Source organism: Alkalibacterium pelagium, assembly GCF_900109325.1.
Taxonomy (GTDB): Bacteria; Bacillota; Bacilli; order Lactobacillales; family Carnobacteriaceae_A; genus Alkalibacterium; species Alkalibacterium pelagium.
Genome location: NZ_FNZU01000001.1, coordinates 115,344 through 345,667, shown reverse-complemented (window position 1 = coordinate 345,667; position 230,324 = coordinate 115,344). Strand labels below are relative to the sequence as shown.

General features: G+C 42.4%; 220 protein-coding genes, 1 tRNA gene, 1 rRNA gene and 2 riboswitches (1 of these 224 only partly in view). Of the genes, 46 read left to right on the top strand and 176 right to left on the bottom strand.

The features are described 5' to 3' along the window. The 5 genes from BMX79_RS01660 to BMX79_RS01640 form a co-directional block, all read right to left on the bottom strand. Positions 1-214, bottom strand: a 16S ribosomal RNA gene (locus BMX79_RS01660); the annotation flags it as partial. A gap of 387 nt (positions 215-601) precedes the next feature. Continuing rightward, on the bottom strand, positions 602-1,147 hold the full coding sequence (locus tag BMX79_RS01655; RefSeq protein WP_091478562.1) for a GNAT family N-acetyltransferase: 546 nt from the start codon (positions 1,145-1,147) through the stop codon (positions 602-604). Between the two features lie 94 nt (positions 1,148-1,241). Then, on the bottom strand, positions 1,242-2,591 hold the full coding sequence (locus tag BMX79_RS01650; protein WP_091478560.1) for a glucose-6-phosphate isomerase: 1,350 nt from the start codon (positions 2,589-2,591) through the stop codon (positions 1,242-1,244). A 30-nt stretch (positions 2,592-2,621) separates the two neighbouring features. Then, positions 2,622-3,011, bottom strand: a complete 390-nt coding sequence (locus tag BMX79_RS01645) for a hypothetical protein (RefSeq protein ID WP_091478558.1) — start codon at positions 3,009-3,011, stop codon at positions 2,622-2,624. Positions 3,012-3,046: 35 nt separating this feature from the next. Continuing rightward, complete coding sequence (locus BMX79_RS01640; protein WP_091268938.1) at positions 3,047-3,439, bottom strand: CvfD/Ygs/GSP13 family RNA-binding post-transcriptional regulator; 393 nt, start codon at positions 3,437-3,439, stop codon at positions 3,047-3,049. 156 nt (positions 3,440-3,595) lie between these two features. On the opposite strand from BMX79_RS01640, the gene BMX79_RS01635 reads away from it, so the two are divergent. After that, positions 3,596-4,762, top strand: coding sequence for a MalY/PatB family protein (locus BMX79_RS01635; RefSeq protein WP_170230921.1), 1,167 nt, complete (start codon positions 3,596-3,598; stop codon positions 4,760-4,762). Positions 4,763-4,830: 68 nt separating this feature from the next. Here the strand turns inward: BMX79_RS01635 and BMX79_RS01630 are convergent, their stop codons facing one another. Together BMX79_RS01630 and BMX79_RS01625 are read right to left on the bottom strand one after the other, a co-directional pair. After that, positions 4,831-5,685, bottom strand: coding sequence for an ROK family protein (locus BMX79_RS01630; protein WP_091478555.1), 855 nt, complete (start codon positions 5,683-5,685; stop codon positions 4,831-4,833). A 45-nt stretch (positions 5,686-5,730) separates the two neighbouring features. After that, complete coding sequence (locus BMX79_RS01625) at positions 5,731-6,321, bottom strand: peptidylprolyl isomerase (protein ID WP_091478553.1); 591 nt, start codon at positions 6,319-6,321, stop codon at positions 5,731-5,733. A 151-nt stretch (positions 6,322-6,472) separates the two neighbouring features. On the opposite strand from BMX79_RS01625, the gene BMX79_RS01620 reads away from it, so the two are divergent. The 3 genes from BMX79_RS01620 to BMX79_RS01610 are packed head-to-tail and all read left to right on the top strand — an operon-like array spanning position 6,473 to position 8,521. Then, a complete protein-coding gene (locus BMX79_RS01620) occupies positions 6,473-6,955 on the top strand; it encodes a divergent PAP2 family protein (protein ID WP_091478552.1) in 483 nt (160 codons plus the stop codon). A gap of 28 nt (positions 6,956-6,983) precedes the next feature. Beyond that, positions 6,984-7,985 carry an NAD(P)/FAD-dependent oxidoreductase gene (locus BMX79_RS01615; protein WP_091478550.1) on the top strand — a complete coding sequence of 334 codons (1,002 nt, stop codon included), beginning with the start codon at positions 6,984-6,986 and terminating at the stop codon, positions 7,983-7,985. Between the two features lie 26 nt (positions 7,986-8,011). After that, a complete protein-coding gene (locus BMX79_RS01610; RefSeq protein ID WP_091478548.1) occupies positions 8,012-8,521 on the top strand; it encodes a phosphatidylglycerophosphatase A family protein in 510 nt (169 codons plus the stop codon). 67 nt (positions 8,522-8,588) lie between these two features. On the opposite strand, the gene BMX79_RS01605 is transcribed toward BMX79_RS01610, so the two are convergent. Genes BMX79_RS01605 through cls form a run of 6 tightly spaced genes read right to left on the bottom strand, consistent with a single transcriptional unit; the run spans position 8,589 to position 14,611 of the window. Continuing rightward, positions 8,589-9,215, bottom strand: coding sequence for a TIGR01906 family membrane protein (locus BMX79_RS01605; RefSeq protein WP_091478547.1), 627 nt, complete (start codon positions 9,213-9,215; stop codon positions 8,589-8,591). A gap of 1 nt (position 9,216) precedes the next feature. Beyond that, entirely contained in the window at positions 9,217-9,987 is a 771-nt protein-coding gene (gene nucF / locus BMX79_RS01600; protein WP_091478545.1) for a 5' nucleotidase NucF, read from the bottom strand. 20 nt (positions 9,988-10,007) lie between these two features. Next, entirely contained in the window at positions 10,008-10,721 is a 714-nt protein-coding gene (locus BMX79_RS01595) for a YutD family protein (RefSeq protein ID WP_170230922.1), read from the bottom strand. After that, positions 10,718-12,118: a bifunctional metallophosphatase/5'-nucleotidase gene (locus BMX79_RS01590; RefSeq protein WP_091478542.1), complete on the bottom strand. Its 1,401-nt coding sequence runs from the start codon at positions 12,116-12,118 to the stop codon at positions 10,718-10,720. The genes BMX79_RS01595 and BMX79_RS01590 overlap by 4 nt, the downstream gene beginning before the upstream one ends. A gap of 60 nt (positions 12,119-12,178) precedes the next feature. Continuing rightward, the gene (locus BMX79_RS01585; RefSeq protein ID WP_091478540.1) at positions 12,179-13,048 is read right to left on the bottom strand and encodes an MBL fold metallo-hydrolase; all 870 of its coding nucleotides are present in this window, start codon (positions 13,046-13,048) and stop codon (positions 12,179-12,181) included. Between the two features lie 15 nt (positions 13,049-13,063). Continuing rightward, on the bottom strand, positions 13,064-14,611 hold the full coding sequence (cls, locus tag BMX79_RS01580; RefSeq protein ID WP_091478538.1) for a cardiolipin synthase: 1,548 nt from the start codon (positions 14,609-14,611) through the stop codon (positions 13,064-13,066). Between the two features lie 145 nt (positions 14,612-14,756). On the opposite strand from cls, the gene BMX79_RS01575 reads away from it, so the two are divergent. Both BMX79_RS01575 and BMX79_RS01570 read left to right on the top strand, forming a co-directional pair. Further along, positions 14,757-15,335 (top strand): hypothetical protein, encoded by a 579-nt coding sequence (locus BMX79_RS01575; RefSeq protein ID WP_091478537.1) that lies wholly within the window; start codon positions 14,757-14,759, stop codon positions 15,333-15,335. 209 nt (positions 15,336-15,544) lie between these two features. Next, on the top strand, positions 15,545-16,138 hold the full coding sequence (locus BMX79_RS01570) for a ribonuclease H1 domain-containing protein (RefSeq protein WP_091478535.1): 594 nt from the start codon (positions 15,545-15,547) through the stop codon (positions 16,136-16,138). Between the two features lie 130 nt (positions 16,139-16,268). Here BMX79_RS01570 and BMX79_RS01565 read toward each other — a convergent pair whose 3' ends face one another. From BMX79_RS01565 to hisJ, 3 genes are read right to left on the bottom strand one after another with little or no spacing between them, the layout of a single operon-like run. Then, the gene (locus BMX79_RS01565) at positions 16,269-17,075 is read right to left on the bottom strand and encodes an aldo/keto reductase (protein WP_091478534.1); all 807 of its coding nucleotides are present in this window, start codon (positions 17,073-17,075) and stop codon (positions 16,269-16,271) included. A 46-nt stretch (positions 17,076-17,121) separates the two neighbouring features. Next, the gene (locus BMX79_RS01560; RefSeq protein WP_091478532.1) at positions 17,122-17,343 is read right to left on the bottom strand and encodes a YdbC family protein; all 222 of its coding nucleotides are present in this window, start codon (positions 17,341-17,343) and stop codon (positions 17,122-17,124) included. Further along, positions 17,340-18,122 carry a histidinol-phosphatase HisJ gene (hisJ, locus tag BMX79_RS01555; protein ID WP_091478530.1) on the bottom strand — a complete coding sequence of 261 codons (783 nt, stop codon included), beginning with the start codon at positions 18,120-18,122 and terminating at the stop codon, positions 17,340-17,342. Before hisJ ends, BMX79_RS01560 begins: the two co-directional genes overlap by 4 nt. Positions 18,123-18,256: 134 nt before the next feature. Between hisJ and BMX79_RS01550 the strand changes: the two genes are divergently transcribed. The 10 genes from BMX79_RS01550 to BMX79_RS01505 all read left to right on the top strand — a co-directional run bounded on the left by BMX79_RS01550 (position 18,257) and on the right by BMX79_RS01505 (position 26,849). Beyond that, positions 18,257-19,102, top strand: a complete 846-nt coding sequence (locus BMX79_RS01550) for an ATP phosphoribosyltransferase regulatory subunit (protein ID WP_177165383.1) — start codon at positions 18,257-18,259, stop codon at positions 19,100-19,102. A 23-nt stretch (positions 19,103-19,125) separates the two neighbouring features. Continuing rightward, positions 19,126-19,734, top strand: coding sequence for an ATP phosphoribosyltransferase (gene hisG / locus BMX79_RS01545; protein ID WP_091478527.1), 609 nt, complete (start codon positions 19,126-19,128; stop codon positions 19,732-19,734). Further along, a complete protein-coding gene (hisD, locus tag BMX79_RS01540; RefSeq protein ID WP_091478525.1) occupies positions 19,735-20,985 on the top strand; it encodes a histidinol dehydrogenase in 1,251 nt (416 codons plus the stop codon). After that, complete coding sequence (locus tag BMX79_RS01535; RefSeq protein ID WP_091478523.1) at positions 20,982-21,980, top strand: pyridoxal phosphate-dependent aminotransferase; 999 nt, start codon at positions 20,982-20,984, stop codon at positions 21,978-21,980. The genes hisD and BMX79_RS01535 overlap by 4 nt, the downstream gene beginning before the upstream one ends. Continuing rightward, positions 21,977-22,558, top strand: coding sequence for an imidazoleglycerol-phosphate dehydratase HisB (hisB, locus tag BMX79_RS01530; RefSeq protein WP_091478522.1), 582 nt, complete (start codon positions 21,977-21,979; stop codon positions 22,556-22,558). Before BMX79_RS01535 ends, hisB begins: the two co-directional genes overlap by 4 nt. Continuing rightward, entirely contained in the window at positions 22,555-23,133 is a 579-nt protein-coding gene (gene hisH / locus BMX79_RS01525) for an imidazole glycerol phosphate synthase subunit HisH (RefSeq protein WP_091478520.1), read from the top strand. The genes hisB and hisH overlap by 4 nt, the downstream gene beginning before the upstream one ends. Continuing rightward, a complete protein-coding gene (gene hisA, locus BMX79_RS01520) occupies positions 23,130-23,834 on the top strand; it encodes a 1-(5-phosphoribosyl)-5-((5-phosphoribosylamino)methylideneamino)imidazole-4-carboxamide isomerase (protein ID WP_091478518.1) in 705 nt (234 codons plus the stop codon). Before hisH ends, hisA begins: the two co-directional genes overlap by 4 nt. Further along, positions 23,835-24,599, top strand: coding sequence for an imidazole glycerol phosphate synthase subunit HisF (gene hisF / locus BMX79_RS01515; RefSeq protein ID WP_091478517.1), 765 nt, complete (start codon positions 23,835-23,837; stop codon positions 24,597-24,599). Further along, positions 24,592-25,233, top strand: coding sequence for a bifunctional phosphoribosyl-AMP cyclohydrolase/phosphoribosyl-ATP diphosphatase HisIE (gene hisIE, locus BMX79_RS01510; protein WP_091478515.1), 642 nt, complete (start codon positions 24,592-24,594; stop codon positions 25,231-25,233). The genes hisF and hisIE overlap by 8 nt, the downstream gene beginning before the upstream one ends. A 716-nt stretch (positions 25,234-25,949) precedes the next feature. After that, positions 25,950-26,849, top strand: coding sequence for a cation diffusion facilitator family transporter (locus tag BMX79_RS01505; protein ID WP_091478514.1), 900 nt, complete (start codon positions 25,950-25,952; stop codon positions 26,847-26,849). A gap of 93 nt (positions 26,850-26,942) precedes the next feature. Here BMX79_RS01505 and BMX79_RS01500 read toward each other — a convergent pair whose 3' ends face one another. The 5 genes from BMX79_RS01500 to uvsE all read right to left on the bottom strand — a co-directional run bounded on the left by BMX79_RS01500 (position 26,943) and on the right by uvsE (position 32,687). Beyond that, complete coding sequence (locus BMX79_RS01500; protein WP_091478512.1) at positions 26,943-28,502, bottom strand: bifunctional metallophosphatase/5'-nucleotidase; 1,560 nt, start codon at positions 28,500-28,502, stop codon at positions 26,943-26,945. A gap of 27 nt (positions 28,503-28,529) precedes the next feature. Further along, complete coding sequence (locus BMX79_RS01495) at positions 28,530-29,432, bottom strand: glycerophosphodiester phosphodiesterase family protein (protein ID WP_091478511.1); 903 nt, start codon at positions 29,430-29,432, stop codon at positions 28,530-28,532. 16 nt (positions 29,433-29,448) lie between these two features. Further along, positions 29,449-30,453 carry a YeiH family protein gene (locus BMX79_RS01490; protein ID WP_091478509.1) on the bottom strand — a complete coding sequence of 335 codons (1,005 nt, stop codon included), beginning with the start codon at positions 30,451-30,453 and terminating at the stop codon, positions 29,449-29,451. A gap of 217 nt (positions 30,454-30,670) precedes the next feature. Beyond that, positions 30,671-31,408 carry a TspO-related membrane protein gene (locus BMX79_RS01485; protein WP_091478507.1) on the bottom strand — a complete coding sequence of 246 codons (738 nt, stop codon included), beginning with the start codon at positions 31,406-31,408 and terminating at the stop codon, positions 30,671-30,673. A gap of 19 nt (positions 31,409-31,427) precedes the next feature. After that, the gene (uvsE, locus tag BMX79_RS01480) at positions 31,428-32,687 is read right to left on the bottom strand and encodes a UV DNA damage repair endonuclease UvsE (RefSeq protein ID WP_091478506.1); all 1,260 of its coding nucleotides are present in this window, start codon (positions 32,685-32,687) and stop codon (positions 31,428-31,430) included. A gap of 193 nt (positions 32,688-32,880) precedes the next feature. On the opposite strand from uvsE, the gene BMX79_RS12405 reads away from it, so the two are divergent. Both BMX79_RS12405 and BMX79_RS01475 read left to right on the top strand, forming a co-directional pair. Beyond that, a complete protein-coding gene (locus BMX79_RS12405) occupies positions 32,881-33,030 on the top strand; it encodes a lmo0937 family membrane protein (RefSeq protein WP_218025324.1) in 150 nt (49 codons plus the stop codon). 135 nt (positions 33,031-33,165) lie between these two features. Continuing rightward, complete coding sequence (locus BMX79_RS01475; RefSeq protein ID WP_091478504.1) at positions 33,166-34,170, top strand: EAL domain-containing protein; 1,005 nt, start codon at positions 33,166-33,168, stop codon at positions 34,168-34,170. A gap of 73 nt (positions 34,171-34,243) precedes the next feature. Here the strand turns inward: BMX79_RS01475 and BMX79_RS01470 are convergent, their stop codons facing one another. The 6 genes from BMX79_RS01470 to BMX79_RS01445 form a co-directional block, all read right to left on the bottom strand. Beyond that, positions 34,244-35,560, bottom strand: coding sequence for a CapA family protein (locus BMX79_RS01470; protein ID WP_091478502.1), 1,317 nt, complete (start codon positions 35,558-35,560; stop codon positions 34,244-34,246). Then, positions 35,544-36,398, bottom strand: a complete 855-nt coding sequence (locus BMX79_RS01465) for a M15 family metallopeptidase (RefSeq protein ID WP_218025325.1) — start codon at positions 36,396-36,398, stop codon at positions 35,544-35,546. Before BMX79_RS01465 ends, BMX79_RS01470 begins: the two co-directional genes overlap by 17 nt. A 172-nt stretch (positions 36,399-36,570) precedes the next feature. Continuing rightward, positions 36,571-37,311: an alpha/beta family hydrolase gene (locus BMX79_RS01460; protein ID WP_170230924.1), complete on the bottom strand. Its 741-nt coding sequence runs from the start codon at positions 37,309-37,311 to the stop codon at positions 36,571-36,573. Positions 37,312-37,352: 41 nt separating this feature from the next. Further along, positions 37,353-38,576 carry an NADH:flavin oxidoreductase/NADH oxidase family protein gene (locus tag BMX79_RS01455; RefSeq protein WP_091478594.1) on the bottom strand — a complete coding sequence of 408 codons (1,224 nt, stop codon included), beginning with the start codon at positions 38,574-38,576 and terminating at the stop codon, positions 37,353-37,355. Between the two features lie 38 nt (positions 38,577-38,614). Beyond that, complete coding sequence (locus tag BMX79_RS01450; RefSeq protein ID WP_091478501.1) at positions 38,615-39,709, bottom strand: hypothetical protein; 1,095 nt, start codon at positions 39,707-39,709, stop codon at positions 38,615-38,617. A 342-nt stretch (positions 39,710-40,051) separates the two neighbouring features. After that, positions 40,052-40,246: a YwbE family protein gene (locus BMX79_RS01445; RefSeq protein ID WP_091478499.1), complete on the bottom strand. Its 195-nt coding sequence runs from the start codon at positions 40,244-40,246 to the stop codon at positions 40,052-40,054. 288 nt (positions 40,247-40,534) lie between these two features. Between BMX79_RS01445 and heR the strand changes: the two genes are divergently transcribed. Beyond that, the gene (gene heR, locus BMX79_RS01440; RefSeq protein ID WP_091478592.1) at positions 40,535-41,317 is read left to right on the top strand and encodes a heliorhodopsin HeR; all 783 of its coding nucleotides are present in this window, start codon (positions 40,535-40,537) and stop codon (positions 41,315-41,317) included. Between the two features lie 78 nt (positions 41,318-41,395). On the opposite strand, the gene thpR is transcribed toward heR, so the two are convergent. The 15 genes from thpR to BMX79_RS01370 form a co-directional block, all read right to left on the bottom strand. Beyond that, positions 41,396-41,956: an RNA 2',3'-cyclic phosphodiesterase gene (gene thpR, locus BMX79_RS01435; RefSeq protein WP_091478498.1), complete on the bottom strand. Its 561-nt coding sequence runs from the start codon at positions 41,954-41,956 to the stop codon at positions 41,396-41,398. A 153-nt stretch (positions 41,957-42,109) separates the two neighbouring features. Then, complete coding sequence (locus BMX79_RS01430) at positions 42,110-43,465, bottom strand: YjiH family protein (protein WP_091478496.1); 1,356 nt, start codon at positions 43,463-43,465, stop codon at positions 42,110-42,112. Positions 43,466-43,719: 254 nt separating this feature from the next. Further along, positions 43,720-44,103 (bottom strand): iron chaperone, encoded by a 384-nt coding sequence (locus BMX79_RS01425; protein ID WP_091478494.1) that lies wholly within the window; start codon positions 44,101-44,103, stop codon positions 43,720-43,722. Between the two features lie 87 nt (positions 44,104-44,190). Next, positions 44,191-45,078, bottom strand: a complete 888-nt coding sequence (locus BMX79_RS01420) for a VOC family protein (RefSeq protein ID WP_091478493.1) — start codon at positions 45,076-45,078, stop codon at positions 44,191-44,193. Between the two features lie 248 nt (positions 45,079-45,326). Continuing rightward, on the bottom strand, positions 45,327-45,527 hold the full coding sequence (locus tag BMX79_RS01415) for a cold-shock protein (protein ID WP_091266550.1): 201 nt from the start codon (positions 45,525-45,527) through the stop codon (positions 45,327-45,329). 201 nt (positions 45,528-45,728) lie between these two features. Next, positions 45,729-46,580, bottom strand: coding sequence for an aldo/keto reductase (locus tag BMX79_RS01410; RefSeq protein WP_091478491.1), 852 nt, complete (start codon positions 46,578-46,580; stop codon positions 45,729-45,731). Between the two features lie 122 nt (positions 46,581-46,702). Continuing rightward, positions 46,703-46,873, bottom strand: coding sequence for a hypothetical protein (locus BMX79_RS12485; protein ID WP_170230925.1), 171 nt, complete (start codon positions 46,871-46,873; stop codon positions 46,703-46,705). Positions 46,874-47,072: 199 nt separating this feature from the next. Further along, on the bottom strand, positions 47,073-47,519 hold the full coding sequence (locus BMX79_RS01405; protein ID WP_091478490.1) for an SRPBCC domain-containing protein: 447 nt from the start codon (positions 47,517-47,519) through the stop codon (positions 47,073-47,075). Positions 47,520-47,961: 442 nt separating this feature from the next. Next, entirely contained in the window at positions 47,962-48,972 is a 1,011-nt protein-coding gene (locus BMX79_RS01400; RefSeq protein ID WP_091478488.1) for a tRNA dihydrouridine synthase, read from the bottom strand. Positions 48,973-49,308: 336 nt separating this feature from the next. Further along, on the bottom strand, positions 49,309-49,518 hold the full coding sequence (locus BMX79_RS01395) for a hypothetical protein (RefSeq protein WP_091478591.1): 210 nt from the start codon (positions 49,516-49,518) through the stop codon (positions 49,309-49,311). A gap of 161 nt (positions 49,519-49,679) precedes the next feature. Continuing rightward, positions 49,680-50,990 (bottom strand): SH3 domain-containing protein, encoded by a 1,311-nt coding sequence (locus tag BMX79_RS01390; RefSeq protein WP_091478487.1) that lies wholly within the window; start codon positions 50,988-50,990, stop codon positions 49,680-49,682. Between the two features lie 33 nt (positions 50,991-51,023). Beyond that, positions 51,024-51,995, bottom strand: coding sequence for a Gfo/Idh/MocA family protein (locus tag BMX79_RS01385; protein ID WP_091478485.1), 972 nt, complete (start codon positions 51,993-51,995; stop codon positions 51,024-51,026). Between the two features lie 126 nt (positions 51,996-52,121). Next, positions 52,122-52,997, bottom strand: a complete 876-nt coding sequence (locus BMX79_RS01380; RefSeq protein ID WP_218025326.1) for a DUF6671 family protein — start codon at positions 52,995-52,997, stop codon at positions 52,122-52,124. A 255-nt stretch (positions 52,998-53,252) separates the two neighbouring features. Beyond that, positions 53,253-54,011 (bottom strand): ThiF family adenylyltransferase, encoded by a 759-nt coding sequence (locus BMX79_RS01375; RefSeq protein WP_091478483.1) that lies wholly within the window; start codon positions 54,009-54,011, stop codon positions 53,253-53,255. Continuing rightward, entirely contained in the window at positions 54,008-54,619 is a 612-nt protein-coding gene (locus tag BMX79_RS01370) for an N-acyl amino acid synthase FeeM domain-containing protein (protein ID WP_091478481.1), read from the bottom strand. Before BMX79_RS01370 ends, BMX79_RS01375 begins: the two co-directional genes overlap by 4 nt. Positions 54,620-54,792: 173 nt before the next feature. Between BMX79_RS01370 and BMX79_RS01365 the strand changes: the two genes are divergently transcribed. Beyond that, the gene (locus BMX79_RS01365) at positions 54,793-56,007 is read left to right on the top strand and encodes an HD-GYP domain-containing protein (RefSeq protein WP_091478479.1); all 1,215 of its coding nucleotides are present in this window, start codon (positions 54,793-54,795) and stop codon (positions 56,005-56,007) included. Between the two features lie 76 nt (positions 56,008-56,083). Here BMX79_RS01365 and BMX79_RS01360 read toward each other — a convergent pair whose 3' ends face one another. Beyond that, a complete protein-coding gene (locus BMX79_RS01360) occupies positions 56,084-56,623 on the bottom strand; it encodes a flavodoxin family protein (RefSeq protein ID WP_091478478.1) in 540 nt (179 codons plus the stop codon). Positions 56,624-56,794: 171 nt separating this feature from the next. Between BMX79_RS01360 and BMX79_RS01355 the strand changes: the two genes are divergently transcribed. Next, on the top strand, positions 56,795-57,427 hold the full coding sequence (locus BMX79_RS01355) for a DUF998 domain-containing protein (protein WP_174760373.1): 633 nt from the start codon (positions 56,795-56,797) through the stop codon (positions 57,425-57,427). Positions 57,428-57,457: 30 nt separating this feature from the next. On the opposite strand, the gene BMX79_RS01350 is transcribed toward BMX79_RS01355, so the two are convergent. From BMX79_RS01350 to BMX79_RS01305, 10 genes are all read right to left on the bottom strand, one after another. Further along, positions 57,458-58,132 (bottom strand): TIGR00266 family protein, encoded by a 675-nt coding sequence (locus tag BMX79_RS01350; RefSeq protein ID WP_091478476.1) that lies wholly within the window; start codon positions 58,130-58,132, stop codon positions 57,458-57,460. Positions 58,133-58,617: 485 nt separating this feature from the next. Continuing rightward, positions 58,618-59,451 carry an exodeoxyribonuclease III gene (locus tag BMX79_RS01345; protein WP_091478475.1) on the bottom strand — a complete coding sequence of 278 codons (834 nt, stop codon included), beginning with the start codon at positions 59,449-59,451 and terminating at the stop codon, positions 58,618-58,620. A 114-nt stretch (positions 59,452-59,565) separates the two neighbouring features. After that, positions 59,566-60,690: an MFS transporter gene (locus BMX79_RS01340; protein ID WP_091478473.1), complete on the bottom strand. Its 1,125-nt coding sequence runs from the start codon at positions 60,688-60,690 to the stop codon at positions 59,566-59,568. An 81-nt stretch (positions 60,691-60,771) separates the two neighbouring features. Continuing rightward, positions 60,772-61,305, bottom strand: coding sequence for a TetR/AcrR family transcriptional regulator (locus BMX79_RS01335; protein WP_170230926.1), 534 nt, complete (start codon positions 61,303-61,305; stop codon positions 60,772-60,774). A 159-nt stretch (positions 61,306-61,464) separates the two neighbouring features. Beyond that, entirely contained in the window at positions 61,465-63,711 is a 2,247-nt protein-coding gene (locus BMX79_RS01330; RefSeq protein ID WP_091478470.1) for an ABC transporter permease, read from the bottom strand. Between the two features lie 51 nt (positions 63,712-63,762). Beyond that, complete coding sequence (locus tag BMX79_RS01325) at positions 63,763-64,071, bottom strand: ABC transporter permease (protein WP_091478468.1); 309 nt, start codon at positions 64,069-64,071, stop codon at positions 63,763-63,765. Next, positions 64,068-64,751, bottom strand: a complete 684-nt coding sequence (locus BMX79_RS01320; RefSeq protein WP_091478467.1) for an ABC transporter ATP-binding protein — start codon at positions 64,749-64,751, stop codon at positions 64,068-64,070. Before BMX79_RS01320 ends, BMX79_RS01325 begins: the two co-directional genes overlap by 4 nt. A gap of 75 nt (positions 64,752-64,826) precedes the next feature. After that, the gene (locus BMX79_RS01315; RefSeq protein WP_091478465.1) at positions 64,827-65,831 is read right to left on the bottom strand and encodes a sensor histidine kinase; all 1,005 of its coding nucleotides are present in this window, start codon (positions 65,829-65,831) and stop codon (positions 64,827-64,829) included. A 2-nt stretch (positions 65,832-65,833) separates the two neighbouring features. Beyond that, on the bottom strand, positions 65,834-66,511 hold the full coding sequence (locus BMX79_RS01310) for a response regulator transcription factor (RefSeq protein WP_091478464.1): 678 nt from the start codon (positions 66,509-66,511) through the stop codon (positions 65,834-65,836). A 201-nt stretch (positions 66,512-66,712) separates the two neighbouring features. Beyond that, positions 66,713-67,591, bottom strand: a complete 879-nt coding sequence (locus BMX79_RS01305; RefSeq protein ID WP_091478462.1) for an AraC family transcriptional regulator — start codon at positions 67,589-67,591, stop codon at positions 66,713-66,715. Between the two features lie 282 nt (positions 67,592-67,873). On the opposite strand from BMX79_RS01305, the gene BMX79_RS01300 reads away from it, so the two are divergent. Next, entirely contained in the window at positions 67,874-69,040 is a 1,167-nt protein-coding gene (locus BMX79_RS01300; RefSeq protein WP_091478460.1) for a glycoside hydrolase family 27 protein, read from the top strand. Positions 69,041-69,198: 158 nt separating this feature from the next. Here BMX79_RS01300 and BMX79_RS01290 read toward each other — a convergent pair whose 3' ends face one another. Both BMX79_RS01290 and BMX79_RS01285 read right to left on the bottom strand, forming a co-directional pair. Continuing rightward, positions 69,199-70,056, bottom strand: coding sequence for an AraC family transcriptional regulator (locus BMX79_RS01290; RefSeq protein WP_091478458.1), 858 nt, complete (start codon positions 70,054-70,056; stop codon positions 69,199-69,201). Positions 70,057-70,097: 41 nt separating this feature from the next. Beyond that, complete coding sequence (locus BMX79_RS01285) at positions 70,098-70,517, bottom strand: DUF1801 domain-containing protein (RefSeq protein WP_091478456.1); 420 nt, start codon at positions 70,515-70,517, stop codon at positions 70,098-70,100. Between the two features lie 263 nt (positions 70,518-70,780). Between BMX79_RS01285 and BMX79_RS01280 the strand changes: the two genes are divergently transcribed. After that, a complete protein-coding gene (locus tag BMX79_RS01280) occupies positions 70,781-72,802 on the top strand; it encodes a right-handed parallel beta-helix repeat-containing protein (protein WP_091478455.1) in 2,022 nt (673 codons plus the stop codon). Between the two features lie 134 nt (positions 72,803-72,936). Further along, complete coding sequence (locus tag BMX79_RS01275; RefSeq protein WP_091478453.1) at positions 72,937-73,377, top strand: phosphatase PAP2 family protein; 441 nt, start codon at positions 72,937-72,939, stop codon at positions 73,375-73,377. A gap of 115 nt (positions 73,378-73,492) precedes the next feature. Here the strand turns inward: BMX79_RS01275 and BMX79_RS01270 are convergent, their stop codons facing one another. The 45 genes from BMX79_RS01270 to BMX79_RS01060 all read right to left on the bottom strand — a co-directional run bounded on the left by BMX79_RS01270 (position 73,493) and on the right by BMX79_RS01060 (position 119,839). Continuing rightward, a complete protein-coding gene (locus BMX79_RS01270; RefSeq protein WP_091478452.1) occupies positions 73,493-73,870 on the bottom strand; it encodes a hypothetical protein in 378 nt (125 codons plus the stop codon). 330 nt (positions 73,871-74,200) lie between these two features. Continuing rightward, on the bottom strand, positions 74,201-75,721 hold the full coding sequence (locus tag BMX79_RS01265; protein WP_091478451.1) for a carboxylesterase/lipase family protein: 1,521 nt from the start codon (positions 75,719-75,721) through the stop codon (positions 74,201-74,203). 27 nt (positions 75,722-75,748) lie between these two features. Further along, positions 75,749-76,162, bottom strand: coding sequence for a VOC family protein (locus BMX79_RS01260; protein WP_091478449.1), 414 nt, complete (start codon positions 76,160-76,162; stop codon positions 75,749-75,751). Between the two features lie 98 nt (positions 76,163-76,260). Then, positions 76,261-76,632: a hypothetical protein gene (locus tag BMX79_RS01255; protein ID WP_091478448.1), complete on the bottom strand. Its 372-nt coding sequence runs from the start codon at positions 76,630-76,632 to the stop codon at positions 76,261-76,263. 66 nt (positions 76,633-76,698) lie between these two features. Then, a complete protein-coding gene (locus tag BMX79_RS01250) occupies positions 76,699-77,133 on the bottom strand; it encodes a GNAT family N-acetyltransferase (RefSeq protein WP_091478446.1) in 435 nt (144 codons plus the stop codon). A 47-nt stretch (positions 77,134-77,180) separates the two neighbouring features. After that, positions 77,181-78,332: a PQQ-dependent sugar dehydrogenase gene (locus BMX79_RS01245; RefSeq protein ID WP_091478444.1), complete on the bottom strand. Its 1,152-nt coding sequence runs from the start codon at positions 78,330-78,332 to the stop codon at positions 77,181-77,183. Between the two features lie 277 nt (positions 78,333-78,609). Then, positions 78,610-79,458 (bottom strand): DegV family protein, encoded by an 849-nt coding sequence (locus BMX79_RS01240; RefSeq protein WP_091478443.1) that lies wholly within the window; start codon positions 79,456-79,458, stop codon positions 78,610-78,612. Between the two features lie 379 nt (positions 79,459-79,837). Then, complete coding sequence (locus BMX79_RS01235; protein WP_091478441.1) at positions 79,838-80,704, bottom strand: DUF4085 family protein; 867 nt, start codon at positions 80,702-80,704, stop codon at positions 79,838-79,840. A 33-nt stretch (positions 80,705-80,737) separates the two neighbouring features. After that, the gene (locus tag BMX79_RS12565; RefSeq protein WP_218025327.1) at positions 80,738-80,902 is read right to left on the bottom strand and encodes a hypothetical protein; all 165 of its coding nucleotides are present in this window, start codon (positions 80,900-80,902) and stop codon (positions 80,738-80,740) included. Then, complete coding sequence (locus tag BMX79_RS01230; protein WP_218025328.1) at positions 80,878-81,276, bottom strand: GNAT family N-acetyltransferase; 399 nt, start codon at positions 81,274-81,276, stop codon at positions 80,878-80,880. The genes BMX79_RS12565 and BMX79_RS01230 overlap by 25 nt, the downstream gene beginning before the upstream one ends. A 435-nt stretch (positions 81,277-81,711) precedes the next feature. Next, the gene (locus BMX79_RS01225; protein ID WP_256212634.1) at positions 81,712-82,467 is read right to left on the bottom strand and encodes a potassium channel family protein; all 756 of its coding nucleotides are present in this window, start codon (positions 82,465-82,467) and stop codon (positions 81,712-81,714) included. A 113-nt stretch (positions 82,468-82,580) separates the two neighbouring features. Further along, the gene (locus tag BMX79_RS01220; RefSeq protein ID WP_091478438.1) at positions 82,581-83,243 is read right to left on the bottom strand and encodes a P-II family nitrogen regulator; all 663 of its coding nucleotides are present in this window, start codon (positions 83,241-83,243) and stop codon (positions 82,581-82,583) included. Next, positions 83,236-83,907 (bottom strand): DUF1538 domain-containing protein, encoded by a 672-nt coding sequence (locus BMX79_RS01215; protein WP_256212630.1) that lies wholly within the window; start codon positions 83,905-83,907, stop codon positions 83,236-83,238. Before BMX79_RS01215 ends, BMX79_RS01220 begins: the two co-directional genes overlap by 8 nt. A 484-nt stretch (positions 83,908-84,391) precedes the next feature. Beyond that, positions 84,392-84,994 carry a CadD family cadmium resistance transporter gene (locus BMX79_RS01210; RefSeq protein WP_091478435.1) on the bottom strand — a complete coding sequence of 201 codons (603 nt, stop codon included), beginning with the start codon at positions 84,992-84,994 and terminating at the stop codon, positions 84,392-84,394. 126 nt (positions 84,995-85,120) lie between these two features. Beyond that, entirely contained in the window at positions 85,121-85,294 is a 174-nt protein-coding gene (locus BMX79_RS12640) for a hypothetical protein (RefSeq protein ID WP_256212629.1), read from the bottom strand. A 33-nt stretch (positions 85,295-85,327) separates the two neighbouring features. Then, positions 85,328-85,702: a recombinase family protein gene (locus tag BMX79_RS12635; RefSeq protein ID WP_246117602.1), complete on the bottom strand. Its 375-nt coding sequence runs from the start codon at positions 85,700-85,702 to the stop codon at positions 85,328-85,330. 425 nt (positions 85,703-86,127) lie between these two features. Beyond that, the gene (locus BMX79_RS01200; RefSeq protein ID WP_091478433.1) at positions 86,128-86,655 is read right to left on the bottom strand and encodes a hypothetical protein; all 528 of its coding nucleotides are present in this window, start codon (positions 86,653-86,655) and stop codon (positions 86,128-86,130) included. A 281-nt stretch (positions 86,656-86,936) separates the two neighbouring features. Continuing rightward, positions 86,937-88,661 (bottom strand): DUF2326 domain-containing protein, encoded by a 1,725-nt coding sequence (locus BMX79_RS01195; RefSeq protein ID WP_091478432.1) that lies wholly within the window; start codon positions 88,659-88,661, stop codon positions 86,937-86,939. Then, entirely contained in the window at positions 88,652-88,879 is a 228-nt protein-coding gene (locus tag BMX79_RS01190; RefSeq protein ID WP_091478430.1) for an ABC-three component system middle component 6, read from the bottom strand. Before BMX79_RS01190 ends, BMX79_RS01195 begins: the two co-directional genes overlap by 10 nt. Further along, positions 88,866-89,837, bottom strand: a complete 972-nt coding sequence (locus tag BMX79_RS01185) for an ABC-three component system protein (RefSeq protein WP_091478428.1) — start codon at positions 89,835-89,837, stop codon at positions 88,866-88,868. Before BMX79_RS01185 ends, BMX79_RS01190 begins: the two co-directional genes overlap by 14 nt. Before the next feature lie 34 nt (positions 89,838-89,871). Continuing rightward, positions 89,872-90,084, bottom strand: a complete 213-nt coding sequence (locus BMX79_RS01180; RefSeq protein WP_091478427.1) for a helix-turn-helix domain-containing protein — start codon at positions 90,082-90,084, stop codon at positions 89,872-89,874. 107 nt (positions 90,085-90,191) lie between these two features. After that, a complete protein-coding gene (locus BMX79_RS01175) occupies positions 90,192-90,989 on the bottom strand; it encodes a recombinase family protein (protein ID WP_256212633.1) in 798 nt (265 codons plus the stop codon). Between the two features lie 461 nt (positions 90,990-91,450). After that, positions 91,451-91,792 carry a hypothetical protein gene (locus tag BMX79_RS01170; protein ID WP_091478425.1) on the bottom strand — a complete coding sequence of 114 codons (342 nt, stop codon included), beginning with the start codon at positions 91,790-91,792 and terminating at the stop codon, positions 91,451-91,453. Positions 91,793-91,907: 115 nt separating this feature from the next. Beyond that, positions 91,908-93,248: a site-specific integrase gene (locus tag BMX79_RS01165; RefSeq protein WP_177165382.1), complete on the bottom strand. Its 1,341-nt coding sequence runs from the start codon at positions 93,246-93,248 to the stop codon at positions 91,908-91,910. Between the two features lie 207 nt (positions 93,249-93,455). Continuing rightward, positions 93,456-94,118: a hypothetical protein gene (locus BMX79_RS01160; protein ID WP_091478422.1), complete on the bottom strand. Its 663-nt coding sequence runs from the start codon at positions 94,116-94,118 to the stop codon at positions 93,456-93,458. A gap of 103 nt (positions 94,119-94,221) precedes the next feature. Beyond that, positions 94,222-94,533 carry a hypothetical protein gene (locus BMX79_RS01155; protein WP_091478420.1) on the bottom strand — a complete coding sequence of 104 codons (312 nt, stop codon included), beginning with the start codon at positions 94,531-94,533 and terminating at the stop codon, positions 94,222-94,224. 328 nt (positions 94,534-94,861) lie between these two features. After that, positions 94,862-96,334: a restriction endonuclease subunit S gene (locus BMX79_RS01150; RefSeq protein WP_091478418.1), complete on the bottom strand. Its 1,473-nt coding sequence runs from the start codon at positions 96,332-96,334 to the stop codon at positions 94,862-94,864. After that, the gene (locus BMX79_RS01145) at positions 96,335-97,804 is read right to left on the bottom strand and encodes a class I SAM-dependent DNA methyltransferase (protein WP_091478417.1); all 1,470 of its coding nucleotides are present in this window, start codon (positions 97,802-97,804) and stop codon (positions 96,335-96,337) included. A 24-nt stretch (positions 97,805-97,828) separates the two neighbouring features. Next, positions 97,829-100,204: an EcoAI/FtnUII family type I restriction enzme subunit R gene (gene hsdR, locus BMX79_RS01140; RefSeq protein ID WP_091478415.1), complete on the bottom strand. Its 2,376-nt coding sequence runs from the start codon at positions 100,202-100,204 to the stop codon at positions 97,829-97,831. Between the two features lie 34 nt (positions 100,205-100,238). After that, the gene (locus BMX79_RS01135) at positions 100,239-100,442 is read right to left on the bottom strand and encodes a helix-turn-helix domain-containing protein (RefSeq protein ID WP_091478413.1); all 204 of its coding nucleotides are present in this window, start codon (positions 100,440-100,442) and stop codon (positions 100,239-100,241) included. Positions 100,443-101,010: 568 nt separating this feature from the next. Further along, on the bottom strand, positions 101,011-102,405 hold the full coding sequence (gene rlmD / locus BMX79_RS01130) for a 23S rRNA (uracil(1939)-C(5))-methyltransferase RlmD (protein ID WP_091478411.1): 1,395 nt from the start codon (positions 102,403-102,405) through the stop codon (positions 101,011-101,013). A gap of 89 nt (positions 102,406-102,494) precedes the next feature. After that, positions 102,495-103,502 (bottom strand): diacylglycerol kinase, encoded by a 1,008-nt coding sequence (locus BMX79_RS01125; RefSeq protein ID WP_091478409.1) that lies wholly within the window; start codon positions 103,500-103,502, stop codon positions 102,495-102,497. 23 nt (positions 103,503-103,525) lie between these two features. After that, a complete protein-coding gene (gene gatB / locus BMX79_RS01120) occupies positions 103,526-104,959 on the bottom strand; it encodes an Asp-tRNA(Asn)/Glu-tRNA(Gln) amidotransferase subunit GatB (protein ID WP_091478408.1) in 1,434 nt (477 codons plus the stop codon). Between the two features lie 3 nt (positions 104,960-104,962). After that, positions 104,963-106,429: an Asp-tRNA(Asn)/Glu-tRNA(Gln) amidotransferase subunit GatA gene (gatA, locus tag BMX79_RS01115; RefSeq protein ID WP_091478406.1), complete on the bottom strand. Its 1,467-nt coding sequence runs from the start codon at positions 106,427-106,429 to the stop codon at positions 104,963-104,965. Continuing rightward, positions 106,429-106,734, bottom strand: a complete 306-nt coding sequence (gene gatC, locus BMX79_RS01110) for an Asp-tRNA(Asn)/Glu-tRNA(Gln) amidotransferase subunit GatC (RefSeq protein ID WP_091478404.1) — start codon at positions 106,732-106,734, stop codon at positions 106,429-106,431. Before gatC ends, gatA begins: the two co-directional genes overlap by 1 nt. 33 nt (positions 106,735-106,767) lie before the next feature. After that, the gene (locus tag BMX79_RS01105) at positions 106,768-107,982 is read right to left on the bottom strand and encodes a CamS family sex pheromone protein (protein WP_091478402.1); all 1,215 of its coding nucleotides are present in this window, start codon (positions 107,980-107,982) and stop codon (positions 106,768-106,770) included. 22 nt (positions 107,983-108,004) lie between these two features. Then, positions 108,005-110,023 (bottom strand): NAD-dependent DNA ligase LigA, encoded by a 2,019-nt coding sequence (gene ligA, locus BMX79_RS01100; protein ID WP_091478399.1) that lies wholly within the window; start codon positions 110,021-110,023, stop codon positions 108,005-108,007. 35 nt (positions 110,024-110,058) lie between these two features. Next, positions 110,059-112,311, bottom strand: coding sequence for a DNA helicase PcrA (gene pcrA / locus BMX79_RS01095; protein ID WP_176586647.1), 2,253 nt, complete (start codon positions 112,309-112,311; stop codon positions 110,059-110,061). A 181-nt stretch (positions 112,312-112,492) separates the two neighbouring features. After that, complete coding sequence (locus tag BMX79_RS01090) at positions 112,493-113,140, bottom strand: GntR family transcriptional regulator (RefSeq protein WP_091478394.1); 648 nt, start codon at positions 113,138-113,140, stop codon at positions 112,493-112,495. A gap of 12 nt (positions 113,141-113,152) precedes the next feature. Then, positions 113,153-114,271 carry an ATP-grasp domain-containing protein gene (locus tag BMX79_RS01085; RefSeq protein ID WP_091478393.1) on the bottom strand — a complete coding sequence of 373 codons (1,119 nt, stop codon included), beginning with the start codon at positions 114,269-114,271 and terminating at the stop codon, positions 113,153-113,155. An 18-nt stretch (positions 114,272-114,289) separates the two neighbouring features. Next, on the bottom strand, positions 114,290-114,865 hold the full coding sequence (locus tag BMX79_RS01080) for a DUF2179 domain-containing protein (protein ID WP_091478391.1): 576 nt from the start codon (positions 114,863-114,865) through the stop codon (positions 114,290-114,292). Positions 114,866-114,960: 95 nt separating this feature from the next. Beyond that, complete coding sequence (locus BMX79_RS01075) at positions 114,961-116,316, bottom strand: hemolysin family protein (RefSeq protein WP_091478388.1); 1,356 nt, start codon at positions 116,314-116,316, stop codon at positions 114,961-114,963. A 105-nt stretch (positions 116,317-116,421) separates the two neighbouring features. Next, positions 116,422-118,497, bottom strand: a complete 2,076-nt coding sequence (pbp4, locus tag BMX79_RS01070; protein WP_091478386.1) for a penicillin-binding protein PBP4(5) — start codon at positions 118,495-118,497, stop codon at positions 116,422-116,424. A gap of 27 nt (positions 118,498-118,524) precedes the next feature. Beyond that, the gene (locus BMX79_RS01065; RefSeq protein WP_091478384.1) at positions 118,525-119,214 is read right to left on the bottom strand and encodes a beta/alpha barrel domain-containing protein; all 690 of its coding nucleotides are present in this window, start codon (positions 119,212-119,214) and stop codon (positions 118,525-118,527) included. A gap of 25 nt (positions 119,215-119,239) precedes the next feature. Then, positions 119,240-119,839, bottom strand: a complete 600-nt coding sequence (locus tag BMX79_RS01060; protein WP_170230927.1) for a glycoside hydrolase family 73 protein — start codon at positions 119,837-119,839, stop codon at positions 119,240-119,242. Positions 119,840-120,086: 247 nt separating this feature from the next. Here BMX79_RS01060 and BMX79_RS01055 point away from each other — a divergent pair, with 247 nt between their 5' ends. Further along, positions 120,087-121,055 carry a Gfo/Idh/MocA family protein gene (locus BMX79_RS01055; RefSeq protein ID WP_091478379.1) on the top strand — a complete coding sequence of 323 codons (969 nt, stop codon included), beginning with the start codon at positions 120,087-120,089 and terminating at the stop codon, positions 121,053-121,055. Positions 121,056-121,630: 575 nt separating this feature from the next. Here BMX79_RS01055 and BMX79_RS01050 read toward each other — a convergent pair. From BMX79_RS01050 to BMX79_RS00970, 17 genes are all read right to left on the bottom strand, one after another. Next, positions 121,631-121,960 (bottom strand): thioredoxin family protein, encoded by a 330-nt coding sequence (locus tag BMX79_RS01050; protein WP_091478377.1) that lies wholly within the window; start codon positions 121,958-121,960, stop codon positions 121,631-121,633. A 36-nt stretch (positions 121,961-121,996) separates the two neighbouring features. Then, positions 121,997-124,981, bottom strand: coding sequence for an FtsX-like permease family protein (locus BMX79_RS01045; RefSeq protein WP_091478373.1), 2,985 nt, complete (start codon positions 124,979-124,981; stop codon positions 121,997-121,999). Positions 124,982-125,011: 30 nt separating this feature from the next. Next, positions 125,012-125,716 (bottom strand): ABC transporter ATP-binding protein, encoded by a 705-nt coding sequence (locus BMX79_RS01040; RefSeq protein ID WP_091478372.1) that lies wholly within the window; start codon positions 125,714-125,716, stop codon positions 125,012-125,014. A gap of 240 nt (positions 125,717-125,956) precedes the next feature. Beyond that, positions 125,957-127,135, bottom strand: coding sequence for a class I SAM-dependent rRNA methyltransferase (locus BMX79_RS01035; RefSeq protein ID WP_091478370.1), 1,179 nt, complete (start codon positions 127,133-127,135; stop codon positions 125,957-125,959). A gap of 152 nt (positions 127,136-127,287) precedes the next feature. Beyond that, complete coding sequence (locus BMX79_RS01030; protein ID WP_091478369.1) at positions 127,288-129,429, bottom strand: LTA synthase family protein; 2,142 nt, start codon at positions 129,427-129,429, stop codon at positions 127,288-127,290. 214 nt (positions 129,430-129,643) lie between these two features. Next, a complete protein-coding gene (locus BMX79_RS01025) occupies positions 129,644-131,098 on the bottom strand; it encodes an ATP-binding protein (protein WP_246117603.1) in 1,455 nt (484 codons plus the stop codon). Then, positions 131,076-131,783 carry a response regulator transcription factor gene (locus BMX79_RS01020; RefSeq protein WP_091478365.1) on the bottom strand — a complete coding sequence of 236 codons (708 nt, stop codon included), beginning with the start codon at positions 131,781-131,783 and terminating at the stop codon, positions 131,076-131,078. Before BMX79_RS01020 ends, BMX79_RS01025 begins: the two co-directional genes overlap by 23 nt. Before the next feature lie 200 nt (positions 131,784-131,983). Beyond that, positions 131,984-132,331 (bottom strand): single-stranded DNA-binding protein, encoded by a 348-nt coding sequence (locus tag BMX79_RS01015; protein ID WP_307724190.1) that lies wholly within the window; start codon positions 132,329-132,331, stop codon positions 131,984-131,986. A 126-nt stretch (positions 132,332-132,457) separates the two neighbouring features. After that, on the bottom strand, positions 132,458-132,646 hold the full coding sequence (locus BMX79_RS01010; protein ID WP_091478364.1) for a DNA-directed RNA polymerase subunit beta: 189 nt from the start codon (positions 132,644-132,646) through the stop codon (positions 132,458-132,460). 48 nt (positions 132,647-132,694) lie between these two features. Further along, a complete protein-coding gene (gene mreB / locus BMX79_RS01005) occupies positions 132,695-133,687 on the bottom strand; it encodes a rod shape-determining protein MreB (RefSeq protein ID WP_091478362.1) in 993 nt (330 codons plus the stop codon). 381 nt (positions 133,688-134,068) lie between these two features. Next, positions 134,069-135,373, bottom strand: a complete 1,305-nt coding sequence (gene murA, locus BMX79_RS01000) for a UDP-N-acetylglucosamine 1-carboxyvinyltransferase (RefSeq protein WP_091478361.1) — start codon at positions 135,371-135,373, stop codon at positions 134,069-134,071. A 208-nt stretch (positions 135,374-135,581) separates the two neighbouring features. Further along, positions 135,582-135,812: a DUF1146 family protein gene (locus tag BMX79_RS00995; RefSeq protein ID WP_091478359.1), complete on the bottom strand. Its 231-nt coding sequence runs from the start codon at positions 135,810-135,812 to the stop codon at positions 135,582-135,584. 157 nt (positions 135,813-135,969) lie between these two features. Continuing rightward, the gene (upp, locus tag BMX79_RS00990) at positions 135,970-136,599 is read right to left on the bottom strand and encodes a uracil phosphoribosyltransferase (protein WP_091478358.1); all 630 of its coding nucleotides are present in this window, start codon (positions 136,597-136,599) and stop codon (positions 135,970-135,972) included. An 84-nt stretch (positions 136,600-136,683) separates the two neighbouring features. Continuing rightward, positions 136,684-137,703 (bottom strand): L-threonylcarbamoyladenylate synthase, encoded by a 1,020-nt coding sequence (locus tag BMX79_RS00985; RefSeq protein ID WP_091478584.1) that lies wholly within the window; start codon positions 137,701-137,703, stop codon positions 136,684-136,686. A 5-nt stretch (positions 137,704-137,708) separates the two neighbouring features. Continuing rightward, complete coding sequence (gene prmC, locus BMX79_RS00980) at positions 137,709-138,581, bottom strand: peptide chain release factor N(5)-glutamine methyltransferase (RefSeq protein ID WP_091478356.1); 873 nt, start codon at positions 138,579-138,581, stop codon at positions 137,709-137,711. Further along, positions 138,571-139,647, bottom strand: coding sequence for a peptide chain release factor 1 (gene prfA / locus BMX79_RS00975; protein WP_091478582.1), 1,077 nt, complete (start codon positions 139,645-139,647; stop codon positions 138,571-138,573). The genes prmC and prfA overlap by 11 nt, the downstream gene beginning before the upstream one ends. Before the next feature lie 41 nt (positions 139,648-139,688). Beyond that, positions 139,689-140,279 (bottom strand): thymidine kinase, encoded by a 591-nt coding sequence (locus BMX79_RS00970; protein WP_091478354.1) that lies wholly within the window; start codon positions 140,277-140,279, stop codon positions 139,689-139,691. A gap of 196 nt (positions 140,280-140,475) precedes the next feature. Here BMX79_RS00970 and manA point away from each other — a divergent pair, with 196 nt between their 5' ends. Continuing rightward, a complete protein-coding gene (manA, locus tag BMX79_RS00965; protein WP_091478352.1) occupies positions 140,476-141,432 on the top strand; it encodes a mannose-6-phosphate isomerase, class I in 957 nt (318 codons plus the stop codon). 81 nt (positions 141,433-141,513) lie between these two features. Here manA and BMX79_RS00960 read toward each other — a convergent pair whose 3' ends face one another. The 5 genes from BMX79_RS00960 to BMX79_RS00940 form a co-directional block, all read right to left on the bottom strand. Continuing rightward, positions 141,514-142,776, bottom strand: a complete 1,263-nt coding sequence (locus tag BMX79_RS00960; protein WP_091478580.1) for an ammonium transporter — start codon at positions 142,774-142,776, stop codon at positions 141,514-141,516. A 260-nt stretch (positions 142,777-143,036) separates the two neighbouring features. Then, entirely contained in the window at positions 143,037-144,911 is a 1,875-nt protein-coding gene (locus BMX79_RS00955) for an ABC transporter ATP-binding protein (protein WP_091478351.1), read from the bottom strand. Next, positions 144,911-146,632: an ABC transporter ATP-binding protein gene (locus BMX79_RS00950; RefSeq protein WP_091478349.1), complete on the bottom strand. Its 1,722-nt coding sequence runs from the start codon at positions 146,630-146,632 to the stop codon at positions 144,911-144,913. The genes BMX79_RS00955 and BMX79_RS00950 overlap by 1 nt, the downstream gene beginning before the upstream one ends. A 2-nt stretch (positions 146,633-146,634) precedes the next feature. Then, a complete protein-coding gene (locus BMX79_RS00945; protein WP_091478347.1) occupies positions 146,635-147,270 on the bottom strand; it encodes a TetR/AcrR family transcriptional regulator in 636 nt (211 codons plus the stop codon). Between the two features lie 124 nt (positions 147,271-147,394). After that, positions 147,395-148,603 carry an AI-2E family transporter gene (locus BMX79_RS00940; RefSeq protein WP_091478345.1) on the bottom strand — a complete coding sequence of 403 codons (1,209 nt, stop codon included), beginning with the start codon at positions 148,601-148,603 and terminating at the stop codon, positions 147,395-147,397. A 167-nt stretch (positions 148,604-148,770) separates the two neighbouring features. Here BMX79_RS00940 and BMX79_RS00935 point away from each other — a divergent pair, with 167 nt between their 5' ends. Then, a complete protein-coding gene (locus BMX79_RS00935; RefSeq protein WP_091478344.1) occupies positions 148,771-149,805 on the top strand; it encodes a lactonase family protein in 1,035 nt (344 codons plus the stop codon). Between the two features lie 230 nt (positions 149,806-150,035). Then, positions 150,036-150,659: a flavin reductase family protein gene (locus tag BMX79_RS00930; protein WP_091478342.1), complete on the top strand. Its 624-nt coding sequence runs from the start codon at positions 150,036-150,038 to the stop codon at positions 150,657-150,659. 153 nt (positions 150,660-150,812) lie between these two features. Here BMX79_RS00930 and BMX79_RS00925 read toward each other — a convergent pair whose 3' ends face one another. Further along, the gene (locus BMX79_RS00925; protein WP_091478340.1) at positions 150,813-151,319 is read right to left on the bottom strand and encodes a PTS sugar transporter subunit IIA; all 507 of its coding nucleotides are present in this window, start codon (positions 151,317-151,319) and stop codon (positions 150,813-150,815) included. Between the two features lie 194 nt (positions 151,320-151,513). On the opposite strand from BMX79_RS00925, the gene BMX79_RS00920 reads away from it, so the two are divergent. Both BMX79_RS00920 and tenA read left to right on the top strand, forming a co-directional pair. Continuing rightward, positions 151,514-152,341 carry an undecaprenyl-diphosphate phosphatase gene (locus BMX79_RS00920; RefSeq protein ID WP_091478338.1) on the top strand — a complete coding sequence of 276 codons (828 nt, stop codon included), beginning with the start codon at positions 151,514-151,516 and terminating at the stop codon, positions 152,339-152,341. A gap of 77 nt (positions 152,342-152,418) precedes the next feature. Continuing rightward, a riboswitch (TPP riboswitch) is annotated at positions 152,419-152,520 on the top strand. Positions 152,521-152,814: 294 nt separating this feature from the next. Beyond that, positions 152,815-153,483 (top strand): thiaminase II, encoded by a 669-nt coding sequence (gene tenA, locus BMX79_RS00915; protein WP_091478337.1) that lies wholly within the window; start codon positions 152,815-152,817, stop codon positions 153,481-153,483. Positions 153,484-154,061: 578 nt separating this feature from the next. On the opposite strand, the gene BMX79_RS00910 is transcribed toward tenA, so the two are convergent. From BMX79_RS00910 to glgB, 5 genes are all read right to left on the bottom strand, one after another. After that, positions 154,062-156,500: a glycogen/starch/alpha-glucan phosphorylase gene (locus tag BMX79_RS00910; RefSeq protein WP_091478335.1), complete on the bottom strand. Its 2,439-nt coding sequence runs from the start codon at positions 156,498-156,500 to the stop codon at positions 154,062-154,064. A gap of 235 nt (positions 156,501-156,735) precedes the next feature. Next, the gene (gene glgA / locus BMX79_RS00905) at positions 156,736-158,175 is read right to left on the bottom strand and encodes a glycogen synthase GlgA (RefSeq protein WP_091478579.1); all 1,440 of its coding nucleotides are present in this window, start codon (positions 158,173-158,175) and stop codon (positions 156,736-156,738) included. Positions 158,176-158,183: 8 nt separating this feature from the next. Next, the gene (gene glgD / locus BMX79_RS00900; RefSeq protein WP_091478334.1) at positions 158,184-159,353 is read right to left on the bottom strand and encodes a glucose-1-phosphate adenylyltransferase subunit GlgD; all 1,170 of its coding nucleotides are present in this window, start codon (positions 159,351-159,353) and stop codon (positions 158,184-158,186) included. Continuing rightward, positions 159,343-160,488: a glucose-1-phosphate adenylyltransferase gene (locus BMX79_RS00895; protein ID WP_091478332.1), complete on the bottom strand. Its 1,146-nt coding sequence runs from the start codon at positions 160,486-160,488 to the stop codon at positions 159,343-159,345. Before BMX79_RS00895 ends, glgD begins: the two co-directional genes overlap by 11 nt. A gap of 62 nt (positions 160,489-160,550) precedes the next feature. Then, positions 160,551-162,473 (bottom strand): 1,4-alpha-glucan branching protein GlgB, encoded by a 1,923-nt coding sequence (gene glgB, locus BMX79_RS00890; RefSeq protein WP_371862044.1) that lies wholly within the window; start codon positions 162,471-162,473, stop codon positions 160,551-160,553. 250 nt (positions 162,474-162,723) lie between these two features. Between glgB and BMX79_RS00885 the strand changes: the two genes are divergently transcribed. Genes BMX79_RS00885 through BMX79_RS00875 form a run of 3 tightly spaced genes read left to right on the top strand, consistent with a single transcriptional unit; the run spans position 162,724 to position 164,744 of the window. Then, a complete protein-coding gene (locus BMX79_RS00885) occupies positions 162,724-163,332 on the top strand; it encodes an NfeD family protein (protein WP_091478331.1) in 609 nt (202 codons plus the stop codon). A 15-nt stretch (positions 163,333-163,347) separates the two neighbouring features. After that, the gene (gene floA / locus BMX79_RS00880; protein ID WP_091268336.1) at positions 163,348-164,337 is read left to right on the top strand and encodes a flotillin-like protein FloA; all 990 of its coding nucleotides are present in this window, start codon (positions 163,348-163,350) and stop codon (positions 164,335-164,337) included. A gap of 5 nt (positions 164,338-164,342) precedes the next feature. Then, entirely contained in the window at positions 164,343-164,744 is a 402-nt protein-coding gene (locus BMX79_RS00875; RefSeq protein ID WP_091478329.1) for a hypothetical protein, read from the top strand. 41 nt (positions 164,745-164,785) lie between these two features. On the opposite strand, the gene BMX79_RS00870 is transcribed toward BMX79_RS00875, so the two are convergent. The 4 genes from BMX79_RS00870 to BMX79_RS00855 form a co-directional block, all read right to left on the bottom strand. Then, on the bottom strand, positions 164,786-165,763 hold the full coding sequence (locus BMX79_RS00870) for an aromatic acid exporter family protein (RefSeq protein ID WP_091478327.1): 978 nt from the start codon (positions 165,761-165,763) through the stop codon (positions 164,786-164,788). A gap of 24 nt (positions 165,764-165,787) precedes the next feature. Further along, positions 165,788-167,383 carry an ABC1 kinase family protein gene (locus tag BMX79_RS00865; protein ID WP_091478326.1) on the bottom strand — a complete coding sequence of 532 codons (1,596 nt, stop codon included), beginning with the start codon at positions 167,381-167,383 and terminating at the stop codon, positions 165,788-165,790. 63 nt (positions 167,384-167,446) lie between these two features. After that, complete coding sequence (locus tag BMX79_RS00860; RefSeq protein WP_091478325.1) at positions 167,447-167,749, bottom strand: phasin family protein; 303 nt, start codon at positions 167,747-167,749, stop codon at positions 167,447-167,449. A gap of 96 nt (positions 167,750-167,845) precedes the next feature. After that, positions 167,846-168,757 carry an aldo/keto reductase gene (locus tag BMX79_RS00855; RefSeq protein ID WP_091478323.1) on the bottom strand — a complete coding sequence of 304 codons (912 nt, stop codon included), beginning with the start codon at positions 168,755-168,757 and terminating at the stop codon, positions 167,846-167,848. Positions 168,758-169,048: 291 nt separating this feature from the next. Here BMX79_RS00855 and spx point away from each other — a divergent pair, with 291 nt between their 5' ends. Further along, positions 169,049-169,459, top strand: a complete 411-nt coding sequence (spx, locus tag BMX79_RS00850) for a transcriptional regulator Spx (protein ID WP_091478322.1) — start codon at positions 169,049-169,051, stop codon at positions 169,457-169,459. Between the two features lie 32 nt (positions 169,460-169,491). On the opposite strand, the gene BMX79_RS00845 is transcribed toward spx, so the two are convergent. From BMX79_RS00845 to gloA2, 10 genes are all read right to left on the bottom strand, one after another. Continuing rightward, entirely contained in the window at positions 169,492-169,989 is a 498-nt protein-coding gene (locus BMX79_RS00845) for a YrhK family protein (RefSeq protein WP_091478321.1), read from the bottom strand. Positions 169,990-170,111: 122 nt separating this feature from the next. Next, a complete protein-coding gene (locus tag BMX79_RS00840) occupies positions 170,112-170,960 on the bottom strand; it encodes a carbohydrate ABC transporter permease (protein ID WP_091478320.1) in 849 nt (282 codons plus the stop codon). 3 nt (positions 170,961-170,963) lie between these two features. Continuing rightward, complete coding sequence (locus BMX79_RS00835; RefSeq protein ID WP_091478318.1) at positions 170,964-171,926, bottom strand: carbohydrate ABC transporter permease; 963 nt, start codon at positions 171,924-171,926, stop codon at positions 170,964-170,966. A gap of 93 nt (positions 171,927-172,019) precedes the next feature. After that, entirely contained in the window at positions 172,020-173,396 is a 1,377-nt protein-coding gene (locus BMX79_RS00830; protein WP_246117606.1) for an ABC transporter substrate-binding protein, read from the bottom strand. 517 nt (positions 173,397-173,913) lie between these two features. Next, a complete protein-coding gene (locus tag BMX79_RS00825; RefSeq protein ID WP_143059403.1) occupies positions 173,914-176,196 on the bottom strand; it encodes an endo-1,4-beta-xylanase in 2,283 nt (760 codons plus the stop codon). 379 nt (positions 176,197-176,575) lie between these two features. Then, positions 176,576-177,211 carry an SGNH/GDSL hydrolase family protein gene (locus BMX79_RS00820; RefSeq protein WP_091478315.1) on the bottom strand — a complete coding sequence of 212 codons (636 nt, stop codon included), beginning with the start codon at positions 177,209-177,211 and terminating at the stop codon, positions 176,576-176,578. Between the two features lie 26 nt (positions 177,212-177,237). Beyond that, the gene (locus tag BMX79_RS00815; protein ID WP_091478313.1) at positions 177,238-178,113 is read right to left on the bottom strand and encodes an ROK family protein; all 876 of its coding nucleotides are present in this window, start codon (positions 178,111-178,113) and stop codon (positions 177,238-177,240) included. 39 nt (positions 178,114-178,152) lie between these two features. Continuing rightward, a complete protein-coding gene (locus tag BMX79_RS00810; protein WP_091478311.1) occupies positions 178,153-179,769 on the bottom strand; it encodes a gamma-glutamyltransferase family protein in 1,617 nt (538 codons plus the stop codon). Between the two features lie 62 nt (positions 179,770-179,831). Beyond that, entirely contained in the window at positions 179,832-180,218 is a 387-nt protein-coding gene (gene gloA, locus BMX79_RS00805; RefSeq protein ID WP_091478310.1) for a lactoylglutathione lyase, read from the bottom strand. 274 nt (positions 180,219-180,492) lie between these two features. After that, positions 180,493-180,876: an SMU1112c/YaeR family gloxylase I-like metalloprotein gene (gloA2, locus tag BMX79_RS00800; protein WP_091478308.1), complete on the bottom strand. Its 384-nt coding sequence runs from the start codon at positions 180,874-180,876 to the stop codon at positions 180,493-180,495. Between the two features lie 129 nt (positions 180,877-181,005). Between gloA2 and BMX79_RS00795 the strand changes: the two genes are divergently transcribed. After that, positions 181,006-181,923 carry an AEC family transporter gene (locus BMX79_RS00795; protein WP_091478307.1) on the top strand — a complete coding sequence of 306 codons (918 nt, stop codon included), beginning with the start codon at positions 181,006-181,008 and terminating at the stop codon, positions 181,921-181,923. A gap of 317 nt (positions 181,924-182,240) precedes the next feature. Here the strand turns inward: BMX79_RS00795 and BMX79_RS00790 are convergent, their stop codons facing one another. The 3 genes from BMX79_RS00790 to BMX79_RS00780 are packed head-to-tail and all read right to left on the bottom strand — an operon-like array spanning position 182,241 to position 186,207. Further along, a complete protein-coding gene (locus BMX79_RS00790; protein WP_091478305.1) occupies positions 182,241-184,067 on the bottom strand; it encodes an ABC transporter ATP-binding protein in 1,827 nt (608 codons plus the stop codon). After that, the gene (locus tag BMX79_RS00785) at positions 184,033-185,748 is read right to left on the bottom strand and encodes an ABC transporter ATP-binding protein (protein ID WP_091478304.1); all 1,716 of its coding nucleotides are present in this window, start codon (positions 185,746-185,748) and stop codon (positions 184,033-184,035) included. Before BMX79_RS00785 ends, BMX79_RS00790 begins: the two co-directional genes overlap by 35 nt. 30 nt (positions 185,749-185,778) lie before the next feature. Then, positions 185,779-186,207 (bottom strand): MarR family winged helix-turn-helix transcriptional regulator, encoded by a 429-nt coding sequence (locus BMX79_RS00780; protein WP_091478302.1) that lies wholly within the window; start codon positions 186,205-186,207, stop codon positions 185,779-185,781. 171 nt (positions 186,208-186,378) lie between these two features. On the opposite strand from BMX79_RS00780, the gene BMX79_RS00775 reads away from it, so the two are divergent. Both BMX79_RS00775 and BMX79_RS00770 read left to right on the top strand, forming a co-directional pair. Continuing rightward, positions 186,379-186,750 (top strand): iron chaperone, encoded by a 372-nt coding sequence (locus BMX79_RS00775; RefSeq protein WP_091478300.1) that lies wholly within the window; start codon positions 186,379-186,381, stop codon positions 186,748-186,750. Beyond that, complete coding sequence (locus BMX79_RS00770; protein ID WP_091478299.1) at positions 186,710-187,012, top strand: hypothetical protein; 303 nt, start codon at positions 186,710-186,712, stop codon at positions 187,010-187,012. The genes BMX79_RS00775 and BMX79_RS00770 overlap by 41 nt, the downstream gene beginning before the upstream one ends. Before the next feature lie 185 nt (positions 187,013-187,197). On the opposite strand, the gene BMX79_RS00760 is transcribed toward BMX79_RS00770, so the two are convergent. Then, positions 187,198-187,281, bottom strand: a tRNA-Leu gene (locus BMX79_RS00760). 132 nt (positions 187,282-187,413) lie between these two features. On the opposite strand from BMX79_RS00760, the gene BMX79_RS00755 reads away from it, so the two are divergent. After that, positions 187,414-188,025 carry an HAD family hydrolase gene (locus tag BMX79_RS00755; protein WP_091478296.1) on the top strand — a complete coding sequence of 204 codons (612 nt, stop codon included), beginning with the start codon at positions 187,414-187,416 and terminating at the stop codon, positions 188,023-188,025. Between the two features lie 350 nt (positions 188,026-188,375). On the opposite strand, the gene BMX79_RS00750 is transcribed toward BMX79_RS00755, so the two are convergent. From BMX79_RS00750 to BMX79_RS00735, 4 genes are all read right to left on the bottom strand, one after another. Next, a complete protein-coding gene (locus tag BMX79_RS00750) occupies positions 188,376-188,849 on the bottom strand; it encodes a SprT family protein (protein ID WP_091478294.1) in 474 nt (157 codons plus the stop codon). An 82-nt stretch (positions 188,850-188,931) separates the two neighbouring features. Beyond that, complete coding sequence (locus BMX79_RS00745; RefSeq protein ID WP_174760374.1) at positions 188,932-191,106, bottom strand: Tex family protein; 2,175 nt, start codon at positions 191,104-191,106, stop codon at positions 188,932-188,934. Positions 191,107-191,203: 97 nt separating this feature from the next. Beyond that, positions 191,204-192,025, bottom strand: coding sequence for a metallophosphoesterase (locus BMX79_RS00740; protein WP_091478291.1), 822 nt, complete (start codon positions 192,023-192,025; stop codon positions 191,204-191,206). 8 nt (positions 192,026-192,033) lie between these two features. Next, positions 192,034-192,777 (bottom strand): metallophosphoesterase, encoded by a 744-nt coding sequence (locus tag BMX79_RS00735; protein WP_091478290.1) that lies wholly within the window; start codon positions 192,775-192,777, stop codon positions 192,034-192,036. 230 nt (positions 192,778-193,007) lie between these two features. Between BMX79_RS00735 and BMX79_RS00730 the strand changes: the two genes are divergently transcribed. Genes BMX79_RS00730 through BMX79_RS00720 form a run of 3 tightly spaced genes read left to right on the top strand, consistent with a single transcriptional unit; the run spans position 193,008 to position 195,815 of the window. After that, positions 193,008-193,871 carry an efflux RND transporter periplasmic adaptor subunit gene (locus BMX79_RS00730; RefSeq protein WP_091478288.1) on the top strand — a complete coding sequence of 288 codons (864 nt, stop codon included), beginning with the start codon at positions 193,008-193,010 and terminating at the stop codon, positions 193,869-193,871. Between the two features lie 15 nt (positions 193,872-193,886). Then, positions 193,887-194,594, top strand: coding sequence for an ABC transporter ATP-binding protein (locus BMX79_RS00725; protein WP_091478287.1), 708 nt, complete (start codon positions 193,887-193,889; stop codon positions 194,592-194,594). Next, positions 194,595-195,815, top strand: coding sequence for an ABC transporter permease (locus tag BMX79_RS00720; RefSeq protein WP_091478285.1), 1,221 nt, complete (start codon positions 194,595-194,597; stop codon positions 195,813-195,815). It abuts the gene before it with no gap. Between the two features lie 334 nt (positions 195,816-196,149). Here the strand turns inward: BMX79_RS00720 and BMX79_RS00715 are convergent, their stop codons facing one another. The 4 genes from BMX79_RS00715 to BMX79_RS00700 all read right to left on the bottom strand — a co-directional run bounded on the left by BMX79_RS00715 (position 196,150) and on the right by BMX79_RS00700 (position 201,682). Continuing rightward, on the bottom strand, positions 196,150-197,346 hold the full coding sequence (locus BMX79_RS00715) for a DUF8173 domain-containing protein (RefSeq protein ID WP_143059402.1): 1,197 nt from the start codon (positions 197,344-197,346) through the stop codon (positions 196,150-196,152). Between the two features lie 267 nt (positions 197,347-197,613). Beyond that, a complete protein-coding gene (locus tag BMX79_RS00710; protein ID WP_091478573.1) occupies positions 197,614-199,074 on the bottom strand; it encodes an NCS2 family permease in 1,461 nt (486 codons plus the stop codon). Between the two features lie 145 nt (positions 199,075-199,219). Beyond that, positions 199,220-199,317: riboswitch (purine riboswitch) on the bottom strand. Between the two features lie 137 nt (positions 199,318-199,454). Next, entirely contained in the window at positions 199,455-200,816 is a 1,362-nt protein-coding gene (gene gorA, locus BMX79_RS00705; protein WP_091478282.1) for a glutathione-disulfide reductase, read from the bottom strand. After that, a complete protein-coding gene (locus BMX79_RS00700; protein ID WP_170230928.1) occupies positions 200,813-201,682 on the bottom strand; it encodes a glycosyltransferase family 8 protein in 870 nt (289 codons plus the stop codon). The genes gorA and BMX79_RS00700 overlap by 4 nt, the downstream gene beginning before the upstream one ends. Before the next feature lie 164 nt (positions 201,683-201,846). Here BMX79_RS00700 and BMX79_RS00695 point away from each other — a divergent pair, with 164 nt between their 5' ends. Further along, complete coding sequence (locus BMX79_RS00695; RefSeq protein ID WP_091478279.1) at positions 201,847-202,425, top strand: chromate transporter; 579 nt, start codon at positions 201,847-201,849, stop codon at positions 202,423-202,425. Beyond that, positions 202,422-202,985, top strand: coding sequence for a chromate transporter (locus tag BMX79_RS00690; RefSeq protein ID WP_091478277.1), 564 nt, complete (start codon positions 202,422-202,424; stop codon positions 202,983-202,985). Before BMX79_RS00695 ends, BMX79_RS00690 begins: the two co-directional genes overlap by 4 nt. Before the next feature lie 220 nt (positions 202,986-203,205). Here BMX79_RS00690 and BMX79_RS00685 read toward each other — a convergent pair whose 3' ends face one another. Together BMX79_RS00685 and rsxC (BMX79_RS00680) are read right to left on the bottom strand one after the other, a co-directional pair. Beyond that, a complete protein-coding gene (locus tag BMX79_RS00685; RefSeq protein ID WP_091478275.1) occupies positions 203,206-204,237 on the bottom strand; it encodes an RnfABCDGE type electron transport complex subunit D in 1,032 nt (343 codons plus the stop codon). A 1-nt stretch (position 204,238) separates the two neighbouring features. After that, positions 204,239-205,567 (bottom strand): electron transport complex subunit RsxC, encoded by a 1,329-nt coding sequence (gene rsxC / locus BMX79_RS00680; RefSeq protein WP_091478274.1) that lies wholly within the window; start codon positions 205,565-205,567, stop codon positions 204,239-204,241. Positions 205,568-205,792: 225 nt separating this feature from the next. Here rsxC (BMX79_RS00680) and BMX79_RS00675 point away from each other — a divergent pair, with 225 nt between their 5' ends. Further along, positions 205,793-206,506, top strand: a complete 714-nt coding sequence (locus BMX79_RS00675; protein WP_170230929.1) for an MgtC/SapB family protein — start codon at positions 205,793-205,795, stop codon at positions 206,504-206,506. 63 nt (positions 206,507-206,569) lie between these two features. On the opposite strand, the gene BMX79_RS00670 is transcribed toward BMX79_RS00675, so the two are convergent. The 14 genes from BMX79_RS00670 to BMX79_RS00605 form a co-directional block, all read right to left on the bottom strand. Beyond that, positions 206,570-206,998, bottom strand: coding sequence for an immunoglobulin-like domain-containing protein (locus BMX79_RS00670; protein WP_091478271.1), 429 nt, complete (start codon positions 206,996-206,998; stop codon positions 206,570-206,572). Positions 206,999-207,092: 94 nt separating this feature from the next. Next, a complete protein-coding gene (locus BMX79_RS00665; protein ID WP_246117608.1) occupies positions 207,093-208,193 on the bottom strand; it encodes an RnfABCDGE type electron transport complex subunit D in 1,101 nt (366 codons plus the stop codon). 2 nt (positions 208,194-208,195) lie between these two features. After that, complete coding sequence (rsxC, locus tag BMX79_RS00660) at positions 208,196-209,509, bottom strand: electron transport complex subunit RsxC (protein ID WP_091478269.1); 1,314 nt, start codon at positions 209,507-209,509, stop codon at positions 208,196-208,198. A 586-nt stretch (positions 209,510-210,095) separates the two neighbouring features. Next, complete coding sequence (gene whiA / locus BMX79_RS00655; RefSeq protein WP_091478267.1) at positions 210,096-211,034, bottom strand: DNA-binding protein WhiA; 939 nt, start codon at positions 211,032-211,034, stop codon at positions 210,096-210,098. Positions 211,035-211,077: 43 nt separating this feature from the next. Then, positions 211,078-212,103 carry a gluconeogenesis factor YvcK family protein gene (locus BMX79_RS00650; RefSeq protein WP_091478265.1) on the bottom strand — a complete coding sequence of 342 codons (1,026 nt, stop codon included), beginning with the start codon at positions 212,101-212,103 and terminating at the stop codon, positions 211,078-211,080. Further along, on the bottom strand, positions 212,100-212,987 hold the full coding sequence (gene rapZ / locus BMX79_RS00645; RefSeq protein WP_091478264.1) for an RNase adapter RapZ: 888 nt from the start codon (positions 212,985-212,987) through the stop codon (positions 212,100-212,102). Before rapZ ends, BMX79_RS00650 begins: the two co-directional genes overlap by 4 nt. A 162-nt stretch (positions 212,988-213,149) precedes the next feature. Continuing rightward, entirely contained in the window at positions 213,150-213,347 is a 198-nt protein-coding gene (locus tag BMX79_RS00640) for a YgaP family membrane protein (protein ID WP_091478262.1), read from the bottom strand. A 29-nt stretch (positions 213,348-213,376) separates the two neighbouring features. Then, entirely contained in the window at positions 213,377-215,104 is a 1,728-nt protein-coding gene (locus BMX79_RS00635; RefSeq protein WP_091478260.1) for a phospho-sugar mutase, read from the bottom strand. 157 nt (positions 215,105-215,261) lie between these two features. Further along, the gene (trxB, locus tag BMX79_RS00630) at positions 215,262-216,215 is read right to left on the bottom strand and encodes a thioredoxin-disulfide reductase (protein ID WP_091478259.1); all 954 of its coding nucleotides are present in this window, start codon (positions 216,213-216,215) and stop codon (positions 215,262-215,264) included. 195 nt (positions 216,216-216,410) lie between these two features. Next, on the bottom strand, positions 216,411-217,346 hold the full coding sequence (gene galU, locus BMX79_RS00625; protein WP_091478257.1) for a UTP--glucose-1-phosphate uridylyltransferase GalU: 936 nt from the start codon (positions 217,344-217,346) through the stop codon (positions 216,411-216,413). Between the two features lie 48 nt (positions 217,347-217,394). Further along, complete coding sequence (locus BMX79_RS00620) at positions 217,395-218,396, bottom strand: NAD(P)H-dependent glycerol-3-phosphate dehydrogenase (protein ID WP_091478255.1); 1,002 nt, start codon at positions 218,394-218,396, stop codon at positions 217,395-217,397. A gap of 23 nt (positions 218,397-218,419) precedes the next feature. Next, a complete protein-coding gene (lgt, locus tag BMX79_RS00615) occupies positions 218,420-219,298 on the bottom strand; it encodes a prolipoprotein diacylglyceryl transferase (protein WP_091478254.1) in 879 nt (292 codons plus the stop codon). Between the two features lie 13 nt (positions 219,299-219,311). After that, a complete protein-coding gene (gene hprK / locus BMX79_RS00610) occupies positions 219,312-220,265 on the bottom strand; it encodes an HPr(Ser) kinase/phosphatase (RefSeq protein WP_091478252.1) in 954 nt (317 codons plus the stop codon). Between the two features lie 172 nt (positions 220,266-220,437). After that, a complete protein-coding gene (locus tag BMX79_RS00605) occupies positions 220,438-221,184 on the bottom strand; it encodes a MerR family transcriptional regulator (protein WP_091478251.1) in 747 nt (248 codons plus the stop codon). Between the two features lie 263 nt (positions 221,185-221,447). Between BMX79_RS00605 and BMX79_RS00600 the strand changes: the two genes are divergently transcribed. After that, a complete protein-coding gene (locus BMX79_RS00600) occupies positions 221,448-222,395 on the top strand; it encodes an ATP-binding cassette domain-containing protein (RefSeq protein WP_091478249.1) in 948 nt (315 codons plus the stop codon). Between the two features lie 16 nt (positions 222,396-222,411). Beyond that, positions 222,412-223,239, top strand: a complete 828-nt coding sequence (locus tag BMX79_RS00595; protein ID WP_091478247.1) for an ABC transporter permease — start codon at positions 222,412-222,414, stop codon at positions 223,237-223,239. Between the two features lie 78 nt (positions 223,240-223,317). Here the strand turns inward: BMX79_RS00595 and BMX79_RS00590 are convergent, their stop codons facing one another. From BMX79_RS00590 to BMX79_RS00565, 6 genes are all read right to left on the bottom strand, one after another. Continuing rightward, positions 223,318-223,647: a phage holin family protein gene (locus tag BMX79_RS00590; protein WP_091478246.1), complete on the bottom strand. Its 330-nt coding sequence runs from the start codon at positions 223,645-223,647 to the stop codon at positions 223,318-223,320. A gap of 3 nt (positions 223,648-223,650) precedes the next feature. After that, positions 223,651-223,953 carry a PspC domain-containing protein gene (locus BMX79_RS00585; protein ID WP_091478244.1) on the bottom strand — a complete coding sequence of 101 codons (303 nt, stop codon included), beginning with the start codon at positions 223,951-223,953 and terminating at the stop codon, positions 223,651-223,653. A gap of 23 nt (positions 223,954-223,976) precedes the next feature. After that, positions 223,977-225,683 (bottom strand): daptomycin-sensing surface protein LiaX, encoded by a 1,707-nt coding sequence (gene liaX / locus BMX79_RS00580; protein ID WP_170230930.1) that lies wholly within the window; start codon positions 225,681-225,683, stop codon positions 223,977-223,979. Positions 225,684-225,864: 181 nt separating this feature from the next. Next, on the bottom strand, positions 225,865-228,696 hold the full coding sequence (gene uvrA, locus BMX79_RS00575; RefSeq protein WP_091478242.1) for an excinuclease ABC subunit UvrA: 2,832 nt from the start codon (positions 228,694-228,696) through the stop codon (positions 225,865-225,867). Positions 228,697-228,856: 160 nt separating this feature from the next. Continuing rightward, positions 228,857-229,522 carry an HD domain-containing protein gene (locus BMX79_RS00570; RefSeq protein ID WP_091478241.1) on the bottom strand — a complete coding sequence of 222 codons (666 nt, stop codon included), beginning with the start codon at positions 229,520-229,522 and terminating at the stop codon, positions 228,857-228,859. 69 nt (positions 229,523-229,591) lie between these two features. Beyond that, positions 229,592-230,324 carry the 3' portion of a cation diffusion facilitator family transporter gene (locus tag BMX79_RS00565; protein WP_170230931.1) on the bottom strand. Its footprint extends 392 nt past the window's final position, so the window shows 733 of its 1,125 coding nt (coding positions 393-1,125); its start codon lies off the right edge, out of view; it ends in the stop codon at positions 229,592-229,594.

The window sequence follows — 230,324 nt, the reverse complement described above, 5'->3', positions numbered from 1 at the left end:
ATCTTTAATGATCTAAGCATGCGCTATGATCACCTATGCGGTATTAGCACCCGTTTCCGGATGTTATCCCCCTCTTATGGGCAGGTTCCCCACGTGTTACTCACCCGTTCGCCACTCATCCACACTCTGCAAGCAGAGTGCTTCAGCGTTCGACTTGCATGTATTAGGCATACCGCCAGCGTTCGTCCTGAGCCAGGATCAAACTCTCATTTTAAGTTTGACTTGCTCATAGTATTAATTGTGAGTTAACCATGTTAACTCGTTTGTTGCCTTCGACTCCAAAAGAATCGAAGACCCCTGCACATTTGGTTGTTTCTACTTTGTTCAGTTTTCAAAGATCTATCTCGTTCAGTTTGTGTTGTTCGTCTTTCGCAACAACTTTTATATCATACCATGTCGCTGTCTAAGCGTCAACCTTTTCCTGAAATATTTTTGTTTATTTCTTCAAAGTTGAAAGCGTTACCTTTGCTCGTATGACAGCTATTTTAGTATAGCTTATCGTCAATTACTTGTCAACGATTATTTCACTTTTTTTGTGTTGCTGTTACACATAAGTGTTTTGCAGCAACGAGATTAATAATAACAGGTATTTGGATCATCGTCAATACTTTTCAGTATCTTTTTTCACTTTCCATTCATAAAGGTTATAATCCTGCAGGCCTTCTCCGTTATCATAGTCATGGACTGTTTTTACATATTCAAATTCGTTCGCCTGATAAAATGAGTTTAAGTTTGGATTGCCTGCAATGCAGTCCAGCCTTATTCCTTGTTTCCCATTCTCTTTCGCAATCAACTGAGCTGCCTCCAGTAGAAACTTTCCTCTATTTTTTCCATGCTGGTCACTATCCAGTGCTATTCTGTGAAGGTAAAGATACTTCCTGCTTTTCTCTTCTCCCCATAAGTCTATATCCCACGGTGTCTGCTTATCCCAGAGAGCAAACGTGCCTAATATACTTTTGTCCTTATAGGCTAGATAGACCTCTTTTCTCTCTACCGCTGCCTGAATATTATGTACATCCTCTCCTTTAAGCAGACCGGCCCATTGTTCAGATCCTTTATGGTTCAGCCACACTGCTGTACTGTGCAGGATCTTTTTAATCTTTGGTATATCAGAAACTTCTGCTTCTGTTACTTTTATTCGATTCATTCCTTCTCCCCCTATAGCTAACAATCATACCTTATTTTCATATATAGGAAAAGAAAAAAGAAGAGCATAAATACTCTTCTTTAAAGATTCGATTTTATAGACGATTGTTTAATTCTTCCGCAAGATCCTCGAAACCAGGTTTTCCAAGTAAGGCAAACATGTTTTTCTTGTATGCCTCTACACCCGGCTGGTCAAATGGATTGACACTGTTCAGGTAACCTGATAAAGCTACTGCAATCTCAAAGAAGTAGAACAGGTAACCAAGCGTATGAGCAGACGTATCTGGAATAGTAACAACGAAGTTAGGCACTTCTCCATCAGTATGAGCAAGCAAAGTGCCTTCAAATGCTTTGGTGTTTACAAAATCTATTTCTTTTCCTTCCAGGTAACCTAAACCATCAAGGTCTTCTTTTTCGGTAGGAATTGACATTGACTTGACAGGTTTATCGATTTTAATCACTGTTTCGAACAGATTTCTTCTGCCTTCCTGAATGTACTGGCCTAACGAATGAAGATCTGTAGAGAAGTTGGCGCTGGATGGGTAGATTCCACGCTGGTCTTTTCCTTCTGATTCACCAAAGAGCTGTTTCCACCATTCAGAAAAATACTGAAGTTTTGGTTCGTAGTTAATCAGCAGTTCAGTGACTTTTCCTTTTCTGTATAGGATATTACGGAACGCAGCATACTGATACGCCAGATTATTTGTTAAATCATCTTCTGAAAAATCATTACGAGCCTGCGCTGCCCCTTCCATTAGTGCAGTGATGTCTCCCCCACCCACTGCAATTGGAAGCAGCCCAACTGCTGTCAGGACCGAAAAGCGCCCGCCGACATCATCAGGAATGACAAACGTCTCATATCCTTCTGCATCAGCTAGAGATTTCAGTGCTCCTTTTTCTTTGTCGGTAGTCGCATAAATTCTTCCTTTTGCATCTTCTTCCCCGTACTTGTCGATCAGCAGGCTCTTGAAGACTCTGAATGCTAGCGCAGGTTCAGTAGTTGTTCCTGATTTAGAGATCACGTTGACAGAGAAATCTTTATCTCCAATAACTTCTATTAAATCACTGATGTAAGTAGAGCTGATATTATTACCTGCAAAGAATATTTGAGGAGCATCTCGGTCTTCACTGTTTAACTCGTTGTAGAAAGAATGGGTAAGGAAATCCAAAGCGGCTTTGGCTCCAAGGTAAGACCCCCCGATTCCAATAACGACTAAAACGTCAGAATCTGATTTGATTTTCTGTGCAGCTTTCTCTATACGAGCAAACTCTTCTTTGTCGTAGTCTACAGGCAGATCGACCCAACCTAAAAAGTCATTTCCTGGACCAGTTTTCTCCTGGATCAGCTTGTGTGCTGCATCGACTTGCGGCTGCATGTTTTTCAGTTCTTCTTCATTAATGAATTGTCCAACCACTTTTGAGTAGTCAAAATTGATTTTAGTCATATTATCATCCTCCAAAATTGATTAATTTGCTTATATAAGTAGAAATTGCGGAACACCAGAAATTTTCCATTGTTCCAATGTGGTGATCACGTTTTCTGAATGTACCCATGACAGATCCGTATTTTCGGTTAATAAGTCATCCGGGCGGTCGAGGTCGTCGTTTTCATAAATGAAAACGAACAGTGGGATCCGGTTGTCGTCTACGATGGCATTAGTCAGTTCATTTAGTTCTAGCTTTTCAATGTCCAGTTTGCATACTTGCTTAAGCCTGTCGATTACACTGGCAAGGCCTGTTTGTTTGGGCTTTACAGTTGTTGCTAAAAAAGCAAAGCCTTCATCCTGTTTCCTTACAAGGAACACATACCGTCCATTTTCATCTTTTACAAGAATCGTACATGCAACATAATGATTTTCTTTCATCAAGTTTATTAACACCTTTCTAAGCAAATAATCAGTCAGCCGTTTCTTCTGCTGTTCTTTTGTGCATCGATTTCATTCAGTGCCTGTTCTACCCACTTCGGCAGCTTGTCTTCGATCGACTTAAATCCGATTCCAGTTTTCTTCCCATAACGGGCGATGTTACGTTTGTTTGAAAAAGGATGGAATTTGGGTTTATGCAGACTTCTTAGTGACAGGCTGATTTTCCCGGAATATTCGTCAATGTCCATAATGATGACATCCACCATGTCTCCTTTATTGATGACATCGGAGATGCTTTTGATATATCCGTGTTTTAATTCAGATATATGTATGAGGCCCTGTGTTTCATCATCTATCGCTACAAACACTCCATATGGCTGGATCCCGATGACTTTTCCTCTAACTTTTTGTCCTATTTTGTACACCATGAATTCCCCTCTCCGTCATCATGGTTTTCATGAAATCATCCTATAGTAGTATAGCATGAAATGAAAAATATTGGAAACCATGCTTCGTTTAAACTCACCTTGCATTTCGACTATGTTTGGCTAATACTATGGGTAAAGACCATTAGAGGTGATGTTATGGATTTTGACAAAGTGATTGACCGCCATAAGACTGGTAGTGTCAAGTGGGATTTGACAGAGGAACTATTCAACAGTCCTGATGCTTTACCAATGTGGGTGGCTGATATGGACTTTGATAATCCTGAACCAGTAAAGAAAGCATTGAAGTCGATGATCGATAATGACATTTTAGGCTATACTTTCCCGAAAGACAGTTTGTACGATTCGATAATCAACTGGCAGAACTCTCATCACGACATGCATATAGAAAAAGAAATGATTCTTTTTTCACCTGGGGTCCTGTCTTCTATCGCTGTGTCAGTTCAGAGCTTTACCGAAGCCGGTGATACTGTTCTGGTTCATGACCCTGTCTACCCTCCGTTCTGTTCAATAGTAGAAAATAACAACCGGAACATACTCACTTCAGCTCTTGTAATAAAAGATGGACAGTACGTCATGAATTTCGAAGAGATTGAATCTATTTTGAAAAGACCGGATGTGACTCTATTCATTTTAAGTAACCCTCATAATCCTGGCGGGAGAGTTTGGAATGAGCACGAATTGACTGAACTAGTTAACCTATGTATACATCATAAAGTCATTTTGATCAGTGATGAGATACACAGTGACCTGGTATACAGCGGCCACACCTGCATTTCACCAGTTACTCTTAATGACCAATTTAAAAAATGGGTAGTCACGCTTCATTCTCCAACAAAAACATTTAATATTGCAGGTGTTAAATTGTCTTATGCTCTTATTTACGATCAAGATTTAAAAAATCGCTTTGTCTCTGTTCAACATCAGACGGAACTTGATGCAGTGAACAGTTTTGGGATGATAGCCACGGAAGCAGCGTTTAATCACGGAGAGTCCTGGCGCAGCGAACTCATGGCGTATCTGACACTTAACCGAACGTATATTATTAATTATTTCGATAAGTACCTTCCTCACGTAAGCTATATGGTCCCGCAGTCTACTTATCTGTTCTGGTTTGATGCTTCTATCCTTAACATAGAACCTGAACATTTAAAGAATCACTTTGCAGAAAAAGGTAGGATCGCTTTAAATGACGGCATCAGTTATGGACAGAACGGCAAATGCTTCATGCGACTGAATTTTGCAGTACCTGAATCCGTACTCAAAGATGGACTGAACAGAATCAGGAAAGTATTCGAACAATAAAAAAAGTCCCTTCAGGAATATGAGCCACTAATTAAAGTGGCGACCGAAAAACCTGACGGGACTTTTCGTTATAATGCGCGTTGAGCGAGTATGAGACAGCCAGTAATGCCAGCATCATCTTTCAGTTGTGGTGAGACGATGTATTCTTCCATATCGGGAGTTTGTACATAGTCATTCATCAGACGTGTGAATTCGTCTCTGATGAGCGGGAAAAGCTGAGTCTGTTTCATGACTCCTCCGCCTAGAATAATTTTCTCAGGGCTAAGTGTCAATGTATAGCTCATCAGCGCCTGGGCAAGATAATAAGCTTCAATCTCCCAGACTTCCTCGGTATCTGCCAGTTCCTGAGCTTTCTTCCCATAGCGTTTTTCAATTGCCGGTCCAGCTGCAAGCCCTTCAAGGCAGTCTCCGTGATAAGGACAGTGGCCTTTAAAATGATCTTCAGGATGTTTCCGTACAAGGATGTGTCCCATTTCCGGATGTCCAAATCCTTCAACAGGTTCTCCTTTGATCACCGCTCCGCCACCTACCCCGGTACCTACTGTAAGGTAGAGACAGGAGTGTTTCCCCTTAGCCGCACCATAGGTCAGTTCCCCTAAAGCCGCAGCGTTTACGTCTGTGGTCCAGCCCATAGGGACAGAATATCTTTCTTTCATTACTCCGATAAAATCAGTGTGTTCCCAGGCGGTTTTCGGGGTAGATGTAATGTACCCGTAAGTTTCTGATTCTAAGTTGACGTCTATTGGTCCAAATGATCCGATACCGATGGCGCTGACGTCATACTGATCAAAAAATTTGAACACTTTCTCAAACGTTTCTTCTGGAGTCGTGGTCGGGATCGACTGTCTTTCTATAATGTTGAACTCATCATCGCTGACAGCCAATACAAATTTCGTTCCTCCGGCTTCTATCGCACCTAACATGTCATGCCTCCTAAACTGATAATAATACTGATTGAATGGTCCTTATTAGTTTTGGATCGTGACCGTTTCAATAATGATATCTTTATTAGGTTTATCCATTGCGTTTCTTTCTACATTCTGGATTGCTTCAGCTACTTCGTATCCTTCAACGACATGACCAAAGACAGTGTGTTTCTGATCCAGCCAAGGGGTACCACCTTTTTCTTTATACGCTTCAATAATTTCTTCAGGGAATCCTGCACCTTCCAGTTGAGAAACCATTTGAGCTGGAATATCGTTCATAGTCACGATGAAGAACTGACTTGAGTTAGTATTTGGTCCAGCATTGGCCATGGAAAGTGCGCCGTTCAGGTTGAACAGTGATGGACTGAATTCATCTTCGAAGTTCCCCCCGAAAAAGCTTTCGCCTCCCATTCCGCTTCCAGTAGGGTCTCCACCTTGTATCATAAAGTTTGGAATGACACGGTGAAAAATTACGCCGTCATAATATCCTTTTTCTGATAGTCCGACAAAGTTTTCTACTGTTTTAGGCGCCTCTTCAGGAAAGAGCTGGATAGTGATGTCACCCATGCTGGTTTTGACTACAGCTTTTGGTCCAGTTACCTGATCCAGGTTTAATTGTGGAAATTGATTCATTCGTATTCCTCCTAATGATTATCTCTATTCAGTGTACCTCAGTTCTGTTGGAATGCCAATAACTTTCTAATTGTAACACTTTTTAATCATCATCAGCATTTATTCATGTTATTATTAAGAAGGTTTTTATTTTAATCAAAGGAAGATTTTCATGACACTATTTAACAATTATCCATTGGTAGCTGCTTTTTCAGCTATTATTATTTCTCAGATCATCAAAGTCCCTGTTGCTCTCTTACTGAACAGGCCGTCATCAGTAGCACTCGCCACATCGACTGGTGGAATGCCCAGTTCTCATTCGGCAGGAGTAACTGCCCTCGTAACGAGTATGATATCAGAATACGGCATTCAGTCACCTTATGTAGCAATTGCGGCCACATTCGGAGTCATCGTTATGTTCGATTCTATGGGTGTCAGACGTCAGAGTGGGGAACATGGTATTCTGATCAATGAACTGCTGGCAGATTTCGAGAATTTCAGAAAGATGTTCACTCATCAGACTCAGGAAGAAATCGAAGCAATGAAGGAAGAAGAAAAGCAGTCCAGAGAATATCTTGGACATAAACCGATCGAAGTCTTTTTCGGAATTCTTTCAGGCATTGTGATCGCGTTGATCATCGGCCTGCTATATTGATTTACAGTTTTATTATGGAGGGTTTGTTTTGGATCTGTCAGAAGAACTATACGATATCACTATAATAGGCGGTGGGCCTATAGGCATGTTCGCAGCTTTTTATGCGGGTATGAGAAATGCAAAAACTAAACTGATCGAATCATTACCTGTTCTGGGCGGACAAGTGTCTCTCCTCTATCCGGAGAAAACTATTTATGATGTTGGAGGATACGCAGGGGTTACTGGAAAAGAACTGGTTCACCAGCTGACTGCCCAGATGCAGCACTTCGATCAGACGATCTGTCTCGAGGAAAAGGTACTGGCCATTGACAAACTGGACGATCAGCTTTTTAAATTAACGACCACTAAAGGCAGTCACTATTCTAAGACAGTAATCATTACAACTGGTCAGGGTTCGTTCAGTCCGAGAACATTATCGCTTCCAAATGCAGAAGTTTTCGAGGAAGCTAACCTGCATTATATTGTCAAAGATCTGGAGCAGTATAAACACAAGACTGTCGTCATCTGCGGCGGCGGGGATACAGCAGTAGACTGGGCACTGACTCTTGAGCCCATTGCAAAAAAAGTCATTCTTGTTCACCGACGAGAGCGGTTCAGGGCCCATGAAGGCTCTGTGGAGATGGTAAAGTCTTCAAACATTGAGGTTCTTACCCCCTATGTTCCCCACAATCTCGTCGAAGAAAACGGCCATCTTAAAGCCGTAGAATTTAAAGAAACACGTGGAGATAATACGCTCTCTATCGATCTGGATTATTTCATTGTCAATTATGGGTTCGTTTCTTCACTGGGACCAGTAAAGGACTGGAATATTGCTCTTGAACAGACCGATATCGTCGTCAATTCGAAAATGGAAACATCGATCGAAGGAATATATGCTGCAGGTGACAGCATGACCTTTAATGGCAAAATAAAGCTGATTGCGACGGGTTTTGGAGAGGCCCCTACTGCAGTCAATCATGCGATTCACTCGATTTATCCAAATGAACATGCTCAACCGATCCAAAGTACGAAATTATCTTTTGAAGATTAATTATACACTAATAAGGAGGAGTCAACATGGTTCAATCAGGTTCAGAACTGCATAAAGTAGCTTTAAAGAGATTAAAAGACAGAGGGGTGACGCTGGAAGAAATTGCCGAACTGGTTTATGATCTTCAGAAACCTTATCTCTCAGAAATCACCATGGAGTTATGTCTGGATAATGTTCAGGCTGTCATTAGAAAACGCGAGGTCCAGAACGCCATTCTAACTGGAATAGAGCTTGACGTTTTATGCGAAGAAAACAAATTGTCCAGCCCGCTTCAGGAAATCATTAAAGAAGATGAGGGACTATACGGGATTGATGAGATTCTCGCTTTATCCATTGTCAACGTGTACGGATCGATCGGCTTCACCAACTACGGGTTTTTAGACAAGACCAAGCCAAAAGTCATCAGTCGACTCGATGATCACAAGAACACACAGGAGACACATACCTTCCTGGACGATATAGTCGGTGCAATCGCCGCGGCTGCAGCAAGTCGGGTCGCACACGATAATCCTGAAATCTCAGATGTTATGAAATAACAGATAAAGACCGGTCACTTACAGACGCCTGCCTGATTGGGCAGGCTCATGTAAGTGGCCGGTCTTATTAATTGAATCCACGTTTTTTGCTGTACCAGTACATCCCGATGAATGCTCCTTCTATGAGAATGAAAAATAGAATGAAGCAGTACATAAAGAATTCCTGTGGAAGTGCCAGGATAATGGGATCCGTAGCGGGATTGAACAGCCAGTCATCGTTGTTGAAGAAAATCTCGTGAAATATAACGAACATTCTGTCGAAGTTTACGGCCAGGAAAAAAAGCAGTGCAGGCGGGACTAAACTTGCAATAAAGAATGGTCTCTGAAGTGTCCATATCTTTCTCTTTCTTTTGAGATATCTCATGTAAAAGAAACTGGCTACACCGGAAACAATCAGTATCCCGTAATTAATGTAAAACAGAATCTTGACTTCCCAGAAATGAAACAGTCCACTCTCTGAACTCGGAAAATCTGGAAACTCCAGTTCAGTGATCCAAGGAAAATGGAGATACCTTAGGAGCACGTAGTAATTGTCCATTATTGCTTCGTATGTCATATTCAACCGTTCCGGCAGATCATGAACCGTGACAGTCAGCTGGTAAAGTGGAATAAACAAGATGACAACCGCAATACTTGCAGTGATGATCAGGAGGATCAGACTCGTTACACCTCCTGCTTTTCTTAGAGCATTCATTCTAAACACTCCAGTCATCCAAGGTGTCTATCACAAAAGTCGGCTGATCAGCAAACTGGTCAAGATCATCTTTTGATGTAAAGCCAGTGAGTACAAGAAGTGTATCGATTCCGTTGTTGATCCCAGCAAGGATGTCCGTCTCATAATTGTCTCCGACCATCAGAACCTCTTCACGGTTCAGACCTATTTTCTTAAGAGCTGACTCCATGATGTAACTCTCCGGCTTTCCAATAAAGGTCGGTTCAACTCGTGTCGATTTTTCTATAAGGGCGACTAGAGAGCCCGCTCCAGGTACGAGGCCCAACTCATTAGGTAAGTTCGTGTCTTTGTTAGTCGCAATGAATGAAGCCCCGTTCTGAATGGCAAGACTGGCGATCATACATTTTTCATAGGTCAGGCCTGTATCCAAACCAACAACTACATGATCAATATCCTCTTCGACAATCTCACACCCCACCTGTTCCAGGGCTTCAATAAGACCTCTCTCTCCGACAACAAACACTCTGTTGCCTTCCAGATTTTTCACATAATCAGCTGTGGCCAAAGAGCTGGTGTAGACTTCATCAGCCTCTGCGGGGACATTGAACTGGGCTTTCAATTTAACAGCCACTTCTTCCGGACTGCTGGTGGAATTGTTAGTCAGGAATACATAAGGAGTCTGGCTTTTTTTTAGTTGACGGATAAAACGAGGGGCTTGTTCGATCGGTTCTTTACCTTTGTACATAGTTCCGTCCAGATCGATAAGGTATCCTTTATACTTATGGTCAGTCATTGGGAGGCTCCTTTACTTAATTACTTTTTCTTTCTGATCTGAAAGCGAGTGCTTCCTTTTTCATTTTTCACTTCTTTTACTTTTTCAGTCTTTTTCGTGTTAGGCTTGCTTTCAGATCTGCTTTTTTTAGTGAAAGATTTCTTATCTGTTTTCTTCTTAGCAGATTCATTTGATTTCTTCTGCGGTTCATGTGATGGCTTTTTAGGTGAGTCTTTTGCAGGCTTGGACCTAGTAGGCTGGTTCTGTTTCTGTCCGGAAGATTTCCTTCTAGACTTTTCTGACCTTCTTTTTTGAGGTTTTTTCTGAGATTGTTTGAACTGAGGGTCAGGATTAGGATACGACCGCTGTTTTTTCTTTGTTTCAAGACTTTCAAGGACAAAATAAGCACAGCCGAAACTGCAGTATTCACTTAAATAGTCTTCAAGATGACCGATTTTCATATCGATCGGTGCTTTTTTGTTACTGTCGTGATAAAAGCCTCTTAATCTTAGTTTGCCATATGACATGTCTCCAACGATAAAGTCATACTTTTCCAGTAAATCGCTATACCGGTCTTCAAGCAGTTCCAGATCAAGCGCTTCTCTATAATTCTCTTTTATTGAATATTTGTCGCCTGCAATCTCAAGTGTCTCGGCATCAAGTTTTTTTACTACTTTTTCATCATTTCTGACCAGTTCCTCAATCTTGTCCTCAGTGCCTGGTCGTCCTATATTCTTTTCTTTATTGTCTGTCACGATGATTCTTTCCTTTCATTTAATGAATTCGAATTCTGGTGTGCAATATAATTCCCGACGATTGTTCTCAAGAAGTCGGGACTGATCATTCTAACAGAGGTCTGAGCCTGCAGCTCCGGAAAGAAAGGAACATATAGAAAATAGTCGACCGTGATCAATTTATACTCTCTGTTCTGATCAAGTTCTTTTCCATTGATATAGATGCCCTCTTTTATCCTTTTGATCCCCTGAAAATAAAGACTCCCGAATATCTTTCCTCTAAATCCATATCCTTTCACAGGCAGCATTTTCAGCTTTTCTTTCTGCTGCTCCATTTGATTAAGCAGTCGCTTTAGACTTCTTCCATCCATGCTTACCTCGACTACTCTCATCGGGTGAGGAAGAGCTTCATGCAGCTGTCTCCGGTTGATCAACCCTTTGGGAAGCGACTCTAAGAAAAGCCCTGTATTGACCACACCTATAGTGGTATCACTTAAACTTGTCATAGCTGCAAGCGTCAATGATATCAGGTTCGGTTCTGCAACCTGCTCTTTGTTAAGTGGCTGCTTCAATTCCCCAAGAACTTCATGCTCCAGCATCCTGTTTCCTATTCTGTAGAGTTCATTCATATCCACATGTTCATCAGGAACTGGATCAACCTGTGAACGGACATCGATTACTTCGGCAGCCATCAGTATCTGATTGCCTTTATCGTATTCTAGCGTAATTTTCCCTACATGCGTACCAAATTTTCCAGCACCGGCTATCAGTGTGCCTTCGATCATTTCACCTTCCGGCAGCAGATGGTGGGTATGTCCCCCCATGATTACAAGCACTTCGGGGTAGCGTTCAGCTATCTCCCTGTCAGTGGGCAGGCCAAGGTGGCTTAACAGAATAAATCCGTCTACCTTGTTTCTGTATGTCCTGACCAGTTCATCAAGTACGTCGAAAGGGTCCTCTACATTCCATCCCAATGAGTCATAACTCATCGGCAGCGGAATAGTCAGACCAACTAATGCAAATGTATGCTGGCCTTTAGTTTTGAGCAGGAGTACTTCTCTTGCCCAGTCCGGTCGGCTCTCTGTTTCTTTATCTTTTAAATTGGATACGACCACTTCATATCTAGCTTCGGAAAACAAGTCATTAAGCTGATCTTTAGTGTTTCCGATTCCCTCATTGTTTCCTATAGTCACAGCATCGTAAGATCCATCATGAAGCAGCTCCGCAATTGCTTTCCCGTTAGTTGCTTCGGTCAGAGGATGGACTCGATCTGTAGCATCTCCGTCATCAAAAACATATACTGTTTCCTTTTTACTCATCAGCCTTTGTTTCTCCTGAGTCAGATAGCGTGCTATTCTGGGCCAGTAAGAAAGCTGAGAATGAATATCGTTTGTATGATAGATCGTAATCTTTTCCATTGTTTCTCCTCCAGCTTTATACTATCACATTCGACCCCAAACTCCTATTTTTGAGTGATTTCAGGGGTGAAATGATACAGCTGGTTCTTTGGTCCTTTTCAGTGACCAGCTAATTTCCCTGGTCTCCTTATCGAATGTCAGTGCTCTGTAATACGCATCATGATAATAAAGAAACGTCCATCCTTCTTCCAGTCCTCTGTTGATCCAAGTCTCTTTTGCTTCGATGGAATCGAGCGGATGGTCATCAAAGGCAGTGACCCATAACGGGTTGAGATGTGCATGTGTAGGGAAGACATCCGATAAATGTACTGCAACCTTATTTCCATCCGTAATTTTAACCAGACATTGCCCTGGACTATGACCTCCTATATAGATCAGTTCAATTCCTTTTCCTACTTCAATCGAATCATCGAAACAAGTTATCTGAGAAGCGATCGCACGCCAATTATTTTCCCAGTATGTTCCGCTCGTACGTTTTGAAGGATGCTGTATCGCATCCCACTCCCTGCTCTCAACAAAAATCTGCGCATTCGGAAACACCGGTACTTTCCGACCGTCGACATCTTTCACTAAGCCGGTAACATGGTCAAAGTGCATATGGGTCATGAGCACTCTGTCAATGTCCCCTGGTTCAAATCCTAGTAAGGCCAGGTCTTCTTCGATGGTCGATTCTTCATAGGCTCCGTAGATCATCTTCTGTTTGTCCGAGAGTCGCCCCCTACCAATCCCTGCATCAATGAGTGAAAGCATGCCATTTTTTTCAACGAGCATCGGTTCAGTCACGAGTTCGATCTGATTTTTTTTATTGCACGGGTAGCGACGGCTCCACAACGGTTTCGGTACCGGTCCAAACATGGCCCCTCCATCCATCATGGTCACTCCTCCGTTTAACCAGGTTATCTTAGTCGATCCAATTGTCAGCGAGTCCATAGGCTCATCCTTTCTTTACATCAGCGGGGCAAATAGTCTCAGTACACTTTTTGTCAGACGTCTGACGGGAGACTGATTTACCGTTTGATCAGTCATCAGTTCACTGGACCTGATCGTTTCGTCAAAATCTTTTCTAATGTCATGCATGATTGTTCCCCCAAATAACATTACAGCATTCTCAAAATGGAGGTATAAGCTTCGGTAATCAAAATTGATGGTGCCGACAAGTGCTGCTTCATCATCCACTAGAACAGTCTTTGCATGCATGAACCCTGGTGTATACTCATATATACTGATGCCTGCCTCTATCAGTTCAGAGTAGTAAGATCGTGTGGTCATGTGTACGAGATACTTATCCCATTTCTTAGGCGTAATGATTTTTACATCGATTCCACTTTCGGCTGCCAGTATGAGTGCAGTTTCAAGATTTTCATCTAGTATCAGATAAGGGGTGTAAATATACACCGATTCTTTTGCAGCATGTATCATTTTAATCAATACATGTTCGCCAAAGTTTTTCTTGTCAGTCGGACTGTCAGAGAAGGGCTGGACATACTGGGTTGACTTGGCCTCACTTGTACTGGTCTCCCAGCTAACAGGTTGGAGGCTTTTTAAATCTTCAGTATCTATATGACTGTCCATAGACTGCCATAACTGAAGGAAAATGAGTGTCAGACCCCAGGCTCCTTTCCCTGTCAGCTTTATCCCATTGTCTTTCCAGTGACCGAACCTCTCGATTTCATTAATATATTCATCAGCTATATTTATTCCGCCAGTAAATGCAACTTTTCCGTCGATTGAAAGGATCTTTCTGTGATCCCGGTTATTTTGTGAAGAGGTAAGGATAGGATGGAATGGGTTATATATTCGACAATTGATTCCCTTTTCTTCCAACTGCTCTTTTATATTGGATGGCAAGGTAACGAAACTGCCAATGTCATCATACATGACACGGACATTTACTCCCTGCTCTGCCTTTTCCACCAGCAAGTCAAGCAGCTTTTCCCACATCTTTCCTTCCGCCACAATAAAAAATTCAAAAAATATGTAAGACTCTGCTTTAATGATTGCTTCCTGCATAGCCTCAAAATATGATTCTCCAATAGGATAGTAGTCTGTCTCAGTGTGATCATAGACTGGAAAGCCACCAGCATATGTCAGATAATGCATCAGTCTGGCATGATGAGGATAATCAGTTTTCGCTTCGTTTAAAACTGGCTCCTCTTGTCCAGCAAATGAGAAATGAACCTGGTAAATCTGTTCGAGTTTTGCCTGAAGTTTTTTTGTTTGAGTCTGTCTATTAAATATTAAATAAAATAAAGTGCCGTAAACAGGAAAAATAAGGACCTGAAGAATCCATGTGATTTTATAAGCTTCTTTTCCTTTCTTCCAGACAACATGAAGAGCCACACCTATCGACAGCATGGTAAACACTGTCTCCCAGAAAATGGAATAGGCCAGCGACTGGTTAACTACGAACCCAAAAATCGCAAATTGAATAATAATTAACAGCGCCAGTATGACCCGTCTTTTAAATAATTGCATCAACCATTTTTTGCTCAAGTTTTTCACTCCTTCGTCCTCTGTTAAGCCTACCTTTTTTATTCAGCTTTGTCACAATCTCAATAAGGGTTTTTAGTTTATACGCTTCCATATGTATGTTAAGTTTATCATGAGAGCAACTAATATTATTGAAAGGGGTCGTCGCATGCTTAAAAAGAAAAAGACAGGTCTGGTAATAGGCTTGTTTACCTTGTTATCTCTGTTGATGTTTGTCGGATTGTTTCGATCTGTTATTCCAGTTTTTCCTGATCATGCCTTATCGATGATCGTGGGTATTCTGGCTTATCTGTCGCTAAGCTTCATTATCCTTACCTCTGAATGGAAACAGAAAATAGCCACAGCTTTTGCCGGAGTCACCGGTGCAGTGATGATCGGGTTCCATCTAATAGCAGAAATGAGTCTGATAGCTGCCATTCGTTTTCCGGCTATGACTAATCCATTCGGATATGCCGCCCTTGCTGCATTCATAACAGCTCTGGTAATGAAAGTCTTAAGTAGAATCGATCAGTGGAGCAGGATCAGACAGTACGTTCACGGTGTTCTGACTATTGGAGTCGGATTTGTTTACTGGCATGTAGCATCAATTGGTATTGTCGCCACCACCTGGCTCTTCATTGTTCCTTTTACAGCTATTCTCGTATGGACACTGTATCACTTCGTGAGCGTCATCATATTGAACAAGAAAAGATTTGCCCTTTTATCTCCAGAAGACACACAAGTCTAATGCGATACTTATTTCATATCAATGTCTAGATTCCAGACACCTTTTCTACATCCTTAACGTGATGAGTGAAGGTGTCTTTTCTTTTACACGGGTATACTGAAAAGGGCTCACTCATTATTTATAATAAGAGAACAGGCCGGAGCCTCATATTGACATTTACTCCATTCTCTTCTAGAGTAAGATAAGATTGAATGAATTAAGGAGTACATATGCCAAAAAAATATTATGCAGTAAAAAAAGGAAGACAGACAGGTGTTTTTACAACCTGGAGCGATGCTCAAAAAGTGATTTCAGGCTACTCTAATGCAGAATTCAAGTCGTTCACGACTAAAACTGAGGCCGAAGATTATCTGAAGGGATCAGATTCTGCTTCTATTGAAGAAACGCCGGAGTCGGTGATTGCCTACGTAGATGGATCGTTCGATAAGCGGGCAAAAAAATACAGTTACGGTGTAGTCATGATCAAAGACGGAAAGGTAGTTGATGAGCTGTCTAATGCTGCAGATGATCCGAAGTATGCTGAAAGCTTTCAGATTGCTGGCGAATGTTTCGGAGCCTTGAATGCAATCAAATGGGCAGTCAGTCATGGCTACCAATCGGTTATCATTCACTACGACTATCTAGGCATTGAGATGTGGGCAACAGAACGCTGGAAAGCCAATAAAACAGTTTCAAAAGACTATGTCACCTACTTCAAGAAATATGCTCAGGAAATCAATGTACATTTTGTAAAAGTTAAAGCCCACACTGGTGTCCTTTACAATGAACGGGCCGACCAGCTGGCCAAACTTGCATTGAAATAAAGATCAGGACTGGAGAACAATCGCTTTTTATTAATTAGGTTGAAGAACGGGTCAATTAGTAAAACCGTCAGACTAAGGAATTGAACTTCCTTTGTCTGACGGTATTTTATCTATTTTGATTCTAAGTTTCTTACAGCAAGTCTATTTGACTCATGTCTTCATCAGATAGTGTAAAATCCAGACTTTCCAGATTAGCTTTCTGATTCTCAGGGTTGTGTGATTTCGGAATGACAATCACACCACGCTGAGTCTGATAACGTAGAAGAACTTGTCCCCAAGTTTTATTATAAGCTGTGCCTATGTTCCCCAGTACCTCTCTGTGTGCTTCAGTCGTTTTCATCGGTCCCCAAGCCTGCGGTCGAATATCTTCCTTAAACATATACTTGATCCATTCATTGTTCCATTCAGTAGGATTGGACTTGATCTGATTCACTGCCGGCTTGACGGTTGCAAATGAATCCAGACGATTCAGATCATCAATTGAAAAATTTGAGACCCCGATTGTTTTGATTTTGTCTTTTCCGACGTACTCTTCCAGTACTTCCCAGGTCAGGCGCAGTTTTTCTTCATCTTCAATAGGCTTGTGGATTAAGTATAAGTCGATGTAGTCTGTCTGCAAGTTTTCAAGACTTTGATCGAGTGTCCGTCTGACTGCATCTTTATTTTTAATATACTGATCGTCTGCAGGAATTTTAGTAGTGATGAAAAATTCCTCACGAGGAATACCGCTGTCTTTAATGGTTTTGCCCACCCCTGCTTCGTTGCGGTAGGAGATGGCAGTATCGATCAGACGATACCCTAAATTGATTGCGGACTCAAGTGCAGAGAAGTCGCCGTTCAATTCACCATTATAATCATTGTTCTCTTTGCCGTAAGTATTTGTCCCTGTTCCCAAGTATGGGATGGATAGACCGTTATTCAGCCGAACTTTTTCCAATGCTATCTCTCCTTCAATTCCATATTTACCTTAATAGTACCTGTCTTTACAGGTCGATTTCAAGTAATTGTTTCTTCAATGCCTTCATTTCTGTATTGTCGAGTGTAATTCCCTTCCCCATCTTCAGATGATCCGGACTCCAGTCTCTAATATCGAACTTAGCAGGTCTGTCGTTCCAGCTGACCAGATTCAGTTCTTTTCTCCATCCTTTGGAATTCTCTGACAGGACAGCTAAGTGCTCAAGTACTTCAAAACTTAATTGACTCATTTTTTTAGACTCCTTTCAAAATAACGTCCTACTTCATCAGGATGATGTGCATCCGAGCCGAATCGAAGAGGAATAGCCAAATCAATTGCTTTTTTGACTAATGGTTCTGGTGGGTAAGTCTGCTCGTGATAAGGCTTATCAAGTCCGGCAAAGTTGTAGTCCATCTGGTACCCTTTCTCTTTAATATATTCGAGCACACTGACCCAATCGATCGTATCGATCTGGTCGTATGCTTTCTCAAACTTGTTGATCAGCGTAATATGGCCGATCGTTTTAGGGGTCAGTTCACCATAAGGATTGGAAAGGGCTTTATACAAAGTATCTTCGTACTTACTGACTAATGTATCATACCCCACTTCACTGATTTTTTCTAAGAATGCATCCTTGTCGTAATCGATACAGAAATACTCACCGCTGCTGAGTCGGATCATATGAACACTGAGTATGGAATGAGGAACGAGGTCCGAGTGCTTTTTCAGAAACTCCAGTGTCTCTTCTTCCTTCCCTTCAATATAATCGATTTCAAAACCTATGTTGATGGTCACCTGATCCCTATACTTCTCCTTCAGTTCTTTTCCCTCATTAATATAAGCTTCCACATCTTCTCTGGACATAGCACTGTCATTCTCAGGAGTCGGGTCATCAATGACCAGAGGCGCATGCTCTGTAAAGGTCAGTTCCTTCAATCCTTTGCCGATGGCTGCCTTTACGTATTCTTCCATGCTAGCATCCGAACCGTGCGGGCAGTACTGAGTGTGCATATGATTATCTGATAGCATAAGTCCTCCTTATTATAAGTGACAACAAAACAGCTTTCACATTCACTAATTTTATGTTAGTATTTTTTCATTACATGAATTTGATACTCCTATTGTATCAAATCATTAAAAAAAGAGAAATGAGGAAACGACTAATGCTATTCGAACAGAATAACCAGCACATATTAGATAAAAAACATCAAGAATGGGAGTTTCTACATCATTTCCACCATCTCGGTTATGACCTGCTCGACCTATCGATCCTCGAAGAATTTCGCTGGGACAGCTTGTCACCAGACGATTTGAAATCAATGACTAACCGGTATACCTGGCAGGCCAACGATTCCCTTCTATCAATCAGAAGCGACTGGACGGATGCCATAGTCAGATACCGAAAAAAATATAAATTAAAAACTGATAAAATAGCATACTCCGGACCGGTTTATTCCTATAATAAAGAACGCATGCAGTTCGGTATGGAAACTTTTTCTGAAGATATCGATACACAGCAGAAGTCAATGAAAGATCTGCTTGATTACCTTCAGACACATCTAAAACAGACCGTTTCAGTAGCGGTGATCAGTCATTATTCTCTATTGAAGAAACTGCTGAATAAAGATGAACTTCAAGATCCGGAAGTCAGACATCTGTTAAGAGAACGTAATCTGGATGGACTGACTAAGTATTTAGGTGACACTCATCCTGTCGTTCAATTGATGAGCCAGCCAGTTCCCGATCAGCTCCATTTCGCCAGAGACCAGTTTCCTGACCTGAAAGGCCCAGTCAATGAAATCATCAACTGGCGCAATGCCCTGGAAGAGAAGAATATCCCGACCGTATACAGTGACTTATTCTCACTTCCGGCTCAATCGTACTATAAGGGTATTTTTCTGCAATTCTATACGGACCAGACTGTAGAACCTATCGTTACAGGCGGACAGTACTCGAGTCCGACAAAAGCATTCGGAATGGCGATCAACTTGACCGATTTAACATACTAAACCGTTTTTTGGAGGAGCAAGAGATGATTACTATAGCATTATCAAAAGGACGACAGTTAAAAGACTTTATTGCATTTTTAAAAAGCATCGACATGACCCAATGGAGCAATGCGCTCGAATCGGTGTCAAGAGAATTAGTCGTGCAAACCGACTCAGTAAGATTTCTTCTGGTCAAAGGAGAAGACGTTCCAGTTTATGTTGAAGAAGGTGTCGCTGATCTTGGTATAACAGGAAGTGATGTCCTGTACGAACAGAATAGACACATCAATAATCTCATGGATCTGCCCTTCGGCTACTGCCACTTTGCTCTGGCAGCCAAAGAACCTAAAGATGCCTATCCAGTTGTAGCTACAAAATATGTACAGTTTACTCAAAACTACTTTGATTCAATCATGCAGCCAGTAAAAATCATCTATCTTAAAGGATCAGTTGAGCTGGCCGCAACGATCGATATGGCTGATGCCATCATGGATATCGTCCAGACAGGTACGACTCTAAGAGACAATGGTCTGGAAGAACAGATCCGCCTTGATGACATCAATGCCCGTCTTATTTCAAACAAGCATGCATTCTTTTCTAAGAATTCTGAAATTCAGTCAATCATCAATCAATTCAATAAAGTAGGTGCTTAGATGTATACAGCTCAGTCATTTAAAGAAAAATTTGAAACACTCAATAGTGTGGACTGGACAAAAACGCAATCGGTCATGGAAATAATCCAGTCTGTACAGAACGATCAGGATCGGGCCCTTAAATCATACAGCAGCCAGTTCGATAACGTGGACATCGATGAACTTGAAATTCCTCGGTCTGAACTGGAAAAAGCCGTATCTTCCATAGACGATGATTTAAGACAAGCAATGGAAGAAGCACATGACAATATCAGACGTTATCAGTCTTCTATTAAGTTATCAGACAGTGAAGGAAACGAACTCTTTCAGAAAGTTCATCCTTTAAAACGAGTAGGAGTGTATGTACCTGGCGGAACTGCCCCTTTACTTTCTACTGTCTTAATGACCACTGTTCTCGCTAAAGTTGCCGGTGTAAATGAAATCATCGTGACTACTCCGCCTCAGGCTGGTGGTGTACATCCAGCTATTCTTGCTGCATGTCATATTTCAGGTGTCGACCGTGTCTTCCAGGTAGGCGGTGCACAGGCAATTGCAGCCCTTGCATACGGAACTGAAACGATTCCTAAAGTAGACAAGATCGTTGGACCCGGCAATCAGTATGTTGCTTTGGCCAAGAAGCTTGTCTACGGCGATGTGGGCATCGACTCTATCGCCGGACCAAGTGAAATAGTCATCGCTGTCGATGAAAGCACCAATGCTAGATGGGCAGCTTTCGATATCCTCGCGCAAGCTGAGCACGATGTTGAAGCCAGAACGTTCCTGGTAAGTGAAAACGAAGCTAAACTCCAGGAAATTTATGGACAGGTTCAGAAGGAACTTAAGAAACAACCTCGCGTATCGATCATCAGAGAAAGCCTGGCAAATCATCACTATAATATTCTGACAGAATCCAAAGATGAAACAGTCGACATTATCAACTTGATTGCAGGCGAGCATGTCTCGATTCAAACTAAAGATGCAGCTGATTATATCGACCGCATTACCACAGCTGGCGCTTTGTTTATCGGTGACTATTCACCTGAAGCGATTGGAGATTACATCGCGGGACCAAGTCATGTCCTTCCTACTGGAGGGACAGCACGTTTCAGCAATGGCCTGACTGTCAATGACTTTTTAAGAACAAACTCGATTATCTCATTGGAAAAAGAGACGTTTATGAACATGGCCCCCGGCGGCATGCGTATGGCCGAAGAAGAAAAACTGAATGCACACTATGATTCATTAGCCAGCAGATTGGAGGATCTTAAATGATTCGAATAGATAAAAACGAAAGTCCTTACCGGGCACTCAGCGAAGAAGAAATCGGAAAGATTGCTGTCGATACTCACTTCAACCAATATGCAGAAGATGAGTATGTGGAACTTCAGAAGAGTTATGCGGCATACAACGGGTTTGATCCTGATCTGATTTCATTTGCAAACGGGTCTGATGAATGGATACAGAAAGCAATGATCGTTCTAGGTGATGGGCCTGTTCTCGTACTGGATCCAGACTTTGTGATGTATGAAGAATACGCTAAGCAGTTCGGACGTAAACTGACAAAAATCAGCTGCCTTGACGACTGGACCTTCGATTACGAAGAAGTCTACCAGAAAATCAAGGAGTTAACCCCTTCTGTCTTTATCTTTTCACAGCCAAATAACCCTTTCGGTACGCTTCACCCTTCAGAGTTCGTTGAACAAGCTTCAACTCTTATGAAGGAAGCTGGCGGCTACTTCATAATTGATGAAGCTTACGGAGAATTTATTGAAGATGAGGTAACCTATCCTGAGGGCGATCATGTCATCCGTCTAAGAACCTTGAGTAAGGTTTACGGCCTGGCAGGTCTACGTGTAGGTGTCGCTGCTTCTACAGAAAAGACGATGGGCATTCTCAATTCCATCGCCCACCCTTATCCGTTAAACACGTTTTCTCTTAACGTAGCCAACTACCTTCTCAACCAGACTGACCGTCTGGATAAATTTATTGAATTGAACCGTACTCTTTCAAAAAATCTGAAACAGATTTTCCAGGACGAAGTCGGTGATGTGATCGATATCCTGGACAGTTCGACTAACTTCATCTTTACCTACGGAGAAAAAGCTGTCGATCTGGGAGAATACATTGTCGAACGTGGATTTTTACCAAGAATGTATCCAGAATCCGAAAATCCTGCATTAAGACAGATTGTCAGATATTCCATCGCCACTGAAGAGCAGCTAAGTGATCTGCAGACAATTTTAAAAGAATGGAGACAAGCGCAATGACCATAACTAAAGAACGCAAGACAAAAGAAACGTCTATTAAGTTGTCTATCAGCAAAGGACTTGAAGCGTCGCATATCGATACTGGCGTCGGCTTTCTGAACCATATGCTGGACCTCTTTGCGTTTCATGGTCATTATGTCATCGACCTTAAAGTGGATGGCGACACAGATGTTGATGATCACCACACCACAGAAGATGTCGGTATCCTGCTTGGACAGGCAATTGCTGAACTGATGGAAGACAAGTCATCTATTCAGCGCTATGGTACAGCTTATGTTCCTATGGATGAGACACTGACTCGAACAGTCATTGATGTCAGCGGCCGCCCTTATCTGCACTTTGAAGCAGATTTTTCCAGCCAGACCGTTGGTACCTTCGACGTTCAGCTGGTCAAGGAATTCTTTTATGCGCTGACGATCAATGCCCGTCTGACGGCGCATATTGATCTGATCAGAGGCGGCAATACGCACCATGAAATCGAGTCTCTCTTCAAGTCTTATGCTCAGGCTCTACGTCAGGCAGCCAGCGACTCCTCTATATCCAGACTGCCTTCTTCGAAAGGAGTGATCGAAGCATGATTGCGATCGTCGACTACGGGCTCGGAAATATTGCCAATTTGACTAATGCCTTGACTTATCTCGGCTATGAAGTGAAAGTTACTCACGATGTTGAAGAGCTGGAACAGGCTGACCAGATCATCCTTCCCGGTGTCGGTCATTTCAAAGATGCCATGACCCGTTTGAATGAACTCGATCTGATTCCTGAGCTGAACAAACTGAAGGAAACCAAGCCGTTTATCGGTATCTGCTTAGGCATGCAGCTGCTTTTCGAACACAGTGAGGAAGGAAATGTCGATGGGCTCAACTTCCTTCCCGGACAAGTTAAGAAGATGACCTGTCAGCTTCCAGTTCCTCACTTAGGCTGGAATAAACTGGATGCGCCAAATGTCTCTCTGAATGAAGACGTCTATTTCATTCATTCCTATAAAGTCCACACGGAAGAAAATGTCGTGGCAAAAGCGACTTATGAGGACGATGTGGTAGCTATTGTTCAAAAAGACAACATCATCGGTATTCAGTTCCACCCGGAAAAAAGTGGTGACAAGGGTCTGCAGATTCTTGATCAGGCTCTGAAAGGCGGGTACATCAAATGATAGAATTATGGCCGGCGATCGATCTGATCAATAACGAAAGTGTCCGACTGACTGAAGGAGATTACGGGACAAAAGAAGTCATGACTCGTACTCCCCAGGAAGCCATCGCCTTCTACAATCAGTTCGAGCAGGTGAAACGGATTCACATTGTCGATCTGATGGGTGCCCTTCATCAGAAACCTGCGGAAGAATCTTTTATTAAAGACTTGATTCAAACAAGCGAACGCCCTGTTGAGATCGGTGGTGGAATCCGTTCACAGGAAACGATTGACTACTATTTAAAGAATGGGGCTTCTTATGTCATTGTCGGTACGCGTGGACTTCAGGACAGTGAGTGGCTGAAAAAAATGACTGATCTCTACCCAGGAAAAATTTACTTGGGTCTAGATGCAAAGAAAGATCAGATTGCGGTAAACGGCTGGACAGAGTCAGTGGACCGTCTGATCTTTGATGTAGCTGAGGAAACGGCTTCCTTGAAACTTGGCGGGATCATCTATACTGACATCTCAAAAGATGGAAAAATGCAGGGACCAAACTTTGAACTGACAAAAGCATTAGTCGAAGCGACCCCTCACCCGGTCACTGCTTCTGGAGGGATCAGAAGTCTTGAAGATATGAACCAGCTTGAAGAAGCAGGTGTCAAAGCTGCGATCGTTGGAAAAGCGGCGAATACGACTACATTCTGGGAGGGTATCAATTAAATGATAAAGAAACGAATCATCCCCTGTCTGGATGTAAAAGATGGTGTGGTCGTTAAAGGAATCCAGTTTAAAGGACTTCGAGAAATTGGCGACCCTGTTGAACTGGCTAAACGATACAATGCGCTCGGTGCCGACGAGCTGGTCTTTCTCGATATTTCAGCAACTCAGACTGGTAATGCATTAATGATTGATGTCATCAGAAAAACGGCGAAAGAGCTGTTCATCCCTATGACAATCGGAGGCGGACTGAAGTCCATCGAAGATATATCCGCTGTACTGAACGCCGGTGCAGATAAAGTCAGTCTGAACTCGGCCGCACTTAAAAATCCGGATCTGATCAATGAAACAAGTGAGAAATTCGGTGCCCAATGCATCTGTATTGCCATTGATGCAAAATGGGAAGAAGACAAGCAGGACTGGTTCTGCTATACACATGGCGGCAAGCAGCGAACGGATATCCGAACGCTTGACTGGATTAAAGAAGTCGAGCGTCGCGGAGCTGGCGAACTGCTGGTCACAAGTATGGACTACGACGGCATGCAGCAAGGTTTCGATCACAAACTTCTTTCGATCATTCAGAAAGAAGTCACCATTCCAGTTATCGCTTCTGGCGGTGCCGGCAGTGCCGAAGATTTCATCTCTCTTTTCCTGGAGACAGATGTGTCAGCTGGACTGGCTGCCTCCATTTTCCATGAACAGGAAGTATCCATTCAGCAAGTGAAAGATCTATGCGATTCGAAAGGAGTGCCTGTAAGACATGTCTGATTACGACACACTTAAACCTGACTTTTCAAAAGGACTGCTGCCGGTTATCCTGCAGCATCATATCACTAAAGAAGTCCGTATGATGGGCTATATGAACGAAGAAGCATTTGAACTCACTAAGAAGGAAAAAGTTGTCTGGTTCTTCTCCCGTTCTAAAGATAGACTGTGGAAAAAAGGCGAATCCAGTGGGAATATGCAGTATGTCACTGACATGTATCTGGACTGTGATGATGATGCTCTCCTTATTATGGTCGATCCAGCTGGCCCAACTTGCCATACAGGCAGCGACAGCTGTTTCAACCTTGCGCCTTCCTTCTCCTTACGGGATATTGAGGCGATGGTAAAAAACCGTGCAACCTCTTCCGATGACAAATCTTATACACATTACCTTCTCAATGAAGGCATTGATAAGATAAGCAAGAAATTTGGTGAAGAAGCCTTTGAACTAGTCATCGGGGCCAAGAATGAAGATAAAGAAGAAATTAGGAATGAAGCATCCGACGTTCTGTATCATTTAGGTGTCCTTCTCCACCAATCCGGCGTCACAGTAGGTGATGTGGAATCTGTTCTAGCTTCACGTCACCAGAAGAAAAACAACTTTAAAGGTGAACGCCAGTCGATCAATGAATGGTAGGCCCGCCTGTTTAAGATAATCAATAAATCGTTTGACCCTTTATTAGTTATAGACAACTAGCTTGTCATCTGACTAATAAAGGGTTTTTTGTTCGATTATATTGCCGGCCGCTGGCGGTTGCCAGATTGCGTTCTTTCTTGGTTGTGTGTCAGATTGACCACTCACTTGGTTTTTCTATCTCAGTGAGCCATAATCATTCAACTACTGACCACTCAACTTATATTTCAATCTCAGCGGGCACTAATCCCTCAACTATTGACCTCTCAACTTATTTTTCCATCCCAGTGGGTACTAATCACTCAACTATTGACCTCTCAACTTACATTTCCATCTCAGTGGGTACTAATCACTCCACTATTGACCTCTCAACTTATATTTCCATATCAGTGGGTACTAATCACTCAACTATTGACCTCTCAACTTATTTTTCCATCTCAGTGGGTACTAATCACTCAACTAAACCACATTCACTTCCTATTCCCTTATACTAATCCAGCTGACCAATCTCCAGTCAGTTTACAATAATCTCCACATTTTTTGGAAAAAGAAATCATCCTTTTCACATTACTCTATACCTATTTTTAAATTTAAATAGAGTGGTTTCTCGCCCGTCCTAAAAAATAAGTAATTGTTAAAAAGGAAGCTCCTGCTGTTGAAATTTTATGAACGATTATATACTATAAATAGGATCTGTTAAAAAGATGGAGGACGACAATATGCCCGATCAATACAATAGAGTAAAACTTGCCGAACGTGGAGCTCGAGTAAGCATCAGTGTGTATATCTTTCTCGCTCTGGTAAAAGTTCTGCTTGGTTATTTTCTCAATGCCGCCTCTCTATCAGCGGATGGGTTCAATAACCTTACCGATGTCGTCTCTTCAGTAACTGTACTGATAGGTCTCAAGACTGCAAGAAAACCAGCTGATTCCGATCATCCTTATGGGCATTGGAAAGCTGAACCGATCGCCAGTCTGATCACTTCCTTCATTATGCTGTTTGTCGGGTTTCAAGTTCTTCAGAGCAGTATTGTCCGGATAATCAGTGGAGAAATCACCCCTCCAGATCAGTCAGCTGCTATTGTATCTGTTGCAAGTGCTGCTGTATTGTATCTGCTTTACAGATTCAATCTGTCTCTGGCAAATAAAGCTAATAGTGCAGGCCTTAAAGCTGTCTCCAAAGACAACTTGGCAGACAGCCTGACTAGTTTGGCTACTGCCATTGCTATAACAGGTGCTTCGTTCGGCTGGGGCTGGCTTGACGGAGTAATGGCTGTCATCGTATCTCTCATCATCATTAAGACGGGTGTAGAAGTATTCAAGGAAAGCAGCTTCTCCTTATCTGACGGGTTTAAAGATAAGCACCTCACGGAATATAAAAATGAGATTCTTCTTCTCCCTCGTGTCAAAGAAGTTGCGACGATTAAAGCACGGATGTATGGGGCAAATACCTATGTCGATGTGACGATCCTGGTCGATGGGATGATGACCGTTCAGGAGGGGCATGATGTGACTGAACTGATCGAAGAAGTACTGTACGAAAAATATGATGTCATGCATACGGATGTTCATGTTGAACCTGATACAATTGAAGATCAGTTCAACAAGGATCAGATGTAGACTTCAGATAGTTTAAGTAAAAAAAACACGAGACCGGTCATCTCCCCTGTTAAATCAGGTCCTGACCCGTCTCGTGTCTTTTTTTTCTTCTGATTACTTTGATGCCATAACCTTGAAGTTACGATTCACTTCTGCCTTGATCGGTGAAAACTGACTGAAGTAGTCTCCCATCAGTTCATTCATAGGGATTGTGACTTCTCGAATGATTTTAGAGGCATCAAACATGTCGTAATCGCCTCCACCAACAGCTCGGTACTGATTAATGACGATCTCCAGACTGTCTTCAGGCATGATGTTTTTCCCTTCATAGGAAAATTCAACGATCCGTTTCCCTTTAGGCATTGCCACATCGATCGTATACTCAATCCCCTCGTACATATCATAGTTGTACATTTGGGGTTTCGGTGTCATAAATGACGGATTGACGATGATGTCCCCGGTTTCATCCAGCTCAAAGTAAGTTGCCGACCGCTCTAGTGCCGCTTTCAGATCTCTTCCACTTACTCTCAGTACAGCCAGCGTGTTAGGATAAATGTAATTGAGGACGACATCTCTCATCGTTACTTCTCTTCCAAAACCTTTAGCCTGATTATTGAAAAGAGCTGTACCGGAAATGTCACACTCCGCATAATGCATCTGAACCTTATGTACAAACTCCACATAAGGATGCTCTCTACGACGAGCGGCTTCAACATCCGAAATCGTCATATCTCCTTCTACTTTTCCAATCGGCTGATCGAGCCATGCTTCCACCTCTTCATTTACTGACCTGAATGCATTCGCAGTCGATTCATCTACATCTACCTGTTCCGTCGACAGAAGTTCAGGTATGGCATCAGTAAGTGTATACTGTCCATCAGACTCTTCAATTTCCAAAGTTACTTTCCCTAGATATCTTCCTTTGTCTCCAGGCATCACGACTGCAGTCTGACCAACTTTTTGAGCAATGACCCTATGCTGATGTCCGCTGAGCAGAACATCTATCCCTTCTACGTCATGCAGCAAAGCATAGCCTTCGTTCTCTCCGGTCTGTATTTCCGTCTCTTCTCCAGTCTCCAGGTCCTTCTCAAATCCGCCATGATAACTGACGACTACAACATCAGCCTGTTCTTTTAAATATGGAACATATTTCTTCGCACTCTCAACTGCAGGTACAAAAGACAGTCCCTCATAATTCTCAGGGTGTTCCCAGTTAGGGATGTAAGGGGTGGTCAGCCCAAGTATGGCTATTTTGACGCCTTCTTTTTCGATAATTTTATACGCCTGACCAAATGCCGGTTCGCCATTATCTTTAAGGATATTTGCGCTAAGTATTGGATAGTCTGCACTCCTGACCGCACTGTTCAGATAGTCCAGACCATAATTGAACTCATGGTTCCCAATGACCCCTATATCAAATCCACAGGCGTTGGCTGCCTGCATCACCACGGTGGCTTCTTTCTTTTCCTTTACCACATAATGAGTAAACGGAGATCCCTGTATCAGATCCCCATTCTCAATCGTAATACTCGGTCCATTAAGTTTCTCACGTTCACTTTTAAGTAGTGAGGCAATTTTGAACAGTCCGAACGCTGCTTCATGTTGTCGTGACTGATAGTCAGTTGGGAAAAGGTAGCCGTGCACGTCACTTGTTTCAAATAGTGTTATCTTCATAAGTCAATCCTTTCAAGACAATTTGTGTCACTCTTCATTTAAAATATCGATAAGTAATTCAGGATCATCTGTCATGATGCCATGTGCCCCAAGATCGATCAGATCTCTCATCGTGGCTTCGTCGTTGATCGTCCAGTAGTAGACATCCATGCCCCTGTTTTCGGCTCCTCTGATCAGCTTCCATTCTGCAAGATTGAAGCCTTCCTGTTCGACAGGAAGCTGAAAAGCATCTGCAGTAGGCTGATAGACCAGATTCAGAAAAGCCTTATGCAGAGTAACAAACTGGCGCGTTTCCTGCTCGCCTGCACCGATAGCCACAGATCCGCCAGCCACTTCATTAAATCTCAAATTGATCTCGTGGTCAAAACTAGCTATCAGAACCGTATCATGCATATCATATTCTTCGATCAGTCGCCACATTTCCTGGATCATTTCTTCATAGCGATCCGGATCGTTCGTTGCTTTCAGTTCGATCAGCTGTCTCATATTATTAAATTCCTGGAATACTTCTTCTACAGTCGGAATATATACGCCAGTATCCCTATAGTCATACTCTCCGAACTCATTTTGAAAATGGTAGCCGGCATCCAGGGACTGAATTTCTTCAAGAGTCATCTCATTCACTTGGCCTGTTCCGTCTGTTGTCCGGTCGACTGTCTCGTCATGAATAGCGACCAGCTCGCCATCTGCAGTGATGAAGACATCATATTCCAGAATGTCTACACCTATGGATTCGGCGTGTCTGAATGCCTCAAGAGTATTTTCAGGGGCATGGTCAAGGCCGCCACGATGAGCAATGACTAATGTTCCTTCATCCCCTTCAAAAAAAGCTCGTTCACTATCTGAGGACAGCGGAAAAAGGAAAAGGATGAACCAGATGAATAAGATGATGCCTAAAAGAATACCGATATACTTGAGTAGTTTTTTCACTCGTTTCCTCCTTGTATTATAAGACTATGGCTACGACTGCAAAAGATACAACGACAACGAGACTTGACAAAATGATTGCATGGACAAATGGCTTCCACCCTGTTCGGGCAAACTGTCTTACATTCGTTTTCAGACCGATTGCTGCCAGAGCGATGACCATTAAAAATCGGCTGGCCTGTCGCATCGCACCACTTAACTCTGCTGGTATCAGACCAACTGTGTTCAATCCTGCGAAAAGTACAAAACATGCGATGAACCATGGGAACAGTTTCTGCAGTGACACTTTCTCTTTCCGCTGATTGGGCTGCTTCAGTTTCTGTCTGAAGTAGACAGCAGAAAAAATAATTACGGTCGGTATGATAGCCAGTGTCCGGGTCAGTTTGACCATGGTCGCAATTTCTCCAGCTGCTTCTGAAAAAGCAAAACTTGCTGCAACAACACTTGATGTATCATTGATGGATGTCCCGGACCAGAAGCCGAAGAACTGATCGCTTAAAGACAGGAGCTGGCCAATGATAGGGTACAGAATGACCATTCCCATGTCAAAGATAAATGTAGAAGAAATAGCATATGAGACATCGCCATCATCCGCTTCAATAACAGGTGCCATCGCTGCAATAGCTGATCCTCCACAAATTGCCGTTCCAGCAGCAATCATATTGCTCAGCTTCCAGTTGATCTTGAATAGTCTGCCCAGTAGATAGCCTCCTCCGAAAGCTGTCAGTAAGGTAAATAACAGGACAATCAATGTTCGGCTGCCCACTTGAAGAATGATAGACACATTCAAGGAAGCCCCTAATAATATAATAGCAAATTTAAGTACTTTTTTTGAGGCGAATTGAACACCTTCATTCAATAGTTCAGGTTTGTAGTATAGGGCACGGAATCCTATACCAATGAACATGGCCAGCACCGCTGAACCGATAAAATGCCCCGGAAGTATAGTTTCGATCAGAACAGCTATTACGGCTATACCTGTCGCAAGCAAGAGTCCGGGAAGTTTTTTTGTCAATTGGGTCATTATGCTTCATCCCTTTCAAGTGATAACTGACTCATTATAACATTTTTTTATTCGGCTGAATGATCAATTCTCGAATCTCTAATGAAAAGCTTTAAGAACCTTTCAATTCGCATATTATATCTGACGATTCAAACCTATAATCTGCAAATAGAAATAGACTTTAAATCAGCTGATTACAGGATATTGCCTCCTGCTGCTGATTTAAAGTCCAGTCTACTTACCTTTCTGCTCTGCTTCTCATTTTATCAAAGCCTACGATCGCTGAAGCTAGAAGATGGAATACAACTCCCGCTCCTGCAATGATCGTCAGTAAGAACAGCTGATTTTCGTTTTCAATGATTATCCCGACATATGCCCAGGCAAATACGAGAGGATAAAGCCAGTCTTTATGAACAAGTGAAACAAATAATGCAATCAACGTTGCGATTACCAGCAAAATAAGTGTCCACTGATACTCATTCAGTCCAATGAGTTCATCAATGCCTTGACCATTAACCGTGTCAATAATGTTAACGATCGTGGCGACTGTTACCCAACCAAAATAGATCGAAAAAGGAATACGGTCAAACCAGTGATTTCCGTGTCTGGTTAATTTCTTATATATAACTATGAGTGTGATCAGAAGTCCTACTATGACTACTGTCGATGCAATCAGCCAGACTTGTGTAAATACAACGATCCACAAGGCATTTAAAGCAAAATTTGCCACCAACCAGTAGTGAATACTCTTATATATCGGACTGGGATCATCTTTTCTTACAAACAACCGGATAATCCATATGGCAAGCAGCACATAAATAAGTCCCCAGATCGAAAATACATAACTGGCTGGCTGTATAATTGCCTGATCCTGATCTGCAATATTTCCAACATCTCCGCCCACAAGATAATTCGTTCCGATCATTATAACAAAAGCTATACTGTATATGATTCCCCATCTTTTTCTGTCCGTCATACAGACGCCTCCTTTAATTTTATAAATCAAAGTAATAAGATTCGTTTAAATATGATACGTCGTACTTAACCGCCAGCTTCCTCAGCATTCTCTTCAACTTGGGAAGACTGGACACATCAGATAGTACCTCCTCTTTATATCTGACGTATGCTCTCTTTTCTTTTTCCAGAACGCTATCCTTAACATATCCCCAGACATGTTCCACTCCATTTAGAACAGTGTTTGCAGACAATGGTGTCTCAAGAGCTTCTTCTATCCGTTCATAAAAAGGCACGACCGGATAGCTGTCCTTATCTTTAAGCAGTTCTCTAATAGCCTGATAGCATTTAGGCGACCGTTCGAGAACAGCATACTTGTACCTGCTCCATTCTTTCTCCAGATCTTTCATGGCCCCTTCGTCCTTAGTAGCCAGCACACATTTGACCGCTGACAGGTTCTTATCTTTTACTTCAAGCATGATGTCGATATCCAGAGATCTGACTGACTCGTAATAATCCATAAATTCCCTAATTCTAACAGTCTGGGAATGAGCCCCCTCTCTCGCATTCAACTGCTGTTGAGAGTAGTGGACTTTTGCTCGGCCATCATCCAAGCTCCAGGTTTTCTTTGCCTTTTCAATCCACATTCGGTCGTTCCCTAATGACTCCCCCGGATTGATAAAATGATGAAGGTTATCGTATACCACAGGTGCACCTGTCTGCTCACTGATTGACAGAACATCCTCAATGGTATAAAGTCGGTCATCATTTTCAATGATCAGTCTGTCTTTAATGTCCTGCTCCAGTTTCCTGTATACACTGATGAAACGGTCAATGGCTTCATCTTTATCTCCATAAACCCCTCCAATATGCAGAATGATTTTATGTGAGGAATCTACATTCAAGCTGTCAATGAACTGGGTATGATAAGTTAAATCATCTATTGCCCTGTTCACCACATCCTCATTTTTTGAATTTAATACAGTATACTGTCCCGGGTGCATGGATACCCTTATACCGTAATCTTTCACTTTTTCACCGATTCGCTCAAACTGTTCCTTAAAAATCTTTGACCAGTCGAGGTCGTTAACGGAAAAATCTGAGCCGAATGGAATGATATCCGAGCTTATCCTAAATAGTCGGATATCGTTTTGATGATTATAATCGATCATTGCTTCAAGGGTGGTCAGATTGTGCTCGATCAGACTAAGTAGATTCTCTTCAGTCGCGTTCTGCTTGCGGCAGGTTTTATAGCTGAGATCTGCAATTCCTCTTGTTAAACAGGCGTATCCAATACTCATAAAATTCTCCTTGTGCATGCGTTATACATATAGTCTATCACTGATCGATTCAATTCACTAATATTCTGAATTAACAGCTGATATGTTCTGATTTCGAGTAATCATTCTGTATATTTAGAAACGCGAGCATATCATTATACATCTGTCGTTCTCCTCTGTTATACTCAATTTATAAAAATAAAGGAGTGAGTTAATGATGTTGTGGACAATTATTGGACTTTTGATTTTATTCTGGATCCTAGGACTTGTATTTGAAGTCGCAGGTGGTTTGGTTCATATCCTGCTTGTTATTGCCCTGATTGTATTTATCTTTAATATGATCACTGGTAGAAGAGGAAGGTAACTTACAATCCTCTCAACAGCTACTTATTATTAAAGGAGACTCCGTACACATGTGCGGAGCTCTTTTTTTATAAAAATTAGTACTGGAAGTAAATAATGTGCTAAAATAAAGATAGAATGAATTGGAGGTAAAGATATGACTTGCCCAGTGTGTTCCATCAGTAAACAGCGAATTTCCTTGAGTATACCTGAACATCTGATCAGTATGGTCACTGATCATTTTACTCACAGAGACTATCCCTATAAAGTCAAAGATTCAGTTATATTAACGACTGAAGATGCCACAAAAGACCTGCTGGATTTTCTTCTGGCTATGGATCTGACTGATCAGGTCACATTTAAAGTTCAGACAGGAGACTGGTTGACTATAACTGAGTTCAGTGCATATACTGAATCTTCCTGGATCGATTCTATCATACGTGAAAAATACATAACCATGCATTTCCAGCCGATCATCACTTCTGAAGGGGCAATCTACGGATATGAAATGCTGGCCAGATTCAATAATAAAGATGGGGATATGATTTATCCGGATGTTATGTTCCCTGCCGCACGTGCTCGTGGACGGACCTTCGCCTTAGATCGTTTATGTCGCATCCAGGGGGTCCGTCAAGTCACTCGGCTGAAGAAAAACCAGAAGGCCTTTATCAACTTTATTCCAACATCTATCTACAGTCCTGAGTATTGTCTTAAAACGACTACCGCTGTTGCCAATCAGCTGAATATCGACAGTGAACGCTTTGTTTTCGAAGTCGTAGAGACAGAAAAAATAAACGATACTGATCACTTAAAGTCCATATTGAAGTATTATCAGGATAATGGATTCTGTTATGCTCTGGATGATGTCGGTGCAGGATACAACACCTTAGATCTCTTATCAGACTTGAAACCACCCTATGTAAAGCTCGACAGACAGTTTGTCGATGGCGTTCATGCCTCAAGTGACAAGCAGGCAGTGGCATTAGCTTTCCTTGAAAAAGCTAATGAATATGGAGCCGTAACTCTTGCTGAAGGAATCGAATCTCCTGATGACTTCAAGTGGCTGAAATCACATGGGTATCAACTGTTTCAAGGCTATCTTTTTGGGAAACCTATGCCTGCTCCGTTGGAAGTCGACCGAATTGATTTGGCACTTTTATAAGTTTAACTAGATTCAATACAAAACTATAAAAAAAATGCTTCAGGACATGCGCATGTCCTGAAGCATTTTTATGTTAATCAGTCAGTTCGAGACGTGTTGTTGTTTCATCAAGAGAACGCTGCATCCGCTGACGGTCTACGTCGGTAAACTCATCTGTTTCAAGTATGCGTTCAACTGGTAAGATACGGTAAGTATAGGTGCTGTCTCCTTCATACCTGTTTCGATAGACCCAAGTTGGTGTATACTCGACCTGTTGGACCGTAGTCTCTCCAGTCTGTTCATTTTTCTGAACATTCACATGGAATATGACACCATCTTCAGTCGGCTCACGCTCTTCTCCCAAGGTTTCTCTCCGCTGATTGGAGACGAAATTTCCTAATGAGTAAGCGACAATCGATTCATTTCCATCCACTTCCAAATAAGTAGCCTGCTGAATTACATGTGGGTGACTGCCGAAAATGATATCTACGCCTTCACGCGTCATAAGCTCTGCATAGTTCTCCTGAAACTCATTGGGATAGCGTTCATATTCTCCGCCCCAGTGCATATAGGCGATCATCAGATCCACATCTTCTGATTCTGCTTCTTCAATATCTGCTAGTATACGCTCTTCACTGATCACGTTTATCATGGACAGTACTTCATCCTGCGGGTAACTGGCGTCCAGACCATTCAAATGCTCTGTGTATGCCAGTATGGCAACCTTAATGCCTTCAACCTCTTTATAAAGCACGCGGGATTCAGGCTCTTCAGCAAAAGTTCCTGCCAGATCCAGACCTTTTTCCTCAATTACTTCAACCGTCCTTCTGACTCCTTCTGGTCCAGTATCAAGGCTATGGTTGTTTGTCGTGATAATCGTATCAAACCCAGCATAATCCAGCGCATCGATAATGGCATCTGGTGTATTAAAAAGCGGGTACCCGATAAATGGCCGGTCTGATCCTGCCAGTGTGGTTTCCAGGTTGGCAATAGCCAGGTCAGATTCAGAAATAATCGGCTGGACATCTTCGAATACTGACGTGAAATCATATTCTCCAGTTTCCGCATCATATGCAGCTTCCAGCTGACTCGTGTGTCCCATTACATCACCTACTGCACTAATTCGAATGTCAGTGAACTGCTCTTCTTCGGGCTCTTCTTCGTCGTGCTCTTCAGAATCAGCCTGGTCCGTTCCATCTGTCTCAGTGGATTCAGGGTCTGTTTCATCTGTCTGCTGGTTATCGTCTCCAGCCGGTTGCTCGATCTGATCTGCTTCTTCATTGTTTTCCTGTGCCAGACTTATTGCATAAAAGGTTGCTCCAGCTAATACAAAAACAAAAAGCAGAATGAGACCGATTAGTTTCAGTCGTCCGTTTTTTTTCTGATGTCCACGATTATTCGTCGATCTCAATGTCTATCCCTCTTTCCAGTAGGTACTCTTCATACGTCAATCCACTTTCTGCAACATCAGCGGCCAGTTCTTCACCTAAATACCTCAAATGCCAAGGCTCGTACTGATAGCCAGTAACCTCTTCTTCACCTTCAAGGTATCTGATGATATAACCGAAATCATGGGCATTTTCTTCCACCCATTGTCCTTCAGCCGTTTCACCAAAGGCTTCAGTCAGCTGATAATTTACACTTTCGCTCGTTACATCCATGGCCAGTCCTGTCTGGTGCTCACTCTCACCTGGACGGGCGCTGTAGCGGTTTGCTGCTTCTTCTCCATGATTGGATACGTAATTATTAAAAAGCTCGACTTGGGTCTGATAAGAGCGGTAGCCAGATCGGGCATAGAGAATGATTCCATCTTCTTCTGCAGCAGCAAACATGTCGGTCAAGGCTTCAGAAGCTACTTCCCTCAGCTGTCTGATTTCGGGATTTTCCAAAACAGTCGGCACCTCTACGGTAACAAGATCATCTGGTGCATAGTCTTCCGGCAGAGCATACTGCTTATTGACCAGGACTTTTATGCTGTCAGGATCAAGCAGGTCCTCTTCCATGTCAATAGTGATGGCTGGTTCATCAGACTTTACCTCTTCATCTTCTTCAGAGTGATTTCCTTCTTCTTCAGTTTCATTGTTTTCTCCATCATCAATATCTGCTTCATCATTATCCTGAGTCTCTTCCTGAGGCATTTCTTCAACTGTATCTTCAGGTTCTGTCTCAGGATCGTTATCCGTACACCCACTGAGGATCAACAGACTCATCAGGATACTAGTAGATAGTCTGAACTGTTTGTAAGTCAATTGCATGGCTCCTTTTTATTCTTTTTATATCTAACACAACAGGTATACAATACCATAAATCATCTGTCTTCTCTATTACATTCTAATTTAGAATAAACTCAATGGATATCCCTAAAGTTTAATATATTCCATAAAACGACTAAATAATTTCAGCTAGATCTATTTCCTATCGTCACTGATGACGTTGAATAAAGTCATCAAGTTTTTCGGCCACTTCTTCGTGCTGCTCCTCACGGCTTATCAGACTCTCCCCATCCCCGTTCTGAAATCCATAATACCCAAAATTAGAATGATTGCCGCCTTCAATCTGATAAAACTCGGTTCCAACAGGCAGATTGGATGAAGCCGATTCATATGATTCTCTGTTCAATATTTCATCTTGCGTGCCAGTAATCGAAAGAACAGGTATTTCAAGATCCGACAAGTCGCTGCCATCATTTGGATAAGCGGCGAGAAAAAACAAGCCGTTAATTTTATCATGCTCGTCTGATGCATAAATTGAGGCACTGGTTCCTCCAAGTGAATGTCCTCCCAGCCACCATTTTTCTTCATCTTCATACATCTCCAAAATGTCATCGATTTTGTCTGAACCCAAAATTGCAAGATTGATGGGCATGTAAGGAATAAAGACCCTGTATCCTATTTCACTGAGCTGATCAGCAAGTGGCAAGTATGCTTCGGGCTCAACAAGCCCTCCTTGATATAATACGATATTTCCCCGATTACTATCAGAATCCACTCTGATCCAATCTTCTTCAACTGTCACGTGTGACTCATCAAGTAATGTCACGGCTTCGGGCATAGCCTGATATGTTCTAATTCGGATAAAAACGAGACCTGCTGCTATGGCTAATACTATACCGGCGATAAGCCACAAGAGGACTGATATCCATTTCTTTCGTTGTCTCTTCATTCGTTCATTTCCTTTATACATATAGTTTATCTTTTTATAAATCAAGAGGTAAAGCGTCTCGGAGATAGTGCAGTACGCCCATGAATTTTCAAATTGTTCCATAAAGGTTTCCATCCATTTTCACAATACAGCGGATCCTGCCCATCAGCCAGACGTCTGATCTGCTGTTCGTAGTAACTGATTCCCATGAGTCCACCGATCTTTCTGTCCAGAAAGGGCAGTCCTGTAGTCAGACGAGGAATCTGTACGTCTTTTATTTCCTTATTCAGTAATTTTTTCGGAAGATCCGGATAAAGCACCATTGGCCTAGCTAGACCGACCATTTTTGTATGATCACATGCTAGAGCTTTCTCCATACTTTCTGTGGAGCGAAAGCCCCCTGTGATCACTAGAACCGCATTTATCTCCTCCTGAATTTGCTTTGCGTCATCGATGAAAAAAACATCTTTTTCACTCGGGTCGAACATTCTAGGATTTTCATAATTCCCTCCAGAAAGTTCAATCAGATCGATCCCGTTCTTATCCAATGTTTTGATTACTTTACGAGCCTCGTCAGTACTGAATCCCCCTTCACTAAAGTCAGAAATATTCAGTTTAACACTGACTGGAAATTCCGGACCGACCTTCTCACGTATCCGAAAATAAATATCAATCAAAAACCGCATGCGATTCTCTAATGTCCCCCCGTAAACATCCTGCCTCCGATTGGTAAGAGGAGATAGAAACTGACTGATGAGATACCCATGAGCAGCATGAATTTGAACACCTGTAAAGCCAGCCTTTCTGGCAATTTCAGCTGCTCGACCAAACTTATCAGTAATAGCAGTAATCTCTTCTATACTTAAAGCTCTGGGTGTACTGAAGAATGGACGGTACTGTTTTTTTAAGGCAACCTCACTTGGAGCCACCGGTGTATCCGATAATGAACGGGGAGATTGTCTCCCTGGATGATTCAGCTGCATCCACAGGTGCGTCTGCTGTTCAGTACCTGCTTCGGCCCATTGTATCAACTCAGCAAGATGCCTTTCATCTTCAACTACAACATTCCCCGGTTCTCCCAGAGCTCGACTATCGATCATTACATTGCCAGTGACGACGATTCCGGTCCCGCCTCTCGCCCATCGTCTATATAAACGGAAAAGACGCTCGTCAGGCTGATGGTCAGGTCCAGCCAGTGTTTCGCTCATAGCAGATTTAAATAATCTATTCTTAACTGTAACACCATTCGGTATGGTAAAGGATTGACTTAATATCATCATCTTCATTCCAGTTCTCATATTTTTTTGGAGCTGTGAGTTGTGTTTCAGTGTTTCAGCCTTTTCCAACTTGAACGTATATGAAAATTCATAGGCGAACGTTCATCTATGAAGGCTTTCCACTCATATGACATCGGCCATTCCCGGTAGACAGGTGCACGCCTGTATAAAAAACGTAAAGACCATTTTTCAGGTATGGGAGACCACCCTTCTGTAGGGCAGCATTTGATTTTTGTACTGTTTACTCTCTTGATGACCCGATACCTTCCAATCAGCAGACCCAGTGAAGGATGACAACTGATCTGAAATATCCCCTCTCTCACCTTATTGTGCTCCATGGTCAGTATATCAGGAAAAGGAGGAACAAAAGACAGTTCGATTGGATAAATATGATTTGAGAATCTAAGGGTACGAATAGCTGGACTTGATCCCTGCCAGTCTATATCCAGAGTACAGTCTTTGGTTCTTACCGTTTCCTGTCCATCTGTTAATGACATAACTGCCATATGATCATCTGAAGATGGATTGAATTTTACTATCAGTGGTTTTGTGCTGTAACGGCTGAAGTACATCCGCATCCCATCCATTGTTACCGGTAAATTATCTAATTTATGAGACTGGTCTCCAATGTGAACGTCAACGACTGTATGATTTTTTCTAACAAAATAAAAGTCGAACAGGTAAACAAGTGGAAGATAGGACGGGGTCTGGGAGGCTGCTCCCACTGGTGCAAGCAGATTAAATGGCGAGCGTTTTTTGAAGTTTTTTTCGTGTATCTTTAGTTTGATTTTCCTGCCATATTTATCGGTAAAGCGGTATAAAGCTTGTACTCCTTTCTGACTGATATCAAAAGAAGCCACTTCAAAAGCACATTCTATTTTTTCATTGAGCCCTTTGCCGAAGGTGTCATAGGTTTTATTCTGAATTTTCAGTGAAGGCTGATAGTAGACATCGATCTTCCCATCCGTCCTCCAGCCCAATATAACATGCCCGGTGCCATAGGTACTATCATCATAGTATTGAGGTTCAAACCCGATATAAAAAACATCCGGATCTTTTTCAAAGTTGATCTGAAGCAGTCTTTCCATCGGCTCAAGACTGAACCTGAATGGATTGATGAGTTTGACTGACTCCTCTTTCATACTCTCACATCCTTTGTTTTAGCGGTACTTGCAGATGAGTTATTGGGTAAACGATCAGATTTGTTTGATGATGACTGTAAATGATGGCAATCCGTCAAAAAGTTTAGTCACATGCAAGTATGTCATTCTCTTGTCTTACTATATATTACAATTGTTTTTTTATTCCTATTTCTATTATACATTGGAAGAATAAAAACTGTAATCATTATGCATATTTTTTGAGTTATAATTTTACCGTCAGTATGATCTATTCTCACCCCCCTGTTATTGTTATCTTTAATTGAATTTGTTAACTTAGACTAAAAAAATCTGCCCTGAATCGGCAGATTTTCAGCAATCTATTTATTTTACGACTTCCTTCACACGTCCAACCACTTTATCTTCCAGCATCACTTTGATTCCGTGGGGATGGGTAGGCGACTTGGTCAGTAATTTCAGGACCACTCCTTCTGTTAACTTTCCTGATTTCTGATCCTGTTTCTGCACGACTTTGACTCTATCTCCTGGTTTTATATTGCTGCGTTTTGTACCGTCCATATTATAATTCCTCGCTTTCTTTTATTTTCCTGAATTACCTGATCACATTAATCCGAAATCCGACCAAATACTATCATCTCTCTTAAAGTATACAGACTTTTGACATCAATTGACATGCTCTGAAATAGAATCTTCACAAATAAATCAAATTATTAGAGGGGTAAACCTTAAATTAATAACACGCGTTATGATAAAATAATCCAAAGGAGATCAATGTCCTATACCCTTTCAGGAAGGAGTGACCCCTCAATTCCGCTTCAACAATCCGTAGAAAGGCAGGTATCTGTTATGTCAAAACAAATTACATTCAGCTCTTTGAGACGGTTCAACTTGATCATGGGCTTTCTTCACCTTATTCAAGGCCTTCTCATGCTCGGATTTGCAATATTTATAGATCGTATTGCAGAGTTCAGAGTCCCTGTCATGTCTTATTTTCTCTCATTCGATACCACTCAGATGCGACTAGTTACAGAACCATCTCAGTTAGGTGAACTTCCATTTGGTATAGCTGTTTCACTATTCCTCTTTCTTTCAGCTCTAGCACATTTCATCATTGTCAGTTCCTGGGGTAACAAAATCTATAATCGCGACCTCGAAAAAGGGATGAACCGTTTTAGATGGTATGAATACGCCTTGAGTTCTTCTCTAATGATTGTGCTGATTGCTATGCTCTTTGGCGTTTATGATATAGGTGCAATCATTCTTATTGCTGTTGTGAATGCATCAATGAACTTTTTCGGACTGGATATGGAAGAAATAAACTACTACACAAAAAAACTGAACTGGAAGCCTTTTGTATTTGGTACCATAGCTGGTCTGGCTCCGTGGGTAGTCATTCTTCTATATGCTTTTGGTAATTCTAATCCAGCAGATGTTCCGTGGTTTGCCTATGCAATTGTGGGGAGTTATTTTGTATTTTTCAATCTGTTCCCTATCAATATGATACTGCAGTATAAGAAAATCGGACCGTGGGAAAACTATCTATATGGCGAAAGAGGATATATCATCTTAAGTCTTGTCGCCAAGTCGGTCCTTGCCTGGCTTACTTTTGCAGGAGTCATGCAGCCATAATTCCGACTCCCCCTATTACACCTGTAAAGCCCCGTGAGACTTGCAGCCACTTCAGCTGTCAATCTCAATGAGGGCTTTTTAGTCTGTTATATTTGTACGAACAGGTTTGACGTATACAGGTCTATATATAAGCTCGCCATTCAGTCGAATGCTTTCCATTAAAGAAATTTTTTCGACCTTAATTTCTACAGGTGGGACAGACTGACTTCGACTCCATTCCTCAAAGTCCTGACTGAAAACGATTTGTCTCCCTAGAGTAATATGCGGCGTATACTTTCCATTTTCAGCAGAATGCTCTTCTTCATTCAATTCAGCGCTGATCTGTCTGTTGACCTCTTTCAGCTCATTTATGTCACCATCAACCCCAGCCCATATGATAAGCTTGTTGCGCTTATTAAAAGATCCCAGTTTACTAAGTCTAAGCTTAAAAGGCACGCTATACTCGACACATTTATCGATCGCTTTCTTAATTTCTATGATTCTTTCGCTGTCAGCTTCTCCAATAAAGTAAAGAGTCAGATGGAAATTGGATGCTGAAGTGAACCGCCCCTTTTCGGCCGTCGCTTTAACTTTTGACTGAATCCCTGTCAGCTTTTCTTTGACCTCTTCTTCCAGCTCGATAGCAATGAATACTCTCATCTCCTGCTCCTCCTCTCGTATGCTCCATTATTGATTACCAATGCTTCAATTTATTCAGGTTGTCATTTCCTATACCTTAACTGAAATATTATTTTATCTCTAATAAAAAAGGACACTTCACCGAGAAGTGTCCCTTTTTCATCTGATAAGTTTTTAAAATGAGATGACTCCCATCCAGCCAAGAATATTTGTAAGAATAAGCAGGACTGGTATGGACAGAACTGTTCTAAATAAGAAGACTTTGACTACATCCCAGAAGTTCAAGCCAATTTTAGTTTTAACTAGAATCATGCCCGTTTCTGACATGAACACGAGCTGTGTAAAGGCAAGCACTCCGATGAAAAAGCGGGCGGCTTCAGATTCTGCTCCACTGATGAACAATGCTGGAAGATACATATCTGCAAAACCTGCCAGTGAAGCGGGTGCCATTTGAGCAGCTACTTCTCTGCTGTACCCAAGGAGATCATAAACAGGGACAAGTGGTGCGCTGATGAAATCGAAGAAGGGTGTATATTCTGCAATGACAAGCGAAATTGTTCCTACTGCCATGATGATTGGGAGGAAGCCCACATAGATATCCACAATATTTTTAAGAGCCTCTAAAAATGCTCCTTTAATGGATGTCTGTTCAGCCTGTTCGATTGCTGCCTCATATGAATGCTCCATGATTGTCTTGTCTTCAGGAACTTCAACCGATTTAGGTTCTTTTCCTTTGTAGTACTCTGGTTCAAATTTCTTAAGCGGCAGTCGGGCAGTAATAAAAGCTAGTATTAGAGTAACAACAACAATTGATCCATAAAAAATTGGGAAAATCGCACTAAAACCAAGAAGATCAGCAACAGCTGCGGCAAAAGCAATCCCAACTATGGAAAAGCTTGTCGCAATGATATACGCCTCTCTTTTGTTGTAATATCCTCTCTGGTACTGTTTATCTGTTACAACAATTCCTATCGTTCCATCACCCACAAATGAAGCAATTGCATCGATCAGTGAATATCCAGGCACTCTGAACAGTTTTTCAACGACAGGGCCTAACAGTATGCCGACAAACTCAACGATTCCGAAATGAGTGAGCAGCGGCAGGGCAAGGATACCAACAAAAAATGTAATATATAAAGTCGTCAGGAGTCCATCTCCTCCTGCCATCAGTCCTCCAGTATCTGGGTCCAGTATCATATCTGCAAGTGCATTTCCTTCAAACCAGTTATAGACAACCATTAAGTATAAAAATGATCCGATCAGTCTTAATGCCACGTTAATAGGTGTAGTTTTAAAAATGTCATTCAGGAAGCGGCTCCCCGATGTATAGAATATGAAGACCACTGTAGCGATCAGAACGATCCATGCCGATAGTGCTGTGAACGTTATGAATAAATCCAGTATATTGTCGGTCACTAGGTAAATAATATGAGAAATCATTATTCGGCTTTCTCCACCGATAGTAAATGGGACCAGGAAAAAGACAAACCCCAATAAAGATAAAAATATAAACTTAAATTTATTAATCATGTATAAACCCTCCATTATTGTCGCTTATCAGAATAGCATGTTTAAGCCAGTAAAACAATTAAATTTTTATAATCACACTAATCATTACGAAACCTCATTATGCATAAAAATACTTTTATGTTTCATTTATATGCTGCTGGTAAGCATATGCAGTCCCCGTTAAAAAACTCCTCTCATGTCTGACGAGGAGTTTTTTAGATTAAGTTCTCAGGTATCTGTATAAATTTTATGAATAAATAGTTGCTGAACTGACCTTATTTATCTAATTGATCATCAATTAAATTTTTCCTGTAAGTAATCATGTCCAGAATGAGTTGTTCAGGTAAAGGCTTATCCAATGGAAATTGTACAGAGCCTTTACCTGTTTTCATGTCTTTCAGTTCAGCTTTAAACTGGCTGATCACTGAAGGATGAGGATAGAAGCCGATGTGGGATCTGTAGCCTGCCATCATTATCTGTTTGTCTCTTTTTCCTCCTTCAACCAGGGAGTATGAAGGAAGGTTGTAGTTCCACATTTCAACAGCTTCTGGAACAGCTTTGTACACCAAGTCCCGTATTCTAAGCAGTCTTTTCCTGACTTCTTCCGGCTGACTATCTAAATATTCTCTCACATTTGAATCCATATCCTGATCAGGCATGCTATCCCTCCTGCAACTCAACTATCAGTATCCTAGATATAGCTCACAAGTAGTAAAATAGTGCTTCTGCTAACTCTACATATTCTCTTAGCTGTTCTCTTCATGCCAGACTTTTTCCAATATAGAACAGTCGATTTTTTTCATCTTTAAAAAGGCTTCAGTCACACGCTGGATCTGCTCTTTTGTCCCAGTCGATAAAAGATCATCCATATTGTCGGGGAGGACTTGCCAGGAGACACCGAACCGGTCCTTAAGCCAGCCACATTCCTCCGCCTGAGGATCAGCCGATAAGTTATTCCAGTAGTAATCAATCTCCTTCTGATCTTTACATAAAATCATAAACGACAAGGCTTCATTGAAAGTGAATTCTTCTTCCATTGGATCATCCATCGCATTGAAGCTCTGGTTGTTCAGGCGAAATCCAGAAAACATCAGCTTCGCTTTCTTATTGTCAGCTTCTCCTTCTTTATAGTAGAGCATATTTTCTATTTCAGAATCCGGAAAGATTGACGTATAATACATCACTGCCTCTTCACCTTTTCCGGACTGGCGATGAGCAAAGAGAAGGTGAGGAACGATTTTCTCCTTAAACGGTTCTTCTGCAAATGCAATCTGCCACGTCAGACCAAAACGATCCTTAAGCCACCCATAATATTTATTGAATGGATACGTATCAAGAGGCATCAATACCTCCCCTTCAGATATCAGTGCGTTCCAGAGAAAATTAACTTCTTCCTCATCCCGGCAAAGAATCATAAGGGACACTGCAGGAGTAAAGGTGAATAACGGTCCACCACTAATCGCTGCAAAAGTCTGCCCGGCAAGATCAAAAGTAAATGACTCTACGCTTCCAGAGGGAGTTCCTTCCAGTACATACCTGTTGACTACTTTCGAGTTACTGATCAGACTTGTATAGAAATCGACAGCTTCTCCGGCATTGTCATCAAACCAGAGATGTGGAACAATCGTTACCACTCGAACCACTCCTTTTCCTTAAAGAAATCAGCCATTTAACACCATGAAATATCTATTTTTCGTATACCAGTATACCATATACAGTCTTAATCCTTGCTCTGAACGCTCTCTGACCATTGATAGACCTGGCTTGAGTTGAGAAGTATATCCCCTGCCATTCAATTTCATATATGGTTTTAAAAAAAAGCAAAAAAAGACAAGGTCAGGACTCATCGTCCTGCCTTGCCTTCATCTATTGGTTTAGGTTATTAAGCCTTAGTAACGTTTGCTGCTTGAAGTCCGCGGTTGCCTTCTTCAATGTCAAAGTTTACTGCTTGGCCTTCATCTAAAGATTTGAATCCTTCTTCTTGGATAGCTGAGAAGTGTACGAATACATCGTCTGCTCCGTCACGTTCGATAAATCCAAAACCTTTTTCTGCGTTAAACCATTTTACTGTACCTGTTTCCATAATAAAATTCCTCCTCGTGCCTTTAGCACTTTATATTTACATGATTGCTTAAGGACCAATTCGGAATGCATTACACAGTTCGTAAAATGTCTCTTACAATATGTTATACATAGTATAGCACATGAATGAAATAAAACCAAATCTTTTTTATAAAGACTTATTTTAGACTTAATTAAAAAATATTACGCAAAATAAAAACTATTATCTTTCCTGAAAATCTTCTGGTGTGCTTAATTCATCGAAAGTCAATCCATCAAAATAAGTCATTTCTTCGTCAGTCAGTTCAAAATCAAAGATATCAGCATTAGATTTAATCCGTTCTGCATGTACAGATTTAGTCAAGGTAACAAAGCCATGCTGGACACTCCATCTCAATAAAAGCTGAGCAATGGATTTGCCGTACTTGTCAGCCATTTCTTGAACAGTAGTATCTTCGCCTAAATATTTCATAGGAGAAAGAGGTGACCATCCTTCGATGACAATGTCGTTTTCACGGTTCAACTCAACGGTTTCTTTCTGAAGAACGCCTGGGTGCAGACGAATCTGATTGACCATCGGCTTGATTCGGGAATTTTCCAGAATATTGTTTAAATGAGGGACAGCAAAATTACTGACACCGATCGCTTTAAGTTTCCCTTCATCATACAAGTCTTCCAGCGCACGCCATGTGTCAATATTATCCTGTTTCCAGTCTCCACCGTTATTTTTTACAACCGGCCAGTGAATAAGAAAGAGGTCCAGGTAGTCCAGATCAAGTTTTTCAAGTGATTCTTCTATTGTCTTACGGGCACTGTCGTAGCCGTGATTCATATTGTTGAGTTTGCTGGTAACAAACAGCTCCTCACGCGGAATACCACATTCCTTGATTCCTTTGCCGACAAATTCCTCATTCTGGTACATCTGAGCTGTATCGATATGACGATAGCCTACTTTAACTGCGTTCTTTACTCCATCAACAGCCTCCTGAGGATCAGTCACTTGCCATGTCCCGTATCCTAGAATGGGGATCTTCACACCATTTGATAAGGTGTATGTATCGCTTAAACTTGTCATACTATTTCCTCCTGATAAGTAATTTGACAGGGGCGATTAAACCCTGTTTCTTCTTTGAGCTGACTAAAAACGAAGCACTTCCTGTTGTCAATTTAAGATTGTATTTGCATTAGATAATGGACTTATCCAAATATAAAGAGCCCGACCAGACCGACAAGAGCTGTGATCATCACTGCCATGATGATTCCATTAACTACTCGTTCCTGACTGGTAGCTTCCTCTGTGGCTGTCATCCTGCGGTAAACAGTAATGACCACAGCTATGATAAACGCCAGACTCAGGAAAAATCCCATAACATCGTCTCCTTTTCAAGTCAGTTACCTGTTTAGTATACGCCTACTATGCTTTTGATGCCAGTCTAGTGCTTACATTTTGTAAGACCCTTATCTGCAGTATTCATAACCTACTGTCCTGTTTTCTTCATAAAAAGGACACCCGTTGATAGACGGGTGTCCTCTGTTTCTCTATTTTAATAAAGTAAAATTGTCCTGTTTAATGTCTCCTGAATTCAAAAGTCGTTTCAGTATATTTTTTGAAGCTTTCAAGGATAGCCTGCCATCCTTTTTTCTGCTCTTCTATTGAATACTGATCGTCCACATCAAAATTCTCAATGATTTCCGTCCCATCCTCCAGTTCATTAAACTGGACCTCAACTTTTCTTCCATCATCCAAGGTAAACGTCAGTAACTGATGTGGGCGAATAAGCGTATAGGTACCGGCAAAGTCAAATCCGAAGCTACCATCTTTTGATTCCATACGAGAGAGGAATCGCTCCCCTTCCGCCAGATCATTTAAAGAATACAGTGTATGCCAGTCATCCGATGCCTGATTCCATCTTTCGATATGTTCAGGTTTTGTCCAGGATTCCCAGACATCTTCTACACTCACGTCCACCTTTATTTTGTTTGTAATTCTAGTGTGTTTCTCCGTTTGTCCCATCAGTCTATTTCCCCCTTATATTTATCCGTCAGTTCATCACTGAACGGACCAGACTGTCTAGAGAACTGTCTTTCATAATCAAATAGTATCAGAATATTTGAAAAGTTCAATGCATAGGTCGTTTATTCATACAAATAACTTAATTATGGTATGCCAGTCATTAGAATGGCATAAATTTACAGTAGTGCTGCTCGACTATGTGACTCTTACGACCGTTTTTTGCTTCTTATGTGTCATATCCTGTTTTGTGGTATATTCGGCAATTTATATGGGGGTCGAATGTACCATATAAAATTATTTGACACATTCGGCCAGACTTATTTCCATCGAATAGACAATAACTTGCTTTATGGTCCATTAACCTTCACCCACACTGACTGTCGTTTGATACATACGCTCCTGCTTATAAAAAAGACTTTGCCGTTTCAGCAAAGTCTCTCTGTTATGCATGGTTTTCTACGGGCCGGTCACTTTCTTCAGCTTCAAAGCTCTTGAGTTTGTCTTCAAAATCATCTAGCAGCACTCTTACTTCATCTGTCGTGACTGTTTCCATCAGCTGCTGTCTCAGTTCACTTGCTCCTCGCATCCCTCGGACATAAATCTTGAAGAATCGACGGAGCGGTTTAAATGCACGGCCGGCATCTACGCCATGGCTGTCAAACAAGTCCAGGTGCAGTCTCAGCAGATCAAGCATTTCCTCACTGCTGTGCTCTCTGGCTTCTTTTTCAAAAGCGAACGGATTCTTAAAGACTCCGCGTCCGATCATAACTCCATCGACACCTGTTTCCTCTACCAGTTTGAGTCCCATCTCGCGATCCATGATATCTCCATTAATCGTCAGCAGAGTGTCCGGTGCGATTTCGTCCCGCATTTTTTTGATTTCAGGAATCAGTTCCCAATGCGCATCATACTTGCTCATCTCTTTTTTTGTACGAAGGTGGATCGACAGATTGACAATATCCTGTCTCAGGAGATGAGCGATCCATTCGCGCCATTCATCGAGTCTGCTGTAGCCTAAACGTGTTTTCACACTGACCGGCAGCCCCCCTGCTTTTGCCGCTTCAATCAGTTCTGCAGCCACTTCGGGACGCTGAATCAGTCCGCTGCCTTTGCCTTTTCCAGCTACGTTTGGAACAGGACAGCCCATATTGATATCGATCCCGGCAAATCCTGCTTCAGCCATGCCGATACTCATTTCACGAAAATACTTGGGTTCGTCTCCCCAAATATGAGCGACCAGAGGCTGTTCATCCTCAGTGAATGTCAGTCTTCCTCTTACACTGTCACGGCCATCCGGATGACAGTAGCTCACAGAGTTCGTGAACTCTGTAAAGAAGACATCCGGTCGTCCGGCTTCAGCGATGACATGCCTGAATACGACATCTGTGACGTCTTCCATTGGCGCCAGAATAAAAAAGGGTTTAGGTAAGTTTTTCCAGAAATTCTCTTTCATATTAAATCCTCTCACTTTAAACATAGATTATCGATCATTCTTTTTGTATACAGTATGTTTAATACTATCTGTTTTATCTAACCTTATCTATTTTAACGATTACAGCTCATTTGTCAAATTCCACTTACGTTTTGATAGTTCTCCAGTTTAAAGTGTGAAGAAAACGTGTCTGTTTTCGGGTGTGATCACATGCGTGAGAGGAGTACAAACTAATGCGCTCATTCATTCATCTATAAATGTCCGGTCTTGAAGCAGTAAAGAAAGAAGTCTTTCCTTTTGAACGAAAAAAACACTGACTCCATTATAAATGAAATCAGTGCTTATAAAATGATCGATTTAGCGGGAGGCTTTGGGTGGCTGGCAGACCTCACATTTGCGCTGCCCGTTATTCTTAAACTTTGTAAACGTCTTTTCAAATGTATTGCCACAAGCACACCTGAATGACAGTTTCTGAGAAAACCCGCGGTATTCCGTGGTCAGCAGTGTGCTTTCAGAATTGTTGTTTACGTACTTTCTTATCTCTTCAATAGTCCATCGTTTATTCATTACTTTACACCTCCATAGAGTAACGACCAGCTGAGACATCTTAAAACATCCTTTGATCAAGTTCCGGTCGTCAGATTCCTGATGCATTATACCATGGAGAATGGATGATTGATAGATGCTATCCACGTTCAGGTGTGAATCCTTTTATACATCTCCTAATTCTACTGATAAATGATCAGACCTGGCTGTGGATCAAGATCCAGAACCTCTTCAGGTGTCATTAGCGGATTGTCATAGTGGACGCCTGGCTGATCAGAGAAATGATACCAGAGTTTAAACCCTTTGTATGGAACCTCGCTGGCTTCGGTAACTTTTTCGTGTGTCGCTCGTTTGCCTTCAGGTGCCCCCCATCCGGAAGTATTGTGGACCAGAAGGACCGGATCATAATCCGCTGATATATCTTCGACATCGACAATCATTTTTTCAACAAACTGATGGAAGACAAACTGTCTCGTTCCCTGAATCTCATGCGTTTCAATGTATTCCTGCATTCTTTCCTGCACGTCATTCAGTTCAGAGCCAGTGATATGTCCGACTTCCTGCATCGGTCGTTCCGTACGCCATTCCGGATCGAGAGCCAGATGGACATTAGGATACCTCAGGAATGACAGGATTTCATTAATTGAATAAGTCGGGTGATTACGTCCCATCTGGTGATCGATATAAACCAGGACACCACGCTGATAAGCTGCTTCGATATAGGACATGACCAGATCGTAGTTCATCTTATGAACGACGCCCCCAGGCTGCACCGTCCCGTAGACAAGATAGATGGCCGGTACCGCTCCTTTATCTTCATCAGCATCATCATAGGTCTGAGTCGTCTCTTCAAGCAGATCGATCAGATCTTCAACAGAATGACGGCCGACGATGCCCATAATTTCTGAATTAGGATGGCCATAATAAGCAACCACTCGATTGTCTTCGAACAAGGTCGGCGAGGTGAAGAATTCATTCATCTTTTCATCATCAAAATCGGTCGACTCATGCAGCTCATTCAGATCACTGACCGTAAACTCCGCAGAGACCCACCCCTCATTCACGTCAGGGTTATGATGAGCAATCTGGTACCAGGTCACATCGCCGTTTTCCACTTCCTCCAGCACACGCACTTCATTTCCTTTGGACAGGCTTCCACGTGATTCGCTGTCCTCACTGCTGTCTGCTCTGACACTCAGACGGTCAGCACTGATGTATACCAAATCTTCCTGGAGACCAAAAATAGATGCCATCTCCTCCTCTGAATCTTCTGGCTCGTCTTCTTCTGTATCTGCAGACTCTTCTGATTCCGCATCTTCCAGCTCATCGTCAGATTCTATACCATTCTGTTCGTCGGTTTCCGTTGGTTCGTTCTCCTCGATTTCATTCGTATCGTCCTGGTTTACATCCTCCTGGTCCTGCTCACATCCCGATAAAGCGATCGTTGATGCCAGTAACAGTGATAATGCTGCTAAGTACGGCTTTTTTGACATGGTCCCACCCTTTCCAACTATTTATTCTCCTGATTATTTCCCCGTTTTTTCCTGCGGATACACGAGCCCCATCTGTCTGCGGCATTCGTCCAGCAGACTCATGACTTCGACTGTACTGTGCGCCGGTATCTTTTCGCCTTCTTTTCTGCCTGAACGGATTTCTTCAGCAACGTTTGAAAATTGCTTTCCATAAAGCAGGTCGTCCGTTTCGAATCGCTCTTCTCCATCATCTGTCTTCAGGACAGCTTCTTTTGCCATATGGAATCTAGGAACAGTGATCGAGCCTTCAGTTCCGGTAACCTTAAAGTAGTGTCCGCCCTCTTCTGCCATCGAGACATGCATGGTGGCATTAAAACTAGGATAATGGAAGGTGATATCTTCCGAATGATCAACCTCGTGCATATCCGCTTCGCATTCGATTCGATCTGGTTTTCCGAACAGTTCGTAGGCATATCTGACATTGTAGACGCCCAGATCCATCAAGGCTCCACCCAGCATGGATGCAGTCGTCAGTCTGGGATTATCAGTTAGCTTCAGTAAAGGTACAGCGAACGCACTATCTGAGGATACGATATCTCCGATGGCACCAGTCTCCACCCATTCCTTGACTTTCAAAGCAATATCATTGTGCCAGGTCCACATGGCTTCTGAAACATATACTCCTTTTTCAGCTGCATAATAAAGCAGATCCTTTGTCTCTTTTTCGTTGAAGGTAAACGGCTTTTCACACAGTACCGGCTTCCCGAGGTCAATTGCCAGTTTAGTATAGTAGGCATGCTGATCTCCGTTGACATTCACATAGACGCCTTCGACGCCTTCAGCCCTTATGGCCTCTTCAGCTGTGTCATAAACCTTTCCTCCGAAGTCCTCTACAAATGACTCGGCTTTCTCCTTTGTTCTGTTCCATGCTGCTATGATCGTATTATCATCTGTCTGTACAAGTTCGCTGGCCGTAGTTCTGGCAATGCCTCCACAGCCGATGTAAGCCCATCCAAATTTACTCATGTCTGTCGCCTCCGATATATAGTCGCCACGTGCTCTTATCTGCTATATTTATTTTGAGGCACCTTCTTTTAACTCATCTGTTTCAAACTGGTAACAAGAAGATACCTCAACTATTTATCAAGCTATTTAAGGATTGCAGTAACTGCATTGACCTGGATCAGCTTGCTCTATTCCTTCTGGATAATATTGCTCTTCATTATATCCACACTTTGTACATTCATACTGCAGCGAGAGGGTAAGTTCTGTAGGCTGTCTGCACCATTCACAAGGGAGCCCTTTTTTACTGCTGACCGCTTTGTACCCTGGCCATTCACATGCGGGACAAGTGGAAAGAATATTTTTTACCAGGTCTCGTGTAGCTGCTTCGATGTTCTTCATACGCTTGGGGTTATGCATTGCTCTTACATCTGTTTCAATGAATATCGTCCCATCTGACGACTTAGTCAATGCCTTCTGCACAGCTTCCTTCAGCTGGTCTGTGGAGGTGATGCCTTTAGTCATCTCGTCCGGGTCTACGGACTGTTCCTTTACTTTAACTACGATTCCAGTATCTGGAAATTCAACTGATTCAGCAAATCTGTATGCTTCTTCAAAGCTTGAAATCACTTTATGTTTAAAATAGGTACGTGTCGTAATAGCTGTTCCAAAAACTTCCAAGTTTTGATCTTTATCCACCAGCATCACAACTTCACGGTTGCACGGAAGAAAAGGAATCATCGGGTGCGGCCCAAAAGATCCTTCACTCGACACAGCCAGAGGGCATCCAGTCAATTCCATTGCAGCTTCAGCTTTAAGCCTGGCCGCTTCCAGCTGGTTTCCCGTTCGCTCTACTTCTCCAGTAAAAGTCCCGTAACGATCAGAGTCAAAACCTTCCGGTACTTGGATATGAATCCCCAGCTCATTTTCCATAACTGGAGCGATGACCTGTTCTTTTTTATGCATCGTTGCGAGAACAGCTCTTCTGCCTTTAAAAAATGCAAACCCTTCTTCTTTCTTAACCACCGTTCATTCTCCTTAATTAACTAGTACACAAACATTTTAAACTACTCTATATGAGTTGTTATTTAATTTCTTATATCATACCAGTATGAAGCAGGTAATGCATCTGATTTCTCGACTATTTTATACTTATACTGTCACATCCGGTTTAACCTAAAAACCAATCAAGTCTCTCAGCACCGCACCTTAATGAGAAAACTACTCTCACATCAGAAACAAATGGATCTTCTGCCACGGTCTATTACGTGCTTCTAGAATTTATTCAAAGCTGATCTGAAAATAATCAGGAACAAACTCAGGTGTCTGCCTGTCGAGTAGATGTAGAACCAGTTTAGACACAAGAACACCTGGACCAAGCGCCTGTCCAACACTAATCGTCGGGATGGACCTGTTTTCCATCCATTGAGTTATCTTCTCCTCAGTAGCATATTCTGGTAAATTCTGGCTGTACTGGGAGGCCGGAAAAGTTTTCCCCTTCAGATCATCAATAGAGGTATGTTCAGGTATTCCTGTATACTCTTCAATCGTCATGCCATCTGGTGAAAAGGTCAGAACTGATGTACCAAAGCCTAACGCAACAGCTGTAGTGATGAACAGTTTATTTTTCCTTGCTGCACGATGAAGGGCGACCGCTTCCGGAAAGGCGAAATAATCGATCGCATCGATAACATAATCTGCTCCATCTATGAAGGTTGCTGCATTTTCCTCTGTCACTCCTTCGTAATAACACTCGATTTCAATATCAGGGTTGATAGTTAGAAGATGTGCTTTAAGCGCTTCGGCTTTTCTTTGACCGACTGTCAGATGGGTCGCTGCACATTGGCGATTTATATTTGATACATCAAACACATCGGGATCTGCCAATTTTAACTTACCCACCCCCATACGTGCCAGCAGCTCTGCAGAAAACCCACCTATACAGCCACATCCAGCAATAACAATCGTTGAGTTATGTAGTTTATTTATTTCATCTTCTGACATAATTCCCAAGTTTCTAGTAAATTGTTCTTTGATCATCTGTTTGACCCCTCCATTAAGTTATCTTCATTCTCCATAAAATAATCGTATAACTTACGTCTCTTTTCTTTAAGTGTATCCAGACATTGCTCCAGGTTCAAAACGCATGGGATAGTTTTTGATCCAAGGTAGACATTCGGATCACCGATGACTTCAAAAGGAAACTTGAAAATCCGATGCATGTACCTGTAAACTCGTTCATCAATACAGCACACCCAATGAGTAAGCCCGTTAGTCAATGAGTAGTTCAGAACAGTCCGGATCAGTCCAAGACCGACATCGTGTTTAGGCATTTTTGTAAATGCACTGATTTCTGCATATTTTGTTCTTTCAAGTCCAGCTATTTTCATTTTATCAATATCGAATATTGTAAAATGCTTCATCGTCGGCAGTTCATCTAATGGGTTAAAAATAAGCCTTGTCACACCAACGACTTCCTCCTTGTCAGGAGTCTGAACGATAAAATATGTTGACGCATCTATGTACGGGTCGTCCTCATCCTCTCTGAGAAAACCGACTTCCTGATAACGCTGATGATGAAGTTTAATTGCCTTGTTGCGCATGTGCCCCTCTGCCTTGCAGTAATGATACGTTTCATTTTGATCCATAGCTTCACTCTCCTTTTATATATAGATTACATTTATATTAAACGTCATTTTTATCATAAATGATAGTCTTTTATGTGAACAATTCACTGATTGTATAGTTATTCATTTGTAAAAATGATAAACTCTTACAGAAACATATTTACATTAAAATTTAGGATTTGGAATGATGAATTATGAATAAACTCTCATCTGAAAAAGAACAGCTGCTTCACGAACTAATCCTCGATTATGATCGGACACTTAACACGCAGATAATGAGAGTCTGTCTGATCTATATTCTGCTTAGTATCAGTTGGAATTTAATCTTTCGATGGCTGAATGTCCCCTTCTCACGAGCTGACATCACTGTCTTACTGATATGCTTTTCTGTGCTAACATTGGTTCAGGCTTTCTTTAAGTACTTTACTATTTTAGAGCGATTAAAGACTCATGCCGTACTCCTATTTGTCGTCTTTGTTGTTATTAGTCTGTATTACGGGTCAGGTTACAGTGAATCCTGGAGCTATTTTCTCCTGATACCTATCGTGACAAGTTTGTATGGTAACCGCCTGCTGTCTATTTTCTATTCGATCATGGGTTTCGTCAGTCTGACGATTATTATTACAACTTTTCCTATCACCACTTACTATATCTCTGATGGGATCGATATTTCCAATAGTCTGCTTCTCTATCTAATTGTTGCTACCTTCAGTTACCTGCTCATCAATAAATTGAACATGCTGTACAATAAGCAGGTCAATACCGTTGTGGACTCTCTCGAAACCACACTGGAACAGGTCGTAAACAGCTTTGTTGTCGCAATGGAAGCCAAAGATCACTACACCTTCGGCCACAGCGAACGCGTCAGTAAATATGCTGTAGCTTTGGCAGGACATCTCCCTGAATATCAGGATGAGCATCACCTGAAGACGATCCGGTTAATCGGTTTAGTGCATGATATTGGTAAAATCAGTATTCCGGAGGATATTCTGACCAAGTCCACTCCTCTAACTAAAACGGAATTTGACATCATCAAGACCCATTCTGCTTTAGGAGCACAAATGATTGAGAAAGTCGAAGGCCTGAAGAGTCTAAAAAATGGTGTTCTGTATCATCATGAAAGATGGGATGGGAAAGGTTACCCTACCGGCAAAAAGGGAGCTGACATTCCGATCGAAGCTCGTATTCTTGCAGTGGCAGATTCCTTTGATGCTATTACTTCTACACGTCCTTACCGCAGTGAACGGACCTTTGATGAAGCGATGACTGAAATAGAAGCTGGAATCGGTACCCACTATGATCCCGGATTAGCTGAAGCTATAAGAGCAGTTAAAGCTGAATTTAAAGAAATTTATTCAGATACACATGATCAGCTCGATGAATTTGAAAAGCTGACTGATTTTCTATAAAAAATATACTCATGAGCAGGAGTCATTAGACTGACCTTCTCATGAGTTTTTTTAGCTTCTTTTTGAGCCTGGAGAATCAGGTACTTGTCATTTTCTGAACTTCTTTTATCAGGGGGCGAATGTAATCCAGCCTGGAATGGTCATAGGATTTGCTCAAGGCTTGCCTTGTCCCAACTGCTGCTTCTGATTTCTCTTTTCTTACACTGATGATGAACTTGTACATTTTCATCATAGCTCTGGATCTGCCCTTCATTTTTTCAAAGTTCACTCCACTTTCGAAATAGAAAAAAGGTAACGAATATCCATCTGGCAGATGAAAACTGCTCGCAATGATATCACTGACAGTCTGTTCGTCATACGGTGCTCCTCCAGTTGCAAAGTATATGACCGGTCCAGACCACCCTGATTTTTTCACTTTGTAATGGAACGATCTGAGCTTACGCATACGCCCTCCCCGAATACCTGCTCCGAACACAATCAAATCAGCATGCAAAAAATCTTCAGCCCTCGCTTCTTCAAGAATCAGACAGTCACTGTCGAGTTCCTGACTGATCCATTTTGCATACTGTTTCGTCATACCTGTTTCAGATGTGTAGATTATGACGATTTCAGCCATTGGCTCCTCTTCCTCCTTTAATATCAGTTGAGCTTTAGACACTTCAGACAACTTTCTATTTTGTATCCTCCCCTCATTATTCTCTTCACTTTATTTTTGCTGTAGCATATAATCGCACTATAAACTAGATTGATCATCTGTCCATCAGATTCTTTCAGGGAGGTCATAAATATGAAGAAAACTATGATTAATTATTTGGGACTGCTAGGTCCTGTCAGTTTGTTGTCCTATGCAGCTGCAGTAATTTTCTCCCCGTTAGCTTATCCGGGGTATGACTGGATGTCTCAAGCTGTCAGCGACTTGAGTAGCACTCAGTCGCCTTCACTTGGTCTATGGAACCAGTTATCCAGCTTATATGGCATAGCAGGAGTAGTAAATGTGACCGTAGTAAGTCTGTATGTGCAGGATAAATTACATCGCTCTCAGCGAATCGGTATTTATATTTTTTCTGTCATGCTCTGGTTCTCCTATATTGGTTACAGCATGTTCCCATTAACAACTGAGACAAATGGACTGTCAATTCAAAATATGATACATGTCTTTGTAGTTACTGGAACAATTGTGGTGCTGTCACTAGTTTCATTGACGACGATATTGACTGCAGACTTGATGAATAAATGCCTCACAACTCTTTCAATGACAGCACTAATCTGCTTATTGTTCATGCTGACAGGAGCCGCAGGCACAGCGCTTGCTCCACTAGAGTGGTTCGGAGTATTTGAACGGTTCAGTGTATTTTCAGTAGTGGTGTTTAATGCCGTATTAGGTCTATTGCTATACAAAGGGACGCTACCTCACTGGTGAATCGATTTAACTGCATCAGCCTTGCGATGCTCAATTACTAGTTGGAACGAAAGGAATAATCTTCTCAGCCAAGTTACTGATTGGCATGGTCTGAAGCATAACTTTTCCTGGTCCGGAGAGTTTGACAAGAAAAGCCCCTTCTCCTCCGAACATCATATTTTTCAATCCCTTAACGGTTTCAATTGAATAGGTGACTGTTTCGTCAAACATAAAGACATGCCCCTGGTCTACGAGCATCGACTCTCCACTACGCAAGTCGTACTCGATCAGTGAACCGTCTGCCTCTAAAAACAAGTCGCCATACCCGCTAAATTTCTGTAGGATAAATCCTTCGCCTCCAATCAGACCAGCTGAAAACCGTTTAGTAAAAACCACTTCAAAATCTATCTGTTCATTTGACGCAATGAAGGCACTCTTCTGAGCAATGACCGACTGGTTTCTCATATTTATATGTACAATTTCTCCAGGCAGTGATGCTGCAAAAGCTATTTCCTGGCCGTCTTCATTCGCTCTATACCTGTTCTGAAACAGACCTTCTCCTGTCATTGCCCGGGTCAGTCCCTTGAATAGTCCCCCGCGACTGGATGTTTCAAGGGATAGACCATCAGTCATCCACGACATGTTTCCGGCACTGCATATAATGGATTCTCCTCTGTTTAATTTACATCTTAATACTGGATATTTCCCCTCAATTGTATGGTTCATATGGGCACACCTTCTCTTTTCTAAATTAATCAGCTTGTCGGCAAGCTTAGGCAGTCAATTTGCCTGAATCTGTTGACGCTATTATAATCCTAACTAACGGCAAAGACAATCACTTGCTCATTTTTTAACAGAATAATTCGGTAATGACTTTATTCTTATTTAAGTGATTTTATCGTCTCAAGTGCTTTTTAAGGCTGTGTATACTCGCTCATCAGCGAGTATGTTCAATATCTGGTTTTAGCTTGGTTCTGGATTGGGTCGAATGTACCATAAATAGTTTTATGACACATTTAGCACTTTCTATTAACGGCGAATGGTTTATAAATATACTTATGGTCTATTGAGATATATCTATTACATCTGAATGAACCATATATCAATTTATGGTTCATTCGCCACCAGTAAGATAAAGTAAAAGACCGATTATCCGGGGATAATCGGTCTTCCTCATTAACTATTAAGCTCAAATTGCAATAAACCAACGTTTACTTGTCTAAGTCGATTTCCAGTAATAATGGCGTGTGATCCTGGCGTGTACCTGAATCAATAATGTCTGATTTCAGGACTTTATCAGCCAGTCTGTCGCTGACAAGCCAGTAATCGATTCTCCACCCCGAGTTATTGACTTTACTTGTTTTCACACGCTGATTCCACCATGAATACTGACCTGTGACATCTCCGTGAATGTGACGGAATGTATCTGTGAAACCTTTGTCCAGCAATCTTGTAAAGCCTGCGCGCTCCTCGTCAGTAAAGCCTGCGGATCGACGGTTGTTGTTAGGGTGAGCCAGATCGATTTCTTTGTGAGCCACGTTAAAGTCGCCGGTTGCGATAACGGCTTTCTTCTCGTCCAGTCCAGCTAAGTAATCCGCATACTTTTTATCCCATTCCTGACGCTCTTCAAGTCGAACCAGGTTTGATCCAGCATTCGGTGTATACACTTGAGTCAGATAAAACGTGTCAAATTCAAGCGTGATCATGCGTCCTTCTACATCCATGGTATCTGGTGCACCGATTTCAGGATAGGTTACGACTGGGTTCAGATTATTCTTATATAAAAACATGGTTCCTGCGTAACTTTTGCGTGCGGGTTCTTGAGAGACACGCCAGACGTATGTGTAATCCGGGAACAAGTCTTTCAGCAGCTGATCATGTTTTTTAGAAGGTCCCGTTCTTGGAAGTTTGGTTTCCTGAATGGCCAGAACATCGGGGTCCAGATCTATGATGGTCTTCATGACCTCGCGGGATAATAACGCCCGTGCCGAATCACTCGTCAGCGTCGCATTTAAAGAATCGATATTCCATGTAATAAATTTCACTGTCATTCTCCTTTTGTACTGTCTATAGTCTTTCTACTTTAATACTAACATGTTATCGGAAAGAGAACGATTATTTTTTGTTCCTTATAGTACAGTACAAATTCCCCCAAGTCTTCAATTCGCGTTTTTATGGAAAGAGATGAACAGACCGGAAAAGCCAGCTAGTCCAAACAGAAGAAAGGACATTGGATACCCTGTCCATCCAATTACTAATCCGGCAACAGATGTTCCTATCGTCTGACCTATTCCGAGACTGAGGAAAGCAAGACTTACACCTGTTTGAGGGGCATGCGGAAACTGCCGCGTTCCAATGACAAGCAGACTCCCCGTCACCGCAATATAGGCGATCCCGTAAAGTACAGCAGACAGATAAGCGGTCCAGCCAATTGGCGCAGCAAGCATCATAATGGCCACATTGAGTATAGCTAGAAATAGACGGAAGGCGTATTGTATGCCTCTTGATTCAATAAGATTGCCTGCTCGTCCCCCTGCAATTCCGGCCACCCCCATCGTTACCCAGAACAGCGCACTTGTACTATCTGTAAAGCCATGATTCACTACGACCGCCTGTCTTGAAAATGTCCAGAAAATCGCACTGGCCAGACCGGTTACAAGTGAAGCAAGAATCAGCCGATTCCCTCTGCTGAAAAGGTGTGTGACTGTTAGTTTCGTCTTCTTGACTGTTTCCTTGCTTGACTTGAAGTCAGGTATAGCCCAGGCATTCCATAGAGATACGACCAGAGCAAGGAGAGCAAAAAATAGAAACGCTCTTCGCCAGTAAGCTGCAAATAAGAGTGCGACGGGTCCTGATATGATCATCCCGAAACTCGTCCCGCTGTTGATCCAGCTGTTTCCCCGGTCTTTCCATTCATCTGAGAAGGACTGATCAACAATCCTGCTGTATACAGGGGAGCTGAGGCCACTACCTAATCCTGCAGTAAAGACTCCAAGACCTAAAATATATACATTTGAAGCCAGCGCAATCCCAGCAAGTCCGGTCACTGCACTGAATCCCGCTATTTGAGTCACTTTAAAGGTCCCTATTGTCTTAATTAGACTGGAAGACACTAACAGGGCGAGCGTAAATGAGAGATACCCCATCGTTCCCACATACCCAGCCTCCTGTTCTGACAACGACAGAGAGGTGATGATATACGGTAGAAACAATCCAAAACTGAATCGGGCAAAGGCGTAATTGACCGCAATCATTGCTGTACTTGGAGCGATTATTTTAAGCATAAGACTCTCCTTTTAGATAGAACGTTCATTCTATTTTCATTTCATAATAAAAGCCGATTGTCTCATCGACTTTTTCTAATATTAGTCTATTAATCTTTTAATTGATCGGATGAGCTGGTCTTCGATTTTATCAAGGTCAAATGTCACGCTCAAAGATGTTGCCCCTTCCAGAAGCATGGTGACCTGTACCTGGGTTCCCTCAGTCAGACCTAACTCCTCAAGATAATTCAGCATATAAGACTTATGTGACTCAACTAAGGAACTGATTTCCTTGTTCTCAAGGCTGTATTCCTCTTTTGCTCTCAGAAAGAGACACCCATTCTTATTGGCTTTGAGCCATTTTATATGGGCCTCAGCAATAGCTAGTGCGAGGTGCTGTTTTGAATTGGACGATTCATTCTGCTCAATACGTTGCCTGATTGAAGACAGGTAACGGTCTTGTCTCTGATTGAGTACTTCGATGATCAGCTGTTCCTTGGATTCAAAATGATTATAGAGGGTCATGATCGATACATTCGCTTCATACACGATACGCTTGATTCCGACAGCATGGAACCCCTCATTATAGAACAAGTTTTCTGCCTGCTCGACTATGGCTTCTCTTTTCTTACTCACATCTCTCACCTCTAAAATAGAATGATCATTCTATCTACAGTATACATCATTTCCTATCTAAAGCCAGTCAGGTGCAGTCAGAAAGCTCCCCTGACCTTCTTTCTTAGTCAGAAGAGCTACTGCTTCCGGTCATCTAAACTCTGTTAGTATTAAATGATGCTAAATATTTTCCTGTTTGAGTGAATCAATGATTGAAGACTGATGCAGTTTCCTGCTTGCATAGATCATTGATAAACCTGTTAGGAGGAATACACCTATGATTGCTGCAGCTATTGCCGCCCAGGGCAGCTCGAAGGCATAGATGAATTTGACTGCCCACTGCCGATAAATAGCATACATAATGAGAACACTGATAGGCAGACCAAGCAGAATTGACTTCATTCCATAGAACAGACTTTCCAGCCTGATCATTTTGCTGAAACTTTTTTCTGTCATTCCCATAGACTTAAGCATAGCAAATTCTCTTTTTCTCAAGATGATGCTCGTCGATACCGTATTAAACAAGGTTGCCGCACTGATGATGGTGATAAGCAGGACAAATGCGCTTGTAAACACTGTGACCAAAGTCATCATCCGCTCTTCTCGCTGACGCTGAGCATATACATTGTAAAATGAGAGCTGGATCCCTTGTCCATATGTGCGACTGACTTCTTCAATGCTGCGCTGCAGCTGAATCGGATCGTCACTTGCCAGATAAACGGTCGCTGATGCGATCTGCTCATTTTCGACTGAGTCCATCAGCTGATCAAAGACCACATTCGATACAATCAGATGGAAAGATCCCGGAAAAATGTTCAGACTGACTCCTAGAGGCACACGTTCAGATGTGTCAGCTACTTCAATATTCGAAAGCTGCTGATAGTCCTCCGTTTCCATAACATACTCTTCCAATTCCAGATCCGTTCCAGAAGCTGTATTAACGGCTGTACGCTCGACAATATTACTCGTCCCGCTTTCTTCGTACCGGATCAGATCGATCAGCACAGCTGACGGATCAGTGCTGTCAGTCAGTCTGCTCATATCAAGATCGTTCTCTTCTGCATACACCTGTAAGGTATGATCATCAAGTCCATTGACCATCACATAATAAGGATACCGCCCATCAACACTATCCTCCGTCATCTGGTCGAGATAGTAGGAAGGCACGTCCTCTTCGTCGATCCATGTCCTGGCATCGAGTACAGAAACGGTACTGAATGCCTCGACACCTTCAAGGGTTCTGAGCAGATTACTCACTTCTCTAACTCCTGAACGATCTTCAGCCTGCACAGTGACGCTTATGTCATAAGCGATCCCTTCCTGACTCATCTCCATGGATTTTGAAAAACTCGTGGTGAAATACGTTACGCTTAAAAACAGAAGAAGGCTCGTTGCCAGAGACAGCACAATGGCACGGTAACTTGTTTTGTTCCGTTTCAGATTCTTAAGTGCCAGCTCCCCTTCTATCCCGAACAGTCGGTTAACAAGATATGGGGTTTTGACATCTTTGACTGTCATTTTTATATCTTCTGACTGACGGATTGCTTCAATTGCCGTCATGCTCGATGCTCTTTTTGCCGGCAGATACGTGGACCCCATCAACGTCAATGATGAGACAGCTACTGCCGCTGCTATCCCCCAGAATGATATGACGACATTCAAATCCTGAGAAACCGACAGCACTTCCTGAAGAGAAGTATTAATCACCCAAAATGTCACTTGCATCCCTGCGAGACCTGCCGCAAGCCCTAAAGGAATACTGACTGCGCCAATCACTGCCCCTTCAAATAATACTGTATTGCGTTTCTGCTTCTTGGTAGCGCCTATACTTGACAGCATACCCAGCTGCCTTGAGCGTTCCGAAACAGATATGGCAAACGTATTGTAAATGAGTGAAATGGACCCCAGCACAATAATGGTGAGAATGATGACCGACAGAACACTGATCATTCGTCTGATTCTATCACTCGCAACTACACCCGCATACCTCAGTAGCGTATCGTTGAATTCAACCTCGTCGATGCCTTCTCTTAAAGCTAGAGCTTTGGCATGGTCAAAGAGCCCTCTGTCCAGTCTACCCAGCTGCACAAATGCATTCGCCTGCAGACCCGATGCAAGCTGCCCATCTGTGTAAGATAAAGCCGAATACGCTGGAGATGTTGTAGTCTGCCAACCCGTCCATCGGTACACACCGACGACGGTGTACTCTCGCGTCTGTTCGACTAGAAGCGATTCCGTTTCACCTCCATAATTCAGTGGTCTGTTCTGACCCAGCTCAAGATCTTCTCCCGAAGCAGAAGCGGCTGTCCGTTGACCGATGTCCAGTGTCAGTTGATCAGAAATACTGATAGGGTCATTCTCTTCAAGCCAGAATGCCTCATGCATGATCAGTTCCGTTTCATTTTCCGGCAGACGGCCTTTGACCATCTCTACCGGGAAACGGCTGAACGATTCCTGATTAAAACGGCTGATATAAATTTACGGTCTGGCGGGGTTCTGACTTTGTTCAAGCAGCGCATAGCCTTCAACCTGTTCTATCAGTACCTCATCAGTATTACTATCTTCTACAATACTTTCGAGCTGGGACTGGTCGACCGACTCATATTTGACATGCCATTCTCCGGTGTCGGCAATGGCTTGTCTCTGCATCATGTCGAGAAAGGACTGGCTTAAAGTGATGACGGAAGTGATCATTGCTACCGATACAATAACCCCGAAGATCGTTATAGCTGTTCTTTTCTTATTGAGCCACAGCTGCTTCATGGCGACTTTCTGCATAATGGTCATGGTCTGATCACCTCGTCCCTGCTGATCTGACCGTCCTCGATTGTTATGATTCGGTCAGCCTGGAGAGCAATCGATTCATCGTGGGTAATCACGACTAGTGTCTGCTTGAAGGTCCGATTAAACAGTTTGAGTAGAGAAACAATTTCCTGACTGTTTTTACTGTCCAAGTTTCCGGTCGGTTCATCAGCCAGAACGATTGACGGATTGCTTACCAACGCTCTTCCAATAGATACCCGCTGCTGCTGCCCGCCCGAAAGCTGATTTGGCAAGTGGTTCAGACGATTCTCAAGATTCAGTAGTGACACAATGCGCTGAAACTTGTCTTCATCCAAGTCATGACCATCCAGCCTCAAAGGGAGGGCAATGTTTTCCTTGACTGTCAGCACTGGTATCAGATTATAAAACTGATAGATCAGTCCAATCTGTCTGCGTCTGAAGATGGACAGCTGTGTTTCGTTTAAATCATAGATGTCTGTCTGATCGATATAGACTTTACCACTACTCGGTTCATCAACCCCTCCCAGCATATGCAGAAGTGTAGACTTGCCTGAACCGGACGGGCCGACAATAGCCACAAACTCTCCTTTATTGATTGAAAATGAGACGTTATTCAATGCACTGACGGTTGTTTCCCCACTCTGATAATGTTTGGACAGATTCTCAACTTTTACGATTTCCATAATTTCTCCTCCTATCTTTCTATATTTTGAGTATATCTGTCCATAATGACACTCAAGTGACTCTTAAGTGACTAATCAGTCACCTTTCGTTTTATATAATTTAATGACGAACCGGGCGCCTGTAAGGGATCTGTTTTCTGCAGTTATCGTTCCATTCTGACTTTCTATAATGCTTCTGGACATGGCCAGGCCGATGCCTATGCTGTCGTTGCCCGCATGTTTTCCTTTGTAAAAACGATTGAATATATATGGCAGATCCTCTTTATCAATGCCAGGACCCGAATCGCTGATTATAATTTCAGTATAGATAGGGTTCTCTTCCGCATGAATACTTAAACGCCCAGATACAGGGGTGTGCTCAATACAATTTTTCAGGATATTCACCAGTGCTTCTCTCAGCCAGTTAAAGTCTCCCGTCAGTTCAACCGATTCATTTATAACCCGGTCAAGAGACTGGTCCTTGATATCAATCATGATCATTAGGGGCTTAAGTGCTTCATCAATCAGTTTCGACACATTGACAGGATTCCTCTTGAATTCCAGTGTCCCCGCATCGATTTTTGACAGGGTCAGAAGCGCACTCAAGAGCCAGTCCATGCGTTCCAGCTGCCTGACGATATTCTTGGTGAACTCTGTCCTCTTTTCTTCCGTCAGAGTACTCTGACTCAGCAGGTCGGTCATGACCGTCATCGACGTCAGTGGCGTCTTCAGCTGATGAGAAATATCCGACAGTGCGTCCGCCAGCCGTTTCTTATCCTTTTTCAAGTAGTCCCCTTGCCTTGAAAGCATCATTGTCACTTTATATATTTCGCTTTTAAGTATGCTGAGTTCTCCTTCGCTGTTGTCCCGGATATCCATCTGATCATTGCCGTTGCTGATTTTTCTCAGATACCCTGCCAGATGCTCAAGGTCCTTGTAGCGCCTGTGGGAATAAAGCATCGTATAGACAATCATACCGGCTGAAAAAATTGCTGTGATGAGTCCCGAAAGTGGATGGATCCATGCCGTGATGAGTGTAGCTGTGGCCGCCAGACCAGCCATGCCGATAAGATGCAGTCTGATTTCTCTGTTTCTTATCATAGTCAGTCTCCTAATTTATAGCCCAGTCCTCTGATTGTTTTAATAAGCTGAGGGTCCTGCGGGTTATCTTCCAGTTTATCCCGTATACGTTTGATGTACACAGTCAGTGTGTTGTCGTTAACAAAATCGCCAGCCACATCCCAGATATTATCCAGCAGCTGATCTCTTGAAAGCACATGCCCCTGATGATTGATGAACACCAGAAGGAGTCTGTACTCAAGAGCGGTCAGCAGGATTTCTGACTCTCCTTTATACACTTTTGCATCCTTCGTATTGACACGTAAATCTTTATAGGTAAAAAGAGAGGCTGACTTGTGATCTTTATTGTAACGTCTAAGTACGGACTGGATTCTTGATAACAGCTCTCTTAAACGGAACGGTTTGGCAATATAGTCATCCGCCCCCATATCCAGGCCCATGACGACGTTTGCTTCATCAGCATGCGCTGTCAGAAAAATAACGGGAGTATCGCTCCCTTGCCGAATTTTTCTGCACAACTCATAACCTGTGCCGTCTGGAAGAGAGACATCCAGAAGGCACAGGTCAAACGACTCTTTGCTGATAGCCTGGGTGGCTTGTCTGACATTTTCACAGTAGGTCACATCGAAGCCTTCGTTTTCCAGTGAATAAGTCAGACCTGATGCAATAATTGTGTCGTCTTCTACTACTAATAATTTCACTATGGCACCTCGCTCGTTTTCTTGGTTCTGCTATTATATCATTAAACATGGCTTATTGACCGGGCTCTTTTGACGTTTTAGTCATTCGCTGTCCCAGATGATTTATTCATTTACTCAAAAAGAGCAGAGTCGCTGTTCAGCGTCATCTGCTCTTTTGAACAATAGGCTTAGAATCGATCGCTACCTATTTCTTTCCTTTTTTTAGTCATCGGTTTTCTTGACTGGTATCCAGATTTCACTTCTATAATCTGACTTGCTGGTATCTGCCCCTTCATTCCATAAAATTTCTGGACCCTCTACTGCTTCGTAACCAGAGCCTGGGAACCATTCAGAATAGATTCTTCCCCACACATCCTGAAGGGTTTCTGGAAAAGTACCGACAGCTTCAAAAACTACCCATGTACCTGCAGGTATATCTAAAACGGTATAGTCCTTAACTTCCGATTGAGTCGTGGCGACTCCAATGTAGTGATCAAGGTATCCCTTTCCTTCCATTCTTTCTTCCGAAAAATTAGTTGATGCACTGATTATTCCTTGTGGCTCTGTATCTGACCATGCCTTCAGTTCAGAAACCACCTCATCTGTCAGTAAAGTATTCATCTCTGCAATTTCAGGATTGATTCCTTCAAATATAATCGGCACTCTCTTTTTGAATCCAACCAACCTGAATGCCTCTTTTTCAATTATACGATAGTTCATTTCAGTTCCTCCTCTTATGATCAATTGAAAAGATAACCTAGGAAAGGCCTTGATATGGGCCTCTGACTGTCTTGCCTCAGATGGCAGTATCCCGTGCAATGATTCAAAAGCCCTTGAAAATGCATCCGAAGATGTGTAGCCGTACTTTACTGCAATATCCATAATGGTCTTGTTATCCTCTTTCAGTTCACGCGCCGCACTCGTCAGTCGACGTCTGCGAACATATTCGGATACGCTGATTCCCGCGAGAAACGAAAACATTCTCCTGAAATGATAGTCAGAGCAGTGTGCGAGTCTTGCCAATTGCTTGTAGTCTAGATCATCCTCCAGATGATCTTCGATATAATTTATGGCCTCATTCAACTTGTCCAAAGCATTCATTCCTAAACCTCCTTTCAATAGTCATCTTATCAGAAGCAGCACATACAGAACCGATGATTTATGCACAGTTTAGTCGGTTCTTATTCTGACATAATGATACCTACTGATAGCATCAGCTCCTTCAATTGTACCTTTATCCCGCCTGATTTATTCTAAAAAACATTAACAACATTTGTCCATGCAGATGCATCATCACACTATAGGAAAGAGAGGGATTTTTATGGTTTAATCCGAAGTATCAAGCCTGTTCTACAGGTCTATTATGAAAGGCGGAAAGAAATTATGACACAACAAGAGCAACTAGGGCTGCGGCCTCCTCTGGGATGGAATTCCTGGAATACATTTACGTGGGATATTAATGAGAAGCTGATCCGTGACGTCGCAGACAGATTCGTAACTGACGGCTATAAGGATGCGGGCTATGAGTATATAGTCATCGATGACTGCTGGAGCCTGAAGGAACGGGACGAAGATGGTAATCTGGTCCCTGATCCAGAAAAGTTTCCAAGCGGCATGAAGGCCCTGGCTGATTACATTCATGACAAAGGTCTGAAGTTCGGTATGTATTCCTGCGCCGGCACGCACACTTGTGCAGGTTATCCTGGGAGCTTTGAGCATGAATTTCAGGATGCCCGCCGTTTTGCCTCATGGGGCGTCGATCTGCTTAAATACGACTACTGCTTTAAACCGAGACAGATTTCTGGTGAACTTCTCTATAAACGCATGAGTCTGGCATTAAAAAATTCCGGGAGAGACATTCTCTTTTCAGCCTGCAACTGGGGTGCAGACAACGTCACACATTGGATCCGCGAATCAGGTGCGCACATGTACCGCTCCACTGGTGATATCCAAGATAACTGGGAGTCGATTAAACGACTGGCCCTTTCTCAGGTGGACAAAGCCCGTTATACAGGTGCCTTCTGCCATAATGATATGGACATGCTCGTTGTCGGCATGTACGGCGGCAGCAACGACGGCTTCATAGGCAGTAAAATCGGCGGATGCACGGACAGTGAGTACAAGACCCATTTTTCATTATGGAGCATCATGGGTTCTCCTCTGATGATCGGCTGTGACATCCGTGAAGCGAATGAAACAACCCAGAATATTTTACTTAACAAAGATCTCCTGGCCATCAATCAGGATGTGGAAGGCAGAGGCGCTTACCGCATTAAGCCGGAGCCTCAGTGGTTCCATGATGATGATGTCTTTATTCAAGTAAAAGTCCTCTCAGATGGTGATCTGGCGATCGGCTTCTTTAACTTGAGTGACACTCAGCGCGAGATTTCCCTTCAGTTCTGGGATCTGGGTCTGCCCTATGCGTCAGGTTATTCCCTTGATCTTTACGACTGCTGGGTTCACAAGCCTCTCGGCCAATTCAAAGAACGATATAATCCAGTCGTTCCCGCTCATGACTGTCTGGTTGTCAGAGCAAAGGTCGTCCGCTGATATGTCGACAGCTCAGGTCTGCCAGACGTGTGAGCACACCCTTCATCCAGATGAAGTCGCTTTAAATCTGAAGGTCGTCTCACGTACAGCACGCCAGTTTTCATGTCTGGACTGTCTTGGGAAGCGACTGGACTGTGACCGGCAAGCTTTAGAGGACCTCATAACTTATTACCGTGAGTCCGGGAACTGTGTTCTTTTCCGATAGTTTTTTCGGTAAGAGTCATATATTCGGTCGGTGTATAGGACGTGACCTTCTTAAAAACCTTGGAGAAATAGAGAGGATCACTATAGCCAACCGAATTGGCAATGGACTTTACGGACAGATTCGACTTCTGCATCAAGAGACAGGCCTGTTCGATTCTGACATCTCTCAAGTACGTTGAAATCGGCAGACCTGTCGATGCCTTAAACAGACGAAACAGGTAACTGCGTTCGATATTGACGTCCTGAACTATGTCAGTGACAGAGAGCGTAGACTTCCAGTAGTGCTTAAGAATCGTGTCTTTGGCTTGCTGAACATAATCGGTTTTATCAGAGAGGCTCTCTTCAGGAAACTGTTCAACATAATAAGACAGAAGTGTCCGAAGCCTAGCTGCCATACGCATAGCCTCAGCGACCGATTTCTCTTTATTCTCTTCTAGAAAGTAGTAGAGGCTCAAATCACTTTCAGCTTTCTCAGTAATGGGACGATCCGCTGACAGGCTCGTCAGGTCAAGGATAGGAGCAACCTCTTCTCCGGTAAATTCAATCCAGACATACTCCCATGGATCATTGGGATCTGGATAATAATAAATTTCTGTGTAAGGATAAATCAGGAAGCTCTGACCTTCTTTTAATTCGTACTCTCCGGAACGATTTTGATATATGCCCTTCCCTTTTATGATGTAATGCATAGCATAGACATCCCGGACACCCGGCCCCCATTCATGACTGTTTGGGGGCTTGTATCCGCTGGAGACATAATTCAGTTGAGTTGAAAGTCTTGGCAGTCCATTGTTTTCAGAGGCATTGAACATGTTTTCACTACTTTCTGTCGGGTCTGACTATTTTTTAAAACTCATTCAGGATACAGCTTCTGATACGTGTCCACTGTTTTTCTAATCAGCTCTTTCAGGATCAACTGATCTACATCATCAAGCTTATTGATATAGACACAAGCCTTTCCCGTTTTATGCTTGCCGAATGATTCCAGCAGCTGATCCCTTTCTGGGCTGTCATACATGAGATACAGGCTGATTTTTCCCTTTCTAGGAGAAAATGCAGCAAGCGGCGCATCCCCTTCATGACCGGAGGCATAGCGATAGTGATACTTTCCGAAGCCGATGATGCTTGGCCCCCACAGTTTCGGCTCGAATCCCGTCTCTTCCTGAAAAATCTCAAGCAGGCGGTAGGCATCTGCTTTTTTTGCATCGCTCTCCACTGCTTCAATAAATGTTCTGACACTATTGTCGGTCTCTTTAGTTTTTGCATCATACATCTCGTCTCACCCCTTCAGTTTTATAAGCTGCTTTTGTTTTTTTGTTAAGTCTATTATAATCCGTCTGATTCATTAATTCTAATCTGTTTTAAAGCCAATAGTCTTCTAAATCACTCAACTATCTCGCTTAATATTGTTATTCTGCAAACGATTTTAGTTTTTCTATTCACTATGAAAGCCAATACATTGTATACTAGTTAAGTAACCTACAATTGTTTAATGACTCTGTCGATTACAATCATGACAGAATAAGGAGGAAACAAATGAATTATCATGTATCAATCAGTGGAAGTGATCAGGCTAAAGGAACAGCTGACCAGCCTTTCCGTACCATTTCTCAAGCTGCGGCATTGGCCATGCCCGGAGATACCGTTACCGTCCATGCAGGCGTGTACCGTGAATGGGTAAATCCCGCAAATGGTGGAACCGTCGATCATCGAATCGTCTACAAAGCAGCTGGAGATGGCGAAGTCGTCATCACTGGAGCAGAGCGCATAACAGACTGGACAGACGAAGGTGATCAGGTATGGAGTACAGTGGTCCCTAACAGCCTGTTTTCTGCAAGACACCCTTTTAAAGAAGAACTAAGTGGCGACTGGCTTTTTGACGGCGCTTTTACGGCTCATCTCGGTGAGGTTTACCTCGACGGTCAGTCGCTTTATGAATGTGAGAAAGTAGAGCACGTACATAAGCCTGAAGCCTGGTCGGAAGCCAAGTACTCAGAAGCTTCTCTACTCAAATGGACAGCTGAAGTCGATTCTAAAACGACTAAGATCTGGGCTAACTTCGGTGGGAAAGATCCGCGCGAAGAAAATATCGAAATCAGCGTGCGTCCGCACTGTTTCTGGCCGGAAAAACCGGGTCTTGATTATATAACGGTCAGCGGATTCACTCTGTGCCAGGCCTCTCCTCAGTGGGCAGCGCCAACTGAATTTCAGGAAGGACTGATCGGAACACACTGGAGTAAAGGATGGATCATCGAAAACAACGTGATCAGCGAGTCCAAGAACGTCGGGATCAGTCTTGGTACTGCCATCGGGACTGGGCACACTAGAGACGGCGACAATCACAGTAAAGGTGGTACCCAGCGTGAACAGGAAGTAATTCTGAGAGCTTTACGATCCGGCTGGGATAAGGACCGTGTCGGTAGTCATATTGTCCGAAACAATGTGATTCATGACTGTGAACAGGCTGGAATTGTCGGCCACATGGGAGCAGCCTTCAGCAGCATCTATCAGAATAAAATTTACAATATCCACCACAAGCGAATCCGACATGGGGCTGAAGTAGGAGGCATCAAGCTTCATGCTCCTTTGGACACTCAAATCAGTGACAACAGGATTTACAGTTCCTACCGTGGCCTCTGGCTTGACTGGCAGGCACAAGGAACTCGAATCAGCCGTAATCTATTTTTCGACAATCTGTCAGAAGATTTATTTGTTGAAGTGTGTCATGGCCCATATTTAGTTGATCACAACCTGTTCCTGTCACCGATGAATTTCAGAAACATGGCTCAAGGTGGTGCTTTTGTCCATAATCTGTTTGCCGGACAATTTGTCGTTCAGTCCGAACTGTCACGTACGACACCTTACCATTTCCCACATGAGACAGCCATGGCTGGATATTCTAATATTAGTGGTGGAGATGACAGATACTACAATAACCTTTTCTTAGGGAATGAAGAGACAAACAAAGAGCCTGTCCCTATCACCTTCTTTGAGCATCTTCCGCTTAAAGAAAGAGAAAAAACTGAGGGCAGTGGCGCTGTAATGGATGGTGTTCCTGAAGATTCAATCTGCTACCTGCATCCAGTTGGGCTGGGCGGATACAACGACCATCCTGATGCAAAAGATAAGCCGTGGTGGCAGTACACTAAAGAGGAAATGGCTGAACTTGGTGATGCCGCAAATGATATCCTGGTGGGTAATGCCGTGCTCCCTGTAGCTATGGGAGGAAACGTATACGTGAACAATGCTGTTTCTAGCAGTCATGACCCTCATGCTCCTTCTTCTGAACAGAAAGGAATCGATATTTCAATCGATCAGAATGAAGGCAAAGTCAGCGTCAAAGTAAACGATCCGGACTTGTTTCGTGCTGCTTCTTCCATGGTGGCTACAAGCGATCTTCTCGGAAAAGCTTATCATGCCGATATGGCTTTCGAGCAGCCTGACGGATCACCGTATCGCTTCGATTCGGACTTTTTCGGACATCATAGATCTGATGCTGGACTGACAGCCGGTCCATTTGAACTGGAAAAGAATGCCTCTACAGAATTTGAAGTATAGATAGTTTTTGAAGAATCAGACAGCTCATTTGTCTGGTTCTTTTTTTATAAAAAAATGAAATTATTCATTTCCCCTCCACTAGTCAGGCTGTCTATGATACTATGTAAGAAATCAAATGCTAGGATGTTCATGATATGTGTGCAAAAGTAATTAACCTTTCCAATCGACTCATTACCTATACGGTGTATGCAATCTACCCTGTAATCATCATGGTACTATTATTCTCAGGTGACTCCAGAATCTGGCGCGTGCTGCTGGGCCCACTTATCTCCTTTGTACTGGTGAGCCTGTTACGGCGATATATCGATGCCCCCCGACCCTATGAGGTTACTGGCAAGGCGCCTATTTTAAATAAAGATACTAAAGGCCAATCGTTTCCTAGTCGCCATGTCTTTTCAGTTTTCGTGATTGCCTCCACCCTCTATTTTATATCCCGTCCACTGGGGGTCTTTCTCATGCTGATCGGCTGCGTGCTGGCCGTCCTGCGTGTTATTGGCGGCGTCCATTATCCGAGAGATGTGATTGCTGGGGCAATTATCGGGATATTGTCCGGCATGCTGGGGTTTTATCTTTAATGATGGTTTTGAATTACTTGTAAGTGTAGAAGTAAGATAGACTAAAAAATTGAGGCTGGACATTAAGTGCGTACTTAATGTTCAGCCTCTTTATATGCAATTACTTTTATCATGCTCAAAAAGCATTGAATAGTATCTTTTTTATCCGTTTGTATATAGAACCGATTGCTGCAGCAATATAATCCCACACTATAAACACTGAAATGGAGACCATCCAGAACCTGATGATATAATTATGTGGGCCTGCATAATCAAGACTATGAAACAGAGTTGAGGCTATAATCAGTAATGAAATGATACCAATTATGAATTTATCTCTCGTTCTACTGCTGTTATCCTTAAACCACTTATCTAAAAGAATGTAGAGCATAAATGAAATAACGTGAGCAAGTATAACAATCCCAACAATGCCTAAAGTATACTGGTATAGGAATAAAATCAGCCCTATTACAGATAGAAAAATTATTTTATTGTAAGATGGGTTCTTATTCATAAGCTGTATTCTCCTTACGGAAAGAGTTTGACTTAAAAGTCGAAGATGATTTGTCCATTTAATCAGATTCCGACTTTTTCACTACTATACCTTTAATATATCCCTAATCGACATGATAATACAACTCTTTATGTTGAGAATGGTAACCGTCTATTGGCCTATCAATCTTTACTGTTAAAATATCTTCGATCATCTATTTCAGATCCAATTCTTTTCGATTATTGTTTTTCTAATATTAGAAAAACAATAATATTAACAGAACTGTACAAATGGATGTTTTGTAAATATAAACGATGCATACTAAGAAAAGATATTTATATCCGGATGTCTCTAGTCATTTTTAAAATACATTCTAACAAGAAAGTCCATGAGTGCATCAGGTTCCTCTTTTACAAATTCAGCTTGATCTCCAAAGACCATTCCGTATGGGCTATCTGATGTATACGGTTCCCAGGTCGGCATCGCTTCACCCGTCGCATCATCCCCGTTAGGATCCCCACTTGAGATGAAATTGCCCAGGTAGTTGCTCATCTGACGAGCTAAATCATAGTGCTTGCCTGTAAAGGGTCTCCAGGCCTTGGCCAGCGTTTCAAAGAAGAACCACAGGTCTGCCGAATGGAAAGTCCCAGGGTTATCCCAGCCTGGTATCTCCGGATCAAAATTATAATAATAAAGAGGCGTGTCAGACCCGCTGTCAGAGTTGGCTTGTCCGGCAACGCGTATGGCATATTCAATTGTGCTGACAGAGGCACGTTCCTTGACATCCTCCAAATTACCGGATTCAAAACGGCAAAGATTCAGATAATCATCCGCATCTGACCCGAATGTTTCCCTTGCCATCTTCTCGAATTCATCTAAGCTCGATACATCTGGAACACTGAAGAATTCAGAAGAGGTACGACCCAGCATGACTGGGACCATCAGACGCTTATTCTCGAGGAAAAGTTTGAAGACATCCCCCATGACAAACTGCTTATCAATGACCGGCCCCCAGAATTTCTCGTATTCCAATGCTTTCTGACGGAGGTATTCACCATCAAGTTCACGAGCCTCAGCCAGAGAAGCTACGCCGAGGAAATCGAAGAATTTGACCCCTTCCTCTTCCACTTGTGACAGCGTTCTGCCGCTGCCTGGGATTCCGCTGTTCCCATAGACATTCTTGAACATGCCGCTAAGTACAACTGCTTTATGGAAGAGGGGGTCATTTTGAGGCGCAGTCAGTTGATGCATGACACTGGCGCCTCCTGCTGACTGGCCACCTACCGTGATGTTCTCAGGGTCTCCACCGAATGCTGCAATGTTACGTTTTACCCATTCGATGCCGGCTCTCTGATCCAGCAGGCCAAAGTTCGTAGGTGCATCAGGTGCTTCCGCAGTGAGTTCAGGATGAGCAAGAAAACCGAATGAATTCAGCCGGTAATTTAACGTAACGACCACCGCTCCTCTTCTCGCCAGACGCTCACCATCAAATTCCATTTCAGCCGTATAACCGTACTGAAAGGCCCCACCGAAAATCCATACATAGACAGGCAGCTTCTCATCTTCACTTGAAGCCGGTGTCCAAACATTCAAGTAAAGGTTGTCTTCAGCCATAGGAATATCGGGATCCACATGCCATTCTCTTGAATAGAAATCGTCTTTGTTCACTCCTGGAGTGGCCTGCATGGATATCGGTGCAAATTCATAGGCTAGAAGTGTCCCTTCCCAGTCTGACGCAGGCTGTGGTGCACGCCAGCGGTTCTGTCCGACAGGCGGTGCTGCAAAAGGGACGCCTTTAAATGATGTTATCTTAGGGTCTGCAGCTGGCAGCCCCTGAATTAAACCGTTTTCAATTTTAACTTTTCTTAACATCCTTACATGTTCCTTTCTATACTTAAACTATTTATGTTGTTCTATATAATCAGCATCAGTGCACGTTACCTCTATAGTGTTGTTCATAGGATCAAGAACTGGATAACTCCAATAGCCATTCCATTGTGGTGCAGCATAATATGATCTTACACCATTTGCTGACAATTGCCTAATCACTTTTATAAAATTAGTAGAATCATAGTCAAGAGACCAACTTGTTCTAGGATACGTCCCGCCTTCCCAACCTGGCTGCATCGCAAAATGAGCAGACGGGATTTCAAAAGATTCATGATAGATTATACTAAATTGGTGACTGCCTATTTTGAAAGCAATACTATCAGTCTCATCCCAAATTAAATCTAACCCTAGAAGCGATGTGTAAAACTTTTTCATTTCTTTTATATTATCTGTATATATATAAGTGAACCCAAGAGTTGTCATGCGCTTCACCTTCCCAGCTTTAATAGCTAATAAGATACCTATTCTTATAAGATTGCATACTTGTAAGCCATATTATACTATCCAGCCGTTTCTTGTATTCACTCGTTTACGAAGTAGGTATGTGCTTCTTTAATTAAGGCATCTTTAGCCGTGTTTACGAATTTGACTACTGTACAAAATTGAAGAATATCTCCATCTTCAAACAAGAGGGTTCCTTCACACATAGCGCCGTTTCCATGACTTAGTGCATTAGTAACCGATAATTCCTTCACAGGAGGTCTATTCTTCAATTCCTGATCCAGTTCTTCAAATGAAATAACTGTCTCTCCTCCCACGGTCTTCCAGGTAAAATCATCACGCACATGCTGCTTTACTAATTCAGGATCTTTTTTCGCAAGAGCTACGGTCAAATCGATGACCCGTTCCATTTTAGGCGAGTTTCCGCAGTGCACCGTGATATCAGTTTTCATCATATTCCCTCCATAAATTGATTAAGAATATTGACCGTGCAACACTATCTACATAACTGTTAGTCCTTACTCAACCTTAAATGGTGTCCAGTCAATATGACTATATTCCATCACATCATTGGCCTCTTCCATTCCAATCCTTTCATAAAAGGGTACGGCATCCTCATTTGCTATTAAATAGACTGCAATATCTTTTTCTCCCCCAGCGATATCATGAGCTTTTTTCATAAGCTGCTTTCCGATTCCCTGATTTTTGTACTCTCGGTCTACTCCAAGGTCTGTTACAAACATAAAGTAGCAATAATCTGTCAGTCCGAACAATACGCCGACAATAAGCCCTTTCTCATTCTTAGCTATAAGACTTATTGTTGTATTGCTTACAAGCTTTTCAATTCGTTCTTCAAATCGTTCTGCCGGGTACTGCGAGCCTAAATCCGTTCGTCTTAAGAACTCAATATAGTCTTCTTTAGATAATCTCTTTTCCTCAAATGATAGTGTCATTAGTCGTTCTCCTTCTGACTCACTGATATTAATAACTCAGTAATCTTTTAATTTTCAATTGAAAGCTGATATAGTTTATCGTCATTTTCTTCAGGGTTTCCTCGTCCGTCTGTGTTATTGCTGATGAAATACAGCTGATTATCTTCTATCCGAATATCCCTTATCCGACCCATTCCGGATACGACTTCTCTCTGTTCACCCGTTTCGATGTCCAATTCGTAAATAGCCGCTCCTCTTAACCCGGCGACATACACCCTCCCATTAGAATAATCCATGCCAGAAGGTGCCCAGGTCTCTTCGCTGCCTGAAGTGAACAATGGGGTGATCATACCTTCATTCTCCTCTTCACCTTCAATGATTGGCCAGCCATAGTTTTCTCCAGCTTCTATCAGATTAATTTCATCATTTGCGGTGGCTCCGTGCTCACTTGAATACATTGTCCCTTCAGATGACCAGGTCAGCCCTTGTGGGTTTCGGTGGCCGTAACTATAGACGTAAGAATCTGCAAATGGATTATCACTCGGTATCGATCCATCACGATTCAGTCGCAGGATTTTCCCGGCCAGAGACTCAAGATCCTGTGCCAACTCTGGTATGGAAGCATCCCCGGTCGTTGCATAAAGCAATCCGTCTGGTCCGATAGCTAAGCGACCACCATGGTGAACCCTTCCACTTGGTATCTCATCTAGCAGGACATTTTCTTCTCGCCAGACTCCTTCATTCAACTGCAATGTAACAATTCTGTTCAACGATCCATTGCTGCCATCATAGGTACAATAAGCATAAGCAGTAGAATTTTCAAGAAAATCCGGATCAAGTACAAAGCCTAATAATCCTGCTTCAGGAACCGTTGAAACAGCTTCGTTTAACTCGACAGTCTGCCTTACAGTTTCACCATCTTCTATCCGCGTGATGTATCCGGGTCGTTCTGTAAGATAAAACGTATTATCTATTATTTCAATTGCCCAGGGTATCTCCAGATTTTCTGCAATGACTTCCGGCTCACTAAAGACTGGTTCTTGTTCATCAGGCTCGTCATCTTCTGTTGGATCTGGTTCGTCAACATCTGTTTGATCAGATTCTTCACTCGACTCACCATTATTATCTATTGAATCCCTCTCCGTGTCCTGCTCATTATTTTCCGTGCATCCGACCAGCAGTATGAATAGAGCTACTAACAAAGTGATTTTTTGATACATTCTTCATGTCCCCACCTTTCGTGTGGTATTTCATAGCATTTACTTAAACCCGGTAAGTCCTTCTATCTCCACAACTAATTATTTCACAACTACATTGTAAACTTATTATTGCAGTAATTGAAATCATAATCCTCTAGAAAATTGAGTTATTCTCTAATATAAAAAAGAACTGATAAAAGCATAACCCGCTTTTATCAGTATCTTAGATCACCTACTTATGAGTGTAGAGTCCATATGTCATTTACTAATTCCTAATTCTATACTATCAACCAGGCTATTATTCAATTCCAGTAATCCCAATTGCTCCTGGGCCTCCATGACTGGAAATGACAGCACCTGCCTGCATCCATTCAGCTTCCTGAATGCCGTTTTCTCTCAGCAGGTTGAAAACCATCTCTTTCTGACTCTCTTCGATGCCTGGAGCACCTACTATTATGACACTGTCAGGATCAATCGTATGGTTTTTGAAAAATTGGTTGATCATCTTCTTCAAACAGCTATCAAAGGAGCCACGGTATTTTCCTCCAGGAACGAGGTACCCATTATCTAATACTATTGACGGTTGAATTTTCAGCAAGTTTGCTGAATAAAAAGCCAGATTGGAAACACGCCCACCAGCTTTTAAGTATTGAAGTGTTTTAGGCATGAAAACCATATGTGTGCGTTCCCTGATGTTTTCGACAAAAGCAATAACCTCTTCAGGACTAATATCAGGATTATCCTCAATGAACTGAGCTGTCGCTTTAACAATAGTAGCTGCTCCGACAGACACAAATTTAGAGTCCACCAGATAGACGTTTTCAAAATCCTCCGCTGCTACAGATGCTGCATTGAAAGAAACAGTTGTTACTGCAGAGTAACCAATGTGAAGGATAGTGGCATCTGGATGTTCTGCAAAAATCTTTTTAAATACTTCAGTGTTATCCTGGGGTGAAGAACCTGATGTTTTAGGTAAATTTCCTGTTTTATCATAATAGTCAAAAACTTCCTGAACATCGAAACTTCCATCAGGACGAGTTTCGTTCCCCATAGTTACATGCATCGGAACGATTTGGACGTTATACCGGTCGATCATTTCTTTAGATATATCCGACCCGCTTTCAGTTGTAATAATGTATTTTTTCAATGTATACCTCCAGTGTTTTGTTTTATCCATAAACATTTTTTCTATACTTGTGCCTTGGTTGCCTTATATGTACATTATACTACAATACAGTTAATAATACCTATCTAGGTCCCCATACCTTTGTATGATCGTAACTTGAATCACGACATTTTTGTCTCTATCTGTCATTATCTATGTGTACTAGTTATAAAGAATCGTTAAATGTTTGTAAATAGACAAATAGATTGCAGTACATTCTCTTCAAAAAAAATTACTTCAATTTCTTTAGATGCGTCCTACTTATTTAGTTCCACAACTTATGATAATCTTCTTTTCTATTATTTCCTTCAATACATATGCCCGATAGTGACGTTGATACATGATTCTTTAACTTGATTTCTCATTTTACTTCGACAATAATATCAATGCACTGAATGATCAGCTCAGCCATTTCTTCTCCTGCCAAAAGCACATGAACTTCATAACCATTATCTAAACGATATAGCTCATCATAAAGCCATATACTTTCTTTGATCTGACCTTCCTGTTTAATGATTTCAGCTTCTTTAAAAATCACTTTATTAAAATTGGTAAAGCCTCCGTCTGTATTCAAGTGGATGACAAGATCTTTTTTCTCAACCTTTAAATCTGTTACTTCGCAATCATGAAAGCTGAATCTTTCCCCTATTATCTGAGGAATATTCTCTTGCTGCTGTACTTTATCATACTCATTTAAAATGTTATTCATCATTTTTTCGTTATCTGAACTTAAAGCTTTTAACTGATTTTTGACTGCTTTGCTGCAATAACCTAGGGAGAAAACTCGGACATCAGCAATTTGCTGGTACAGTTCATGTGGTAGTTTATCCATTATCTCTCTTATACGCGTTTCATGAATGTTTGCAAATGTTTTTTTGCAATCATATTTATCAAACGGCGGACGACTATCATATTCCTCTATAAGTTTTTGTATATGGTCTTTTTCTTCGGGCGACATAGAATTGACCAGCTGATCCTCTTCACTTATAATCTCTTCATTTATAAACATATCTAGAGGGACCATAGCAGTTTCGTCTTCTTCTAACATAAAACGAGGATCAGTGTCATATATTTCCTGCTGCATATCTACAAATTCTTTCTCTTTTCTTTTATAAAGTCTTTGATAGAGCCCTTCTTTAAAAACGCCAGCCCCTTTATGTACTCTCACATCCAAATGAAAATCTGTCATCTGAGATAATTCATACCATTCTTTTGTTAAATATCGCATATATATGTCCTTTCAGTTTGATTAAACTTGCCTTTATAATCCAAGTCTGGCCCCTACTTCTGCATACTCTATATCTTTTCTTTCTACATTCCAATTATCGCCTGTTTGTCCGTCCCATATTGCTCCTGTTTCAACGAAACCGACAGACGCAAACAGCTTCCGGACGGCTTCGTTCACCAGCCAATAGGATGTAGCCACTGCATCAGCTTGTCCTTGTGAAACGTCTCTATGTATTCAATAACTTTCATCATTGCTTGTTTGCCAAACACTTTGCCTTGATGCTTTTTATCAATCATAAAGCGATTAAGTCCATAAGTATATTTATCTCCATATTTTTTACTTAAAAATGAATCTTCGGACAGTTCGTAAAATCCAATATCGACATATCCTATGACTTCATCATTGTTGCATATAGCGAAAATCATAGGCGGTTTTTCATCGTTAAGTATCTTTACGTAGGCTTTAGCCAAACAATATATGCTGGAATCCACATTTCCCTTCTGCTCATCTGTCATGCTTAACTCCATTACTGCATCAAAATTATCGTGGGTAATCTTTCTTAATTGAACCATTTTTTTCCAACTTTCATCAATATAAATACTAGTTCATTAACGACATCAGAATAGCATAAAAAAACCGAGTGTTTCGACATAAAAAATGATTTGGTAGCAAGGACTTAATCTATATGGAAACAGGAGTACGTGCGGGCGATGGTGTGAATAGAGCATTAGGAAATGGTTGCCGACATTAGATGAAAAAGTTTTTTAACAAACTTATACTTACCTAGGTCTTTTTCATTAATCCAACAGTCAAATGAACCCTCTAGGCATTTAAACTTCACCTAGAGGGTCTTATAATAACTAAATATCATACTATGTGCTTTACTCGAGTAAGCCTTGTTACGCTTTCAACATGCGTTGAGATGATAGTACTTACAATCTAATAAAAGCAGAAGTAGTACTTGCTAAGTTTTATCAGTTCATCCCAATATAGGTTTAATTACACTGTTAGTGTGTAATGACCTCTTCTACAGTGAGAAAAATTCTCCAGATGTTTTGCAGTATAAACTCTTTTCTTGTTCTAAGAACATATCTTTCACTGGCTAATAACTCTTTTACTTCTTCAAGTTCATTTAAATATCCCATGATAGATAAAGTATCCCCTTTACATACTTTGGTATCAGCTTTTGGATTAGAAATATATTCATCAGTGCCAGCTCGAAGCATTCCTAGAATGATTGCCTTAGAGGTCACTAATTTCTGTATACTTTCAAAGTCCTTATTAATAAATTCAGACCGATCATCAATGATAAACTCTTCAACAAGTAGTTGTTCCTGGTCGTTTTTAGTAAGCAGATTCAAAGAATGAGATAGAGATGGATTCTCTAAATGTGCTAATATCCGGTCCGAGATTAATCTGTCCATCATTAGAACTTTTTTTACTCCAGCTTTCTTTAAGTTTCTATATGCTTCTTTTCCTGATGCCCCACATACAATATCTAAGGAAGAATCTAATTCTTTTACCGAAAAAACGGTATAAAGTACTTCACTATTATCTGAAAAGGTAATAACACTCCCTTGAGATTTTTTTATACCGGCTCTCATCAACGTGTCAACATTTTTAGCATTACCACAAACATGAGGTTCATTCAGACTTTTTGATTGCTTGCATTTCTTTTCGTGTTTTTCAACAAAAACATATTCCTGATCATGGATTTTTAATTCAGCGGCAATGCTTTTTCCTAACTTACCATAACCACAGATATAAATTTATTTGAGTGATTTTTAGAATTCATATTGCTATTACCTCCTAAATTGATAACTATATCAGAACACTCGCACAGTATAAATAGCTTCCTTATTACCATGGAAATCAACTAGTAAACACCGTATACATTCATCGCATCTTGGGTGTATATAATCCCATTACCCGGTTTATTTATTTCAAGCTTTTCTCTGATGGATGACATGATAGATTCTGTGGCATCATTTTTAGCTAAAATGATTACCATCTCTTTTTCAGGGTCTATTTCCATATCAAAAACTTTAGTTGTTTCATTCACACCAGAACCTCTTGCATTAATGATGGTACCTCCTCTTGAGCCTGCACTCTTTGCAGCCTCTACAACATCGTCTGCCTTTCCTCTATCGACAATCGTCACAATAATTTGATAGAGCGGCTGATCAACCACTTGGCTTTTGTCTTCCTTGAAGATACTTGACCGAGAGCCTATAACTTCAACTGTACTCGTAGTAAACGCAATACCATGATGGGGTTTATCGAATTTAAATTGTTTGTTTAATTTATCTAAAGTATTTTCTGCAACTTCACGATTGGCAACCATTAAGACTACTTCTTTTTTTTCATCATACAAGGATAAAAAGTTTAAAAAAGGATTAATGATTGTGCCTTTCCCTAAAATAATCGTTCCACCGGAAACACCATATTTCTTAGCTTGACGTAGAACCTTTGTACCTATGCCCTGATTCACTATGACGTAAATTAAATCATAGACTTTCACATCTTCTAGACTATTCATCTGTTTCTACATCCCCTTTTCTCTTTGATCTAATTGAAAAAATCCAACCTAGCATCTGTAAAGTAATTATGGGCATCATCGCTACCATGGCAATCATTCCGAATCCGTCAATAATGACATCAGCACCTTCAAATGCACCCGCTGCTCCTTGAATAAATGCCAGGATAAATGTTGCAGTCATTGGACCTGTTGCCACTCCACCGGCATCAAATGCGATTCCCACAAAGAGTTTTGGTGCAAAAAACATTAGTCCTAAGCTTATTAAATAACCTGGTAATAAGTAATGCCACAATTGTACAGAAGGGACTAATATGCGAATGACCGACAGTAAAACGGCTCCTCCTACACCAGCTGACAAAGAAACTAATATAGCAGGCCGTTTGACATAACCACTCGTAACATCTTCAATTTGTTGAGTCAGGACATGAACAGCCGGTTCAGCTAAAATAGTAGCCACACCTAAAACAAACCCGATTATCAGTATATAAACTTTGTTATCAAGTAATGCTAAATCATGCCCAATAGCAGTACCCACATCCATGAATCCAGCATTGACCCCTACTAAAAAGATAAATAATCCGATAAAGGAATAGAGAAACCCTGTGAGTAATTTACGAAACTCTTTTTTTTTCAATTTAAAAACTAGTTTCTGGAGAATCAGCAAGATTATTAATAATGGAAGAATGGCAATTGACTTTTTTGGAATTTTAACGAAAACTACTTATGATGAAAGTAACAATGTATGAAAATTATTTATTCTAAGTTTTATGCAACACTAGTGTCTAAATATAGCACATTTTATTCCTTTCATCTAGCTTGTCAACTCCCCTACCCAAAATCTAATCTGTCAACTCAACCACATTTTCTAGCTCTTACAACACCAATAACAAAAAGGATTCCACCTGTTTATTCACTTAAAATAAACGTAGGTGAAACCCTATAAACCTTATTCTATCCACACTTCATCAGTTCTTATTCATCCACCCTAGACATCAATACTACCACCTCGACATGCAAACTTTAGGCTATTTCTTATCCTCCAAAACGCTGTTGTATCAATATTTCTACGAAATATGAGATAAGTAGGCTATCTGGCTATCATCTTCAAGTAGAGTTCTACCTCACTAACTATGAGGGTGGTTAAACTGTTATCCAATTAGTGACCAAATATGTTGAATCGTTCCATTCTCCAACATAATATAAAGACCCAACCCAATGAAGACCACTGGTACGATGACTTTCTCGTAGCGTTCAACTACTTCACCTATTAAGGGGGCCGCAGCCAATTGCTTAGATAAATAACACAAAATAAAAATCCCAATGATAAAAACTAGGATTACAATAAAAATTTCTTGGAAGGTCATTCCAGTGAAGTATGGAATATAAATTCCAAGATTATCACCACCAAGCGCAATGGTTAGAGCAACCACACTAGCGATTTCCGATTGACTATCCGACATTTTTTCTTCCACGTCCTCTTCATCCACGTCTTCATCGATGAAAATAGCTCGAATCGCCAGAATTAAAGGAACTAGTCCGAGTAAGCCGACGGCCCAATCTTGTGGAATAAAGTTCAAGAAATAAGCTGCAATAAGACTAAAGCCAACTAATAATCCCGTCCCGATATATTGTCCAATATAAATAGATTGATGTTTCCCTACATTAATGGTTGTAAACAGTATTGTTAACACAACCAAATAATCCATCGACGTAGATATAAAAACCAATATAGAAGATATAATTGTTTCCATAAGTTTCCCCTCTCAATATGTTGATTAGAATCGAGCGTTTTCACACAGACACATCAACTTGGCCAAGGCCAAAGGGGAATATTTAATAAAACGCTTCATAAAAGCATCCAACTTTCACATAATTTTTCATTCATCTTTTTTAATGATTAACTCTCCATCTGCATCATTTTCATAGCCATAACATTTTCGGTTATATAATTTTGATGTCCCTTGTGCTGCATGACGTCTATAGCCCCATTTAATATTTTCACTGCGAGATTCATTTTCTGCTTGTGCAATTGATTCTATAATAGAAATCATCAATTCACTATCCGTATCAGCTGTATCGAGTCCTTATTGTTCAAATATTACACGAACCCCATGTTCTCTCAATTTATGAAGTGATTCTAGCACTTCAACTGTATCACGACCAAAGCGACTAATGTTTTTAGTGATAATGATCTCTATGTTCTTTGCCTGACAATCTTCTAACATGCGCATAAACTCTTTACGTTTTGAACCTGTCTTCCCTGATGCAATATCTATATATGTATCAACAAGCAACCAATTCGGAGTGACGGCTGTTAACCTGGTAAGTGCAGATACTTGGTTTGTTAAACTATTTAATTGTTCCATGCAGTTTGAACTTACCCGACAATATATCCCCACCCGTTTCTCACGTTGAACAGGTTTTGGTGGAATGAAATGTACCCTTCTATTTTCAGGCATTTTCTTATCCTCCAGAAATCGTATTGAAAATATCATACTTAGACTAATCACATTTAATGTATTTTCGGCAATGTTAATTAGTCTAAATATAACATGATTTCCCCCAGTTATCTATCCTGTCAACTCCCCTACCCAAAATCTAATCTGTCAACTCAACCCTAATTTTCAGCACTTCTCACTCCAATAACAGAAAGGGTTTCACCTGTTTATTCATACAAAACAAACATAGTCGAAACCCTATAAACCTTGCTATATCAATGCTTTAATTGCTAATGTGTTTATTCCCTAGACATCAACGCTACGCACTCGACGTGCGGCATCACATTAGTCTTATATAAAATAGCAAATCATACTGTAACAGGGGTAAATACTTATTTCCTACCCCCCCAAATTTACTTCTGAAAGTCCCAATGTGGGTGTTAGATTTAGTAATATTCTTTCGAATCTTCATCTGGTTCTTGAGCTTCTTTACCGGCCATCAAGTCCTTAATCCATATTGGTACATTTTGAAGTGGCCTTCTCTCTTTAAGGTGCCTGATCACATCTTCAATATCTTCATCTCGACAGAACCTATCTCGAATGTAGCATCTGCGGCAACAGTAATTGCCACTCTTTGATTTGTTCTCAAACTCGATTCCACAGTAATAGCATATATGCTGGTAGATAATTGGATTCTTATGTTCCCATTCTCTTTTACATTCTGTAGAGCAGTAGGTTTTGGGACGACCTTTCAGCTTCTTCTGATTAATTCGTTTCCCACAGTTTTTACAATGTTCTCTGATTACCTTCTCAGGCTTGGGTTTGCTATAATCCTGCCCAAAGCCATCCAACCCTCGACTCTTACAAAAATTCCTCACACAATCTCTACTTAGATCCATGGCAGTGGCTATGCTACGATAGCCTATGCCTAACTTCATGAGTTCGATGATTTTTTCTTTTTGTTCATTGGTCATTTGCATTACCTCCAATCCTTTGATTGGTATTCAGTAATGCAATATAAATTTTGAGAAGTCAAGATAAGATTTAAAATATAAAGTTTTATTTTGAAAATCGACTATCAGCTGATTGGTGTAAATTATGGATTCTTTTATGGTTATCAATAATTAACGAGGCTGCATCATCTAAAGTCATCCAAGAATTTTATTGGTAAACGATCTATATTCTTAGCCGTGTAGACTTTGAGCAATGACTCATAATAAAGACAAGGTGACTATCTATAACAGCCACCTTTGAATTACATATCTTCTTCTATTTTGAACAATTTGCTCTCTTGAGAAAGCTCAACTACTATATTCCCTCTATTAACTAGCCCTTCAGGTAATTTATCTTTAAGAATTGAAACTACTAGTTGGATATTTTTTTTGCTAACAAAATCAGCTACCTTGTTAAGCTGATTATCATGCATTAATTCTTTCTTATCATTTAGCAAAAAATGTAATGCCGGAATTTTTTCTTCATCTGCAAATAAAATATATGCCAGATCAAAGCATAAAATTTCACCTTGCTTTTTACCTGAACTCATATTTGCATTGAACGAGCTAAACTTGTAAACCAGTTGATTATTTTTATTTATAACTTTATCATACGTAAGCGCATACTTTTCACCATAGAGCTCAGAAGAAATTGCTGAAAAATACTTGTTGAATTTCTTAATTTGAACTTTCAGCACTTCTTCGAAGTCGTTTGAAAACAAAAAATCGTCGATTGCTTTTATCTCTTTGTTTAGATCTTCAATATTGCTTTCGACTTCTTCTAATTGAGTAATTATGCTTTCATATTCCCCTTTAATACGATATTTATCATTTAAAGCTGAAATTATTTTCTCAAGTTCCTCAAAAGAGTCTCCTTTAGCAATCTTTTCAGATAACACTTTTTCTTCTTTTAATAAATCAGCAATAACTCTTTCTTCAACTTTAATTTTTTCTTCAAGTGTTGGTAATTGGGCAGTTATAAATTTTGTTTTTTCAACAAGCATATTATTGTGATATGCTACTAAATCTTCAAAGGTTTTCTGGATTCCGGAAACATTTTTTGCTGCCTCAGTATATAGCGTCTTAAGCTGTTTCAAATCAATTGCTGACGCATTATGTTCCATCTCTTTCTTAGCTTCTTCAATTAGATTTTTACGGATATTCATCTTACTTATCAAGGAACTAGATTTATTCAACCGATATTTAATCTGATTTAGTTGTTCTAAATCATTTTCGTAGTTTTCATTAAGGTTTAAGTTGGATTTCTTTTCTTTCAATAATTGAATATCATCTTCAATCATTGAAAGCGCCATCTCGTAGGCCGTTTTTGTTTGTTTTTTTTCAAGCCTGTCTCTGTATGTTTCCTCTTGCTTAATCTTAGTTAATACAGATTGTTTTTTGGCCCCATCTTCAAAAGTACATCCTAATAAGAATAAATACAAAGACTCATATTCTACGTCTGAAGTATATCTATTCAGCGTTTTTAATGTATTATTAATATTCTCATCGTTGTATCTTATATTGTGAGAAATAATCTGTCTGAATGTTGGTTTATCCGCCTTATGATTTGGGAAAATTAGTCTTTGTAATTCACCTTCAAAATCTTTATCTAAGACTTCTTTACCGTTGATTTTCCTTACAGCTTTCTTCCTTGATAAAAAATTCCTTTCAACAATTATTTCACGTGCATTTTCTTCTTCCAAACTCTCAGAAAGAATTAATGTGATTGAAATTTCATTGTTAATTAAATAATCTTTTACCAAATCGTATACTGCCTTCTTATTCTCAGTATCAGTATAAATAATTGATGGTTTAGCCCCTAAGCAAAAATCAATAAGTTTTAAGACAGTGGTTTTTCCAACATTGTTTCCTGTTGTTTGTTCAAACGTATCCGGTGTTTCATCTACAATTAAATTAAGTCCATAGTGAAAATCCATCTCTCGAATGATTTTATCACTTTTTGTTATTATCAGCTTTTTTATGAACATAGTTCAACACATCCATTCTCATCAATTTTAGCTGCATCAATGAGATATAGCCAATCCAAACTCAGTATGAACACCGGGTATGACATTTCATTCCTGTTTCTTACTCTTTGATACAAATCAAGTATTTTTTGTTTTGAGTTATCTTTTAGCTCCATCAGTACTACAGAGCCGTTATAATAAATAGAAAGTTCTGGATGAATATTATCAGGTAATAACATATCTATAGCCCTCCGGATTCTTAAAAATTTTACATCTAATAAATGCATCCACCACCAATATATTCACACACATTTCGAGCTCTTCATATGGAATTTCGATATAGTTTTTGCTTTTAAGTATAATATCAATCACTTTATCAATTATGCTATAAAAAACTTCATGTGAAGTTTCTAGCTCTTCTACAAGTTGTTGGTACTGCTTCCTAATTATTTGGAAAATAGATAAACTTTTATTGGATCCCTCCCTATCAAACTCAGCATACTTTTCATCTAATTTATGATAGAAAATTTTATAATCATCCATAGTATCCTTGACACTCGTGAGGTCATTAAAATCTATTTTTCTATCGATTTCAAAAGAGTTGATTTCTGGAGAATCTACATTTTCACTTAAGTTCTCTGATGCTAATACATTGATGATAGTAGCTAAATTCGTGTCCACTTTTAGAATATCAATTTCGGAACCCAGTTCTTCTTTTATGAACTCATATAAATCCTTTTGTTTATTGATGGGCATATTCAAAACAATGTTTAAAATAGTGCCAATATCTATAATATCCTCAGAAGGTAAAAACGATACTTCATGTGGATTTTTGTAGGTATACCCTCTTAGTTTCGTTGCATCTTTTGAGATTGATATAAACTTAAATTTGTATCCTGAGTATTCTTTAAATATCTCTTTGCATAATGAACTCTCAATTTTTTGTTTTGTGCAAGTTGATGAAACCTGAGCAAGTGTACTGTTTTGTGTATCTATTAAATCTATACCTTCTACATTCTGTTTAAACACATTTAAATTTACTAAGTTAAGGTTAAGCAAAATATTAAGTAGCTCAGCAAAAAAAGTTTCGGAATAAATGTTTAAATCTAAAATATTTATTCTTCCCCGTTGAGATATTCTAAGCCCCAACAACTGAAGTTTCTCTTCAACATAACTAAAATAATGTGATCTATTCATCGACTCATCCCCTAACATTACATCACTGCGAATCTTATTTTTCATCTATAAATAATAAATATGTTTCCACACCTAGTGCATCTGCAATTCTTTGGACATTTTCTAAAGCTATACTTCTTTTTTCTCTTTCAATTGCACTGATATAAGTCCTATGCAGTCCTGCCTTTTCAGCAAAGGCCTCTTGAGATAAGCCGATCAACGTCCTATATTTTTTTACATTGTGAGCAAATACTTTTATAATATCCATACAATTCACCTACTTTCCAAATAGCTTATCTCAAGAGAATACAATAAGTCAACATACAATGAGTAACATTTTTAATAATCGCTTTAATCAGTTGAATGTGTTTCTAACTATTCGCCATTACACTCCATCTCAGTTCCATCCATGAAGTGGATGATGATCTTCCCCGTTTCATAAACTTTGATGTGGTCCAAGGTTCTTAAGATAAAGTCCGTATCGATTTCTTTGATGTGTTTTGCATCTTCTGTCATATCTGCAAACTGGACAGCCCTATACTGTTCCAGTGGGTTTCCAAACTCTAAGGTGGTTTCCCACTTCTTTTTAAGTTCTTCTCGGTTATCAAGAAGTGCATTCCAGGAAAGGATGAAGGCGTCAATCAAAATCACTTCATCAATATGCCTATTGGTGCAGCCCTGTACCCCTTTGACCTTATAACGTTCCTGGCATTGCCATACCTTTCTGTAGCTGTTCTTTGACTTCCAGCCTTTTTTCGTGAAAGCCTGATTGCAGGTACCGCAGACTACCTTTCCTGCAAAGAAATTTCTTTCTGGATTGTGTGAGTAAGAATTGGTCCCATGTTCCTCGATGTAGTTGCTCCTTCTATCGTATTCCAGCTGGACCGCTTCCCAAATCAGCGGGTCAATAATGGCTTCATGGTTTTCTTCGATGTGATACTGCTGAATGTGGCCTTCATTCTTTGCTCGCTTTTTAGTCAAAAAATCAACAGTGTAGCTCTTTTGCAAAATGGCATCGCCCTTGTACTTTTCATTCTGAAGCATGCTTTGAATCGTCTTTGCATGCCACTTGGTCGTTCCATTCCAGTTCTTCACCTCTTCTTTTTCAAGTATTCGCTTGATGTGGTCTACAGTCTTGCCTGATAGGTATTCATCGTAAATCCTCTCTACAATTTTGGCCTGCTCTCGATTGATGACCAGCTTGCCTTTCTCATCGGTGTCGTAGCCCAGAAAGAGTTTGTGCTCATCTTGAACTGTCCGTTTTCAAAGCGTCTTCTAATCCCCCAGGTGGAGTTCTCGCTGATGGACCTGCTTTCATCTTGGGTAAGGGATGAGAGAATGGTAAGTAGCACCTCTCCTTTGGCATCGAGTGTGTTTATCGCCTCCTTCTCAAACCGTCAAAAGGCATTTCGTATCGTTTAGTAAAGTGCTATAAACCGCTTATTGTCTGGCTTTGTTGAAATGAGATTGTGTATTGTTCATTTTCGTTTTGGGGTTTATTGCTGCTTAAAACACCAAGTAAACACCAAGATTCTCGCCATATGCACACTTCTAAAAAATAAATGTGCTGCAAGGCTTTTAGTCTCCTTACAACACATTCTGAAATGCCCAGTGTACCCGATTTCGGTACACTTTTATTTTTGTTTTCTAAACCAGTTAATAATACCTCTGGCATCTTTAATTTCTTTAGTATTCCCTCCACTTTGACCATCATCATCATGATATTTATATTCCTCACGTATTCCGATATCTTCAGTAAAAGTAGATGTTTCTTCTTCCCAACGAGTATATTTCCCGTCTGAACTCCATCCATCATAACTACTTTTTTTCGTTTTTGACTTACCCTTATATTCGTCATCATAGTTATTTACGAAATCATGAAGGAAATCTACTTCTTCATCTTTTAAACGACTGTTGCTAGTATCCAAGTGTTTACTAATTAGATTCTTCTTTTCTTTTTTCTCTTTGCGATCCATTAAATTTCTCCTTTCTTTAATTTACATACCAAGTTGTGCACTGCTTGCATTTCCGTTCAAATCTTTTGCTAATATTATACCATGTTTTGTCTAACAATTCTGATAAAAACACTTTTTATATCACCCCATCCAAGGCATCGCTGATGGCACTTGCCACCTTCTCTGCTGTGGAATTATAAACCTGAGCATAAATATCTTCGGTGGTCTTGGTGTTGGAATGTCCAAGATGTTCTGAGATGAACTTCACCGGCACTCCTGCGTTTATCAGTAGGGATGCATTAGCATGACGAAGGTCGTGAACGTGAATGTTCGGCAGGTCATGTTTCTTCAGTAGTTTCTTCAGTAGCTTTTTCAGGGTGATGTTCAAATACCCGCCACTCATGTACTCACCCTCCATACCTGTGACCACTGCACCTCGGTCTATCCATTTTGATCCCAATTCTTCACTGTGTTTCTCCTGCCATTCTTTATGGTCTTTCAAGATGGCTTTCAATTCTGCAGGAATGGCTATGACTCTTAAACTGGATTTGGTTTTCGGAGTAGAGAGCTTATACTGACCATCTGCCCGGTAAAGGGTATAGCGGACAAAGATTGTTCCTTTCTCCAAGTCGACATCCTTCCAGTGAAGCCCACACAACTCTCCCGATCGCATTCCGGTGTAAATCAGCGTGGCTAATCCCACTCTGGCATTGGGATTTTGAAGTTCATCCAAATAGCCTAGAAGCGCTTTGCACTGATCGGCATCCAGGAAGTCTCGTTCTTTCTGTTTGCCCCTTGGGGATGTGGCATGAACCACTGGGTTCTTCCAGATGATATCCTTCTTTAAAGCTGTGTTGAAAATGGCTGAGGTAGCAGTTCTGATTCTAGCAATGGATGTGGATTCGATTCCCTGCTCCGATTCCGCTCTCACTTCTTCTACAAATAGGTCGTTTAGCTTTTTTCCAAAGGCGCTGGCTATTTTTTCAGCAGTTGACTTTCTAATGTGTTCCCCTCTTGCAGCTCTCTTAATAGTGTTTAATTCAACACCAGCTTTTCTAGATGCAGGTCTTCTCGTTCCATCTTCTAAAAGACTAGGGTCTTTCATTATATAGTACTTGCTGGTCTTTCCTCTTTTGTGCAGATGATTCAGCATCTCATCGATCCTTGCTGTGGTGATGTCTTTCAGTTTCAAATGTCCGATATAGGGAAGTACATAATTGTTCATGAGAAAGATGTTGGTGAGTAAGGTTCTCTCTTTCAGCTTATGTGGTGCGATCTGTTCAAAGTACCACTCCACCAGTTCTGAGAACCGCATATTCTCATCAAAGTTGGTCATGCCCATGCACTTCTTCTCAAATTCGTAAGCAAAGGATGTAGCCAGCTTCTCTGCCTTGTTCTCACTGACATTTCTCGGTGGCTTAAAGGTAGTTGTCTTTCTGATCTGTTTACCTTCCATGTTGTAGCCAAGAGAAACCATAATTCTGTAGGTATTTCCCCGTTTTTCTATACTTGGCATTGTGCCAGAAGCAGTAAAGGTTTTACAGCTGGCGTAGGGGGGATAGCAATCTCCACAGCCTTTATCCCGGACAACGGGCAGAGGGCTTCACGGATAAAAACGCAGATTCAAACAGGGTATTAAGAGAGGAAGATAGCTGAAAGTTGGTTACCTTCCTCTTTCCTTTGTTCAGTTTTTTGGTTTGCCATGCTTGAAAGCAGCATTGCCGGTTAGGTTTTTAAGCAGAAATTTTCTAATGGCTTTGTACTCATCTCCAATGAAGCCAAGTCTTAAAAGGAAACACCTGAAATCGTATTTTTCATTTTCGCTTTTCTTCGGTGTGGAGGCTACCCTGTTGCGGTCGATTGCCATCTTGCATAAGGCTTCGGTAAACTGAGTGTAGTGTTTGATTTCCTCGGCATCTTCTGTTTTTGGAAACCATGGGAACCGCACCTTCACCTCATTTTCGATAATCCTTAAATCCATAGAGCCAATAGACTTGGCGATGAGTTCGCCTTTGGCGAGGACAATCTTGTGGAGGTTCTCGATTGCCTTGCCGGTAAACATCTCTCTTGGTATGGATACCTCAATGCCATCAAAAGCATTCTCCCTGTAGTTTGTCGGTAGAAATCCTTGTGCTTCTAGGTCACGTACCATGTTGTCCACCTCAGCTGGTGTCATGGTGTCCTTGATGATCACAGCCCCTTCCCGGTCAACGGTCAGTTCGCCAATCTCATAGGCACAGGTGGGGACGCTGAGGTATTTGGGGATGGTGTTGAGATAGTCGCTGATTGCCTGCACCAGTTCCTTTCTGCGTTGCCCTTTGATTTCGTATGTGATTTTAAATTCCATGTTCATCATCCTTTCCTTATTTGGTTACACTATATATCACTCTAAAGTCACACAATAGCAAGTCATTTCTGTATGAAAACAACGAGTCCTAAGACCCGCCAAGTCATTCTTCTATTGATGTGTACCGGGGATATTCAAAGCCTTCCGGATTCGTCAATATCTTTTCTCCCGTTTCAAGATTGATGACTCTGATGCACCGAATTTCGCCCTTTTTGTTGTGACCGCCATCGCCTTTTTCAATCCATGGCTGATCTGCCAAAAAGTCACTGGTGAATTTCTTGAACTGTTCATCAGTGAGTACCACTTCCCGAATAACGGTATAGTCTGAACCTACAACACCTTTTTTATTTGCAGCTGCTGTTGCTTCTCGCAGCTCCTCAATGTTATAAAACTTTCGACCAAATAATGCCTTCATTTAAAGCACCTCCTGTAGTTTTGTTACTACATATATCACTCAACTCGCCCATGATAGCAAGACAAATCGTACATTTTAGGGCTGAAAAATGGGCTAAAATCAACGTTTTAAACGCCCAAAATTCAGCAAAATCGTATACTATGAAACGAAACAAAAATAGCCACACAACCCGTAAACTCTTTAATATCAAGGCTTACAAGGCTATGTGGCACTTATTTGATGCTATTGGGGGTATCCCCCCCCTATGGAATTATGCGATTTTTCACGCAAGACCCTGGCGCGGTCACCATTTTGAGAAGCTGTAGAGATTAGACCACCCCTGGGGGATTTAGTCTACCTTCTTTACCAGTTGTTTTGTGTATGGTAACAATTCTTCTATTTTCTCTACGATTCTTCTCTGTTCTGCAAGTGGAGGGAGAGGAATAATCATTCTTTTTAAATGTGTGGGTCCATAATGCTTTATAGTTCCACCAGACTTTTGTTCATTTATCTGTTTTATATAAGCATTAGACATAATAAAGTATTTAAAATATTCTTTGCTAATATTACCATACATCTTAAATCTTATTTGACCGGTATATGGTATTGCTCCTACTGTATCCTCCGTTACTTCACATATTTTATCCATTGAAGCACTTGTACTAATTACAATGTCTCCCAAATCTAACTTAAAGTGACTCCATTTTTTATCTACCATATCAGGGTCTAAATAGTTGCATCCATCCAGACTAAGATTATCTTCTTGCATACCAGCAATTCTAATTAAGGGGATACCAGAATTTCTAAAATCCTTTGCCATAATTCCTGGACCTTCTTGAAAAAAGGACATCTCTACAATCCTAACCCACTTCCAATTCTCCGGAATATCAAAGGGAATCTCATCTTCTGTAATCTCTGGAAGAGCCTTGGTCTTTTTGATCTTTCCTTCCTTAATCAGTTTCTTCTTCTCTTCTTGAATCTGCTTATAAAGTTCTTCTGCCGTTCCATCTTCTTCTCGCTGCTCTACCAGCTTGCCTTGGATGGCATATTGCAAAATAGACTTTTGCATATCTTCCGGGAACTTTTTATTCAGCTCCTCCACTTCAGAATAGGCTACATCGTATTTATCTACATAAGGCATCAGTTCTTCGATCTTTGCTACGATGCGCTTTTGTTCTTCTAGTGGGGGGAGTGGGATAATAATACTCTCCCATGAAGATTTGTTAATTATCGGAGTCGCTGTACCTGTAGCTTTGTGGGTCATGCTTACAAGAAAAAATCTAGAATCCATAAGATAATAAACATACAAATGATTGCAAATCAAAGGCGTAATCGCATTAATTTGTTGATTATAAGATACATCGACAGAATTTATTGCGCACTTGCCGATAGAACCACCTATACAAACTTGAAGTATTGAATTTCTTTCACTGACTCTTCCTACTTCTTTCCCTTGCTCGGAAAGTCCTTGATTATCATAATTGATTCCACCATTTAGAATATCACCAGGACAAATAAACGGGATGAAATTACCAAAATATTCAATTTTTGTTTTAGATGGAGTGTTTCCAGTTTGGGTTATTCCTATATCTATTAATCGTACCCATTCCCAATTCTCAGGGATATCAAACGGAATCTCATCAGCTTTGATTTCCGGTAGTGACTTCTGTTTTTTTATTTTACCTTCTTTTATCAGCTGTTTCTTCTCAGCTTCAATCTTCTTTAATAATTCTTCTGCAGTACCTTCTTCTTCCCGCTGTTCTACAAGTTTCCCTTGTATGGCAAGTTGAAGAATACTATTTTTCAAGTCCTGTGCATTCATTTAATTACCTCCAAGCATAGAAGTAATCTGTTCTAACACGTGATCAATTTCTGCATTTAGGGATGCCCGCTTCTCCTGGTATTCTTGAATCAAGTCCATTGGCTCAAGAATCACTTCTTCCTCATGAGGGAATCCACACAGATCAATGTTGTAGCTTCTTTCTAATATTTCATCTATTGTATATCTCTTAGCTTTTGGAAATCCATCTACTTCGATTTCTTCTCGGCTCTCCCACCAGCTTAAAGCGTCATTAAAATGTTCCAGTTTCATGGGTCTGGTTTTGGAGAAGTTCTTGTAGCCCTCTGGCATATCCACACGATAGAACCAGGTTTCCTTCGTCGGTTCTGTATTATCAAAGAACAGGATATTGGTTCTGATGGGTGTGTAAGGTGCAAATACGCTGTGTGGCATTCTTACTACTGTGTGAAGATTAAACTCACCGAACAATTTTTTCTTGATATTGAATTTCCCATTATCCGTTCCAAAAAGGAAGCCATCTGGAATGATTACAGCACATCTACCATTTTTCTTAAGTCTGTACATAATCACATTCATAAATAGGTCTGCTGTTTCAGAACTTCTAAGCTCTGTTGGGAAGTTGGATTTCACACTGTCTTTCTCACTTCCGCCGTATGGGGGATTCATCAAGATCACATCGAAAGGCTCCATCTTCCTCATATCTTTATAATCCATCTCTAGTGCATTACCATGAAGGATATTTGGATCATCGATATCATGGATGAGCATATTGGTCACACAAAGCATATGAGGAAGTGCCTTCTTCTCAATACCGTAAACAGATTTATTGTAGATTTCTCTGTTTTCCAGTGAGTTGCCCACCTGCTTATCCAGTTCATTGAGGGCAGAGGTCAAGAAGCCACCGGTTCCACAGGCAAAGTCTCCAATTTTATCACCCAGGACAGGTTTCACTACTTTAACCATAAAGTCTGTTACTGCTCTTGGTGTATAGAATTCCCCAGCATTACCAGCACTTTGAAGGTCTTTTAGGAAGGACTCATAGATAGCACCAAATTCATGGCGCTCCTTGTATTCTGTAAAGTCAATCTCGTCAATGATATTCACCACTTGTCTGAGAAGCACACCATCTTTCTGATAGTTGTTGGCATCTTCAAAGGCATAACGAACAATGACTTGACTCATTGGTGTGGTTTCGTCAATTTCCAAATTCTTAAGAGTTGGGAACAGTGTGTTGTTGACAAAGTCAAGAAGTCCATCCCCTGTGAGTGCTTCTCCATCTTTTCTGTCTACTGCCCAATCTCTCCATTTAAGTCCTTCTGGAATGATAGAAGTGTAGTTATCATTTAACAGTTCCCATGTTTCTTCTTTCGCATCATATATTTTTAGGAACAGAATCCACACGATTTGTTCGATTCTCTGAGCATCACCATTAACACCCGAGTCATTTCGCATCACATCCTGGATTCGTTTCACAAAGTTACTAATCGCCATTTTATCTACCTGCCTTCTCTATATTTATGCATAATAAATCTCGTTTTCTAGTTCCTGCACTGCCTTTAGATAAGCTTCCTTGCCACCAAATGCTTTCACTATTTTCATGGGGCTTCCGATCTTAGCAAATTCCTTTAGCTGAAGCACTTTTGTATCTTCTATTTCCTTGATGCCATCATTTGCATACTTATCAAGTAGGGCTTCAATAACCTCTTTGGCTACATCTGAGTATTTATATAGATAATGTCTTTTCTTTACATTCTCTGCCCGCTCCTTCTTGGTCAGCGGTGCTTTGTCATAGGCTATATGGCAGATGAGGTCAAAGTCATCCAGCTCCGTTTTACCCAGTTCTTCACGAACTGCTTCAAGTAGCACCCCATCATCCTGCAATTCATCAATGATGGCTTGTTTCTTCTCGGCTTCTGTCCAGGTGCGGAGGAACTCATCAAGCCTTGAATACTGCTGAAGAATATTCTTCTTGGTGTAGTCAATAAGGCTCTCAGTAATGAGCTTTCCGTCTTTATCCACATACTGAACTCTTTCTGAGAGAACTCGAACGGTCACATCACCGACATAATACTTTCTGGGCTTATCTTCACCTTCCTCATCGAAAGGCGGAGTGTCACCTGTTCCATACTCACCACCATCTTCTTTAACACCGTCATTCCCGGCATCTTCTCCAGTACCTTCTTCACCTTCATCTGTAGGTGTATCTGGTTCATCCACTGGATCATCTCCACAAAGGTCAATAACCACTTCCGGTTTACCATCGAAATCCGGATCGGCAAAAAGTCTACTGGCATTTCTAAAGTCCATAATGGTAAAGTAGGTCTTGCCGTAATCTTCAAGAAGGCGTGTTCCTCGACCAATAATCTGTTTGAACTCGGTCATGCTGTTGATGTTGTTCTCCAACACAATGAGTTTACACATCTTGGCATCCACACCTGTGGTCATGAGTTTACTGGTCACTGCAATAACCGGATAGGTACTTTCTTCATCAATGAAATTTTCAAGCTGTGCTTTCCCAATGTCATTGTCACCAGTAATACGCATGATGTAGCGATCATTCTCGGCATATAAATCTTTATTTTCATTGATCAGAGCTTGACGCATTCGCTCAGCATGTTCAATGTCCACACAGAAGACAATAGTCTTGCTGAACCGATCGGTCTTTTTTAAGAACTCTGTGATTTTGGATGCTACCACTCTTGTTCTATCATCAATAACCAGGTTTCTGTCGTAGTCCTTGGCATTATATTCTCGATCCTCAATTTCATAGCCGTATTTATCCACTTTGCCCGCTTCTGGGCGATAGCCCTCAAGGTCTTTATCTAGACCAATACGAATCACTTTATAAGGCGCAAGGAAACCATCATCGATCCCCTGCTTTAAGGAATACTCATATATCGGCTCTCCAAAATAAGTGAAGCTAGAGGCTTCCTTTGTTTCAATTGGAGTAGCTGTACAGCCAATATGTGTGGCTTCAGTAAAGTAGTCCAACACTTTTCGCCAGGCTGATTCTTCTTTAGCACTACCACGGTGGCACTCATCAATGACAATAAGGTCAAAGAAATTTGGCTGAAACTGGCGATAGGCTTCTTCACCATCATCACCAACTAGCTGCTGATAAAGTGCCAGATAAATCTCATAGGAACTATCCAGATTTCTATTCTGCACCTTGGTCATCTTTCCACTAAAGGGTTTAAAGTCTCCGGTCATGGTCTGGTCAATCAGCACATTCCGATCTGCCAAGAAGAGAATCTTCTTCTTCAGGCCAGACTTCCACAAACGATAGATCATCTGGAAGGTCATATAGGTTTTACCGGTGCCTGTGGCGCTAACCACCAGGACACGGTTTTGTCCTTTGGCAACAGCATCTACTGCTCTATTAATCGCTACACGCTGATAATAGCGAGGGGTTTTATAATTAGGTATGTAGTAATAAGGCTCTAGCATAACTTTTTCTTCAGCCTCGTCAAACCCCTTATCCATTCTGTATCTTTGGTACAGTGCTTCTGGTGATGGGAACTCTTCTAATTTCAGTTCCTTAACTTCACCTGTGATGAGGTTCTGCTCCACAAAGCCATCTCCATTTGAAGCATAGACATAAGGAACATCCAGTGCCTTGGCATAATCAATGGCTTGTTGAAGTCCAGCACCTACAGGCTGTGTATTGTCCTTTGCTTCCACAATGGCTAGAGGGAAGTTGTTTTTGTACGACAGTAGATAATCAGCACTTTTCTTTCTTCCTCTTGCCGTAATGTTTCCACGTAAAATAATACGCCCTGCTGTAAAAGCGTACTCCATCCTTATTTGCTTGTTATCCCATCCCGCATTCTGAATAGCAGGTGTGATATACCTTAATTTGATGTCCTCTTCAGACAAATGACTTTTCCCCATGAACTTTCGCCCCTTTCATTTTATTTAAACGATGTCAATCGAATTTAAACTCCATAATGTCACCGATATTACACTGGAGGCATTTACAGATTTTGTACATACTCTCCATGCTTACCGATTCCCCTTTGCCGAGGCGGGCGATAATATTATAGGTAATGCCGGCTTGATCCTTTAAGTCAGTTTTGTTCATCTTCTTGTCGATCAATAGTTTCCACAGATTATCATAGCTAATCACCATGAATCGCACACCTCCAAGGATGTAAAATATAGTTAAAAATAGTATAACACATTACTAAACGAAATAGAAAGAAAACCTTACATTATTGCAAGGTTATCAACTATAAACAAGCATTGATCATCAAATGGGTTATACCCCTCACGAATCAGGTGTTTGAGACAATATGCGGTATCAAAACACATCATAGTTTTGCTATACGGTTGAACCCTTAAAGCAAAACTACATTTGCATGGGTGAGCGCAGTTCAGCCCTTTTTCCTTTATCCCTTAAAACACACCCAAAGTCTATCACTTTACCCACCATCATAAAATAAAGAAACCCCTGAAAACACCGTAAATACGCCATTCTCAGGGGGTAATACATCTATTTCCGTTCAAGCAGACAGATGGTCTCCACGTGATAAATGTATTAAAACAATTTAGCAAAACCTATCCTCCCCTGAAAGCCTGATTTTAAGCCACTTTCAGAGGTTTATAAGTCAACAGTTCTCCCACATCAGTATCACCGTCTCGGGCGGGGTCGAGACCGCAGCAATGTTGAACCACAACATATGTGGTCTGAACTAATTTTACATACTAGATATACGGGTTAGCAGACATACGCTCTCAACGTGATAAGTCTGAGGAAACATATCCACGGGCTGGACTTTTTCGACTGTGTAGCCACCCTCAGATAGGATCTTCAGATCTCTGGCCAGTGTCCCTGGGTTGCAGCTGACGTAGACCATTTTTTCCGGTTTCATGGTCAGCACGGCATCGATGAATTCAGGTGCCAGGCCTTTTCTAGGCGGATCGACGACGATGACGTCTGCGCGCTTATCTGCCTTGGCCCATTCTGTGATGATGCTTTCAGCCGGTCCGACTTCGAATGAGACGTTGGATACACCGTTCGTTTCGGCGTTCAGTTTGGCATTATCGATAGCGGGTTCTACTATTTCCATGCCGTATACATGTTTAGCTTGTCTGGACAAAGCTAAGGTGAGTGTCCCGATTCCACAGTAGGCATCGATCACTGTTTCACTACCTGTAAGTCCGGCAAAGTCTACGGCAGTCTGGTACAGTTTTTCTGTCTGGACTGGATTGACCTGATAGAAGGACTGGTGGGAGATCGTGAAGGTAAACCCCAGTAGGTCATCTTTGTAGCTGTCCTGACCAAATAACACTCGAGACTCCGAGCCGAGTATGACGTTGGTCTTTTCCGTATTGATATTCTGGATCAGGCTGACCATTTCTGGCAGAGCATTAGTCAGGGCAGAGACGATTTCTTCTTCTCTATGGAAGTCATGTGTATTGGTGACCAGTACGATCATGAGCTCACCGCTAAAGTATCCTCTTCTGACGATGATATGACGAAGCCAGCCGGTGTGCGCTTTTTCATTGTACGGTTTGACATGGAACTTGCGCATGATGTCACGCACGGTCAGAATAGCCTGATCAATTTTTGGATCCTGTATTTTAAAGTCTTCGATAGGAATGACGTCATGGCTGTTCTTGCGGAAAAATCCTGTAGTCAGACGACCTTCTATTTTTCTCACGGGTACCTGTGCTTTGTTTCGGTATCCAAAGGGTTCGTCCATTCCGATGACTTCTTCGACAGCGATATCACCAAGATTTCCGATTTTGCTCAGGACTTTTTCGACCTGTTCTTTCTTGAAGTTAAGCTGTGCCGGGTACGACAGGTGCTGCAAAGGCATCGTGCCGGTCTGTGCATAGATTTTATCTTCAATCTCTACGCGGTCCGGACTTTTTTCAATCACTTTCAGCAGCTTACCAAATCCGAATGTCTTTTTCGTTTTGATCACTTTGAATTCAACGGTTTCTCCAACTAGAGCGCCTTCGATGAATATCGGATAGTATTCTATCTTAGCTACACCCATTCCTTCATGTGTCAGATCGATGATTTCTGCTTCCAACGTCTCGTTTTTCCTGACAGGCGCTGCTGTCTGTCTTTTATCTTTAACCATTACTCGTCTCCTTATGATTCATTACTTATCTTCAGTATACATGTCACACAACGAAAGCGCACAGAAAATTATCTGTGCGCTTTATGCGTTTATTCTTCTTCCAGTTGAGAGACACCTTCAAGAAATTCACTTTCTTTTTCAATAGTCACAGTATCTCGGCTGTTTACTGACAGACTCATCCCCGAAAGGTCTGCTACCAGTTCAAGATGCTGCTGATACATGACAAATTCTGCCGGTGCATCACCACCGTACTCGCCATCGATATTGATCATCAGCGGCTTGTCGACCAATGCCTCAGCTTTTACTGTAGATGTCTTTGTATAGATGATTTTCGGGTGATTGACGTGTCTGCCGTCATTAATGACTAGGGTAAGTAGTCTGAGAATTTCGGCAATGTTCGTCGTTTTAACAATGATCAGCGTAAACTTGCCATCGCCAAGTTTCTTGTCAGGAGCAATTTTCTCAAATCCACCTACTGAATTGGTCAAGGCGACGAACAGCATTGAAGCTGTTCCTTCATAGATTCCATCATCATAAGAAATACTCACCGGTACCTTGCCTATTTGAGGAAGCAGTTCAGCTCCTTTTACAAAGTAGGCAAGGGAACCGAAAACGGACTTCATGTTTGCCGGCACATCATAAGTCACTTCGGTCAGTGATCCTGCCGCACCTATATTCATAAAGTAGCGTTCCTGTGAGGCGGTTATGACTTTACCGATATCCATTTTTACGAACTGATGGGTGTTAATCAGCTCAGCTGCTCTGACGAAGTCGTTACGCGGAATGTTGAGTGCTCTAGCGAAGTCATTCGTCGTCCCTGCAGGAATGATCGCAAGTTTCGGGCGTGATTCATGAGGAGCAATCCCATTGATGACTTCATTGATTGTCCCGTCTCCGCCAGCAGCAATAATGAGATCGAAACCGTCTTTAGTACATCTGTCCGCTTCATTTTGAGCACTTAGAGGAGTCGGGGTGGTACAGAAGGCGCTCGTTTCATACCCGCATTTTTCATAAACATTCAAAATGTCCGGAATTGCTCGTTTTAATGTTTCTCTCCCGGATGTGGGATTATAAATGATCCTGGCTCGCCGTCTCATGTACATCCCCTCCTTTACTCTGTCTATCTTTTGTCCAGCTCTTGTTTCAATAATTTGTTGACCATTCCAGGGTTGGCCTGACCTCTTGTCTGTTTCATGACTTGTCCAACCAGGAAGCCTAATGCACGGTCTTTTCCGTTCTTATAGTCTTCGATGGACTGTTCATTTTTATCAAGTGTGTCGGTGATGATCGGCAGAAGTTTGGATGGATCACTCAACTGAACCCAGCCCTTTTCTTCTACTAGAGCTTTTACATCTGTGCTACCGTTTGTGACAAGCTCTTTGAAGACTTTCTTGGCAATTTTAGACGATATCGTACCGTCAGCGATCAGGTTGATCATTTCTGCCAATGATTCAGGCGTAAGAGCTGTATCCAGGAGTTCGACCTGTTCACTGTTCAGGTAAGCCGATACTTCACCCATCAGCCAGTTCGAAGCCTGCTTAGGATCGGCACCATTATCGACCGTTCCCTGGAAGAAGTTGGACATTTCAACTGTCGCCGTCAGGACAACCGCATCGTATTCAGGCAGATTGAACTCTTTGACATAGCGTGCCTGTCTTTCTTTAGGCATTTCCGGCAGAGAGGCTCTGACTGAATCGATCCATTCATCACTGATGACCAGATTAGGAATGTCCGGTTCAGGGAAGTAACGGTAGTCACTTGATCCTTCTTTCGTACGCATCAGGATCGTTCCCCCTGTTGATTCATCGTAACGTCTGGTTTCCTGATCCAGTGCACCACCGGCATTCAGCACTTTTTCCTGACGGCTGATTTCAAAGTCCAGTCCTTTTCTGACATAGGTAAAGGAGTTAAGGTTCTTCAGTTCAGCCTTTGTTCCAAATTCTTCCTGACCGAAAGGACGCAAGGAGATATTCGCATCACAGCGCATTGACCCTTCCTGCATCTTCACATCAGATACTTCAGTAAATTGAATCAGCTGTTTCAGCGTCTCCAGATAGGCATACGCTTCTTCAGGCGAGCGCATGTCTGCTTCAGAAACGATTTCGATCAGTGGTGTCCCCTGACGGTTCAGATCGACATAAGATGAGCCGTCTTCACCGTGCATGTTTTTACCAGCATCCTCTTCAAGGTGTACCCGTTCAATACGGATTTTTTTCTTTTCGCCGTTTACCTCGATTTCGATCCATCCGTCATATCCGATCGGCTGGTCAAATTGAGAAATCTGATAGGCCTTAGGATTGTCCGGATAGAAATAGTTCTTGCGGTCAAATTTTGTATGTGTCGCGATTTTACAGTTCAAAGCGAGTGCGGCTTTCATACCATACTCGATCGCCTGTTTGTTAACGACAGGAAGCACACCAGGGTGTCCCCAGTCGATGACGTTTGTGTTCGTATTCGGTTCTGCGCCAAAGTGAGCCGGGGATGGAGAAAACATTTTTGATTCAGTTTTCAGTTCAACGTGTACTTCAAGTCCTATTACGGGTTCTAAATTCATTCTTTATTCTCCTCCCTTGAATGCTGGTTTTTTCGTATGGAAGTCTGTTTCTTTTTCAAATGCATAAGCGACACGGTACATCATCTGCTCATCAAAATGCTTACTGATGATCTGCATACCGACCGGCATATCATTTGAAAAGCCGCAAGGGATGGATAGTGATGGCACGCCTGCAAGGTTCACAGGAACCGTCAGAATATCAGACATGTACATCGCTAGTGGATCGTCGATTTTACCGCCGATTTCAAACGCAGTTGTCGTCGTAGTCGGTGCTACAAGTACATCAACATCAGCGAAAACTGTATCGAAGTCATTTCTGATCAGAGTTCTCGCCTGAGCCGCTTTTTTGAAGTGGGCATCATAGAAGCCGGAACTCAAGGAGAATGTTCCAAGCATGATACGACGTTTCACTTCAAGTCCAAATCCTTCAGAACGGGACTTGACGTAAATGTCTTCAAGTGAGCTGACATTTTCTGAACGGTAGCCGTAACGGATCCCGTCAAAACGCTGCAGGTTACTTGAAGCTTCAGAAGAAGCAATGATATAGTAAGCCGGAATGCCGTAACGTGAGTGAGGCAGACTGACTTCTACGATTTCTGCTCCCAGTTCTTCGTAAAGTTTCAGTGCATTACGCACTGATTCGATTACACCAGTTTCTTTAGCATCTTCATTGAAGTACTCTTTCGGTACACCAATACGCAGACCTTTAACACCTTTATCGATACCTTCAGTAAAGTCAGGCGTTTCTCCATTGTAAGATGTGGAGTCTTTTGGATCATGTCCACTGATTGCGTTGAGTACCAGAGCATTGTCTTTAACTGTTCTAGTAAATGGACCGATCTGATCCAGACTTGAACCGAAAGCAATCAGTCCGTATCGTGAAACACGTCCGTATGTTGGTTTAACCCCAACCAGCCCAGTAAAGGCAGCCGGTTCACGAACGGACCCACCGGTATCTGAACCAAGTGAAACTGGCACTTGACCAGCCGCAACAGCGGCAGCCGAACCACCGGATGATCCACCGGGAACTTTAGAAAGATCCCAAGGGTTACGTGTCAGTTTGAATGCAGAGTTCTCAGTGGATCCGCCCATGGCAAATTCATCCATGTTCAGTTTTCCGACTGAAATCATTCCTGCTCCCTTCAGTTTTTCAGTTGCCGTTGCATCATAGACAGGGACGAAGTCTTCCAGCATTTTTGAAGAGGCTGTTGTGGTTACGCCTTTTGTCAGGATATTGTCCTTGATTCCAACAGGTAGTCCGCTTAACACATTATTCGGATCGATGCCTTTCTCATCAGTTTCTCTCGCAGCCTGCAGTGCTTCTTCCTTGCTGAGAGCCAGAAAAGCTCCGACTTGCTCATCGGTTTCTTCAATGCGCTTATAAGAAGCTTCAACCAGGTCCACTGCTGTCAGTTCTTTGCTGACGAGTTTGTCATGCAGTTCTTCTAAAGTATAATCCAGAAAATTCATTAAGCTTCACTCCCTCCGTTGTCAAACATTGCCGGCACTTCAATATAGCCGTCTTTACGGGTCTTGACGTTTTTAAACAGATCTTCTCTATCAGTGCCGTTCGAAGCTTTATCCTCGCGCCAGACGTTGTGCTGATTCAGACCATGATACGTGCCTTCGATTCCTTCCGTATCCAGCCCTTCCAGCTGCTCGACCATTTCGATGATACTGTCCATTTCTTTGGTAAATGTATGGATATCCTCTTCTTCAATCTCAAGCTTGGCCAGTTTAGCAACCTGCTTTACTGTTTCTTCGTTAATTGCCATCTTGCTCATCCCTTCTTTCCACATTTGCTGTTCTTAATTGAAAATCGTTACGTAATATTCCTGGTCATCACTGTCTCTCTGAAGAAAAGCTTCCATTCCGTTCAAAGATTCCAGTCTGATTTCAACTGGAACATTTTCTGGAAGAAAATTGACTGCTGCTTCATTGACAAATTGAGTAAAGGCAATGATTTCACCTTTCCCATAAAACTGAGTCATAACATTGATCTCTAAATGAACCAGCTGCTCCTCTATATAGTGACTGACACCTGTAATTCCGCTGACGTTAGGGAAGAACCCTTCTACTTCAGAACGGAAATTAGCAAAACTGTTTCCTTCCGCACTCTGCATGCCTTCCAGCGGGAAGACGAGCCGATCTTCATTGATACGGTTCCAGCTGTTTACAGAATCGCTGCCACTATCACTTAATCCTTCGGCGAAGTACGTTCCTGGTGCTAAGCTGTCTCGTCTGGACTGCTCAAATAAAGCTACCATAATCGGGACGTCGGCCAGATCTTCCATCTCTCTTAAGTATGATACAATCTGGTCTGCCATATCCTGACCTTCTTCAAGCAGCTCATCCAGAGGGATGACTTGTTCCTGATCTCTATTATCACCGTAGTAATCCACTGAATTCATTGCCAGACCAATACTGATACCAGCTAATTGAAGACCTTCTTCTGTTTGTGCATAAAAATTATGTTCTAGAATAGAACTTAAATATATAGGATTGCGCTCTTCCGAATCAGCTCCGGAATTGTCTTCGGGATTCAAGCCGAGGTCTTCACTTGCTTCTTCTGTTGTTTCTTCGTTCTGCTCATCTTCTTCGTTATCCTCATCTTCTTCAACAGGCTCCTGTCTTCTCAGCCAGCTGTTAATGGTTGCGGATGGGATAAATTGTCCTTCCTGGAAAAAATGATCATTTGTTGGAAAATGACGATGCGCATGACGCATCAAGTCACTCTCGAAAGTTCTCATATTCAAATTGGAATTCAGTCGACGAGTGATCCCTCTCGACTGGCTCGGAGCGTAAGTTCCGTCTTCTCTGACAACAGGACGGTAATATTCAGAATCAATCTGTACTTCTACAATGGATGACTCTTCATCTTGTCCGTCAGCTTCTCCTTCTCCAGATGTTTCACCATTTTCAGCAGGTGGCTGATCTGGATCGACAGGATCCGGAAAGAATCCACAGGCAGACAGAAACAAAGCACTTGTCAGCAGCATACCTATTAGCCGTTTACTTTTCACTGACTGCCACTCTCATTTCTTTTCATTTTTCAATCTCCTCTATTACTTTTGCTTCATCAATTATCGGTACATCCAGACTCTCAGCCTTTGTCAACTTGCTTCCAGCCTCTTCTCCAGCAATCAGGTAATCTGTATTTTTCGATACACTCCCGGTTACTTTAGCACCTAATTCGATCAGTCTTTCCTTTAATTCGTTTCGTGTAAAGTGTTCCAGTTTGCCGGTAATGACAACTGTTTTATCAGCAAACATGGAATCTGTTTCAACTTCTTTTCGTTTGACCCCAGTATAGGTCATGTTAACTTTAGCTTTTTTGAGCTTGTCAATCAGCTCTTGGGCCTCTTCCAGCTCAAAAAATGAATGGATGCTGTCTGCTATTTTTTCACCGATGCCTTCAATAGCTGTGATGGCTTCCAGTGAAGCTGCTTTCAGCTGATCGATCGTTTCAAATTCTTCCGCCAGTAGTCGGGCTGCTTTAGATCCGACATGCCTGATACCGAGTCCGAATATCAGTCGTTCAAGCGAATTTGACCTTGAATTATCAATCGCGTTCAGCATGTTATCAGCTGATTTATCAGCAATCTTATCCAGTTCAAGAAGCGCTTCTTTTTCAAGATAATACAAATCGGCTACGTCTTTGACCAGGCCTTTATCATAAAGCTGGCTCACCACTCGTTCTCCCAGTCCATCTATATTCATAGCATTTCTGGAAACAAAATGGCTCAGTCGTTCTTTAGCCTGGGCGCTGCAGGAAGGGTTCATGCATCTGAGGGCTACTTCGTCTTCGAGATGCATCAGTTCACTGCCACAGGCCGGGCAATGTGTTGGAAAGACGTAAGGCTCACTGTCCTCACTTCTCTCGTCTGCATCTACTTTAATGACTTCAGGTATAATGTCTCCCGCTTTTCTGACCACTGCCGTGTCACCTAACCTGATATCCTTTTCGATCATAAGATCGATGTTGTGCAGGCTAGCTCTCTGGACAGTTGTTCCTGCCAGCTGAACCGGATCCATAATTGCTGTCGGTGTCACGACTCCAGTCCGACCGACCGACCACTCCACTTCACGAATCGTCGTACGGGCTTCCTCTGCCGGAAATTTATAAGCGATAGCCCAGCGCGGGGCTTTGACTGTATAGCCGGCTTTTTCCTGGTTGTTCAGTTCATTTACTTTAATCACGATCCCATCGATTTCATAAGGCAGTGAGGTCCGTTTTTCCTGATAGTCTTCAACGAATGACCATACGTCACTCATCGACTCGAAAACTTTCCGTTCAGGATTGGTCTTTAAACCGAGCTGGTCAAGCATCGTTAATGCAGCATCCTGAGTGTCAACAGGCTGTTCCGATACATTAGTCAAGGCATAAAGGAATACGCTGAGATTTCTTGATGCTGTAACTTTCGGGTCAAGATTTCTCAGTGTGCCTGCAGCTGCATTACGGGGGTTGGCAAAGACAGCCTCTCCCTGTTCTTCTCTTTTTTCATTTAATGCAATAAATGATGATTTCGGCATGTATATTTCGCCTCTGGCTTCAAGCGTCAGCGGCTTTTTCAGTGTCAACGGAATGGATTTGATCGTTCGTACATTAGCCGTGACATTTTCGCCCACAGTTCCGTCCCCACGAGTGACTGCCTGCTGAAGATTGCCGTTCTCGTATTTCAGTGAGACAGCCAGTCCATCGATCTTCAGTTCACAGTGGTATGAATAAGGGCCATCTACTAGTTGAGCGACACGTCGGTCAAAAGCCATCAGCTCGTCTTCTGAAAATGCATTGTCAAGACTGAGCATGGGGGTATCGTGAGCGACTTTTTCGAACCCTTCCAGCAATGTTCCTCCTACCCTCTGAGTGGGCGAATTGTTCTGTGTAAGTTCCGGATAAGCCTCTTCCAGCTCAACCAGTTCACGGTACAGCTTATCGTATTCCTCATCGGGAATGGTTGGCTGATCAAGAACGTAATATTCGTGGCTGTACTGATCCAGTTTACTGACCAGTTCATCCACACGTGTTTTAGCCTGGTCGAAAGATATCTCATGAGACGCCATGCTGATCCTTCTTTCTCTTATTGTTTTATATTACATTATACCTTATCAATTGGAGCAAAACTGGCAAGAAGCGGTTTGATCCCGATACCTGGAAAAGCGATATCCAGCTGCAGGTCGTCGCCTTTTCCACTGACCTTCACTACAGTACCGTCACCCCAAACTTTATGCTTCGCTTTGTCTCCAACGGTCCACTCCAGTTTTTCTGCTCCGCTGTTTCCAGTTGGATGCGATGAAATTTTTGGCGGCCTTGCACGTTTTGCAGTTTTAGCAAACGGATCATTGGCACTGCCTCCAAAGCCCTTGTACATGCCATTGGAGAAAGGACGGATCGTGTTGGATTCTTCACGCTCAACAGCTTCCGCATCGATTTCATCCAGAAAACGGGAGGCTCTATTTGACTGGACACGCCCGTAAAGGGTACGTGTTGATGCATTGGTCAGATAAAGCTTTTCCTCTGCACGAGTGATTCCGACATAGGCCAGTCGTCTCTCTTCTTCCATCTCCTCTTCCTCAAGTTCTGCTCTGGATAGCGGGAACAGTCCCTCTTCCATCCCGATCAGGAAGACGATCGGAAATTCAAGTCCTTTTGCTGCATGCAAAGTCATCAATGTCAGTTCACTAGTTGGTTCTTCTTCCAGATTATCAAGATCGGAAATAAGTGACAGGTCAGTCAGGAAGTCGATCAGGCTTTTTTCTTCCTGGTCCGATTCGTCATACTGATTAGTCACGGTCAGGAATTCCTGAATATTTTCTACACGTGTTTCAGCTTCCAGTGTCCGCTCTTTCTTCAAAGTAGGCAGATACTCAGACTTATCCAGCACTTCCTGTGTCAGTTCTGTAATCGACAGAAACTCAGACATTTTGCGGAAATCCTGAATCATCATGGCAAAGCTTTCGACTTTCTTGGCGGCACGTGCCGGCAAGTTGACACTCGTCGCATTGAGCGCAGCATCGTACAGGCTCCATCCCATTTCTTCAGCAGCGGCTGCCAGCTTGTCGACAGTCGTGTTTCCGATGCCTCGTTTTGGTTCGTTGACTACTCTAGCAAAGCTCAAGTTATCTTTAGGGTTCGCGATCAGGGTCAAGTAAGCCAATGTGTCCTTGATTTCTTTACGGTCATAGAATTTATGTCCACCGACCATTTTGTACGGGATATTCGTCTTGATTAGCGTTTCTTCCATTACACGTGACTGAGCATTTGTCCTGTACAGCACAGCAAAGTCCCCGTACTCTTTAGTCGGGTCACTTTCCATTTCTTTCTGGATCTGCTGAACGACGTATCTTGATTCTTCGTGTTCATTTCCGCCTCGGTAATAGACTACTTTATCTCCACCGGCATTGTCTGTCCAGAGGTTCTTCTTCTTACGATTCAAGTTGTTGGATATGACTGCGTTCGCAGCTTTCAGAATGGTCTGTGTCGAGCGGTAGTTCTGTTCAAGCAGAACGACTTTCGCATCCGAGTAGTCCCGTTCAAAGTTCATGATATTCTCCATATCCGCTCCACGCCAGCCGTAGATGCTCTGGTCCGCATCACCTACAACACATAAGTTACGCAGTCGACTAGCCAGGAGGTTGACGAGCTTGTACTGAGCATGGTTGGTATCCTGATACTCATCCACGTGGATATACTGGAACTTACTCTGATAATATTCAAGAACATCCTTATGCTCCTCGAACAGTCTGACAGTCAGCATGATCAGATCGTCAAAGTCGACCGTTTCTGATTGTCTCAGTTCTCTCTGATAATGAGTATAGCAGTCAGCAACAATTTTTCCGAAATAGTCGTGCGCTTCATTGCTGAACGCCGCTGCATCCTGCAGCTTGTTCTTGGCATTGCTTATTTCTCCGAGAATTGCTCTCGGGTTATATTTCTTCGGATCGATATTCAGTCGTTTAAGTATTTTCTTCATCAATGTGAGCTGTTCAGCTGGGTCAGCTATTGTGAACGATGAGCTGTAGCCGATGCGGTCGATTTCTCTCCTTAAAATACGCACACACATCGAGTGGAAAGTCGAAACCCAAACTTCGCTTCCACCTTGTTCGACCAGTTTGGTCACTCGGCTTTTCATCTCCGACGCTGCCTTATTGGTGAAAGTGATAGCCAGGATATTCCATGGACTGACGCCTTTTTCCTGAATCAGATATGAGATGCGGTGAGTCAGTACTCGTGTCTTACCGGATCCCGCTCCTGCCATGATCAGTAAAGGTCCGTCAGTATGCTTGACTGCCTCTTTTTGCTTGGGGTTCATACCTGTTAATATATCGTCTCGCAGTACCACTTTCTTCATCCTTTCAAGTCTTCATACATTGTCTTATTATACAGAAAACCAGGGGCTCTTTCCACACCTCTATCATAGAGTTTGGACTTTCGTCATGTGGTGTTCGCCCCGTGGCAGCACAAAATCCCTTTGCCCGGCATATCCTGTCGGTTAAAGGGATTTTGTGCTTGCTCATGTATGGTGATTTAATTTAGTCAATGCCCTGAATCAAGTTGATCAGAAGCTGGTTGAGTAGAATCCTTACTTCTCGTCTTGCATAAACATAATTGTTTTCTCCAAGCAAATCTGAAATATTCTGATAGTGGGACAGTTTCACTTGACGACTTTCGTTCAATATCATCCGGGCATGACCATCAGCGCCATAAATCGAATGAAGAGTCTGAAGAATCGAGTGATTCATATATAGATTGTCGTGATTTTCCAGGACAGTCTTCCAGAACAGATTTTCCAGATGTTCAAATTCTCCAGTTTTAGACTTTATAGTCTTTCGCATCTTTTCTGTCAGTATGGAAAAACGTCCGTGAGACAAATCTGTTTCAGACCGTTCCATGCTATATAGGACATGCTGAAACAAAGTCTCCAGATAATATAATCTGTCTTTCAAACCTTTCAAATCAATAGCGGTCTGCGCGACAAATACCCCTTTATTCGGCAGGATACTTACAAAACCCTCTTCTTCCAGACGCAAAAAGGCATTCCTGATAGGTGTCCTGCTGATCTCGAGTACGTCTGCGATTTCAAGCTCTTTGATCTGACGCCCCTCAAGCCACTGGCTGGTTGTAATCTGATTTTTTATAAAATCATATGCTTTTTCTTCAACTTTTCGTCTTCGTGCCATAAGCCCATCCTCTTACTCAACAAATTCTCTCAATGAGTCCAGCGTGTGTCCAACATTGTCAGTTTCAATAGTGATATGGCCGCATTCATCTGTAGATGAACTGCCTTTGTTATCATAAAATGTAAATTGCCAGTCCGGCTTGACTTGTGCCATTGTGTACGCCGGCTGCAGACGATCCTTCTTTACAGACTGCATAACAATCGCCCGATCAACTGGTGTGCTGATTCGCAGCGGCCAGCCCGTTACGGCTTTGATATGCGCATCGTATTGTGAATAGTTCAAGTAATTAAATGTATAATGGCACCCACGATGCGGATGTGCAACAATTTCATTGACATATAAGGCGCCGCTTTCTATACTGAACAGCTCCACGGCTATCACACCCGTAAAGTCCAGCTGTTCGGCAATATTAATACCGATCCGTTCAATTTCATTCGCCATATCATCACTTATCCGTGCTGGGGCAATCGAATGGTTAAATTCATTTCGTACGTATCTCAGTTCACAGACTGGATAAGTAGAGAGTCTGCCATCCTTATCTTTAACGATCCCTAGGCAGAGCTCCTTGTCGGCTGGAATCCACGCTTCAAGCACGCACGTTCCATGTTTAAGAAACGGTTCTGCTGAGTCAATGTCACTTTCATCATAAATGATTAAATGTTCCTTGAACCGCTCATCAGCGCTGTTTGCTTTAAGTACGCATGGAAAGCCGATTCCACTGATGGCTTCTCTAATATCATCGAGCGAGACGATTGTAGCATAAGGGGCGATATTGACACGCGCTGACTCTAGAAATGCTTTCTGCAGCATCCGATCCTGAGAAATAGAGAGAATCTCCTCACCTTGTGGTACCGGAACTGCCCGCATAATTTTTCTAATCGCGTCACTGTTAATAATTTCTGATTCATAGATCACCACATTGCTTTTCATTGCAAAATCGAGCAGTGCTTTCTCATCGTTCAAATCAGCTTTCAAAAACCAGTCTGAAGCTGATTTTGCCAGACAGTTTGCATCCGGATCAATCAGTCCGACTGTATATCCAAGCTTTTTGGCTGACAAAGCGAGCAGTCTTGCTACACTGCCCCCACCTATTATTCCGATCGCACTTCCCGGCCGAACCCAATTACTCATGTCACTTCACTCCAATTCTTACTCTTCGACGAACGGACTTTCCTGTGGATTATTCTTCACTTGAGCTTTGTTATTTTTCATACGTTTAGTCCAGAATCCACCATTGATATATTTAGGTTCATAGGAAATGACAAATGCTCTAGGTTCGATTTCATGAATCAGCTTATATAAGCCTCTCTCATTGGAACGGGGGGTGAGGATTTCCAGAACAAACCGGTTACCTTCACGTCCGTAAGCTTGAGAAATCGTTACACCAAAGCCATTTCCTCGGATTTCTTCAGCGACATCCCAGCCATTCTCAGGTACGATAGTCGTGACGAGAATATAGCCTAGAGCCAATTTATCTTCTATCTTCATACCAGCATAAATACCAGCTCCGAACCCTACCGCATAGACAATAACATTGAAAACATTATCCAGATTATCCAGCACCAGTCCTAGTCCTACAACGTATATGGCTACTTCGATCATCGCCACGAATGGAGCCACTGACTGGTACCCTTTCATTGTCAGCATCAGCCTCACCGTGCTCAAGGTAACATAGACGACATTGATGATAAATATTGCTGCGAGTATTCCCCAATTTAATTCCACTAATCGATTCCCTTTCTTTTCAGTGATAATAAGAATAGAGGCCGAGACAGTGAATCTGTCTCAGCCTGTGTCAAGAGTACAGGTGAACGATCCCCTTATGACTCTTCTTCTGCTCCATTTGAATGTTGAGCATCTTCTATTTCATTTAATTTTTCAATAATCAAACTGCTGATCCTCGACCCTTCCATCTTATCTACAGTCAGACGGAGCTGCTGTGCTTCAATATAAGCATCCTCTTCTTCGTCTGGGATACTGCCGTACTCTGTGATGAAATACCCTGCAATAGTGTCTACATCTTCAGAGTCGATGGTAGTGTCAAAGAACTCGTTAAATTCATCAAGTGGAGTAGCTCCATCTACACTATAATGAATCTCGTCTATTTCTTCAATTAAATTGTTTGACTCATCATACTCATCATCGATTTCTCCAACGATTTCTTCCAGCAGATCTTCAAGAGTAACGATTCCGACGACGCCACCGTATTCATCATTCAGTATCGCCATCTGATTCTGTGTCCGTTTCATCTGAAAAATAAGATCGTCAATGTAGATCGTTTCAGGAACAAACAGCGGCTCATTACTGATGGACTTTAAATCGATCGAATACAGCGGCTGATTTTTCGATTCTTTAAGCAGATTCTTGACGTGAACAATACCCAATATGTTGTCTTTGTCTTCAAAGTACAACGGGACACGTGAATGAGGTGTTTCAAGCATTTCCTGAATGTTTTCCTCATTCGGATCATCATAATCAAGCATGAAAGCATCCGTTCGGGGCACCATTACCTCTCGGGCGATTTTATTGTCCAGCGACAATACACCTTTCAGCATTGAAAATTCATCAATATCAATGACTTCATGCTGATGACTGTGTTCAAGAAACGAACGGAATTCGTCTCTAGTGATGGCTTCCTCGTTCGTATTGAACTCAATCGGCAGGAGTCGTTTAAGGCCTCTCAATCCAAGATCCATCAGCCAAACAACAGGACGCGTTACTGTACGCAGGATATAGACCATACTCGATAGTGCCATTGCTGTATGATCAGGGTTCTGAGCGGCAATTGCCTTTGGCAGCTTGTCTCCCAGAAGAATAACGACTGGAGTCATGATCATAGAACTGAACAGGGCTGCAGAAGCTAGATTCTCAGTGAATGGGAAATTTGCTGCCGTAAAAATCAGACTGACAAAGTAGATCGCTGCTCCGCTGATTAGTAAAGATGAGAGCATCAAGCCTACCTGAATCGTTGTTAGAAAAGCATCTGCCTGATCCAGTATTTTGAGCACACGATTTGCTTTCTTATTGCCTTCTAAAGAGCGTTCGATCATTTTATTAGGATTGATCGACACAATTGCTATTTCTGCTGCAGACAGTATGCCATGAACTGCAATCAAACTGATGATGATTATTATTGGCCCAATAAAGGGCTGTATACTCCAAGGGTCACTATTCATAACTTTCTCCTTTGTTATTAAAAACCATTCATACAAAAAACACAGTCAATATATCATATACACATCAGGGATACAACAAATATTTCATCACGTCACTGAACTGCCTTAATTAACGGCATAATCTGAAATAGAGGGTTTGAGATTATCAAGAAATGTATCAAACCGTTCGATGACGTCTCCACTTCGCTGTCCTTCAAGGAAACCAACGAAAGAGTAGCTCTGATCATCAGCATCAAATACATATAAAAAGCCGTTTGTATCGTTGCCCTCTTCACCAGCAATTTCTGCTGTCCCTGTTTTTGCTCCTACCGTGTGGCTCACATTCTGAAGGCCTCGGGCCGTTCCATTTGCATGGGTCACACTTTCAATCAGATCATTCCTTACAATACTGGCAGATTCTTCAGTAAACAGCTGATTACCATTCTCTCTATGTTCATTTAATAGAACTGTCGGATAGGTCAGTCTTCCGTCGTTGACGACAGGTGAATAGAAAACCAGCTGATGAATGAGGTTCATCAGGACTTGCCCCTGCCCATAAGCTGTATCAGCAAGCAGCGTTTCACTATCGATGGTATCATCATTAGCAAACTGTGCAGGTGTCATATCAAAAGGAAGATCAAGATTATCTCCGAAGGGCAGCTGATTGAGTGCTTCAGTGAAGGCCTCTTCTCCCATCTCAAGAGCTTCCATTGCAAAGTAAATATTGTCAGAATAAATCAGAGCTGTTGCGAGATCAACATCACTTACACTTTCACTGACTCTCGTAATGCTGTGATCTCCAAACCCCGGAAGATCAGGTGACCACTGCAAACCTTCGATCCGATTGGTTTCATCAGGGTCGATTCCTCCGTCATCCAGAAGAATGAGAGAGGACAGAATTTTAAAGGTCGATCCGGGAGCGTACCGACTTGTATATCGATTTACAAACGGTGTGTTTTCATCATCCATATAACCTGAATATTCTTCAGCCGAAATACCTCTCGTGAAAGACTGTGGACTGTATGACGGTGCACTGACCATGGCAAGCAGCTCCCCTGTCTGCGGATGCATGACCGCTCCCGCACCAGGCTCATTATCGAATGAATCAAAGAGCTCCCTTTGAACATCGCTGTCTATTGTCAGACGAACGGACTGTCCATTTTGTCGCTCATTTTCAATGACGACTTCTTTTACTTCGTCGCTGTTATCTACTATTGATATCTGGCCCCCAGTATGTCCTCTAAGCTGAGAGTCAAACACGGCTTCGAGGCCAGCTTTTCCTACAATTTGTCCGGATGCGAGGGTCGGATCTTCCTGAATGTCCTCAGCTGTCACTTCACCGATATAGCCAATGAGGTGCGCAGCCGCTTCATTTAAAGGATAGACTCTTTCGCTGGTCCGCTGATATCTTACCCCAGTTACTTCAGGAGTCTCCCCCTCCTCAACTACTGTAAACGGCACTAGACTTTCATCTGTCACCCATGCCTGATTCAGCAAGTTCTCCAGCTGGTCAATACTGACACCGAATGTCTCGCTGATTGTGTCGAGATTAGTCGCTCGTTGATCTCCTTCTCCAAGAGATGCGGGATACAAGCCAGCCTGATAGGCATCTCCTTCTCCTGCAAGCAGATTGCCATGCCGGTCATAAATCGATCCTCTGTCCGGTTCTGTAAAGGACACACGTACGCTGTCCCCTTCTTCCATTCCGGGTAGTATAAGCGAAGGCCCCCACTGAAGCGTTATGTCGTCTTCCGTTTCCTGAATAACTGTTTCATACCTCAAGTCATCCAGACGCCCTAAAACGGTGTCCATACGGAGCGTGTAAGTTAAGGTATACTGATCTGTTTCTTCATTAAGGAGTAGTTCCTGATCCATGATGGCCAGATCATTTGCACCGATCCCCTGAAAAATCGTTTCATAGCGCTCGGCAAGTTCTTCGTCAGTATAATCAAATTCAGATACCGATTGAGCTGATAATGTGGAGACAAAAGTATCGAAGTCGGCCGCTGTTTTTGCTGTTAAGTAAGAGTCGACTGCAGCCTCAACGTCTTCCTGACGCTGTATCGCCCGCTGTTCTTCTTGCCAGTTTGTATAGACGATCCATCCTCCGACAGCCAGTATGACAGCCATAATTGTTCCGACTGCAATCCAGATCCATCGTCTGGTTTTCCTGTTCTTTGGTGTCCTTCTGCTATTATTCAACTCAGCAACTCCTTCAAATCAGATTAGTTATTCTTCTTCAAATCGGTCTTTCTCTCTTTCCCTGTAATCCATCATCTTACGGCTGAACAGCTCACCATTTGATGGTGGCGTATAGGTTATTGCATTAGCTCCGGCATCGATGGTTTCGAGGATACTTTCATTTGTTGGACCACCGGTGGCAATGATCGGAATGTCCGGATACGCTTCTCTTAATTTTCTTACAATCTTGCTTGTTTTTGACGCACCGGAGACATTGATGATGTCCACTCCGGCTTTTATTTTCTCCTCGATATCCGTATATTCGGATACCACCGTAAGTATGATTGGGATATCGATCACTTCATTGATTTTCTCGATAGTATCAGTCGGTGTAGGCGCATTGATGACGACCGCTTTACATCCGTGAGACTCGGCAAAGAGAGCCATATTAGCTGATCGGATCCCTTGGGTTGTTCCCCCGGCTATCCCTGCCATGACGGGTATGGTTGAAACAGATGTAATAGCTTCAATAATCGCAGGATGGGGTGTAAACGGATAGACTGCCATGATCGCATCAGCATCATTGTTCATAATCAGTGCAATGTCTGTAGTGAACAGCAGTGCCTTGAATCGTTTCCCGTTGATCAGGATTCCGCTCGATTTTCTGATGACTTCCGGCACCGCAATATAATCTTTGAATAAGTGCGTACGAACTTGTGGATATTTTTTGTTTGTCATAGTATTCCCTCTTTACTATATAATTTTAACGGTCATATTGATCAAGATTGTATAATTCAACAATTTCTATCAGTTTTTCAGGATACGTCGGATCGGTCGCATACCCTGAATTTTTCAGCTCCTGTGCAGCTTCTCTATAGTTTTCTGCTTCGATCACTGGCCTGTACAGATCAGGATTCCAGTTTGTTCCCCCAGCAATCAGGTCTGCGTAGTCTTCCACTGATTCCTGAAGTGAGCCATAACTTCTGAATGAAGCCTGGATTTCTACCCAGTCATCTTCATACTCAAGTGTGGAATAAGCCGGTTGTCCTGAAGACCCTTTGATACCAAAATAGTTCTGTTCGTTTACTGCTAGCCCACTCTGTCCCCAATTTGATTCAACTATGGCCTGAGCAATAGTGATACTTGGCCAAATCCCGTGAGATTCCTGCAGCGGTACAGCATATGCTGCCACTGTTTCAATAAACTCAGTCCGGTCTCCAGCGAATCTTCCATTCGGTTCGTCAGTCTGACTGCTCTCGATTGAAGAAGCCAGCAAGGCCAGAGTGCCTGTAAAGGTCAGGATAATCAGAGCCGACCGTTGAAGAAGGCTGGTTCGTTTGCGTCTACTTTGTTTCTTTACCAAAATCGCTTCTCCTTTATCTCATTCTGAATTTTGACCTTTCTTTATTCGATCAAGTTCACAGATCTGGTTCGGGTCATGATTTCGCCTGTTTTCACTTTTAAAGCTACTCTCTGTACTGTCATACTTCCTGTTTATTTTACCATAAGTTTTTTTATGTCGATAGTAAGTGCAGAAGATTATCCTCCTCATTAAATGAATAGTTTGTTACACTATTATCATCACAGCACACTCAGAAAGAAGGATAATTATGACTAAGATAAAATGGGGCATGATCGGATTAGGTGACATCGCTCACCAGTTCGCTCAGTCTTTCAATACAGATAAAGCGGAGCTGACGGCTGTAGCCTCCCGAACTTTACAGAAAGCCTTTGACTTCTCCAATACGTATAAGGTTCCCAAGGCATACGGCAGCTACGAAGAGCTGGCCTATGACCCTGAAATAGATATTGTCTATCTTGCTACGCCAAACAGCCTGCATAAGGACAATATGATGATGCTCCTTAAAGCCAACAAACATATTTTATGTGAGAAGGCCATCACGATGAACAAGAACGAACTCGACGACGTGCTGGCCCTGGCTGAAGAGAAGAATCTCATCGTAGCTGAGGCCATGACGATTTATCATATGCCCCTTTTTGCCCAGCTGAAAGAACGGATTACTGGAGGCGAATTCGGTCCTTTGAAAATGGTCCATGCTTTCTTTGGGAGCCTGAAACCAAATGACCCGGCAAACCGCTTCTTTAATCCTGATTTAGGCGGAGGTGCACTTCTTGATATTGGCGTCTATGCTCTTTCCTTCGTGAGGTACTTCCTCTCAAGCCAGCCTGATGAACGGATGACCTCTGTCTCATTACATGACAGTGGTGTGGATGAGCGCAGTTCCTTTCAATTCAGTAATATAGAGGGAGAAATGAGTACAATATCACTCAGCTTCCGTTCCAAAATGCCGAAACAAGGCGTGATTGTCTGCGAAGACGCTTATATCACAGTCATGAATTACCCAAGAGCTGAGTCAGCAGTCATAACTCATTCAGATGGTCATACGGAAGAAGTAACAGCCGGAGATCATGACCGCGCATTGACTTATGAAATAGAAAACCTTTCAGACACATTGGCGACTGGTAAAGATCTGACATCGATCGATCTGACTAAGGATGTAAACGAACTGATGGACTGGGCAGCACGAGAATGGAAGATGGATTGGCTGATCAGCTGATCTAAAAGTAATAATGATGGGGGAATTCTCTCGAGAATTCCTCTTTTTTATGCTTTAAAGCTTAATTTGCTGTCCGAAGATCCTCTGGTTGTTTATTTACTTTTAACAGCCTCTCTTCTGGCAGCTAGTGACCACTCATACAACTTTTTAATGTGAGTGGACAATAATACTCACCTTTTTGTCCGCCCAAGCGACTTTTTCATTCGAGTAGTCAATAATTCTTTTATCTATGCCCACCTAAATGGATTTCCTATCCGACTGGGCAATAATCTTCAATTTAATGGCCACTCATTACGATTATCTAAATCAGCAGGCAGTAATCACAACTATAAGGTTTGGGGACTCGAGAAATCGAGTCCTTCCTTTAATTATCTATTAATTATGGCTGCCACTGCAGCCTATTCAAAAAACAAACGGCCACAGTGACTTATCTGAAATCGTGTCGGAGAATGTCTGTCAGGACAGATCTGTTCTCTTCTCCGTTTCAGTAAAAAAAGTACTGTTGCCGTTGATTATAAGCTTATATTTTTCACTTTGCAGGTTTAATCAAGATACCTCATGACTCAATGATTTACCTAAACTGAGTCAAGTATCTTGTCTAATCTTTCCTTGAGCTCTTCCGTACGTATGAACCGGGCAATACGAAGCACTTCTTTTCCTTCAAGGAACAGAAGAACGACAGGAACGGTAAAGACCGTAAACTCTCCTGATAACATAGGCAGCTTTTCGATATCGGCCTGTATAGACATCAGTTCATTGTAACTGTCGATCATCGGTCTGATCTGAGGCAGCACTCCGTGACAGACGGAGCAATGTTCTCCGTAGAGAAAGACGAAAACCATCTTATTATTGTCGATCAGTTCCCTTACTTCTTCAACACTCTCAGCTTCTCTAAACCCATTCATAGCTATCCTCCCCGCTACTCAAAAATATTGTGCGTATCAGTCTTGTGTTTTGAGCGCTTCTACCATATCTACTCTTTTCAGTTTAAAGTGCATGACCAGCATGACCAGACTGGAGAAGAAGAACATCAGCAGGAATGAGTACAGATAACTTGTTAAACTGATCTGTCTTGCGAATCGCATAATGTCGATTTCTGCTGTCTGCAGGACAAACCGGTGCATGATGAACCCAAGTCCGAAACCTGCAAGGATTCCTAAGATTGTGAGCACTAGGTTTTCTCTATAGACATACATCGTCACTTCTTTATCAAAGAACCCGAGTACTTTAATAGTAGACAGTTCGCGTATCCGTTCAGAAACGTTGATATTTGTCAGGTTGTATAAGACGACAAAAGCCAGGGATGCTGCGGAAACGATCAGGACAACAGTCACTACATCCAGACTGTCCATTGAATCCTGGAACGCGTCTTCGATCGAGGCAGCGAATGCCACACCTTGAACGGCATCTTCTGATGTCAGCTCCTGCCCCAGCTGATCATCATCAACTGCAGCTGTATCATATCTCAATAATCTTGTGTCATATTCTGCTTCTTCTCCCATGAGTTCTTCATAAGCAGCAGGTGACAGATACACATAATGCTGAACGTAATGTTCAACTATTTCTTCAATTTCGACTTCAAACACATCGGAATCGTTAGTTTCTACTGTGATGACATCTCCGACATCAGCATCAAGCAAGTCGGCCAGCTTGTCTGTGACGATGGCTCCTTCTTCAGGCAAATCAAAGGTAACCGATTCATCATCCAGGTCGCGAAGGACTACAAACTCCTCCATCCGATCCGGTTCGCTAGGAACAAACAGATTGATATCGTGTGATGCCTCGCCTCTTTCAGCTGCAGCATTATCCTGACTGACGTGAAGGTGTCCTTCCAGCCCTTCAATGGAATCAAGTGTCTCAATATACTCATCGACCTGACTTTCACTGGCATCCGTATTTTCTGAGACAATAGCCTGATACAGATTGATTTCTCCAAATTGTATATCCCCAATATCTCCAATCGAGTCGGAAAGTCCATAACCTGTAAGAAGCAGTGCAGTTCCACCAGCCACTCCAAATAAGGTCATGAGCATTCGACGCTTATATCTGAACAGATTTCTCGACGCAACCTTTTGAGTAAAGGTGAACCGATTCCAGATAACTGGCATGTATTCCAGGAAAATACGTTTTCCTTTTTTAGGTGCTTTTGGCTTCAATAAGGCAGCTGCGTTGCTCCTCAGTGATAAACGAACGGATACGAGTGTCGATAAACCTGTTGCCAGGAGCGCCCCTGTAATTGAAATGACAGCATAACTCCAGTAGAACTGTGTGTCTGCGGATGGCAGATTATACATTGAACTATAGGCATCCATTACAACGGTTGGGAAGATCCAGTAACCTAGGAACAGACCAAGAACCCCACCTACAACTGTTGCGATAAAGGCATAAACGAAATACTTCATCGCAATTGGGAAATTACCATAGCCTAATGCTTTCAGTGTTCCAATCTGATTTCTTCCCTCATCGACCATTCTAGTCATTGTTGTCAGAGATATCAGTGCCGCAAGCAGGAAGAAGAAGACAGGAAAGATCTGCGCGATTGCTGTAATCCGTTCTGCATTTTCATCAAACTCTCCATAGCCCTGGAAGGACGTCCGATCCTGAATAAAGTATTCCGGCTCTTCAAGATCAGCAAGTTCCTCTTCGGCTTCGGCCAGGTCTGCTTCGGCTTCTGCTATCTCTTCTTCTGCACTCTCCTGTTCTTCTTCGAACTCGGCAAGCCCCTCTTCATACTCTTCCTGTGCCTCTTCAAGCTCAACGCGGGCATCTTCCAGTTCGGCTCTCGCTTCCTGGATTTCATTATCCAGCTCGGTTTCTGCCTGTTCCAGTTGAGCGAGTCCCTGCTGAATCTGTTCTTCCTGAGCGTCAAGTTCAGCGGAGGTCTGGGGATCTTCTATCTGGGCTGCTTCAAGCTGTTGTCTATTTGATTCCACTTCAGCAAGAGCGGACTGCAGCTGAGCACGCTGATCTTCGATTTCGCTTCTGGCGTCTGCTTCTTCCTGCTCCAGCTCCGCAAGTCCCTCTTCATAGTCTTCAAAACCCTCTTCGATTTCAATTCGAGCGTCTTCCAGTTCCTGCTGAGCCTCTTCGAGTTCCTGTCGCGCTTCTTCAATTTCATCGTAACCATCGCTGATTTCTTCTTCTATTTCCGCAACGAGCGAATCATAACGCTCGGAAGGACGGTCTGCCAGCAATTCTTCGACTTCTTCTGTACGCTCACTAATATACTGGTCATAGTCCTCAGAATAAACATCATAGTCACGTGCATTCTCAAAAAGAAGGTAGGCATCTGTAAAGACTTCAAGATCGAAGGCTTCTTCCAGCACTAATGCGAATCCAGAAAGAGAACCTGTACCAACTTGTGTGTTGCCCCGCTCCCCCCGCTCAATATAACGCGGGTGATTGACAAATCCCACGACTTCGAAAGTAGTCTCAGAGAAATTTTCTTCAAATTCATCAGGCGTACCTTCCTCAATCTGCACCGTGTCTCCAATACTGTATTCGTCCACATAGCTGTTCGTATTGTCCAGAGCTATTTCATTGACTGCTTCGGGCAGTCTTCCCTCTACGACGACCGGTTGATTGATTTCCTCATAATTATCAGGAAGACCCATAATTTTCGAAGACTGTCCGGACTCTTCAAACACAACATCCATGCTGTAAGTAAATTGCAGACGTGTATCTTCAAGTGTTTCCAGCAGATCGACATCCTCATCTTCGAGACCCATGGTTGAAAATACATGCAGGTCGCTGAGCTGCTGTTCATCGAAATACTCATCGGCTGTATGGATCATGACGGGACCCGTTGCACTCAATCCAGCAAAGAAGGCAACGCCCAGCATGATGATGGCGAAGATGGACAGAAAGCGGGTCTTTGTTCGCCAGATCTCTCTAACTGTGTCTTTCCAAACTGTTCTATATTTCATCTGATTCCCTCAATTCTATCGACATCTCCTTTACCACTCAATGCTTTCAACCGACTGCGGCTGTTCATTGATGGTGACTTCTCTGACTTTCGCATTATTGATGTCGATCACTCGATTGGCCATTGGAGCAATGGCACGGTTATGTGTGATGACGACAACCGTTGCTCCATATTCTTCTTTTGAACGGCTGAGGAGGTCGAGAACCTTCTTTCCAGTTTCATAGTCCAGTGCTCCAGTGGGTTCGTCACATAAAAGTAACTTAGGCTGCTTAGCTAGAGCCCGGGCAATAGCTACCCTCTGCTGCTCTCCTCCTGAAAGCTGAGCAGGAAAGTTGTCCATCCGATGTTCCAGTCCGACACTTCTGAGTACTTCCTCCGCATCAAGAGCATCAGGTGAAATTTCAGCTGCCAGTTCAACATTTTCTTTAGCAGTCAGGTTGGGAATCAAATTGTAGTTCTGAAAGATGAACCCTACATCATTACGTCTATATTCAGTCAGTTGCTTCTGATCGAATCCAACAATATTGGTTCCGTCTATAATAACCTCCCCGCTATCTGCAGCATCCATCCCTCCAAGTATGTTCAAGACAGTTGTTTTTCCTGCACCACTGGGACCGACAATTACAGCAAACTCATTTTTTTCAATATCAAAAGTGATTTTGTCATTGGCAATCACTTCAGTTTCTCCAGATTTATATTTCTTGACTTCGTCTTTTACACTGATATAAGCGGTCATCACGTTCATCCTTTCTACATATGCCTTACTATTTTAGCATATCCATTAAGCCCTTCAGTATAAGTTAGCTTAAAGAACATAAATTTTCATGAAAAAATCATAACTAAAAGAACAGCTTTACGAATCTGTTCAGCCTTAAAAAACAACTTAGACTCATCCACTTCCATACTACAAGAAAACGCCCTGCAGTTTATCCTCACGGGTCATACTGCAGAACGTCTACTCATTTATATAGTTAACTTAGTTTGTCCGTTCAAGTACAAATACTTTAAGGTAGTGTCCCTCGGGATACGCTCTGCTTACTGCAAAGTCATCTGGCAGATCATGTTCATCCATCAGATACGCGTCCACTTGAAGCTCTTCTAGAGCATCGTTGACCATTTCAAAAAAGTCATCTCTGCTGACGCTCCATGCATTTGTTGAAGTGATCAGTACGCCGTTCTGAGCCAGTACTTCCACTGCATCTTTTACGAGTTCCGTATAGTCCTGATCGACACTGAACGTTCGTTTTTTAGTTCTAGCAAAAGTTGGCGGATCAAGAACAATCAGATCAAAGCGCAGCTGATGCTTCTTGGCATAATCAAAATAATCAAAGACATCCATTACTCGGATTTCGTGATCATCCGGATTCAAGCCATTCAGTTCAAACTGTTCTCTAGTTCTTTCCTTACTTCTATTTGCCACATCCACGTTGACTGTTTTAGACGCACCACCCATTGCGGCTGCGACTGAAAAAGCACCGGTATAACTGAAGGCATTGAGTACTTTACGTCCCATACCAAGTTCTTCCATGATTTTTCTTCTGACATTGCGCTGATCCAAGAAAATCCCTGTCATCCAGCCTTCATTCAAGTAGACATTATAACGAATCCCATTCTCTAGAATGGTCATCGGTTGGTCTGCCTGTTTTCCATCTACAAATTTAGACTTGAATGGAGCTGACGGGTAGCGCAGTTTTTCATAAATCCCCTTGTAGTCGGGGACTGCCATTCTAAATGCATCCAGAATCATGTCTCTATGCTGATAAATCCCTGCGCTATACCATGTAAAGACGTAATAACCGTCATAATAGTCTATAGTCACCCCGCCGATGCCGTCGCCTTCACCGTTGAAGAAGCGGAAAGCGGTCGTCAGTTTATCCGCATAGAATGATGTCCGTTTCTTTCGCGCCATTCTGAACTGACGATCGAAGAAAGATACATCCAGCTTGTCAGTATCGTCTAAAGAAAGCACCCAACCGGCTGTTTTTTTCTCGTCTCCAATATAGCCAAGACCGACAAACTTGCGGGAGCTGTCGAGCAGTCTCACAAAGTCGCCTTCTACAACCTGGTCTTTGTCTTTGAAATCATAGTCTTCTAAAGCCGGATACCCTTTTTGTATTCGACTGGCTGCCAGTTTTTTCACTTGTAAATTCTTCATAATGCGCCCCTTTGATTTCTTTTTCATTGTTGCTTTCACAAAATAATTATACCATACATGACTCTTGCAGTTTACTCGAGAAGAAAAGAAGAGAGACAAACAATCTGTTCATCTCTCTTCTGTTCATCTCTCTTCTTTTCATATTCAATCTGTTAATCCTGTATTCTTTCCATCAGTCCACGATTAGGACGATAAATATAGTCGATTTTCTCTCTGATCTCAGGAGCGTCAGTTTCGTAAAGGTGAAGTGTCGACTCACCCCTGTTCTTTTCAATAACACTAGTCTGTATTCCAGGATGATTTTGAAGAACTTCCATCTGATTAGAATACGTATACTCCAGTGGTTCCAGTTGTGTCAGACTTTCCGGCTGATAGAATCTGAGTAGATCCATGGACATCAGTCTGTCCGAATGATTCAGTTCCATTCTAGCCTGGTCTCTTTCACCAATAAGTTCAAGACGTTCTTCTTCGCTAAACTGCTCTGAAAGCTCTTCGCCAGTCTGATTGTCATAGATCCGGTCATTAATAAAGGTGTAATCAGTTGTGATCACTCGTCCGTTCCTTAATGGTACGCTGCTGTCATGTCCTGGAGACAGCAGATCTTGTCCCATAAAAAGGTAATCGTCCGTTTCTATTCCAAGGAGGTGAAGCAAGGTAGGCAGCACATCGATCTGACCACTTGGCATGTCGAACACTTGCCCCTCATCCATTCCTGGAATGTGCAGGATAAAAGGAACCTGCTGCATCTCAGCATTCTGGAATTCTCCCCACTCTTCCGGATCTTCTCCAATAAGTGGAGCCACATGAGGGTTTCTCATATTGGAAATCCCGTAGTGATCTCCATACATGACAAAAATAGAATTTTCATATAGACCTGTTTTTTTCAGATAAGTGAAAAATTCTTCAATCGCTTCGTCAGCATAATTAGCTGTGGCAAAGAAGTCGTTCACTGTAGAATCTTCTGTCTGTGCAATCGGAAACCCTGCATTCTGGTCGTCCAGTGGATAAGGGAAATGGTGCGTGACTGTGAGAAATTTAGTATAGAATGGCTGAGGGAGCTGTTCCAGATACTCAACCGAATCTCTGAAGAACAACTTATCTTTCAATCCGTACTCAAGCGACCGATCTCCTGACAGGTCATAATATTCAGCATCGAAGAAATAATCATAGCCGAACTGTCGGTAAGTGTCTGACCGATTCCAGAAAGAACCGACATTCCCATGAAAGGCAGCTGACGTGTAATCTGCTTTACTTTTCAGTATTCCTGGTGTTGCATGAAACGTATTGGATGACCCCAGAGTCTGAAACGCGCTGCCCTGAGGAAGACCATACAAAGATGTTTCAGTTAATATTTCGGCATCCGAAGATTTCCCTTGACCAGTCTGATGATAGAAATTACTGAAGCTGAAAGACTCTTCACTGTTAAATAAACTATTTACAAACGGCATGACTTCGTGTGTCTCGCCGTTTTCATCTTCAAGCTCATAATCGATTAGAAACTGCTGAATACTTTCCATAGCAATCACTATGACATTACGGTCTTCTGCCATTCCAAAGTACTGTGGGTCTGGTTCAGCGCGATTGACTTTCGCATAACTGACAATTTCTTCAAGATGAGATTCGTCAGCGCTGGCTTTGATATGAGAATTCTTAGCAGTCTGATATACATCATAACCTGTAAAAAAGTTGATTCCCATATATTTAACAATGTAATTCCGGTCGAATGTCCGTGTAAGCAGCTGTGGTCGACTGACTTCTGCCAGCAGAAGATTCCCCACTAGCATAATAATACCTAATACAAGAGTCCCGACTGCCTTCCTGCTGATATCCAGTCTGTTGCGCAGTGCCGGCTGGCCTTTTTTAACCTTATAAATCACAGCTGCAAAGACTAATACATCAATCCAGTACAGCAGATCCCAGGGCCTCATCATGGCAAGTGTGGACGCTATCAGTGCCCCGGATACATTGTTTGATCCGACTAAAATATTCATTGTCAGAAAGTCTGTAAATTCTCTGTAATATAATATATTCGAATAGAGGAGCAGCGTAGCCGCCAGGAGAATCCCCATCAGCAGCCCGATGCGCCGTTTCTTGTTTTTGCTGAAAAGTGCCACCGAAAACAGAATGATCCCCAAACCTAAAGGGTTGATAAGCAAAATGAGATGCTGAAGCCATCCAGTCACCCCAAGATCAAATTCAAGCAGATAGGCAAAATAGGTTTTCAGCCAGAATAGAACGATAAGTACGCTGAATAGATCAGTTTGTTTCATGAAGATCTGTTTTATCTTAGACATAGAAGTCCCTTCTTTATCACTATTAGACATGATGCCTGTCAGCACACAATATATTCAGTACTGAACATGCCTGTTTCAAACTATAAATATAGACCAAAAAATCCGACCTGTAAAGAACTTTACATGAAAATGAACGATCTTTTAACTCCATCCACTATACAAGCCCTTACAGGTCAGATATTCTCATTATTTAATTAACTATTAAGAGCTGTTCTTATTCTTCTTCGCTATACTCTTCATCTCTATCAGGGAAGTGGATTGTAAATATGGTGCCTTCGTCTGGTTCACTTTCGACATCGATGCTAGCCTGGTGAAGCTGGACCAGCTGCTGTACAATGGCAAGTCCCAGCCCGGACTCTCCATATTTCGTATTGACTCTTGAGGAATCTGCTTTGAAGTAACGGTCCCAGATAAAGCGCAGCTCTTCCTTAGACATGCCTATCCCAGTATCCTCAATGCTGATGCTGACTCCCTCATCTGTTTTTGTTCCACTGACAATGATCGTTCCTTCACTGGTAAACTGCATGGCATTCTTTATGAGGTTCACAAGAATCTGTTTCAGGCGGTCATAGTCCGCATATATGGAGAGCCCCTCAACATCTTTTATTATCAGTTTGTTTGTGGATTCTAAAACAATCTCTTTCATCTGTTCCTTAATTTCTTCAAGTATATCACTAAGCGGAACATAATGCTTATTCAGAACAATTCGATTGGAGCGAATATTTTCATAATCCATGTTTTCATTGACTAGCCTGATCAGGCGGCGAGTTTCCTTGCGCATCAGCTGAATGCTTCTCAGTTTCTGCTGTTCAGGAATAACCCCATACTCAAGCCCCTCCAACAGACCATTGATTGTAGTCAGCGGAGTACGCATTTCATGCGCCGCATCCTGCATAAATGTTTTCCTTCGCTCTTCCTGACGATTCACTTCCTCCTGAGACAACTTGAGCGCGCTGACCATGCGGTTGAAATCTCTTGAGAGGTAGTCGATTTCGTCTCGTTCCTTATGATCCAGACGAATACTGTACTCCCCTTCCGCCACCTGATGTGCTGCTTTTCTTAGACGGTTGACCCTTTTGACCTGATTATGGGCGAAAATAAAGCTCATAAGTACTGCTAATATAGTCGAGATCAGAAATGCCTGGAAGAGGTTCCCTTCCAGTTCTTCCATCTGCTCATCAATGTGACTGACCGGTGCACTAACCGTAACGAATCCAGAGTAGTCTCCCTGCTGATTGTCAAAGTAAGGAAGATAGATCAGAGCCGTTTCACGAGGGTTTCCAAGCATGTCTTCCTGATTTGTCGTCAGCGACAGACGCTCTCCGGCACGAAGCCGACCTATTTCTTCCGGAACAACTCTCGCTTCTATATCGGGAGGAAGCTCTGGAAAAATTAGAGAGCCCGTCTCGTCAAAAACAAAAAACGATACCCCTTGAGCATATAGGAGCTCCTGAATGGTGCTGAGATCATTGCCATCCAATGATTCATCTGTAATCGATTCAGCATAACGAAACAAGCGAGTCTCGATGCTTCTTACTGCAGTATCCCGTCCAAAATGAACGAGAGACACTACCGTAACAGTCATCAGTATAATGATAACGGCTAAAAAGCCCAGAAACTGCTGGTAAAAATATGGCAGCTTCATCTTAATCGATCGATCCCGTATCATCAAATTTATATCCCACTCCCCATACAGTCTGAATTACCTGAGGGCCATTCTCCGACAATTTCTGACGTAGTTTCTTTATATGTGCATCAACTGTCCGCTCATCGCCGAAATATTCATAATCCCATACCAGCTGAAGTAGCTGCTCACGCGAAAAAACTCGTCTTGGGCTGTTGGCTAAAGTGTAAAGCAAATCAAATTCTTTAGGTGTCAGATTATCCAGTGACTGATTATATAATAGAACTTCTCTAGTCGTCCGGTCCATTTTCAAGTGCTCCGTTTCGATTTCGTATTCAGCACTAGCCGAATCGGAGGCATTGACATTGGCTCTGCGTAAAAGCGACTTGATACGTGCGACCAAAGTAAGTGGACTAAACGGTTTAGTGACATAGTCATCCGCCCCAACTTCAAGACCGATCACCTCATCACTCTCTGAGTCCTTAGCAGTCAGCATAATAATAGGGACTGTCTTGGACTGTTTTCTTATTTCTCTGCATATCGTTATGCCGTCCATTTCAGGAAGCATAAGATCAAGGACGACAAGATCATAGCTGCTTTCATTCTCCTGAAATAGTGAAAGACCTTCTTTACCGTTATGTGCAAAGGTGGCCTCCCATTCTTCTTTTAGAAAAAACATTTCGATCATTTCACAGACTGATTCATTGTCTTCAACCATTAAAATATGCATAGCTATCCTTCTTTCTATAATACGTGCTCCTGTTATTATACCTACCATAGTTGAATTTTCTATGTAAATCAATGCAAATAATGAAGAAATTCCCTGTATGACGAGCCCGATGTCATATTTGGTTCATAACACCTTCTGCTTATTATACAACAGAAGCCGGCAGGATAAACTAGTCATCCTACCGGCTCTATTGGTGTCATTCAGCTGGGCTGAACAGCAGCTTTGTCAGGACTTTTTTTCTGAAGGAACTCCAGATCCTCAACAAGCATTTCAACAACATATCTTGTATCTTCTGATTCGGTTTTATACGATCTGGACTGCATCCGTCCAGTCAGTGCAATAAGATCCCCTTTTGAACAATATTCTTCAAGAAGTTCGGCTCTCTTTCCCCAGGCGACAAAAGGGATGAAATCCGCATCACTGCTTCCATCTTTCTTGTAGGCCTTCCTTACAGCTAATGTATTACTAGTAACCAGCCTTCCTTCTCCGACATCTTTCAGCTCTATATCCTTGGTCAATCTTCCAATCAATGAAATGGCGTTCATCATTTTTTCCTCTCTTCAAATAAAAGTAGAAAGATCTCTCTTTCCCTACTATTACATATTGATAAAAGAATCAGAAAGTCACGAAAAAAAAGACGCTTATCCAAAGATAAACGCCAAAACAGCTAAAAATCAGAATATAAAGTCCAATACATGCTGCCAAAGTTCCGGATTAAATACATCCATAGGATCCCCAGCTCCTCCAATGACGCTGTATCCTAACATTGCTCCCCCTATAAAAGCGGCTGCTATAAGCAAAAGAACAACTAGAACTTTTAATACATAAAATGCTATGTCTTTTAAGATCGTTTTCCACGTCATCAGCGAACACTCCAATACTCACATTCCAGACTTATCAACTTACTATCATTAATACGGTTTGTTTCTCTTTTTCAAGTTTTCAAGCAGGATTCCAGTTCCAAGCGCTACACTATCCAATGGATCTTCTGCTTTAAATACTGGTACTTTCAACTCTTCAGCGAAAAGTAACTCAATGCCGTCAAGCATAGCTCCACCACCGGTCAGAATTATGCCCCGGTCGATGATGTCAGCTGACAATTCAGGTGGGGTCTGTTCCAGAACAGCTTTAGCCTGTTCAACCACGACGACCATTGATTCTTTAGTCGCTTCCATGACTTCAAGTGATGATATGGTAATCGTTCTTGGGAGTCCAGTGACCATGTCACGTCCTCTTACATCCATTTCATCATTGCGACCGTGATCGAAAATCACACCGATTTCCTTTTTAACAGTCTCTGCCGTACGTTCTCCAATGAGAAGATTGTGTTTTTTCTTAATATACTGGGTAATGTCATTATCCAAAGTATCACCGGCAATTTTCACGGAACGGCTGGTAACTATGCCACCCATAGAGAGGACTGCAATATCACTTGTTCCTCCACCGATATCGATGACCATGTTACCGCTCGGCTGGAAGATATCCATTCCTGCTCCAATAGCCGCAACTTTAGGCTCTTCTTCAAGATAGACATTCTTTCCGCCGCTTTTCTCAGCGACTTCGATGATTGCTTTCTGTTCGATTGCTGTAATATTTGTTGGACAGCAGATCAGGATATTAGGTTTAGATAGAAAACCTTTCACATTAAGTTTATCTATAAAGTAAGTCAGCATGGCTTCTGTAATATCAAAGTCTGCGATAACTCCACCCTGAAGGGGACGGATTGCTTTAATATTTCCCGGCGTACGTCCGACCATCATATATGCGTCTTCTCCGACCGCGAGAACTTCATTCGTTTTTGTATCCAGAGCGACCACTGAAGGTTCGTTCAGGACAATTCCTTTTCCTTTAACATGTACCAGCACATTTGCTGTTCCTAAGTCGATGCCAATATCTCTAGCCATCGTTTGTCTCCTCTCAACTGTCAGTTGCTATATTTACAATGCGAGATTCTTTTAAAATTGTTTTCACTCTATCTATGATACTTAAAGTACAAAAAAAGAGCAACCATAAATTAGGAAAAATGTGTGTAGAACCAAAAGAAAACGTCATATTCTATTCAACCTCGACAAGAAATTACCATATGATCTGAATCAGCTTAAACTCATATGAATACACTTAAATAGACCGGCAATCTGGAGCAGTCCTGCATCTCAACAGTAGTAAGTATATTCGTATTTCTTTGTTTCAAAAACGGTATAGCCTTGGCAGTAGCAGGTACTAGGCCAAAAAAAACGGACAGCCCGGTGGCTGTCCGCTCAGTTTTTTCACTATACCTTTGTCTCTCAGTTTGCTGAAACTTCCTTGCTTTTTCCTGATACAGTTTCCTCATCAGATACTCTTTCCAGATCAGCACCCAGTTTCTGCATTTTGACGTGGAAATTAGAATATCCTCTGTCCAAATGGCTTAAGTTTGTGACTTGAGTATAGCCTTTTGAAATAAGTCCGGCAAGAACAAGAGCAGCAGAGGCTCTAAGGTCACTTGAAGCTACTTCGGCTCCCTGTAGAACTTGCCCACCTTGAATGATAAGGCTCTGGCTGTCGACTTTGAAAGAAGCATTCATTTTTCTCAGTTCTTCCATATGCATGTATCTGTTCTCAAAGACAGTTTCTCTCATAATACTCGTGCCTTCAGCTGCAAGCTGAGCAATAGTCATTGGAGCCTGAAGATCCGTTGGGAATCCAGGATGAGGCATCGTCTTGACATCAGTCGGTTTAAGCTTATCCGGACCGATCACGCGTAAGCCTTTAGATGATTCAACAAAAGTTACACCCATTTCTTTCAGTTTTGAAATTAGGGGTTTGTTGTGTTCGGATACGCAGTCTTTAATCAGAATATCTCCCTGTGTGACAGCAGCAGCAACCATAAATGTTCCGCTCTCGATTCGGTCAGGAAGAATAGAATGCTCGATTCCTTTCAAGGAAGAGACTCCTTCAATCCTCACCGTTTCTGTACCTGCACCAACTACTCTTGCTCCCATTTTGTTCAGGAAGTTGGCCAAGTCAACTATCTCAGGTTCTCTAGCAACGTTTTCTATAGTAGTTGTTCCTTCAGCTAGTGTTGCAGCCATCATAATATTCTGAGTTGCTCCTACACTTGGGAAGTCCAGATAAATATGTGCGGCTTTCAGCTTATCTACTGATGCTTCGATGTGACCATTGCCGATATGTATATCGACACCCATTGCTTCAAAACCTTTCAAATGCAGATCGATCGGTCTTGATCCAATCGCACATCCGCCAGGCAATGCAACTTTTGCATGTCCAGTACGAGCCAGCAAAGGTCCCATTACAACAATCGATGCACGCATTTTACTCATAAAGTCAAATGGTGTTTCACTGTTCAAATCATCTGTTGAGTCGATGATTATTTCTTTTTTATCTTCATCAAAAGATACTGGCATATTTAAATGTGTCAGTACCTGATTCATTGTATAGATGTCAGACAACAACGGGACGTTTGTCAGAACATTCTGTCCGCTTTCAGCCAGAACTGTTGCAGCAAGGATCGGTAATGCCGCATTTTTAGCACCATCCACTTCTACTGTACCCGAGAGTTTTCGTCCTCCACCAACTATTATTTTATCCATTCTATGCCCTCCATTATTTAAACCAAGCTTATTTCGAATTGTCTACTGTAATTGTAATTGTCAGATATTTAATGTATTAAGCAATCAGAATATGAAATGCCTGATACAGTATACCAGATACCCGTTGAAAGAGGAACCAATTGAATCCCTTTATCCATGACAAGTTTGTGACATATATTCCTGTTCTGTACAATACTTATTTAAAATATTATAAGAAGAAAAACAGCTGTTGTATTGAAAGAATAAAATCGAGAAAAAACTGACTGACTGTATACCCAATTGCAATGGCTGCAAGAATATATAATGTTCTGGCCTGAGGAATATGATACTTCTTAATCAGTGTGTCCGTGCGTACCGCCTGCAGGGACCAGAATGCAGTTAATATAAAGAAAATATGTGAGACTAGTGCAATAAGTGACTGCAATGTCGTCAATGTCATATCTTTCATCCTTTCGAAACTATAATAGCACACGAAGTGTTATATTTCATTTATTATGCTTGTAACACAATTGTTACAGTGGTAATCGTATTCTAACAAGAAAAAACTCCGATGAGAAAATCCCATCGAAGTCTGTTTCAGTAAATGTTAAGACTAATTACAAGGTTCCGAATAAACGGTCTCCTGCATCGCCCAGTCCTGGGAGAATATAGCCTTTGTCATTCAGCTTCTCATCTAATGAAGCTGTGTAGATATCTACGTCGGGATGAGCATCCTGAAGCACTTTGACGCCTTCAGGTGCAGCAACCAGACAGACGAATTTTATGTTCGTTGCACCACGTTTTTTCAAGGCATCGATTGCAGCTACAGCAGATCCTCCAGTAGCCAGCATTGGATCGACCACCAGCAGTTCTCTTTCTGGTAAATCAGAAGGCATTTTTATAAAGTATTCGACAGGTTCCATAGTTTCGTGGTCACGGTACATACCTACGTGCCCAACCTTAGCAGCAGGAATCAGATCAAGCATGCCATCTACCATTCCCAGCCCAGCTCTTAGAATAGGTACGATAACTACTTTTTTACCGGCCAGTCTTTTTTGAGTTGAGGTAACCAGAGGTGTCTCGATTTCGACATCTTCCAACGGCATTTCTCTCGATACTTCATATGCCAGCAGACGTGCAATTTCGTTGACGACTTCTCTAAAGTACTTTGTTCCTGTACGTTTATCTCTGATTATGGTCAATTTGTGCTGAATTAGTGGATGATCAATTACTTGAAGTTTTCCCATACTATTACCCCTTTGCTCTCTCCGTATTAAATTCCTATTCTATTGTACAGAAAGCTCGGTGAATATTCCAGAAGAATGATAATTTTATAAGGACCTGTCGAGCCATTCGGCTGCTTTTTCCAGACGATTCATATAGGCCAGACCTATACCTTCAGGGCTATACGCTTCTGCTAAAATAACCGTGGCAGGAGAACGGTCGAGTTCCCGCAGCCCGTCATATAATCTGCTGGCTGCCTGCTGCGGGATTTCCCGCTCTCCTAGAGAAAACACCACGTCTGCCATGTGGCCAAATTGTTCATTCAGCTCGACACTGACAAGTAGACCGATTGTTTCTCCCTGCGTATGAAGCTTGCTTAAAACGTCTTCTGCCGCCGCTTTATCTTCCGGCAGTATATACACTGGTATGTCAGGTGAATAGTGCCGGTACTTCATCCCAGGAGATTTCGGGGCATGAGTCTTATCCTTTAAATGTGTGTCGATATAGACAGTCCCCAGCACCTCAGTCAGTTCTTCATATGAAACGCCGCCCGGCCTGAGTATGGTGGGTTTTTCGGGATCCGTCAGATCCAGTACTGTCGATTCAAGTCCTACACCGGTTGGTCCGCCGTCTATGATTCCTCTGATTTTCCCGTCCAGGTCATCATGAACATGGTGGGCTGTTGTCGGACTGGGTCTGCCCGACGAGTTGGCGCTGGGTGCTGCGAGAGGGACACCTGTCGCCTCTATCAAGTTCAAGGCTACCGAATGGTCAGGCATGCGAATACCAACTGTATCCAGACCGCCTGTAACGGATGGAGCCAGCGGACCTTTTTTATTCAGTACGATCGTACAAGAGCCAGGCCAGAAGTGAGCAATCACCTTTTCAGCCTCTTCAGGGAGGCTGGAAACGAACTGTTTCATCTGGGTCACGTTCGACACATGAATAATCAGAGGATTATCGTTCGGTCTCCCTTTAGCTTCGAAAATTTTCCTTACTGCTGTTTCATTTGTGGCATCTGCTCCCAGACCATATACCGTTTCTGTCGGAAAGGCCACAACTTCTCCTGCTTTTAGTGCTTCAGCAGCTTCTCTGATTTCTTCCGGCTGCCAGTTATTAGTTTTCATAGTCGTCACTGCCTTTCCTGATTAATATGACTGACGTGTAAAACCCGGTCGTGTCCGCTCATATCTTTCCAGATCACAACGTCTGCTTCTGGAAAAGCGTGCTCGAATATGGCTTTCACCTGTTCCCCTTGCCTATAGCCATATTCCAGAACAATCTGCCCGCCATTGTTCATGAGTCGAGGTAGCGTTTCTGCCATCTTTTTATAAAAGTACAGCCCCTCTTCGTCAGCAAACAAGGCCAGCTGCGGTTCAAAATTCAGGACAGACTCATCCATTTCATTTCTCTCATTCTGACTGATATATGGCGGGTTCGACAAGACAAGATCAAATGATCCAGTCACTTTTTCAGTCACATCACTTTCCAGAAAATTAACGTCGGCTCCCATGCTTTTGGCATTCAACTGGGCAATAGCCAATGCTTCTGGACTGATATCTACAGCTGTCACTTTATCCTGAGGCCGCTCAAGTTTGTGACTGACTGCCAGCACACCAGATCCGGTCCCGATATCCAGAACATTCATTGCTCTATCAGGAAGAATCTTCAGATAGCGGTGAAACCATTCTTCTGTTTCAGGACGGGGGATCAATGTATCTGAAGTCACCGTGAATGGTCGGCCATAAAACCATTCATGGCCAACGACTTGCTGAGGAGGACGTCCATCAGCACATTCTTCGATCGCCTGCTTATATGTCGCCCATTGTTCCTCAGTTAGATGAGTCTGTCTTCTGGATAAAAGATCAGTGATCGTCCAGCTAAACAGCTCTTTCATGACCCATTCTGCGATATTCGGCTCTCTCCTGTTCATTTTTAAAAAAGAAGAAGCCCAATTCAGGACTTCTCCAACTGTTATTTTAGGGTCAGTGCCATTAGTACTCATTTTTCAGCTGCTCCATTTTCTGAGACTGTTCCCACATCAGAAGGGCATCAATGATTTCACCTAACTTACCAGACAAAATCTGATCCAGCTTCTGAATCGTCAGATTAATACGGTGGTCAGTTACACGGCTCTGAGGGTAGTTGTAGGTACGGATCCGTTCAGAACGGTCTCCGGTTCCGACTGCAGATTTTCTTTCTGCATCCACTTCAGCCTGTGCTTCTGTTGTGATTTTGTCATAGATCCTTGAACGCAGAACTTTCATCGCCTTTTCCCTGTTTTTAAGTTGTGACCGTTCATCCTGCATCGCTACAACGATTCCAGTTGGTTCGTGGGTCAGGCGTACTGCAGATGCCGTTTTGTTGACATGCTGTCCTCCAGCCCCACTTGCATGGTAGATGTCGACTCGGATATCATTTTCATCAATATCCACTTCCACATCCTCAGCTTCCGGCATGACAACGACTGTAGCTGTAGACGTATGAATACGACCCTGGGATTCTGTCTGAGGCACACGCTGTACGCGGTGAGCTCCATTCTCAAATTTAAGCTTCGAGTATACGTTTGTCCCGGTGATCATCAAAGTAATTTCTTTGTATCCGCCTATCCCGTTTGAGTTGGCATCAAGCACTTCAGTTTTCCAGCCTTCATTGTCCGCATATTTCTGGTACATATCGAACAAGTCACTTGCAAAGAGCTGAGCTTCGTCGCCTCCTGCTGCACCTCGAATCTCCATGATGACATTCCGTTCATCATTTTCATCTTTTGGCAGAAGCATGATTTTCAGCTGCTCTTCAAGACTTTCTTTTTCTTGGATCAGAGATTTACGTTCTTCTTTAGCCAGTTCTTCCATTTCACTGTCCAGAGATTCTTTCAGCATCTCTTCAGTATCTTCCAGTTCAGATTTGACTTCCTGATATTTTCTGAAAGACGCAACTGTTTCTCTTAAGTCAGATTCCTCTTTACTCAATTTCATGAAACGATCAGTATCACTGATCACCTGAGGATCACTTAATAATTCGTTCAGTTCATCGTAGCGTATCGCTACTTCTTCCAAGCGATCGAACATACTCATATGTGTCCGCTCCTTTCATCATTCACTCGAATCGTTTATTTTAAATCTTCTTTCTTCATCATCGGTGGGTTATGGTAATGTTTCCGGCAGACCGGATAATAGGATTCATTTCCCCCTATGACTATCTGTTCACCTGTATAAACGGGTTTTCCGTCATGCATCCGCATATTCATTATAGCTTTTTTATGACAGAACCAGCAGATTGTTTTCATTTCTTCGATTTTATCTGCGAGTATCAGCAGCTGTTCCGATCCTTCAAAAAGCTGATTCCGGAAATCATTTTTAAGGCCAAATGCCATGACCGGGATCGACAGTTCATCAACGATATGAGCCAGCTGATTCACGTGCTCTCTTTTAAGAAACTGAGCCTCATCGATCAGTACACAGGCGATGGATTTGTCCATACTCTTCACCGTTTCAAAGATATCCGTATCGTCATTGACAGGGATTGCTTTGCGCTTGATGCCGATCCGACTTGATATTGCCCCCACTTCATCACGATCGTCCAGACCACTGGTGAACAATACTACCGGTTTATTCTGCTCCTCATAGTTGTGAGCCACTTTTAAGATCTCGATCGATTTGCCACTATTCATAGCCCCGTATCGAAAAAAGAGCTGCGCCATAAAAAAACCTACTTTCTCTATTATAATGAATTAGTCATGATTATATCGAACGAAAAGGTATCAATCCTTATAAATTATAAGTGAATACACTTAAAAGTACAAGCGTCGTCTTAAGGTAAAAGTAAATAAAAGGTTTCTGTTACACGGGCTCTTTTCTATGCTAAACTGAATGAAATGGAACGAAAGGAGATTAACAATGCAGGAACCTATTTTTTTACAAGGTGTGTTTAAAGAAAAGATATGGGGCGGAAAGAAACTGAAGGATCAGTATGGCTACACTATTCCCAGCGACAAGACGGGGGAACTATGGGCAATCAGTGCTCATAAAAATGGGCCTAGTACAGTGCTGAACGGAACCTATAAAGGAATGACTTTGGATAATCTGTGGACAGAACATAAAGAACTGTTTGGGCATCAGGGAGATTCAGTCTTTCCGCTGCTGACAAAAATAATAGATGCACAGGATGACTTGTCTGTCCAGGTTCATCCTGATGACGCGTATGGGCTTGAAAAAGAAGGGGAACTAGGAAAGACTGAATGCTGGTACATTCTGGACGCAGAAGAAGGCAGCGAAATCGTCTACGGTCACCATGCACAGACAAAAGACGAACTGGAAGATATGATTAATCATGGACAGTGGGACGATCTTCTGAGACGCATTCCAGTAAAAGCCGGAGATTTCTTCTATGTACCAAGTGGAACGATTCATGCAATCGGTTCGGGTATTATGATTCTGGAAACTCAGCAGTCTAGCGACACCACTTATAGAGTCTACGATTACGACCGAGTGCAGGACAACGGCGAAACCCGTGATCTTCATATCATTGATTCACTCGCTGTAACGACTGTTCCTCATCAGGATCCTGATCTGACTTTCGAATCAACAGACACAGATGGATTCAGTCAGACGGTACTTGTCAAGAATCCATTCTTCAACGTTGAAAACTGGAAAATCGATGGGCACCAGACTTTTACAGCTGATGCACCCTACTCGCTTTACAGTGTGCTTGATGGAGAAGGTGATCTGATTGTTGATGAAATATCTTATTCACTCAAAAGAGGCGACCACTTTATCCTTCCTGAACCTGTGAAGAATTGGGAAATAAAAGGACAGCTTCATATCCTTGCTTCACAACCTGGCAAAGAGGCTTAGATCCACCTATATATTACACGCAAAAAGGACAGATCACCGACTTACAGTTGGTGGCCCGTCCTTTTTCTTGTATCATAATACTTATCGTTCAGGTCGCGGCTGCGGTTGAGGGGCAGGAATAGCTGGAAGAGTAAAATCTGCATAACTGCTCTTCAGGCCATGTTCGCTGACATCCATACCCGCTTCTTCTTCTTCAGGTGACACACGCAGACCGATTGTCAGATTGATGAGCTTGAATACTGCAGTCATGGTAACGGTGACCCAGAGAACGACTGCAGCCACACCAAGAGCCTGCACTCCGAGAAGACCGAGACCTCCACCATAAAAGAGCCCACCATCTACGGCAAACAGTCCAACAAGTACCGTTCCTAAACCTCCAGCCACACCATGTACACCGAATGCGCCGACCGGATCATCGATTTTGGCCTTATTCTCAATGAATTCTATCGCATAAACCATAGCCACTGAAGAAATCAGACCAATGGCGACTGCGCCAAATGGATCAACTACTGCACAGCCTGCTGTGATTCCCACCAGACCTGCTAGAGCACCATTCATTGTCAGTCCAAGATCTGGTTTCCCTAATCGATACCAGGACAGAAGCATGGCAATCAAAGTACCAGAAGCGGCAGCTAAATTGGTATTGAGAAGGATCGTTCCAATCAGCGTCAGTGATCCTTCATCCGATGCTTCAAGAGTAGAAGCGCCATTGAATCCGAACCAGGCAAACCAGAGGATAAACACGCCAAGGGCTGCAATAACCAGATTATGTCCAGGAATTGTTTTTGCTTTGCCATCCTTATCATATTTTCCAGCTCTTGGACCGACGATTTTAGCTCCAACGAGAGCAGTCACCCCGCCGACCATGTGAACAGCGACCGAGCCTGCAAAATCTTCAAATCCTAAGGCCGCGAGCCAGCCTCCTCCCCAGATCCAGTGTCCGGAGATAGGATAGATCAGACCTGAAATAACGACTGTGTATAAAAGATATGAACTGAATTTTGTCCGTTCTGCCATCGCTCCTGACACGATCGTCGCTGCTGTTGCGCAGAAGACGGTCTGAAACATCAGGAACACGTACCCTGGTATGTTGCTGTCGTAGTTCTGAGTCACGAACAGATCCGGTCTTCCAATGAAGCCGAAAAGTGTTGGGCCAAACATGATACCGAAACCTACGAACCAGTAGAGCAGAGACCCCGTAACAAAATCCATCAGATTTTTCATAATAATGTTACCGGAGTTTTTGGCTCTGGTCAGTCCTGACTCAAGAAGTGCAAAACCAGCCTGCATGAAAAAAACAAGAACGGTTCCTAATAATACCCAAAGCGTGTCTGTTGCCGACATAATAATAGCCTCCCTTTCTAAGATGTTCCCCATTCTATCCTTCCTCTATAAATTAGACAATAGTGATAAAAACATTAGAAAAAGATTAACGTTTTAACTTGTTCTTACTGCATATATTAAAAAATGTAACCGCTGTTAGTTTATATTATTTTGCTGATGTTTAATGACGTCTTCTAGATCCGGACAAAAAAACGGCCGAAGAATGAACACTTCCCTAGGGTCATGTCCGTTCTACGGCCAGTTACGTTATACATTAAATTTTATACAGCTTTCAGCTGCTCATCTGGAGACTGGAACTGAGAGTTGTACAGATCAGCATAAAAACCGTCCTGGTCCATCAGCTCATCATGATTTCCAGTTTCGATGACATCACCATGATTCATGACAATGATCTTATCTGCATCTCTAATTGTAGAAAGTCTATGGGCGACAACGAAACTAGTCCGGTCCTGCAGAAGGTTTTCCATCGCTTTCTGTATGAGTAATTCTGTACGCGTATCGACGGATGATGTTGCTTCATCAAGAATCAGGATGTCCGGATCAGCTAGAAAAGCCCTTGCGATCGTAATCAGCTGACGTTGCCCTTGAGAGATATTCGTTCCTTCTTCATTCAGAACGGTATTGTATCCATCTGGCAGTCGTCTGACAAAGTCATCCACATGAGCTGCTCTGGATGCCTCAAGGATCTGTTCATCAGTCAGATTCTCTTTATCGTGACTGCCATAAGCAATGTTGTCCCAAATTGTTCCGTTAAAAAGCCAGGTATCCTGAAGCACCATTGAAAATCTGCTTCTAAGTTCTGCCCGGTCGATGTCTCTTACATCCACACCTTCATAACGGATGCTTCCTCCTTTAACATCATAGAAGCGTTCAAGCAGATTGATCAAGGTTGATTTCCCTGCTCCAGTTGGTCCGACAACAGCAATCATTTCGCTCTCATTGACTGTCAGGTTGAAATCCGTCATGAGCAGCTCATCTTCGCTGCTGTCTCCGTAACCAAACTGAACGTGTTCAAACTCAATTTTATAAGGAGAAGCTGGTTTAGGTTCAAGTCCGGATACTGTTTCTTCCATTTCTTCCTCGTCCAGGATCTCAAAGACCCGTTCACAGGAGGCAATTGTCACTTGAATCGTATTGGCCAAGTTGGCTATCTGTCTGACGGGCTGGGAGAACTGGTTGACGTACTGAATAAATGCCTGTACGTTACCGAGTGAGACCGTGCCGTTAGCTACGCCGATACCACCGACAATCGCTACACCAAAGTAGCCTAAGTCTCTTGAGAAGCTGACCAGCGGCATCATGATCCCTGAAAGGAACTGGGCTTTCCATGATGCTTCATTCAGCTTGGAGCTCTGAACGACAAATTTTTCGATCTCATCTTCTTCCCGGTTGTATGTCTTAACAATCGTATGTCCAGAAAATGTCTCTTCCACCTGGTCATTCAATACACCGAGTTCTCTCTGCTGGCTTGCGAACTGTCTTTGCGACTTAGGTGCTACCCAGGCAATCAGAAGGAAACTGATCGGCACAGTGACGATGGTTACCAGCGTAAGACGAATATCAATGACATTCATGACGGTCAGTACTGTTACAAACTGGACCACACTGATGATGAACTGCGACAGAGACTGCTGAAGAGTATTCGCAATCTGGTCCATGTCATTGATCGCACGGGACATGATATCTCCATTGGAATGTGTATCATAGTATTTTATCGGTAGAGTGGACATTTTTTCTTTCAGTTCTTTACGCATGTCATATACAGTTTTCTGTGCTATACGAGCCGTTATGAATGACTGGAAGTACTGAAAAACTGACTGAGTGATGTAGACGATCCCTACTGTAATCAGAATATTTCTGATCAGTGTAAAATCAATCGGGAATTGCTGGATCGTCTGACCCGCTTCCTGAAGGGATGTTCCTTCCTGCAGGCCTCTGTATATTTCTGTGGTTGCCAGTCCTAGGATATATGGCGCAATGGTTCCCATGATCGTAGCAGCTATGACGAGAACGAATGTCAGAATCAGACCCCAGAAACGAGTGGACATGTACTTGACCAGTCTGAATGTCGTTCCCCAGAAATCCTTAGCTTTTTTAGCCTTCATATAGGCTGCGCTTTTAGTCTGGTTTTTCATTAAATGTCCTCTCCTTTCATCTGAGAATCCATGATTTCCTTGTAAATTTTGTTTGAGCGCTTCAGTTCGTCATGTGTGCCTTTTCCGACTACTTTCCCTCTATCAAGAACAATGATCTGGTCAGCATCCACTACTGTACTGATGCGCTGAGCAATAATCACGACTGCCGATTCTCTAGTTTCCGGCTTCAATGCTTCTCTCAGCTTGGCGTCCGTCTTGAAGTCGAGCGCCGAAAATGAATCATCGAATACCAGGATGTCTGCTTTAGTAACAAGTGCTCGTGCAATGCTTAAACGCTGCCTCTGTCCGCCGGAGAAGTTTCCGCCTCCCTGCTCAACTCTCGAATCAAGTCCTTTAGGAAGGTTTTCTACAAAATCTTTTCCTTGAGCAATATCCAGTGCATGCCAGATTTCTTCATCTGTAGCGTCAGGTTTACCGTACTTAAGATTGCTTCTGATCGTTCCCGAGAAAAGGAGAGCTTTCTGAGGAGCAAAACCGATTAGACGCCTCAAGGCTCCCTGCTCGACCTCTCTGATATCGATTCCGTTGATTTCAATCGCCCCATCTTCTACATCGTAGAGACGAGGAATCAGATTGGCCAGAGTCGTTTTCCCTGACCCTGTTCCTCCAATGATCGCCAGTCTTTCTCCTTTTTTAAGGGTAAAGTCGATATCATCCAGGGCTAGTTTTTCTGCTCTAGGGTAACGGTAATTGATGTGATTGAAACGAAGAGAGACTTCTCTATCTATGGATAAGTCTTTCGGGTCATCCGGATCTTTAATAATATTAGGTGTATCCAGTACTTCCAGCACACGCGCGGCTGCAATCTGCCCTCTTGGCAGGAAGAACAGAACGAATGATACCATCATGATTCCCAGAAGAATCTGCATTGCGTAAGTCATGAAAGCTACAAGGTTACCTACCTGCATATTGCCTTCACTAATGAACTGTGCACCGAACCAGATGATCATGATGTTAGTAATGCTGACCGCAAACACCATCGATGGCATCATGAATGCCAGGATAGTCTGTGCTTTGATTGAGGTCGCGGCAAAGTCCCAGTTGACTTCATCGAACCGTTCCTTTTCATAGTCATCCTTATTAAAAGCCCGGATTACACGAATTCCTGTGAGTCCTTCTCGGAAGACACGGTTCAAGTTGTCTGTCTTCAGCTGCAGAGATTTAAAGATCGGACTGGTCAGTCTCAAGATAAGAAACAGCAGACCAATTAGTATCGGCATGGAGATAAGGAATACAAAAGCCAGATCCGGTTCTCTAGAATAAGCCATGATGCCGGCACCGACCATTAAAAATGGAGCCAGCGTCATTATTCGAATGACCATCATCATGACAAATTGAATCTGCATGACATCATTAGTCGTTCGGGTGATCAGAGTGGACGTCCCAAAGCGGTCGAGCTCTTCATTTGTAAAATAGGTCACGATTTTATAGACTCTACGACGAATCGTATCCCCTAGTCCTTGAGATTCTTTCGCTCCGAAATAGACATTCAGTAAAGCGGAAACGATTGTCAGGAAAGTAAAGCCAAGCATCAGCAGACCTGTTCGGGTAATGTAGCCAATGTCTCCTTCAGCAACACCAAAGTCGATGATGTTTGCAGTAATCGTCGGCATCGCCAGCATCCCTACAACTTGAAGGGCCATAAAAAACAGACTTAAGGCTACTCGCCAGGGATTCATCCATCTTGCTAGTTTTAACATAATTAATCCTCTTCTTTATTGTTTATTTTCACACCATACGTGATCCAGCTCAGTCGTTTAATAAACAGCTCCTGTGTGCTGGATACGGATAGTTCCTTCCAGAACCCTTCCATAATGGTGTCGTTCAACATACTGAGAATATATCTCAAAATATCGATCACTTCTTTTTCAGTTTCCATCTTCAACTGTGACCGGTCCACGACATCAAGTATCCGTTTCCCGTCAGGCAATTTCTGATAGCCGGCCTTGTCAAAATCGACACGGGCTTCCTGATTGATCTGATAATTCATATGCATATACATATTCTCAAAAAATCCGAACTTTTCTGATTCCATAATGTATTTGATGTATTTTTCACCAAACAATTTATATCCTTCAAAGAAGTCTCCGTCTTTCTCCTTAAAACTTTTGAACATCAGCTGCCTGTAATTATATCTGAACTTGCTTATGAGAAAAAAGTAAAGGTCCTTCTTATCTTCAAAATATTGATAAAAACTTCCACGTGAGATGTTTGAGTTCTTGACAATATTTGAAATAGAGGCGTCGTTCAATGATTTTTCAGAAAATTCCTTCATCGCACCGGCAATCAACCGTTGTCTTTTTTCTTCCGACAAATTAAAAAATGTCTGGGATGGCACACTAGTCAGTCCTTCCTTATTTGAAGTGAAAATGACATACTGTCATAATATGGTATTATATGTGACATGCTGTCATTAATCAACCTTTTAAAAAAAGTTCACGACTTTTTCAAGAAGTGAACTTTCAGGAATCCTCTCTATTTTTCACTTTAACCAGCGCTTCCTGCGTATTGACAGGTGCTTCTTCTACATCATACCAGCCTGTAGTAGCGCGGTACCAGTCAAATGCCATAGATACGATAATTTTTATTATGGCATAACCAGGTATACCAAATACGATTCCCATGAGACCGAACAGCCTTCCCCCGATCAGAAGCAGAAAAATGATGTTGACTGGATGAATCTTCAAAGTATTTCCAATGATCTGAGGTGAGATGATCCGATTTTCAAGAATCTGTTCCACTCCAAATACGATTAGAACCTTGAACAACATAAAAGGTGAATCTACGATAGCGATGATCAGAGCAGGAATGCTTGCTACGAACGATCCGAGATAAGGAATCAGATTCAGAAACCCTGCAAAAATCCCAAGTGTCAGCGCAAAATCTAGTCCCACGATGGTAAAACCGATCCAGAATATGAAGCCAACTGAAATAGCTACGATCAGCTGTCCTCGAACATAGAAGCTGACCTGCTTGTTGATTTCTGAGAAAAGCTGATTGGTTTTCTCTCTGGCCTGAATTGGAATGTATTTAGATACGAAAGGCGGAATTTTTTTCCCGTCTTTCAGAAGATAATAGAGAACAAACGGCATAGTAAACAATGTAATGAATACTTGAGTAACTGTACCTATGAATGTGCCTATGCTCCCCATCGTTGCATTCAGTAAGTTCGTCGTCTGATTCGTCACTGTTTCAAGTACCGTTGTTTCACTCAGCTGATCCATAAAATCAGTAAAGGCTTGAGTATTCAGAAGACTGTCGAGCTGAAGCATCAAGTTATTCCAGTACACGGGCCAATTGGTTATCAGAGAATTCAATTGTTCTCTGATGATCGGTACTATGAAGTTCATGCCGCCTACAATCAGCAGGATGAGCAGACTGAACATGAATGCTATGGCAGTATTTCTTGAAAATCGTTTTTTCTCAAGCCAGTCGACGATCGGATTTAACAGGTAGTAGAAAATGACCGCAAAAATAAGTGGCGGTCCTACGATTTCTAAAATGATGCCTACTGGTCTGAAAATGAAGGAGATACGGGTAAGCATATATATATTGATAAACAGAAGAAAAGTTATGACTAAGCCTGAAACAATTTTATTATTGATGACCCTTTTCCAGAACCAGGTCTTACTCCACTGGCTCGATTTTTTCTCATTCTGATCCTTGTCCATACCCACGCTCCTTTCTGTCTACACTATCAGTTTAGCATATTCTATATATTTTTAGGTATCTAAATAACTGAAAAATATTTTGTTGGGAGACGTGCTCTTTTCTTTCACGGCAAGTAAATAGTTTGTTATACTTATTTAAGAACCTAATTTATGAAGGAGGTCCCTGAATGACTGACAAATTAATTCTGGGAACGTATACCAAGAGAGAAAGTAAAGGGATTTACAGTATTGAACTCAACACAGCTACAAAACAGCTTGAAAATTTGAAGCATGAAGCCTCGTTAGGCAGTCCGACTTACCTGGACGGATCTGATGATTACAGCCTGCTGTTTTCTGTTTCCAAAAAGGATAACGGAAAAGGCGGGATTGCTTCATTCAGAAAGTCCGACTCCGACGAGTACGAGCTTGTAGATGAATGGCTCGAAGAAGGCGCGCCTCCCTGCTATGTAGCTTATGATGAAGACAAGGGACTCCTCTATACTGCCAATTATCATAAAGGAGAAGTCGCTGTCCTTAAAGTTTCCGATGAAGGCAAACTGGAACTTGTGGATAAATCAGCGCATTCAGGGAAGTCTGCCCATGAAAATCAGGATGGCCCTCATGCTCACTACTTCGATCTGACTCCAGACAAGAAGTATCTGGTGGCCTGCGATCTTGGAACAGACGAAGTCTACACGTATTCTCTTACTGATAATAATGAGCTGAAAGAAGCGGCAGTTTTTGAAACAGCTCCCGGCACTGGGCCGCGTCATATTGCCTTTCATCCTGACAAAGCAGTTGCATACGTTTTTGGAGAACTGAGCAGTGAGGTCCTGACTCTTTCTTACGACGCTGAGAATGGCTCTTTCAATCACCTTCAGACTGTTTCTTCTATACCTGAAGACCATACAGCTTTCAACGGTGGAGCGGCGATCCGAGTGTCTTCAGACGGCCGATTCGTTTATGCGTCAAACCGTGGACACGACACCATTGCCATCTTTTCTGTCAATGAAGACGGAACGTTGACGCTGAATGACTATGTACCGACTGAAGGAGAGATTCCACGTGACTTCAATCTGGACCCAACGGAATCTTATGTTGTCGTCGGGCACCAGGATACTGACAATCTCTCTTTGTTTGAGCGAGACGCTTCTGACGGAAGCCTGACCTTACTTCAAAAAGATGTCTACGCCCCTGAAGTAATCTGTGTTCAGTTCGTATAAGTCAATTAATCCTGACACTAAACAATTCATTTGAAAGAGAGGGGCTCCCTCTCTTTTTCATTTTTTTTCATTTTTTCATAACTTGATTTAAACTATTCGATTCTGTGACCCTTTACCTCTTAAGGCCCAGAAAAGAGTACGGCTTATGAAAAACTGGAAATAATCTCGAATTCAGAATATACTTAACTATGTATCATTACTTTATGACTATGAAAAGGAGTATAAACCTCATGCATCATTTTAAAACATCCGACTTATCTGCCAAACAGCAGTACAAGTTTCTTACCGGCAGCGTCATTCCCAGGGCAATTGCCTGGATCACTTCTCTTAATGAAAAAGATGACGTTGTCAATGCTGCACCATTCAGCTTCTTTAGTGTGGCATCCAACCAGATCCCACTTCTTACTGTCTCAATTTTGAGAACGAACGGAAAAGCTAAAGACACAGCTTTGAACATTATCGATCAGAAAGAAGCTGTCGTTCATATCGTGAGTAAATCGCTGACTTCAGATATGAATGAGACATCTGCTCCTCTTGCCTCCGATGAGAGTGAGCTGGACCGGACAAATCTTTCATTAGTCGACAGTTCGTCCGTTAAAGTCCCTGGAATCAGAGAGGCTCTTATCCGCTTTGAAACCACTCTGTATCAGCATATTCCCATCGAAGATGAATCTGGAGAGGTTGTAACCGACCACTTCCTTCTTAAAGTAACCGATGTTCACATCGATCCAGCCGTATATGATTCAGAGAAAGAATATATCCTCCCTGAACATCTTGAACCAGTAGCCCGTCTGTCTGGAAATGCCTATTCTGAAATAGGGAATGTCTTTACTATTGTTCGTCCACAGAACTGATTAGGCATTAGTCACACCTATCTTGCTGATTCTGATTGTACATTTTCGATCAGCTGAACTACCCGGCATAAATATGATGTGTGCTGGTATGTATACACCTAGAGCACAAAAAAAAGCCTCGAGAATATCCTTCCCGAGGCTTTTATTAGTGTGTTATTTAGAAGAAACAGAACCGATTTCTGCACCTTTTTGTGTTTCACCAGTAGTAGACAGGTCATAGTCTCCCACCTGATCCATGTTGGTGAAGACAATGATGACTGTATTTTCTTTACCAGCAGCTTTCAGACCTTCGAGATCAACTGTTGAAATCTTAGTTTCTGGTGTAACCGTGTCCCCTTCTTTGACTAACGTGTCAAATGGTCCGCCTTCAAGTTCTACAGTGTCGATACCGATATGAACCAGAACTTCTATGCCGTTATCCAGCTCAAGTCCAACTGCATGCTGGGTCGGAAAGACGCTGACAACCTTACCTGAACCTGGTGAATAGATGTCTCCATCGCTTGGGACAACACCAAACCCGTCTCCCATCATTTTCTGTGAAAAGACTGGATCATCCACTTCATCGATTGGAATGACTTTTCCGTTTACCGGGTTGCTCAATACGACTTTCGTCTCTTTAGGTTCATTTCCTTTTCCTTTTAAAAAGTCAAAAACTCCCATAATTCTCCCTACTTTCTCAAAATTTTTGTGCTGACAGTATACATAATTTCCGATACTTATTCTATAAATAATAGTAACACATCCTAGGGTAAACAAAAACTAAAAAGATTTTGTGATGAATTCTTCATATTCTTATGGTTTTTTAACGCCTGTTTTTGTTAAGATGGAAGAGTTGAATTTAACAAAAAGGAGATATGACTGTGTTATTAGAATTATTAAAGTCCATCATACTGGGCGTAGTACAAGGGATTACAGAATGGCTGCCTGTTAGCAGCACCGGGCACATGATCCTGGTAGACGAGTTTCTCATACTTAATACTACTGACGAATTCAAGGAAATGTTCCTTGTAGTCATTCAGCTGGCTTCCATTATGGCGGTAGTTCTGCTTTATTTTAAAAAACTTAACCCCTTTGACTCAGGAAAAAATGATCTGCAGAAAAAAGAAACCTGGCATATCTGGTACAAAGTACTTATCGGCATCATTCCTGCAGGCGTATTCGGTGTCCTGTTTGAAGATGCCATCCATAACCTTTTCTATAACTGGATTACAGTAGCAGTAGCCCTCATCATCTATGGGGTCGCATTTATCGTAATAGAGAAACGTAATGAAGGAAAGATTCCAACTATAGCAACTTGGGAAGATTTAAATTATAAAGTCGCCCTCATGATTGGGTTCTTTCAGGTGCTTGCTCTGATTCCAGGTACATCCCGTTCAGGTGCAACGATTGTCGGGGCTATCCTTATTGGAACAGCCCGTCCGATTGCTGCTGAATATTCTTTCTTCCTGTCCATCCCCGTGATGATGGGGGCAAGTCTGATCAAACTGCTGGGATTCGGCTTTACTTTCACATTAGAAGAATTACTCATTCTGATCGTCGGCTGTATTGTATCTTTCCTGGTATCAATTTTTGCCATCAAATTCCTTATGAACTACATCCGTCGAAATGACTTCAGCTCATTCGGCTGGTACAGGATAGCTGTAGGTTTCGTCGTCATCGGATACTTCTGGCTGATAGGATAACTGACTAAGCTGTTTACGTTTTTTCTTGCGATACAAGGATACGTATGCCATAATGAGCTTGAAAGATAATTGAATATCTCTTTCACTAGGGGAGCCGCTGACGGCTGAGAAAAGCAATGCTTTGACCCTTGGAACCTGATCTGGTTAACTCCAGCGTAGGGAAGTGGAGCTTAGATCATTATGTATGGAGTGTTTTAGACGACTCTCCAGCGTTCATCATGACTTTTAAGTTAAGCCGCCCTGCAGATAAGCAGAGCGGCTTTTTTGCAGTCAGATAACTTATATATAGATGAAGTTAAATGCGTAGATCCATTCCCGTTCTTCTCGCACCCTTCACTTCCTGCATCAGACCGCTTTTCTCAGCCGGTGTTCTTCTTGTTCATCTGCCTTTCTGCTCCTTCGTCGGTTACTATTTTTGGAGCGGGAGTCATAAGGTGGCATATTGTAACTATCATACTACTGGAGGCTAAACCATGTCATTTACCGAAGAATTAAGGCAAGAAGCTGATTCAATATTCCAGTCTATTTTCAGACATCCCTTCGTGCAAGGAATAGGATCTGGACAACTGGAAGCTGAACAGCTCATTCATTATGTCAAACAGGATTTTGAATACTTAAATACCTTTAATCAAGTTTACGGTATAGCTATTTCAAAAAGTCTACTTAGAGAGGATATGGCAGTTTTTAACAGTCAGATCACGTTCATTCTGGATGCTGAAGTGCACCCTCACACTAATTTCTGTCAGGTAGCTGGTGTCAGATATAAAGATTTACAGTATGAACCATTGGCTCCATCCGCACATCACTACACTCGTCATATGCTTGATGTTGCTCAACGAGGAAGTTTCGGCGAAATTCTCGCTGTGCTGCTCCCTTGTCCATGGACCTATCTGGAAATTGCCCATCACTTGAAAGAAACATTTTCTATAGATGATACTCATCCTTTTTCTGAATGGATCTCCTTCTATGCAAAAAACGAAGTGGATACGATTATCAGTACATTCCGAACACGACTTGACGCATATGCAGAGTCAGCTTCAGATGCTGAAAAAGCTCGCATGAAGGAAGCTTTTGTCAAAAGCTGTCAGCTGGAGTGGATGTTCTGGAATATGGCCTACCATATTGAAAAGTGGCCGGTCTAAGTGATAGGTAATATGCGGCGTTCTGAGTGAGGAAACAGGTGGTATTGAGCTGGTCAGCTTGTTACGCCCCACTCGAGGTGGAGATTGACCGTGGGTGGCCGTAAGTTGGTTGTAAGATCCGTCTTGCGACTCACTCGATATGGTGAGCGGCCGTGAGTTGGTCCTAAGATCCGTCTTGCGACAAACTCGGTGTGGTGAGTGACAGTGAGTTGGTTGTAAGATCCGTCTTGCGACTCACTCGATGTGGTGAGCAGCCGTGAGTTGGTCCTAAGATCCGTCTTGCGACTCACTCGATGTGGTGAGCAGCCGTGAGTTGGCCCTAAGACCCGTCTTGCGACACACTCATCCAGAATCTGCTGGTGACTTTGTTCTAAGACGCATCATACAGCCTACTCATCCAATCCAAAAGCTAAAAATAAGGACCAATATACTAAATTTCTAATTTCAAATACAGAAAAAGCCGTCAAATCGAGGGAAAACTTCCCTGACTCGATTTGACGGCTTTTATTCTGATTAATTAGTATCCCATCTGGTTAAAGAACCACAAGATTCTTCACCACCCTAAATCAGGATTACTTTTAATACAAGGGTTCATCTACCAGATGGACCCCTTCATCTTCCTCAACACAGGATCTGACTTTCCAGATATCATCTGCGTAGCGCTGAATTGTGTAGTCAGCTGAAAATGGAGCAGAAGACGCGATATTCAACAAGGATTTACGCGCCCACTCATTCTGATCTTTATATAGATCATCGACTTTATTCTGAGCCTCGACATATGATGCGAAATCTTTCAATACAAAATATTCATCATTAAAGTTAACCAGTGAATCGAATAACGCATAGCCTTCATCTTGTAGATTCGGAATCGTTCCACTGGTCAGTGCATCCAGAACATTCTTAAGTTTCGGATTAGACTCATAAAGTTCCCTTGCCTGATAAGACTGATTTGCTTTCAATTCGTATACTTCTTTGCTGGATAGTCCAAAGACAAATAGATTCTCTTCACCAACAAAATCTTTTATTTCAATATTCGCTCCATCCAATGTCGCCAATGTTAGAGCTCCGTTTGCCATCAGTTTCATGTTGCTTGTTCCTGACGCTTCCATACTTGCAAGTGAAATCTGTTCACTGATATCTGCAGCCGGAATTATTTTCTCCGCCAGAGATACACCGTAATTTTCAAAGAAGACAATTTTCAGCTTGTCGCCGACATCAGGATCGTTGTTCACCAGATCAGCCAGAGAGTTGATCACTTTAATAATCTGCTTTGCATAATGGTAGCTTGGTGCAGCCTTTGCCCCGAATATGAAGACTCTAGGAACATAGTCAGCAGATGGGTCTGCTTTGATTTCAAGATAGCGGTGCAGAATATGCAGCAGATTCAAATGCTGTCGCTTGTAAGCATGCAGACGCTTGATCTGAACATCGAACAAGGCATTCGGGTCAACTGTGATTCCTTTGACTTCCTTGATATAGTCAGCCAGACGTTTTTTATTCTTAAGCTTTACATCCGTTAGCTTATTTAATGTATCCTTATCTTTCTCGAAGCCTTTGAACACTTTAAGTTCTGACGGAGTAAGCTTCCAGTTTTCCCCAATTTTTTCGTCGATAAGTTTAGTCAGCTCAGGATTGGCTAAGTGAACCCATCTACGCTGAGTAATGCCGTTAGTCTTGTTGTTGAACCGTTCCGGATATAATTCAAAGAAATCTTTCAGCACATCATTCATGAGAATGTCAGTATGAAGTTTAGCTACCCCATTCACACTGTGACTGCCGATCACTGCTAGGTGAGCCATGTTGACGACTCCATTCTGCAGAATGGCTGTCTGCCAGGTGATGCGCTCTCCATATAGTGGCAGAGTATTTTCAACAAAGCGATTGTTGATTTCTTCGATGATCATGTAAATTCTAGGCAGCAGCTCTTTCATCATATCGATCGGCCATTTTTCCAGTGCTTCACGAAGAATGGTATGGTTAGTATAGCTGCATGTCTTGAATGTGATTTCCCAAGCCTGTTCCCATGATAAATGCTCTTCATCGATAAGGATACGCATCAGTTCAGGAACAACTAAAGCAGGATGAGTATCATTGATATGGATAGCCACTTTATCAGGAATGTTCTTACGGGGAACATTATATTTACGGAAGTGCCTGATAATGGACTGTACCCCCGCCGATACCATGAAGTATTCCTGTTTCAGACGAAGCAGGCGGCCTTCATAGTTGGAATCATCTGGGTACAGGACCTGAGTGATCTCCTTGATTGGCTCTGTTTCTTCAATCGTATGATAGTTCGCTTCTTCTTCTACCGGGATTTCAGCTGACCATAAACGAAGATTATTGACTGTGTCATTTCTATAGCCAACCATAGGGGTATCATAAGGCACGGCCAGAACATTCAAAGTATTCTCATAATGTGGGACCAGATGGCCCTGATGGTTTTCTTCCAGCCAGACATTCCCGCCGAATCTCACCATACAGGTAGATTTGTCATTTCTCGTTTCCCATACATTTCTGTACCTTAACCAGTTTTCAGGCAGTTCAACCTGGTACCCATCGACAAACTTTTGTCTGAACAGGCCATACTGATAACGAATACCATTTCCATTACCTGCCATACCTAGAGAAGCCAGTGAATCCATAAAGCAGGAAGCGAGACGTCCCAAGCCACCATTACCTAATGCCGGGTCGGCTTCTGCTTCTGCCAGCTGATCAAATGATAATTCCAGTTCGCTCAAACCTTCTTTAACCACATCTAAAAGACCCAAGTTATATGCATTACTTCTTAATTGTCTACCGGGAAGAAATTCCATAGAAAAATAATACACTTGTTTGACGCTGTTTTTAATATACTTTTCTCTTGTCTCTTTCCAGTAACTTGAAATATAGTTTTTTACGAGCAGACCTAAAGCATTGTAAAGCTGTTCGTTTGATCCTTCTTCGTAACTGTAGGCATACATGCTTTGAAACTGCTGTTTAAATTCTTTAACAAACTGTTTAACTGTTACTTCCATAAACATTCCTCCATCTTTTCTACCCCGAGTATACCTCATAGATTAAAATTTGAAAAGAAATCTCTAACCTGTCTATACAGGCATTGTCCCCTTTTGACATTTTAAATACAAATAAACGAAAATAGTATAACTTAATTGCAGTCATACTATTTTCGTTCGTTAATAAAGTTCTAATTGACAGAAAATCGACTCTTAAACATGATCATTCTGATACAGTTGCTTGAATCAGTCACCATTAATAAACCAGATAGCGGTACTGATCCAGATACTTTTGAGCCGACTGTTTCCAGCTATTATCTGTTTCCATCGCTCTGATCTGCAATGTATTAAAACTGTCAGGCCTATCATAATAGACAGTCAGGGCGCGGTCGATCGTGCTCAACATCGTCAGGACATCAAAATCATGGAAACTGAATCCTGTTCCTTCATCTGTCCACTCATTATGTGGCTGAATCGTATCCACCAGTCCCCCGGTTTCATGGACGATCGGCAAGGTGCCATATCTCAGTGAATTAAGCTGAGATAGTCCGCACGGTTCAAATAATGATGGCATAAGGAACAGATCTGATCCTGCATAGATCCACTGAGCCAGTTCACTGTCGAAATCAATAATTGCACTGAACTTGTCCGGGTAGGTCTCCGTATAATATCTGAACGCATCTTCGAAATACGGTTTACCCGTTCCGATCAGTACCATCTGCATATGACGGTGCTTCATCAGTTCTTCCATCGCATCGACGATCAGCTCTACGCCTTTCTGTTCATCCAGGCGAGTAACGATTCCCACTAAAGCAACTTCGTCATCTTCCGGTAGCCCCACTCTTTTCTGTAGAGCCAGTTTGCTTTTTACTTTACCGGATAAATCGTCTTTTGAAAACGTAGCTGGTATGACTGAATCTGTCTGGGGATTATAGGTATCATAGTCTATCCCATTAACGATTCCGACAAGCTTGTGCTGAATATTTCTTAAATCTCCATCCAGTCCGTAGCCAAACTCAGGTGTCTGAATTTCATTCGCATATGTCGGACTGACCGTGGTGACCAGATCAGCATAGTAGATGCCGCCTTTCAGCCAGCACACATTGTCCCCGTACTTCAATCCTCTTTCGTGGAATGCTGCATAGCCGATATCAAAGTGGTCGGACAGCACATACTGATCATAGACGCCTTGAAACAGAATGTTATGAATCGTCAGTACCGTTTTTATATCTCTCAAGCTATTAATCCAGCTGTATTTATCTTTTAAAAGCACAGGCATCATCGCAGTCTGCCAGTCATTGACATGAAGGATATCTGGGATGAAACCTATTTGTTCAAGCATTTCAATAGCCGCCTGCTGGAAAAAGGCAAAACGTTCACTGTCATCTCCATAGTCATAGAGATTTTCCCTGTCAAAATAAAAGAGATTATCAATAAAGTAGTATGTCACCTTATCTCTAACCAGCTGCTTGATGCCACAATGCTGATTCCTCCATCCTACCTTGACGGTGAAAGAACAGACATCTTCCAGTTCCTCAATCGTCTCTTCACTTAGCTTCTGAACAAAATAGGGAAGAACGACACGGACATCGTTCCCTTCTTTCGCCAGTTCCTTTGGGAGGGAACCCATGACATCCCCGAGTCCACCAGTTTTAAAGAAAGGTGCACACTCTGAAGCAGCAAATAATAGTTTCATTTCCTTACTCACTCCTCCTTGACCTCTCCTTCTGCATAAACAACACCGTCTTTAGCAATAACTATAGGATTATCGGCTGTCCCTTCCAGACGGGCACCTTTTTTCACATACACATGTTTGTCAAGAATGACATGTTTTAAGTAGGCTCCTTCTTCGATACAGGAATCCTGCATGATAATTGAATCTTCGATGTGTGCATCTTCAGCTATTGTTACTTTCCGATAAACCAGAGAATCCTTCACCGTACCATATACCTCGCAGTCATTAGCAAACTGAGCATTTTCAATGACCGCGGATTTTCCATAATAAGTTGGAGCTGAATTCTTAGAACGTGTTCTAACTGGATCGGCACGATAGAACAGTGAATTGAAGTTGTCCTCATCCAGCATGTCCATATTGGCATCATAATAACTCTTGATGTCTTCAATGACTTTAAGGTACCCCGTATATTCATAGCCGTAGACAGAACAGCCTGATTCAAGACTGAACTTGATAAAATTGTTAACGTTTATATCCATATCAGCCTGTTTCGCTCTGTACAGATAATCGAGGAAGGTTTTCTTGCTTAAAATCATCGTTTCCATGTTCAGATTGAAGCGGTCTTCCTTTACATCAGATATGGCTGTAACGCCGCTGATATCACAGTCCTCTTCATCTCCCAATTCAAGTGCAGAATAGACCGTGTCGCTGCTCAGTTCATTTCTGTTCACTTTCTTGTAGACAACCGTGACCTGACTATCCTTATCTTCATGGAAATGCATGAGCGATTCAATCTGAATGTTCGATAGGAAAGCTGAACCCATCATCACGACATACTCGGCTCTGGCACGAGTCACGTAATTATAGTGATCTTCATAATAGAAACGGTCGTGTTTTGATTCAGCGCTGCGGTCGGCTTTTAGTTTAACCTGAGAATGTGTGAATACTCCTCCACCAGCTAGAGAATCCAGTCCCCATGTGGATCCAGAACGGATATGGTCATACAGGGAGTGGCCTGATCCGGAAATGAACAGTGCAGCAGATTCCGCTTCAGCATTATATAAACTTGAAAACGGAAAATCAATCAGACGATACCGACACGCAAAAGGCAGAGAAGCCACTGGTCTTCTGTTCGTCAGTGGTTTCAGCTTGTCTTCATACTCGACTAAATTCAGTATTGGTGCGATTTTATTTCTCATCGGAATACCCTCCTATTTCTTCTCCGTATCCAGCGACTGCAATGTCATCTTCAGTACCCACCAGCTCGGCATCATCATAAATATGTGCGCCTTCTCCAACAATTGCTTTTTCAATTCTGACATTCTCTCCAATTACCGCATTCGGCATGATGAAGGAATCAGTAATAACTGAATTTTTTCCAACCTTGACATTATGTGACAGGATGGAATGATTGATTTCGCCTGCTACATAACACCCGTCAGTAATCATGGAATCTTTCACTTTTGCAGAAGATGTCAGGAACTGTGGTGTAGTGTTCGGACTCTTGGAGTAGACTCTCCAGTCCCGATTTCGGATATTAAGGTCGTGATCAGGGTCCAGGAACTCCATGTTTGCGCTCCACAGGCTTTCAAGTGTACCGACATCTTTCCAGTATCCTTCAAACGAGTAAGCATAGATAGCTTCACTGTTTCTCAGATAAGCCGGAATCACGTGGTGGCCGAAGTCTTCCATCTGTCTGTTTTTAGACTGGTTATCTACAAGATACTGTTTCAGACGTGGCCAGCTGAAGATATAGATCCCCATAGATGCCAGGTTTGATTTCGGATTATCCGGTTTTTCCTGGAATTCAATGATTCGATCTGTGCGGTCTGTAGCCATGACCCCGAATCGTGACGCATCTTCCCAAGGCACAGGCATGACCCCTACCGTTAGTGAAGCAGCCTGTTGCTTGTGATAATCGAGCATTTTTTCGTAATCCATTTTATAAATGTGATCTCCTGATAAAATCACAACATAATCTGGATTTTTCTGGTCAATAAAATCAATGTTCTGAAAGACAGCATGTGCTGTTCCTTTAAAGAACTTCTCTCCATCGACGCTTGAATAAGGCTGCAGGATGGTCGCTCCTCCGTTATGTCGATTCAAACCCCAGCTCGAACCATTTCCTACGTGATCATTCAGGACCAGCGGCTGATACTGAGTCACCACTCCTACGTCATTAATACCTGAGTTTGCACAGTTCGATAAAGCGAAATCTATAATACGGTAGTTACCGCCAAAAGGTACAGCAGGCTTGGCAATCTGCTTGGTCAGTTTGCCTAAGCGCGATCCCTGCCCTCCAGCTAAGATCATTGCAACTGTTTCAGTTTTCATATTGTTTGGAAGTGTCAGAAGACCTTCCTTCCCTCCTTAAGGTAATGTAATTGTGTACTTATTTAGTTGTTTTTATTTACCCCATATACTCTCTTAGGTTTGAAAACGACAATACTTAATGCAGGGAGGATGACTTCCAGTGCGTGTGGTTGTCCATGCACTTCAGCCTCAAGTGTCCGCTTGATCCCTTGAGAGTCTGTCCACGTGCCTCCCAAATCTGCCCACTCCGTATTCCACACTTCTTCGTATTGTCCTTTATAAGGCACGCCTACACGTACATCCTGTCTTTCTACTGGAACAAAATTACACATGATAATGAGAAAATCTCTTGGCTTTTTACCTTGTCGAATGAAATAAAGCACAGATTCCTCTTTATTATCGGCATCAAGAATTTCGATCCCTTCAGATGAATGATCAAGTTCCCATAATGCGCGGTTCTCCTGATAGAAAGCGTTCAATCGTCTGGTAAACTCCAAGTGTCCGGCGTTCATTTCATCACTCAAGCTGTCCCATTCCAGTCCCTGATCAAATTTCCACTCGAGGAACTGTCCATATTCTGCTCCCATGAACTGGAGCTTTTTACCCGGATGGACCATGCGATATGTTTCAATCGTTCTTAAGCCGGCAAACTGATTGTAACGGTCTCCGTGCATTTTATGCATCATGGATTTTTTCCCGTGTACCACTTCGTCATGAGAAAAAGGAAGGATGAAGTTTTCGTTAAAGGTGTACATGAAAGAGAATGTAATCAGATTAAAGTGGTCTTTTCTGTATAATGGATCCATTTCAAAGAATCTGAGGGTGTCATTCATCCATCCCATATTCCATTTATAATTGAATCCCAGTCCGCCTTCGTGTACGGGATGCGTGACTTTTCCCCAGGCCGTACTTTCTTCAGCCATCATCAGTACATCAGGGTGACGTTCAAAGACTTTCTTGTTGAGCAACTGAAGGAACTCGACACCTTCTTTATTGACGTTGGTCCCTTCATCGTTAGGTGTCCATTCACCGAGATCGTAATCCAGATAAAGCATATTGCTTACTGCATCCACTCTAAGGCCATCAAGATGGAACTGTTCGATCCAAAATAGTGCGTTGGAAATGAGAAAACTTCTGACCTGACTTTTTCCGATGTCAAAATTCAAAGTTCCCCATCTGTTATTGTCTGCACGATTCTGATCAGCATATTCAAATTGAGGTGTGCCGTCAAAGTAAGCCATGCCATATGCATTGCGGTTGAAATGTCCAGGCACCCAATCCATTAATACACCAAGGTTTGCCTGGTGAGCTGCTTCGACAAAATCCTGAAACTCTTCAATTGTCCCGAATTTTGAAGAGAGACCAAAAAAGCCAGTAGCCTGATAACCCCAGCTTGCATCAAGAGGATGTTCCATTAGTGGCATGAATTCTATGTGTGTATAGCCCATATCTTTAACATATGGGATAAGTTCTTCCTGAAGTTCTCTGATTGTATACCACGATCCATCTTCATGATGTTTCCATGAACTCAGATGTACCTCATATATGTTAAGCGGCCGACTGTATATTTCTCTGCGTTTACGATTAGCCAGCCACAATCCATCTTTCCACTGTTTGTCTGGAAGTCCTTTTACGACAGAAGCATCCTTGGGTCTGACTTCGAAAGCTAAGGCATACGGATCGATTTTGTAGGCGGCCGTTCCATCAGCCTGTACGATTTTGTACTTATAATGTTGTCCTTCTTGAGCATTCGGCATATCAATAGAAAAGACGCCCGTTTCTCCTACTTTCTTCATTTCATCCAATTCCGTCCATTCGTTAAAATCTCCAACAAGATAAACGGTTTGAGCATTCGGAGCCCATACATTGAAACGGAAGCCTTCAGGCCGGACACTGCAGCCCATTGTCAGGTAACTGTCAAATAGCGTTCCTTCGTTAAAGAGATAAAATGTATCAGCCATTTCTTTGTGTGTATCAGCTTTATTCCCCTGTTCCCCCATAAACATCCCCCTTTTTCTTTATACTAGTCAACTGGTCTCTAACTTCTTCTTAATTATTTTAATACAGACCATCTTTAGTATCATTGTAACCTAGTATAGTCGCATTACCAAATTTTTTCTCTTATAGTTTTTCTCATTTTAGATTAAATATTATTAGTCAGATACGCCCTCCGACCGATGACACAGGAATGTTAAAATGGTATGATGAACTTGCAAACAGGTAACCTCTATTTATTGAGGAAGGAGGCAAATCATTATGGAAGGAATACTTTTAGGACTTGGCTTCATTGGTGTAACATTAGCTATTCTCACCCCTTTTATCAAAAGCGGGATGGGATTAACTCTAGTCAGCTTAGCTGTTTATTTCTGGTTCATCGGCATTGAAACCTGGTTACCCGTAATATTGTTCACTGCCGGTTTACTTCTGATCGTTTTTGAAATATTTGTTCCGGAGTTCGGTCTAGCCGGTATTGTAGGTATCATCTTGCTGATTTCAGGTCTTTATCTGACAATCGGCGATATTGGACAGACAGTCCGGGATCTCAGCTTGTCTGTGGTTATCACTTCGGGTGTAGTCTTTTATCTGATTAAGAATGGATACTCACTGACTAATGTAAATAAGTTGATCCTTCAGACGAACTTGGCTGAACGATCTGCTGATAAAGAATCTGAGTCTGACAAACAGACCATTACTGAAGGACTTGAAGGTGAAGCACAAACTCCCCTCCGTCCATCAGGAAAAGTGACGTTTCAGGACGACCCACGCACTTATGATGTTCTGAGTGTAGATGGTCATATTTCTAAAGGCACCAAAGTCATTGTAGAAAAAGTAAAAGGCACAAAAATTACTGTCAGAAAAAAATAGAATAGGAGAATATATATGGATGTATTAGATAATGGGTTTGTAGGTATCATTATAACCGCTGTCATCATACTGATTTTCATCAGTATCTTCCTTCGTTTTGTACCCGTTGGACTTTGGGTGACCGCTTATTTCTCAGGAGTCAAGGTAGGAATCGGTACATTAGTAGGTATGCGCCTGCGTCAAGTTAGTCCACATGCAATCATCCGTCCTCTAATTAAAGCAACTAAAGCCGGGCTATCCTTGAGTACGAACGAACTGGAAGCTCACTTTCTTGCTGGTGGTAATGTCAACGCAGTTATAGATGCATTGATTGCTTCACACAGAGCTGAAATTGAACTGGAATTTGAAAAAGCAGCAGCCATCGACTTGGCTGGACGTAATGTATTTGAAGCTGTACAAGTATCGGTTAACCCTAAAGTTATTGTTACACCTGATATCGCAGCCGTAGCTAAAGACGGAATCGAAATCGTTGCAAAAGCTAAAGTTACCGTACGTGCCAACATTGAACGCTTAGTCGGGGGTGCTGGAGAAGATACGATCATTGCCCGTGTAGGTGAAGGGGTCGTAACTACTGTCGGTTCTGCTGACAAACACTCTGATGTACTGGAAAATCCGGATATGATCTCTAAAACTGTATTAAGCAAAGGTCTGGACTCTGGTACGGCTTTTGAAATCCTGTCCATAGACATTGCCGACATTGATGTCGGACGTAATATCGGAGCTAAACTTCAGACTGAACAAGCTGAAGCCGATAAGAACATTGCTCAGGCTAAAGCTGAAGAACGTCGCTCAATGGCGATTGCTCAGGAACAGGAAATGCGTGCTGAAACTCAGAAAATGCGTGCCAAAGTGGTTGAATCTGAAGCTGAAGTACCATTGGCCATGGCTGAAGCACTAAGAAGCGGCAACTTAGGTGTCATGGATTACTATAAAATGAAAAACATCAATGCCGATACTGATATGAGATCAGCCATTTCTGACCAGTCAACCGAAGAAGAAGAGTGATATAAATGGGATTCTTAATCGTATGGATCGTTCAGCTTTTTATATTCTTTGTGATAGTTTCTAGTGTAGCCTCTTTGTTTTCAAAAACGACTAAAAAAACCGCTCAGAATCCTGAAGCCAGAGAAAGCAGTGATGAAATAGAAGCTCCTAAACGAAACCTCCCGAAAGAAAAAAGACAGAACAGCCGTCCGAGTCGTGCCCAGAGAGAAAGACGTCCGGATCGCGAACGCTACGACCGAAGAAAAAACAGTGAGCCGATCATCAAAGATGTCGTCTCACTAAGTTCTTCGAAAAATCCAAAAAAACGCTCGCGTTCAACTTCTGCTTTCGACAAGCGACAGCTGAAACAAGCGATTATATATAAAGAAATTTTGGACAAACCTCTTTCTATAAGAGAAAACGACTAAAAAAGTGACACATGTCCCTCCTGACAGGAGAACGACATGTGTCACTTTTCATTTTCTTCTTCAACAGATCCTTCTCTGACGAAGAATGATCGCTTAATTTCAATAAACTCCTCAATATTATTTAAAAGCATGAAGAGATAGGCTCGACTTTCAAATTCAGCTCTACTCTTCGGCAGACGTGACTGTCTGAACGTTCTGTAAAGATCAGTAATGTTTTCCAGCAGACTCAGCCCAGTGTTCTTTTCGTTCAGCTGTTCTGACGTACTGTTGAACAATTCAGCCAGTATCCTTGCCTGCTCAGATCCCAATCCGCTGTTCTGGAGTGAATGCAGCATCTTTCTAATCGATGCCAGCTGCTGCCCGCGCATCTGAACATATTTCAAACTATAATCGTTCTTATGAAACAGTTGATTATCGTAGTCCTTTAATGCCTGAGCTTTTGCTTCACTGATCAGATCCTCAGCTTCCCTAACCTGGTCGGTAAGTTTGACTGTCAGATCCTTTCCTGATAAACGATCAGAAATACCCTTTAGTATCAGTCTGATGCTCTCATCAACCTGACGTTTGCTTTCAGCCAGTTCGCCTTTATGAGATGGCATCCACAAATTCAGCAGCAAAGCACTGGTTGCGCCGATCGTCATAAGTAGAAAGCCATTCAGCTGCCAGCTCCAGGAGATGCTTCCCGCTCCAATAAAATGAGTGACAAGAACTGAGCATGGGGCAATCCCCGATTGAAGATCAAAGCGGTACGCTACAGGTATATATATAATTAAATAGAGTCCAAAAGCTGTAACGGTGAACCCTGCCAGGTAGAATACGACTGAAGCTATCAAAAACGCGGTCACAGTTGAAGCGACCCTCTTGAAGGCAGTAATAAAAGACGCCCGTTTAGTATCAAGAAGACTCAGAATCGCTATGATCCCTGCAGCCAGTGTATGATCAAGTTGAAGAAAATCTGCTGCATAGATCGCAAGCAGCGTAGCCAGAACCATTTTTACAGTACGATGTTTGATGGACATTCAGATTGCCTCCCCTGGCTGCAGCTACAATGTTCCTGAGCGAATGATGGATATGAGCAGCCACATCCCCATAACTCCGGCACCTATAAAAATCGCAATTGCAAAGAAGGATACGCCTGCGCCTTCCGAAAGGACAAATATCACGGAAGAAGCAATGATCAGGGCAGCAATGATTAAAGCAAAGACCAGACGATTGACCATCTTGTTAACTTCTCGCCACTTATCCTCGAAATGAACCAGATCGATGTGGACCATCAATCTGCCATTGTTGACAGTATCCAGTACTCGCTTGAATGTGGAAGGCAGCTTGAATGAATCCATAGCCAGCTGATAGACACCAATCTTGAGTTTTTCCTTCGATAACTTGTCAATAAGACTGATATCATTGCTGGCCTTAATGTATGTCGAAGCAATTTCCATAATATTGATATCCGGATGCAGGTCAGACACTACACCTTCCAGAATAGTCAGAGACTTTGCCAGTAAAATAAAGTCATTAGGCATAACCATTTTATATTTATGGGTCACATGCAGGACATCTGAAAAAAAAGTACTGAGATCAATCTGTCCAAAACTTCTTGAAATGTAGGACTGGTAAAAGTCATGAAGATCTTCGCTGAAATCGAAACGGTCGACTTTCTCTTTAGTAATAGCCATCTGAAGGAGAAGATTCATAAGCTGATCCAAATCTTCGAAGACGATGGCTCTCATAATGCTGATGAGATCATCTTTTACACTGTCGGAAAGTTCCCCGACGATTCCAAAATCAATAAATACAATTTTCTTTTCCTTAATTACCAGGTTGCCCGGGTGCGGGTCGCCATGAAAGAAGCCATCCTTAAAAATCTGTGACAAAAATGAATAGACTAGTTTTTCTGCAATATCCTTCTTTTCATACCCTTCTTCCCGGATTTCTTCCTGGTTCAGACCTCTTATTCCTTTGATATATTCTTCAACTAATACGCGCTTAGAGGTGTAAGTCAGAACCGGTTTGGGTGCGGTAACTGCATCCAGTTCTTTGTTCAATCTGCGGAACTTGATGAGGGCCTGTCCTTCATTTCTGAAGTCCAGTTCCAGTTTGGTCGTTTCTTCAATTTCTTTAAACGCCGCCTTGGCATCCACTAGCATTTCCTTGACTGTTTCAGGTGCCATGGATACGATGCGAGAAAACAACTGAATATCGCGAAGCAAATTTTCTTCAATTTCCGGACGCTGAACTTTAATCACGACTTGTTCCCCGGTCAGCAGTTGGGCTCTGTGTACTTGAGCAACGGAGGCACTGGCAAGTGGCGTCTGCTCAACCCACTCAAATACATCTTCAAGTTCCTCTTTAAAATCTTCTTTAAAAATTCGCCTGATGTCTTTATACGGAAAAGGAGGCGCATCATCTCTCAGTTTAGACATTTCCTTAATGTATTCTGGTGGAAGCAGATCCTGCCTCGTAGATATAATCTGACCGATCTTGATAAAACTTGGTCCCAGCTCTTCAAATGCCAGCCTCAAGTTTGCTGCATCCTGTTCTTTATGCTTGGTTCTTACTCGTGTCCGGTAAATATGACCGAATCCGTATGATGCCAGTACACTGGCGATTTCTGTCAGTCGTTCACGGTTACTTTTCAAAAGTTGGCCTCCTTTCAATAAGGTAGAAAAGGTGCTGACCAGGATATGATCAACACCTTATCATTATACTTCTGTTGATTTATCTGTCAGTTTGCGTTCAAGTTCTTCAACCTTAGCTTCCAGATCTTCAATATCTTTTCTCTGGGCCACATTCATTTCAAGCAATATTGCTTCAAGTGTTTCTTTCTCTTCCAAAGAAACCTCTTTGTTTTTTCTCTGAATCAATTCTTCTGTCAACTTCTTACCTTCAGCGACGGTCAATTTTCCACGACTGACTAATTTGTCAACTTGTTCTACTGCTTTTTCAAGTGCGATAGCCGTAGATCCGACACCGACCAGCAAAGCTTTTTTGATATCATCCATCATAATAAAGAACCCCTTCCAAATTGATCTTACACTGTCAGTATAACACTCACCTTAGAAATTGTCAGATAAAACCTATGATTCCCACTGATAATTCGCCTAAGGCAGAGGATTCCCAGCTGCTTTATACACCGTATACCAATCTTCACGGCTTAATGTGATTCCTGATGCAGACGCATAATTTCTTATCCGTTTTTCATTCATCGTTCCTAGTATCACTTGCATCTTAGCCGGATGTCTTAACAGCCAGGCAATCGCTAGTGCTTCGTGATCCGAGTCATACTTATCGGCTAGTGATTTCAAGGTTTCATTGACCTCACTATAGTCAGGGTGATTCAGGAACACACCGTCCGGGCCATGAACAGGTGACCAGGGTTGTACAGTAATATCATTCAGCCTGCAGTAATCAAGAATGGCACGATCATGGTCAATCGATTCTTTCTGCTTCGTGTTCACCTGTACCCCAGCATCGATCATTCCAGTATGCATGACACTTAGCTGTAGCTGATTCGCGATCAGGTCCTGTTTGACATACTTTTTCAGCAGCTCAATCTGATACGGACTGTGATTGCTTACACCGAACTGTCTCACTTTCCCGGAACTGTGTAAAGTATCGAAAGCCTCTGCCACTTCTTCAGGTTCGACAAGTGCATCTGGTCGGTGAAGCAGCAGGACATCTATATAGTCTGTATCGAGTCTGTCAAGGATCCCGTCAACTGAGCTGGTTAGATGTTCTTTAGAAAAATCATAATAGCCGGATCGAATCCCCGCTTTCGACTGTAAGATAATATCATCACGTTTGATTGATGTCTGTTTAAGCGCCTGCGCAAATCGCTTCTCAGACTCTCCTCCGCCGTAAATATCCGCATGATCATAGAAATTGACACCGGATTCATAAGCAGCATTTATGACACCAGCCGCTTCCTTACCATCCAGTTTATCCATTCGCATACAGCCCAGCGCCACTTCTGATACTGATAAATCTGATGTGCCTAATTGTATTTTATTCATCCTTTTCCTCCTGTCAATTGTACTATAACCAGTTTACTCCGAGAAAATAAATAATGCGACTATTGTTTGGATCAGCGTGTTTAAAATTAAAATTACATTGTGACAAATATATGACAAATAAGTGTCTAACTTTAAAAAATGATACTTGTGACAAAAAAGTGTCAAATAGTGTTGCTTTTTTTTCTGTTTACTCTTAGAATTGAAATTGTAACAAAACGTTCACATTTTATTCTTTCATCATGTTCTACATAAAATGCACGAGCGAAACTTTTTATAAAGGAGTAATGACTAATGATTACATTATACGTATCCCCAAGTTGTACGTCTTGTCGAAAAGCTAAAGCGTGGTTAGAAGAGCAGAACTTAGAATTTAATGAAAAGAACATTTTCCATGAACCATTGACGAAAGAAGAAATTAAGCAGATACTCAGCCTGACAGAAGAAGGCACCAGCGAACTTATTTCATATCGCTCACAGGCCTATCAGGCACTGTCCGAGGATATTGACGATTTATCTCTGAATGAATTACTTGAATTATTCGAAAATGAACCAAGTCTGATCAGACGTCCAATTATTTTGGATGACCGACGCCTGCAGATTGGGTATAATGAAGAAGAAATCCGATGCTTCCTGCCTCGGAAAGTCAGAGAACTTGAACTTGCAGAAATACATCGTAAACTATCTGTTGAAGAAACGGCATAAAAATAGGAGTAGGGATTAACGAATCTCTACTCCTATTTTTTTTCATCGATGTTATCTTCATAATAATCCCCATTATATTCCTGTTCGATTTCTTCATCATTTATATCACTATTCTCTTCTTCATACTCATCATCAACACTGTCTGAATCACTCTTAATTTCTACTTCCTTAGTAGGTTTGTCAGAATCTCCTTCAGCCCTGTCTTGTGATTTCTCGGTATCTTCCCCTAAAATCTTCTCCCTGTATTCTTCCTCACTGTAAAGAAAGACATTATGGACTATCTTTAGTATCGGACGCATTAGTAGAAAGAAACTGGCAAAAATATACAAATACATTCCCACTGTATCCAGATCTGTGAATGTCTGGACGAGACTACCTGTGAGGTAGAGAATACCTGTAAATAAATCATTTCCAAGAGAAATAATTGTGTAGTAGTTTTGGAAATAAATTCTGAACCTTCCAGCTTTGACTATAACATCTTCTTCTTTTCCAGGACTCACATCGTGCTCTTTTGTTTCTATTGTAGGCATCTATACTTCCCTCCGACACTGATAATCCCTTACTTACCCCTACTCTAGCATATATCTTAAGCTTTTATAAGTTATACGCATAGAAAAAGAGATCCCCTCTAAAAGGCGATCTCTTTCCTTTTCTACTGCTTGACGCCACCTGCTGTGACACCTCCGATAATATATCGGGAGAGGAATGTATAGAGCAGGATAAGTGGGATGATTGAAAGGGCAATCCCCATGTACATCGCACCAAATTCTGTTCTGTATCCGTCTGTTGTCAGTAGCTGTACCAACATAGGCAGAGTATACATTGACCGTTCATTGATCAAAATCAACGGAAGCAAGAAGTTGTTCCATGATCCGATAAATCCGAAGATAGCCATCGTAGCCAGGGCTGGTCTCATCAACGGTAGAATAATTGTATGGAAAATCTTAAGCTCACTTGCACCATCGATTCGAGCTGAGTCGACTAATGCTGGATGATAAATCGTTTCAAGATACTGTTTCATGAAGAAAACCGTGGGTGCACTTGCAACCGCAGGTAAAATCAGAGGAATGTAGTTGTTCAGGAGACCAATGTTTGCAATGAAACGATAGAACCCGATAATGCTGACCTGTGATGGAATCATTATGAGCATTAGGATAAGTCCCCACATGATCTTCTTCCCTTTAAATTCATATACGATCAGCGCATAAGCAGTCAGAGATGAAAAATAGAGACTCAACGTTGTCGCACTTGCAGCGATGAAGAATGAGTTTCCATACCCTTGAAGGATATTGAATCCTCTGCCTCTTAGGAAAGTCCAGTTGTTCCACGCATTGCCTCGTGGAATCAGTGACAAGCCCTGCTGAATCTGAGGAGCTGTTCTCGTTGCATTGACGATAACGATCCAGAAAGGCAGTATGCTCAAGAGCGTCAGTAAACCGAAAAATACATAGAGCAACGTACGCTGCGCTTTCAATTTTTTAGCATTACTAGTATCATACATACCTTATTTCACCCCTTTTTTAATTTGCTTGGAAGAACGTGTACGGAAACTGTTAAAGACAAGCAAGCTGAAGGCTGTTGTCATCAGCAGCAGGACAACAGAGGCTGTCGCTGCAACATTCAAGTTTCGTCCACCTTGGAATGCCTGTTTATAGATAAATGTAATCATTGTCTCTACAGACTGCTGAGGTCCTCCTCCAGTCAGTAGATAAGGAATATCAAACATCTGCAGACCACCAATTAGTGAAGTGATCAAGACATATAGTGTGATCGGCTTCATCAATGGCATTGTAATTTTAGTAAATGACTGCCAGTCTGTGGCCCCATCTACTCGAGCAGCGTCGAATAAATTCTCATCAATTCCTAGAATTCCTGCCTGAAGAACAATGGTAGTCTGTCCATACCACATCCAGAACTGAATGAACGAGACGATCAGTCGTGTCATGACAACACTTCTGAAGAAGTCTACTGGACTATCTACCAGGCCGCCGGACAGTAAGAACTGGTTGATCGGTCCACGAGGATAACTGAATAATGAACTGAAGATGACTGCTACAGATGCAGCAGTAATAATGTTCGGTAGATAAAACAGACTCTTGAAGAATCCGATTCCTTTAAGATTCAGTCGTCTGCTGGTAAACCAGTATGCCAGTAAGAAGGCCAGAACGATCTGAGGGATAAAATTGACTACCCATAAGATGAACGTATTGGAAACTGCTCTTCTGAACAGCATATTGTTATAAATATTCTGGAAATTACGGAATCCAACAATATTTGCTTCCGTTGCCCATCCGGCCAGGTCTGTGAAAGATAGATAAATGGTGTAGAACATAGGATAGAAGTTAAAGGCCAGGAAGAACAGAAAGAACGGTGCCATGAATACGTAACCCCATTTGTCATGATTTTTACGTTTGGCCAGTCTCTTCTGTTTTCCGGTCGCAGTTGTGGTCGTTGTAGTTGTTGCCATATAGAGTCTCCTTCCCATGTAGCGGAGAAAGTGCAGTGAGCACTTATATAAAGTGATCGACTGCACTTTCATTGTGCTACATTAAACTTTTAATTAATCTACTTGAATGTCAGGGTACAGACTTTGTACTTCCATTCTGAATGCATCAAGTGCTTCTTCGAGTTCCATTTCACCTTTAGAGTAAGGTGTCAGAGCCAAGTCATCGAACGCACCGCCGATAGACTGGTCGTATTCTGTAATGATAGACCCGTCAATTCTTTCGATTCCTTCAGCAAAAGCATCATAGTGGTTCTGACCACCCAGGAATTCCATTTCGTAGTCGCCACGGACTTCGTCAACAACGCCTTGGTGTGACACGACGTCTCCAGTGTCTTCAGCCCATGCTCTCATGAAGTTCTCGCTTGTGGTCAAGTACTCGATTAAGTGCGCAGCTTCATCCTGCATGTCTGATGTCTGAGTAATTCCAATCCATGTTCCACCACGGAAATATGGTTCTGGTCCAGTAACCATACGCCAGTTTCCTGCTGTCTGATCACCATTCGGTACTAACCAGAAGTGCATGCCCCATGTAGGCAGGCTGTAACCTAAAATTTCATCACCATTCATACCTGCGAAGTATTCTTCACCTTGAGGATCAGCATCCATCATCAGGCCTTCTTCAACCATTGTTCTGGCAGTTTCCATCAGTTCATAAATCTGCTCATCAATAACGAGCTGATTGTCAACGACCCATCCCTGTTCACGTGACATATAGTAAGGATGTGCCAGATCTCCACGACCGGAAATCATGTAAACTGATCCGTCAGTAGCATCTCTCAGTTCGCGGGCTGTATCAAGGAATCCATCCCAGTCACCAATTGCTTCCTGCATTTCATCTTCTGATTCAATACCTAAGTGCTCACTAGCCAGATCCTGGCGGTAGAAGAACGCACCAGGTGTAGTCTGCCATGAGTTCATGACGAAGGTTCCATCTTCTTGCGTACCGATATCTACTACGTAATCGTAGGTGTTTTCAGCACCTTCCATCAGGCTGTCATACTGACTCAAGTCAACCAGCATGCCTGACTCCACGTATTTCTTAACAAATGCCTGCTCAGCAAAGATGACATCCGGTGCACTGTCTGTATTGAATACCGGGTCAAGCTGAGTTTCAAATTCTTCAGTCGGAACAATGGAAATGTTGATTTCATAACCAAGATCTGAAAACTCTTCTAAATAATAATCATTAATCATCGTCTGGGCTTCATCAGTAAATGTCCATACATCCAGGACTCCAGCTCCTCCTGTAGTTGGCGCTTCAAACTCTTCGCCATCTTCAGTTTCAAGAACTTCGCCCTCCTCGCTACCATTATCTCCTGTATCTCCAGTATCCCCTGCGTCCCCACCAGCACCTGTATCTCCGTTCCCACATGCTACTAGTGCCAATGCTGATAATGTAGTTAAACCTAGAAGAAGTCTCTTTTTGATCATTTGTTAACCCTCCATTTTTTTCTTTTTTAGTCTCATCTTTTTAATGACAATTTAGTGTAAAGGCTTTCAGTTGATTAGAAAAAAATTTGCTTTTATTATAATAAATCGCTTACATTTGAGTATAAACAAATTTGTCGTCCTTAATTTGAAATGATATAAAAATGCCGGACAAATCGTTTCATCATCGCAAGTGTTTTTGAATTGACTGACTACTTGACCCCCTTTTATATTTAGTACATTATTCACCTCCATATCGTTTGATTGACCAACTGATAAAACGCTTACACTACCGGATAAAAAAATTTATTAGTTTGTTTAAGTTACAAACTAATATTCCTTACAAGCCTATAATAATCTTTTTCCTGGTAAAACGCAACAGTTTTTTTTTTTTTTTTTTTTTTTGACACTTTAATGACTTAACATTACGTAATTCGTTACAAACAATTAATAATTATATTTTAATGCAAAAAGTGAGAAGCCTATCTTTTATGACAAAACTCCTCACATTTGTGTGCTTTTATTTTCTTTTTCTTAAAATGATAACTGATATAACTCCGACCAGGATGACACCCACTATTCCTCCGTATACAAGTACACCAGCCAAGACTGAATCCTCTTCAGAAGCTGTTTCTCCTGCTCCTTCTACACGAACAAGCTCGAGTTCTCCAAATACGGAAGGATTCTGAAACGCTTGGCCGGTCAGATCGTTCCAGACCGCTACACTTTCTCTGCTCCCGGAGTCGGCATCATTGATCTGCAGATCAAATCCGATACTGTCACCTGATGCAGGTGAGGATTCGACCCATGGAATAGCCATATGGACAACGTAGCCCTCTTCTGTTTCAAAAACTACTGACTCTATTGACGTATTATCTGTCATTTCACCGAATGTCTCTTCTCCTTCGGCGTTGACACGATATTGCCCTGCACCTGTTTCATATGATGTCGATCGATCAAAGCTCTCTTCTACAAAGACTTCGACTGAGTCCTGCTCCCATGGATTTTCTCCTGTGACACTTCGGGAGGAGTCACTCACCTGAATTCTGACGTAAAGGTTATCTTCATCCCATAATACTCGCCCTGATCCTGTTGCTCCCTGCCATGCCAGCTGGTATCTGTCCAGGTTCAGTTCTTCAGAATTTTCCCAGAGGTCATCAGTATTCTCAGACAAATCAGGTGTTCCATACGCCGCCTGACCTGTCCTTACCTCAGCTGCTTCTCCATTCCCCTGATGCTGAGCCAGGAAGGCTTCCGGATCTGCTACTGCATAATAAGCTTGCTTCGCCTGCAGATTTTCATCAAACAGCAGCGGGTTGTTTTCAGATCTCCAGCTGGTTGCATCGTTCAGTCCCCAAAATGTCACTCGGGAAATGACATCAGCATGCTCCTTATAAATAGCAAACAGTTCGGCATACAAAAGTGCTTGAGCCAGCTCTTCTTCTTCACTCAGCTCTCCAGATGAGCGAGAGGTGATATCCAGTTCAGTCACTCCAATTTCAACACCCAGTTCTCTGAAACGTTCGATGGACTGTCTTACATTGTCTGCAATCGTGCTGGCATTGTAATGGCCTTGCATTCCTACACCATCGATAAGCAGTTCTCCAGGGTTCTCTTCTGCATATGTTTCATTAATTTCCTGAACCATATAGTAAATGGCTCTGGACTTGCTCTGGTTATCATCATTGTAATCATTGTAGTACAGTTTAACTTCTTCCCAGCCGTTCTCGTCCAGAACTTCTCTAGCTTTCCTGTACGCCAGCTCAAGGTAGTCATCTCCTATGGCATCATACCAGTCGGATCGTCTAAGCATGTCACGCCAGTTTTCAGGGTCTCTAGGATTGTCATTCATTGCCTCATTAACCACTTCCCACGCAATGACGTCATCGCCATAATGTATAATCGTTTCTTCTATATGTGTGTACATATTTTCCAAAGCTTCTTCTCTGGACAGCAGCTGACCATCGACAGTATGAAGCCATTCAGGTGACTGCTGGTGCCATACCAGCACATGTCCATGCAGATAGAAGCCCTCCTCCTGAATGCGGTCCACCAGTCTCTGCTGGTCATTGAAATTGAATGATCGTGAAGAGTCATAGGCATATTCCGGCTTCATGGCATTTTCGGCTGTGACAAGATTATGATGGTGTCTGAGCAAGTCCAGACGCTGCCCTTCCATTTCAGTCATTGATACTGCATTCCCAATCAGAAAATAATCTTCATAAATGTCCTTAAGAGGAGTAAGGTCTGTCTGGACTGACACATCTGTGGCAGAATCTGCTCTTTCCATGCTAAAGTCGTCTATCAGGTACGACACTGTAGCATTGCTTGTGGTTTCGACATACACTGTGACAAAATTATCCACGATTGCATCATATCGGTATGTCCCCTGCAGTTGGACCCAGTCTCTAGGCGATACAGACTGGGAATCGATCGTCTGATAACTGGCATTGTCTCCCTCACCTATTTGCGTGGATAACTGTAAGTCTGCTGTTGCTTCCCCGTCTATTTTTGCCCATACAGAGAATGTATACTCGACTGACTGCTCGATCTGCTCTTCTATTCTAAGAGACGGGCCATTCCAAGGCTCACTTCGTTCACTTACTCTTAAGGAGTATTCACCCGTTCTGGCGTCATCACCTGTCACTTCAAGTTCTTCATTGTCCCCTCTCGGTTCAAACATTAATCCATCATCTTCGAAACTGGTGGACCATTCATCACTATTATCAGCTCTAACTTGAATAGGCGGGATAATAGTAAGGACCAAAGTCAGTATTATTAGTATTTGTTTTAGTTTTTTCACTGTCTTAACCTCTCATTCCATTGTTATCGCTTACATATTCACTTCTTAATCATACAACAGTTTGCGAATAATTCAACCATTAATTTATTTATTAAACTAACCAACTTACTTTACCAATTGAACGAGTACCTGGCTAACTGTATTCTTTATTCTTATGTATACAAAAAAGCACGGACCAGAGGCCCGTGCTTTTTTCGCAACTTATACTATTTTCATACTATAAGCGAGAAAGAAAAGTTCACATCAATTCTTCCTCCGATACCAACTTCCTGTTGTGATGCCTAAGCATCTGTACCGTGCAGAGTCTCCATATACTATGGAGTCCTCGACTCATCGCATAACAAGTACTTTATCATATTTCGGCATGTTACGCAAGCCTTTATTCATTTACTGCTTTCAGCCAGCTGCTCGCTATCAGTCCGTGACCGGCTACAGTCGGATGGACACCGTCATCTCCTGTGTAATAGCTGAACCCGTCCCTTATTCCAGCCGCATTTAAAAGTCCATCCAGCGGAATGAGTTCAGTCTGATAATCTCTGGCCATCTTCCTGACGATCTGAATTCGTTTATCCAGGTCATTCCTCCAGCCCACTCTATCTTTCGGATAAGGCAGGACAAAAGGCTCCATTAAAATGACTCGAGCATCCGTTCTCTGGTGAAGCGATTTCAGAAGAAAGCGGTAGTCTGATTCAAACTCATCCAGTTCTTCATCTGTCAGTTCTACTCCGTCATTCTGATTACGCCACGTGTCATTTACACCTATAAGAAGTGTGACGATGTCAGGATTAATAATCAGGCAATCATCTTCCCATCGCCTTTTAAGATCTTTCAGACTGTCTCCGCCAATACCCCGATTCAAAACTGTCAGCCTCTTCGCCGGATAGCGTGACTGAAGATGCGAAGCGACCATCAATGGGAATCCCTTACCTAAATCTTTGCCGTCCATACGGTCACGGCCCACATCTGTTATGCTGTCACCGATGAATAGCAACGTATCATTTTTGTTGATTTTCATTATTTTCCTCCTAGAAGGTGCCCTGTCTATTTATTTTCCTGCATAAAGTTATAGACGGCTCCAATCAGGTTAGCATCATTTTTGAACTCACACGTTTCAATCACTGGACGAAAAGGGGTGTGCTGCAGACGTGCAAATAGAGAGTCAAACTCAACTTCGATGCGCTCAAGGATCCCGTCCATACTGGATACGCCTCCCCCGATTACTATCTTCTCTGGATCAAACGCATAAGCAAGGTTGTAAAGTCCCATAGTCAGATACATAAAGAAGGTGTCTACTTCTTCTTTAGCTATGACATCCCCCTGATTGGCAAGTTCAAACACCGCCTGTCCATCTATATCATCGTAACTCATCCCCATCCGCTCTGCATAACGACGGGACATGGCCACCGCTGTACCAATCTGACTGAATGTCTTAGTTTCATTAAGGAGCATGAAGCCGAACTCTCCACCGAATAAATGCGGCCCATGATGGACTTTTTTATTGACGATAACTGCCCCACCGATTCCCGTTCCAATCACCACGAAAAGAACATTGTCGTTATCTTTCGCAGCCCCTTTCCATACTTCAGCCAGACCTGCGCTGTTTGCATCATTTTCAAATGACACAGGCAGTCCAAACATCTCTTCGAGTTCATCATATATAGGGAAGAAGTGGAGGTATCTGACTGCACTGACTCCTTCTATCTGCCTGTCGATCTGATTGACCGCTCCGGGAGCCGAAAATGCGACTCCTTCAAGACTGTAAGTCGAATCAGCCTCTTCTTTCACACGAGAAAGTTGAGCTTTCATCTCTGCCCAGGTCTGCGGTGTTTTAAACTTCCCTTTATCTGACAAAGATTCATCAGACCAGATTCCATACTTAACTGATGTTCCTCCAATATCAAAAGCCAGTATTGCCATTATACCTCTCCACCTTCGCTAATAGTCTATTTTATCTTCTTACCAGACAGCAACCGTCCCGTCTGTTCTTGGTTCTGTCCCTCCGATCAGCACACCGTTCTCATTTCTAAGAATGATCTGACCTCTTCCAAACTGACCTTTTTCTAAAGTCACCTCTATGTCATGACCCCGGTGCTTCAGATCTGTCAGTACAGAGAATGGAAACTCCGGTTCAACGAGAACTTTCCGTCCTTTGACCCACTGCCATCTAGGTTTGTCCAGAGCATCCTGAGGGTTCAGTCCAAAGTCTATCATTGACTGTATCACTTGAAGATGACCTTGTGGCTGCATATGTCCACCCATAACGCCAAAAGGCCCCATCGGCTGCCCTTCTTTTGTAAGGAAACCGGGAATGATGGTATTGAAAGGCCGCTTAGCCGGCGCAAGGGTATTCACATGTCCTTTTTCGTTTGTGAACCCAACGGCCCGGTTATTCAGACTGATGCCAAATTCCGGAATGACTGCCCCTGAACCGAAGCCCATGTAATTACTTTGAATGTATGAAATCATATTGCCTTCAGCGTCAGCTGCCGCAAGGTAGACGGTTCCTGATGAATCACTGATACCTGGTACAGCATCTATCGCATCATGACCGATCAGCTCTGCTCTTTCCTTTGCATATCTTTCAGAAAGCAGCTCTTCCGCACTTACCGTCATCCTCTCAGGATCGGCAATAGTCAAATTCCCGTCAGCAAAAGCCAGTTTGATTGCTTCGATCTGCTTATGTAGCGTCTCAGCGTCATCTTTTCCAGCCAGTTCCAGATGTTTAAGAGAGTTAAGCGCCATTAATGCTACGATTCCCTGTCCATTTGGCGGCATCTCCCAGACTTGGTAGCCTTTATAATCTACAGAAACAGGATCGACCCATTCCGGCTGGAAGGATTTAAGATCATCCAGTCTCAAGCTTCCTCCATGTCTTCTGGAAAATGCATCAATGGCTTCCGCAATCTTGCCATTATAGAAAGCATCCGCTTCTGTCTCACCGATCAGTCGAAGACCTCTGGCATGGCCGGGAAGTTTAATAATATCCAACGCCTGTTTCGCTGTACCTTCTGGTGCAAAGACCTTGAACCAGGACTCGAGTTCCGGGTAATTATCTTTCTCTTTAGAAAAGCGTTTGAAAGTACGTTGAAAGGCCTGTGAAACAGTATTCGTAATGACGTACCCCTCTTCAGCAATTTTCGCAGCTGGCTCCAGTACCTCTTTCAATGGAAGTTTCCCGTGTTTTTTACTTAAAGCAGCCCATCCGGCAGGAACCCCAGGAACAGTGACCGCATTGATGCCAAACGTTGGAAAGTCCTTTTCTTTCGTCAGATATGGATCCGGATCCAACCCTTGAGGAGAAGGTCCACTTGAATTCAGCCCATGCAGTTTTCCGTCTTTCCATAAAATACTGAAACTGTCTCCACCGATGCCATTAGACCCTGGCTCCACAACCGTAAGCGTCGCAGCTGTTGCTATAGCCGCATCAATAGCATTTCCCCCTCTTTTCAGTATATCAAGCCCGACTTGAGCCGCTACCGGATGTGATGTAGCAACCATCCCATTCCTACCTGCAGCTAGTTCTCTCCGTGATGCATAATGAAACGCCCCTGCATCGTAATTTTCATTCCCCATTCTATTTCTCCCCTCATATGTAGTATCGGATTGTGGATCCGATACTTAAACCTTTCAATCAGTTAATCCTTCAGTTGGATGATCTCAATCTTATATCCATCCGGGTCTTTTATAAAGAAGTAAGACGCTGCGCCGTCGGATAATCCTGTCAGTTCTGTGACATCCTGACCAGACTGACTAAACTCTTCGTGAGTATCTTCAAGGTTCTCTACCCCTATTGCGATGTGTCCGTATCCATTCCCCAGATCATACGGCTCTTCCTGATCATAATTATATGTCAGCTCAAGCTCGACTTCATCTCCCGGCAACGCCAGATAAACCAAGGTAAACTTATAATCGGGATAATCCAGACGACGCACTTCATTCATTCCTAGAACATCTTTATAAAAAGCTAATGATTTGTCCAGATCTTTTACTCTTACGCAAGTGTGCAGCATTCTTTTTCTCATCGGTAATTCCTCCTAAATGATTATGTTTTCATTTTGCCTTACTTTCATCAGACCGTCAAGCAAACAAGTATGAGGAACAGCTTATATCTTCGCACTTTTGAAAGCGTTATAATTATTTTTGGTATTATTCGAAAAAGGCTTGACTATCTATAATGTATGCGTTATCATTTACTTAGAAACAAAGTTAGTAGCAGTACTACTAGTTTTCTTTTTCATAAATCATCTCCTTTCTATGCAAAAGAACCCCTGCGGAAACAGGGGTTCTTTTTTGCGGTCAGCTTCTCTCATAAAGTTCTAGAGGGAGTCCATCCGGATCCTTGAAGAAGGTGAACAATCGTTTAGTATAGGGATCCGTTCTTACCTCTTCTACTTCAATCCCCTTGCTTTCCAGCTCTCGTTTTGCTTCTACTACATCATCCACTTCGAAACATAAGTGTCTCAATCCTACCGCTTCAGGTCCATTTGCTCTTGCGGGAGGATCTGGAAATGAGAACAGTTCAATTTGAGCATTTCCTGCTTCCAAGTCCAGTTTATACGACTCTCTTTCCTCTCTGTACACTTCCCTGATGATTGTAAATCCCAAGGTTTCTGTGTAAAAATTTTTAGACCGATTGTAATCACTTGCGATTATTGCTACATGATGAATACCATTAAACATGCTTTGTTCCTTCTTCCTTTAAAGTTATAATTTATGTCCCTTTGCTTTTATGTTTCAATAAGCGTATAGTATTATGATAAAGAATCTTACTTACACAGTTTACTACATAATAGATTGAAGGCGAAACCTATGGACATTTCATTAGTTATTTTCGATCAGCTGCTTCAGATGTTTTTCATCATGATGTTTGGATTTATCCTTGTTAAAATAAAATTTCTCAATATGGGCGGCAGTCAGCAACTGGCCAACATCGTGACAAAGTTTGTCATTCCGATCGTCCTGATGCTCTCTTTTCAACAGGAATACGATAGTGGTCAGCTTCAGCTGCTTCTGACCTCTCTCATAGGCGCCCTTGCCATTACGCTGTCACGCATTTTTATTGCTCACACGGTACTAAGAAACCGTTCCAAAATCGACCGGTATGCCATCGTCTTCTCGAATACGGCATTCATGGGCATCCCTATTATTTTACCTATACTTGGATATGAGGGCATTTTTTACTTATCCATGTATATTGTAGTTTCAGCTATCTTTCAGTTTACATATGGAATATGGATGCTTTCTGAAGGTAATCAACCGATCACTATAAAATCTATATTGACTAATCCAGCTAGTATCGGTGCGTTTGTTGGTTTCGGCCTGTACATCACCCGTATCCCGCTGCCTGATGTTTTATATAACAGTCTGGATACGATTGGCGGATTAAGTTCTCCTCTAGGAATGATCCTGCTTGGAGGCTATCTAGCCAGAAGTCAGTTCAAGGAAATATTCTTTGTCAAATCCAACTACTGGATCGTATTCATTCGTTTACTGATTGCTCCAGCCGTCGCTCTTCTATTAATCTGGCTCTTACCAATCAATGATCCTTCCGTGCTGCTGGTACTTGCCATAGCGAACTGTACACCAACTGCTGTAAACACCGCGCTCTTTTCACAGTTATATGGAGGCGATTATGAATATGGTGCGCGCATCATTATTCTGGCCAGTTTCTTCTCGATCGTAACCATGCCGCTGGTCATCAGCTTATCAACCCTACTGCTTTTATGACCAGGCGTTAAATGACTTGTTAATACGAAAGCCTCATTCTTTGCCGATTCGTGCCTGGTGCATGGCTTTGGGAAAATGAATGAGGCTTTTTTCTGTTTATCGGTTGGTAGTCTCTCCTTAGGTAGCGAATATCTCATATGTGCTTATTATGGTCATAAGTTGAGGTAATATTCCTCATATCCTGGAATTATGATGCATTCGCACATCCGAAACGTCCTGATCATCAACACAGTCACCTTATTCATCGACCTGATCCCATTAAAAAAAGAAACGCCATTCCGCAGAATGGCGCACTTTATAAAGTAATTGTTTTCAGATCAGGCATAGTTTTCAAACTGAGAGTAATACAGCTCAGAATACATGCCGCCTTCTTCCATCAGTTCATCATGGTTTCCCTGTTCCACAATCCGCCCATCATTAACCACAAGAATTGAGTCAGCGTTTCTGATCGTAGACAACCGGTGAGCAATGACAAAGGATGTTTTATCCTTCATGAGTCGTTTCATTGCTTCCTGAATCTTCATTTCTGTCTGTGTATCCACATTCGATGTCGCTTCATCTAATATAAGAAGGTTGGCATCCAGAATCATAGCCCGGGCTATTGTAAGAAGCTGCTTCTGACCTTGGGAAATATTCAGTCCTTCTTCGTCGATAACGGTCTCGTAACCTTTCGGCAGACTCATAATAAAATTATGAATCTGCGCTGCCTTAGCTGCTTCTTCCACTTCGGTCATGCTGACGTTTTCCTTCCCGTAAGCAAGGTTGTCATAAATGGTTCCTGAAAACAGCCATGTATCCTGAAGTACCATGGCATATGATAATCGGAGACTTTCTCGGGTTGCCCGAGTCGTATCCAGCCCATCAAGTTCGATATCGCCGTCGTTCGGATCATAGAACCGCATCAGCAGATTGACAAGTGTCGTCTTGCCTGCTCCCGTCGGTCCGACGATTGCAATGACATTCCCTTCCGGTGCCTCGAAGTCCAGATCATGTATTGTCATTTTGTCCGGGGTATAGCCGAATGACACCTCATTCATGCTGACATTTCCTTTAACATCCGTATAGACATGGGCGCCCGGAATATCAGCTGCTTCAGCCGGTTCATCCATTAAAAGAAAGACCCGTTCTGCTGCTGCAAAAGCCGACTGCAGCTCGCTGATAATATTTGCCAGCTCATTGATCGGGCCGGAGAATCGTCTGGAATACAGAACGAATGAAGACACGGCTCCTAGAGTCAGCATGTTCATAAGGAACAGCAAAGCGCCGACCACACTTACTAATGATAAAGACAGGTTGTTTATGAAGTTGATTGATGGCCCGACCATACTTCCATAGTAATCTGCATTGAAGTAGGCATTAACTGCTTCTTCATTTTTCTCGTCAAAGCGGTTGATCATATTTTCTTCCTGATTGTACGCCTTGATCGTCTGCTGTCCTGAGATCATTTCCTCAACATATCCATTCAGTTCCCCAAGCTTCTCAGAACGCTTCCTGAAAAGTGGACGGAAACGACTGACCATATAGCGAGTAAGAAAGACAGACGCCGGGATGGTCACCAGAAATACTAAGGTCAGTAATGGAGAGATAAGAATCATCATAGTCAGCGACACAATAATCGTGATCGCACTAGTCAGCACCTGAATGAAATCATTAGACAGAGACTGGTTGATCGTGTCGATATCATAGGTGACACGGCTGATGATATCGCCGATCTGATGCTGGTCAAAGTATCCGACCGGCAGCTCAGACATTCGGTTGAACACATCCTTCCGCATGCGGTGGACTGTTTTCTGTGTCAGTCGAATCATGATCCGCTGCATCGTGTACTCCAGAACTGAAGACAAAACGAAGAAAGCAATCATCAGACCAACATAGAAAAAGACTTGATTGAACAGGACATTTCCTGGACCAGGCTGGATCGAATCGATAGCCAGTCCTGACAGATAAGGGCCGACAAGTGAGAACAGATTACTCGTCACCATGAGTACAGTGGCCAACAGCAGCAGCCATTTGTACCGGTACAAGTAACCCCACAGACGCTTAAGTACATGCCAGCGGCTGGTTTTCAGTTTATCCGGTTTGGACGTACTGGGTGTTCGTCTTCCTCCTCTACGCAACCTGATCCCCTCCTGACTGATTCTCATATATCTCACGATACGGTTCACATGTTTCTAACAGTTCGTCGTGTGTGCCGTAACCAATCATTTCTCCGTTATCGATCATCATGATGGCATCAGCATGCTGAATGGAGCTGACTCGCTGAGCGATCATAATCGTTGTGGTATCCGCATACTCTTCAGTCAGAACTTTCCTGAGCTGAGCATCCGTTTTGTAGTCCAGCGCACTTGATGAATCGTCCAGTATAAGAATCTCAGGATCCGCAGCTAAGGCTCGTGACAGCAGCACACGCTGTTTCTGTCCGCCACTCAAGTTCGTTCCTTTCGCATTCAGCTGGTGCTCGATTCCTTCGTCAAGTGAGTCGATAAACTCTTTTGCCTGAGCATGTTCCGTCGCCTTGAGGATGTCGTCTTCGGTAATATGTCTACCAAAATCAATGTTCTCTTTCAAGGTATCCGCATATAGAAAGTCCTTCTGAAAAGCTACCCCAAATTGTGTGTGCAGCTCCTTTAGACTCATGCTGTTGACATTGACGCCATTTATTCGGATACTTCCTTCATCCACATCGTACAATCTGAGAAGCAGCTTGATGATCGTGGTCTTACCTGCTCCAGTCGCTCCGATAATGCCGAGAGTGTTGCCTCTATCTATACTGAAATCAATATCTTTCAGAATATGCTTACCAGAATGATAGCCGAAATACACATGGTCAAAATGAATATGCGCCGACTCCCTCTTTTTATCAATCGGTTTAACTTTCAGATCAGGTTCAGTCACCAGGATTTCCTGAATACGGTCTGCTGAAGCGATTCCTCTTGAAAACAGGACGAATATCCGAGTGATGCTGAGCATCGAGTTCAGAATAATAGTGAAATAAGTCATGAATGCAATGACGACCCCCGGTTGAGTCACCCCTGCATTGACTCGGTAGGCACTGGCAAGAATAACAAGAGCCAGTCCACTGTTTAAAAACAGGTTCATCAGTGGGGTTGTTGCAGCCATAGTCGTGTTCGCTTTCGTTTCTGCACGGACCACCCGCTGATTGACACCTTCAAATCGTTGCTTTTCATAATCCGATTTTGACAAAGCCTTGATGACTCGCGCCCCCGTAATATTTTCTCTGACCGTTCGAACAAGACGGTCCACTTCCTGCTGGAGCTTGTCGAACAGAGGAATCCCTTTTCTTGAAATAAAGTAGATTGTCACTGTCGCAAAAGGTAGAACCCCCAGCATGACTAGCGTAAGTGTCGGATCCAATGTCAGTGTCATGATAATACCGCCCAGCAAAAGAATGGGAGCACGAACACCAATGCGCTGCATCAGTCCAATCGTTCTATGGATATTATATGTGTCCGATGTCAGCCGTGAAATCAGAGAAGGTGTGCTGTAATAGTCAGCCTGACTGGCCGACAGACAAGATATCTTATGATACAGATCATGCCTGATGTCTTCGACGGCATCTCTTGCCACACTTGACGCCATACGGTTCGCCTTGATACTGGCGACTACAGCTATAATCGAACATAATACCATTAGTCCGCCCCACAGCAGTACCCGGTTGATGTTCTCAGTGGGTACGATCACATCAATCATATAAGCAAGAATCCAAGGCAGAAACAGATCCATGATCGTCCCAGTGAACTTTACTGAAAAGCCCAGCAGCATCCTGTTTCGTAACGGTTTTAAATAAGTAAGTAATAATTGCATGATTTAACGCCTTTCTACTATTGTAATAGTTTAAAAATCCTGTACTTCTGCCCGAGCCTTATCCATTGCATGACTGAGCAGCCGACCCATTTCTTTCTGTTCCTCTTCACTTAATCCCTCCAGAATGATTTCGTTCCAGTCTTTCAGGATTCCGACTACCTTGGGATACACTTCTTCTGCCTTTTCAGTCGGATACACAAGCAGTTTGCGTCCATCAGCTGCACACTTCTTTCTCGTTATGTAGCCTTTCTTCTCAAGAACAGCCAGCTGCCTGGTCACATTACTTTTATTTACATAAATCAGCTGTGACAAATCGTCCTGAGAGACACCTGGATTCTGGCAGATGTTTATAATATAGGTATGATGCATCCCGCCCAGATCATACTTCTTCATTTTTTCATTCCGGTAAAGCTCGGACAATCGGGTTGTCCTGTTGATGTAGCGCATCAGAAAATCCATTTCATCCCTCCTTAAAGCCAGATAGTTGCACCCGCAACAATATGAGCTACTATATCACTAATCGTTCCACCTGTCTAATCATTGACATTATTTATCCTGTTGATTAAAACGATCATAAGTTATAATGAGAATGTGAAAAAGGACGTAACTAAAATATTGGAGGGGACTAATATGAAAGAATTTGATACTTTTATCAGCAAGCTCGATTCCGTAGAACATCAGGATCGTGTGAGAGAGCTTCTGACGTGGATAGAGGAGTCGTTTCCTCAACTGGAGAAACAATTCAAATGGAATCAGCCGATGTTCGCCGATCACGGCACATTCATTATAGGTTTCAGTACATCCAAGAATCACCTCGCTGTAGCGCCTGAACATGTTACGATGAATCACTTCGCAGAAGAAATTGCCGAAGCCGATTATGAAGCGACAAAGCAACTGTTTCGTATCAAGTGGAATCAGCCGGTTAATTACGATTTGTTAAGAAATATTATCCAGTTTAATATTGAAGACAAAGCAGATTACACTAAATTCTGGAGAAGCTGATCCCGAAAATGTCATCGCTATTTATTACACGCTTGAAAACGGCACAGATGATGATTATGGATATGGTATGGACTTTGATGTCTATGTGGACGGCTCACAGGCAGATACATACCCGAACGACAATTCAATGGGCTCTGTTTCAAGTGGACGCTCAACAGATGGCGTAGCACATTATGCAGTAAATGGCGAAACGATAGAAGTTGAGTGGGAACCTTTATTTTCCTTTTCAGGTGAAAAAGGAATCTGGGATGTTACACCATAATAGTAATATGAAAATGCACTTTCTTACTATAATGTAGTATCAGTGCAAAAAAAAAGCCTTTAATGAGATAGCATTCCATTAAAGGCTTTTTATCGTCTAAATAAAAATGCAAGTGAGCGTCACATGAAAATAAGGATTTGACAACCTTCATTTCAGAGACACACTCACTTGCATTTTTCATAGGATGCGCACGAGAGGACTCGAACCTCCACGGGGCATCGCCCCACCAGCCCCTCAAGCTGGCGCGTCTACCATTCCGCCACGTGCGCTATTTTCTCAACAGAAGCTATCATATCAAGGTTTGAGCAAAATGTCAATATATTGACCAGATATAACTTGTGCTCTACTTCCTTATCCGCATATGTTATCTTAAAGATATAAATAATTTAGGAGGAAAACACATGATTAATACGGTAGTTTTTGATATGGGTAATGTTCTGATTCGTTACGCGCCCACAACATTCATTAAATCATTTACCGAAGACGAAGCGTCTCAGCAGCTCCTGCTGGATGCAATTTTCCTGTCGGATGAATGGATGGATTACGATAGAGGGACCATCACAAAGGAAAAGCTTATCACGACTGCTCAGGACCGGGTGCCTGAAAACTTGAAGCCATCTATTCCCCATCTAATGGACACCTGGTTCGAAAACATGACACCGATTGCAGGGATGGAAGAAATTCTACATAAACTGAAAACTAACGGGTACCGGCTCTTACTGCTATCCAATGTGTCTCAGGACTTCCATCAGTTCAAAGATGTCATCCCAGGCATTGAATTATTTGACGGACTCTTCCTGTCCTCTGACTGGAAATGCATCAAGCCAGATACGGAAATTTATGAACAATTCTTTGCTCATTTTGATCTCGATCCAGCCAGCTGTTTCTTCATCGACGATTTAGCGATGAATATTGAAGGCGCAGCAAAGTTAGGAATGGACGGTCATGTCTTTGACGGAGACCTTACAAAACTGGGAGACTCATTAAGAAAAGCGGGTATTCGCCTGTCCTGAATCAAAATAAGATCAGCATGGTATCATTTATGAGCCGGCTGGTCTTTTTAATGTAGACTAGTTCGGCTTACCTATCTGCCAATGGGTCAAATATAGATATATGGTCTATTGGGCTTGTTTTATTTAAGGCGAATATACCATATAGTCATATTTGATCCATTCGTCCATTATAATAAGACATGAATGGATCAAATAACGGTTTATGGACCATTGATACGATCTTTTCTCTAGTAGAGAGCTGGGACTATTCCAATTTAATATGTGGGGCCCACATATTTCCATCTTTTCTCTTGATTTATATAACGAAAATGACTGCTTTCTTCATAAAAAACTCCTAATATTCTATACACTTACTTCATCGCTGTTTTCCGTTCGATTCTGCCTTTCAGTTCAAACTTGCCTTTACATCTGGCACAGACATATTTACTCAAGTTGAATCGACGCTGTCTGTGAATCAGGCTGTCACACGCTGTGCATCGGTATTCCCAGTACTGGACGACTTTTTCTTCTTTCAGCGAAGGGACAAACCTTAAGCCACCTACTTGCTTAAGTAACAGCTTGAAGTCACGATCTTTATGCTGATAGCCCCGGCCTTCAAGGTGCAGATGATAATGACAGAGTTCGTGCCTGACTATTCCAATAAAGATCTCTTCACCCAGCTTATCGATCACTTTAGGGTTAAAGTCGAGATCGTGACTCTTCATATGATAGCGTCCACCTGTGGTACGCAGTCGGCTGTTGAAAGCAGCTTGGTGTCTGAAGGGCTTACCGAAATCGTTCAAGGAAATCGTTTCGACCAGCTGCTGCAGTTCTTTCTGATTCATAGACACTCCCCCATACAGAAGGAAGAAACGGAAGGATGTCTTCACAGCTCCGTTTCTTCACTCTTTCAACCTAATTACACTGTTATTTATTTACCATTGTCAAAGCGATACGGCCTTTTTTCAAGTCCACTGACTCGATCCATACTTTGACAATATCTCCAACAGCAACGACATCTTTTGGATGCTTGACGAACTTGTTGCTCAGTTTTGAAATATGGACGAGACCGTCTTGTTTCACTCCGATATCCACGAAGGCGCCGAAGTCCACTACATTCCTGACAGTTCCTTCCAGTTCCATGCCTTCTTTTAAATCTTCCATAGTCAGTACATCTGTTCGCAGCAGCGGTGCAGGCATATCGTCACGCATATCACGCCCAGGTGCGACTAAAGCATTCAGGATATCTTCATAGGTTTCCTGACCCAGTCCAGTTTCGTCGAGCACTTTACTGATATCTAGAAGTTTGATGCGGTTATTCAGATCATCAGATCCAAGATCAGCTTTAGATACTCCAGCCATAGTTAAGATCGTTTCAGCCTGCCTGTAGGTTTCTGGATGAATGCCGGTGTTGTCGAAGGGTTCTTTGCCATCTGGAATACGTAGAAATCCGACAGCTTGTTCAAAGGCTTTAGGTCCCAGACGCTTGACTTTTTTCAGCTGAGACCGACTGGTGAATTTTCCGTTTTCTTCTCTGTACGTCACGACATTTTCTGCAGTGGTCTTTGTCAGACCGGAAATATGTTTCAACAGTGCCGCACTGGCCGTGTTTACATTGACACCGACCTGGTTCACGACAGTTTCGATCACAAAATCCAACTGTTCAGTCAGTTTCTTCTGAGACACATCATGCTGATACTGTCCCACACCAATTGATTTAGGGTCGATTTTTACCAGTTCTGCCAGAGGATCCTGCAGGCGTCTAGCTATACTGACCGCACTCCGTTCTTCGACCTGGAAATCCGGGAACTCTCTCCGGGCTTCTTCACTCGCTGAATATACAGAGGCACCCGCTTCGTTTACAATGACATAAGCTACTTGACGGTCGATGGATTTTAATTGTTCAGCGACAAAGGTTTCAGATTCCCGACTGGCTGTACCATTTCCAATAGCAATTGTATCAACTTTATACTTCTTGACCATGTTCAGAAATTTACCGGCTGCTTCCTCACGTTTCCTGCCTGAAGACGGTTTATGCGCATAAATGACATCGATCGCCAATACTTTTCCTGTCGCATCGATGACGGCTAGTTTACACCCTGTACGGTAGGCCGGATCCAGTCCAAGAATCGTCTGATCTTTCAGCGGGGCCTGCAGCAGGAGGTTGCTCAGGTTCTCACCGAACACTTCGATGGCCTGATCTTCTGCTTTTTCAGTCAGTTCATTTCGGATATCTCGTTCGATAGCCGGACCAATGAAACGTTTATACGCATCACTGATAGCTTGTTTCACTTTATTTGTTGCCGGTGTCGCTTTCCCATCCGGCAGCTCCTGCTTCATCATATACCCGTGGATACGGTCTTCATCACTGTCGATCGATACCGACAGCACCTCTTCTTTTTCCCCACGATTCAATGCCAGAATGCGGTGAGACACCAGTGACTTGACTGTTTCAGAATACTCATAGTACATTTCATAGACACCTTTTTCATCCAGGGACTTGTCTTTTACTCTGGACTCAACGGTTCCATTGTTGAAAGTATACTCTCTGATCCATGTCCGGTATGTCGGGTTGTCAGAAATATACTCAGCAAGAATTTCATGCACACCGTTGAGCACATCTTCAACGGTTTCAACTTCTTTTTCTTCATCGATAAACCGGCTGGCTTCACCTTCAATATCACCTGCAGGGAAAGTCAGAATCCATTCCGCCAAGGGTTCAAGTCCCTGCTCTTTAGCAATCGTAGCTTTCGTGCGACGCTTCTGTTTATACGGACGGTACAAATCTTCAACACGCTGCATTTGAGTAGCTGCTTTAACATCCTTTTCAAGTTCCGGTGTCAGCTTACCCTGCTCTTCGATCGAAGCCAGAACATCGCTTTTTCGTTTTTCTAGATTGGTCAGGTAAGTATGACGTTCTTCTATCTCCCTGATTTGTACTTCATCGAGTGATCCGGTTACTTCTTTCCGGTAACGGGCAATAAACGGAACAGTATTGCCATCTTGAAGCAAGTCCAAAACGGACAGAATCTGCTTCTTCGTATAATCGGTCAATTCTTTATTTAAAAGTTGTATGATCTGTTCTTTAGGTGTATCTGTCAAAACGGTCATCTCCTCTAAGTCTTCATCCCATCTATTTTAACATAAAAATAAAACGAACGAACTGGATTATCTGAAATTGATAGCCCCTGTCCGTCCGTCAGCTGGTGGTGAAGGTCACCATACTTTTATTCAATTGTGTCGTAAAGTCCTTTATTTTCCAGTGTTTATGATTGCCCACACAGGCACTTATAAATGTCCGTCGTTCATCTCTGACAGTTTTTCTCAGATGCACATGTCCCATGATGCTGAATGTGATATTTGGATAAAGATCGTACAGTTTCTCATAAGCTCTAGCACCGAGAAAGGCGTTGGCATAATTATAAACCCGGTGTGGTAGCGGAATGACAAATTCAGGATGAGTCGCCACATGGGTCATTAAAATGACTTGTCTGTCTTTTACTGCCTCGAGATCCTGCAGCAGCTGATCCAGCATATCCTGACTGACGGTCTGATCCGATCGCCCCCAATTAACGTAGTGTCGATCATTCCAGGAGGCAAATCCATACTGCTTCTTTTCAAAGTCTTCCTTGCTGTACTTCTCATGGTTGCCATAACCGTAATCATACCATCCGGGTGTTCCGACCACAGCAAGATCGTCTCCGAATAATTTAGGACGACCGACAAGTGAATAGGACTGCCGGTTAAAGAACTGATCGATTTCATTCGTATTTACTATATCATGGTCTCTCGCCCAGTAGTCATGATTCCCTGGAACAAACAGCACCGGAATGCCACTTATCTCTTCTAGTTTTTTAAGAAACCGGTGTGTGGTGTCGTAATGGTTCGACACATCTCCTGCAATCAGCAGGCAGTCCACCTTGTGCTCATACAGCCTGTCTGTCAGCTGTTTTTCCAGATCCCATTCGATAAATGCATCATTACGATCGATATGCAGATCAGATACTGTCGCTATCTTCATACTTTGTTTTAATTCCCTCCGAAAAACTGGCTGAATGCATAGCCAGTGTTATTGACTTTATAGTGATCGACGATGCCATCTTTATCGAAAACCACTCCGTGGAGCGTTCCTCCATAAACAGCTCCTCCGTCCAGTCCGATCTTGCCATCCCCCGACAGCCAGATATCTGTGTTGGACCGTTTTTCATGAAGCATTGCCGTAACGGTATGGCCAAATACAAAGGTCTTGTCAGTATCGTTAGGCTGATCAAAGAATCCTTCTCTGATCCAGACATAATCCCTGTCTGATGTCTCAGTCCAGTCTTTTAATGTAAGATTTACACCTGCATGCGTAAAGACATAATCCTCCCACTCATATTTTAATGGCAGGGACTCGATGAATGGCTTCAACCAGGGCGCCTGAGATTGTACGGTTGCGGCCAGCTCAACAGTATCATACTGTCCTTCCTCTATATTGAGAAAAGACTGCACTGTCACCATACCCCCATTCATCTCATAAAGGGCAGCTGAATGTTGCGGACGATTTAAGAAGTCCAGCAGCATGTCTTCATGATTTCCTTTCAGGCAGACCGCTCCCTTATTCTCAACGAGATCGCGCGCCATCTCAAAGCAGGCTTTTGGGTTCTCACCTCTGTCTCCCAGATCCCCCAGTAAAATGAGCTGTTCTTCTTCCTCTTTCCAGTGCGTCAGCAGCTCCTTGAACATGTCATATTGACCGTGGACATCTCCAACCACGAATACTTTCCTTTTCATGACAGATTTCCTCCCCGTAACTCTTTCCAGTCTCTTCTTTAGCTAAGTATAGTTTACCACATACACTTTCTGCGGCCCAAAATCCCGTCTCACAATACCTAGGTGTGAAAGCGTTAAACGTTGAAGATTTCATGACTTCCACTCGTATTCATAGAAAAGGCCTATGCCTACCTGTATAATTAAAGTTGTAACTAAAAATTGTACTTTAATATAGAAGGGACGAAGATAAAATGAAAGGAAAGAAGTGGATAGGAATAATTATATTCCTGTTATTCCTGGGCTTTGTAGGTTACAGCATCTACAGCTCTACTCAGGAAGATCAGACTATTTCAGTAAGAACAGCTGAAGTAGAAGAACGTGATATTACAGAGGTGGTCGTGACGACCGGCATGATCGAACCCGCTCAGACTCAGGAGATTGTCGGCCAGGGTGTCGTCTCAGAACTGAATGTTGCTGTAGGAGATTCAGTCGAAGAGGGCGATACCCTTGTCAGTTACGTCGATGGAACAAGCTTCACCGCTAATTTCAATGGAACAGTAACGGAAGTCAATGTGACCGAAGAGGAAGCTGACGCAAATGCTCAGCAGGGCCAGTCGTCTATTGTCATTTCTGACCTGAGTGATTTAGAAGTTTCTATCCAGTTGTCCCGCTCAGATGCCGGACTTGTGGAAGAAGATCAGGCTGTTGAATTGGAATATGCCGATACTATGTATGACGGTACGGTCGCTTCAATCGATCCTGTAGCAACCACCCAGCAGACTCAGATAGGGTCATCGACCAGTTTAGGTGCAACGATTGCCTTTGATTCAAATACAGATGATCTGATTGCGGGATTTGAGATAGATGTGGACATTATCGTTGATTCTGCAGAAGGTGCACTAGTCATCCCTATTGAAGCACTGAATTACAATCAGGATAACGAACCGTATGTGTTTGTTTTATCTGGAAGTGAAGTCAGTCAGGTCATGATCGAAACGGGTATTCAGTCTGATGCCTACATCCAAGTAACTGACGGGTTAAGTGAAGGCGACCAAGTTGTTCTTTCTCCTGGCGAAGATCTTGAAGATGGAGCAGAAGTGGAAATAGACGAGTAATGAGGAGGTGTGCTCATGATAGAAATCACTGATATTGAAAAGATTTATAAAATGGGCGGAGAAACCGTACGTGCTCTGGACAAGGTATCTCTTAAAATCCAGGAAGGCGAGTTCACCTCTATTATGGGACCTAGTGGCTCCGGAAAATCCACGCTGATGAATATTCTTGGACTCCTGGACCGATTTGACAGTGGCCGCTATCTGCTCAACGGTACGGATGTGTCCGATTTGTCGGATGCGGAGCTTGCGGGAATAAGAAATAAAGAGATCGGTTTCGTTTTTCAGTCATTCAATCTTATGGCTAGAATGAATGTCCTCGAAAATGTCATGCTTCCCCTAGTATATGGAAAAGTTCCATATAAAGAAAGACGTAGACGAGCCACAGAAGCTCTCGAAAAAGTCGGTCTGGGCAATCGCCTGGAACATTTAACTAACGAAATATCCGGCGGTCAGAAACAGCGTGTAGCAATTGCCCGTGCAATTGTTAATGAACCATCTGTTCTTATGGCTGATGAACCTACAGGAAACCTGGATTCTAAAACCACTGAGGATATTATGAGAATTTTTCAGGAGTTGAACGATGAAGGCACGACGATCGTTATGGTTACTCACGAACCTGAAATGGCAGAATACACAAAACGTATTGTTCATTTTAAAGACGGTGTCATGAAAAAAGATGAACAGCTCACTCCTAAACGGATTTCAAAGCGGGAGGTGGAGTAAATGTTTATAAAAGAAAATCTTAAGATGGCTATAGATAGTATTTTCGCCAATAAAATGCGCTCTTTTCTGACCATGCTCGGGATTATTATCGGAATTGCCTCAGTTATTGCGATTCTTGCAGTTGGTAATGGTGCAACGGATGAAATCACACGTACCTTCAATGACATTGGAGCAACTACTATCAGTCTAAATGCCAACGATCCTGATCAGTCAGGAGATTTGATATCCAATGAAGATCTGATTGTATTGAGAGATTCTATCGATGAAATCCGCTATATCTCTCCTAATGAAACGACGTCAGGAAATATTTCGTCAGATGATGAATCGCGGCAGGCCGTCATATCGTACGGTACACCGGATCTTCAATTTGTCAGTCAATCGATGAGCTCGACATTAGTTGAAGGGCGTTATTTCAATCAGGTTGATTTTGACGAATCACAGGATGTCGTTGTGATAGACGAAGACGGTGCAGAAGCTTTATTCGGAACGACAGATGTGATCGGTGAGACGTTGCGTGTCACTGTCGCTCAGAGCCAGATGAACCTTAGAATTGTCGGTGTGGTCGAAGGATCTTTCGGAGATATGCAGGGTGCTTTCGACATCAGCCAGATTCCGTTGTTCGCTGCTATGCCTCAATCTACATTAGGCAATCAGGTACCGCAGATGGCAGGTATGGATTCTGTATCCATAGAGGTCGAAAGTACTGATCAGATCGATGCTGTATCAAGTCAAGTCGTCAGACTTCTCGAACTGAGAAATAATACAGTTGGAGATAACGTATATAATGCGACCAATTTCCTTCAAGCGCTTGACCAGGTCAACAATGTGTTGAGCCTGTTTATCAACTTTATTGCTGCAGTAGCTGCCATTGCTCTGTTGGTCGGTGGTATTGGAGTAATGAATATCATGCTAGTATCTGTTACTGAACGGACGAGAGAAATTGGTACCAGAAAAGCCTTGGGAGCTACGACGCGTACGATCCTGGTGCAATTCCTGATGGAATCCATCATTTTAAGTCTTATTGGAGGAATGATTGGACTGACGTTAGGCATTATCCTGTCTAACATTATCGCAGGAGCCCTAGATATTGTACCGATCATTACACTGGGTAGTGTGGCGCTGGTATTGCTCTTCTCTACTGCTGTCGGTGTCTTCTTCGGAATTTATCCGGCACGTAAAGCGGCTAGACTCAACCCGATTGATGCGTTGAGATACGAATAGTTTAATGTTCAAGTGAACTGACAAAAGACCAGTCAACTGCTTATACCTGCAGCGGCTGGTCTTTTGTTGTTTAACTTTTGTATGACGGACAGGACGACTACTGTTTTGTGTCTTAAATATCGATAAAAGCCGTCTGACGGCTTTTTCATCTCTAAGATAGGCATTCAGCTGATATTATCACCCTAGCACCGGTACTCGGTCGAGTTTGCCGTCTGAGTTCCGGTGCTATCGTATTTGCTCATGTATTCGGCCAAATTTCCAATGTGATTTTCAGTGCTCTCCCATTTGCTCAGTAGTCGCCTCACAAATGAAGTCCCAAAGCATAATCATCAAACTAATATTCAGGATACTCATCCGTCTGCCGCTTGGTTCTCCGTTTCGATAGAGTCATAGCTCCCAGTCCAATGACGACTACCACAATACCAGTCAGAATATTCACGACTGGGATGAGAGACAGAATCTCGAAAATGAGAAGCCCAATCAGCATCTGCAGCAACTCTGTCCAGAATGTTACCTGTCCGACACGCCTGATAATGATGTTGCCGATCAGTACAGCTGTTATGATTCTGGCTAAATATAATGCCAGACCGTATGTGATTAGAAGGATCACTCCCATGGTTATCCCTATCACAGTAACCATTAGAAGCAATGACAATAAGGGTATCCCGAACAGAACAAGCGTACCTGCTCCAACCGTTTTTAAAACCTGAGATTCAACGGGACGAATACGTTCCTGCCAGAACAAAGGACTGACGAGTCTAATTACCAGCCAGACAATTAGTGAGCTGAGGAGACTCCAGATGAGAAACATGCCTCTGATCAGTAACCGGTTTTGACGAGTGAGTTGAGGTCCTCTTTGCCAGACTTCCGATTCAGTCCAGACCGTCTCTCCGGCAATCACAGCATTTGAAGAAATTGATGCTTCATTGGGACTTTCATATCTGAAATCTCCCCCGATCTCGGAGGTATCATTTAAGGTCAGCGAATCCGCTCTCAAATCAGCATCTCCGCTGACAGCTCCATTAAGGATAACCGACTCCCCTGCACCCATTAGATGTCTTTCTACTTCTCCATTTATTCTTACATTCATTCCTGCAGCATACCCATCTCTTCCTACCATGGCACCTTCTTCGATGACAACTGTTTCTCCGGCCAGAAAAACCTCGCGTTCGGCGTTTCCTTCGAAGCGGACGATTTCACCTGCCCAGTATATGTTACCAGTCACCTCTCCATTGATCAGGACACGCTGCCCTGCTGCAAACAGAGCCCCATCAATCCTTCCGTTTATAATAATCTGCTCACCAGCTGCAAATGTAGTTCCTTGTACTTCTCCATCTATTGTAATGACATCTCCTGTAAACCAGCCCGGTCCTTCGATGATCTCTCCCTGTTCCAGCGTCTGTCTGCTTAATCGGTCGCCCATATGTGTTCCAGCTGAAACTTGACGAGCAAAAATAGCCAGTCCGATAACGGCTGCCAGCAGACTAATTATACCTACACACATGGTTAACACACGCTTCCTTTTAACCATCTGTATACCCTCCTCTCTGAAAATCAGTACCTGCCTTTCACCCATTTTCTACCCCAAATCTTGACCTCCTTATCCATCATTCAACTGTCACTCTTGACTTATTTCTAGATTTGACCCGCTATTTTATACGCTCATTCTACCACTTCCCAGCCCGAACAGTTAATGTAACCCTTGGTCTTTTACACTAATCACAAAACAAAAATGCCACTGGGAGAATCCTCGGATTCTTTCCAGTGACATTCGATTATATTAGATTTATATTTTTTCTTACAACATTCCCATGACAATAAAGTTGACGATGAATAAAGCTGTTGTTGCCCAAAGAACCGGGTGAACAACTCTCGCTTTTCCTTTAACTGCTTTGGTAATGATGTAGAACAGGAAGCCTGCTGCGATTCCGTATGAAATGCTGTAGGAGAATCCCATGAATAAAGAAGCAAAAAATGCAGGTACTGCTTCTTCAAGATTGTTCCAGTCAATTTCAGCAAATGCAGACAGCATCAGAATACCGACTACGATTAGTGCTGGCGCTGTGGCAGCTCCAGGAACGACTGACATCACTGGTGCAATAAAAGCTGTAAGAAGGAACATAGTAGCAGTTGTCAAGCTGGTCAGCCCAGTCCGCCCACCAGCACCAATTCCCGCTGCACTTTCAACAAATGTCGTAACAGGTGACGTTCCAAAGATTGCTCCAGTTGCTGTAGCAACGGTATCTGCCAGAAGTGCTTTTTCCATTTTTGTGTTAAGTCCTTTACCCTGATCCATCGCCTTTTCATCTTCAAGTGTAAAGATACCAGATTTACGGCCTGTTCCGATAAAGGTTCCGATCGTATCAAAGACATCTGTAAGGGTGAATGCAAAGACCGTAATAAGAATCAAAGCATATCGTGAAGGATCAGCCACAAGTGACCCTAACCCTTGCGAGCCGAAAGCCGCACCAAACGTGACACCTAGATCACTGAAGGCTGACATAAACGTGTTTGCAGGATTACTCAATCCAGATAAATCCGTAACGCCCATAGGGATTCCGATGATTGTCGTCGCAACGATTCCGATAAGGATCGCACCTTTAACTTTGGCAATCATTAGAACGACCATGATGATCAGACCGATGATGGCAAGCAGCGCATAAGGATTAGCGAGGCTTCCCATGTCAGGAATGATCCCTCCGCCAGTGACTACAGTATTGATCGGTCCGGTGATTTCAGATCCAGCTGTATAAGGTTCATTGTTGACAGAAATAATATCCTGTCCTTCAGATGTAAATTCCAATAGTTGTGCATTTTTCAATCCGATATAAGCAATAAATACACCAATTCCGCCGCCTATAGCATGCTGAAGAGATTCAGGTATCGCATGAATGATTTTCTTTCTGATTGATGTAACGGTAATTAGAATTCCGACTACCCCGGTGAGGAAAACCATGAATAAAGCTTCCTGCCATGAAAAACCCAGTGCAAAGACGACTGTATAGGTAAAGAATGCATTCAGACCCATACCCGGTGCCTGTGCATAAGGTACATTCGCATACAATGCTAAGATTAATGTACCAACTGCCGTAGATAATACAGTTGCCAGAAAGACCGCTTGAGTCGGCATACCTGTTAATGACAGAATCTGAGGATTAACAAATATAATGTAAGACATAGCAAAGAATGTCGTTAATCCTGCAGTGACCTCCCGTCCGATTGTTGTATTATTCTCCTTTAATTGAAAAAACTTTTCCAACAAAGATAAAACCCTCTCTCTTCTATAATTCTCCACTTGTATGGAGTCATTAATCAAGGGTTATCTAACAATATAACGTATAGGATAAAGTTCAAGAAAGCAAAAAAAGACGGATGACCGCCTTTAATTAACTACATCTTAAACAATCGCAATTGTTTAATCTAATAGTCAATCCTTTAAGGGGATTGGTAGAGACTCTAGCCCATATCGCTAAATTATATTAGATAACACTCTTATTAAGTTGCCTTAATCATAGTATATTCTGAGAGGTTTTTCAACTATAAACGAAAAATTAATCCGAAATACATAAGTATCATTCGTATATTTTGACACATTTTATTCTTATTGTATGAGATTAAAACCATTGTTCGCTAAAACGATTATTTCATTGTAACAAATTCTTCAGCAGCAGTCGGGTGAATAGCTATCGTCCGGTCGAAATCTTTCTTGGTTGCTCCCATCTGAATCGCTACTGCAAAGCCTTGAAGAATCTCGTCCATCCCTTTTCCGATTCCATGAAGGCCAACCACTTTTTCATTTTTTCCTACACAGACAAGTTTCATGTATGCTTTCTGTCTATGCCCAGTGATCGAACTGTGCATCGAAGTAAAAGATGTTTTGTATATCTTGATATAGTCTTCAGGATATAGGTCATAGACTTGCTCCTCGGTCATCCCAACAGTCCCTATAGGCGGATGGGTGAAAATGACAGTCGGAATATTATCATAATCGACTTTAGCATTCTGCTTGCCATTAAATAGACGTTCAGACAGCTGTCTTCCTGCAGCAATTGCCACTGGAGTCAGTTCAACTCTTCCAGTCACATCTCCTACTGCATAAATATTGTTTCCTGTGGTATTCTGATACTGATCGACTTCTACATACCCTCCAGGATATAGATTAACTCCTGCAGCTTCTAAATTAAGCCCATCGGTATTCGGTGTGCGCCCTGTCGCCCAGAGAACCATTTCCGTTTCATGCGTGCTGCCATCTTCAAATACAAGCTCATACTTGTCATCTTCCAGTTTTTTCACTTCGGTGACTGTTTTGTTAGTCTGGATCTTTCTTCCTTCAACCTCAGCAAGTTCCGAGAATCCCTCGCAGATTATAGAATCAAAATTATATAGTGGCTGAGGCTTTCTCACGAATAAATGAGTATCAACCCCCATTGCATGGAAAATGCCGCTCATTTCTACCCCAATATACCCGCCTCCGATCACTGCGATGCTTTCAGGCAATTTTTTCAAACCGAAGATATCGTCAGATACCATACCGTACTCGCCACCAGGAATCGGCAGCCGCTTAGGCTTTCCACCTGTGGCGATCATTATATGGTCAGCGGTATACGTCTTTCCATCAACTTCAACCGTCGATTCGTCAACAAAGACTGCTCTCCCTCTGATAAGATCAACTTTATTGCTGTCCAGGCCTTTCTTATACGCTCCATGAAGGAAATGAATGTACTTGTCTCTATTTTCAACCAGCTTCTCAAAATTGAGTGAGGGTTTGCCACCGATCTCGAGACCGTAACCTTCAGCATAATGATTGATCGATTCCATCATATCGGCCACATACCACATGACTTTTTTAGGCACACATCCCAGATTGACACAGGTGCCTCCCAAGTTGTGCTCTTCAATAAGGGCAACTTTAGCTCCATGCATGCCTGCTCTGTTAGCAGAGGCAATCCCTCCGCTCCCTCCGCCAATCACTAAATAATCATAATCCTTCGTTCTCGTCATCGTTTTCTTCCTTTCCTGCTGGCTTCTAATGTTTCAATTACCGGATACACTTTCTTTTCGTTATCAAAGTAATATCTGCCTAAAGCATACTTATATTTTTCCCGTTCATCCCAAGGTTTATGTTTCCCTGAATAATGAATAAATACCACGTTCTCTTCCACTTTACTATAATTATATTTATGTGGAAAAAGGATCTTCAGTTTTTCATAAACTCTTGGATTCATGTTATAGATCCGCCAGTCTTCCTCTTTAATATCATTGACAAAAATCAAGTTGAAGATGTCCTGGTCCGGTAAAATAAGAAATGGCTTATTTTCACGAATCGTTTCAACAATATGATCTGCCTTTTCGATTTGTCGTAATTTATCGAGATTCATCAGTACAACACCCGAGTTGAAATAATCATCAGACTCAAAATTTCTTAACCTTAAATTATTGAACGGCTGAACCCACTTAGTTTTATACTTATAGTTTGTCGCAATGAATGAGTACCCATGAAACGGTTTAGTGTACAAGGGTCTCAGATTATTCATACAGATAATATCCGGATCGAGATACAGCACCCGATCGACATGATCTGGAAGTAGATATGGTGCAAACATCCATAAGTACATTTCCAATGCATAATATCTGGTTATCGCTATTTTATCTGATGATTTGAAAAAGTTTTTACTGTAAATCGGTTCAAAAACATGCCCTTCTTTTTCAATAAACGTCCTCAGTTCTCCTACAGTTCCATCCGATATCCCTGCATGAAGCAAATACATGCAGAATCTCTCATCCGGATTCGTATCTATAATGGACCGGATCAGCACCTTAAGGGGATAGACATAGCCTTCGTTCAATGAAAAAAGTAAATTGATCATTCCTATACCTCCAGCAACAGTCACACCTGTTTCGTGACTCCTTTGTATCATTATACCTATTCTATATGGAAAACTCACTCAAATCACACTTTTCTTTTTCTTTTAATGCTCTATAAATTCCACTATAATGGATAAAGGACTGATTTTATGAAAGAAGGAATCATATGAAGAAAAAAGAATTATACTTAACTCTCTTTCGATCGACATTTTTTCTTAGCATGTTCACTTTCGGCGGAGGCTATGTCATTGTTCCGCTGATGGAAAAGAAATTTGTAAATGAACTGGGATGGATCGATGAGGATGAAATGCTGAACCTAATTGCTATTGGACAGTCAGCACCTGGACCGATCGCTGTGAACACATCCATACTGATTGGCTATCGGATGGCCGGTTTCACTGGAGCAATGGTCACAGTTTTTGGAACCATTCTTCCCCCCTTGGCAATTATGACGGGCCTGGCATATATTTATCTGGCAGTGAGAGATAATGCCCTAGTTAACAATGTGCTTCTAGGTATGCAGGCCGGGGTTGCAGCAATCATTGTAAATGTCGTCATAAACATGGCTCTTCGAATCATAAAACAAAAAAAGATAGTGCCTGTACTGGTAATGATTGCGGCACTGATCGCTGGCATTGTCTTCCAGGTCAATATTCTGTGGCTGCTCTTTGTCTCGGCTCTTATCGGATTGATCATGACATTAGTAGACTTAAAGAATAAACACGACAAGGGGGAGAGCAAATGATTTACTTAGAACTCTTTCTCAGTTTTTTCCAAATTGGAATCCTCAGTTTTGGAGGAGGCTATGCTTCTCTGCCACTCATTGAGCAGGAACTGATTACGGTTCAAGGCTGGATCACTAACCAGCAGTTCATTGATATTCTGACTTTGTCGGAGATGACACCCGGCCCTATTGCCATTAACGCAGCAACCTTTTCGGGCAATCAGATTGCAGGAATCATGGGCGGAATCATTGCTACAATAGGTGTAACCTTACCGTCTGTCATTATTGTTCAACTTCTGGCATATTTCTACTTCAAGTATCAGAACCTGTCAATTGTTCAAGGTGTGATCCAAGGTGTTCGCCCGGCAGTTGTCGCTCTGATTGCTTCTGCAGGTGTAACGATTTTCATGACAGCTATGTTTGGTCATAGTGACTGGCCGATCGCCCTTTCAGAAATCAATTGGGTCTCTGTTATTTTCTTCGCTGTCGGACTATTCCTGATGCGAAAGTTCAAGGCAAGCCCTATTCAGATTATTCTAGTTACCGGTGTCGCCGGAGGAATTGTCTACAGCTTGTTATAGCCCTGCAGAGCAGTGTATTTGAACGGCTAGCGCCTTCAGACTATTATTTTCCAATGATGCTACTTAAAAAGCCCTCACTTCCTCAGTGCAATCGTCACTGAAGATGTGGGGCTTTTTTCCAGTTTTTTACTCACACATATAAGCTTGTCTTGATATCACCTTTTCTCAACACTAAAAGAGGCCGGGAGATCCCGACCTCTTTTCCATTATTCTATTCGTATTAAGCGTTGTTACTTTGACGATCAAATTTAGTCTGAGGTCTTCTCTTGTGTCCATAGATACGAGGCATAAGCTTGCTGTCAATAAATGGCGCCAATGCGTTCATGATCAGGATAGAATACCCTACACCACCCGGGTGATCCAAGGTGATCCTGAATATAGCTGTCAGCAGCCCACATCCTATAGCAAACACAGTTTTTCCTTCCGGTGTCAATGATCCGGAACTGTAGTCTGTTGCCATATAAGTCGCACCAAAGAACAGTGTTCCTGTCAAAATGTGCGTCATTTCAAAATTCCAGTTAAAGCTAGACCATAATGCCATAACCACAAATGTTGTAAGGATATACAATATCGGTACTTTAGGGTTGATGACTTTTCTAAATATTAAGTAAAGCATTCCAATAAGTATTGCAAATTTAGATGTTTCTCCTACGTTTCCACCGAGATTGAATCCCATAAACAAATCAAACAGCTCAGGTACCTGTTCAGGTACGACCTGTGCCCCGTTACCAATGAATTCCAGAGGTGTGGCAGAGCCTATAGCATCGACCCCTCTGAATCCACTTCCCAGCAACCCACCAGGCAGGACCCAATTAGCCAGCCAGGGAGTAAAGAGTGCCTTAATAGTAACTCGGGCGGCTACGGCTGGGTTGAAGTAGTTCCTTCCAATCCCACCATTAAGCTGCTTAACGATAACAATAGCAAAAATCGATCCAAACATGATCATCCATATAGGGGCAGTCACAGGTAAACTTAATGCAACCAGCATACCGGTCACAGCTGCACTGTGATCGTGGATTTTGATCGGCTTATACGTAAGTTTCTGATAGATATACTCTGAAGCAACGGCTGTTCCGATACCAATAGCCACCATTCCAAGTACCCACCAGCCAAAGAAAAACGTTGCGGCAATGGTCGGTGGAATCAGTGCAATCAGAACCTGGTCCATAACCCAAGCTGCGGTGCGTTTGCTGCGAACATGAGGTGAAGGACCGACTTGCAATTTACCTTTTACATCAATTGCCTGAGCCATCTTACTTCTCCTCCTTCGCTTTTATAGCAGCTTTAGCGGAACGAATATTTTCTAGAAGAGGAATTTTTGAAGGACAGATAAATGAACAGTTTCCACATTCGATACAGTCCATTGCCCCCAGCTCCTGAGCTTTATCAATATTTCCTCTTTCGAAAGCTTCACTGATAAGGATAGGTTGCAGACTGACCGGGCAGACATTTAGACATTCTGAACACATGATACAGTCGTGACTGTCCCCTTGTTCAGCTTCTTCAGGAGTCAGAACTGTTATAGCTGTCGTTCCTTTAATAATTGGAACCCCGAGATCCGAAACAGTTTTACCCATCATCGGTCCACCACCCAGGACTTTTCCTGGTACGGCAGCAAATCCGCCGCAGTCTTCAATAAGCGAATCCATAGGAGTACCGATTTTAACTCGAAGGTTTTTAGGTTCTCTTATTGGTGTTCCGGACACTGATACAATACGTTCGATTAAAGGCTCGCCAAACTCGCAGGCGCGGTAGCAAGAACGGATCGTTGATGTATTAGCCACGACACAGCGAACTTCAGCAGGAAGGCCACCAGGCGATACTTCTCTTCCAGTCATGCTCTTGATCAAGTTTTTCTCTGATCCTTGTGGATACATTGTTTTCAATGGACGGACGAAAATATCGTCATATTCAGCAGAGGCTTCCTCAAGCGCCTTGATGGCATCCGGTTTATTATCCTCTACACCGATAAAGATGCGACGTAATTGAGGGAACAATGCTCTAGACAGATTAATTCCATGAATAATTTCATCTGCATGTTCCACCATGACTCTGTGGTCGGATGTAGAATACGGTTCACACTCGGCCCCATTGATGATAAGTGTGTCAATCGTCATCCCCGGTGGAGGACTCAACTTAACAGCTGTAGGGAACGTTGCTCCACCCATTCCAACGATTCCAGCTTTCCTGACTGTCTGAATGATTTCATCTTTTGACATGTCCTGAGACCGTCCTGGTTCGACGATTGGATCAGCTTTTGTATATTCATAGTCATTTTTGACAATGATACTGTCCACTTCTCCGCCACCAATTTTTCCACGTTTTTCTATAGCGATCACTTCACCTGAAACTGAAGAATATACATTTGCTGATACAAATCCACCTTCTTCTGCAATGACTTGACCAGCTTTTACTTTATCTCCAACTTCCACAATTGGTTTAGCAGGTGCGCCTATATGCATGGACACAGGGTAAACCATGATTTTAGGGACTGATGCATCTACTATCGGTAACTTGCTTGTTCGTGATTTATTCTCTTCTGGATGGGAACCACCGTGTTTTCCCATGAACGAAAAACGCATCACATTCATCCTCTCTATAATTCCTGTCTAACCTAATTACTTTTTTCACATACTTTCTTATAGTTATGTCATGTGAAAAAACTGGTAGGTTTTGCTAATAATTTTAGTATACAATATGTAGCAGAAAGATGAAAGTAATTCCCTGTGATCTGTACAAATTCATTCTTGTATTTATTTGTCAAGTTAACGATAATAGTGTTATAAAAGTATGAGGGAGGAATCGGTTTGGAATTTACTCAGATAGAATTATTTTTAAGACTGATTCTCGCTGCAGTCGTCGGCGGGGTAATTGGTTACGAACGAGAACTTAAGGGTCGCGATGCTGGGATACGTACCCATACTCTAGTCAGTCTGGGTGCAGCGATCATTACGATGACACAACTGGAAGCGAGCAGATGGGTCCTGAATTTCGCCATAGACAATCCCGATTTTTCAACAATATTATCATCAGACATTACTCGTCTTACCGCTCAGATTGTCAACGGGATTGGATTCCTGGGCGCAGGAACAATTATTGTAAGTAGACGCACAGTGACTGGACTGACAACGGCTGCTTCAATATGGGCTGTAGCAAGTTTAGGTATTGCCGTGGGTATGGGTTATTATTTCATGGCAATCACCAGTACATTTATCATGCTGATCGTTTTACGTCTGCTTAAAGGATTATTCAAAATCGACAGTACTAAACAACTGGAGATTCAGTATAAAAATAGAGATGCTACACTTGCTTATCTAATGGAAACTTTTAAAGCAAACAACATTACGGTTGTTTCAACAGATCATTCTATTACCTATTTGGAAGACGGAAGTTCAATTTGTGAAGATATGTATACATTGCACCTTCCCGCACAGTTTAACATGATACATTTCATATCTCAGGTTGGTGATTATGAAGACATTCTTAAGATCAATACCATCAAAACTACACCAGGCAATTAAAGAAAAGCAATAAAGATGTCAGTTGTCGCTAACAAGCTGACTTATCTTTATTGCTTTATCTTTTTATTCCACAGTAAACTCGGCAGTCAGCACTTCTCCTTCGATCTGTCTGACGACTCGGTACTCACCTGGTTCGAAGGGCTCATAGTAATGCATGTTCAGTTCGTCTTCTGCCTCTTCTCCCGGACCCAGTATATGGGCAATCATAATAAATGACATCTCTTCCTCTGGTTCAACGGTTATCCACTGGTCCCCTTCCTGCTTTTCGACAGTGAATGCAATGCCATAGCTTATCTCTTCTTCAGACTGATTCGACACAGTAAGAATGAATGTCTCTCCTTCTGAATCATACACTTCCTGATTCAAGCTTATAGATACGCCGTCCAATGTATCCACTTCTTCAAACGGTGACGGTTCTCCTGTATCTCCGCACCCGCTTAAAACCATTCCAATGATAAAAACTGCTCCTGCTGCAAGTGTTTTTTTCAGCATACTTAGCACACCCTTTTCTATTTTCTTAAGTATACACTGAATAATACGTAAAAAAAAAACGGCCGGATCATTCTCCAGCCGTTTTATTATCTACTCAATTGTATGTCAGCACGTCACGCTTGGTAAGCGGCTCTGTCAGATCATAATCCGGATGAACTCCGGGACGTTTCTTGTGACCGTAAATGCGCGGCATAACCAGTTTGTCTACAAATGGAATGATCGCATTCATAATAAGTATTGAGAAGCCAACCCCTTCAGGTGAAAAATATCCAATTCTGAAAGCCGCAGTAATGATGCCAGCGCCGATTGGAAATACCGTTCGACCAAGAGGAGTCAGGCCACCTGAAGCATAGTCTGTGACCATGAAAGTTCCTGCCAGAAGCAAGGCTCCACTTAGAATGTGATACATCATGAATTCGAAATCAAATCCTGAGTAAACCAGCATGATCAGAGCAACTGTTCCGATATACAGTGCCGGTATCTTAGGATTGATAATGCGTCGGAAGATCAGAAATGCCATGGCGATGAGTAATGCGATTGCACTTGTTTCACCAAGAGACCCGCCCCATCCACCTTGATTTCCCAGGAACATATTCCAAAGCGTCTGCGCGCCTTCCGGGACTTCCTGCGCACCACTTGCAATGTAGTACAAGGGTGTTGCAGCAGCAACAAGGTCATCTGGAGTTGCAGTTGTAATAGCTTCTGCCTGACTTGCTGTGGTTATTATATCTTCTCCTGCAACAAATGTATTTACAATCCAAGGTGCCATCAAATACATGACTCGTCCGCCTACCGCGGGATTGAACCGGTTTCTGCCGATTCCACCCGGAATCATCTTGACAACAATAATCGCAAATAGACTGACAATAATAATACTGTACCATTGGACACCGTTTGGCATACTTAATCCAATAACCATACCTGTAACTACTGCTGATAAATCGGTCACAGTTACACGTTTTCTAACAATTTTTTCGTACAGGTACTCACTGATCACACACGTGATCACAGCAAGAACAGTAAGATAAAGTGTCTGGAATCCGAAGAAATAGACACCTGCTGCTAGTGGAAACAGCATGGCAACAATAACTTGCAGCATGATCCACTGTGATGACCATTTTTCAAATATGTGCGGTGAGTTGTCCAGCACTAAATCGTAATCGGCCAAGGTAGTTTTTGTTTTATTCGTACTCATTTCTACACCGCCTTTACATTCTGTCTGATAGCCGTTTTAGCTTTTCTAATATTATCAAGTAGAGGAATTTTGGATGGACAGATATATGAACAGTTTCCACATTCAATACAATCCATTGCTCCAAGCTGTTCAGCTTTTTCGATATCTCCACGCTCGTAAGCATTGCTGATGAGTATAGGCTGCAGGCTCACGGGACAGACGTTGATACACTCTGAACAGCGGATACAATCCATACGCTCTTCATCCTCGACTTCTTCTGCAGTAAGGAACGTCACATGTGTTGTTCCTTTAGAGATAGGAATCGCCCCGTCTTTAATTGTTTTACCCATCATAGGTCCACCGTGAATTACTTTTCGTGGTGCCTCCTGGAAGCCTCCACAAAAATCAATCACGTCATCGATTGGTGTTCCCAGACGTACGAGCAGGTTCTTAGGATCAGCAATTGGTGTCCCTGAAATCGTGCAGACACGTTCTACCATAGGTTTGCCCAGACGTACTGCACGGTAAATCATCTGAAATGTCCCAACGTTGGACACGACACAGCCGATATCAGCTGGTAGACCTCCTGCAGGCACCTGACGTCCAGTACAGTTCTCGATCAGCTGTTTTTCAGACCCTTGAGGGTATTTTGCTTCAAGGACTTTGATCTCAACTTTATCGTAACCCTCAGCCGCTTTTCTAAGTGCCTCTCCAGCTTCTTTTGCATTGTCTTCAATACCGATGAAGACTTTGTCGACATTGAAGACTGAATCGATCACGCGGACACCTTCAATAATTTCATCTGCATATTCGATCATCGTACGCAAGTCAGATGTAGAATACGGTTCACATTCTGCCCCGTTTAAAATAAGCGTATCGATTTTCTTGTCTTTAGGCGGTGACATTTTTACGTTCGTCGGAAAAGTTGCTCCACCCATCCCCGAAATACCGGCTCGTTTGATCAGTTCAGGGACAAGTGCAGGATCTACATTATCTCCCGCTTCCGGAAACGGCGGCTCTTCTGTGTATTCTCCATCATTTTTTATGATGACACAGGTATAAACATCACTGAGCACATCACGTTCTTCAATAGAGATGACTTCCCCACTGACGGATGACAGAACATTTGCAGAAATGAAGCCTTGAGCTTCCCCCAGCAACGTTCCAACTTTAACTTTATCTCCAACTGCCACAACTGGCTTGGCTGGAGCTCCTAAGTGCATGGACATTGGGAAAACCATGATAGCAGGTGCATCAATTTTTTCAATCGGCTTATGATGTGTACGCGATTTATTATGTTTAGGATATGTGGCTTTTTGTACTGTTTTGAAACGCATTCGCTTTCCTCCTCAAATATATGTAACTCCTATTTCAACCCTAACTGTGTAACAACTTGCTTTAGTCTAAATTCAATTGCATTATAATAATTTCACAATAATTTTCATGAGTCTATCGCTACATCATCTGACTTAAGAATAACGAATTATACATAAAAAGTAAAGTAACATCGGGCTTCTTACATTTATTGTATCCGAAAATATTACAAATGAAAATGGTTCTCATTCACTTTATTCTCTTTAAACTGAGATTTATTGTGAAAAAAGTTCTTTTGATCGTTCGCTCATATCTTTCTGAGCTTCTATTTAATACATATTATAAACTAAATTTGTAGGAGTTATTTGCAATAAGCTATATTCTTATTTATCGTTCTCAATTAGCCTAGTTATTGAGAACGATGTCAAGAGAGCGTTTTTATATAATTCAACAATTACTTAATATTTGTCATTATCCTGTTAAAAAAGATTCCTTTTAATTTGTCACAAATTAATCTTTCAGAAATGAGTATTCTTCCATATCCTCATATTTTTCAGACAAATAAAAAATCTATCATCCCCCGGCATAAAGCAAGAGAATAATAGATTGTCAGACTTTCTGCGCCGACCTGATACCTTCGGCTATCTGATTGATTTTTCTTAACCGGTGATTGACTCCAGACTTGGAGACTCCACCATTAGGCACTAGTTCGCCTAGTTCTTTCAAGCTCACGTCCGGATGATCAATGCGTAATTTCGCCATTTCTCTTAATTTATCCGGTAATGTATCCAGACCTCTTACTTGGGCGATCAGCTGAATATTTTCGATTTGCCTGCTTGCTGCATCGATAGTCTTGTTCATATTTGCATTCTCGCAGTTGACCAGACGATTGACTGAATTTCGCATATCTCTAACGATCCGTACATCTTCAAAGCGGAACATGCTTCCAGTAGCTCCAATCATAGCCAGAAAATCAGCTATTTTTTCTGCTTCTTTTAGATATACGATATACCCGTTCCGTCTCTCGTGAATACGTGCATTCATATCAAACATCTGCATCATCTCACAGATGTCTTCATTATGCTCTTCATAACTCGAATGAATTTCAAGATGGTAACGGCTTGTATCCGGACTGTTGACAGATCCGCTGGCAAGAAAGGCTCCTCTCAAGTAAGATTTGGCTTTCTGCTTGTTTAATTTTATTTCTTCGGGGATATGCCCACTGTAGAGCATACCGTCCATGATCCCGAGCTCCTTTAATATGAGCTTGCTCCCACTTTTAAGTCGGACGATGTACACATTGTTCTTTTTTAATTTCATTTTCTTTCTGACCAGCAGCTCTGATTCTACATCAAAATTGTCTTTGATCAGCGAATATATTCTGCGGGCTATTGCAGCATTTTCTGTCTGGACATTTAATAAGAAGTCGTGGTCGACAATACTCAATGTTCCGTTCATCCTTATCAGAGCAGCCAGTTCAGCTTTGGCATGCTCTGGATGAACTTCCAGAAGTGTGAGTTCTTTTTTTACTTCAAAAGCAAATGACATTAGGTTCACTTCCTTACTTTCAATGACTCGGCTTATCTAAATTTTAGTTGTTTTCAAAATACTGTTTAATCTTACGCTGGCTGTTAAATGCTGTACGGAATATTTCTTCAGCAACTTTTTCTCCATCATGGTAGACACCTTTTGGAGTCAATTCCAGAAAATCATCAGAAATAATCAGTGGCACTTCATCGCTTAGCCCTTTAAAATCATGATCGACTTGAAGCAGAAATTCTTCATTGGCTTCCTGGTCGATATACTGTTCAGGTACCTTCCCAATATTAGTAATTGCGATATCCACGAATCGTTTCCCGAGATGTTTGTGCAAGACACGGAGATGATCCGCATCAGACAGGCCTTCCGTTTCACCCAGCTGAGTCATGATATTAGAGATGTATACCACATTGGCTTCTGTTTCCATAACTGCTTTTCCAATATCAGGAATCATCAGATTCGGGAGAATACTGGTAAAAAGGCTTCCTGGTCCCAGAACAACCATATCAGCATCCATAATAGCTGAAATGACCTTTCTACTGGCTTGAACGGGCTTTCTTCCTTCCACACATGAAACTGCAACGTAATCGATCATTTTACCACTTTTGGGAATTTGTGATTCTCCGGTCTGGGTCGATCCATCCATATAGCGCGCATGAAGGACAAGCGGTTCTTCGGCAGCAGGGTAAACGTGCCCTTTCACATGCATCATTTTAGCCAGCAGCTGGACCGCATCATAGATATTCCCCCGCATATCGGCTGTAGCCTGAATAATCAGATTTCCGATTGTATGCCCTGATAATGCCTCGTCCTGAGACTTGAACCTGTACTGGAAAATCTCTTTCTGCAGTTCTGGTATTTCTGACAGAGCAATAAGTACATTTCTCAGGTCGCCTGGAGGAACGGCGTTGAAGCTTTTTCTCAACGCCCCGCTGCTCCCTCCGTCGTCTGCAACGGTCACGATCGCCGTTACATCTGCATCTTTTTCCTTAAGGCTTTTTAAAATAACTGGCAACCCTGTTCCACCGCCGATCACGGCAATTTTTGGTCTTCTTTTATTGATTAGTGATGATTTCATGACCGTACAATGGACTCCTTTACTTTATCCTTGTCTCTGTGTGAAACATTGACAGGATAGCCGTCAGCTTTGATTTTATTCGCAATCCGTTCAACTAAGGCAACTGATCGGTGTTTACCCCCAGTGCAGCCAATAGCAACAGTCAGATTGCTTTTTCCTTCTTTCTTATACCCTGGAAGTGTATATTCCAGCAGATCTGTGAATTTCTTATAGAATGATTCAGTCTCAGGCTGCTGCATGACGTAATCATACACATCTTTATCCAGTCCAGTCTGTGGCTTCAGTTCTGGGATGTAGTGCGGGTTAGGAAGGAACCTGACATCCATTACTATATCAGCATCAATAGGTACACCGTATTTGAAACCAAATGAGACCATTTCAACTCTGAACATTTCTTTTTCTTGTACTTTGAATTTCTCGATCAGTTTTTCTCTCAACTGACGTGGCGTAATAGTGCTGGTATCAATAACGACCTGAGCTTTCATACGAATGTCCTTCAGCAGCTCTCTTTCTTTCTTGATTCCTTCAATAGTTCGTTCATTTTTTGCCAATGGATGAGCCCGACGAGATTCTTTATATCTGGTGACCAGTTCTTCGTTAGTCGCGTCCAGAAACACAATACGCGTTCGAATAAGAGGCGTATTGTCCATCGTCGCGATTGCCTTATTTATCTCTTCAAAAAAATCCTGCATTCTAAGATCCATAACTAAGGCAATCTTACTGAACTGTCCAGTTTCTCTAACCAGTTTCCAGAAGGTCGGAAGGAGGTTTGGAGGCATATTATCGATGCAATAGTATCCCATATCTTCAAAACTCTGCATGGCTACTGTCTTACCTGCTCCGCTCATACCTGTAATAATCACCAATTCTAAATGTTCGTTCATTATGCCACTCCTTTACTCTGACCACATACCTATCAACTAACCTTAGCAGTTTATTTATTATAACATTCCTGGCGTGTCATGTATACTCTGCTCATGAATAGTCATATCCTGTTCATACTAAAAAACCATTGGACTGATTTAACTGTCCAATGGTCTAATAGTTTAACTTTCTCTTTCACATGTACTGGTCCCAATCAAAGCGTAGGCCCCACAACGGCGGGTGAGCGCAGTCCCTAAAAGCGGGAGAAAAGCCAGTCCCATAAATCTTGCCGGTCCATCTAAAACGAACAGCATAGGAAAGACTGCGACAGCTAAAATGAGACGAATCGTACGGTCAGTTTTCCCGACATTCTTTTTCATTTTTTATCACCCCCCTAAACAATCAGCCCTTAATTTGCATCAATGATTGATTTAATATCTGCTTCGAACGATGAGATTTTCTCTTCTACAACTACGCCAGAGTCATCCTGTGCTGAAATATAAAACTTGATTTTAGGTTCTGTTCCTGATGGTCTAGCTGCGATCCAGCTTCCATCAGCCAGCGTGTATTTCAAAACATTGGCTTTTGGCAGATCAATTGCGTCTTCACCAGTCTTAGTTTTTACTGTCTGTTCCTGGAAGTCTTCCACTTTGCAGACTTTGATATCACCAAACTGAGATGGAGCTTGGTTTCTCAGAGCATTCATAAGATTATTAATTTTCTTGGTGCCTTCCATCCCTTCCATCTTGATGGATATGGTCTTTTCTTTGAAATGTCCATACTGATGATACAAGTCATGCAGGGCATCAAAACAGCTGAAGCCTTCTTCTTTATAATGTGCAGCCATTTCAGCGACCATAACTAGAGCCTGGATGGCATCTTTGTCTCTGACAAACGGCTGGACGAGATACCCGTAGCTTTCCTCAAATCCGAACATGAACGTATGACTATGGCTCGTTTCGTACTGCTTGATTTTTTCTGCAATAAACTTGAATCCAGTAAGCACATTGACAGATTCCACTCCATACTTGTCAGCTATGACAGATGGGAGTTCACTGGAAACAATCGATTTGATGATCACGCTGTTAGCAGGGAGTGTTCCTTTTTTAGTATGAGCCTTAAGGATATACTCAATCATCAGACTCGCAATCTGGTTTCCGCTGAGTACTTCGTAATGTCCATCTGAAGTCTTGACAGCCATCCCCAGACGATCTGCGTCGGGATCAGTTGCTATCAGCACATCTGCATCTTCTTTTTTACCTTGTTCGATAGCCAGTTTAAAGGCTTCAGGATCTTCAGGATTCGGTGATTTTACAGTCGAGAAATCCGGGTCGGCTTCCGCTTGCTCTTCGACTAGAGATACTTTCTTGAATCCAGCCTGTTCAAGTGCTTTGACTCCGAGCATTTTTCCTGTTCCGTGAAGAGGAGTAAAGACGATTTTAATGTGGCGTCCCTGACGATCTGCCAGTTCCTGATCGATTGTCACTGTTCTTAAATAATCTAAGTACACACGGTCGACATCTTTACCGACGATTTTGAGCAGTCCTTTTTCTTTTGCTTCGTCTTCGGTAAGTGTGTCTATAGACAAAATATCGGTGACACTTCTGACATAGTCGGTCAGCTCATCGGCTTCTTTAGGTGGCAGCTGGCCTCCATCTTCTCCATATACCTTGTACCCATTATACTCAGGTGGATTGTGACTTGCAGTGATCATGATTCCTGCTGCTGCTTTGAAATGGCGAACGGCAAATGACAGTTCAGGCGTCGGACGAAGGTCTTCAAAAACATAAGCTTTAATGTTATGCGCAGCTAATGTCTTGGCAGACTCCAGTGCGAATTCTTTTGACATATGACGTGAATCATAAGCAATCGCAACGCCGCGTTCTGCAAACTCTCTTCCCTGACTCTCCAGAAACAGGGCGAGTCCTTCAGTTGCCTGACGCACAGTGTAATAGTTCATTCGATTCGTTCCAGCTCCAATGATCCCACGCATGCCTGCTGTTCCAAATTCCAGAGAAGTGTAAAAAGCCTCCTCCAATGCTGATTCGTCATCTTTGTTCTTTTCAAGGTCTGATCTCACCTGTTCATCCAAGTCATCAAAATCAAGCCATGTTTCGTATGTGTCTTTCCATTCCATTATATACCCTCTTTTCTGCATGATTAATTATCCGCTTTCTTTTCTTTTTCCATTGTAACATTTTTACTGAAATCTTGCATGAAAAAAGTATACACGTTGGAACAAAAACAGAGCCCGAAATGCGTTATTCCTGGCTCTGCTTCATCTTCTTATTAAATTATGCGTGCTGCTGTTCCATCTTTTCATTCAGTTCTTCAACATACTGATAAGCTGCATTTCCTGCTACAGATCCATCTCCCACCGCTGTAGCCACTTGTCTCAGCACAGTATCTCTTACGTCTCCGATAGCAAAGATACCAGGAACGGCAGTCATCATCTGACTGTCTGTTTCGATCCAGCCTTCCTCGTTAGTGATCGGCAGATTAGTGAAACTGTCGGAATTAGGCAGAAGGCCGATATAAATAAAGACCCCTTCAGCAGCAAGCGTGGACACATCACCAGTTCTGACGTTTTTCAGCTGAACACCTGTTACTTTGTCGTCGCCTTCGATTTCCTCAACTACAGAATCCCAGATAAAATCGATCTTATCATTTTTAAATGCTCGGTCCTGAAGGATTTTCTGTGCTCTCAATTCGTCGCGTCGATGCACGATTGTCACTTTGCTGGCGAATTGAGTCAGATACGTGCCTTCTTCAACGGCAGAATCTCCTCCGCCGACAACCACTACATGCTTGTCTCTAAAGAATGCTCCGTCACAGACGGCACAATAAGATACACCTTTCCCATTGTACTCAGCCTCACCTGGTACTCCAAGTTTCTTGTGCTCTGCACCAGTTGCGATGATGACAGATTTAGCAAAATAAGACTTGTTACTGACAACCAGTTCTTTTTCCGTTGTATGATCGATGATTTCTTTTACGTCGCCGTACACATGCTCGGCACCGAACTGTTTTGCACCTTCGTACATTTTCATTGATAAATCCGGTCCCATGATACTGCTGAAGCCGGAGTAGTTTTCTATTTCAGCGGTATTGTTCATCTGTCCGCCTGGTATTCCTTTTTCAAGAATTAGAGTAGACAGGTTTGATCGGGAGGCATATAAGGCTGCCGTCAACCCACCAGGGCCAGCTCCAATCACGATGACATCATACACTTGTTTTTCTTCTTCCATTATGCGAGCCTCCTTGAAGACATTATTCGATGACTTGAATCATTCCTACTTACTTTTTGTAAGTTAATTACTTCCTTTATAAGTATACTAGATATAAACAATAAGTCAAGAGCAAAACTCCCCTTACAATAAACAGTTAAAGCTCTTCTGTTTACTATAAAAGGAGCCTGACTTGACTATCGTCTTCTGTCTGCTTTACTCTTTTGCATGCTCAAGTTCATGAGCTTCTGCATCCATCTTATTATCTACGCTGCCATTCTCAAGATCTTTAGCAAGGTCAACAATGTACTGTCTTAAGTTGTCTTTCACTTGAGGATGTTTCAAACCATATTGAATTGTTGTTTTCAGGAACCCGAACTTGTCTCCAACATCGTAACGTTCACCTTTGAATTCCTTGGCAAACACGCGCTGTGTCTTATTCAGTATATCGATCGCATCGGTGAGCTGGATTTCTCCACCTTTTCCAGGCTCAAGATTTTCAAGGATATCAAAAATCTCCGGGGTCATCAGATAACGGCCGATAATCGCCAGATCACTGGGCGCTTCATCCGGATCAGGTTTTTCAACAAACTTGCGTACGTTGTATAAACCTTCCCCTGCCTCAGCTTCAGGATCGATGATACCGTAACTGGATGTTTCTTCGTGCGGCACTTTCATTACAGCAATATTTGAGGCATGAGTCTTCTCATATCCCTCGATCAGCTGCTTAGTCAAAGGCACTTCATCAGCCATGACATCGTCTCCCAGCATAATGACAAAAGGTTCGTTGCCTACAAAAGCTTTCGCTTGAAGAACTGCATGACCCAGTCCCAAAGGATACGCCTGTCTGGCAAAATACAGGTTCAGTCCAGTTGTTTCTTCAACTAGTTCCAGCAGTTCATCTTTTCCTTTTGCTCGAAGATTCTCTTCCAGCTCCGGGTTAGAATCAAAGTGATCTTCGATGGGGCGCTTCAATTTACCCGTAATAATCAGAATATCTTCGATTCCAGATGCGATAGCTTCCTCTACGATAAACTGAATCGTCGGTTTGTCCACAATTGGAATCATCTCTTTTGGCATAGCCTTTGTTGCAGGTAAAAACCGTGTGCCGTATCCCGCTGCTGGAATAATGGCTTTTCTTACTTTCTGCATACTTCTCTACTCCTTCTTATCTTAAGTATACGCGCTTTCAACATTAATTTATTCAGACTTTCCTTCACGCTGCATTAGATTAAGTATAACATATTTCACATCAGAGTCATTGTAAACGACGTTATAAATAGCTTCCGTGATCGGCATTTCAATATTGAACTCTTGAGCCAGTTCATATGCTGCCTTGGTGGTGGAGATTCCTTCAACAACCATGCCCATTTCATCAAGAATTGTTTCCACCTTTTTACCTTTACCGATCTGATAGCCTGCGCGCCAGTTTCTGGAATGTGGGCTCGTGCAAGTGACGATAAGGTCTCCAACTCCGCTCAATCCCATAAATGTCAATGGGTCTGCGCCCAGCTCTATCCCCAGTCTGCTGATTTCAGCAAGGCCTCGTGTCACTAGACCGGCCTTGGCATTGTCACCAAAGCCCAGGCCTGCAATCACTCCTGCTCCCAAAGCAATGATATTCTTCAATGCCGCTCCGATTTCCACTCCTATGATATCTTCATTTGTGTAAACTCTGAAGTAATCATTTAAAAATATATTCTGAGTCAGTCTGGCTGCTTCTATATTTTCAGATGCGGCCGTAATAGTCGTCAGATCTTTCGCTACGACTTCCTCTGCATGGCTGGGCCCGGACAGGGCTACAATACCGGTCATCCGGTCAGGCTCAATCTCTTCTTCAAGTATGGTCGATATACGTTTATGTGTGTCGGCCTCTAGTCCTTTTGAAGCATGGACCACCGTCACTTTATGGTCGAGAAGTGCATTGACCTGTTCTGCAGTCTGTCGGATCCCCTTTGTCGGAATGACAAACAGAATGATATCTGCATCTGCTATCACTTCTTTCAGGTCAATGCTAGCCGTAACTCCTTCAGGAAATGTGAATTCTGGAAGGTAGTGTTTATTTGTATGGTTCCGGGTAATTTCTTCTGCCTGATGAGGGTCTCTTGTCCAGAGTCTGACGTCATGTCCGTTCTCAAAGAGGACAGTAGCCAGGGCACTTCCCCAGGATCCTGCTCCTAGTACAGCAATCGTCTTGTTCACTGCTTTCTCTCCTCACTCATGACTTACTTCTTACTTTTCTCATATTTCCGGCGCTTCTCTTCAAATATCTTTTCAGGTTCGATACCGACCGCATAATAAGGCGGTGTCGGGTAGACATATAATCTTCTGTAGATGATCAGTCCAATACCGACAACGAACAGCACAAGTGAAAGTACTTGTGATACTCTCAGTCCTCCACCAATATATAAACTGTCTGTACGCAGACCTTCGATAAAGAAACGACCGAATCCGTACCATATGAGGTAGCTGAAGAACACTTCTCCACGTCTGAACAGTTTCGTTTTAGCTCGCAGAGTCATAAGAATGGCAAAGCCGATCAGATTCCAAACGGACTCATAAAGGAACGTCGGGTGATAGTAACTGCCGTCGATGTTCATCTGGTTAATGATAAAATCAGGAAGCTGCAGCCTTTCCAGAAACTGTCGTGTGACTTCTGTTCCGTGAGCCTCCTGGTTGATGAAATTGCCCCAGCGGCCGATTGCCTGTGCTAGCATAACGTGAGGGGCGAGAATATCAACCAGCAACCATAAAGGAACGTTCCGCTTGTTCGCGTACCAGTATAGTGTAATAAAACCGAGAATCAGACCGCCATATATAGCAAGCCCACCTTCCCAGAAGTAAAAGATCCTGATTGGATCGGCGAGGTAGGTCTGAAGTTCGAATAGCACATAATACAACCGTGCTCCAATTATACCGGCAGGAATGATCCAGAAGGCCATATCGACAATAAAATCTTCTTCGATGCCTCTTCTACCCGATTCTTTCATGCTCAGCCAGACTGCCGCAAACATCCCCGTCACAATGATAATGCCGTACCAGGCCACTTCTAATGGGCCGAGACGAAATGCGATAGGATCTACGCTACTTATAATACTGTTCATACAATTTCCTCCATTAATTATTCTGCTGATTATCCAGAGTGTTCTGCTGAATCAGATTATTCAGGTTCGTTTCGAATGTCTTAGTCGCATCATAACCCATTTCTTTAGCACGAATATTCATCGTGGCTATTTCAATAATGATAGATAGGTTACGCCCAACTTTCACTGGAATCGACAGTTTTGGAATATCGACATTAAAGAAACGCATATTGTCAAGATTGTGTCCTAGACGATCGTACTGGCGGTTCTTGTCCCAATGTTCCAGGTTGATGACCAGATCTACTGTTTTCTTGGAACGGATCGATCCTACTCCAAACAGATTGACTACATCGATAACACCGATCCCTCTGATTTCGATCAGATGTCTTAAGATTTCAGGCGGTTCTCCTATGATCCGGCGCTCATCCATCATGTAAAGTTCGACTCTGTCGTCAGCAACGAGGCGATGCCCACGCTGGATCAGTTCAAGTGCCGTCTCAGATTTTCCTATACCAGAGTCTCCGATGATCAGGACACCCATCCCGTAGATGTCGACTAAGACACCATGCTGAGAAATACGCTCAGCCAGTCTCTCTTCCAGGAAATTCGTAACATTTGAAGACAGTCTGGTTGTTGAACGTTTAGATAACAGAACAGGAATACCTTTTTCTTCAGCTGCCTTGATCAGTTCCTGAGGCGGTTCCTGATTTCTCGATACGAGGAATGCAGGTGTATCGGCCTGGCACATTCTCTTCATGACAATATAACGCTCATCACTTGTCATACGCTCTGCAAATGACAATTCAGTTTTGCCTAGCAGCTGCATTCTATTTTGTGGATAAAAGCTGAAATACCCTGTCAGCTCAAGGGCCGGACGGGACAGATCACTGATTGTGATTTCTCTATCTAGATGCTCTTCACCGACGACAACGGTGATATCGTCCATCGCATCTACTAGCTCGTGAATTTTTACTACTGCAGTAGTCATAGTTTAGCTCCTTTGCAATTTATCAAACATGACTTTATCATATCATATTTAGAGAAGGCTTTATAGGTCGAACCTATCCGAACTGCGATTGGATTATCGCTTTTTACCCCTTCATCTTTCCCCTCGATTTTTGTCAGGAAACATCCTGCTCTCCTGTCTCCTCTGCGACCTATTATCTGAAGTACGCATAGCTTCCTAAGTTCTCAGCCGTCCACTCATCACCAGGTTCTGCTAGGCTGTCAATCAGCAATGTCAGTTCCGCTATAGCTTTCATGCCGTCAATGAGTGACTGATCGATATAAGTCAGTGATTCAACTGCCAGTTCCTTTGTACGTCTAAGATTCTCAACATCTGTCCCTTCAAGTACTTCCCTGACAATATCCAATGACCATGCTGCTCGCGATACCGTTCTTATAATCATGACACGCTTTATTTCTGCTTGAGTGTACAGACGGTACCCGCTTCTTGAATCACGTGTAGGTATGATTAACTGCTCTTTTTCCCAGTGACGTATGGCAGATGTTCTTACTCCCGCTATTTCAGCAACTTCTCCGATAGTATAGGTCACATTCTTATGTTTCATCTGATCGATCCATTCTACCTCTTCTGTTTCCAGCATAGTAATGACCTGTTCAGCTTGAATTCTTTCTTTCTGAAGATCAGCCTGTGAAGCGTTAACTATCCAGAGCGCCTTTAGAAACTCCTTCTGCTGTATCAGAGGCATGATTTCTTTGAATAACCCCATTCCGTATCCGATATTCAACTTGACTATGCTTTTGAAATAACTGAGGTGAGTATCTGAGTATTGACGATGCCCACTTTCAGTTCTTGGGATCTCAGGAACTAGTCCCCACTCTTCATAGTGTTTCAACGTGCTGGTAGATATAACGCAAATTCTGGCAATGTCTATGCCTCTCATTGTCTGTCCTCCCTAGTTACAAGTACACTGGGCTAGTCATTATTTGACTCGCTCTGACCATTTCAGTATACACTAATATAAAGTTAAAGATTAAAGTACATAGTAAATTTAAGTATTTATGAGCCTGTAGTCACAGCTTTTACTTTTTTACACCTTACAACTTGCATCAATGTAGTACACTAGTAGAGAAGGCTGAAAAGGCAGCTGATCACTTTAAAATCATTATCAGTATCTGTCTTCAACAAAAAAGGAGAGTGGTAGAGATGGATCAGACAATCGATCTGGCAGTCAGAACAAAGGGTCTAGTAAAGCAGTTTGGATCCTTTACAGCAGTGGACAGCATTGACCTGGCTATCGAAAAAGGAACTGTTTATGGCTTTTTAGGCCCTAACGGAGCAGGAAAGACGACAACCGTTCGCATGCTCACTACATTATTGAAAATTGATGAAGGCGAGGCGCATATTTTCGGATATGATGTAACTAAAGAACCTAAAAAAATCCGTCCTCGTATTGCTCTGACTGGGCAGCATGCGTCCATTGACGAAGATTTGACGGGAACTGAAAATTTAGTCATGATATGCAGATTAATGGGCTTCAAAAGAAAAGAGGCCAAACAGAGGGCAGCTGAATTGCTGGAAGCATTCGGCCTGTCAGATGCAGCAAGTAAGCAGGCCAAAAATTATTCTGGAGGGATGCGACGTAGACTAGATATTGCTGCCAGTATCGTTATCACTCCGGACCTCCTGTTTCTGGATGAGCCGACAACTGGCCTGGATCCTCGAAGCAGAAACCAGGTCTGGGAAGTCGTTCGGGCACTGACTAAAGCCGGCACAACTGTTCTGCTGACAACTCAGTATCTTGATGAAGCCGATCAGCTAGCTGACCGTATAGCTGTCATTAATAAAGGAGCGGTCATTGCTGAAGGGACACCCTCCGAACTGAAAGCTTCAGTAGGATCAGGCATGCTTCATATTACTCTTAAAAATAAAACAGATATCGAACAAGCAGAAAAAGTGCTGGAAACGAGGTTTTATGCTTTAATCCGCAGATCATCCAGAGAATCTGAAATTATAGTTAACGTCAGCAGCTCATCAGAAGCATTAAAAGCACTGAACAATCTGGAATCTGAAGGCATTGAGCTGGTGACTTTTTCCCTAAGCCAGCCGAGTTTAGATGAAGTTTTCTTAGCTTTAACTGATGACGAGGAATAAGAAGGAGGAACTTAAAATGGAAATCAATCAGAATAAATCAAAAGATAATCTTCAGCAGACGATCATCTCATCACATCGTCCAACCCCGCCACACGCACTGTCGTCTGTCGGCACTTTTGCTATGCGATCGTTACTCAAGACTAAACATACACCCATGGCCCTTATGGACATCACTGCCATGCCTATTCTTTTTCTGATAATGTTCACCTATCTTTTTGGTGGAGCAATAGCAGGTTCAGTTCAGGACTATTTACAGTTTATTCTTCCAGGAATTCTAGTACAGACGGTTATTCAGATTACAATGTATACCGGTCTGGACTTAAATAAGGATCTGCAGAAAGGTTTTTTTGACCGTCAGCGTACTTTACCCATCTGGTCTCCCTCATCCCTAGTAGGATCAATGACTTTTGATGTGCTGAGGTACAGCATTGCCTGTCTCATCATGATAGGTTTTGCAATGATTCTGGGATTTCGTCCTCAAGGTACACTTATAGGGCTTGTCTCTGCTGTCGGCCTTCTCCTGATCTTTTCCTTCAGCCTGTCGTGGATATGGACCGTACTAGCTCTCATCATGGAATCTGAGAATGCCTTAATGGCTACCTCGATGATGATTATATTCCCTTTGACATTCCTCAGCAGTGCGTTTGTAGATCCTGAAACCATGCCTAGAGTACTGGAAGTATTTGTAAGCGTCAATCCCATTTCCATGTTGGTGGATTCAGTAAGAGGCTTGATGCACGGGTATACTGTCGGGACAGAAATAATGTGGACTCTGGTATCTGCAGGTGTTCTGTTAGCCATATTCGGCCCTTTGACAATGTATCTGTACAAAAGTAAAAACTAGCAAACCTGTGCCCTGCTCGTATTATAAGTATTTCCACGCAAAAAAGCTGATCAGCATTTATGCCGATCAGCTTTTTTATCATGCATTATTGAAATACGCATTGAGTCCTGACACCACAAGGGCAACAATTAGAGCCAGTGTAAAGGAACTGAAAGCAAAGCCACTTACTAGTGCGGCCGTGAACCATAGCATCAAGCCGTTAATTATGAAATAGAACAAGCCCAGCGTCATGACAGTTATGGGTAATGACAGTATTACCAGTAGAGGCTTGACTATAACATTAAGAACACCAAAAACTACAGCTGCTACAAGGGCAGTCACCCATGAATCGATTTGAAACCCCTGGAGGAATCCTGCCAGTGCCAAAAATATGAGAGTATTAGCTAAAATACGCTGCCACCATTTCATAGATTAAAAGTCACTCCAGTCGTCTTCTTCTAGCTTTTCGGCTTCTTTACGTTTCGGTTTGTCTGAGTCGCCACCGAAAGGAGAAGCTTTTTTCTTGTTAGAAGCTGGTTTAGTTGTCTGATCATCACTTTCCGGCATGACAAGTGCTAAAAGGAGGTATATCGGTACAGTAGACCCTACGCCGATAAATGTAGCAACAACGACGATCACTCTTAGAAGAACAGGATCGATGTTAAAGTACTCACCCAAACCACCCAGCACACCAAATATGACTGCATTGTCTTTTGATTTTGATAACTTATTCATTTTACACTCCTCTTTCCGTACAATTATTTATCTGTATCTTTAATTAAAATATTTCCTGTTGTCGTCCCTGCGTAAAAGCTCATTGGGGTATCCCCTGTAACACGTTTGACATGCATCGTATGCTCGACTTTTTCCATCGGTTCAGTGTCTGACAAGCGGCTTTTCACTTTCCCGAAAGTTGTTTTAGCTTTTCCTTCAATAGCCCGTTCTTTTGGAAGAGCCATTTTGACGTTGCCGTTGACTGTGGTCGCATTCACTCTGACGACTTTTTCATCTGATAATGTGACTTTGATCTCTCCATTTGTTGTAGTGAAATCAGCACTTTCAGTTTTCCCATCAAAGACGATCGATCCATTCACTGAACTTGCGAGGACATCTCTTAAGTCTGCCTGACTGATAGTGATCTGTCCGTTCGACCCTTTAGCTTCAAGCATGGTTGCAGACAATCCTTCGAAGGTAAGTGAGCCATTAGTAGATTTTGCAAATACATCTTTTGCCTCTATATCTTTAAGAGACAGTTTACCATTCAGCATAGTAATTGAAATATAATCGTACGTTCTCTGCGGTAAAGTCACTTCCAGTTCAACATAGACCCGTTTGTTAGGCATATGACACAACAGTTTGTCTTCGTCGATCGTCAATGTGCTTCTGGCATCAAACGATTCTTCAGGTGAATCTTCATCCATTTTACCATATAATTTACCTTTTGCCTTGAATGACATCGTGTCTCCCTGGCTTGGTTTCAGAACAAGCTTACCATTTGCCAGCTTGAAATCAAGAATAGTCGCTGATGTTGCATCGTACTGCCATTCTTTAGTAAATTCTCTTGTGCTTAAAGATGGGATTTTCAAGTTGATGTCTTTCCAGTCGAAATGACTCATGGCCTGCTCAATATTCGTACGAATCGTTTCAGACACATCACTTTTAGATGCCTGATCCACTTTAGTCTTGATGATCTTAGACCACTCTTTACCTGCAGCGTCCAGTTTTTCTCCAGCTTTGGACAATTCTTCGGTCGCTTTTTTCTCCCAGTCTTCAGGAAGCTCGAATTGTGAAGTTGCCTGTTTAGCTTTCAGCGTCCACTGCTTCATCTTACTGCGGTGGAGTTTCTTCATGAGTTCAGCTTTCTGAGCAGCCAGATCACTGACTTCTTCCTCAAGTTCTTCTATATCATCAAGAAGGTGCTCGACCGCTTCATCATCTTTCTCAGACTCCAGTTCTTCTACATCAGACAACTGTTCATCTAGGTCACTGATTTCTTCTCTTAACGTGACGATTTCATCAGTGGTGTCTACATCATCCAGCTGTTTGATCAGTTCAAGTTCTTTCTGGATGGCTCTGATTTTTTCAATAATTCTGTCTTTTTCGTCCTGAACGGTTTTTCTTCCTGACTCTTTAAGTCCTTCAAGTTCTTCTTTCTTCAACTCAAGAGATTTTTTTCTATTTGCCAGGTTTTCATTGATCGTATCTAGCTCTACAGAGTACTGATTGATTTCAGAAACCAGCTGTTCAAGTGAAGCTTCTGCTTCTTTCTGCTTCTCTCTGCTGTCATCTTCTTTCACTTCTTCAGTGCGTACATCTTCATCGTCGGTCTGTTCGTCTGTATTGAATGCCGCTGCATCTTCTTTTCTGGCATCTTTCTTGGCAAGTGATTCCAGAAGATCCAATCCTTCTTCAGTTGAAATAATTCCTTTTTTCATCAACTCAAGTATACGTTCTCTTTCATTCATGGTACACCCTCCTATATGGTTCATCCTCATTTAATTTTATCCAAGTCTATATTAGCTTCCTATCTAACTTACATTATGACTGAATAAAGCTGATTTGTCATAGGTCTTACGACTGATTTTTGACCACTAATAACAGACATAAAAACCCGCCTTAATTAAAAGACAGGTTTTATAGACTCATTTAATGCGGGACTTTCTCCAGAATTGATTTCAGGAAGTGACCCGTATAACTGTTTTCACACTCTGCGATTTCCTCAGGAGTTCCGGTTGCGATGATCGTGCCGCCGCCAGCTCCTCCTTCAGGTCCCAGATCTATAATATGATCAGCGACTTTGATGACATCAAGGTTGTGTTCGATAACAAGAACGGTATTTCCTGCTTCAACCAGTCGGTCGAGAACTTCCAGCAGACGGGCAATATCATCGGCATGCAGGCCTGTCGTCGGCTCATCTAGAATATAGAAGTTGTGGCCATTCTGACGTTTGTGCAGCTCACTGGCCAGCTTCATTCTCTGAGCTTCTCCTCCTGATAATGTCGTAGCGGGCTGCCCAAGAGTCATATAACCTAAGCCGACATCAATAATCGTCTGGAGTTTCCGCTCGATTTTGGGAATATTAGAGAAAAAGTCGACAGCTTCTTCGATCGTCATGCCGAGCACTTCTGAGATATTCTTTCCTTTATATTTTATTTCAAGTGTTTCTGAGTTGTAGCGTGTGCCGTGACAGATTTCGCACGGGACATATACATCAGGCAGGAAATGCATCTCGATTTTTAATATGCCATCTCCTCTGCACGCCTCACAGCGTCCGCCCTTGACGTTGAAGCTGAAGCGTCCTTTTTTGTATCCACGCATCTTGGCTTCATTCGTTTTGGCAAACAAATCTCTGATATCATCGAATACACTCGTATAGGTTGCCGGGTTACTTCTAGGCGTTCTTCCGATCGGACTCTGATCGATATCGATGACTTTTTCAAGCTGTTCATATCCTTTGATCGACTTATATTTACCAGGACGGGCTTTGGAACGCCCTACTTCACGTGCCAGAGCCTTTTTCAGTATTTCATTGACCAATGAACTTTTACCTGATCCGGATACACCGGTGACAGCTGTAAATCGGCCTAAAGGGAAAGTGACATCCACATCTTTCAAGTTGTTTTCGGCTGCTCCTTTAATTTCGATTGATCCATGGTCTTCATGTCGTCGTTCGGCAGGAACAGGGATAGCTTTCTTACCGGATAGATACGCCCCAGTAATAGAATCAGGATGCTGTTCGATTTCTTCGGGCGTACCCATAGCAACTACTTCTCCCCCGTTTTCTCCGGCACCGGGACCAATGTCAATCAGATAGTCAGCTGCTCGCATAGTATCTTCGTCATGTTCCACGACAACCAGGGTGTTACCAAGATCTCTCATTTTTTTAAGGGAATCAATCAGCCGGTTATTGTCCCTCTGATGCAGCCCAATGGAAGGTTCGTCAAGAATATAGAGGACGCCGGACAAATTTGACCCAATTTGTGTAGCCAGACGAATTCGCTGGGCCTCTCCACCTGACAGAGTTCCTGCTTTTCGGTTCAAAGTCAGGTAATCCAGACCGACATTACGAAGGAAGGACAACCGGTCCTTGATTTCTTTTTTAATTGGGGCAGCGATTGTCGTATCTGTGTCAGAAAGAGACAGCTCGTCAAAAAAATTGTGTGCTTTTTCAACTGAATAGCCGCTGATGTCTCCAATATCTTCTCCTCGGACCTTAACAGACAGAGCTTCTCTATTAAGACGTTTGCCATGACAGACATGACATTCCAGTTCTGTCATATACTGTTGCATCTGATTACGAGTAAAATCGCTGTTCGTTTCATGGTAGCGTCTTGAGATGTTATTCAGCACCCCTTCAAAGGGAATCATTGTGTCTCTTACACTTCCAAAATCATTTTTATAGTGAAAATGGAATTTCTTGTTGCCTGATCCATTCAATACGATATTCTGTTTTTTCTTAGGCAGATCCTCAAAAGGCACAGTTGTATCAATGTCAAAAGCATCACATGCTTGAGACAGCATCTGAGGGTAGTAATTGGAACTGATCGGCTGCCATGGGAGGATCGCTCCGTCATCCAGCGACAAGCTTCTGTCCGGAATCACAAGATCGACATCTACTTCAAGTTTCGTGCCGAGTCCGTCACATTCAGAGCAGGCTCCAAATGGTGCATTGAAGGAGAAAAGACGTGGCTCTAATGGAGGTAGTGTAAATCCGCAGACCGGGCAGGCATAGTGCTCACTGAACAGGATTTCTTCTTGATCAATAATGTCAGCTATGACATAACCATCCGCTAGTGATAAAGCTGCTTCCAGCGAATCAAACAGCCGGGAACGGATACCGTCTTTTACTACGATACGGTCAATGATGACTTCGATCGAATGCGTTTTATTTTTATCCAGTTCAATCTCATCACCGATATCCATGACTTCGTTATCGACTCTCAAGCGGACATACCCTTCGCTTTTTATTTTCTCTAGCACTTTCTTATGCTGTCCCTTTTTTTCTTTGACGATCGGTGAAAGGATCTGCAGACGTGTGCGTTCTGGATACTCCAGTATACGATCCACCATCTGTTCGATGGACTGACTTGATATCTCAGTGCCGTCGTTCGGACAGATCGGCTTACCTATACGGGCATACATCAGGCGCAGGTAGTCATTGATTTCAGTAACCGTTCCTACTGTTGAACGGGGATTGTTACTCGTGGTCTTCTGATCGATCGAAATTGCTGGACTGAGCCCTTCTATGCTGTCGACGTCCGGTTTATCCATCTGACCTAAAAACTGTCTAGCATAGGCAGAAAGTGACTCAACATAGCGCCTTTGTCCCTCTGCATACAATGTGTCAAATGCCAATGAACTCTTTCCTGACCCGGACAACCCAGTCATTACAACCAGTTTATCTCTTGGAATCGTCACATCGACATTTTTCAGATTATGCGATCTTGCGCCTCTCACTTCTATTTTATCGTTTGCCATTCTATTGCCTTCCTTTGCCTTTAATCTGGTTTATCTCTCTTATGGTATCTATATTGTACGTTTTTCACTCTGAATATTCGACTATTTGACTTGGTTTAATGGTACATAAAAAGGAAAGAGCGTACCCTTTCCTTCAAATTACTCTGATAGTATATCACACTCACTCTCCTAAAGCGAATGTTTGTTCTATATTGTGGTGCTTGAGTATTTTTTCTGAAATCTTCTCAAGTTCCGACTGATTTGTAAATTCCCCGCTTAGCAGGTCAGGCAGAATTTCGGACAGAATATATTTTACAGACTCCATATCTTTAAATTCAAGAATGGTATCCAGTGACTCCTGATATATTTCGGTAAAGAGGTGCTCTGGATTACCTTTCTGAATTTCTCCAAACGATTCATATAAAAGATCGACTTTATCAGCTACTGAAAGAATTTTCCCTTCAAGGGTATCATCTTTTCCTTCTTTCAGCCGCTCATAGTATATCGCCTGAAACTCTTTAGGAATTTCCTGCTCAATGAAATGATGCGTCATCGATTCTTCTACGTTAGCCAGCCGCTCTCTTAAGTCTGGATCAGCATATTTTACCGGCGTTTTGATGTCCCCGATAAAGATCTCCGCGTAGTCGTGATTTAATGCTTTTTCATACAAGGCTTTCCAATTGATTTCATTGCCATGATATTCCTCTACTGTCCCCAGAAACTGAGCAATTTTTGTGACTTTGAATGAATGCGAGGCAACAGAATGTTCCTCAAACTTAAACTTTCCCGGGCAGCGATATATTTTTTCCAGATCACTTAAACTTTTAAAATATTCATGCATTCCCATACTGTATCTCCCCCTGTTTGTGCCTAAAGTTACTTTATACTAACAACTATCTCAGCCATTTTCAAATCTTTATTTCAAAATATCAGCTGGGTCATAAACAAACTCGATTGTGCTGTGAGTAATATTCTTCTTGACCAGCTCCTGTCTGATACTCGTCTTGACCTCTTCGAGTCGCTTCTGATCAGAGCAGCCTGTACTTAATGTAACTGTCATTGCATGTTCCCGCCCATCGATCGACCAGATATGAAGGTGACTGATATTTGTTACCTCGTCAGAACTTAAGAGCAGCTCTTCAATTGTCGGCCTGGAGATATTTTTAGGTGTAGCTTCCAGAAAGACTTGAATCGTCTCTTTGAACAAAGGCCATGTCTTGACCATTATAAAGAGAGCGACAGCTACTGATAAAAGAGGATCAAGGTAATACCAGTCAGTAAAATGCAGGATAATGCTGACTGCCAGTACCCCAAGCCAGCCCAGTAAGTCCTCAATCATGTGCAGATTGATCAGGGATTCATTATGAGAGTGTCCTTTACTCATTAGCCAGGCGGCAAACCCGTTTGCTCCAATTGCCGCTATTGCCAGCCAGAACATCCCCTGATAATTGACAGGTTCCGGTGAATAGATACGTGGAATAGAATGGAAGATAACAAGCGTAGATCCCCCAATCAGCACAACTGAGGTGAGCAGAGCCCCAAGAAGGGAAAAGCGCTGATGGCCGAAACTGTACTGGTCGTTAGCTTCTTTACCTGACAGTCTTTCAAAATACCCGGCTGCCCCAACGGACAAAGCATCACCTAAATCA

Excerpts from the sequence above, each read along its gene's own strand:
- BMX79_RS00840 (WP_091478320.1), bottom strand. The coding sequence starts at position 170,960 with ATGTATGATACTAGTAATGCTAAAAAATTGAAAGCGCAGCGTACGTTG.
- BMX79_RS01655 (WP_091478562.1), bottom strand. The coding sequence starts at position 1,147 with ATGAATCGAATAAAAGTAACAGAAGCAGAAGTTTCTGATATACCAAAG.
- hisG (WP_091478527.1), top strand. The coding sequence starts at position 19,126 with ATGATTACTATAGCATTATCAAAAGGACGACAGTTAAAAGACTTTATT.
- BMX79_RS00870 (WP_091478327.1), bottom strand. The coding sequence starts at position 165,763 with ATGTCCATCAAACATCGTACTGTAAAAATGGTTCTGGCTACGCTGCTT.
- BMX79_RS01025 (WP_246117603.1), bottom strand. The coding sequence starts at position 131,098 with ATGATACGGGATCGATCGATTAAGATGAAGCTGCCATATTTTTACCAG.
- glgB (WP_371862044.1), bottom strand. The coding sequence starts at position 162,473 with ATGTTTATGGGGGAACAGGGGAATAAAGCTGATACACACAAAGAAATG.
- BMX79_RS01210 (WP_091478435.1), bottom strand. The coding sequence starts at position 84,994 with ATGGAAACAATTATATCTTCTATATTGGTTTTTATATCTACGTCGATG.
- BMX79_RS00935 (WP_091478344.1), top strand. The coding sequence starts at position 148,771 with ATGACTGACAAATTAATTCTGGGAACGTATACCAAGAGAGAAAGTAAA.
- BMX79_RS00695 (WP_091478279.1), top strand. The coding sequence starts at position 201,847 with ATGAAGAAAAAAGAATTATACTTAACTCTCTTTCGATCGACATTTTTT.
- BMX79_RS01235 (WP_091478441.1), bottom strand. The coding sequence starts at position 80,704 with ATGCGATATTTAACAAAAGAATGGTATGAATTATCTCAGATGACAGAT.
- upp (WP_091478358.1), bottom strand. The coding sequence starts at position 136,599 with ATGGGAAAACTTCAAGTAATTGATCATCCACTAATTCAGCACAAATTG.
- BMX79_RS01430 (WP_091478496.1), bottom strand. The coding sequence starts at position 43,465 with ATGATTAATAAATTTAAGTTTATATTTTTATCTTTATTGGGGTTTGTC.
- BMX79_RS01360 (WP_091478478.1), bottom strand. The coding sequence starts at position 56,623 with ATGGCTGAAATCGTCATAATCTACACATCTGAAACAGGTATGACGAAA.
- lgt (WP_091478254.1), bottom strand. The coding sequence starts at position 219,298 with ATGAACAGTATTATAAGTAGCGTAGATCCTATCGCATTTCGTCTCGGC.
- tenA (WP_091478337.1), top strand. The coding sequence starts at position 152,815 with ATGTCATTTACCGAAGAATTAAGGCAAGAAGCTGATTCAATATTCCAG.
- BMX79_RS00860 (WP_091478325.1), bottom strand. The coding sequence starts at position 167,749 with ATGATGGATGATATCAAAAAAGCTTTGCTGGTCGGTGTCGGATCTACG.
- hsdR (WP_091478415.1), bottom strand. The coding sequence starts at position 100,204 with ATGGGGAAAAGTCATTTGTCTGAAGAGGACATCAAATTAAGGTATATC.
- BMX79_RS01315 (WP_091478465.1), bottom strand. The coding sequence starts at position 65,831 with ATGATAAGAAACAGAGAAATCAGACTGCATCTTATCGGCATGGCTGGT.
- BMX79_RS00720 (WP_091478285.1), top strand. The coding sequence starts at position 194,595 with ATGTTTATAAAAGAAAATCTTAAGATGGCTATAGATAGTATTTTCGCC.
- BMX79_RS00950 (WP_091478349.1), bottom strand. The coding sequence starts at position 146,632 with ATGTTAAAACTAGCAAGATGGATGAATCCCTGGCGAGTAGCCTTAAGT.
- BMX79_RS00815 (WP_091478313.1), bottom strand. The coding sequence starts at position 178,113 with ATGGCAATACTGGCTTTTGATATTGGAGGAACATCAGTTAAGTATGGA.
- BMX79_RS01390 (WP_091478487.1), bottom strand. The coding sequence starts at position 50,990 with ATGTCAAAAAAGCCGTACTTAGCAGCATTATCACTGTTACTGGCATCA.
- BMX79_RS00875 (WP_091478329.1), top strand. The coding sequence starts at position 164,343 with ATGGGATTCTTAATCGTATGGATCGTTCAGCTTTTTATATTCTTTGTG.
- gatA (WP_091478406.1), bottom strand. The coding sequence starts at position 106,429 with ATGAATTTTCTGGATTATACTTTAGAAGAACTGCATGACAAACTCGTC.
- glgD (WP_091478334.1), bottom strand. The coding sequence starts at position 159,353 with ATGAGAAATAAAATCGCACCAATACTGAATTTAGTCGAGTATGAAGAC.
- BMX79_RS01405 (WP_091478490.1), bottom strand. The coding sequence starts at position 47,519 with ATGGGACAAACGGAGAAACACACTAGAATTACAAACAAAATAAAGGTG.
- BMX79_RS01485 (WP_091478507.1), bottom strand. The coding sequence starts at position 31,408 with ATGACGGACAGAAAAAGATGGGGAATCATATACAGTATAGCTTTTGTT.
- BMX79_RS01075 (WP_091478388.1), bottom strand. The coding sequence starts at position 116,316 with ATGAATAGTGACCCTTGGAGTATACAGCCCTTTATTGGGCCAATAATA.
- BMX79_RS00960 (WP_091478580.1), bottom strand. The coding sequence starts at position 142,776 with ATGTCGGCAACAGACACGCTTTGGGTATTATTAGGAACCGTTCTTGTT.
- BMX79_RS01605 (WP_091478547.1), bottom strand. The coding sequence starts at position 9,215 with ATGAATGCTCTAAGAAAAGCAGGAGGTGTAACGAGTCTGATCCTCCTG.
- BMX79_RS01450 (WP_091478501.1), bottom strand. The coding sequence starts at position 39,709 with ATGAAAGAGGAGTCAGTCAAACTCATCAATCCATTCAGGTTCAGTCTT.
- hprK (WP_091478252.1), bottom strand. The coding sequence starts at position 220,265 with ATGACTACTGCAGTAGTAAAAATTCACGAGCTAGTAGATGCGATGGAC.
- BMX79_RS01265 (WP_091478451.1), bottom strand. The coding sequence starts at position 75,721 with ATGTTAAGAAAAGTTAAAATTGAAAACGGTTTAATTCAGGGGCTGCCA.
- BMX79_RS01585 (WP_091478540.1), bottom strand. The coding sequence starts at position 13,048 with ATGGACTCGCTGACAATTGGATCGACTAAGATAACCTGGTTAAACGGA.
- BMX79_RS12640 (WP_256212629.1), bottom strand. The coding sequence starts at position 85,294 with ATGATTTCTATTATAGAATCAATTGCACAAGCAGAAAATGAATCTCGC.
- BMX79_RS00835 (WP_091478318.1), bottom strand. The coding sequence starts at position 171,926 with ATGGCAACAACTACAACGACCACAACTGCGACCGGAAAACAGAAGAGA.
- glgA (WP_091478579.1), bottom strand. The coding sequence starts at position 158,175 with ATGAAACTATTATTTGCTGCTTCAGAGTGTGCACCTTTCTTTAAAACT.
- BMX79_RS01550 (WP_177165383.1), top strand. The coding sequence starts at position 18,257 with ATGCTATTCGAACAGAATAACCAGCACATATTAGATAAAAAACATCAA.
- BMX79_RS01165 (WP_177165382.1), bottom strand. The coding sequence starts at position 93,248 with ATGGTTTCTCTTGGCTACAACATGGAAGGTAAACAGATCAGAAAGACA.
- BMX79_RS00830 (WP_246117606.1), bottom strand. The coding sequence starts at position 173,396 with ATGATCAAAAAGAGACTTCTTCTAGGTTTAACTACATTATCAGCATTG.
- BMX79_RS01035 (WP_091478370.1), bottom strand. The coding sequence starts at position 127,135 with ATGAAGAATTTACAAGTGAAAAAACTGGCAGCCAGTCGAATACAAAAA.
- whiA (WP_091478267.1), bottom strand. The coding sequence starts at position 211,034 with ATGTCATTTGCTTTTGAAGTAAAAAAAGAACTCACACTTCTGGAAGTT.
- spx (WP_091478322.1), top strand. The coding sequence starts at position 169,049 with ATGATTACATTATACGTATCCCCAAGTTGTACGTCTTGTCGAAAAGCT.
- BMX79_RS01250 (WP_091478446.1), bottom strand. The coding sequence starts at position 77,133 with ATGACACTATCATTTGAGGAAAAGAGATTATCTAAAGAAGACTATATT.
- BMX79_RS01290 (WP_091478458.1), bottom strand. The coding sequence starts at position 70,056 with ATGTTCAATGCCTCTGAAAACAATGGACTGCCAAGACTTTCAACTCAA.
- BMX79_RS01570 (WP_091478535.1), top strand. The coding sequence starts at position 15,545 with ATGCCAAAAAAATATTATGCAGTAAAAAAAGGAAGACAGACAGGTGTT.
- BMX79_RS01280 (WP_091478455.1), top strand. The coding sequence starts at position 70,781 with ATGAATTATCATGTATCAATCAGTGGAAGTGATCAGGCTAAAGGAACA.
- manA (WP_091478352.1), top strand. The coding sequence starts at position 140,476 with ATGCAGGAACCTATTTTTTTACAAGGTGTGTTTAAAGAAAAGATATGG.
- ligA (WP_091478399.1), bottom strand. The coding sequence starts at position 110,023 with ATGGCGTCTCATGAGATATCTTTCGACCAGGCTAAAACACGTGTGGAT.
- rapZ (WP_091478264.1), bottom strand. The coding sequence starts at position 212,987 with ATGAACGAACATTTAGAATTGGTGATTATTACAGGTATGAGCGGAGCA.
- BMX79_RS01375 (WP_091478483.1), bottom strand. The coding sequence starts at position 54,011 with ATGATCAAAGAACAATTTACTAGAAACTTGGGAATTATGTCAGAAGAT.
- BMX79_RS01200 (WP_091478433.1), bottom strand. The coding sequence starts at position 86,655 with ATGACCAATGAACAAAAAGAAAAAATCATCGAACTCATGAAGTTAGGC.
- BMX79_RS01460 (WP_170230924.1), bottom strand. The coding sequence starts at position 37,311 with ATGAAGAGACAACGAAAGAAATGGATATCAGTCCTCTTGTGGCTTATC.
- BMX79_RS01020 (WP_091478365.1), bottom strand. The coding sequence starts at position 131,783 with ATGCATATTTTAATGGTTGAAGACAATGAATCAGTCTGTGAAATGATC.
- BMX79_RS00715 (WP_143059402.1), bottom strand. The coding sequence starts at position 197,346 with ATGGTTAAAAGGAAGCGTGTGTTAACCATGTGTGTAGGTATAATTAGT.
- BMX79_RS00605 (WP_091478251.1), bottom strand. The coding sequence starts at position 221,184 with ATGAGAGGCATAGACATTGCCAGAATTTGCGTTATATCTACCAGCACG.
- BMX79_RS00995 (WP_091478359.1), bottom strand. The coding sequence starts at position 135,812 with ATGACATTGACGACATTGCAGTCACTTATTGCACTAGTCTCACATATT.
- BMX79_RS01575 (WP_091478537.1), top strand. The coding sequence starts at position 14,757 with ATGCTTAAAAAGAAAAAGACAGGTCTGGTAATAGGCTTGTTTACCTTG.
- BMX79_RS00600 (WP_091478249.1), top strand. The coding sequence starts at position 221,448 with ATGGATCAGACAATCGATCTGGCAGTCAGAACAAAGGGTCTAGTAAAG.
- BMX79_RS00795 (WP_091478307.1), top strand. The coding sequence starts at position 181,006 with ATGGACATTTCATTAGTTATTTTCGATCAGCTGCTTCAGATGTTTTTC.
- BMX79_RS01425 (WP_091478494.1), bottom strand. The coding sequence starts at position 44,103 with ATGCCTGATCAGGATATGGATTCAAATGTGAGAGAATATTTAGATAGT.
- BMX79_RS00785 (WP_091478304.1), bottom strand. The coding sequence starts at position 185,748 with ATGCAATTATTACTTACTTATTTAAAACCGTTACGAAACAGGATGCTG.
- hisD (WP_091478525.1), top strand. The coding sequence starts at position 19,735 with ATGTATACAGCTCAGTCATTTAAAGAAAAATTTGAAACACTCAATAGT.
- BMX79_RS00855 (WP_091478323.1), bottom strand. The coding sequence starts at position 168,757 with ATGAATAAAATACAATTAGGCACATCAGATTTATCAGTATCAGAAGTG.
- BMX79_RS00810 (WP_091478311.1), bottom strand. The coding sequence starts at position 179,769 with ATGGGGAATGAAAATTACGATGCAGGGGCGTTTCATTATGCATCACGG.
- BMX79_RS01490 (WP_091478509.1), bottom strand. The coding sequence starts at position 30,453 with ATGACCCAATTGACAAAAAAACTTCCCGGACTCTTGCTTGCGACAGGT.
- uvsE (WP_091478506.1), bottom strand. The coding sequence starts at position 32,687 with ATGAGTATTGGATACGCCTGTTTAACAAGAGGAATTGCAGATCTCAGC.
- BMX79_RS00775 (WP_091478300.1), top strand. The coding sequence starts at position 186,379 with ATGAAAGAATTTGATACTTTTATCAGCAAGCTCGATTCCGTAGAACAT.
- uvrA (WP_091478242.1), bottom strand. The coding sequence starts at position 228,696 with ATGGCAAACGATAAAATAGAAGTGAGAGGCGCAAGATCGCATAATCTG.
- BMX79_RS01270 (WP_091478452.1), bottom strand. The coding sequence starts at position 73,870 with ATGAATAAGAACCCATCTTACAATAAAATAATTTTTCTATCTGTAATA.
- hisJ (WP_091478530.1), bottom strand. The coding sequence starts at position 18,122 with ATGCTATCAGATAATCATATGCACACTCAGTACTGCCCGCACGGTTCG.
- BMX79_RS01455 (WP_091478594.1), bottom strand. The coding sequence starts at position 38,576 with ATGAAGATGATGATATTAAGTCAATCCTTTACCATACCGAATGGTGTT.
- BMX79_RS00930 (WP_091478342.1), top strand. The coding sequence starts at position 150,036 with ATGCATCATTTTAAAACATCCGACTTATCTGCCAAACAGCAGTACAAG.
- BMX79_RS00570 (WP_091478241.1), bottom strand. The coding sequence starts at position 229,522 with ATGGGAATGCATGAATATTTTAAAAGTTTAAGTGATCTGGAAAAAATA.
- BMX79_RS01040 (WP_091478372.1), bottom strand. The coding sequence starts at position 125,716 with ATGACCGCTTATATCAGTGTAAAAGACGAAGTCAAGAAATATAAATCT.
- BMX79_RS01255 (WP_091478448.1), bottom strand. The coding sequence starts at position 76,632 with ATGAAAACTGATATCACGGTGCACTGCGGAAACTCGCCTAAAATGGAA.
- BMX79_RS01220 (WP_091478438.1), bottom strand. The coding sequence starts at position 83,243 with ATGAATAGTCTAGAAGATGTGAAAGTCTATGATTTAATTTACGTCATA.
- gatC (WP_091478404.1), bottom strand. The coding sequence starts at position 106,734 with ATGGCAATTAACGAAGAAACAGTAAAGCAGGTTGCTAAACTGGCCAAG.
- hisF (WP_091478517.1), top strand. The coding sequence starts at position 23,835 with ATGATAAAGAAACGAATCATCCCCTGTCTGGATGTAAAAGATGGTGTG.
- rlmD (WP_091478411.1), bottom strand. The coding sequence starts at position 102,405 with ATGGTTAAAGATAAAAGACAGACAGCAGCGCCTGTCAGGAAAAACGAG.
- BMX79_RS01260 (WP_091478449.1), bottom strand. The coding sequence starts at position 76,162 with ATGACAACTCTTGGGTTCACTTATATATATACAGATAATATAAAAGAA.
- BMX79_RS01230 (WP_218025328.1), bottom strand. The coding sequence starts at position 81,276 with ATGGTTCAATTAAGAAAGATTACCCACGATAATTTTGATGCAGTAATG.
- BMX79_RS01015 (WP_307724190.1), bottom strand. The coding sequence starts at position 132,331 with ATGATGAACGCCATTTCATTGATTGGAAGATTGACCAAGGATATAGAG.
- BMX79_RS01415 (WP_091266550.1), bottom strand. The coding sequence starts at position 45,527 with ATGGAAACAGGTACAGTAAAATGGTTTAACGCAGAAAAAGGTTTTGGA.
- BMX79_RS00585 (WP_091478244.1), bottom strand. The coding sequence starts at position 223,953 with ATGAATAAGTTATCAAAATCAAAAGACAATGCAGTCATATTTGGTGTG.
- BMX79_RS00690 (WP_091478277.1), top strand. The coding sequence starts at position 202,422 with ATGATTTACTTAGAACTCTTTCTCAGTTTTTTCCAAATTGGAATCCTC.
- BMX79_RS00740 (WP_091478291.1), bottom strand. The coding sequence starts at position 192,025 with ATGAAGATAGCGACAGTATCTGATCTGCATATCGATCGTAATGATGCA.
- BMX79_RS12485 (WP_170230925.1), bottom strand. The coding sequence starts at position 46,873 with ATGGGATTTTTCCTGAGTCTGGCGTTTATCATAGCTGTGGTCATTACT.
- BMX79_RS00665 (WP_246117608.1), bottom strand. The coding sequence starts at position 208,193 with ATGAGTACGAATAAAACAAAAACTACCTTGGCCGATTACGATTTAGTG.
- BMX79_RS01535 (WP_091478523.1), top strand. The coding sequence starts at position 20,982 with ATGATTCGAATAGATAAAAACGAAAGTCCTTACCGGGCACTCAGCGAA.
- BMX79_RS01125 (WP_091478409.1), bottom strand. The coding sequence starts at position 103,502 with ATGAGACGGCGAGCCAGGATCATTTATAATCCCACATCCGGGAGAGAA.
- murA (WP_091478361.1), bottom strand. The coding sequence starts at position 135,373 with ATGGATAAAATAATAGTTGGTGGAGGACGAAAACTCTCGGGTACAGTA.
- BMX79_RS01155 (WP_091478420.1), bottom strand. The coding sequence starts at position 94,533 with ATGAAGGCATTATTTGGTCGAAAGTTTTATAACATTGAGGAGCTGCGA.
- BMX79_RS01275 (WP_091478453.1), top strand. The coding sequence starts at position 72,937 with ATGTGTGCAAAAGTAATTAACCTTTCCAATCGACTCATTACCTATACG.
- BMX79_RS01195 (WP_091478432.1), bottom strand. The coding sequence starts at position 88,661 with ATGTTCATAAAAAAGCTGATAATAACAAAAAGTGATAAAATCATTCGA.
- hisB (WP_091478522.1), top strand. The coding sequence starts at position 21,977 with ATGACCATAACTAAAGAACGCAAGACAAAAGAAACGTCTATTAAGTTG.
- gorA (WP_091478282.1), bottom strand. The coding sequence starts at position 200,816 with ATGACGAGAACGAAGGATTATGATTATTTAGTGATTGGCGGAGGGAGC.
- BMX79_RS01305 (WP_091478462.1), bottom strand. The coding sequence starts at position 67,591 with ATGAATGCTTTGGACAAGTTGAATGAGGCCATAAATTATATCGAAGAT.
- gloA2 (WP_091478308.1), bottom strand. The coding sequence starts at position 180,876 with ATGTTTAATGGTATTCATCATGTAGCAATAATCGCAAGTGATTACAAT.
- BMX79_RS01030 (WP_091478369.1), bottom strand. The coding sequence starts at position 129,429 with ATGTCTAAGATAAAACAGATCTTCATGAAACAAACTGATCTATTCAGC.
- BMX79_RS00730 (WP_091478288.1), top strand. The coding sequence starts at position 193,008 with ATGAAAGGAAAGAAGTGGATAGGAATAATTATATTCCTGTTATTCCTG.
- prmC (WP_091478356.1), bottom strand. The coding sequence starts at position 138,581 with ATGAGTACTAATGGCACTGACCCTAAAATAACAGTTGGAGAAGTCCTG.
- trxB (WP_091478259.1), bottom strand. The coding sequence starts at position 216,215 with ATGGAAGAAGAAAAACAAGTGTATGATGTCATCGTGATTGGAGCTGGC.
- prfA (WP_091478582.1), bottom strand. The coding sequence starts at position 139,647 with ATGTTCGATCGCTTGGAAGAAGTAGCGATACGCTACGATGAACTGAAC.
- BMX79_RS01050 (WP_091478377.1), bottom strand. The coding sequence starts at position 121,960 with ATGAATGGGTTTAGAGAAGCTGAGAGTGTTGAAGAAGTAAGGGAACTG.
- BMX79_RS01395 (WP_091478591.1), bottom strand. The coding sequence starts at position 49,518 with ATGAATAAACGATGGACTATTGAAGAGATAAGAAAGTACGTAAACAAC.
- BMX79_RS01590 (WP_091478542.1), bottom strand. The coding sequence starts at position 12,118 with ATGGAAAAGATTACGATCTATCATACAAACGATATTCATTCTCAGCTT.
- BMX79_RS01145 (WP_091478417.1), bottom strand. The coding sequence starts at position 97,804 with ATGGCGATTAGTAACTTTGTGAAACGAATCCAGGATGTGATGCGAAAT.
- BMX79_RS00780 (WP_091478302.1), bottom strand. The coding sequence starts at position 186,207 with ATGGATTTTCTGATGCGCTACATCAACAGGACAACCCGATTGTCCGAG.
- BMX79_RS00925 (WP_091478340.1), bottom strand. The coding sequence starts at position 151,319 with ATGGGAGTTTTTGACTTTTTAAAAGGAAAAGGAAATGAACCTAAAGAG.
- BMX79_RS00700 (WP_170230928.1), bottom strand. The coding sequence starts at position 201,682 with ATGATCAATTTACTTTTTTCATTGAACGAAGGCTATGTCTATCCCCTT.
- BMX79_RS01370 (WP_091478481.1), bottom strand. The coding sequence starts at position 54,619 with ATGGATCAAAATGAAACGTATCATTACTGCAAGGCAGAGGGGCACATG.
- BMX79_RS00885 (WP_091478331.1), top strand. The coding sequence starts at position 162,724 with ATGGAAGGAATACTTTTAGGACTTGGCTTCATTGGTGTAACATTAGCT.
- BMX79_RS00845 (WP_091478321.1), bottom strand. The coding sequence starts at position 169,989 with ATGCCTACAATAGAAACAAAAGAGCACGATGTGAGTCCTGGAAAAGAA.
- BMX79_RS01085 (WP_091478393.1), bottom strand. The coding sequence starts at position 114,271 with ATGAGTAATTGGGTTCGGCCGGGAAGTGCGATCGGAATAATAGGTGGG.
- heR (WP_091478592.1), top strand. The coding sequence starts at position 40,535 with ATGTCAAAACAAATTACATTCAGCTCTTTGAGACGGTTCAACTTGATC.
- BMX79_RS12635 (WP_246117602.1), bottom strand. The coding sequence starts at position 85,702 with ATGCCTGAAAATAGAAGGGTACATTTCATTCCACCAAAACCTGTTCAA.
- BMX79_RS00820 (WP_091478315.1), bottom strand. The coding sequence starts at position 177,211 with ATGAAAATCAACAAAAATGATACGTTGCTATTCATCGGTGACAGCATA.
- hisH (WP_091478520.1), top strand. The coding sequence starts at position 22,555 with ATGATTGCGATCGTCGACTACGGGCTCGGAAATATTGCCAATTTGACT.
- hisA (WP_091478518.1), top strand. The coding sequence starts at position 23,130 with ATGATAGAATTATGGCCGGCGATCGATCTGATCAATAACGAAAGTGTC.
- BMX79_RS01065 (WP_091478384.1), bottom strand. The coding sequence starts at position 119,214 with ATGACAAACAAAAAATATCCACAAGTTCGTACGCACTTATTCAAAGAT.
- BMX79_RS00590 (WP_091478246.1), bottom strand. The coding sequence starts at position 223,647 with ATGAAATGGTGGCAGCGTATTTTAGCTAATACTCTCATATTTTTGGCA.
- BMX79_RS00755 (WP_091478296.1), top strand. The coding sequence starts at position 187,414 with ATGATTAATACGGTAGTTTTTGATATGGGTAATGTTCTGATTCGTTAC.
- BMX79_RS00940 (WP_091478345.1), bottom strand. The coding sequence starts at position 148,603 with ATGGACAAGGATCAGAATGAGAAAAAATCGAGCCAGTGGAGTAAGACC.
- BMX79_RS01010 (WP_091478364.1), bottom strand. The coding sequence starts at position 132,646 with ATGACGTGGAAAACGATCTTAAAAGACATAGCATTTTATGTATTAAAA.
- BMX79_RS00640 (WP_091478262.1), bottom strand. The coding sequence starts at position 213,347 with ATGAAAAAGAATGTCGGGAAAACTGACCGTACGATTCGTCTCATTTTA.
- liaX (WP_170230930.1), bottom strand. The coding sequence starts at position 225,683 with ATGAATGAAAGAGAACGTATACTTGAGTTGATGAAAAAAGGAATTATT.
- BMX79_RS00595 (WP_091478247.1), top strand. The coding sequence starts at position 222,412 with ATGGAAATCAATCAGAATAAATCAAAAGATAATCTTCAGCAGACGATC.
- BMX79_RS01170 (WP_091478425.1), bottom strand. The coding sequence starts at position 91,792 with ATGGATCGCAAAGAGAAAAAAGAAAAGAAGAATCTAATTAGTAAACAC.
- floA (WP_091268336.1), top strand. The coding sequence starts at position 163,348 with ATGGATGTATTAGATAATGGGTTTGTAGGTATCATTATAACCGCTGTC.
- gloA (WP_091478310.1), bottom strand. The coding sequence starts at position 180,218 with ATGAGAAAAAGAATGCTGCACACTTGCGTAAGAGTAAAAGATCTGGAC.
- BMX79_RS01045 (WP_091478373.1), bottom strand. The coding sequence starts at position 124,981 with ATGAAATATAGAACAGTTTGGAAAGACACAGTTAGAGAGATCTGGCGA.
- BMX79_RS01630 (WP_091478555.1), bottom strand. The coding sequence starts at position 5,685 with ATGTTAGGTGCGATAGAAGCCGGAGGAACGAAATTTGTATTGGCTGTC.
- BMX79_RS00750 (WP_091478294.1), bottom strand. The coding sequence starts at position 188,849 with ATGAATCAGAAAGAACTGCAGCAGCTGGTCGAAACGATTTCCTTGAAC.
- galU (WP_091478257.1), bottom strand. The coding sequence starts at position 217,346 with ATGCAGAAAGTAAGAAAAGCCATTATTCCAGCAGCGGGATACGGCACA.
- BMX79_RS01445 (WP_091478499.1), bottom strand. The coding sequence starts at position 40,246 with ATGGACGGTACAAAACGCAGCAATATAAAACCAGGAGATAGAGTCAAA.
- BMX79_RS00920 (WP_091478338.1), top strand. The coding sequence starts at position 151,514 with ATGACTGTGTTATTAGAATTATTAAAGTCCATCATACTGGGCGTAGTA.
- BMX79_RS00955 (WP_091478351.1), bottom strand. The coding sequence starts at position 144,911 with ATGAAAAACCAGACTAAAAGCGCAGCCTATATGAAGGCTAAAAAAGCT.
- BMX79_RS01400 (WP_091478488.1), bottom strand. The coding sequence starts at position 48,972 with ATGAAAGAGAATTTCTGGAAAAACTTACCTAAACCCTTTTTTATTCTG.
- BMX79_RS01055 (WP_091478379.1), top strand. The coding sequence starts at position 120,087 with ATGACTAAGATAAAATGGGGCATGATCGGATTAGGTGACATCGCTCAC.
- BMX79_RS01190 (WP_091478430.1), bottom strand. The coding sequence starts at position 88,879 with ATGTTATTACCTGATAATATTCATCCAGAACTTTCTATTTATTATAAC.
- nucF (WP_091478545.1), bottom strand. The coding sequence starts at position 9,987 with ATGACTGACCATAAGTATAAAGGATACCTTATCGATCTGGACGGAACT.
- gatB (WP_091478408.1), bottom strand. The coding sequence starts at position 104,959 with ATGAATTTAGAACCCGTAATAGGACTTGAAGTACACGTTGAACTGAAA.
- BMX79_RS01500 (WP_091478512.1), bottom strand. The coding sequence starts at position 28,502 with ATGAAGATAACACTATTTGAAACAAGTGACGTGCACGGCTACCTTTTC.
- BMX79_RS01385 (WP_091478485.1), bottom strand. The coding sequence starts at position 51,995 with ATGAGTAAATTTGGATGGGCTTACATCGGCTGTGGAGGCATTGCCAGA.
- BMX79_RS00970 (WP_091478354.1), bottom strand. The coding sequence starts at position 140,279 with ATGGCGCAGCTCTTTTTTCGATACGGGGCTATGAATAGTGGCAAATCG.
- BMX79_RS00790 (WP_091478305.1), bottom strand. The coding sequence starts at position 184,067 with ATGAGAATCAGTCAGGAGGGGATCAGGTTGCGTAGAGGAGGAAGACGA.
- BMX79_RS00670 (WP_091478271.1), bottom strand. The coding sequence starts at position 206,998 with ATGCTGAAAAAAACACTTGCAGCAGGAGCAGTTTTTATCATTGGAATG.
- BMX79_RS01475 (WP_091478504.1), top strand. The coding sequence starts at position 33,166 with ATGACTTGCCCAGTGTGTTCCATCAGTAAACAGCGAATTTCCTTGAGT.
- BMX79_RS00650 (WP_091478265.1), bottom strand. The coding sequence starts at position 212,103 with ATGAAATCATCACTAATCAATAAAAGAAGACCAAAAATTGCCGTGATC.
- BMX79_RS01180 (WP_091478427.1), bottom strand. The coding sequence starts at position 90,084 with ATGGATATTATAAAAGTATTTGCTCACAATGTAAAAAAATATAGGACG.
- BMX79_RS01325 (WP_091478468.1), bottom strand. The coding sequence starts at position 64,071 with ATGACCATTATGCAGAAAGTCGCCATGAAGCAGCTGTGGCTCAATAAG.
- BMX79_RS01610 (WP_091478548.1), top strand. The coding sequence starts at position 8,012 with ATGGTTCAATCAGGTTCAGAACTGCATAAAGTAGCTTTAAAGAGATTA.
- BMX79_RS01350 (WP_091478476.1), bottom strand. The coding sequence starts at position 58,132 with ATGAACCATACAATTGAGGGGAAATATCCAGTATTAAGATGTAAATTA.
- BMX79_RS00985 (WP_091478584.1), bottom strand. The coding sequence starts at position 137,703 with ATGAAAACTAATAACTGGCAGCCGGAAGAAATCAGAGAAGCTGCTGAA.
- BMX79_RS01365 (WP_091478479.1), top strand. The coding sequence starts at position 54,793 with ATGAATAAACTCTCATCTGAAAAAGAACAGCTGCTTCACGAACTAATC.
- BMX79_RS01625 (WP_091478553.1), bottom strand. The coding sequence starts at position 6,321 with ATGAATCAATTTCCACAATTAAACCTGGATCAGGTAACTGGACCAAAA.
- BMX79_RS01245 (WP_091478444.1), bottom strand. The coding sequence starts at position 78,332 with ATGTATCAAAAAATCACTTTGTTAGTAGCTCTATTCATACTGCTGGTC.
- mreB (WP_091478362.1), bottom strand. The coding sequence starts at position 133,687 with ATGGCTAGAGATATTGGCATCGACTTAGGAACAGCAAATGTGCTGGTA.
- BMX79_RS01150 (WP_091478418.1), bottom strand. The coding sequence starts at position 96,334 with ATGAATGCACAGGACTTGAAAAATAGTATTCTTCAACTTGCCATACAA.
- BMX79_RS01285 (WP_091478456.1), bottom strand. The coding sequence starts at position 70,517 with ATGTATGATGCAAAAACTAAAGAGACCGACAATAGTGTCAGAACATTT.
- BMX79_RS00735 (WP_091478290.1), bottom strand. The coding sequence starts at position 192,777 with ATGAAAAGGAAAGTATTCGTGGTTGGAGATGTCCACGGTCAATATGAC.
- BMX79_RS01300 (WP_091478460.1), top strand. The coding sequence starts at position 67,874 with ATGACACAACAAGAGCAACTAGGGCTGCGGCCTCCTCTGGGATGGAAT.
- BMX79_RS01355 (WP_174760373.1), top strand. The coding sequence starts at position 56,795 with ATGAAGAAAACTATGATTAATTATTTGGGACTGCTAGGTCCTGTCAGT.
- BMX79_RS01560 (WP_091478532.1), bottom strand. The coding sequence starts at position 17,343 with ATGAGTCAATTAAGTTTTGAAGTACTTGAGCACTTAGCTGTCCTGTCA.
- BMX79_RS01135 (WP_091478413.1), bottom strand. The coding sequence starts at position 100,442 with ATGGTGATTAGCTATGATAATCTGTGGAAACTATTGATCGACAAGAAG.
- BMX79_RS12405 (WP_218025324.1), top strand. The coding sequence starts at position 32,881 with ATGATGTTGTGGACAATTATTGGACTTTTGATTTTATTCTGGATCCTA.
- BMX79_RS01505 (WP_091478514.1), top strand. The coding sequence starts at position 25,950 with ATGCCCGATCAATACAATAGAGTAAAACTTGCCGAACGTGGAGCTCGA.
- BMX79_RS01645 (WP_091478558.1), bottom strand. The coding sequence starts at position 3,011 with ATGAAAGAAAATCATTATGTTGCATGTACGATTCTTGTAAAAGATGAA.
- BMX79_RS01635 (WP_170230921.1), top strand. The coding sequence starts at position 3,596 with ATGGATTTTGACAAAGTGATTGACCGCCATAAGACTGGTAGTGTCAAG.
- thpR (WP_091478498.1), bottom strand. The coding sequence starts at position 41,956 with ATGAGAGTATTCATTGCTATCGAGCTGGAAGAAGAGGTCAAAGAAAAG.
- BMX79_RS00635 (WP_091478260.1), bottom strand. The coding sequence starts at position 215,104 with ATGGAATGGAAAGACACATACGAAACATGGCTTGATTTTGATGACTTG.
- rsxC (WP_091478274.1), bottom strand. The coding sequence starts at position 205,567 with ATGCGTTTTTCGTTCATGGGAAAACACGGTGGTTCCCATCCAGAAGAG.
- hisIE (WP_091478515.1), top strand. The coding sequence starts at position 24,592 with ATGTCTGATTACGACACACTTAAACCTGACTTTTCAAAAGGACTGCTG.
- BMX79_RS01090 (WP_091478394.1), bottom strand. The coding sequence starts at position 113,140 with ATGGCACGAAGACGAAAAGTTGAAGAAAAAGCATATGATTTTATAAAA.
- BMX79_RS01640 (WP_091268938.1), bottom strand. The coding sequence starts at position 3,439 with ATGGTGTACAAAATAGGACAAAAAGTTAGAGGAAAAGTCATCGGGATC.
- BMX79_RS00725 (WP_091478287.1), top strand. The coding sequence starts at position 193,887 with ATGATAGAAATCACTGATATTGAAAAGATTTATAAAATGGGCGGAGAA.
- BMX79_RS01160 (WP_091478422.1), bottom strand. The coding sequence starts at position 94,118 with ATGGAATTTAAAATCACATACGAAATCAAAGGGCAACGCAGAAAGGAA.
- BMX79_RS01185 (WP_091478428.1), bottom strand. The coding sequence starts at position 89,837 with ATGAATAGATCACATTATTTTAGTTATGTTGAAGAGAAACTTCAGTTG.
- BMX79_RS01650 (WP_091478560.1), bottom strand. The coding sequence starts at position 2,591 with ATGACTAAAATCAATTTTGACTACTCAAAAGTGGTTGGACAATTCATT.
- BMX79_RS00895 (WP_091478332.1), bottom strand. The coding sequence starts at position 160,488 with ATGAAAACTGAAACAGTTGCAATGATCTTAGCTGGAGGGCAGGGATCG.
- BMX79_RS01340 (WP_091478473.1), bottom strand. The coding sequence starts at position 60,690 with ATGCTTAAAATAATCGCTCCAAGTACAGCAATGATTGCGGTCAATTAC.
- BMX79_RS00685 (WP_091478275.1), bottom strand. The coding sequence starts at position 204,237 with ATGGCTCAGGCAATTGATGTAAAAGGTAAATTGCAAGTCGGTCCTTCA.
- BMX79_RS01320 (WP_091478467.1), bottom strand. The coding sequence starts at position 64,751 with ATGGAAATCGTAAAAGTTGAGAATCTGTCCAAACATTATCAGAGTGGG.
- BMX79_RS01620 (WP_091478552.1), top strand. The coding sequence starts at position 6,473 with ATGACACTATTTAACAATTATCCATTGGTAGCTGCTTTTTCAGCTATT.
- BMX79_RS00910 (WP_091478335.1), bottom strand. The coding sequence starts at position 156,500 with ATGGAAGTAACAGTTAAACAGTTTGTTAAAGAATTTAAACAGCAGTTT.
- rsxC (WP_091478269.1), bottom strand. The coding sequence starts at position 209,509 with ATGCGTTTCAAAACAGTACAAAAAGCCACATATCCTAAACATAATAAA.
- pcrA (WP_176586647.1), bottom strand. The coding sequence starts at position 112,311 with ATGAAGAAAGTGGTACTGCGAGACGATATATTAACAGGTATGAACCCC.
- BMX79_RS01410 (WP_091478491.1), bottom strand. The coding sequence starts at position 46,580 with ATGACAAGTTTAAGCGATACATACACCTTATCAAATGGTGTGAAGATC.
- BMX79_RS01330 (WP_091478470.1), bottom strand. The coding sequence starts at position 63,711 with ATGGTCAAAGGCCGTCTGCCGGAAAATGAAACGGAACTGATCATGCAT.